General features: G+C 70.3%; 209 protein-coding genes and 2 tRNA genes (2 of these 211 cut by a window edge). 99 read left to right on the top strand and 112 right to left on the bottom strand.

Translation table 11 applies throughout. The features are described from left to right. On the top strand, positions 1 to 565 hold the final stretch of the coding sequence (locus ISP_RS48215; RefSeq protein ID WP_080582909.1) for a sigma-70 family RNA polymerase sigma factor. It extends 872 nt beyond the left edge of the window; the window shows 565 of its 1,437 coding nt (coding positions 873-1,437); its start codon lies beyond the left edge, outside the window; it ends in the stop codon at positions 563 to 565. A 204-nt stretch (positions 566 to 769) separates the two neighbouring features. On the opposite strand, the gene ISP_RS48020 is transcribed toward ISP_RS48215, so the two are convergent. From ISP_RS48020 to dnaA, 9 genes are all read right to left on the bottom strand, one after another. After that, positions 770 to 843 (bottom strand) — tRNA-Ile (locus ISP_RS48020). Between the two features lie 49 nt (positions 844 to 892). Further along, the gene (locus ISP_RS48015; RefSeq protein ID WP_013221962.1) at positions 893 to 1,558 is read right to left on the bottom strand and encodes a DUF3566 domain-containing protein; all 666 of its coding nucleotides are present in this window, start codon (positions 1,556 to 1,558) and stop codon (positions 893 to 895) included. Between the two features lie 52 nt (positions 1,559 to 1,610). Further along, positions 1,611 to 4,148, bottom strand: a complete 2,538-nt coding sequence (gyrA, locus tag ISP_RS48010) for a DNA gyrase subunit A (RefSeq protein WP_013221961.1) — start codon at positions 4,146 to 4,148, stop codon at positions 1,611 to 1,613. A gap of 52 nt (positions 4,149 to 4,200) precedes the next feature. Then, positions 4,201 to 6,168 carry a DNA topoisomerase (ATP-hydrolyzing) subunit B gene (gyrB, locus tag ISP_RS48005; RefSeq protein WP_013221960.1) on the bottom strand — a complete coding sequence of 656 codons (1,968 nt, stop codon included), beginning with the start codon at positions 6,166 to 6,168 and terminating at the stop codon, positions 4,201 to 4,203. A 197-nt stretch (positions 6,169 to 6,365) separates the two neighbouring features. Further along, the gene (locus ISP_RS48000; RefSeq protein WP_013221959.1) at positions 6,366 to 6,869 is read right to left on the bottom strand and encodes a DciA family protein; all 504 of its coding nucleotides are present in this window, start codon (positions 6,867 to 6,869) and stop codon (positions 6,366 to 6,368) included. A 220-nt stretch (positions 6,870 to 7,089) separates the two neighbouring features. Further along, positions 7,090 to 8,244: a DNA replication/repair protein RecF gene (gene recF, locus ISP_RS47995; RefSeq protein ID WP_013221958.1), complete on the bottom strand. Its 1,155-nt coding sequence runs from the start codon at positions 8,242 to 8,244 to the stop codon at positions 7,090 to 7,092. Positions 8,245 to 8,254: 10 nt separating this feature from the next. Continuing rightward, positions 8,255 to 9,145 carry a phosphogluconate dehydrogenase (NAD(+)-dependent, decarboxylating) gene (gene gnd, locus ISP_RS47990; RefSeq protein WP_013221957.1) on the bottom strand — a complete coding sequence of 297 codons (891 nt, stop codon included), beginning with the start codon at positions 9,143 to 9,145 and terminating at the stop codon, positions 8,255 to 8,257. 33 nt (positions 9,146 to 9,178) lie between these two features. Beyond that, a complete protein-coding gene (dnaN, locus tag ISP_RS47985) occupies positions 9,179 to 10,312 on the bottom strand; it encodes a DNA polymerase III subunit beta (RefSeq protein ID WP_013221956.1) in 1,134 nt (377 codons plus the stop codon). 879 nt (positions 10,313 to 11,191) lie between these two features. Further along, positions 11,192 to 12,835 carry a chromosomal replication initiator protein DnaA gene (gene dnaA / locus ISP_RS47980; protein WP_013221955.1) on the bottom strand — a complete coding sequence of 548 codons (1,644 nt, stop codon included), beginning with the start codon at positions 12,833 to 12,835 and terminating at the stop codon, positions 11,192 to 11,194. 603 nt (positions 12,836 to 13,438) lie between these two features. On the opposite strand from dnaA, the gene rpmH reads away from it, so the two are divergent. The 9 genes from rpmH to ISP_RS47935 all read left to right on the top strand — a co-directional run bounded on the left by rpmH (position 13,439) and on the right by ISP_RS47935 (position 19,570). Further along, positions 13,439 to 13,582 (top strand): 50S ribosomal protein L34, encoded by a 144-nt coding sequence (gene rpmH / locus ISP_RS47975; protein WP_013231070.1) that lies wholly within the window; start codon positions 13,439 to 13,441, stop codon positions 13,580 to 13,582. Positions 13,583 to 13,601: 19 nt separating this feature from the next. Beyond that, the gene (gene rnpA, locus ISP_RS47970; RefSeq protein WP_034284379.1) at positions 13,602 to 14,036 is read left to right on the top strand and encodes a ribonuclease P protein component; all 435 of its coding nucleotides are present in this window, start codon (positions 13,602 to 13,604) and stop codon (positions 14,034 to 14,036) included. Between the two features lie 5 nt (positions 14,037 to 14,041). After that, complete coding sequence (gene yidD, locus ISP_RS47965; protein WP_034284387.1) at positions 14,042 to 14,377, top strand: membrane protein insertion efficiency factor YidD; 336 nt, start codon at positions 14,042 to 14,044, stop codon at positions 14,375 to 14,377. Between the two features lie 5 nt (positions 14,378 to 14,382). Continuing rightward, positions 14,383 to 15,537, top strand: coding sequence for a membrane protein insertase YidC (gene yidC / locus ISP_RS47960; RefSeq protein WP_013231068.1), 1,155 nt, complete (start codon positions 14,383 to 14,385; stop codon positions 15,535 to 15,537). Between the two features lie 30 nt (positions 15,538 to 15,567). Then, a complete protein-coding gene (locus tag ISP_RS47955) occupies positions 15,568 to 16,122 on the top strand; it encodes a Jag family protein (RefSeq protein WP_014467902.1) in 555 nt (184 codons plus the stop codon). Between the two features lie 74 nt (positions 16,123 to 16,196). Beyond that, on the top strand, positions 16,197 to 16,739 hold the full coding sequence (locus tag ISP_RS47950) for a DUF6886 family protein (RefSeq protein WP_013231066.1): 543 nt from the start codon (positions 16,197 to 16,199) through the stop codon (positions 16,737 to 16,739). 145 nt (positions 16,740 to 16,884) lie between these two features. Continuing rightward, complete coding sequence (rsmG, locus tag ISP_RS47945; protein WP_013231065.1) at positions 16,885 to 17,568, top strand: 16S rRNA (guanine(527)-N(7))-methyltransferase RsmG; 684 nt, start codon at positions 16,885 to 16,887, stop codon at positions 17,566 to 17,568. 77 nt (positions 17,569 to 17,645) lie between these two features. Next, positions 17,646 to 18,572 carry a ParA family protein gene (locus tag ISP_RS47940; RefSeq protein ID WP_013231064.1) on the top strand — a complete coding sequence of 309 codons (927 nt, stop codon included), beginning with the start codon at positions 17,646 to 17,648 and terminating at the stop codon, positions 18,570 to 18,572. Next, a complete protein-coding gene (locus ISP_RS47935; protein ID WP_013231063.1) occupies positions 18,569 to 19,570 on the top strand; it encodes a ParB/RepB/Spo0J family partition protein in 1,002 nt (333 codons plus the stop codon). The genes ISP_RS47940 and ISP_RS47935 overlap by 4 nt, the downstream gene beginning before the upstream one ends. 133 nt (positions 19,571 to 19,703) lie before the next feature. Here ISP_RS47935 and ISP_RS47930 read toward each other — a convergent pair whose 3' ends face one another. Next, on the bottom strand, positions 19,704 to 20,648 hold the full coding sequence (locus ISP_RS47930) for a D-alanine--D-alanine ligase family protein (RefSeq protein WP_013231062.1): 945 nt from the start codon (positions 20,646 to 20,648) through the stop codon (positions 19,704 to 19,706). Positions 20,649 to 20,735: 87 nt separating this feature from the next. Further along, on the bottom strand, positions 20,736 to 22,073 hold the full coding sequence (locus tag ISP_RS47925) for an aminotransferase-like domain-containing protein (RefSeq protein WP_037373616.1): 1,338 nt from the start codon (positions 22,071 to 22,073) through the stop codon (positions 20,736 to 20,738). 212 nt (positions 22,074 to 22,285) lie between these two features. Here ISP_RS47925 and ISP_RS47920 point away from each other — a divergent pair, with 212 nt between their 5' ends. Further along, positions 22,286 to 22,930, top strand: coding sequence for a GNAT family N-acetyltransferase (locus tag ISP_RS47920; protein ID WP_013231060.1), 645 nt, complete (start codon positions 22,286 to 22,288; stop codon positions 22,928 to 22,930). Positions 22,931 to 23,141: 211 nt separating this feature from the next. On the opposite strand, the gene ISP_RS47915 is transcribed toward ISP_RS47920, so the two are convergent. From ISP_RS47915 to murJ, 7 genes are all read right to left on the bottom strand, one after another. Continuing rightward, complete coding sequence (locus ISP_RS47915) at positions 23,142 to 24,290, bottom strand: N-acetylmuramoyl-L-alanine amidase (RefSeq protein WP_013231059.1); 1,149 nt, start codon at positions 24,288 to 24,290, stop codon at positions 23,142 to 23,144. A gap of 282 nt (positions 24,291 to 24,572) precedes the next feature. Beyond that, entirely contained in the window at positions 24,573 to 24,896 is a 324-nt protein-coding gene (gene trxA / locus ISP_RS47910; protein WP_003082899.1) for a thioredoxin, read from the bottom strand. A gap of 35 nt (positions 24,897 to 24,931) precedes the next feature. Further along, positions 24,932 to 25,924: a thioredoxin-disulfide reductase gene (trxB, locus tag ISP_RS47905; RefSeq protein ID WP_013231058.1), complete on the bottom strand. Its 993-nt coding sequence runs from the start codon at positions 25,922 to 25,924 to the stop codon at positions 24,932 to 24,934. 79 nt (positions 25,925 to 26,003) lie between these two features. Continuing rightward, a complete protein-coding gene (locus tag ISP_RS47900; RefSeq protein WP_013231057.1) occupies positions 26,004 to 26,813 on the bottom strand; it encodes a hypothetical protein in 810 nt (269 codons plus the stop codon). Next, positions 26,810 to 27,433 (bottom strand): RNA polymerase sigma factor SigM, encoded by a 624-nt coding sequence (gene sigM / locus ISP_RS47895; protein WP_034284380.1) that lies wholly within the window; start codon positions 27,431 to 27,433, stop codon positions 26,810 to 26,812. The genes ISP_RS47900 and sigM overlap by 4 nt, the downstream gene beginning before the upstream one ends. 31 nt (positions 27,434 to 27,464) lie before the next feature. After that, positions 27,465 to 29,060, bottom strand: coding sequence for a protein kinase family protein (locus ISP_RS47890; protein WP_013231055.1), 1,596 nt, complete (start codon positions 29,058 to 29,060; stop codon positions 27,465 to 27,467). A gap of 79 nt (positions 29,061 to 29,139) precedes the next feature. Next, positions 29,140 to 31,026: a murein biosynthesis integral membrane protein MurJ gene (gene murJ / locus ISP_RS47885; RefSeq protein ID WP_013231054.1), complete on the bottom strand. Its 1,887-nt coding sequence runs from the start codon at positions 31,024 to 31,026 to the stop codon at positions 29,140 to 29,142. Between the two features lie 7 nt (positions 31,027 to 31,033). Between murJ and ISP_RS47880 the strand changes: the two genes are divergently transcribed. Continuing rightward, positions 31,034 to 31,249: a hypothetical protein gene (locus ISP_RS47880; RefSeq protein WP_141748512.1), complete on the top strand. Its 216-nt coding sequence runs from the start codon at positions 31,034 to 31,036 to the stop codon at positions 31,247 to 31,249. Between the two features lie 149 nt (positions 31,250 to 31,398). Then, the gene (locus ISP_RS47875) at positions 31,399 to 31,686 is read left to right on the top strand and encodes a hypothetical protein (protein ID WP_152607262.1); all 288 of its coding nucleotides are present in this window, start codon (positions 31,399 to 31,401) and stop codon (positions 31,684 to 31,686) included. Between the two features lie 202 nt (positions 31,687 to 31,888). Here the strand turns inward: ISP_RS47875 and ISP_RS47870 are convergent, their stop codons facing one another. Further along, positions 31,889 to 34,045: a DUF6049 family protein gene (locus ISP_RS47870; protein WP_013231053.1), complete on the bottom strand. Its 2,157-nt coding sequence runs from the start codon at positions 34,043 to 34,045 to the stop codon at positions 31,889 to 31,891. After that, complete coding sequence (locus tag ISP_RS47865) at positions 34,042 to 34,596, bottom strand: NUDIX hydrolase (RefSeq protein WP_034284381.1); 555 nt, start codon at positions 34,594 to 34,596, stop codon at positions 34,042 to 34,044. Before ISP_RS47865 ends, ISP_RS47870 begins: the two co-directional genes overlap by 4 nt. Positions 34,597 to 34,697: 101 nt before the next feature. On the opposite strand from ISP_RS47865, the gene ISP_RS47860 reads away from it, so the two are divergent. From ISP_RS47860 to ISP_RS47850, 3 genes are read left to right on the top strand one after another with little or no spacing between them, the layout of a single operon-like run. Then, positions 34,698 to 36,134, top strand: a complete 1,437-nt coding sequence (locus tag ISP_RS47860) for a CCA tRNA nucleotidyltransferase (RefSeq protein WP_013231051.1) — start codon at positions 34,698 to 34,700, stop codon at positions 36,132 to 36,134. A 3-nt stretch (positions 36,135 to 36,137) separates the two neighbouring features. Next, positions 36,138 to 37,445, top strand: coding sequence for a sensor histidine kinase (locus ISP_RS47855; protein WP_013231050.1), 1,308 nt, complete (start codon positions 36,138 to 36,140; stop codon positions 37,443 to 37,445). A gap of 12 nt (positions 37,446 to 37,457) precedes the next feature. Beyond that, positions 37,458 to 38,309 carry a class I SAM-dependent methyltransferase gene (locus tag ISP_RS47850; RefSeq protein WP_013231049.1) on the top strand — a complete coding sequence of 284 codons (852 nt, stop codon included), beginning with the start codon at positions 37,458 to 37,460 and terminating at the stop codon, positions 38,307 to 38,309. Here ISP_RS47850 and ISP_RS47845 read toward each other — a convergent pair. From ISP_RS47845 to ISP_RS47805, 9 genes are all read right to left on the bottom strand, one after another. Then, entirely contained in the window at positions 38,296 to 40,203 is a 1,908-nt protein-coding gene (locus ISP_RS47845) for a TNT domain-containing protein (protein ID WP_013231048.1), read from the bottom strand. The genes ISP_RS47850 and ISP_RS47845 overlap by 14 nt on opposite strands. Before the next feature lie 32 nt (positions 40,204 to 40,235). Beyond that, positions 40,236 to 43,292, bottom strand: coding sequence for an ADP-ribosylglycohydrolase family protein (locus ISP_RS47840; RefSeq protein WP_013231047.1), 3,057 nt, complete (start codon positions 43,290 to 43,292; stop codon positions 40,236 to 40,238). A 16-nt stretch (positions 43,293 to 43,308) separates the two neighbouring features. After that, positions 43,309 to 45,552, bottom strand: a complete 2,244-nt coding sequence (locus ISP_RS47835) for an ADP-ribosylglycohydrolase family protein (protein WP_013231046.1) — start codon at positions 45,550 to 45,552, stop codon at positions 43,309 to 43,311. Further along, positions 45,553 to 46,899 (bottom strand): glycohydrolase toxin TNT-related protein, encoded by a 1,347-nt coding sequence (locus ISP_RS47830; protein ID WP_013231045.1) that lies wholly within the window; start codon positions 46,897 to 46,899, stop codon positions 45,553 to 45,555. 65 nt (positions 46,900 to 46,964) lie between these two features. After that, positions 46,965 to 47,414, bottom strand: a complete 450-nt coding sequence (locus tag ISP_RS47825) for a hypothetical protein (protein WP_013231044.1) — start codon at positions 47,412 to 47,414, stop codon at positions 46,965 to 46,967. After that, positions 47,414 to 54,502, bottom strand: coding sequence for a WXG100-like domain-containing protein (locus ISP_RS47820; RefSeq protein WP_412152458.1), 7,089 nt, complete (start codon positions 54,500 to 54,502; stop codon positions 47,414 to 47,416). The genes ISP_RS47825 and ISP_RS47820 overlap by 1 nt, the downstream gene beginning before the upstream one ends. Before the next feature lie 9 nt (positions 54,503 to 54,511). Next, positions 54,512 to 54,835: a WXG100 family type VII secretion target gene (locus tag ISP_RS47815; RefSeq protein ID WP_013231041.1), complete on the bottom strand. Its 324-nt coding sequence runs from the start codon at positions 54,833 to 54,835 to the stop codon at positions 54,512 to 54,514. Continuing rightward, positions 54,835 to 55,368: a YbaB/EbfC family nucleoid-associated protein gene (locus ISP_RS47810; RefSeq protein ID WP_013231040.1), complete on the bottom strand. Its 534-nt coding sequence runs from the start codon at positions 55,366 to 55,368 to the stop codon at positions 54,835 to 54,837. The genes ISP_RS47815 and ISP_RS47810 overlap by 1 nt, the downstream gene beginning before the upstream one ends. 142 nt (positions 55,369 to 55,510) lie before the next feature. Beyond that, on the bottom strand, positions 55,511 to 56,776 hold the full coding sequence (locus ISP_RS47805; protein ID WP_013231039.1) for an MFS transporter: 1,266 nt from the start codon (positions 56,774 to 56,776) through the stop codon (positions 55,511 to 55,513). Between the two features lie 187 nt (positions 56,777 to 56,963). On the opposite strand from ISP_RS47805, the gene ISP_RS47800 reads away from it, so the two are divergent. Next, on the top strand, positions 56,964 to 57,587 hold the full coding sequence (locus tag ISP_RS47800; protein WP_265049933.1) for a YqgE/AlgH family protein: 624 nt from the start codon (positions 56,964 to 56,966) through the stop codon (positions 57,585 to 57,587). Here the strand turns inward: ISP_RS47800 and ISP_RS47795 are convergent. Then, entirely contained in the window at positions 57,584 to 58,003 is a 420-nt protein-coding gene (locus tag ISP_RS47795) for an SdpI family protein (protein WP_013231037.1), read from the bottom strand. The genes ISP_RS47800 and ISP_RS47795 overlap by 4 nt on opposite strands. 66 nt (positions 58,004 to 58,069) lie before the next feature. On the opposite strand from ISP_RS47795, the gene ISP_RS47790 reads away from it, so the two are divergent. The 3 genes from ISP_RS47790 to ISP_RS47780 all read left to right on the top strand — a co-directional run bounded on the left by ISP_RS47790 (position 58,070) and on the right by ISP_RS47780 (position 63,092). Continuing rightward, positions 58,070 to 59,230, top strand: a complete 1,161-nt coding sequence (locus ISP_RS47790; RefSeq protein WP_013231036.1) for an esterase-like activity of phytase family protein — start codon at positions 58,070 to 58,072, stop codon at positions 59,228 to 59,230. Between the two features lie 193 nt (positions 59,231 to 59,423). After that, entirely contained in the window at positions 59,424 to 62,264 is a 2,841-nt protein-coding gene (leuS, locus tag ISP_RS47785) for a leucine--tRNA ligase (RefSeq protein ID WP_013231035.1), read from the top strand. 90 nt (positions 62,265 to 62,354) lie between these two features. Next, positions 62,355 to 63,092 (top strand): SDR family oxidoreductase, encoded by a 738-nt coding sequence (locus tag ISP_RS47780; protein WP_013231034.1) that lies wholly within the window; start codon positions 62,355 to 62,357, stop codon positions 63,090 to 63,092. On the opposite strand, the gene ISP_RS47775 is transcribed toward ISP_RS47780, so the two are convergent. The 6 genes from ISP_RS47775 to ISP_RS47750 form a co-directional block, all read right to left on the bottom strand. Then, positions 63,089 to 63,826, bottom strand: a complete 738-nt coding sequence (locus tag ISP_RS47775; RefSeq protein WP_013231033.1) for a TetR/AcrR family transcriptional regulator — start codon at positions 63,824 to 63,826, stop codon at positions 63,089 to 63,091. The two genes, ISP_RS47780 and ISP_RS47775, sit on opposite strands and share 4 nt — an antisense overlap. Positions 63,827 to 63,898: 72 nt before the next feature. Beyond that, positions 63,899 to 64,468: a DUF3558 domain-containing protein gene (locus ISP_RS47770; RefSeq protein ID WP_013231032.1), complete on the bottom strand. Its 570-nt coding sequence runs from the start codon at positions 64,466 to 64,468 to the stop codon at positions 63,899 to 63,901. A 50-nt stretch (positions 64,469 to 64,518) separates the two neighbouring features. Continuing rightward, on the bottom strand, positions 64,519 to 64,920 hold the full coding sequence (locus tag ISP_RS47765; RefSeq protein WP_013231031.1) for a hypothetical protein: 402 nt from the start codon (positions 64,918 to 64,920) through the stop codon (positions 64,519 to 64,521). Beyond that, a complete protein-coding gene (locus ISP_RS47760; RefSeq protein ID WP_013231030.1) occupies positions 64,917 to 65,660 on the bottom strand; it encodes an ESX secretion-associated protein EspG in 744 nt (247 codons plus the stop codon). The genes ISP_RS47765 and ISP_RS47760 overlap by 4 nt, the downstream gene beginning before the upstream one ends. Beyond that, the gene (locus tag ISP_RS47755; RefSeq protein WP_013231029.1) at positions 65,657 to 67,057 is read right to left on the bottom strand and encodes a hypothetical protein; all 1,401 of its coding nucleotides are present in this window, start codon (positions 67,055 to 67,057) and stop codon (positions 65,657 to 65,659) included. Before ISP_RS47755 ends, ISP_RS47760 begins: the two co-directional genes overlap by 4 nt. 60 nt (positions 67,058 to 67,117) lie before the next feature. Further along, positions 67,118 to 67,498 (bottom strand): hypothetical protein, encoded by a 381-nt coding sequence (locus ISP_RS47750; protein ID WP_230468664.1) that lies wholly within the window; start codon positions 67,496 to 67,498, stop codon positions 67,118 to 67,120. A 148-nt stretch (positions 67,499 to 67,646) separates the two neighbouring features. Here ISP_RS47750 and ISP_RS47745 point away from each other — a divergent pair, with 148 nt between their 5' ends. The 8 genes from ISP_RS47745 to ISP_RS47710 all read left to right on the top strand — a co-directional run bounded on the left by ISP_RS47745 (position 67,647) and on the right by ISP_RS47710 (position 76,368). Next, entirely contained in the window at positions 67,647 to 68,171 is a 525-nt protein-coding gene (locus ISP_RS47745; protein WP_013231027.1) for a YbaB/EbfC family nucleoid-associated protein, read from the top strand. Positions 68,172 to 68,194: 23 nt separating this feature from the next. Then, on the top strand, positions 68,195 to 68,509 hold the full coding sequence (locus ISP_RS47740) for a hypothetical protein (protein ID WP_013231026.1): 315 nt from the start codon (positions 68,195 to 68,197) through the stop codon (positions 68,507 to 68,509). 3 nt (positions 68,510 to 68,512) lie between these two features. Then, a complete protein-coding gene (locus tag ISP_RS47735) occupies positions 68,513 to 69,670 on the top strand; it encodes a WXG100 family type VII secretion target (RefSeq protein WP_013231025.1) in 1,158 nt (385 codons plus the stop codon). Positions 69,671 to 69,801: 131 nt separating this feature from the next. Then, on the top strand, positions 69,802 to 70,758 hold the full coding sequence (locus ISP_RS47730) for a hypothetical protein (RefSeq protein WP_230468663.1): 957 nt from the start codon (positions 69,802 to 69,804) through the stop codon (positions 70,756 to 70,758). 300 nt (positions 70,759 to 71,058) lie between these two features. Further along, positions 71,059 to 71,928, top strand: coding sequence for a ribokinase (locus ISP_RS47725; RefSeq protein ID WP_014467890.1), 870 nt, complete (start codon positions 71,059 to 71,061; stop codon positions 71,926 to 71,928). A 28-nt stretch (positions 71,929 to 71,956) separates the two neighbouring features. Continuing rightward, positions 71,957 to 72,694, top strand: coding sequence for a hypothetical protein (locus ISP_RS47720; RefSeq protein ID WP_013231022.1), 738 nt, complete (start codon positions 71,957 to 71,959; stop codon positions 72,692 to 72,694). Beyond that, positions 72,687 to 74,393, top strand: a complete 1,707-nt coding sequence (ptsP, locus tag ISP_RS47715) for a phosphoenolpyruvate--protein phosphotransferase (protein ID WP_378251343.1) — start codon at positions 72,687 to 72,689, stop codon at positions 74,391 to 74,393. The genes ISP_RS47720 and ptsP overlap by 8 nt, the downstream gene beginning before the upstream one ends. 541 nt (positions 74,394 to 74,934) lie before the next feature. Beyond that, positions 74,935 to 76,368 (top strand): MFS transporter, encoded by a 1,434-nt coding sequence (locus tag ISP_RS47710; RefSeq protein WP_013231020.1) that lies wholly within the window; start codon positions 74,935 to 74,937, stop codon positions 76,366 to 76,368. A gap of 71 nt (positions 76,369 to 76,439) precedes the next feature. Here the strand turns inward: ISP_RS47710 and ISP_RS47705 are convergent, their stop codons facing one another. Further along, positions 76,440 to 77,102, bottom strand: coding sequence for a DUF1707 SHOCT-like domain-containing protein (locus tag ISP_RS47705; protein WP_014467889.1), 663 nt, complete (start codon positions 77,100 to 77,102; stop codon positions 76,440 to 76,442). 126 nt (positions 77,103 to 77,228) lie between these two features. On the opposite strand from ISP_RS47705, the gene ISP_RS47700 reads away from it, so the two are divergent. Continuing rightward, the gene (locus tag ISP_RS47700) at positions 77,229 to 78,194 is read left to right on the top strand and encodes a hypothetical protein (protein ID WP_230468662.1); all 966 of its coding nucleotides are present in this window, start codon (positions 77,229 to 77,231) and stop codon (positions 78,192 to 78,194) included. A 4-nt stretch (positions 78,195 to 78,198) separates the two neighbouring features. On the opposite strand, the gene ISP_RS47695 is transcribed toward ISP_RS47700, so the two are convergent. From ISP_RS47695 to ISP_RS47685, 3 genes are read right to left on the bottom strand one after another with little or no spacing between them, the layout of a single operon-like run. Further along, entirely contained in the window at positions 78,199 to 78,867 is a 669-nt protein-coding gene (locus ISP_RS47695) for a response regulator (RefSeq protein WP_013231017.1), read from the bottom strand. Continuing rightward, a complete protein-coding gene (macS, locus tag ISP_RS47690; RefSeq protein WP_013231016.1) occupies positions 78,864 to 80,000 on the bottom strand; it encodes a MacS family sensor histidine kinase in 1,137 nt (378 codons plus the stop codon). Before macS ends, ISP_RS47695 begins: the two co-directional genes overlap by 4 nt. Further along, the gene (locus ISP_RS47685; protein ID WP_013231015.1) at positions 79,997 to 81,199 is read right to left on the bottom strand and encodes an AI-2E family transporter; all 1,203 of its coding nucleotides are present in this window, start codon (positions 81,197 to 81,199) and stop codon (positions 79,997 to 79,999) included. The genes macS and ISP_RS47685 overlap by 4 nt, the downstream gene beginning before the upstream one ends. Before the next feature lie 225 nt (positions 81,200 to 81,424). Here ISP_RS47685 and ISP_RS47680 point away from each other — a divergent pair, with 225 nt between their 5' ends. Together ISP_RS47680 and ISP_RS47675 are read left to right on the top strand one after the other, a co-directional pair. Next, positions 81,425 to 82,423, top strand: coding sequence for a hypothetical protein (locus ISP_RS47680; protein WP_013231014.1), 999 nt, complete (start codon positions 81,425 to 81,427; stop codon positions 82,421 to 82,423). 263 nt (positions 82,424 to 82,686) lie between these two features. After that, positions 82,687 to 86,100, top strand: coding sequence for a beta strand repeat-containing protein (locus tag ISP_RS47675; protein WP_020971684.1), 3,414 nt, complete (start codon positions 82,687 to 82,689; stop codon positions 86,098 to 86,100). A gap of 234 nt (positions 86,101 to 86,334) precedes the next feature. Here the strand turns inward: ISP_RS47675 and ISP_RS47670 are convergent, their stop codons facing one another. Next, positions 86,335 to 87,105: a dioxygenase family protein gene (locus tag ISP_RS47670; protein WP_013231012.1), complete on the bottom strand. Its 771-nt coding sequence runs from the start codon at positions 87,103 to 87,105 to the stop codon at positions 86,335 to 86,337. A gap of 67 nt (positions 87,106 to 87,172) precedes the next feature. After that, positions 87,173 to 87,565 carry a MarR family winged helix-turn-helix transcriptional regulator gene (locus ISP_RS47665; protein WP_013231011.1) on the bottom strand — a complete coding sequence of 131 codons (393 nt, stop codon included), beginning with the start codon at positions 87,563 to 87,565 and terminating at the stop codon, positions 87,173 to 87,175. 66 nt (positions 87,566 to 87,631) lie between these two features. Here ISP_RS47665 and ISP_RS47660 point away from each other — a divergent pair, with 66 nt between their 5' ends. Beyond that, positions 87,632 to 88,084, top strand: coding sequence for a MarR family winged helix-turn-helix transcriptional regulator (locus ISP_RS47660; protein ID WP_013231010.1), 453 nt, complete (start codon positions 87,632 to 87,634; stop codon positions 88,082 to 88,084). Here ISP_RS47660 and dnaB read toward each other — a convergent pair. The 12 genes from dnaB to ISP_RS47600 form a co-directional block, all read right to left on the bottom strand. Then, a complete protein-coding gene (dnaB, locus tag ISP_RS47655; protein ID WP_013231009.1) occupies positions 88,081 to 89,490 on the bottom strand; it encodes a replicative DNA helicase in 1,410 nt (469 codons plus the stop codon). The genes ISP_RS47660 and dnaB overlap by 4 nt on opposite strands. 519 nt (positions 89,491 to 90,009) lie before the next feature. Next, positions 90,010 to 90,801, bottom strand: a complete 792-nt coding sequence (locus tag ISP_RS47650) for an ESX secretion-associated protein EspG (RefSeq protein ID WP_013231008.1) — start codon at positions 90,799 to 90,801, stop codon at positions 90,010 to 90,012. 132 nt (positions 90,802 to 90,933) lie between these two features. Continuing rightward, positions 90,934 to 92,268 (bottom strand): hypothetical protein, encoded by a 1,335-nt coding sequence (locus ISP_RS47645; protein WP_013231007.1) that lies wholly within the window; start codon positions 92,266 to 92,268, stop codon positions 90,934 to 90,936. A gap of 1 nt (position 92,269) precedes the next feature. Continuing rightward, entirely contained in the window at positions 92,270 to 92,869 is a 600-nt protein-coding gene (locus tag ISP_RS47640; RefSeq protein WP_013231006.1) for a DUF3558 domain-containing protein, read from the bottom strand. Further along, complete coding sequence (locus ISP_RS47635) at positions 92,866 to 93,222, bottom strand: hypothetical protein (protein WP_013231005.1); 357 nt, start codon at positions 93,220 to 93,222, stop codon at positions 92,866 to 92,868. Before ISP_RS47635 ends, ISP_RS47640 begins: the two co-directional genes overlap by 4 nt. A gap of 126 nt (positions 93,223 to 93,348) precedes the next feature. After that, positions 93,349 to 93,813 carry a 50S ribosomal protein L9 gene (rplI, locus tag ISP_RS47630; RefSeq protein ID WP_013231004.1) on the bottom strand — a complete coding sequence of 155 codons (465 nt, stop codon included), beginning with the start codon at positions 93,811 to 93,813 and terminating at the stop codon, positions 93,349 to 93,351. A 14-nt stretch (positions 93,814 to 93,827) separates the two neighbouring features. After that, positions 93,828 to 94,076, bottom strand: a complete 249-nt coding sequence (gene rpsR, locus ISP_RS47625; RefSeq protein ID WP_003098744.1) for a 30S ribosomal protein S18 — start codon at positions 94,074 to 94,076, stop codon at positions 93,828 to 93,830. A 43-nt stretch (positions 94,077 to 94,119) separates the two neighbouring features. Continuing rightward, positions 94,120 to 94,635: a single-stranded DNA-binding protein gene (locus ISP_RS47620; protein WP_013231003.1), complete on the bottom strand. Its 516-nt coding sequence runs from the start codon at positions 94,633 to 94,635 to the stop codon at positions 94,120 to 94,122. 17 nt (positions 94,636 to 94,652) lie between these two features. Next, a complete protein-coding gene (gene rpsF, locus ISP_RS47615; protein ID WP_176742059.1) occupies positions 94,653 to 94,979 on the bottom strand; it encodes a 30S ribosomal protein S6 in 327 nt (108 codons plus the stop codon). A gap of 116 nt (positions 94,980 to 95,095) precedes the next feature. Next, on the bottom strand, positions 95,096 to 95,998 hold the full coding sequence (locus tag ISP_RS47610) for a hypothetical protein (RefSeq protein WP_013231001.1): 903 nt from the start codon (positions 95,996 to 95,998) through the stop codon (positions 95,096 to 95,098). Between the two features lie 85 nt (positions 95,999 to 96,083). Further along, a complete protein-coding gene (locus tag ISP_RS47605) occupies positions 96,084 to 96,923 on the bottom strand; it encodes a hypothetical protein (RefSeq protein ID WP_013231000.1) in 840 nt (279 codons plus the stop codon). A gap of 183 nt (positions 96,924 to 97,106) precedes the next feature. Continuing rightward, positions 97,107 to 97,919 carry a hypothetical protein gene (locus tag ISP_RS47600; RefSeq protein ID WP_013230999.1) on the bottom strand — a complete coding sequence of 271 codons (813 nt, stop codon included), beginning with the start codon at positions 97,917 to 97,919 and terminating at the stop codon, positions 97,107 to 97,109. A gap of 111 nt (positions 97,920 to 98,030) precedes the next feature. On the opposite strand from ISP_RS47600, the gene ISP_RS47595 reads away from it, so the two are divergent. Next, positions 98,031 to 98,804: a deoxyribonuclease IV gene (locus ISP_RS47595; protein WP_014467888.1), complete on the top strand. Its 774-nt coding sequence runs from the start codon at positions 98,031 to 98,033 to the stop codon at positions 98,802 to 98,804. 10 nt (positions 98,805 to 98,814) lie between these two features. Here ISP_RS47595 and ISP_RS47590 read toward each other — a convergent pair whose 3' ends face one another. After that, positions 98,815 to 100,365, bottom strand: a complete 1,551-nt coding sequence (locus ISP_RS47590) for a glycosyltransferase family 87 protein (RefSeq protein ID WP_013230997.1) — start codon at positions 100,363 to 100,365, stop codon at positions 98,815 to 98,817. A gap of 48 nt (positions 100,366 to 100,413) precedes the next feature. Further along, positions 100,414 to 101,472, bottom strand: a complete 1,059-nt coding sequence (locus tag ISP_RS47585) for an ROK family transcriptional regulator (RefSeq protein ID WP_013230996.1) — start codon at positions 101,470 to 101,472, stop codon at positions 100,414 to 100,416. A gap of 55 nt (positions 101,473 to 101,527) precedes the next feature. On the opposite strand from ISP_RS47585, the gene ISP_RS47580 reads away from it, so the two are divergent. Beyond that, entirely contained in the window at positions 101,528 to 102,574 is a 1,047-nt protein-coding gene (locus ISP_RS47580) for a Gfo/Idh/MocA family oxidoreductase (protein WP_013230995.1), read from the top strand. A 75-nt stretch (positions 102,575 to 102,649) separates the two neighbouring features. Here the strand turns inward: ISP_RS47580 and ISP_RS47575 are convergent, their stop codons facing one another. The 3 genes from ISP_RS47575 to ISP_RS47565 all read right to left on the bottom strand — a co-directional run bounded on the left by ISP_RS47575 (position 102,650) and on the right by ISP_RS47565 (position 108,267). After that, the gene (locus tag ISP_RS47575; RefSeq protein ID WP_378250914.1) at positions 102,650 to 104,821 is read right to left on the bottom strand and encodes a transglycosylase domain-containing protein; all 2,172 of its coding nucleotides are present in this window, start codon (positions 104,819 to 104,821) and stop codon (positions 102,650 to 102,652) included. A gap of 307 nt (positions 104,822 to 105,128) precedes the next feature. Continuing rightward, a complete protein-coding gene (locus ISP_RS47570; protein WP_014467886.1) occupies positions 105,129 to 107,804 on the bottom strand; it encodes a transglycosylase domain-containing protein in 2,676 nt (891 codons plus the stop codon). 67 nt (positions 107,805 to 107,871) lie between these two features. Further along, positions 107,872 to 108,267, bottom strand: coding sequence for a DUF5318 domain-containing protein (locus ISP_RS47565; protein ID WP_013230992.1), 396 nt, complete (start codon positions 108,265 to 108,267; stop codon positions 107,872 to 107,874). 244 nt (positions 108,268 to 108,511) lie between these two features. Here ISP_RS47565 and ISP_RS47560 point away from each other — a divergent pair, with 244 nt between their 5' ends. From ISP_RS47560 to ISP_RS47545, 4 genes are all read left to right on the top strand, one after another. After that, on the top strand, positions 108,512 to 109,057 hold the full coding sequence (locus ISP_RS47560) for a PadR family transcriptional regulator (protein WP_013230991.1): 546 nt from the start codon (positions 108,512 to 108,514) through the stop codon (positions 109,055 to 109,057). A gap of 72 nt (positions 109,058 to 109,129) precedes the next feature. Beyond that, entirely contained in the window at positions 109,130 to 110,218 is a 1,089-nt protein-coding gene (locus ISP_RS47555; RefSeq protein ID WP_013230990.1) for an inositol-3-phosphate synthase, read from the top strand. A gap of 91 nt (positions 110,219 to 110,309) precedes the next feature. Then, positions 110,310 to 110,840 carry an RNA polymerase sigma factor gene (locus tag ISP_RS47550; protein ID WP_230468660.1) on the top strand — a complete coding sequence of 177 codons (531 nt, stop codon included), beginning with the start codon at positions 110,310 to 110,312 and terminating at the stop codon, positions 110,838 to 110,840. Then, positions 110,837 to 111,535: a hypothetical protein gene (locus ISP_RS47545; RefSeq protein WP_013230988.1), complete on the top strand. Its 699-nt coding sequence runs from the start codon at positions 110,837 to 110,839 to the stop codon at positions 111,533 to 111,535. Before ISP_RS47550 ends, ISP_RS47545 begins: the two co-directional genes overlap by 4 nt. Here the strand turns inward: ISP_RS47545 and ISP_RS47540 are convergent. After that, the gene (locus ISP_RS47540) at positions 111,528 to 112,166 is read right to left on the bottom strand and encodes an HAD family hydrolase (protein ID WP_013230987.1); all 639 of its coding nucleotides are present in this window, start codon (positions 112,164 to 112,166) and stop codon (positions 111,528 to 111,530) included. The two genes, ISP_RS47545 and ISP_RS47540, sit on opposite strands and share 8 nt — an antisense overlap. A gap of 66 nt (positions 112,167 to 112,232) precedes the next feature. On the opposite strand from ISP_RS47540, the gene ISP_RS47535 reads away from it, so the two are divergent. The 5 genes from ISP_RS47535 (at position 112,233) to ISP_RS47515 (ending at position 118,506) form a co-directional block, all read left to right on the top strand. Further along, positions 112,233 to 112,691 carry a MarR family winged helix-turn-helix transcriptional regulator gene (locus ISP_RS47535; RefSeq protein ID WP_013230986.1) on the top strand — a complete coding sequence of 153 codons (459 nt, stop codon included), beginning with the start codon at positions 112,233 to 112,235 and terminating at the stop codon, positions 112,689 to 112,691. Next, positions 112,681 to 113,898: an MFS transporter gene (locus ISP_RS47530; RefSeq protein ID WP_013230985.1), complete on the top strand. Its 1,218-nt coding sequence runs from the start codon at positions 112,681 to 112,683 to the stop codon at positions 113,896 to 113,898. The genes ISP_RS47535 and ISP_RS47530 overlap by 11 nt, the downstream gene beginning before the upstream one ends. 108 nt (positions 113,899 to 114,006) lie before the next feature. Continuing rightward, positions 114,007 to 116,073 (top strand): PhoX family protein, encoded by a 2,067-nt coding sequence (locus ISP_RS47525; RefSeq protein WP_013230984.1) that lies wholly within the window; start codon positions 114,007 to 114,009, stop codon positions 116,071 to 116,073. A gap of 71 nt (positions 116,074 to 116,144) precedes the next feature. Continuing rightward, positions 116,145 to 117,815, top strand: coding sequence for a DUF7850 domain-containing protein (locus tag ISP_RS47520; RefSeq protein ID WP_235190543.1), 1,671 nt, complete (start codon positions 116,145 to 116,147; stop codon positions 117,813 to 117,815). A 13-nt stretch (positions 117,816 to 117,828) separates the two neighbouring features. Beyond that, the gene (locus tag ISP_RS47515) at positions 117,829 to 118,506 is read left to right on the top strand and encodes an SDR family oxidoreductase (RefSeq protein WP_013230982.1); all 678 of its coding nucleotides are present in this window, start codon (positions 117,829 to 117,831) and stop codon (positions 118,504 to 118,506) included. Here ISP_RS47515 and ISP_RS47510 read toward each other — a convergent pair. Beyond that, a complete protein-coding gene (locus ISP_RS47510) occupies positions 118,503 to 119,810 on the bottom strand; it encodes an amidohydrolase family protein (RefSeq protein WP_013230981.1) in 1,308 nt (435 codons plus the stop codon). The genes ISP_RS47515 and ISP_RS47510 overlap by 4 nt on opposite strands. Positions 119,811 to 119,868: 58 nt before the next feature. Next, entirely contained in the window at positions 119,869 to 120,060 is a 192-nt protein-coding gene (locus ISP_RS47505) for a hypothetical protein (RefSeq protein WP_013230980.1), read from the bottom strand. 743 nt (positions 120,061 to 120,803) lie between these two features. On the opposite strand from ISP_RS47505, the gene ISP_RS47500 reads away from it, so the two are divergent. Continuing rightward, positions 120,804 to 121,148, top strand: coding sequence for a phage holin family protein (locus tag ISP_RS47500; protein WP_013230979.1), 345 nt, complete (start codon positions 120,804 to 120,806; stop codon positions 121,146 to 121,148). Here the strand turns inward: ISP_RS47500 and ISP_RS47495 are convergent. Next, the gene (locus ISP_RS47495) at positions 121,145 to 121,798 is read right to left on the bottom strand and encodes a response regulator (RefSeq protein ID WP_013230978.1); all 654 of its coding nucleotides are present in this window, start codon (positions 121,796 to 121,798) and stop codon (positions 121,145 to 121,147) included. The genes ISP_RS47500 and ISP_RS47495 overlap by 4 nt on opposite strands. Then, a complete protein-coding gene (locus tag ISP_RS47490) occupies positions 121,795 to 123,594 on the bottom strand; it encodes a sensor histidine kinase (protein ID WP_013230977.1) in 1,800 nt (599 codons plus the stop codon). The genes ISP_RS47495 and ISP_RS47490 overlap by 4 nt, the downstream gene beginning before the upstream one ends. 173 nt (positions 123,595 to 123,767) lie before the next feature. On the opposite strand from ISP_RS47490, the gene ISP_RS47485 reads away from it, so the two are divergent. Further along, on the top strand, positions 123,768 to 124,469 hold the full coding sequence (locus ISP_RS47485; RefSeq protein WP_013230976.1) for an ABC transporter ATP-binding protein: 702 nt from the start codon (positions 123,768 to 123,770) through the stop codon (positions 124,467 to 124,469). Beyond that, entirely contained in the window at positions 124,466 to 126,715 is a 2,250-nt protein-coding gene (locus ISP_RS47480; RefSeq protein WP_013230975.1) for an ABC transporter permease, read from the top strand. Before ISP_RS47485 ends, ISP_RS47480 begins: the two co-directional genes overlap by 4 nt. A gap of 108 nt (positions 126,716 to 126,823) precedes the next feature. On the opposite strand, the gene trmB is transcribed toward ISP_RS47480, so the two are convergent. The 6 genes from trmB to ISP_RS47450 form a co-directional block, all read right to left on the bottom strand. Further along, positions 126,824 to 127,519 (bottom strand): tRNA (guanosine(46)-N7)-methyltransferase TrmB, encoded by a 696-nt coding sequence (trmB, locus tag ISP_RS47475; RefSeq protein WP_013230974.1) that lies wholly within the window; start codon positions 127,517 to 127,519, stop codon positions 126,824 to 126,826. Between the two features lie 62 nt (positions 127,520 to 127,581). Continuing rightward, positions 127,582 to 128,151 (bottom strand): hypothetical protein, encoded by a 570-nt coding sequence (locus ISP_RS47470; RefSeq protein ID WP_013230973.1) that lies wholly within the window; start codon positions 128,149 to 128,151, stop codon positions 127,582 to 127,584. Positions 128,152 to 128,310: 159 nt separating this feature from the next. Further along, entirely contained in the window at positions 128,311 to 129,066 is a 756-nt protein-coding gene (locus ISP_RS47465) for an ABC transporter permease (RefSeq protein ID WP_013230972.1), read from the bottom strand. Beyond that, the gene (locus tag ISP_RS47460; RefSeq protein ID WP_013230971.1) at positions 129,063 to 129,977 is read right to left on the bottom strand and encodes an ABC transporter ATP-binding protein; all 915 of its coding nucleotides are present in this window, start codon (positions 129,975 to 129,977) and stop codon (positions 129,063 to 129,065) included. The genes ISP_RS47465 and ISP_RS47460 overlap by 4 nt, the downstream gene beginning before the upstream one ends. Before the next feature lie 108 nt (positions 129,978 to 130,085). Next, on the bottom strand, positions 130,086 to 130,835 hold the full coding sequence (locus ISP_RS47455) for an ABC transporter permease (RefSeq protein ID WP_013230970.1): 750 nt from the start codon (positions 130,833 to 130,835) through the stop codon (positions 130,086 to 130,088). Positions 130,836 to 130,852: 17 nt separating this feature from the next. After that, entirely contained in the window at positions 130,853 to 131,791 is a 939-nt protein-coding gene (locus ISP_RS47450) for an ABC transporter ATP-binding protein (protein ID WP_013230969.1), read from the bottom strand. Positions 131,792 to 131,988: 197 nt separating this feature from the next. Between ISP_RS47450 and ISP_RS47445 the strand changes: the two genes are divergently transcribed. Next, positions 131,989 to 132,576, top strand: coding sequence for a TetR/AcrR family transcriptional regulator (locus ISP_RS47445; protein WP_013230968.1), 588 nt, complete (start codon positions 131,989 to 131,991; stop codon positions 132,574 to 132,576). Further along, the gene (locus ISP_RS47440) at positions 132,573 to 133,484 is read left to right on the top strand and encodes an SDR family NAD(P)-dependent oxidoreductase (protein ID WP_013230967.1); all 912 of its coding nucleotides are present in this window, start codon (positions 132,573 to 132,575) and stop codon (positions 133,482 to 133,484) included. Before ISP_RS47445 ends, ISP_RS47440 begins: the two co-directional genes overlap by 4 nt. Before the next feature lies 1 nt (position 133,485). On the opposite strand, the gene ISP_RS47435 is transcribed toward ISP_RS47440, so the two are convergent. Both ISP_RS47435 and ISP_RS47430 read right to left on the bottom strand, forming a co-directional pair. Further along, a complete protein-coding gene (locus tag ISP_RS47435; RefSeq protein ID WP_013230966.1) occupies positions 133,486 to 134,142 on the bottom strand; it encodes a response regulator in 657 nt (218 codons plus the stop codon). After that, positions 134,139 to 135,311, bottom strand: a complete 1,173-nt coding sequence (locus ISP_RS47430) for a sensor histidine kinase (RefSeq protein ID WP_420796090.1) — start codon at positions 135,309 to 135,311, stop codon at positions 134,139 to 134,141. Before ISP_RS47430 ends, ISP_RS47435 begins: the two co-directional genes overlap by 4 nt. Before the next feature lie 148 nt (positions 135,312 to 135,459). Here ISP_RS47430 and ISP_RS47425 point away from each other — a divergent pair, with 148 nt between their 5' ends. The 11 genes from ISP_RS47425 to ISP_RS47375 all read left to right on the top strand — a co-directional run bounded on the left by ISP_RS47425 (position 135,460) and on the right by ISP_RS47375 (position 147,377). Continuing rightward, complete coding sequence (locus ISP_RS47425) at positions 135,460 to 137,016, top strand: dynamin family protein (RefSeq protein WP_013230964.1); 1,557 nt, start codon at positions 135,460 to 135,462, stop codon at positions 137,014 to 137,016. A gap of 59 nt (positions 137,017 to 137,075) precedes the next feature. Next, complete coding sequence (locus ISP_RS47420; protein WP_013230963.1) at positions 137,076 to 137,723, top strand: hypothetical protein; 648 nt, start codon at positions 137,076 to 137,078, stop codon at positions 137,721 to 137,723. 86 nt (positions 137,724 to 137,809) lie between these two features. Further along, the gene (locus ISP_RS47415) at positions 137,810 to 138,268 is read left to right on the top strand and encodes a nucleotide exchange factor GrpE (RefSeq protein WP_071831423.1); all 459 of its coding nucleotides are present in this window, start codon (positions 137,810 to 137,812) and stop codon (positions 138,266 to 138,268) included. Then, the gene (locus ISP_RS47410) at positions 138,265 to 140,103 is read left to right on the top strand and encodes a dynamin family protein (RefSeq protein ID WP_014467884.1); all 1,839 of its coding nucleotides are present in this window, start codon (positions 138,265 to 138,267) and stop codon (positions 140,101 to 140,103) included. Before ISP_RS47415 ends, ISP_RS47410 begins: the two co-directional genes overlap by 4 nt. Positions 140,104 to 140,204: 101 nt before the next feature. Further along, entirely contained in the window at positions 140,205 to 140,909 is a 705-nt protein-coding gene (locus ISP_RS47405; RefSeq protein WP_013230960.1) for a hypothetical protein, read from the top strand. A 350-nt stretch (positions 140,910 to 141,259) separates the two neighbouring features. Next, on the top strand, positions 141,260 to 143,083 hold the full coding sequence (locus ISP_RS47400) for a phosphoenolpyruvate carboxykinase (GTP) (protein ID WP_013230959.1): 1,824 nt from the start codon (positions 141,260 to 141,262) through the stop codon (positions 143,081 to 143,083). 75 nt (positions 143,084 to 143,158) lie between these two features. After that, a complete protein-coding gene (locus ISP_RS47395; RefSeq protein WP_071831425.1) occupies positions 143,159 to 144,001 on the top strand; it encodes a TIGR03621 family F420-dependent LLM class oxidoreductase in 843 nt (280 codons plus the stop codon). A gap of 14 nt (positions 144,002 to 144,015) precedes the next feature. After that, positions 144,016 to 144,891, top strand: coding sequence for a TIGR03621 family F420-dependent LLM class oxidoreductase (locus ISP_RS47390; RefSeq protein WP_071831427.1), 876 nt, complete (start codon positions 144,016 to 144,018; stop codon positions 144,889 to 144,891). Beyond that, complete coding sequence (locus ISP_RS47385; protein WP_013230956.1) at positions 144,888 to 145,493, top strand: ABC transporter ATP-binding protein; 606 nt, start codon at positions 144,888 to 144,890, stop codon at positions 145,491 to 145,493. The genes ISP_RS47390 and ISP_RS47385 overlap by 4 nt, the downstream gene beginning before the upstream one ends. Then, entirely contained in the window at positions 145,487 to 146,767 is a 1,281-nt protein-coding gene (locus ISP_RS47380) for a hypothetical protein (RefSeq protein ID WP_013230955.1), read from the top strand. Before ISP_RS47385 ends, ISP_RS47380 begins: the two co-directional genes overlap by 7 nt. A gap of 31 nt (positions 146,768 to 146,798) precedes the next feature. Further along, positions 146,799 to 147,377: an EndoU domain-containing protein gene (locus ISP_RS47375; protein WP_013230954.1), complete on the top strand. Its 579-nt coding sequence runs from the start codon at positions 146,799 to 146,801 to the stop codon at positions 147,375 to 147,377. On the opposite strand, the gene ISP_RS47370 is transcribed toward ISP_RS47375, so the two are convergent. From ISP_RS47370 to ISP_RS47360, 3 genes are all read right to left on the bottom strand, one after another. Further along, on the bottom strand, positions 147,374 to 148,189 hold the full coding sequence (locus ISP_RS47370; RefSeq protein WP_013230953.1) for a GNAT family N-acetyltransferase: 816 nt from the start codon (positions 148,187 to 148,189) through the stop codon (positions 147,374 to 147,376). The genes ISP_RS47375 and ISP_RS47370 overlap by 4 nt on opposite strands. A gap of 9 nt (positions 148,190 to 148,198) precedes the next feature. Beyond that, positions 148,199 to 148,471, bottom strand: coding sequence for a helix-turn-helix domain-containing protein (locus ISP_RS47365; protein ID WP_013230952.1), 273 nt, complete (start codon positions 148,469 to 148,471; stop codon positions 148,199 to 148,201). A gap of 116 nt (positions 148,472 to 148,587) precedes the next feature. Next, complete coding sequence (locus ISP_RS47360; protein ID WP_013230951.1) at positions 148,588 to 150,207, bottom strand: alpha/beta hydrolase; 1,620 nt, start codon at positions 150,205 to 150,207, stop codon at positions 148,588 to 148,590. A 188-nt stretch (positions 150,208 to 150,395) separates the two neighbouring features. Here ISP_RS47360 and ISP_RS47355 point away from each other — a divergent pair, with 188 nt between their 5' ends. Both ISP_RS47355 and mctP read left to right on the top strand, forming a co-directional pair. Then, positions 150,396 to 150,674, top strand: a complete 279-nt coding sequence (locus ISP_RS47355) for a DUF3311 domain-containing protein (RefSeq protein WP_013230950.1) — start codon at positions 150,396 to 150,398, stop codon at positions 150,672 to 150,674. Further along, positions 150,671 to 152,326, top strand: a complete 1,656-nt coding sequence (gene mctP, locus ISP_RS47350; RefSeq protein ID WP_013230949.1) for a monocarboxylate uptake permease MctP — start codon at positions 150,671 to 150,673, stop codon at positions 152,324 to 152,326. Before ISP_RS47355 ends, mctP begins: the two co-directional genes overlap by 4 nt. Here mctP and ISP_RS47345 read toward each other — a convergent pair. Beyond that, positions 152,323 to 152,925 carry a hypothetical protein gene (locus ISP_RS47345; protein ID WP_013230948.1) on the bottom strand — a complete coding sequence of 201 codons (603 nt, stop codon included), beginning with the start codon at positions 152,923 to 152,925 and terminating at the stop codon, positions 152,323 to 152,325. The genes mctP and ISP_RS47345 overlap by 4 nt on opposite strands. Positions 152,926 to 152,957: 32 nt before the next feature. Here ISP_RS47345 and ISP_RS47340 point away from each other — a divergent pair, with 32 nt between their 5' ends. Further along, positions 152,958 to 153,530, top strand: a complete 573-nt coding sequence (locus ISP_RS47340) for a peroxidase-related enzyme (protein ID WP_013230947.1) — start codon at positions 152,958 to 152,960, stop codon at positions 153,528 to 153,530. On the opposite strand, the gene ISP_RS47335 is transcribed toward ISP_RS47340, so the two are convergent. The 3 genes from ISP_RS47335 to ISP_RS47325 form a co-directional block, all read right to left on the bottom strand. After that, positions 153,527 to 154,456: a bifunctional helix-turn-helix transcriptional regulator/GNAT family N-acetyltransferase gene (locus ISP_RS47335; protein ID WP_013230946.1), complete on the bottom strand. Its 930-nt coding sequence runs from the start codon at positions 154,454 to 154,456 to the stop codon at positions 153,527 to 153,529. The two genes, ISP_RS47340 and ISP_RS47335, sit on opposite strands and share 4 nt — an antisense overlap. Positions 154,457 to 154,679: 223 nt before the next feature. Continuing rightward, complete coding sequence (locus ISP_RS47330) at positions 154,680 to 154,841, bottom strand: hypothetical protein (protein WP_014467883.1); 162 nt, start codon at positions 154,839 to 154,841, stop codon at positions 154,680 to 154,682. 247 nt (positions 154,842 to 155,088) lie between these two features. Beyond that, positions 155,089 to 156,279, bottom strand: coding sequence for an ATP-binding protein (locus ISP_RS47325; protein ID WP_013230945.1), 1,191 nt, complete (start codon positions 156,277 to 156,279; stop codon positions 155,089 to 155,091). A gap of 109 nt (positions 156,280 to 156,388) precedes the next feature. On the opposite strand from ISP_RS47325, the gene ISP_RS47320 reads away from it, so the two are divergent. Beyond that, positions 156,389 to 156,877 (top strand): hypothetical protein, encoded by a 489-nt coding sequence (locus ISP_RS47320; protein ID WP_013230944.1) that lies wholly within the window; start codon positions 156,389 to 156,391, stop codon positions 156,875 to 156,877. A 61-nt stretch (positions 156,878 to 156,938) separates the two neighbouring features. On the opposite strand, the gene ISP_RS47315 is transcribed toward ISP_RS47320, so the two are convergent. Beyond that, complete coding sequence (locus tag ISP_RS47315; RefSeq protein WP_013230943.1) at positions 156,939 to 157,673, bottom strand: MerR family transcriptional regulator; 735 nt, start codon at positions 157,671 to 157,673, stop codon at positions 156,939 to 156,941. A gap of 171 nt (positions 157,674 to 157,844) precedes the next feature. Here ISP_RS47315 and ISP_RS47310 point away from each other — a divergent pair, with 171 nt between their 5' ends. Beyond that, entirely contained in the window at positions 157,845 to 158,390 is a 546-nt protein-coding gene (locus ISP_RS47310) for a DoxX family membrane protein (protein WP_013230942.1), read from the top strand. A 55-nt stretch (positions 158,391 to 158,445) separates the two neighbouring features. Here the strand turns inward: ISP_RS47310 and ISP_RS47305 are convergent, their stop codons facing one another. Continuing rightward, positions 158,446 to 159,735: an acetyl-CoA C-acetyltransferase gene (locus tag ISP_RS47305; protein WP_013230941.1), complete on the bottom strand. Its 1,290-nt coding sequence runs from the start codon at positions 159,733 to 159,735 to the stop codon at positions 158,446 to 158,448. Between the two features lie 93 nt (positions 159,736 to 159,828). Here ISP_RS47305 and ISP_RS47300 point away from each other — a divergent pair, with 93 nt between their 5' ends. Both ISP_RS47300 and ISP_RS47295 read left to right on the top strand, forming a co-directional pair. After that, on the top strand, positions 159,829 to 161,163 hold the full coding sequence (locus ISP_RS47300; protein ID WP_013230940.1) for a 3-oxoacyl-ACP reductase: 1,335 nt from the start codon (positions 159,829 to 159,831) through the stop codon (positions 161,161 to 161,163). 1 nt (position 161,164) lies between these two features. After that, positions 161,165 to 162,007 carry a MaoC/PaaZ C-terminal domain-containing protein gene (locus ISP_RS47295; RefSeq protein WP_013230939.1) on the top strand — a complete coding sequence of 281 codons (843 nt, stop codon included), beginning with the start codon at positions 161,165 to 161,167 and terminating at the stop codon, positions 162,005 to 162,007. Here the strand turns inward: ISP_RS47295 and ISP_RS47290 are convergent. Beyond that, entirely contained in the window at positions 161,999 to 162,655 is a 657-nt protein-coding gene (locus ISP_RS47290) for a TetR/AcrR family transcriptional regulator (protein WP_013230938.1), read from the bottom strand. The genes ISP_RS47295 and ISP_RS47290 overlap by 9 nt on opposite strands. Positions 162,656 to 162,781: 126 nt before the next feature. Here ISP_RS47290 and ISP_RS47285 point away from each other — a divergent pair, with 126 nt between their 5' ends. Further along, positions 162,782 to 163,438, top strand: a complete 657-nt coding sequence (locus ISP_RS47285) for an SCP2 sterol-binding domain-containing protein (protein WP_014467881.1) — start codon at positions 162,782 to 162,784, stop codon at positions 163,436 to 163,438. Between the two features lie 61 nt (positions 163,439 to 163,499). Continuing rightward, on the top strand, positions 163,500 to 164,054 hold the full coding sequence (locus ISP_RS47280; RefSeq protein WP_013230936.1) for an SCP2 sterol-binding domain-containing protein: 555 nt from the start codon (positions 163,500 to 163,502) through the stop codon (positions 164,052 to 164,054). A 746-nt stretch (positions 164,055 to 164,800) separates the two neighbouring features. Here the strand turns inward: ISP_RS47280 and ISP_RS47275 are convergent. Continuing rightward, the gene (locus ISP_RS47275; RefSeq protein WP_141748444.1) at positions 164,801 to 165,148 is read right to left on the bottom strand and encodes a hypothetical protein; all 348 of its coding nucleotides are present in this window, start codon (positions 165,146 to 165,148) and stop codon (positions 164,801 to 164,803) included. Positions 165,149 to 166,107: 959 nt separating this feature from the next. On the opposite strand from ISP_RS47275, the gene ISP_RS47270 reads away from it, so the two are divergent. From ISP_RS47270 to ISP_RS47260, 3 genes are all read left to right on the top strand, one after another. Next, positions 166,108 to 166,752 carry a hypothetical protein gene (locus ISP_RS47270; RefSeq protein ID WP_013230935.1) on the top strand — a complete coding sequence of 215 codons (645 nt, stop codon included), beginning with the start codon at positions 166,108 to 166,110 and terminating at the stop codon, positions 166,750 to 166,752. Between the two features lie 62 nt (positions 166,753 to 166,814). Then, entirely contained in the window at positions 166,815 to 168,224 is a 1,410-nt protein-coding gene (locus tag ISP_RS47265; RefSeq protein WP_013230934.1) for a hypothetical protein, read from the top strand. Beyond that, positions 168,225 to 170,051 carry a DEAD/DEAH box helicase gene (locus tag ISP_RS47260; RefSeq protein WP_013230933.1) on the top strand — a complete coding sequence of 609 codons (1,827 nt, stop codon included), beginning with the start codon at positions 168,225 to 168,227 and terminating at the stop codon, positions 170,049 to 170,051. Here the strand turns inward: ISP_RS47260 and ISP_RS47255 are convergent. Continuing rightward, the gene (locus tag ISP_RS47255; protein WP_013230932.1) at positions 170,044 to 171,351 is read right to left on the bottom strand and encodes a DNA cytosine methyltransferase; all 1,308 of its coding nucleotides are present in this window, start codon (positions 171,349 to 171,351) and stop codon (positions 170,044 to 170,046) included. The genes ISP_RS47260 and ISP_RS47255 overlap by 8 nt on opposite strands. 53 nt (positions 171,352 to 171,404) lie before the next feature. Between ISP_RS47255 and ISP_RS47250 the strand changes: the two genes are divergently transcribed. Beyond that, complete coding sequence (locus tag ISP_RS47250) at positions 171,405 to 171,863, top strand: very short patch repair endonuclease (protein WP_071831429.1); 459 nt, start codon at positions 171,405 to 171,407, stop codon at positions 171,861 to 171,863. A gap of 76 nt (positions 171,864 to 171,939) precedes the next feature. Here ISP_RS47250 and ISP_RS47245 read toward each other — a convergent pair whose 3' ends face one another. After that, the gene (locus ISP_RS47245) at positions 171,940 to 172,407 is read right to left on the bottom strand and encodes an FxsA family protein (protein ID WP_013230930.1); all 468 of its coding nucleotides are present in this window, start codon (positions 172,405 to 172,407) and stop codon (positions 171,940 to 171,942) included. 47 nt (positions 172,408 to 172,454) lie between these two features. Continuing rightward, positions 172,455 to 173,006: a TetR/AcrR family transcriptional regulator gene (locus ISP_RS47240; protein WP_013230929.1), complete on the bottom strand. Its 552-nt coding sequence runs from the start codon at positions 173,004 to 173,006 to the stop codon at positions 172,455 to 172,457. 80 nt (positions 173,007 to 173,086) lie between these two features. Between ISP_RS47240 and ISP_RS47235 the strand changes: the two genes are divergently transcribed. Further along, the gene (locus ISP_RS47235; RefSeq protein ID WP_080582955.1) at positions 173,087 to 173,395 is read left to right on the top strand and encodes an alcohol dehydrogenase catalytic domain-containing protein; all 309 of its coding nucleotides are present in this window, start codon (positions 173,087 to 173,089) and stop codon (positions 173,393 to 173,395) included. After that, on the top strand, positions 173,326 to 173,994 hold the full coding sequence (locus ISP_RS47230) for a quinone oxidoreductase family protein (RefSeq protein ID WP_013230928.1): 669 nt from the start codon (positions 173,326 to 173,328) through the stop codon (positions 173,992 to 173,994). Before ISP_RS47235 ends, ISP_RS47230 begins: the two co-directional genes overlap by 70 nt. Here the strand turns inward: ISP_RS47230 and ISP_RS47225 are convergent. The 5 genes from ISP_RS47225 to pdhA all read right to left on the bottom strand — a co-directional run bounded on the left by ISP_RS47225 (position 173,991) and on the right by pdhA (position 180,199). Continuing rightward, on the bottom strand, positions 173,991 to 175,937 hold the full coding sequence (locus ISP_RS47225; RefSeq protein WP_013230927.1) for an ABC transporter ATP-binding protein: 1,947 nt from the start codon (positions 175,935 to 175,937) through the stop codon (positions 173,991 to 173,993). The genes ISP_RS47230 and ISP_RS47225 overlap by 4 nt on opposite strands. 20 nt (positions 175,938 to 175,957) lie before the next feature. Then, the gene (locus ISP_RS47220; RefSeq protein ID WP_013230926.1) at positions 175,958 to 176,548 is read right to left on the bottom strand and encodes a TetR/AcrR family transcriptional regulator; all 591 of its coding nucleotides are present in this window, start codon (positions 176,546 to 176,548) and stop codon (positions 175,958 to 175,960) included. Between the two features lie 147 nt (positions 176,549 to 176,695). After that, positions 176,696 to 177,985 (bottom strand): dihydrolipoamide acetyltransferase family protein, encoded by a 1,290-nt coding sequence (locus tag ISP_RS47215; protein ID WP_013230925.1) that lies wholly within the window; start codon positions 177,983 to 177,985, stop codon positions 176,696 to 176,698. Positions 177,986 to 178,001: 16 nt separating this feature from the next. Next, positions 178,002 to 178,994 (bottom strand): alpha-ketoacid dehydrogenase subunit beta, encoded by a 993-nt coding sequence (locus ISP_RS47210; protein ID WP_013230924.1) that lies wholly within the window; start codon positions 178,992 to 178,994, stop codon positions 178,002 to 178,004. Then, a complete protein-coding gene (pdhA, locus tag ISP_RS47205; protein ID WP_013230923.1) occupies positions 178,994 to 180,199 on the bottom strand; it encodes a pyruvate dehydrogenase (acetyl-transferring) E1 component subunit alpha in 1,206 nt (401 codons plus the stop codon). The genes ISP_RS47210 and pdhA overlap by 1 nt, the downstream gene beginning before the upstream one ends. A 360-nt stretch (positions 180,200 to 180,559) precedes the next feature. Here pdhA and ISP_RS47200 point away from each other — a divergent pair, with 360 nt between their 5' ends. Beyond that, on the top strand, positions 180,560 to 181,978 hold the full coding sequence (locus ISP_RS47200; RefSeq protein ID WP_014467877.1) for a M20/M25/M40 family metallo-hydrolase: 1,419 nt from the start codon (positions 180,560 to 180,562) through the stop codon (positions 181,976 to 181,978). Here ISP_RS47200 and ISP_RS47195 read toward each other — a convergent pair. Continuing rightward, positions 181,975 to 182,535, bottom strand: a complete 561-nt coding sequence (locus ISP_RS47195) for a TetR/AcrR family transcriptional regulator (protein WP_013230921.1) — start codon at positions 182,533 to 182,535, stop codon at positions 181,975 to 181,977. The genes ISP_RS47200 and ISP_RS47195 overlap by 4 nt on opposite strands. An 82-nt stretch (positions 182,536 to 182,617) precedes the next feature. Here ISP_RS47195 and ISP_RS47190 point away from each other — a divergent pair, with 82 nt between their 5' ends. Next, entirely contained in the window at positions 182,618 to 183,622 is a 1,005-nt protein-coding gene (locus tag ISP_RS47190; protein WP_013230920.1) for a saccharopine dehydrogenase family protein, read from the top strand. On the opposite strand, the gene ISP_RS47185 is transcribed toward ISP_RS47190, so the two are convergent. From ISP_RS47185 to ISP_RS47175, 3 genes are read right to left on the bottom strand one after another with little or no spacing between them, the layout of a single operon-like run. Continuing rightward, complete coding sequence (locus ISP_RS47185; protein WP_013230919.1) at positions 183,619 to 184,461, bottom strand: transglutaminase family protein; 843 nt, start codon at positions 184,459 to 184,461, stop codon at positions 183,619 to 183,621. The genes ISP_RS47190 and ISP_RS47185 overlap by 4 nt on opposite strands. Continuing rightward, positions 184,458 to 185,405, bottom strand: a complete 948-nt coding sequence (locus ISP_RS47180) for an alpha-E domain-containing protein (RefSeq protein ID WP_013230918.1) — start codon at positions 185,403 to 185,405, stop codon at positions 184,458 to 184,460. Before ISP_RS47180 ends, ISP_RS47185 begins: the two co-directional genes overlap by 4 nt. 50 nt (positions 185,406 to 185,455) lie before the next feature. Beyond that, positions 185,456 to 187,114 carry a circularly permuted type 2 ATP-grasp protein gene (locus ISP_RS47175; RefSeq protein ID WP_013230917.1) on the bottom strand — a complete coding sequence of 553 codons (1,659 nt, stop codon included), beginning with the start codon at positions 187,112 to 187,114 and terminating at the stop codon, positions 185,456 to 185,458. Positions 187,115 to 187,295: 181 nt separating this feature from the next. Here ISP_RS47175 and ISP_RS47170 point away from each other — a divergent pair, with 181 nt between their 5' ends. The 5 genes from ISP_RS47170 (at position 187,296) to ISP_RS47150 (ending at position 192,994) form a co-directional block, all read left to right on the top strand. Continuing rightward, positions 187,296 to 188,195, top strand: a complete 900-nt coding sequence (locus ISP_RS47170) for an ABC transporter substrate-binding protein (protein WP_013230916.1) — start codon at positions 187,296 to 187,298, stop codon at positions 188,193 to 188,195. Between the two features lie 17 nt (positions 188,196 to 188,212). Then, positions 188,213 to 189,160 (top strand): amino acid ABC transporter permease, encoded by a 948-nt coding sequence (locus ISP_RS47165; RefSeq protein ID WP_013230915.1) that lies wholly within the window; start codon positions 188,213 to 188,215, stop codon positions 189,158 to 189,160. Beyond that, positions 189,157 to 189,930 carry an amino acid ABC transporter ATP-binding protein gene (locus ISP_RS47160; RefSeq protein WP_013230914.1) on the top strand — a complete coding sequence of 258 codons (774 nt, stop codon included), beginning with the start codon at positions 189,157 to 189,159 and terminating at the stop codon, positions 189,928 to 189,930. Before ISP_RS47165 ends, ISP_RS47160 begins: the two co-directional genes overlap by 4 nt. A gap of 83 nt (positions 189,931 to 190,013) precedes the next feature. Next, the gene (locus ISP_RS47155) at positions 190,014 to 192,317 is read left to right on the top strand and encodes an oxidoreductase (protein ID WP_013230913.1); all 2,304 of its coding nucleotides are present in this window, start codon (positions 190,014 to 190,016) and stop codon (positions 192,315 to 192,317) included. 206 nt (positions 192,318 to 192,523) lie between these two features. Next, positions 192,524 to 192,994 carry an SRPBCC family protein gene (locus ISP_RS47150; RefSeq protein ID WP_176742062.1) on the top strand — a complete coding sequence of 157 codons (471 nt, stop codon included), beginning with the start codon at positions 192,524 to 192,526 and terminating at the stop codon, positions 192,992 to 192,994. Here the strand turns inward: ISP_RS47150 and ISP_RS47145 are convergent. Then, complete coding sequence (locus ISP_RS47145; RefSeq protein ID WP_013230911.1) at positions 192,984 to 193,559, bottom strand: hypothetical protein; 576 nt, start codon at positions 193,557 to 193,559, stop codon at positions 192,984 to 192,986. The genes ISP_RS47150 and ISP_RS47145 overlap by 11 nt on opposite strands. Before the next feature lie 165 nt (positions 193,560 to 193,724). Here ISP_RS47145 and ISP_RS47140 point away from each other — a divergent pair, with 165 nt between their 5' ends. The 3 genes from ISP_RS47140 to ISP_RS47130 all read left to right on the top strand — a co-directional run bounded on the left by ISP_RS47140 (position 193,725) and on the right by ISP_RS47130 (position 198,145). Continuing rightward, the gene (locus ISP_RS47140; protein ID WP_013230910.1) at positions 193,725 to 195,542 is read left to right on the top strand and encodes an NHL domain-containing thioredoxin family protein; all 1,818 of its coding nucleotides are present in this window, start codon (positions 193,725 to 193,727) and stop codon (positions 195,540 to 195,542) included. Position 195,543: 1 nt separating this feature from the next. Then, positions 195,544 to 195,876, top strand: coding sequence for a GroES family chaperonin (locus tag ISP_RS47135; protein ID WP_013230909.1), 333 nt, complete (start codon positions 195,544 to 195,546; stop codon positions 195,874 to 195,876). 193 nt (positions 195,877 to 196,069) lie between these two features. Beyond that, complete coding sequence (locus ISP_RS47130) at positions 196,070 to 198,145, top strand: VanW family protein (protein ID WP_013230908.1); 2,076 nt, start codon at positions 196,070 to 196,072, stop codon at positions 198,143 to 198,145. A 4-nt stretch (positions 198,146 to 198,149) separates the two neighbouring features. Here the strand turns inward: ISP_RS47130 and ISP_RS47125 are convergent, their stop codons facing one another. Then, entirely contained in the window at positions 198,150 to 198,857 is a 708-nt protein-coding gene (locus ISP_RS47125; protein WP_013230907.1) for a leucine-rich repeat domain-containing protein, read from the bottom strand. Further along, positions 198,854 to 199,693 (bottom strand): helix-turn-helix transcriptional regulator, encoded by an 840-nt coding sequence (locus tag ISP_RS47120; protein WP_013230906.1) that lies wholly within the window; start codon positions 199,691 to 199,693, stop codon positions 198,854 to 198,856. The genes ISP_RS47125 and ISP_RS47120 overlap by 4 nt, the downstream gene beginning before the upstream one ends. Positions 199,694 to 199,864: 171 nt before the next feature. Here ISP_RS47120 and ISP_RS47115 point away from each other — a divergent pair, with 171 nt between their 5' ends. Continuing rightward, a complete protein-coding gene (locus ISP_RS47115; RefSeq protein ID WP_013230905.1) occupies positions 199,865 to 201,280 on the top strand; it encodes an MFS transporter in 1,416 nt (471 codons plus the stop codon). A 58-nt stretch (positions 201,281 to 201,338) separates the two neighbouring features. Here the strand turns inward: ISP_RS47115 and ISP_RS47110 are convergent, their stop codons facing one another. The 4 genes from ISP_RS47110 to mug all read right to left on the bottom strand — a co-directional run bounded on the left by ISP_RS47110 (position 201,339) and on the right by mug (position 205,357). After that, complete coding sequence (locus tag ISP_RS47110; RefSeq protein WP_013230904.1) at positions 201,339 to 201,614, bottom strand: GlsB/YeaQ/YmgE family stress response membrane protein; 276 nt, start codon at positions 201,612 to 201,614, stop codon at positions 201,339 to 201,341. A 137-nt stretch (positions 201,615 to 201,751) separates the two neighbouring features. Next, on the bottom strand, positions 201,752 to 203,587 hold the full coding sequence (locus ISP_RS47105; protein ID WP_013230903.1) for an acyl-CoA dehydrogenase: 1,836 nt from the start codon (positions 203,585 to 203,587) through the stop codon (positions 201,752 to 201,754). Positions 203,588 to 203,746: 159 nt separating this feature from the next. Further along, a complete protein-coding gene (locus ISP_RS47100) occupies positions 203,747 to 204,532 on the bottom strand; it encodes a response regulator transcription factor (RefSeq protein WP_013230902.1) in 786 nt (261 codons plus the stop codon). A gap of 264 nt (positions 204,533 to 204,796) precedes the next feature. Next, on the bottom strand, positions 204,797 to 205,357 hold the full coding sequence (mug, locus tag ISP_RS47095) for a G/U mismatch-specific DNA glycosylase (RefSeq protein WP_013230901.1): 561 nt from the start codon (positions 205,355 to 205,357) through the stop codon (positions 204,797 to 204,799). 117 nt (positions 205,358 to 205,474) lie between these two features. Here mug and ISP_RS47090 point away from each other — a divergent pair, with 117 nt between their 5' ends. Beyond that, entirely contained in the window at positions 205,475 to 205,651 is a 177-nt protein-coding gene (locus ISP_RS47090; protein ID WP_014467876.1) for a hypothetical protein, read from the top strand. Here the strand turns inward: ISP_RS47090 and ISP_RS47085 are convergent. After that, positions 205,592 to 206,218, bottom strand: a complete 627-nt coding sequence (locus ISP_RS47085; protein WP_013230900.1) for a VanZ family protein — start codon at positions 206,216 to 206,218, stop codon at positions 205,592 to 205,594. The genes ISP_RS47090 and ISP_RS47085 overlap by 60 nt on opposite strands. Positions 206,219 to 206,437: 219 nt before the next feature. Between ISP_RS47085 and ISP_RS47080 the strand changes: the two genes are divergently transcribed. The 4 genes from ISP_RS47080 to ISP_RS47065 all read left to right on the top strand — a co-directional run bounded on the left by ISP_RS47080 (position 206,438) and on the right by ISP_RS47065 (position 210,508). Continuing rightward, positions 206,438 to 207,517, top strand: coding sequence for a Gfo/Idh/MocA family protein (locus tag ISP_RS47080; RefSeq protein ID WP_013230899.1), 1,080 nt, complete (start codon positions 206,438 to 206,440; stop codon positions 207,515 to 207,517). Positions 207,518 to 207,555: 38 nt separating this feature from the next. Further along, on the top strand, positions 207,556 to 208,335 hold the full coding sequence (locus ISP_RS47075; protein WP_013230898.1) for an alpha/beta fold hydrolase: 780 nt from the start codon (positions 207,556 to 207,558) through the stop codon (positions 208,333 to 208,335). A gap of 116 nt (positions 208,336 to 208,451) precedes the next feature. Beyond that, the gene (locus tag ISP_RS47070) at positions 208,452 to 210,143 is read left to right on the top strand and encodes a bifunctional metallophosphatase/5'-nucleotidase (RefSeq protein WP_013230897.1); all 1,692 of its coding nucleotides are present in this window, start codon (positions 208,452 to 208,454) and stop codon (positions 210,141 to 210,143) included. Between the two features lie 38 nt (positions 210,144 to 210,181). Further along, positions 210,182 to 210,508: an MmcQ/YjbR family DNA-binding protein gene (locus ISP_RS47065; RefSeq protein ID WP_013230896.1), complete on the top strand. Its 327-nt coding sequence runs from the start codon at positions 210,182 to 210,184 to the stop codon at positions 210,506 to 210,508. Here ISP_RS47065 and ISP_RS47060 read toward each other — a convergent pair. Both ISP_RS47060 and ISP_RS47055 read right to left on the bottom strand, forming a co-directional pair. After that, positions 210,498 to 211,034, bottom strand: a complete 537-nt coding sequence (locus ISP_RS47060) for a GNAT family N-acetyltransferase (protein WP_013230895.1) — start codon at positions 211,032 to 211,034, stop codon at positions 210,498 to 210,500. The genes ISP_RS47065 and ISP_RS47060 overlap by 11 nt on opposite strands. Positions 211,035 to 211,042: 8 nt before the next feature. Further along, positions 211,043 to 211,420, bottom strand: a complete 378-nt coding sequence (locus ISP_RS47055) for a nitroreductase family deazaflavin-dependent oxidoreductase (protein WP_014467875.1) — start codon at positions 211,418 to 211,420, stop codon at positions 211,043 to 211,045. An 88-nt stretch (positions 211,421 to 211,508) separates the two neighbouring features. On the opposite strand from ISP_RS47055, the gene ISP_RS47050 reads away from it, so the two are divergent. Next, positions 211,509 to 212,159 carry a hypothetical protein gene (locus ISP_RS47050; RefSeq protein WP_013230893.1) on the top strand — a complete coding sequence of 217 codons (651 nt, stop codon included), beginning with the start codon at positions 211,509 to 211,511 and terminating at the stop codon, positions 212,157 to 212,159. Here the strand turns inward: ISP_RS47050 and ISP_RS47045 are convergent. Continuing rightward, positions 212,156 to 213,100 (bottom strand): cytochrome P450, encoded by a 945-nt coding sequence (locus tag ISP_RS47045; protein WP_230468659.1) that lies wholly within the window; start codon positions 213,098 to 213,100, stop codon positions 212,156 to 212,158. The two genes, ISP_RS47050 and ISP_RS47045, sit on opposite strands and share 4 nt — an antisense overlap. After that, positions 213,012 to 213,374: a cytochrome P450 gene (locus ISP_RS47040; RefSeq protein ID WP_230468658.1), complete on the bottom strand. Its 363-nt coding sequence runs from the start codon at positions 213,372 to 213,374 to the stop codon at positions 213,012 to 213,014. The genes ISP_RS47045 and ISP_RS47040 overlap by 89 nt, the downstream gene beginning before the upstream one ends. Positions 213,375 to 213,492: 118 nt before the next feature. On the opposite strand from ISP_RS47040, the gene ISP_RS47035 reads away from it, so the two are divergent. From ISP_RS47035 to ISP_RS47025, 3 genes are all read left to right on the top strand, one after another. Continuing rightward, positions 213,493 to 213,843: a YciI family protein gene (locus tag ISP_RS47035; protein ID WP_013230891.1), complete on the top strand. Its 351-nt coding sequence runs from the start codon at positions 213,493 to 213,495 to the stop codon at positions 213,841 to 213,843. Beyond that, positions 213,840 to 215,027 carry an RNA polymerase sigma factor gene (locus ISP_RS47030; RefSeq protein ID WP_013230890.1) on the top strand — a complete coding sequence of 396 codons (1,188 nt, stop codon included), beginning with the start codon at positions 213,840 to 213,842 and terminating at the stop codon, positions 215,025 to 215,027. Before ISP_RS47035 ends, ISP_RS47030 begins: the two co-directional genes overlap by 4 nt. A gap of 90 nt (positions 215,028 to 215,117) precedes the next feature. Beyond that, positions 215,118 to 215,510, top strand: coding sequence for a nuclear transport factor 2 family protein (locus tag ISP_RS47025; protein ID WP_013230889.1), 393 nt, complete (start codon positions 215,118 to 215,120; stop codon positions 215,508 to 215,510). A 51-nt stretch (positions 215,511 to 215,561) separates the two neighbouring features. Here the strand turns inward: ISP_RS47025 and ISP_RS47020 are convergent. Then, positions 215,562 to 215,632 (bottom strand) — tRNA-Gly (locus tag ISP_RS47020). A gap of 107 nt (positions 215,633 to 215,739) precedes the next feature. Here ISP_RS47020 and ISP_RS47015 point away from each other — a divergent pair. Next, complete coding sequence (locus ISP_RS47015) at positions 215,740 to 216,936, top strand: oxygenase MpaB family protein (protein ID WP_013230888.1); 1,197 nt, start codon at positions 215,740 to 215,742, stop codon at positions 216,934 to 216,936. 85 nt (positions 216,937 to 217,021) lie between these two features. Then, the gene (gene dcd / locus ISP_RS47010) at positions 217,022 to 217,603 is read left to right on the top strand and encodes a dCTP deaminase (RefSeq protein ID WP_003058109.1); all 582 of its coding nucleotides are present in this window, start codon (positions 217,022 to 217,024) and stop codon (positions 217,601 to 217,603) included. A 36-nt stretch (positions 217,604 to 217,639) separates the two neighbouring features. Here the strand turns inward: dcd and ISP_RS47005 are convergent, their stop codons facing one another. Continuing rightward, a complete protein-coding gene (locus tag ISP_RS47005; protein WP_013230887.1) occupies positions 217,640 to 218,833 on the bottom strand; it encodes an FAD-dependent oxidoreductase in 1,194 nt (397 codons plus the stop codon). 73 nt (positions 218,834 to 218,906) lie between these two features. Here ISP_RS47005 and ISP_RS47000 point away from each other — a divergent pair, with 73 nt between their 5' ends. The 3 genes from ISP_RS47000 to ISP_RS46990 all read left to right on the top strand — a co-directional run bounded on the left by ISP_RS47000 (position 218,907) and on the right by ISP_RS46990 (position 224,822). Further along, positions 218,907 to 219,389, top strand: coding sequence for a MarR family winged helix-turn-helix transcriptional regulator (locus tag ISP_RS47000; protein WP_013230886.1), 483 nt, complete (start codon positions 218,907 to 218,909; stop codon positions 219,387 to 219,389). A 104-nt stretch (positions 219,390 to 219,493) separates the two neighbouring features. Beyond that, the gene (locus ISP_RS46995) at positions 219,494 to 223,960 is read left to right on the top strand and encodes a DUF7507 domain-containing protein (protein WP_014467873.1); all 4,467 of its coding nucleotides are present in this window, start codon (positions 219,494 to 219,496) and stop codon (positions 223,958 to 223,960) included. Positions 223,961 to 224,105: 145 nt separating this feature from the next. Next, complete coding sequence (locus ISP_RS46990) at positions 224,106 to 224,822, top strand: CAP domain-containing protein (protein WP_013230884.1); 717 nt, start codon at positions 224,106 to 224,108, stop codon at positions 224,820 to 224,822. Positions 224,823 to 224,845: 23 nt separating this feature from the next. On the opposite strand, the gene ISP_RS46985 is transcribed toward ISP_RS46990, so the two are convergent. From ISP_RS46985 to ISP_RS46975, 3 genes are all read right to left on the bottom strand, one after another. Further along, a complete protein-coding gene (locus ISP_RS46985; RefSeq protein WP_013230883.1) occupies positions 224,846 to 225,850 on the bottom strand; it encodes a cation diffusion facilitator family transporter in 1,005 nt (334 codons plus the stop codon). A 17-nt stretch (positions 225,851 to 225,867) separates the two neighbouring features. Then, positions 225,868 to 226,299, bottom strand: coding sequence for a DUF742 domain-containing protein (locus ISP_RS46980; RefSeq protein WP_013230882.1), 432 nt, complete (start codon positions 226,297 to 226,299; stop codon positions 225,868 to 225,870). 318 nt (positions 226,300 to 226,617) lie between these two features. Further along, positions 226,618 to 228,692: the 3' portion of a (Fe-S)-binding protein gene (locus ISP_RS46975; RefSeq protein ID WP_013230881.1), read on the bottom strand. The gene runs 139 nt beyond the window's last position; the window shows 2,075 of its 2,214 coding nt (coding positions 140-2,214); the start codon falls outside the window, past its right edge; it ends in the stop codon at positions 226,618 to 226,620.

Raw genomic sequence — 228,692 nt, 5'->3', positions numbered from 1 at the left:
CTGGCTACCCTCGGCTTCAATCAGAGCCGTCTATCGCTACGTCTCCGCCCGCCTCGGACCGGTTGCACAATGGATCTCCGCCGAAGACGTCACCCAGGAAGTCCTGCTGACGTACGTGAGTTACCGAGCCACGCAGGGTGAGATCGACGGGGGAACCGAACGGAAACTACTATTCGCGATCGCTAAGAAGAAGATAGCCGACACGCACCGCAGACAGCTTCGCGAATCACAGGACGAAGTCCGGGTGAGCATCATCCCAGAGGAACTGGTCGCGAGAACTCCGCGCACCCAGGACCCTGAGTTAGCCGAGGACCTCAGCGAGGACATGGCGAGAATGCTCGACCGGCTCAGTTCAGCGCACCGAGATGTCCTTCTTCTGCGCATCGCCAGTGGGCTTTCGGCCGCGGAAACTGCCGAAGTGATGGGCATCTCCCCTGGCTCTGTTCGCGTGCTGCACCATCGGGCTCTCCATCGATTGCGCGCTCTCGTCGACGCCGCTAACGGCCCCGCCACCGGGCAGATTCCTCGCCTCAAACCAGGAAGCGAGCCTTCAGCGGAGCGATGACAGCTTGACGATCGCTGAACGCGCCGGCGGGACAGGATTCGACACGCCAGGTGAGAGTGCCTGTTGCTGCCGCTCTCGCCCGCTTCCTGCATCGTCATGAAGTGAGGAGTTGCCCGCAGGCTTCCGCTCTGACAGTCACCCACCTAGTCACTCAGGTCATGCAAAAGCCCGGCTCGCATGACGCGAACCGGGCTTTGACCTGCGTGGGCCTACCAGGACTTGAACCTGGGACCTCTTCGTTATCAGCGAAGCGCTCTAACCGCCTGAGCTATAGGCCCTCGAACGAGGAGAACTTTACAGGACCCCCGAAGGGGCCCTGCAACCGGGTCACTCGCGTTCGGACAGGGTTACCTCGAGGCCGCCCGCGAGGTCGGCTGAGACGTTGTAGATGAACGCGCTCACCGTGGCCAGGGCTGAGACCAGGACGATGTTGATCGCGCCCAGGATGGCCGCGATGCCGAACACGCGGCCCGCGCTGATCAGGGGTTCGGCCGAGGCGTTCGCGCCCTCGCCGCCGACCAGTGATGAATACGTGCCGTTCAGCTTGTCCCAGACGCCCATGCCGTCGAGGACCGTGTACAGGACTCCGACCGCCACCAGCCAGACGAAGAACATCGCTACGCCCAGCACCAGGGACAGCTTCAGCACCGACCACGGGTCGAACCGCTTGACCTGCAGCGATGCCCGGCGCGGGCCGCGGCCCGGACGGCGCAACGCGCTTGGGCGGGCTCGCTGCGTCGATGCCGGGGGGACCTCGCCGCCGACCGGCGGGGTGTCACCTGAGCCGCCGCCGAAGAGGCGGGGGGCTGCGCTGCCCGTCACCACCGAACGCTCGGGGGTGACGGGCTGCGTTGCCGCGGCCGGGGGCTGTGCCTCGTCGGTGGCCAGCTTGACCGTCGCTTCGGCGTCGCCTTCCTTGTCGACCCGCTGCCAGGGTGGGCTCGCCGGCGTTCCGTTCGAACCCGCTGCCTCGGGATTCTCGGTCGGTGTCACGAAGAGTCAGTCCTTACCCGTGCCGTGGGGCGCTGTCCGTAGTTGTGAAAACTTACTGCTCCGACGGCGCCGTCGTCTCTTCACCCGCTTCGGGCGCTTCGGGAGCTTCACCATTTGCGACGTCCGAGGGCTCGTCCGCGTTGCGTGCGACCGCGAGAAGAGTGGTTCCTTCGCCGAGATTCATCAGCCGGACCCCCTTCGTCTGTCGTCCCGCTTTGCGTACGTCGCCCGCCGGTGTGCGGATCACGCCGCCGCTCGAGGTGATCGCGTACAGCTCGTCCTCGGCGTCGACGATGAGCGCTCCCACCAGCCTGCCACGTTTGCGGTCGTGCTGAATGGTGAGCACGCCCTTGCCGCCGCGGCCCTGGACCGGGTAGTCCTCGATCGCCGTGCGCTTCGAGTACCCGCCGTCGGTCGCGACCAAAAGGAACTTGCCCTCCTTGACCACGCTGATGCCGAGCAGCTCGTCGCCGTCGTTGAACCGCATGCCCATCACGCCGGACGTCGGGCGGCCCATCGGCCGCAGCGCCTCGTCCGTCGCGTGGAAGCGGATGGACTGGCCCTCGGCCGACACCAGCAGCAGGTCGTCCTCGGCCGCCGCGAGCACCGCGCCGACCAGCTCGTCGCCTTCGCGCAGGTTGATGGCGATGAGGCCGCCGGAGCGGTTGGAGTCGAAGTCGGTGAGCTTGGTCTTCTTCACCAGGCCGCGCTTGGTGGCGAGCACCAGGTACGGCGCGACCTCGTAGTTCTTGATCTGGATGACCTGGGCGATCTGCTCGTCCGGCTGGAACGCCATGAGGTTCGCCACGTGCTGGCCGCGCGCGTTGCGGTTCGCCTCGGGCAGCTCGTACGCCTTGGTCCGGTAGACGCGGCCCTTGTTGGTGAAGAACAGGATCCAGTCGTGCGTCGAGCAGACGAAGAAGTGCTGGACGATGTCGTCCTGCTTCAGCGTCGCGCCCTGCACGCCCTTGCCGCCGCGCTTCTGCGAGCGGTACAGATCCGTTTTCGTCCGCTTGGCGTACCCCGTGCGGGTGATGGTGACGACGACGTCCTCGACGGCGATGAGTTCCTCGTCGGTGACGTCGCCGCTGAAGCCGATGATCTTCGTCCGCCGGTCGTCGCCGTACTTGTCGACGATCGCCATCAGCTCGTCGCGGATGATCGCGCGCTGCCGCTCGGGCTTCTCGAGGATGTCCTTGAGGTCGGCGATCTCGATCTCGATCTCGGCCAGCTCGTCGATGATCCGCTGACGCTCCAGCGCGGCGAGCCGGCGCAGCTGCATGTCGAGGATCGCGACGGCCTGGATCTCGTCGATGTCGAGCAGCGTCATCAGGGCCGGCCGGGCTTCGTCCGCGGACGGCGACCGCCGGATCAGCGCGATGACCTCGTCGAGCGCGTCGAGCGCCTTGACCAGGCCACGCAGGATGTGGGCGCGCTCTTCCTTCTTCCGCAGCCGGTAGCGGGTCCGCCGGACGATGACGTCCATCTGGTGCTTCACGTAGTGGCGGATGATCTGGTCGAGCCGCAGCGTGCGCGGCACGCCGTCGACCAGCGCCAGCATGTTGACGCCGAAGTTCTGCTGCAGCTGGGTGTGCTTGAACAGGTTGTTCAGCACGACCTTCGCGACCGCGTCCCGCTTGATCGTGACGACGATCCGCATGCCGGAGCGGCTGTTGGACTCGTCGGCGATGTCGGAGATGCCGGTGAGCTTGCCGTCGCGGACCAGGTTCGCGATGTTCTCGACCAGGTTGTCCGGGTTGACCTGGTACGGCAGCTCGGACACGACCAGGATCGTGCGGCCCTTCGCGTCCTCCTCGACCTCGACGACCGCGCGCATCCGGACCGAGCCGCGGCCGGTGCGGTAGGCGTCCTCGATGCCGGACGTGCCGAGGATCATCGCCTTGGTCGGGAAGTCCGGGCCCTTGATCCGGACCAGCAGCGCCGCGAGCAGCTCGTCGTCGGTCGCTTCCGGGTTCTCCAACGCCCAGACGACGCCCTCGGAGACCTCGCGCAGGTTGTGCGGCGGGATGTTCGTCGCCATCCCGACCGCGATCCCGGAACCGCCGTTGACCAGCAGGTTCGGGAACCGCGACGGCAGGACGTCGGGCTCCTGCGTGCGGCCGTCGTAGTTGTCGGAGAAGTCGACGGTGTCTTCTTCGATGTCGGCCAGCATCTGCATGGCCAGCGGCGCGAGCCGGGACTCGGTGTACCGCATGGCGGCCGCGGGGTCGTTGCCCGGCGAGCCGAAGTTGCCCTGGCCGTCGATCAGCGGGTAGCGCATCGACCACGGCTGGGCGAGCCGCACCAGCGCGTCGTAGATCGCCGAGTCGCCGTGCGGGTGGTAGTTGCCCATGACGTCGCCGACGACGCGCGAGCACTTGTTGTACCCGCGGTCCGGCCGGAAGCCGGAGTCGAACATCGAGTACAGGACCCGCCGGTGCACCGGCTTGAGCCCGTCCCGGACGTCCGGCAGCGCGCGCGACACGATGACGCTCATCGCGTAGTCGATGTAGGAGCGCTGCATCTCCTGCTGGATGTCGACCGGTTCGATCCGGTCGTGGTCCGGAGCCGGCGGCAGAGTTTCCGTCATGAGGTCCTTCTCGGGTGCGGGGGCCTAGCGGGGCGAAGAACGAGGGAGACGCCTACACGTCCAAGAAGCGCACGTCCTTGGCGTTGCGCGTGATGAACGAGCGGCGGGCCTCGACGTCCTCGCCCATCAGGACCGAGAACAGCTCGTCGGCCTGGGCGGCGTCGTCGAGGGTGACCTGGCCCAGCAGCCGGTTGGCCGGGTCCATCGTGGTCTCCCACAGCTCTTCGGCGTTCATCTCGCCGAGACCCTTGTAGCGCTGGATCGCGTCGTCCTTCGGCAGCCGCTTGCCGGCCTCGACGCCCGCCTGGATGACGGCGTCGCGCTCGCGGTCGGAGTACGCGTACTCCGGCTCGGCCCGCGGCCACTTGATCTTGTACAGCGGCGGCCGCGAGAGGAAGACGTGGCCGTGCTCGATCAGCGGCGTCATGAACCGGAACAGCAGGGTGAGCAGCAGCGTGGTGATGTGCTGGCCGTCGACGTCGGCGTCGGCCATCAGCACGATCTTGTGGTAGCGCAGCTTCTCGAGGTCGAATTCGTCGTGGATGCCGGTGCCGAGCGCGGTGATCAGCGACTGGACCTCGGTGTTCTTGAGGACGCGGTCGATGCGGGCCTTCTCGACGTTGATGATCTTGCCGCGGATCGGCAGGATCGCCTGGTACATCGAGTCGCGGCCCTCCTTGGCGGAGCCGCCGGCCGAGTCACCCTCGACGATGTAGAGCTCGCACTCCTCCGGCTTGGTGGAGCGGCAGTCCTTCAGCTTGCCGGGCAGGCCGCCGATGTCGAGCGCGCCCTTGCGGCGGACCAGGTCACGCGCCTTGCGCGCGGCCATCCGGGCCTGCGCCGAGGAGATCGACTTGTTGATGATCGTCTTCGCCTCGGTGGGGTTGCGCTCGAACCAGTCGGCCAGCCACTCGTTCGACGTCTGCTGCACGAACGTCTTGGCCTCGCTGTTGCCCAGCTTGGTCTTGGTCTGGCCCTCGAACTGCGGCTCGGACAGCTTGATCGAGACGATCGCGGCGAGGCCCTCGCGCACGTCGTCACCGGTCAGGTTGGTGTCCTTCTCCTTGAGCAGCTTCTTGTCGCGCGCGTAGGTGTTGACGACGCGGGTCAGCGCGGCGCGGAAGCCCTCTTCGTGGGTGCCGCCCTCGTGGGTGTTGATCGTGTTGGCGAACGTGTAGACCGACGGCGTGAAGCCGTTGTTCCACTGCATCGCGACCTCGACCTCGAGGCCGGTGCCCTTCGCTTCGAAGGAGATCACGCTGGAGTGGATCGGGTCCTTGCTGCCGTTGATGTGCTTGACGAAGTCCTCGAGGCCACCCGGGTAGCAGTAGGTCTTCTCCTTGACCCGCGCGACCTTGCCCTCGGCGTCCGCCTCCGCCTCCTCGTCGGCGACGCGCTCGTCGCGCAGGGACAGCGTCAGTCCCTTGTTGAGGAACGCCATCTCCTGGAGCCGGCGCGAGATGGTCTCGAAGTTGTACGTCGTGGTCTCGAAGATGTCGCCGTCGGCCCAGAAGGTGATCGTGGTGCCGGTCTCGCTCGCCGGGCCGAGGTCCTCGAGCGGGCCGGGGATCTGGTCGGTGTACTCCTGGCGCCAGCTGCGGCCGCCGTACTTGACCTCGGCGAGCAGCTTCTTCGACAGCGCGTTCACCACCGAGACACCGACGCCGTGCAGGCCGCCGGACACCGCGTAGGAGTCGCTGTCGAACTTGCCGCCCGCGTGGAGGACGGTGAGCACGACCTCGAGGGTCGGCTTCTGCTCCTTGGGGTGCATGTCGACCGGGATACCGCGGCCGTCGTCGACGACGCGGACGCCGCCGTCGGCGAGGAGGGTAACCTCGACCTTGGTGGCGTGCCCGGCCATCGCCTCGTCGACGGAGTTGTCGACGACCTCCTGGACGAGGTGGTGCAGGCCGCGTTCACCGGTGGAACCGATGTACATGCCGGGGCGCTTGCGGACCGCTTCGAGGCCTTCGAGCACCGTGATCGACGACGCGTTGTACTCGTGCTTGTTCTCGGTCACCGGCGTTGTTTCTCCTCGTCTCGCCCGAGCGGACGCTCGCTCTCCTCCAGTGTACTTGGCCGCGTCCGCTGACATGCGGCAAGGACACCCCTGAACGCGTCACAGACGAACGAAATCGGTTCGAGCCGAGTCTTGACGTATCTCGGGAGGTCTGAATGCGTTCTCGGGGCATTCAACCGAGCATCACGCAACCCGGGTCAGCCGTACGTGTCACGGGGGCCGCGGCCCGGCACGTGCCGGGGCCCTTTCCGCCAGCTCGGGGCGGTCGGGCCCTGGATCCGCATCCGCTTGACGACGCCGTTGCCGACCCCCGCCGCGATCTTGTGCAGCAGCTTTCCCTGCAGCAACCGCAGCTGGGTGGCCCACGCCGTCGAGCTGGCGCGGACGGTGAGCTCGCCGTCCTTCAGGGCGATCGGCTGCGCGTGCTCGGCGACGTCTTCGCCGACCAGCCGCGCCCACTGCGCGAAGACGCGGGCGCTGGTGACGCTCTCGTTCCAGCCGCGGTCGCTCATCAGCCGGGAGACGAGCCGGCCGAGCGGTTGCGGGTCGCGCGCGTCCGCACCGGGCCCCGACCAGCGGCGACGCCGGGGGCTCTGCCCACCGCCGGTCGCGGGGCGGCGCCGGCCGGGTGAGGTGCCGCGCTCCTTGGCCTTGGCCTTCGCGGCCTCCAGCGCGGCGTGCGCGAGGTCGCGTCCCGTCATCGGGGGCTCGTTCGGCCCAACCTCGCCGTCACGCTCGGTGCCCGAAGCGGGCTTGGTGTTCGCCGCAGAGCCGCCACCCGGCGTTTTGCGCCACCCATCTGGCCGCATGGTCACACCGGGCGATAACTCATTCACCGTGTTATCCACACTGTCCACAGGTTTGTCCCCAGATCGGGTGCGGTTTGTGCCGCCCGTCACACGGGGTGCTCGATCGCTCTGCTCAGCCACGCGTGATCTCACCATCCGCCACCACGAACCGGGTGCCGGCCAGCTCCCCGGGCACGTCTTCGTCGACCGCGGCGGTCACCAGCACCTGTTCGGCGCTCGCGGCCACCTCGGCCAGCCGGGCCCGGCGCTTGCGGTCCAGCTCTGCGAACACGTCGTCGAGCAGCAGCACCGGCTCGCCCGCCTCCGCGCGCAGCAGCTCGTAGCTGCCGAGCCGCAGCGCCAACGCGAACGACCACGACTCGCCGTGGCTCGCGTAGCCCTTCGCCGGCGCCTCGCCCAGGATCAGTTCCAGCTCGTCCCGGTGCGGGCCGACCAGGCTGATGCCGCGCTCGAGCTCCGCCTTGCGGGCTTCACCCAACGCCTTGAGTAAGACGTCCTTCAGGACCTCGGGTTGCGCCCGTTCGCCGTCCGGTACGCCGTACGTTTCCGGCATGGCGGCACCCAGCGACGACCGGTAGGTGATCTTCGCCGGACGCGAGTCGGGCGCGACGCCCATGTAAGCCGAAGCCGCGTGCGGCGCGAGATCGGCGACGAGGTTCAGGCGCGCGGCCAGCAGCTCCGCGCCCGCCTCCGCCAGGTGGTCGTCCCAGACCTCGAGCGTCGACAGCGCGTACGGGTCTTCGCGGCCCGTACGTCGTTTCCCGGCCGTCTTGAGCAGGGCGTTCCGCTGCTTCAGCACCTTCTCGTAGTCCGCCCGGACGCCGGCGTACCGCGGCGCGCGCAGCACGAGGAGCTCGTCGAGGAACCGGCGTCGCTCACCCGGGTCACCCCGCACGAGTGCGAGGTCCTCCGGGGAGAACAGCACCGTGCGCAGGATCCCGAGCACGTCCCGCGGCCGGCCGACCGCACCGCGGTTGACCCGCGCGCGGTTCGCCCGGCCGGCGGTGATCTCGAGCTCGACGGTCAGCTCGCGGTCGTCGTTGACCACCGCGACCCGCACCAACGCGCGCTCGCAGCCGTGCCGGATCAGCGGCGCGTCCGTCGCGACGCGGTGCGAGCCCAGCGTCGCGACGTACCCGATCGCCTCCAGCAAGTTGGTCTTGCCGCGGCCGTTCTGGCCGACCAGCACGGTCGGCCCCGGTTCGAGCGCGAGATCGGCCTGCGGCCAGGAGCGGAAGTCGGTGACCTGCAGGTGACGCAGATACACCCGTAACTCCTTATCCGCCGACCTTCTTCACGGCGTGCCCGCCGAACTGGTTGCGCAATGCGGCGACCGCGCGCATCGCGGCCGAGTGCTCCTGCCGCGAGGCGAACCGCGCGAACAGCGCGGCCGAGATGACCGGCGCCGGCACCGCGTTGTTGATCGCCTCTTCCAGCGTCCAGCGGCCTTCGCCCGAGTCCTCGACGTAGCCCTCGAGGTCGTCCAGCTCCGGGTCCTCGTCGAGCGCGCGCACGAGCAGGTCGAGCAGCCAGGACCGGACGACCGTGCCGCGCTGCCAGCCCTTGATCACCGCGGGCACGTCCTTGACGACCTTCGCGGCCTCGAGGAGTTCGAAGCCCTCGGCGAAGGCCTGCATCATGCCGTACTCGATGCCGTTGTGGATCATCTTCGCGTAGTGCCCCGCGCCGACGTCGCCGGCGTGCGAGAAGCCTTCTTCACGCGGGCCTTCCGGGCGCAGCGCGTCGAAGATCGGCATGGCCTTCTCGACGTCGGCCGCGGTGCCGCCGACCATCAGGCCGTAGCCGTTGTCCTTGCCCCACACGCCACCGGAGACACCGCAGTCGACGTAGCCGATGTTCTTCGCCGCCAGCAGATCGGCGTTCAGCTTGTCGTCGGTGTACTTCGAGTTGCCGCCGTCGATCACCATGTCGCCCTCGGCGAGCAGGTTGCTCAGCTCGGTGACGGTCTGGCGCGTCGGGTCGCCGGCCGGGACCATGATCCAGACGATCCGCGGACCCTCCAGTTTGGACACCAGGTCTTCGAGCGACGTCGTGTCGGTGACGTCCGGGTTGCGGTCGTAGCCGACGACCTCGTGACCGGCCGCGCGCAGCCGCTCACGCATGTTGAAGCCCATCTTGCCCAGGCCGATCAGACCGAGCTGCACCATCGAGATCCCCTTACGTGCTCAGGAAGTAGCGGGTCAGCCCGGGAGGCGGACCGGCATCAGGAGGTAGAGGTAACCGGGGACGACGTTGCCCTCGGCGTCGGCGGGCTTGATGAGCGCGGGCCGGTTCGGCGTGGTGAACGTCAGCTCCGCCCGGTCGCTGTGCAGCGCGCCCAGACCGTCGACGAGGTAACCCGGGTTGAACGCGATCGTCACCGGCTCACCTTCGTACTCGACCTGGAGTTCTTCCTCGGCGCTGCCCTCGTCGTCGCCGCCCGCGGACAACCGCAGCGTGTTGTCCCCGAATTCCAGTCGTACCTGAGTCCCCCGCTCGGCCACCAGCGAAACGCGCTTGATGCTCTCCGTGAGCGCCGACACGTCGATCACCGCGCGCGACGAGTGCGACGCGGGCAGCAGCTGGCGGTACGGCGGGAATTCCGCGTCGAGCAGGCGGGTCGTCGTGTAGCGCCCGGAACCGGACAGGCCGAGCAGGCCTTCACCGCTGGCGAGGGCGAGGCGGATCGTGGCGCCGCTGGCGCCGAGCGTCTTGGCCGCCTCGGCGAGGGTGCGCGCCGGGACGAGCACCGCGGCGTCGGCCAGGCCCTCGGCGGGCTGCCAGGTGAACTCGCGCATGGCGAGCCGGAACCGGTCGGTGGCGACCAGGGTCAGCGAGCTGCCGGAGATCTCGAGCCGCATGCCGGTGAGCATCGGCAGCGTGTCGTCCTTGCCCGCGGCGACGACGACCTGGGTGACGGCCTGGCCGAACGCGTCGCCGGCGAGCTCGCCCGCGAAGGCGGGCTGGGACGGCAGCTGCGGGTAGTCCTCGACCGGCATGGTCGGCAGGGAGAACCGCGCGGTGCCGCAGGTGATGGTGGCGCGCGCGCCGTCGACGGAGATCTCGACCGGCTGCGCGGGCAGCGCCTTGGTGATGTCGGCGAGGAGGCGCCCGGACACGAGCAGGCGGCCGCCGTCGGCGATCGTCGCGGGGACCCCGACCGTGGCGGAGACCTCGTAGTCGAAGCCGGAGACCGTCAGCGCGTCGGTTTCGCCGTCCGAACCGGCGTCGAGGAGGACACCGCCCAGCACCGGCACCGGAGGCCGGGAGGGGAGGCTTCTGGCCACCCACGCGACGGCGTCGGCGAGCCCGTCACGCTCGACGCGGATCTTCATGCGCGCATCCTTTCGACGATCGAGCCCCGTGCGGGCTCGGGCCAGGCCTCGTTCTCGCGGGGCAGTGACCGGCTGCCCTCTCCGGCCGGTCCGCCCTCCGCGTTGAGCGGCCGGAGCGCGGACCAGGTGCAGGCGTCCACGTTAGGCCGTCGCGGGCGCCGCCGTCACCTCGGCCTCCCCTTGAGTTTGTCGACATGACGACTCGATCTCGCGGCTGTCCCCAACTTCGGTCTTCGCCTGTTTTTGTTTTGTTCTCTCTCTTAGAAGATCTAAGAGCAGTAGCAGTAATAGGCGTTGTGGATTGTGTGGATTGAGCTCGTTTGCCCAGGTCGGACGGCTCGCGGGCGTGTGGAGAACCATGGTGGCAGACCTGTGGGCAGATCGGCGCGTCCGTGGATGGTTTCGGGCGGCGGACGATTCGTCCACAGCCGGGCCGAGTTGTCCCCACGGTTGTCCCCAGGTGTGGGGCGCTTTGTACCCAGGGTCTGGGGGTGCCGGACGGGGTCCGAAACCCCCTTCCGAGTGATCGGCTCCTCCTGTGCACATCATGTGGGCAACCTGTGGAATCAGCGTGGACAAGGGTGTGGATGCGCTGTGGATCGGCTGTGGGCGGGGTGTGGACGAAATCCGGGTCGTCGCTGGTGGGAGATCCGTTGGCACTGTGGGCAATCTGCCCACACCATGGGGAAACTTCCTTGTGTACAAACAATTTTCGCGAGTTTGGCGAAGCGCGCGTACACGCCTTCGCTGCTTCGCGGGCGTACGCGTCCTTCGGACACTCCAAAGCTGACGGTGTCCAATCACGACGGTGTCCAAAGACGACAAAGGGGCGTCCACTTTGCGTGGACGCCCCGAAGTCGTTGGGAGGTAAGGGATGTGCTACTGGCGGGCGCGCTGCTTGATGCGTGACGTCAGCTCCTGCACCTGGTCGTAGATCCGCCGGCGCTCGGCCATCTCCTTGCGGATCTTCTTGTCCGCGTGCATGACGGTCGTGTGGTCGCGGCCGCCGAACGTCTGCCCGATCTTCGGCAGCGACATGTCGGTGAGCTCGCGGCAGAGGTACATGGCGATCTGGCGGGCCGTGGCGAGCGCCTTCGTCTTGCCGGGGCCGCACAAGTCGTCGAGCGTGACGTCGAAGAACTCGGACGTGACGCCCATGATGGTCGGCGCGGTGATCTCCGGTGCGTGCGAGTCGGGGATCAGGTCGCGCAGCACGATCTCGGCGAGTGCGCTGTCGACCGGCTGCTGGTTCAGCGACGCGAACGCGGTGACGCGGATTAGTGCGCCTTCGAGTTCCCGGATGTTCGCTTCGACGCGCGAAGCGATGAACTCCAGGACTTCGCCCGGCACCGCCAGCCTGTCCTGCGCCGCCTTCTTGCGGAGGATCGCGATGCGCGTCTCGAGCTCGGGCGGCTGGATGTCGGTGATGAGGCCCCACTCGAACCGCGTCCGCAGCCGGTCCTCCAGCGTTTCGAGGCGCTTCGGCGGGCGGTCGGAGCTGACGACGATCTGCTTGTTCGCGTTGTGGAGGGTGTTGAAGGTGTGGAAGAACTCTTCCTGCGTCCCTTCCTTGCCCTCCAGGAACTGGATGTCGTCGACGAGCAGGATGTCGATGTCGCGGTAGCGCCGCTGGAAGGCGACCTTGCGGTCGTCGCGCAGCGAGTTGATGAAGTCGTTGGTGAACTCTTCGGTCGAGACGTACCGGACGCGCATGCCCGGGAAGAGCCGTTGCGCGTAGTGGCCGACCGCGTGCAGCAGGTGCGTCTTGCCGAGCCCGGACTCGCCCCAGATGAAGAGGGGGTTGTACGCGCGGGCGGGCGCTTCGGCGACGGCGACCGCGGCCGCGTGCGCGAAGCGGTTGGACGCGCCGATGACGAACGTGTCGAAGGTGTACTTCTCGTTCAGCTTGGTCTTGGACGTCTGCGGCTGCGCCGGCGCGGTGTACGGCTGGCCGGCGATCGGCTGGCCGGAGAACGTCGGCCAGATCTCGTGGACCGCGGCGAGCGCTTCGCCCTCTTCGTCGACTTCTTCGTCGGTGTCGTCGCCGTCGTCCGGCTTCGGTGCGACGGACTGGTGCGCCGGCATCGACATCGGCGGCCGCGGCATCGGTGGCCGCTGCTGCGCGGGTTCGGCGGGCCGAGGCGGCGGCATCATCGGCGCGCCGTTGGCCGGCATCGGGGGGGCCGGTTCGGGACTCGTGCCGTTTTCCACTCGGCCGGGTGACGGCGCGTAGTGGGGCGCGGGCGCCGGAGCGACGGCCTCGGCGCTGTCGACCTTCACCGCGAGCGAGATGGCGCGGCCGAGCCGCCGGGAAAGGGCGTCGGTGATCGCGCCGCGCAGCCCGCGTTCGATCGCTTCCTTCGCGAAGTCGCTGGGCGCCGCCAGGAGCGCCGTGCCGTCGAGCAGGCCGATCGGGCGGGTCACGCGCATCCAGGCGCGCTGCTGGGGGGACAGGGTCCCGTCGGACAGTTCGCGTACCACCTGTTCCCAGATGACACCCAGATTGTGCTGGTGATCCGACACCTGTCTGGCTCCCCTCCCCTCGTCGGCGTGGACGGCCGAGCCGGCCCCGGAACTCCCCGGTCACTCCACCCGGCGATCACAGGAGACCTGTCCGCGCACCGGCACAGCGAATATCCACATAGTTGTCCACAGCTGTGCACTAATGTACGGCGACCCGCGGCGCCACCACCTGCGGGCTCGTCGTACGCCGGTGGGCACTCCACCACCCGGATACTCGTACACCTCGACCGGTGACCCGAGAGAGGCACGCTAACAAGCCCCGCTCGCGGCCACAAGGCATCCTGGGCGGCCAGCATTTCACGGTGTACGGCCGGTGGCCACTCGGTGCCACGGCGTCGAACTCCGCGAGGGCACCGGCCGGTCGCGTACCGTGGCCGAGGGGGTGCTTACCGGGCGCCCGACGGGGGTGCGTACCCTCGTAAGGTCTCCCGTATGCGACGGGTGCGTTTCGCGTGCCCACGTTGTCGTCGCTCGTCGTGACGAGGCCACACGTTGGTAGGAGACACCAGAGACTGCCGTGCGCCCGCACGACACGCCAGGCGGAAGAAGTAATTCTGCCTCGGGCGGGTGGGAACACGGACAACGCGAGACACAGGAGAAGCAGTGAGCAAGGGTAAGCGCACCTTCCAGCCGAACAACCGCCGCCGCGCGAAGACCCACGGGTTCCGCCTGCGCATGCGGACCCGCGCCGGCCGGGCCATCCTGGCGGCCCGCCGTCGCAAGGGCCGCGGCGCGCTGTCCGCCTGATCGCCGGCCGAGGCGCGCCGTGCTGCCGGCTGCCGCACGCCTGCGGCGGAGTGAGGATTTCCGCGTGGTTCTCCGTCGCGGGTCCCGGGCAGGCAGGCGCCGCCTCGTCGTCCACGCGCTGACCACGGACCCGTCCGCGGCCACCGACGCACTGTCGGCGGCCAGGGCGGGTTTTGTGGTGAGCAAGGCCGTCGGCAATTCGGTGGTCCGCCACCGCGTCAGCCGCCGGTTGCGTCATCTCGTTTCGGCCAGGCTCGGAACACTGCCCGCCGGCACTGCGTTGGTCGTACGGGCATTGCCGCCGTCGTCGACCGCTTCCAGCGCCGAGCTCGGGTCCGATCTCGACGCCGCGTTGCGCCGGCTGGGGCTTCTGTCGTCGCGCCGTCCGGCCGGGGATGTCCCCCGCCCGACGCGTCCCGCGGACGCGACCCCCGACCACGGATCAGCGGTGTGACCGGCATGCGAGCCACCCCCGAGCACGACCCAGCGCACGACCACCTCGATGAGGGCACCGCCGAGCCTCCGCGGCCCGGCCCGGTCGCCTGGGTCCTGTTGCTCCCCATCAAGCTCTACCGCAAGGCGATTTCGCCTTTCCTCCCACCGGCTTGCCGGTTCTACCCGAGCTGCAGCGCGTACGCAGTCGAAGCCCTCACCCGGCACGGTGCCGGACGCGGCTCCTACCTCGCGGTGCGCCGGCTGCTGCGCTGCGGCCCGTGGACACCCCCCGGCCGTGACCCCGTGCCCGAGACGTTCTCGTGGCGACACCGCAGACCTGAAACACCGATCGAGGAGTAGCAGCAGTGCTCGATTTCATCTACTACCCCGTGTCCTTCATCCTCTGGTGTTGGCACAAGGTCTTCGGGTTCGTCTTCGGGGAAGCGACGGCTGTCTCCTGGATCCTCGGCATCATCTTCCTGACGTTCACCGTGCGCGGCATCATGTTCAAGCCGTTCGTGAACCAGGTCCGGTCGATGAAGAAGATGCAGGACTTCGCGCCGGAGATGAAGAAGATCCAGAAGAAGTACGCGAACGACCGGCAGCGCCAAGCCGCGGAGATGCAGAAGCTCCAGAAGGAGCACGGCGTCAACCCGCTGGGCAGCTGCCTGCCGATGCTGCTTCAGATCCCGGTCTTCATCGGCCTGAACCACGTCCTGCGCGCGTTCACGATGCCGCCGCCGGGCGGTGGCCCCAAGACCGAGAACTACTTCTTCACCCAGGCTGACGTCCACTCGTATGTCAGCGCGAAGCTCTTCGGCGTCAACCTCGGCGAGGCCGTCTACAACGGCGTCGGTGTCGTCAGCGGCGGGGCCGCGAACGTCGGCTTCCAGTGGAGCGTCCTCCCGGTCGCGCTGCCGCTGATGATCGTCGCGTCGATCGCCACGCACCTCACCGCGCGGCACTCGGTGGCCCGGCAGAACGCCGCGTCGGCCACCCCGCAGACCGCGATCATGAACAAGCTGACGATGTACATCTTCCCGCTCGGTGTCCTCGTCTTCGGTGCGCTGTTCCCGCTCGGCCTCCTCTTCTACTGGCTGGCGAACAACGGCTGGACCCTGATGCAGCAGCGCCTCGTCTACACGAAGATCGACAAGGAAGAGGCGGCCCGCAAGGCGGAGGCCGCGGAGAAGCGCGCGACGCTCGGGCCGAAGCCGGGTCAGAAGCCGACCGCGCCGAAGGTCGGTCAGAAGCCGGTCCAGCAGAAGAAGAACCAGCCGGCCCAGGCGGGCTCGGCGAAGAAGGTCACCAAGGCCGGCTCGGCCCACGGCTTCGCCCAGACCACGCCGGCGGAGGCCGCTGCCGCCGCCGCTGCCGCCAAGGCGGACGGCGCGACCGTGGCGGACCCGGCCCCGGCTCCGGCCGACGCGGGCGGCCAGAACGGCTCGAAGGAAAACGGCACCGGCGTGCCGGGCCTTCTCAAAGACTCGACCAGGAAGTCGGGCCGGAAGCGCCGCTGAGGCGCGACCGGTTCGGAGAGGAGACGAATGATGTCGGAGACGATCGACACGATCGACGCCGATCAGGACGACGTGACCCCGGCCGACGGAGAAGCGGGCGAGCAGAAGGCTGGAGGTGGCGACGACATCCTGGTGCAGGAGGGCGACATCGCCGGCGACTACCTCGAGCGCCTGCTGGACCTGCTCGACTACGACGGTGACATCGACCTCGACGTGGAGGCCGGCCGCGCGATCGTGAGCATCGACGGCGGCGAGGACCTCGAGAAGCTCGTCGGCCCGCGCGGCACGGTGCTCGAGGCGCTCCAGGAGCTGACCCGCCTGGCGGTCCAGCAGGAGACGGGCTCCCGCAGCCGCCTGATGCTGGACATCGCGGGCTGGCGCGCGGACCGCCGCGAGGAGCTGCGCGAGCTCGGCCGCTCGACGGCGGAGTCGGTCCTCAAGAGCGGCGAGCGGGTGCGGCTGCAGCCGATGAGCCCGTTCGAGCGCAAGGTGGTCCACGACGCGGTGGCGACGGTCTCGGGCGTCACGAGCGAGAGCGAGGGCGAGGACCCGAAGCGCCGCGTAGTGATCTTCCCGGAGTCCTGAGACTTCTGTTCTGCGAAGCGGCCCCATCCGACTGGTTCGGGTGGGGCCGCTTTCTTGTGTGCTAGCTGTGGCTGATGCGTCCCGCAGCCGGAGAGGTCCTGCACTTCTCGGAGGACCCGACGATCACCTGCTTCGCCCCCCACGTGGCGGCGACAGCTCGACAGCCGGAGGCGTACGTCTGGGCGGTCGACGCGGCACGGGCGCCGGACTACTGGTTCCCGCGGCAGTGCCCGCGCGCGATGGCTTGGGTGGCGCCGGAGACATCGGAGCGGGATCGCGCGCTCCTCAGTCCGGGTGGCTCCCGCGTCCACGTGATCGAGTACGGCTGGCTCGAGGCGATGCGGACGGTCCGGTTGTTCGCGTACCGCTTCGCGGCTGCGCCGTTCCGGCCGTTCGGCGAGCACCGGCATGCGATGGTGGCGGTGACTCCGGTGGAGCCACTCGGCCCACCGGAAGCTGTCGGCGATCTGCTCGCGCTCCACGCGTCGGCGGCGATCGAGTTGCGTCTGCTCCCCAACCTGTGGGCGTTCGTGGACGCGGCCGCGTCGAGCTCGCTGGGCTTCAGTGGCATCCGGTTGGGCAGCGCGCTGCCTCGGCCGACCGAATTACCCGCGTGATGTTTCACGTGGAACGGTCCACGGCGGCGGCCGGCTGAGTGGAGTTGTCCACATCTGCGGACTGTCGGCTCGTTTTCTCCGGTTCATCGGGGACAATCGAACGAGCGCGGTTTCACGTGAAACCGGCGGACGAGGAGTAGACGGAGTGAGCTTGGAGGAGGCCGCGGAGACGGTGCGGGCCGCGGCGGGACGAGTGTTCGGTGAACGCGTCGACCAAGCGGCCGGGTACGTCGAACTCCTGGAGCGGCACGGGATCGAGCGCGGGCTGATCGGTCCGCGGGAAGTCGAGCGGCTGTGGGAGCGGCACGTGCTCAACTCGGCGGTGATCGGCGAGCAGATGCCGCCAGGCGCTCGTGTCGTCGACGTCGGGTCGGGAGCGGGCCTTCCGGGTGTACCGCTGGCCATCGCGCGACCGGACCTCGATATCGTCTTGCTCGAACCGATGGCCCGCCGGGTGGACTGGCTGGCCGAGGTAGCCGAGAAGCTGGAACTCCCGATTGCCATCATCCGTGGACGCGCGGAGGAGCCGCCTGTGCGTGAGCAGCTCGGTGGCGCCGACATCGTCACCGCTCGCGCGGTCGCCCCGCTCGCTCGTCTTGCGGACTGGTGCCTGCCGCTGGTCCGTCCCGATGGCTTCCTGGTTGCCCTCAAGGGCGCCAGCGCGGCGGACGAGATCGAGCGGGACGGTGCCGCCATCCGCAAGGCCGGCGGGGCCGATCCACTCATCGTCGAGTGCGGTGCCGCGGTCCTCGAGATCCCCAGCACGGTTGTGAAGATCCGTCGCCTCCCGACAGCAAGCAAGCCGAAGGCGCGGAGCAGGAAGCGTTAACGGGCCGCGATGTTCCACGTGAAACGAAGCGACTCGACCACCGACCAGACGTCTAGATGGAGGAGGTGTCGAGACCGGTGAATCCCCCGCCGTCCGACTCCACGGAGACCAGCCACGACGTGGGCTGGACGCCGATCGCCGAAGAAGCCGCCCGCGCCGCGCGTCTGCTGCACCCCAAGGAGGGGTCGCTCCCCCGCCCCGGTCGCCGTCGTGTGATGACCGTGGCCAATCAGAAGGGTGGTGTCGGCAAGACCACCAGCACGGTCAACCTCGCCGCCGCGCTCGCGGTCCACGGGCTCAAGACACTCGTCGTCGACCTCGACCCGCAGGGCAACGCGAGCACCGCGCTCGACGTCGACCACCGGTCCGGGACACCTTCCATCTACGAGGTGCTCATCGGCGAGGTGACGCTCGCGGAGGCGGCCCAGCCGACCGAGCAGTCCCCCAACCTCTTCTGCGTCCCCGCGACGATCGACCTCGCCGGCGCCGAGATCGAACTCGTCTCGATGGCGTCCCGCGAGTCCCGGCTCAAGGAGGCCATCTCCTCGGAGATCCTCGACGAGATCGGCGTCGACTACGTCCTCATCGACTGCCCGCCGTCGCTGGGCCTGCTGACGGTCAACGCGATGGTCGCCGCGCAGGAGGTGCTCATCCCGATCCAGTGCGAGTACTACGCGCTGGAAGGTCTCGGGCAGCTGCTGAGCAACATCGAGCTCGTGCAGCAGCACCTCAACCGCGAGCTCCGCGTCTCGACGATCCTCCTCACCATGTACGACGGCCGGACCAAGCTGGCCGACCAGGTGACGAACGAGGTGCGGAACCACTTCGGCGACACTGTGCTGAAGACCGTCATCCCCCGCAGCGTGAAGGTGTCCGAGGCACCCGGGTACGGCCAGACCGTGCTCGCTTACGATCCCGGTTCGCGCGGAGCGATGAGCTACGTCGACGCGGCGAAGGAGATCGCCGAGCGCGGCGCACTGATGGAGAAGGGTAGTTCGACATGACCGAGCGTCGAGGAGGGCTGGGGCGCGGCCTCGCCGCCCTGATCCCGACCGGACCCACCGGCGGTGGTCCCCTGCCCGCACCCGGCGACACGACGGCGGCGGACAAGAAGGCGGCCGAGGACAAGGGCTGGTTCGCGGCGAACGGTCAAGCGCAGCAGCACGCCGGCGAGGTCGCCGGCGCGGTCTACCGCGAGATCCCCGTCAGCTCGATCAAGCCGAACCCGAAGCAGCCGCGCCAGGTCTTCGACGAAGAGGCGCTCGCCGAACTCGAGCACTCGATCCGCGCGTTCGGGCTCATGCAGCCCATCGTCGTCCGCGAGCTCGGGAACGACGAGTACGAGCTCGTCATGGGCGAGCGGCGGCTGCGTGCTTCGCAGCAGGCCGAGCTCGAGGCGATCCCGGCGATCGTCCGGCAGACCGCCGACGAGTCGATGCTGCGCGACGCGCTCCTGGAGAACATCCACCGCGTCCAGCTGAACCCGCTCGAAGAGGCGGCCGCGTACCAGCAGCTGCTCGACGAGTTCGCGGTCACCCACGAGGAACTCGCGAGCCGGATCGGCCGCAGCCGGCCGGTCATCACCAACACGATCCGGCTCCTCAAGCTCCCCCTGCCGGTGCAGCGCCGGGTGGCCGCGGGCGTTCTGTCCGCGGGCCACGCGCGGGCGCTGCTGTCGCTGGAGGACGCCGAAAGCCAGGAGGAGCTCGCCGCGCGGATCGTCGCGGAGGGCATGTCGGTGCGGGCGACCGAGGAAGCCGTCACGCTCAAGAAGAGCGAGAAGCCGGCCAAGCCGAAGCCCGCGCCGCGCAAGCCGATCCAGGCGCCGGGGTTGCAGGAACTCGCGAACCGGCTTTCGGACCGCTTCGACACCCGCGTGAAGGTCGACCTCGGCCGTCGCAAGGGCCGGATCACGCTCGAGTTCGGGTCGGTGGACGACCTCGAGCGCATCGTCGCGATCATCGACGCGAATGGGGCGAATCAGACACCGAAAACCGATTAGGGATCACCCCGGGGTGTTTCGTCACGGTGATGATTGCTCGACGCAGTCGCGGTAACCACACCCGGTGATGATCAACCGCGACACGAAAAAGGCCACCGCGGAGACTCCGCAGTGGCCTTTCGCGTGTCTGGAGTCAGCGGGAAATCGCGCGCCCGATGAGTTCGCCGAACACTGCGCCGAGCGACTTGCCCGCCGCCTCGATCGCCATCGGCACCGTCGACGTCTCGGTGAGACCCGGCGACGGGTTCACTTCGAGGAAGTGGACCGTGCCGTCGGCCATCACGACCGCGTCGGTGCGGGAGATGTCCCGAAGCCCGAGTACGCGGTGCGCCGCGACGGCCAGCTCGGCCACCGCCTTGGCCGCGGCGTCGTCGAGCCGGGCCGGGGTGAAGAAGTCGGTCAGGCCGGCCGTGTAGCGGGCCGTGTAGTCGTACACGCCGCTCTCCGGAACGATCTCGACCGCGGGGAGGGCCTCGGGCCCGTCCTCGCCCTCGATGACCGTCACGGCCACCTCGACGCCGTCCACGAACCGCTCGGCGAGCACGGTGTCTCCGTAGGCGAAGCAGCCGACCATCGCCGCCGGCAGTTCCGCCGCTTCGCGCACCACCTGGGTGCCGAGCGCCGAGCCACCCTGGTCCGGCTTGAGGATCAGCGGCAGGCCGAGCGTCTCGACCATCGCGTCGAGCACCGCCTGGGCGCCGAGCTCGCGGAACGTGCTGTGCGGCAGCACCACCCAGCCCGGCGTCACGAACCCGGCGTTCTGCACCAACGCCTTCGCGGTCGGCTTGTCCCACGCGCGGCGGCAGCCCTGGGAGCCGGTGCCGACGAACGGCACGCCCAGCATCTCCAGCACCGTCTGCACCGAGCCGTTCTCGCCCTCGCCGCCGTGCAGCGCGACGACGACCGCGTCCGGGCGCTGCGTGCGCAGCCGCTCCAGCAGTCCCGCGTCGGTGTCCCACTCCTCGATGCCGAAGCTCTCGGACTTCAACGCCGCTGACAGCCGTCGCCCGGACCTCAGCGAGACGTCGCGCTCGTGCGAAAGCCCGCCGGCGAGCACGGCAACGGTACGGTCGACCACCGTGGAAACTCCTTAGCTGGAAAGCTGTGTCATCCGGGCCTTCGGCCCGGGCCGGGGGCTCCGCCACCCGGAACCCCCGAAAGCCATCTAGACCGTGTCCGGGGACGGGTTCTGCGGCCCCTGGATCCGGCGCGCGCTCACGTTACCGAAGGTGCGGGCGAGGTCCATTTCGGACTCCAGGACGGCCGCCAGCCGCCGCACGCCCTCGCGGATGCGCTCCGGCGTCGGGTAGCAGTACGACAGCCGCATCTGGCGGCTGCCGAACCCGTCGGCGTAGAACCCGGTTCCGGACGCGTACGCCACCCGGGCGGTCACCGCGCGCGGCAGCATCGCCTTCGTGTCGACACCTTCCGGCACCGTCACCCAGACGTAGAAGCCGCCGTCCGGCTTGGTCCACGAGCAGCCCGGGGGCAGGTACTGGTCGAGCGCGGACAGGATCGCGTCGCGCCGGTCGCGATAGTTCTCGCGGAACTTCTTGATCTGGCCCTTCCAGTCGTGCGTGGCCAGGTAGCGCGAGACGATCATCTGGTTGAACGTCGGCGGGCACAGCGTCGCCGACTCCGCGGCGAGCACGAGCTTCTCGCGCACCGCGTGCGGCGCCAGCACCCAGCCGACGCGCAGACCGGAGGCGAACGTCTTCGAGAACGAGCCGAGGTACACGACGTTGTCGGGATCGGTGGACCGCAGCGCCGGGTACGTCTGCCCGTCGAAGCCGAGCAACCCGTACGGGTTGTCTTCGACGACCAGGACGCCGTGCGTGCGGCAGATCTCCAGGATCTCCGCGCGGCGCTCGACGGCCAGCGTGACGCCGGCGGGGTTGTGGAAGTTCGGAATGGTGTAGAGGAACTTGACCCGGCGGCCGGCCTTCTCCGTCCGGTCGAGCGCCTCGCGCAGCAGCTCCGGCACCAGGCCGTGCTCGTCCATCGCCACGTGCACGACCTGCGCCTGGTAGGCGGCGAACGAGCCCAGCGCGCCGACGTACGAGGGGCCTTCGGCGATCACGACGTCACCCGGGTCGCAGAACAGCCGCGTGACCATGTCCAGGCCCATCTGCGAGCCGACGGTCACCACGACGTCGTCCGGGTGCGCCTTGATGCCCTCCAGGGCCATGATTTCGCAGATCTGCTCGCGCAGCGCCGGGACGCCGTGCGCCGAGCCGTACTGCAGCGCCACCAGGCCGTCTTCGGCGATGATCTCGGCCACCTGCGCCGACAGCGTGTCGAGCGGGAGCGCCGCCAGGTTCGGCATGCCGCCGGCCAGCGAAACCACCTCGGGCCGGCTGGCCACCGCGAACAGTGCCCGGATCTCCGAGGCGGTCATCCCCGCGGTGCGCGCGGCGTACCGCTCGAGGTGCGGGTCGAGGTTCTGGCGGCCACTGGGGTTTTGCCGGCCACTGTGCGGCTTGCTGGGGCGGTTCTCGGTCATCGACGTTCACCCGGGGCTAGGCGGACACGGTCACTCCCGCGGGAGCTGGTAGATCCCATCGAGTGTAACCGGGCACCCATCAGGACCCCCTGGCCTTCCGGTGCTCGTCACATCGGCCTATCCTCGACCATGGCTCTCGTGTTCGTGCCGTGGATCTTGCGCGGCTTGACGAACGGGCAGCCGGTCGGGAGCGCAGGTCAGGGAGGTCGCGGGTGTCGCGTCGCGTCGTGGGCGTCACACTGGACAACCTGGAGCACCTGCCGAAGAGCTGTCGCCGGTGCGTGTACTGGGAGCTCGCCCCCCACCTCAAGCACCAGGCCGAGGAGTTCGGCGCGACCGAGGTCGAGAAGGAAGCCTGGGTCTCGAGCGTGCTGCTCGAGTGGGGTTCCTGCGGCCGCATCGTCTACAGCGACACGCTGCCGGTCGGGTTCGTGCTGTACGCCCCGCCGAACGCCGTCCCGCGGGCGCTGGCCTTCCCGACGTCCCCGCCGAGTGCCGACGCCGTTTTGCTGACCGCGTTCCAGGTGCTCCCGGAGTTCCGCGGCGGTGGTCTCGGCCGGATGCTCGTCCAGGCGGTCGCCAAGGACCTGACCAAGCGCGGCGTTCGCGCCATCGAGGCGTTCGGTGACGCTCGTCCCGACGAAGCAGACCCCGACGGCGGCCACAGCTGCGTGCTGCCGGCGGCCTTCCTGCAGAGCGTGGGCTTCAAGACGGTCCGCCCGCACCAGAAGTGGCCGCGCCTGCGCCTCGAGCTGCGTTCGGCGATCACCTGGAAGGAAGACGTCGAGGCGGCCCTGGAGCGGCTGCTCGGCCAGGTGACGATCACCACCGCCGAGCCGAGCCTCGGCCGCGCCTGATCGCTCATCCGCAAACGTTTGCGCCTGCGCTTCGGCACGCCTGGAACACGGCTGTCCACGGCTGTGGAAGAAGTGCCGAGTTATCCACAGAGCGCTGATAGGAGCGGTGGACAACCTGTGGAGAACTGCCCCGAAACCTGGGGACGCGCGGGTCGCGTTCCCAGGGGTGGTGGAGCAAGTGAAGGAAAGCCGCTAGGGGTTGTGGTCGGCCCTACTCGGCTTTCGCGAGCTCGTGCGCCAGGACGTCGGCGAACGTGAAGGTGCCCGTCGGCTGGTCGCCCTCGCCGAGCAGGTACAGGCGCTTGACGGCGATCAGGATGCCCTCCGCGACGATGTCGCGGAACGCCGGGTCGCCGAGCTTGCGGGCGTCGTCCGGGTTCGTCAGGTAGCCGATCTCGACCCGGACCGCCGGGCAGCGGGTGCGGGTGAAGATGTCCCACGACTTGTAGTGCGTGCGGCAGTCGAGCATGCCCGTGCGGGCCGCGACCTCGCGCTGGATGAAGCCGGCCAGCAGCTCGCCCACCGTCGAGGTCGTGCCGTTGCCGTTGCCGAAGTGGAAGCTCGCGACGCCCTGCGCGCGCGGCGAGGGGTTCTTGTCGCTGTGCAGCGAGAGGAACAGGTCGGCGCCCGCGTCGTTGGCGAACTTGGCGCGCTCCAGCTCGGTGGGGCTCTGGTTCGGGCCGCGGGAGATCAGCGCCTCCATGCCGGCGGCCTTCATCCGGCCTTCGAGCCGGCGGGCGAGGTCCCACGCGATGTCGGCCTCGCGCAGGCCGCCGGCGACCACGCCGAGGTCGTCGCCGCCGTGGCCCGGGTCGATCACGATGCGCTTGCCGCGCAGCCGCGGCCCGGCCTGGCGCACCTGCTCCTGCTCGCGCAGGAACACGGGGCGCCCGCCCCGGGCCCGCGGCGAGGACAGGCGGTGCAGCTCGCGGATGGTCGCCGGGCCGCACATGCCGTCCGGCGTCAGGCGCATGTCGCGCTGGAACGTCTTGAGCGCGCGCTCGGTCTGGGGACCGAAGTAGCCGTCGGGGCGGCCGGCGTCGAAGCCGAGTTCGGTGAGCCGCTCTTGCAGGGTGAAGACGTCGTCGCCGTGGACGGGCGAGGCGATCATGTACGACAGCGGGCGGCTGCCCAGGTGGTAGCTGGCGCCCTTGAGCGCCTGGAAGGTCGCCGGACCCACGATGCCGTCGGTCATCAGCCCACGACGCTGCTGGAAGGCACGGACGGCGTGCTCCACGGCGACGTCGAACGTGTCGTAGTCGTCGGTACCGGTGACCGGCGGGAGCAGGTCCATCCCGGCCAGGATGGACCTGATCTCGGCGACGTCCGGACCGGCGTCACCGCGGCGGAGTACCCGCATGCACTCCTCGCTCTTCCTCAGGCACCGGATTCGGGGGCTCGGTGCGTGGCAGGATTTCGGAAAACCTTCGCTGGGACGAGCCCAGGTCCTCTATTGTGCCTTGCCAACTCTGGGTGACAGCGTAGGCCCGGTAGGTGAGTCAAGAACCCGTTCGTGGAGTACCCACGGGGGCCGATGTCACGCTCGATTAAGCAACATCGTTGAGATTAGCCCGAATGACCAACGAACCCGGGGCCCGCAGGAGGATTCCCGCAGGCCCCGGGTTCGCCGGGCTGGTTCGGTTCAGAGGACGTCGGCGAGGTCCGACAGCAGCGCGGCCTTCGGCTTGGCGCCCACGATCTGCTTCACCGGCTTGCCGCCCTGGAACAGGATCAGCGTCGGGATGGACATCACCTGGTAGTCACGCGGCGTGTTCGGGTTCTCGTCGATGTCGATCTTGGCGATGGTCAGCTTCTCGCCGTTCTCGGCCGCGATTTCCTCGAGCACCGGGGCGACCATCTTGCACGGGCCGCACCAGGTGGCCCAGAAGTCGACGAGGACCGGCTTCTCGCTGGTCAGGACCTCGTCGACGAACGTCGCGTCGGTCACCTTGACGGTGTTGGCCATGGTTTCTCCTTCAGGGGTGGTTGAGCGCCGGAAAGTCAGTTGGTGCCGGGGCCGTAGCCGCCGCCGACGAGCTCGGCCGCCTCGTGCGCGTCCGAGTCGCCGTGCTCCGCGAGCCATCGTTCCGCGTCGATCGCGGCGCTGCACCCGGAGCCCGCGGCGGTGATCGCCTGCCGGTAGGTGCGGTCCACCAGGTCACCGGCCGCGAAGACGCCGTCCAGGTTCGTGAACGAGGTACGCCCCTGGGTGAGCACGTAACCGTCCTCGTCCAGCTCGACCTGCCCCTTCACGAGCTGGCTGCGGGGGTCGTGCCCGATCGCGACGAAGAAGCCCGACACGTCGAGCGTCGACTCGGAGCCGTCCTTGGTGTCCTTCAGCTGCAGGCCCTCGACCTTGCCGTCGCCGAGGACACCGGTGATCTGTGAGTTCAGCTGCCACTTGATCTTCTCGTTCGCGCGGGCGCGCTCGAGCATGATCTTGGACGCGCGGAACTCGTCCCGGCGGTGGACGATCGTGACGGACTTCGCGAACTTCGTCAGGAAGGTCGCCTCTTCCATCGCCGAGTCGCCGCCGCCGGCGACCACGATGTCGTGGTCGCGGAAGAAGAAGCCGTCACAGGTGGCACAGGCCGACACACCGCGGCCGAGCAGCTCCTGCTCGCCCGGCACGTTCAGGTACCGCGCCGCGGCACCCATGGCGAGGATGACGGCGCGGGCGGCGTACCGCTTGCCGTTCGCGTGGACGTACTTGACGTCCCCGGTCAGCTCCAGCGACTCGACGTCCTCCGCGCGCAGCTCGGCGCCGAAGCGCTCGGCCTGCTTGCGCATCTCCTCCATCAGGTCCGGACCCATGATGCCGTCGCGGAACCCGGGGAAGTTCTCGACCTCGGTCGTCGTCATCAGCGCGCCGCCGAACTGCGTGCCCTCGAACACCAGCGGTTCCAGCTGGGCTCGTGCCGCGTAAACGGCAGCGGTGTATCCGGCAGGACCCGACCCGACAATGATCAGGTTCCTGATTTCCTCGGCAGCCACCCGTGACCTCCGCTCGTAGTGACCCGTGTATCAGGCTCAACACGATCGTAAGTGGCCATGTTCCCAGCCGTGACAGCCGCTACTTCTCCCCAACGACCTTGTCGAACAGCACGGCCGGATTTCCCGGCCCGCAGTCCGCGCCGAAGGCCACCAGGCGGAACTGGGCGAGCTTGCCGGTGGTCAGGATGATCATCACCCCGGCCTTGCCGCCGACGTTCACCGGGCGGATGCCCTCCGGCCGCACCTTCGGGTCGAGCCCGGCGGCCGCGATGCAGGCGTCGAGGCGGTCCTCGTTCTGCAGCGGGCCGAAGTCGCGGACGCCGATCGCCTTGCCGACCAGGGCCTGCGCGCCGGCGCCGTCGCTGCCGACCGACGGGCCGGTCGGGGCCGGCGCCGCGACGTTGGGCGTGCCCGTCTGCTGCGAAGAGTCCGGGATCGCGATGGTCACGGCGACGACCGCCGCCGCGGCCGCGGTCAGGACGCCGGCGGCCCAGCCGAGCCGCTTGTTCCGGCGGCGCCGGGCCGCCGCGAGGTCCACCACCGGGGCGTTCCCGGGGCCGGCCGGCCCCGGTGCCTGCGTGACGCCTCGGGGCCCGGGCGATGTCCGGCCGGGAAAGGCGGCGGCTGCTTCGGCGGCCAGCGCCGCGTCCAGCCGGGCGGCGAACTCGGCGGGCATGCGCGGGGCCGGCGCCTCCGCCAGCGAGGCGAGGTCGGCCTGCGTGGCGTCGAGGGCGTCCAGGATCGCCCGGGCCTCCGGGTCGGCGTTGACCAGCGGCCACAGCTCGGCCGCCCGCGTGTCGTCCAGGACACCGGCGTGGAGATCGGCGAGCACGTCGACAGACCAGGGCGGACCGATGGTCCCCCCGATCCCCCGGCTTTCGTCCGTCATCGTCCCTCCCCGCTACCCGGCTGACGCCCGGCCCGTTTGCTTTCGTGAGTTGGGACGTTCGCAATCGCATCGGGGTTCCGCAGGTGCCCGAGAACCTTCGCGAGTTTCCCGCGGCCCCGCGCGCACCGGCTCTTCACCGTGCCCTCGGCGATGCCGAGCATCTTGGCCGTCTCGGCGACGGAGTATCCCTCGACGTCGACCAGCACGATCGGGGCACGCTGGTCTTCGGGCAGCTGGTCGAGCGCCTCGCGCACGAGCAGGCTGGTCTCCCGCTCGGCCATCGAGTCGCGCGGCGTGGCGGGCTCGTTGAAGCCGGTCTCCGGCAGCGGCACGGTCGGGCGCGCCTGGCGGCGGCGGATCCGGTCGAGGCAGGCGTTGACCACGATCCGGTGCAGCCACGTCGTGACCTGCGACTCCGCCCGGAAGTTCCCGGCCGCGCGGAACGCCGAGATGAACGCGTCCTGCAACGCGTCGGCGGCCTCTTCCGGGTCGCGGACCGTGCGCAGCGCGACCGCCCACATGCGGTCGCGATGTCGCTGGACGAGTTCGCTGAACGCATGAGGGTCCCCCGCGGCGTGAGCCGCTATCAGATCCGCATCCGTGGGAGCTGCAGCTGTCACCCGCGAGAGCCTACTGACCCTGTCGGGTGCGTCACCCCGCAGGCAGGAAGGACAAGTCGCCTATTGTGGTCATGAACTGCCCGTCCGCGTCGCCCAGCTGGGTGATCCAGACGATGAAGTACTCGCCCTGCGTCGGCTGGGCCAGCGCGATCGTCGTCTCGCCGTCCTTCAGGTCGCCGTTGCCGACCACCTTCGTGTCGGCCAGGTCGGGGTCCTTCCCGGTCGCCGACCGGATCTCGACCTTGGTGCCCGGGGTGCCCCCGATGACCTTCACCTGGCTGAGGTTGATCGGGTTTTCGAACGCGACGAGCAGCCCGACACCCGGCTTGATGGTGGGGAACTGCTGCTTGTACTTCTCGGTCCGCCACTCCGTCTCGGCCTTGCCGTCGATCGCGAACTTCGCCCGGCCGGTGTTGTCGCCCTTGCCCTCGGGGTTGTAGACGGCCACCGACAGCGGGGGCACCGCGGCGCCCACGGACGGCGAAGGCGGCGGAGCCGGGGCCGACGACGACGGCGGGGGCTGCGTCCCGTTCTGCTGGCTCGACGCCGGCGGCGCGGCGACGTTGATCGACGGCCCGCTCGCCTTCGAATCGCCCTGGAAGACGTTGATCAGCATCAGGCCGCCCCAGGCGAGGATGATCACGGTCGCGACCACCAGCACCGTGACGCCGAGGGCGAGCTTGCGCCGCCGGGCGACGTCCTTGACCGGCTTCTTCGTCGTCCAGATCGTGCCGTCCGGCTCGGCGGCCTCCCCGCCGACGGCCTTGATCAGCTGGGTGCGCTCCTCTTCCTCGGCCACCTGGTCGAGGACGCGCAGGATGGCCGCGCTGGTGCGGATGCCGCCGTTGCCGCCGTCCTCGATCGTGCGGACGGCCAGCGACGACAGTTCGGCCGGGACCGTCGGCACCAGCTGGCGCGGCGGGACGATCCGGTTCTGCGGCGTCATCGGGGCCGCCGGGATCGCGGGCGGGCCGCCGGGCAGCGCCCAGCGGCCGGTCAGCAGCAGGTACAGGACCGCGCCGAGCGCCTTGACGTCGTCGCGCAGGGTCGCTTCCGGCAGCGGGCCGGGGAACGCGAGCTTGAGCGCGCCGCTCGGCGTCAGCCGCAGGCGCTGGGGGTGATCGAGGCCGAGGACGAGCCCGTTCTGGTGCGCCTGCTCGACGGCTTCGGCCAGCGCCTGCACCATCCGCGCGGCCGCGGCGGGCGCCACCGGCCGCTGCGCGACGAGGTCGACCAGGTCGCTGCCCTTGGTCCACTCCGCGACGACGACCCCGAGCAGGCCTTCGCTCGAGGTGATGCCGCTGCCGAGGGCGAGCACGTCCAGCACGCGGGCGACGCCGCCGTGGCCGAACTTCGATGCATGGGTCGCGCGCTCCAGCGTCCGCCGGGCCAGCCGGGCGGCTTCGGGATCCGCCGGGTCGCCGACCAGCAAGGTCAGCGCGACGTCCCGCTTCAGCTGCCCGTCCCGCGCACGCCAAAGGTGCGCGTCGCCCCGCTCGTCCACGCCGAACTGCGCGAGGAGGCGGTAGCGGCCGTCGCCGACCACACGCCCGGGGGCCAGCGATCCGACCTGGGCCTTGCCCACGTGGTTCGCACCCCCCGCCTGTTCGCTCCGCCTCGTGTCCACCCGCACTCTCCCGCTAGCTCCCCGCTCCAAGGTTACCCAGAATACGACGCGGGAGTCGTCGCCTTCCGTACCGCAATCGTTACCCGCGCTTGATCAACCGGGTGAACCTCGAAGTGGCCGGCCTCAGCTCCTCGACCTTGAGGGCCATGAGCACGCCGAACGACACCACGATGCCCACCACGCTTTGGAGCAGCAGCTTCGCCCAGGCACCGAGGCGAGGCCCGAAGAAGTCCGGCACGAGCTTGCCGGCGACCCACGCCGCGGCCACCCCCAGAACGCTCGCCACGACCGTGAACAGAATCACGCCGATCACCCGCTTGCTGCGCAAGTTGCCCAGCGTCACCCAGAGCCAAACCTGGCCGAGGATCGCGCCCACCACGAACGTCAGCGCGTTGACCATCATCACGCCGAGCACGACGTTGTCCGGCGCCAGCAGCACCGGGCACAGGTACAGCAGCGGCACCTTGACCAGGGTCATCACGATCATGATCAGCGTCGGCGTGCGGGCGTCCTTCATCGCGTAGAACACCCGCATCTGCAGCATGACCAGCGCGTACGGCAGCAGGGCGAACGCCGAGATCGCCAGCGCGTCGCCGAGCCGCTCGGCGGTTTCGATCGTGCCCTTGCCGAAGGTGAACAGCGCGATGCCGATCGAGCCGCCGACCACGGTCATCACCGCGGAGATCGGCACGAGCATCACCGTCGAGATCCGGGACGCGTACGACAGGTCGCCGATCAGCTTCTTGTGGTCGCCGTCGGCCGCCGCGCGGCTCATCCGCGGCATGATCGCCGTCAGCAGGGAGACGCCGATGACGCCGTACGGCAGCTGGAAGAGCAGCCAGGCGTTGCTGTAGGCCGTCACACCACCGGGTGAACCGCTGGTCAGCACGCGCGTGTTGATCGTGTAGCCGACCTGGCTCACCGCGACGTACCCGAGGATCCACAGCGCGAGGCCGCCGAACTCCTTCATCTGCTTGTCGATGCCCCAGCGCCACTTGAACCGGAAGCCGGACCGCAGCAGCGGCGGGACCAGCAGCAGCGCCTGGGCGACGATGCCGCCGGTGACGCCGATGCCCAGCGTCAGCACCTTGGGGTCGGTGATCGACACCTGTTCGGTGTTGATGTCGCCCGGCATGATCCAGACGACCAGGATCGTGAAGATGACGACGAGGTTGTTGATCACCGGTGCCCACGCCGTCGGCCCGAAGATCTGCTTGGCGTTGAGCACGGCCGAGAGCAGCGCGAACACGCCGTAGAAGAAGATCTCCGGCAGCAGCAGGTAGGCGAACGCCGTGGTCAGCGCCGAACTGGCGTGGCCGGACCCGTCGACGTAGAGGCTCGTGAAGGCGGGCGCCGCGATCACCGCCACCACCGTGCCGACCAGCAGGAGCGAGAACGCCACCGTGATCAGGCGCTGGGTGTAGGCCGTGCCGCCGTCGGGTTCGTCCTGCGAGCGCACCAGCAGCGGCACCACCACGCTGGCGAGCACGCCACCCATCAGCAGCTCGAAGATGATGTTCGGCATCGTGTTGGCGACGTTGAACGAGTCGTTCGCGATGCCCTGGCCGATCGCGCCGACCAGCAGCAGCTTCCACAGGAAGCCGGTGATCCGGCTGATCAGCGAGGCGATGGCCATCCGGCCGGACGCCTTCGCCAGCGACGGCGCCTTGGCCGGGGCCTCCGGCGCGTCCTCGCCCGGCCGGGGCTTGACCAGCGGCCCCTTGAGCGCCGGCATGACCTGGGTGGCCAGCGCGTCGTACGGCCGCATGACGTCGGGGTCGGCGACCGGCCAGCGCGAGTTCATCGGGACGCCGGCGGTGCGCGGGATGAAGCGCGTCGCCTCCGGGTCGGGTGGGCGCTGGACCTGCGTGGCTTCCTCCTGCCACGGCCGGACCGGCGCCGGACGGCGCGAGCCGCGGCCGCGTGGCGGGACGGGCGTGCCCGGCGGCGGGGTGCCGGGGCCCACTGCCGGATTGCCAGGAGGCGGGGTCGAGGGCGGCGGCAGTGGCGGCGGCGGACCGGACGGCTGCGGCAGCCGCCCCTGGAGCGACGCGCTCTGCGGCGGCGCGATCGGCGGTGGCGGACCGGGCGGCCCGGCCGGGTTCGGCAGGTTCGGCGGCGGTACCGGCTGGACGCGGGTGGGCGCCGGAGCCGCGCCGCGCGGGGGCTGGCCGCCGCGCGGCGGCTGAGGCGGGCCCTGCGGCGGCGGGACGCGCCGGACGGGGCGCCCGTCCCGGCCGGGGCCGTCGTCGCCTACTGGACGTTGCTCGCGGACCGGACGGCCGTCTCGGGGAGGGCCGTCCTCGCCTGGCGGGCGTTCCCGGACCGGAGCCTCGTCGTGGACGGGCCAGCCGTCACGCGGGGGTCCGTCGTCGCGGACGGGGCGGGGCGGGGCATCGTCGCGAGCGGGGCGCTGGCCACGAGGGGGAGCGTCTTCGCGGCCGCGCCGCTGGTCGCGAACCGGGCGGCGGGCCGGTGCGTCGTCGCGGGCCGGGCGCTGGTCGCGGACCGTCCCGTCGTCGGGGGCCGGTATCGGGCGCGGGTGGCCGTTGCGGGGCGGCTGGCGGCGGCCGCGCTCCGGGGGCGGAGGCGGCGGCTGGCGGCGGACCGGCTGCGACGGTTGTGATGCCTTCGGGGGCCCGTCGCCCCGTTGCGGGGGCGGGGGGCCTTCGCGCCGAGGACGACCCGCACGCTCGGGTGGTAAGCCCGGCTCTCTCTCCAACGCGTGCCCAATCCTCGGTGCTTTGTCCCGGTGCCGCGGCCCGGTGCCGCGCACGTGCGGACCAAGGGTAATCGCGAACCGTCCGGAACACTCAAAGGCCGAGCGATCAGGCCACGACGTCGCGACCCGCGCGGGCGTCCTTCACCCGCCGGTAGATCCGCCGCGAAGCGAGCAGAAGCAGGGCCACACCTGCGGCGACGGTCGCGATGATGGTGATCGCGCCGTATTCGGTGGAGGTCAGTTCGAACCGCGCGGATGACCCGAGCGGGGTACCGGTCGGCGTGCGCAACGACACATCGACGCTGAACCGGCCGGCCCGCAGCGCCTCCACCGGGAGGAAGTAGTTCTTGCCGCCGCTGGCCGGGAAGAACCAGTCCTTGGCCTCCTCGGGACGCAGGCCGGTGTTGTTGTCGAGGGCGAACCGGGCGTTGATCCCGACCGGCAGGTCGTTGCTGACGTACACCGGCAGCGGCGAGTTGCCGGACGCCAGCGCGATGGTCTGCTTCGGCTGCGAGACGGTCACCCGCCCGCTGATCGCCGTCAGCTCGGCCTGGGCGTTCGTGGTCGCGGCGTCCGCGGGCAGTCCCCGCCACGCCGTGGAGGCACCACGCAGCTCGGCCAGCCGGATCGGCTCGACGACGTCGTCCGGCTTCACCCGTTTGGTCGGGTCGAGCTGCATCGCGGACGCCAGCCCGGTGGCCTTGACGTCGAGCCCGGCCAGCGTGGCGACGACGTCGGCGCCGACGCCGGTGGCCGGGGCCGGCCCGCCGTCGCCGACCGAGCCGGAGGTCGCCGGGACGGCGGCGAGCAACGTCGGCAGCGGAGTCGCGGTGACCAGGCCGGCGGTCAGGAAGTCGCCGACCTGCTGCAGGTAGGTGGTGAACTCCTCGGGCGCGGCGTCCCAGCGCCGCGGCGGCGCGACCAGCAGGTGGTCCGGCCGCTGCTGCCCCGCGGCCAGGCCCAGCCCGGCGCGGAAGGCGAGGGCACCGAGGCCGTTCTGGCCGCCGATGGCCCGCTCGGTGGTGGCGGGGACGGTGACCGAGCCGGGCACGGTCGGGACGCCCGTCATCGCGGCGGAGATCAGCGAGTCGGTCGGCTGCACGCGGACGGTGCTGCCCTGCACGGTGACCCCGCCACCGGCCGCGGCGGGCGCGAGCTTGCCCACGTCGGTGAGCAGAGTGCGCACGCCGGCCTCGGTCAGCGCGGTGAGCACCGAGGCGCTGGGCGTGCCGTCCGGCCAGAGCACCCCGGTCTGCGGGGTGACGTCGGTCAGCTCCTGGATGGTCGCGGCGCCGGTGGCCGCGCGGGCGACCAGGCCGGTGTCGCCGGGCCGGATCCGGGTGAGCGCGTCGAGGTCGGCGTCGGCGAACGGCAGCGCCACCACGCAGCGGCCGCCGACCAGGGTGCGGAGCTCGGACAGCCACGTCTTCGCCGCCTCGGCGCCCTTGCCGTCGACGTTGCCCGCGTCGGTGTGGACGAGGTAGCCGCGGGTCATCGCATCGACGGTGGCGAGCAGGTCCGGGTCGAGCGCGAAGCACATCGACTTCCCGAGGTTGGAGTTGTTCCGCACGGCCGCCGAGGCCGAAGTGACCAGCGCGTTCAGCCGGCCGTCGCCGCTGAGCTCGGCGGCCAGCCGGTCGTCGGCCAGCACCACCGGGCCGCCGTACGGCGCCGCGTAGACGTGCGGGACGTTGCCGGTCAGCGGCCACAGCAGGGTCATGCTCGGCGGCGTCCCGGTCCGCCCGCCCGCCTGCCGCCCCGGTCCGGCCAGCACCGGCATCAGCATGCTGACCGCGCCGAGCCGCGCGGGCCCGCCGAACTCGGGGGTGCCGTTGACGTTGACCAGCAGCGGGTAGACGCCGGGGCGGGCGAACCGGTCCGCCCGCGGCCCGGTCAGGGGCACGGTGAGGTTCAGCGGGGCGCTCTGGCCCGGCTCCAGCACGTCGGCGACCGGCGTGAATTCGGTCAGCGGGTTGTCTTTGACCACCGCGCCGGACAGCACGTCGCCGACCCCGCGTTCGGTCGTCGCCCGGTCCCCGACCTGCAGCCGCACCTGCGGCTTGGCGATGCGGCGGTCGCCGGTGTTGGTCACCGTGCCGGTGACGGTCAGCGACGTCGTCGAGCTCGTGATCACCCGTGGGCTGAGCCCGGCCAGGTCGACGCGCAGGCGCGCGCCCTCCTGCGCCTGGGCCACCGAGGCGCCGGCGAGGGCGGGGACGGCCAGGAAGAGGACGGACAGGAAGGTTGCGGCGAACCGCTTCACTCGGGGGCTCCCTCAGGGGCGTGCTCGTCTCGTCGGAGGACGTCCGGGCGCGCGAAAAGTTCCTTGAGCATCTGACTGGCCTTCCGGACGAGCTTGCGCTCGTCGGAGTAGGCGAGTTTGGTCTCCAGCTCGGCCAGCGGGACCCAGGCCACCTCGGTGACCTCGACGTCTTCGTCGGAAAGCTCACCGCCGAGCGCTTCGAGCAGGAAGTGGTGCACGGTCTTGTGGATGCGCCGCTTCTCGGCCACGAACCAGTAGTCGATGGTGCCCAGTGGCCGCATGACGCGCGCGGAGATGCCGGTTTCCTCCTTCACCTCGCGCACGGCCGTCTGTTCCACCGTCTCACCGTCCTCGATGTGGCCCTTGGGCAGCGACCACAGCAGTCTGCCGTGCCGGTCGAGCCGGCCGATCAGCACCGCCTGTTCGCGCTCCGCGTCCACCACGAGGCCACCGGCCGACGTCTCGTCGACCGTGGTCAGGCGCCTGCCGCGCTGACGCCTGCGCCGCCTGCGCGGCTTCGAGGCGCCGGGGCGGCCGGCTGATCCAGACATGCTGCGATGCTAGAGCAAACGGTTGCCCCGGTAGGCTGGCTCTCCGTGTCCGTGTCCGGCGGTGCCTGGAGCAATCGCACCTGGAACGTAGTGGGATTTTCGTGAACGACGTGGTCGAGAAGCAGGTGGTGGAGCTGATGCAGGTCTCCCCACTGGCGGAGGAACTGGCGGAGAGGTTCGCCAGGGCGGGACACCGCCTCTACCTCGTGGGCGGCAGCGTGCGCGACGCACTGCTCGGCCGCCGCTCCGGCGACCTCGACTTCACCACGGACGCGCGGCCCGACCGGGTGCTGAAGATCGTCAGCGGCTGGGGCGACGCGGTCTGGGACGTCGGGATCGCCTTCGGCACGGTCGGCGTGACGAAGAAGGGCATGCAGCTCGAGATCACCACGTTCCGCGCCGACAGCTACGACCGCGTCGGCCGCAACCCCGAGGTCACCTTCGGCGACAGCATCGAGGGCGACCTGCTGCGCCGCGACTTCACGGTCAACGCGATGGCCGTCGACCTGGCGTCCAAGACGTTCATCGACCCGCACGACGGGCTGAGCGCCCTGCGCGAGCGGGTCCTGGACACCCCGGCGACGCCGCAGGAGTCGTTCGCCGACGACCCGCTGCGGATGCTGCGAGCGGCCCGCTTCGCCGCGCAGCTGGACTTCGCCGCCGCGCCGCGGGTGGTCGACGCGATGACGTCGATGGCCGAGGAGATCGACCGGATCACCGCCGAGCGGGTGCAGGCCGAGCTGTCGAAGCTGCTGCTGGCGGCCGACCCGCGGCCGGGGCTGGAGCTGCTGGTCGACACCGGGCTGGCCGACCGGGTGCTGCCCGAGGTGGCCGGGATGCGGCTGGCGATCGACGAGCACCACCAGCACAAGGACGTCTACCAGCACTCGCTGACCGTGCTCGCCCAGGCGATCGACCTGGAGTCTTCGCACGAGCCGACCTCCGAGCCTGATCTGATCCTGCGGCTGGCCGCCCTGCTGCACGACGTCGGCAAGCCGGCGACCCGGGAGTTCCAGGAGGGCGGCGGCGTCAGCTTCCACCACCACGAGGTGGTCGGTGCGCGGATGGCCCGCAAACGTTTGCGGGCGCTGAAGTTCTCGAAGGAGATCGTCGACGACGTCTCCCAGCTCGTGTTCCTCCACCTGCGGTTCCACGGCTACGGCAAAGGTGAGTGGACGGACTCGGCGGTCCGCCGGTACGTCACCGACGCCGGGCCCCTGCTGACCCGGCTGCACAAGCTGGTCCGCGCCGACTGCACCACCCGCAACCGCCGGAAGGCGGCCGTGCTGCAGGCGACCTACGACGACCTCGAGGCCCGGATCGCCGCGCTCAAGGCCAAGGAGGACCTCGACCGCGTGCGGCCGGACCTCAACGGCGAGCAGATCATGGCGCTGCTCGGCCTCAAGCCGGGCCCGGACGTCGGGAAGGCGTGGAAGTTCCTCAAGGAGCTGCGCCTGGACCGCGGGCCGCTGGACCACGACGAGGCGGTCGCCGAGCTGAAGAAGTGGGCCGCGGAAAACGGCGTCGGGGACGCGTGAGGCGTGGCGGGCGGGGGCAGCTTCCTGGTGGCGCTGCTGAGGCGCGGTGCCCCCGCGATCGCCACCGCCACGAGTGAGCTGCCCGACGAGATCGCCGATCCGGCGCCGATGCACGCGCTGCGGCGCATCTCCCGGATGTCCGGGCCGATCGACCCCACCGAGCGCGACAGCCTGCTGCTGCGCGCCACCCGGTACGTCGTGCTCATCCCGCTGGCCTACCGGCTGCTCGCGGTGCCCGGCCAGCTCGGTGTCTACGTCCTCCAGCACGGCACGACCGGGCTGCTGCCGGTCGGGGTGTTCGCGCTCCTGTCGGTGGCGCTGAACTTCATCGGCCTCCGCTGGATGTTCCGCTCGGCGCCGTTCCGCGGCCGCGACGCCGGCAAGCTGCTGGCCGTCGACCTGGCCTTCACGGTGCTTTCGCCGCTGGTCATCGCACTGACCGTGCCCACGCAGGCGTACTTCGACGCGCTCGCGGTCACCAGCGTCCACGTGTACGGCGAGATCGGCCTGCTGACGCTCGCGCTGGGCCTGCCGAGCGGGCTGGTGTTCGGGCTGCTCGGCTTCCCGCTGCGGATGCTGGCGAACTGGCTGAACACCGGCCGGTTCCAGGTCGGCGCCGCGTTCTCGACGTACTCCGTGCTGCTCGCGGAGCTCTTCCTGGCCACCGCCGCACTGGTGCTGACCGGCCTCGGCACCCGCCTGGCGCTGGCCTACGGCACCCGCAACGGGCGGCTCGCCGAGCGCGCCCAGCAGCACCGGAGGCTGCACGACACCGTGCTGCAGACCCTGGAAGCGATGGCGCTGTCCGGCCCCGGTGACGCCGAGGAGCGGCTGGTGGAGATCCAGCGGCTGGCGCGGGCGCAGGCGATGGAGATCCGGCACACGATCGAGTCGGCGGCCTCCGAGCGGGCGGAGGCCGGCGCCCGGCCGCTGGGCGAGAAGCTCGCCGCGCTCGCCGCCGAGATGGCCCGCGACGGCCTGCGCGCCCAGCTCGTAGTGGCCGAGCTCGACGACGACACGCTGTCGGAGGTTCGGCAGATCGCCATCCGCGACGCCGTCCGCGAGGCGATGCGGAACACGATGAAGCACTCCGGCACGGACCGCGTCGTGGTCCGCGTCGAGGAGCGCGACGGCGGCATCGCGGTGATCACCCGCGACCACGGGAGCGGGTTCAGCGCGGCCGACCACCCCGCCGGGTTCGGCATCAGCGAGTCGATCACCGCCCGGCTGGCCGAGGTCGGCGGGACGTCGCTGGTCGAGTCGGGGCTCGCCGGGGGTGGCACGCGAGTGACGTTGTGGGTCCCGTTCTGATATGTCCTGACCATGACCTCGATCGAGCTGCTCACCGACGCCCTCGCCGCCTACCGGTCCGGTGACCGCGACCAGGCCGCCGAACTTACCGCCCAGGCCGGGCTGGCCGGCTCCACGCTGGCGGACGAACTGCGGACGTACCTGGCCGCGGACGACTCGGCGCCGGTGTACGACCAGCCGAGCGCGTTCACGGCGTTCATCCGCGGCGGCGGCAACGTCGAGCTGTACCGGGCGCTGAGCGCCGAGCTGGCCGCGAGGTACGACGCCGGGAAGCCGGATTCCCTGCTGGACCTGGGCTGCGGTGACGGCCTCGCCGTGGTGCCCGCGCTGGAGCAGGCATCGCACCTCCCGCCGCGGATCGACCTGGTCGAACCGTCGGCCGCGCTGCTCGAGGGCGTCCACGAGCGGGTGCCGTCCGCTCAGTGCTGGCAGTCGACCGCGCAGGACTTCCTGGCCCGCGACGACCTCGGCTGGGACTTCGTCCAATCGACGTTCGCGCTGCAGTCCATCGAGCCGGAGCAGCGCGCGGAGGTGCTGCGCGCGCTGCAGCCGCGGACCGGGACGCTGGTGCTCGCCGAGTTCGACGTCCCCGAGTTCGAGGAAGGCTCGCCGGAGCACCTCCGCTCGCTCGTCGAGCGCTACGAGCGCGGGGTGGCCGAGTACGGCGAAGACGCCACGCTGGTCGCCCAGGGCTTCCTGCTGCCGGTGCTGCTCGGGATCGTCTCCGGGCAGCAGCGGACGAACTGGGAGCACCCCGCTTCGGTCTGGGCCGAGCAGCTCACGACGGCGGGCTTCACCGACGTCGACGTCACCCCGCTCGCCGACTACTGGTGGTCGCCCGCCGTCCTGATCACTGCCTGCTGAGCGAGCCGGTCTCGACGTGCTGGGCGAGCGGCCGGGGCAGCAGGTGGGCGACCGCGCCACCCGGCATCCCGCCCCACGGCGCCGCCACGCCGGTCAGCACGCGGATCGCGCGCTGCGCCCGGTACAGCCGCTTCTCACGTTCGCGCTCGAACGCCAGCGCCGTCTCGACGAACCGCGAGCCGTCGGCGTGCACCAGGTTGCCGGTCTCGTTGCCGAACCGGACGACCATGGTGCCCGGCGGCAGCGTGATCAGGCGCTTGCCGCGGTAGAAGTTCAACGGCGGTTCGCCGCGCATCGGCAGGATCGGCCAGTCGGCAGGCTGGTCGGACTCCTCCGCCGGCCTCGGCGGCAGCATCAGCAGCACGCCCAGCAGGAACCGGGCCGCGTCGCCGAGCGAGCCGAACGCCACCGGCTCGTCGGACGGCGGCCGCGAAACCTCCCAGCCGTTCTCGGCGCGGCGCAGCGTCCAGACGCCTTCGACCGGCACCTCGTTGGCGCCGATCCGGTAGGCCGCCGCCGGCACGCCGTGCTCGGCGAGCCGCTGCTGGAGCAGCTCGAGGGTCTCGGCGCCACGCAGGTTCCGGACCTGCTCGCCGCGGGCGACGCGGGCGAGGGCGCGCTCGTCCGGCAGATCCGCGGCCGTCTGCGGCGGCCGCGGCTGGCCGAGGACCTCCGCCTCGGCCGTCGCGCGGACGAGTTCGCGGACGAACGGCGGCCGGAAGCCCGCCGCGCGTGCCTGTTCGACCAGCTCAGGCTCCGGCGGTACCCCGTACTTGCGCAGGTAGTGCGGCACGGCGGCGGGCCAGATCCAGGTGCCGTCGGTGTGGAACGCGTTCGGCACGTCCGGCTTGGCCCCCGGCGCGCCGAAGATGTCCGGCAGCGGCGCGGGCCGGTGCAGCGCCACCGGCGCCCGGAACAGGTAGTCGAGCAGGCCGCGGACCTGGTCCGGCGGCACCGGCGGCCGGGTGACCACCGGGCGCTCACCTTCGACGTGGGAGTCGGCGACCCGCGCGTGCCGGAACACGACGTCCAGCGGCAGCCCGGCCTTCGCCGTCAGCCACGCCGGCAGGTGCTTCGGCGCCCGCGGGTAGGTGGCCAGCTCCAGCTCGTAGGCGGCGGTCGACGGGCGGCCGCCCTCGTTGGGCGGCACCCGCCAGTCCGGCTCGCGGTCGGCGTCGAAGTCGAAGTCGAACTGCGACTGGTCGTCGAGGGTGAACGTGCCCTGGAACCACGTGCCGGCCTCGGCCTGGAACATCGCCGCCCGCAGCCGCGCGAAGAGCCCGCCGAGCTTGGGCGCGGCAGGCAGCGACACCGACACCGGGCCGTCCTCGTCGCCGACCGCGCGGACCTCGATCTCGGCGTAGTCCCCGACCTGCCGGAACTGCGCGCCGACCCGCGCCCAGCCACCGGGCACGGTGTGCAGCAGTGTCCGGCCGATGGCGCGCAGCAGCGCGTTCTGGTCGCCGGTGCCCGGCTGCGGCCGCGCCTCCAGCGTCTCGGTGAACTCCAGCCGCGTCTGCCACAGCGCCGTGACCTGCTTGGCCGGCACGGTGACCGAGAAGTCGGTCAGGCCCAGCTGGGCCGCGCGGGCGGCGTCGTCGCGGACCCAGCGCAAGGTCAGCTCCGGCCGGTCGCCCGGCGCGACCTCGAAGACCTCGCCGTCGTACTCGGCGAAGGTCCGCAGGGTGAACGTCGACGGCACCTCGCTCGCCGGCACCACCCGCGCCGGACGCCCGTCGAACTCCTTGTCGAAGCCCTCCGGCGCTTCTTCCTCCGGCAGCACGGACAGCAGCACGGTGCCGTCCGTGGTCGACCGTTGCGCGCGGTAGGTCCCCTCACCCCACGCCGCGTACAGGCCGTCCGGGCGTTCGGCCACTTCAACCCGGTTGCGCACGTTTGTCCTCCCCGTCCCCAGTAGCCCAAAACCTAGTCGACCGGGTACCGAGCGAACCACCGGTCTTCGCCCGGCGCACCCGGGCCGAATTCGGTGAGCGCGTCGTCCGCAAGGCCGACGATGACATCGCGGAGTTCCAGCTGGTCCAGCCAGCTTTGCCGCAGAGCTTCCTCGCCGTACATCGCACCGACGAGGTTGCCGCAGACCGAACCGGTCGAGTCGCTGTCGCCGCTGTGGTTGACCGCCGCGAGCAGCGCCGAGTCGGCGTCCGTGGTGGTCAGGGCGACGTACACCGACATCGACAACGCGGTCTCGCCGACGTTGCCCTGTCCGAGCCGCTCCAGCTTCTCCGGCGTCGGCGGCCCTTGCTCTGCCAGAGCCGCGTCGAGCGCCGCGCTCTGCTCTTCGTGCCCGGGATGCTTGACGAGCTCGGCCCGTGCGGTCGCCACCGCGTCGAGCAGCGGCTTTCCGTGCAGCAGCTCGTGCACGATCACCGCGAAGCAGCCCGACGACAAATACCCGCTCGGGTGACCGTGGGTCAGCGCCGCGCTCTCGGCCCCGAGCCGGAACACCTCGGCGAGGTCGTCGGACCACAGCGCGATCGGCGCCGCGCGCATCACGCCGCCGCAGCCCTTCGAGTTGTTCACCGGCCGCTCGATGGTGCCCCGGACGCCGGAGCGGCCGTACGCCTCCAGCTCGCCGAAGCAGGTCAGGCCCGGCGCGCGCCGGCTGAACAGCTCCTGGTGGGTGATCAGCCAGCCGTCGGCCACCTCGACCGCCGACTGCGGGCCCCGGGCCCGGTCCCACGGGACGCCCTGGGTGTGCAGCCAGCGCTGGTAGGCCAGCTGCAGCGAGTGGACGACGTCCGCGGACCCGGTCCGGCGCTCCTGAGCGTGGGCCCGGATCAGCGCTTCGAGCGTGAAGAGCGTCATCTGCGTGTCGTCGGTGACCCGGCCGACGCCGCCGTACGCGGGGATGAAGTCGGTGATGCCGTCCGGCCCGGCGATCTCCCGGATCCGGTCGATCGAGTCGAACTCGGTCTTCGCGCCCAGCGCGTCGCCGATCGCCCCGGCCAGCAGGCTACCCCGCAGTCGCGATCGCAAGTTCGGTCCCGTCGGTTCCGGGGTGAACCGGCCGCTCGGGTACCGGCGCTCCCAGCGTGCGTGTTCCGCGGTCTCCGTCTGGAGCCCGTTGCGGTTGAAGTACCAGAAGACGTCGCTCGCGACGTCGTCGAGCAGGCCGAGGTCGGGCAGCTCGGTGGCCCAGGGCAGGCCGGGCACGCCGACCCGGGCGCCGACCAGCGCACCGGCGATCGCCCCGGCCACCGGCCCGGACCGCGCGGCGAGCCGGATCGCGGCTTCCGGGTCGTAGCCGCGCTTGGCCGCGGCGAACAGCGCGCGGCCGAGCACCGACCGGACGCTCCGGCCGTCGCCGATGGACTCCAGCTGCGTGACGTCGTCGGCGTCGCGGTCGGCGCGCAGCGCCAGCGTCGACACCGCCAGGTCGCCACCCACCTCGTGCAGGCGGACGTGCACCGGCAGCGCGAACGCCTCCCGCGTCAGCAGCGCCTGGAACAGGGAAACCAGCAGCTCGACGCCCTCGGTGACCTCGGCGCCGGCCGCGCTGCCGGTCAGCTCGCGGGCAACGTCCTTCGCGTACCGCTCGCCGTCGACGTCCGCCAGTGCCACGGCCCCCGCCGGGGTCGCGGCCAGCGCCGTGGCCAGCAGCGCGGAGAACTCGGCGGGTGGCGGGCCGGCGTGCCGGGTGGCGACGGCGAGCCAGCCGGCCGGGTCCGGTCCGGGCAGGGTCGCCGGGACTTCGCCGGTCGGCATCGGCGGCAGGCCGCGCAGCACGCTGTCGGTGTGGAACAGCAGGTGCCGCGTCAGGCCGCCCAGGGGCAGGGGGTTCGCCGGGTCCGCGCCGCCGCCCAGGGCGTCGCCGATCGCGAAGCCGACGTACGCGCCGACGATCCGGTGCCACGCGAAGCGGTCGGCCGGCGTCCCGAAGGCGGAGAACTTCCCGAACGTCCACGGCACCGGCCGCGGGCGCGCGTTTTCGTCCACGTGCGCGATCAAGCCGTTCGCGCCCAGGTCCGCAGGCCATTCCGGCTCCTGGCCGGCTCGGCGGCGGACGCCGTTGCGGTACTGCCAGGCGAACCCGCGCAGGTACCGGACGCACTCGCCGGGCGTCAGTTCGAAGTGCTGGTCGCGGGCGTGGTCCAGCGCGTACCGCAGGTGCCGTTCCAACAGGTCGGAAGGCTCGACGCCGAACTCCGCGACCAGCGCGGGCAGCGCCGCGGCGACCTCGGGCCCGGCTTCCGGCGCGGGCTCCTCGACCGGGGGCCGGGGCGCGGTCTCGGCACCGCGGACCGCGGCCAGCTCGGCGGCGGTCAGGCTGCGGACCAGGCCGGTGCCGGGGTCAAGCGTCAGCCCCGACGACGGCGGCAGCTCCCGGACGGGCACCCGCCATCGGCGCGGGTACCGCCCGGGCACCTTCGCCGACGAGCTGTAAGCGATGACTTCGAGCCCGCCCGTGCCGGGAACCGGCCGCAGCAGCGGCTCGCCGGTGCCGAGCAGGGGTACCAGCACTTCGCAGTCCAGCAGAGCACGGACGAACTCGGCGCGGCTGATCCAGTTCGCGGCCAGGTAGTTCAGCAGCTTCTCGGCGTCGGTCGTCGGCACCGGAAAGCCGCGCCAGACCGGGCCGGGGGTGTACTGCTCGTTGACCCGGTGCTCGCCGTCCGTCCGGATCCAGCTGCGGACGGCCCGCACCGGGAGGTCCAGCTCGGGGAACGCCTTCTCGTCGAATTCGGGGTCGACGTCCGGCCGCCACTCGGCCTCGGCGGGCGTGCTCGCCATCGCCGGCCGGTCGACCCCGATCTCGCCGCCGTCGTCCGGCACGAGGACCACCGGGCCGGGGAACAGACCCGCGCCGATGTCGGTGCCGTCCAGGTAAGCGGCCGCGTTGACCGTGAAGCTCCAGCCGTCCGGGCGGCGCGCGGTGAATTCCGGCCGGATCCGCAGCCGGTCACCGCCGGGCTGCGCGCACAACCACTCCCGCGCGCGAGCGGCGGCTTCCTCTTCGTCCATTCTCCCCATCCTCGCGCTAATGCCGCGGGTACCGCTCGATCCAGGCGTCGCCGAGCGCGCTCAGCGCCGAGTGCCGGTCGAAGTGCCAGTAGGCGTCCGAAGCGACGTTCTCGACCAGATAGCGCAGTTCCAGCTGGTCGACCCACTTCTGCGGCAGTCCGGGGATGCCGGTGCGCGCGCCGAGCAGCGCCCCGGCGATCGCCCCGGTGAGCGCGCTGCGACCGGAGTGGTTGACGGCGCGCAGCAGCGCCTGCTCCGGGTAGTTCTCGAAGCCCGACAACGCGGCGAAGGCGCGTCCGAGCACCGACAGCGTCGTCTTGCCGTCGCCGATCAGCTCGGGAATCCGCAGGTCGGGCAGCCCGTGCTCGCCGAAGAACGGCACCGACTCGGCGACCATGTCCTTGATCGCCGTCCACTCCGGGCCCTGCTGGAACTGGTTGTCCGGGTTGAGCACCTCGCGGCTGGTGTTCCAGACCGGGAAGCTGAACGCGTCCTTGGTCAGCGCGGGCTCGAACAGCCAGGTCAGGTAGGTCGCGGCGGCCAGGTCGGGCTCGTCGGGGTGGGTGACGCCGGCCAGTTCGCGCACCGCTTGCCGCGCCCCGCCGCTGAACCCGCTGCCGGGTCCGGCCATGGTCAGCGCGGCGGGCAGGGCGGGGATCAGCGCGGCCGGGCCGGTCAACGGCACCGCGCCGGCGGCCCCGGTCGCGAGCTGGTGGTAGGCGTTGAGCTCGGCGTCGTCGATGTCACGCCGGGCGTGCAGGTCCGGGACCTGCACGAGCCAGCCGTCCAGGGCGTCCATCGGCGCGCCCTGGGTCCGCAGCCAGCGCTGCAGCGCCCCGCGGACGACGTCGGGGAACAGCTTCTCGGCCTCGCGGGATTCCGGCTGTTCGCGGTGCGGGCTGCGGATCACGGCCTCGGTGTAGAAGAGCAGCCGCTGCGTCAGCGAACCGATCCGGCCGGGCTGGTCGAACGCCGGGATCAGCTCGGTGACGCCTTCGATGCCGAACTTCGCGTGGATGTCGTGCAGCATCATCCGGTCGACGGCCGTGCCGAGGGCCTCACCGAGCGCGAAGCCGACGTACGCGCCCGTGACGCGCTGCCAGCCGTAGCGGAAGCCGTCGAGGTCCCGCTCGAAGTACTTGCCGAACGTGTCGAGTCGCGGCACCGTGCGGCCGGCGTTGTCGTACGCCGGGGCCAGGCCGTTCGCGCGCAGGTCGTTGGGCTTGCTGCGCGGCGGCTCCGGCATGTTCAGCCGCTTCAGCCAGGACTCGCCGAGCACGGTCTTCGCGCACTCCTCGGCCGTCAGCTCGAAGCCGCGTCGCCGGGCCTTCTCGGCCGCCAGGAGCGGCGGCTTCACCGGATCCGGCAGGCCCATCCGGGCCGCGGTCTCGGTGGCGACCCGGATCAGGTCCTCTTCCGCCTCCGGGCAGCGGCCGTGGACGTCGATGCGGGGCTCGTGCCGCGGGAACCGCTTGACGATCTCCGCGAGCTCGCCGCTGGAGACGTCCTCGATGGTCGTCGGACCGCCGTTGATCACCAGGTTCGGCGGGTGCTCGAACTCGGCGAGCGTCGCGACGTCGACCTTCCACCAGCCGTGCTCGCGCGAGGGCAGCTGCCGGGTCGAGCTGAACACCTTGAGCTCGTTGCGCTCCTCGGCGAAGTAGAACCGGTCGGTCTTGCCGGTCTCCAGGTCGAGCGGGACGAACACCTCGCACCGGATCAGCCCGATGAGCAGCAGCTCCCGGGTCAGCCAGCCGACGCTGCCGAACGACAGCAGCGTCTCCAGGGTGTTGTCCGGCTTCGGGTAGCCGCGGCGGATCGGGCCGGCCTTGTACTCGGGGTTTTCCCGCTCTTCGCCGGTCTGGTTGCCCTCGGCGTCGACCTTCACCCAGCCGGCGACGGCCTGCAGCGGCACGCCCAGCTCGCCGAGCCCGGCCTTGACGTACTCGGGGTCGACGACCTCGCGCCAGTTCTCCTGGCCCGGGAACGCCACCGGGACCGACAGCCCGCCGGGGTGCGGGTGCGCCTGGCGCAGCTCGCCGTCCGGCTCGCGGACGACGACCGACGGCGGCGGGAAGATCTCCTTCTCCGGCCGGCCCTCGTCGAGGAACGCGATGGTGTTGTAGGGCACCGACCAGCCCTCGGGGATGCGCAGCACCTTCTCGGTGTCCACCCGGAGCCCGGCGGGACCGGAGACGTCCGGACCGTGCACCGCGCGCAGCCACTGGCCGACCTTGGCAATCGCTTCCGCCGCTTCCACCTACTCGATCCTCTCCAGGCTTCCGTCGGACTCGTGCTCGGCGATCGTCTTCGGCAGCACGAAGGCCACCGCACCACCCGGCAGGTTCGCCCACGGAACCGTGATGCCGGTGATCACGTGCAGCGGGCGTCTCAGCCGGTAGCTCCGCCGTTCCCGCTCCCGTTCGAGCGGCAGCGACGTCGTGGCGAACCGTACCTCCCCGTGGTGGACGAGGTTGCCGGGTTCCTCGCCGAAGCGCAGGACGACCGTACCCGCCACCAGCCTGGTGATGCGCTTGTTGCGGAGCAGGGTGAGGGGAGGCTCACCCGGCGCCGGGTGCACCGGCCAGTCGTCGAGCTCTTTCGCGGTCTCCCGCGGGGTTTCGTGCCCGGCGGTCATCCGCGCGGGGTGCAGCAGCAACGCGCCCAGCAGCTGCTGCGCGGCGTCCTCGAGCCGGGTGAAGTACTTCGGTTCGCGAGGCTTCCCGCCGGCGTGGGCCGCGACTTCCCAGCCGTCGGCGGTGTAGTTGAGGCACCAGGCCCCGTCCACGCGCTCGCCGACCCGGTACGCCTCGGGCCACACGCCGTGTTCGCCGAGCCGCTGCACCAGCACGATCAGCAGCTCTTCGTCGCCGAGCTGCGGATCGGGTGTGGTCTCCAGCTCGGCGAAGACGTCGCCGGCGGTCTTCTTCACGTCGGCGCGGCCCGGCTTCGGCCGCGGCTTGCCCAGCAGGTCCGCCTCGGCGGTCCGCCGGACCAGCGGCTCGACGTACGGCGGCTGGAAGTGGTGCCGGCGGATGTGCGCGACCAGGTCCGGCTCCGGCGGCACGCCGTGCTTCGCGAGCAGGAGCGGCACCGCGTCGGACCAAATCCACGTGCCGTCGGTGTGGAAGCGCTCGTCGCCGTCCTCGTGCACGACGGCTTCCCGCTCGAGGTACTGCAGCACGAGCGGCGCCTCGGTGTCGGTCAGCGGCGGCCGCTCGACGTCCGGGCCGCCGACGTCGGCGTGCCGGAACACGACGCCCAGCGGGAGCTGCGCGCGCAGCCGCCACCAGTCCGGGATGTGCTCGTCGGCCCGCGGGAACGCGGCGAGCTCCTCGGGGTAGGCGGCCGGCTCGGGCGGGTCGGTCCACACCGGATCGTCGTCGAGCGCGAAGTCGAAGTCGAAGCTGCCGTCGGGGTTCAGCGTGAACCGCGCCTGCAGCCAGGTGCCGCGGCCCTCGGCGTACATGCCGGCCCGCAGCTCGGTGAAGAGGTCGGTCAGCTCGTCCGGCGTCGCGGTGTTGTGGCCCGCGCTCTCGATGTGCTTCCCGACCTGCCGGAAGTCGGCGACGGCCGGCGCGGCGGTGTCGGCCCGGTGCTCACGCACGAGCTTTCCCAGGCATACCAGGAGGGTCCGCTGCTCGTCGGGCGAAAGTCGATGTTCCACGTGAATCATTGCCCCGCGTTGAACCGGCTGGTCACCGTGAACGACGGCGGCTCACCGGCGGCTCGCCGGGCGGCCTCGTCTTCCCACATCTTGAAGGTGCGCTTCTGGAGCGCGCGAACCAACGCGGTTTCCTGCGCGGTCCGGCGGCGTCCCTCCCGGACGGCGACCTCGTCGATGCCCTTGATGGTGTCGTAGAGCGCGAAGATCGGGCCGTCGCCGGAGAGGTAGTGGCTCCGCTCGATTTCCGTCTCGTGAACGAACTTCTCTTCGCTGAAGGGACCGTCGATGTTCGAGTCGGTGGTGGCTCGCATGACCTCGCGGATGTGGCTGCTGTCCGGCACGAAGAACCCGGTCGTCAAGTCGAGGAGGGTGCCCGCCAAGCCACCGTTCGACGCCGTATCGATCCGGTAGGTCTGGGCGTAGTACTTGTAGAACCTGGGTGTCCGAACGGCCATCAGCTGCTCTCCTCGGCTGTCAGTCCCCGCCGGAACGCTTCTTCGAAACGGCCTCGGACCTGCTCGGTCAACGCCGCGTCGAGAGCGGCCTCCTCCGGGGAAAGGAAGCCCTCACGGCCTTCCTTCTTGCTGAACGTCTCGAAGTCCCGGCGTACCTCGTAAAGCGCGTGCTCGTAGGACGCGACGTCATCGATGTGCGTCAGGTGAAGCCGCAGTTCGGCGACGTGCCCGTTCGGCAGCCGGACGTTGAGCTGCAGGTCCCGGTAACCGCTGTCCTGGGGTTCGGCGAGCCGATCCGAGAACTTGACGATCGTGAGTTCGGGATCGCCACGCACCGCGTCGAGTGCCCGGTACATGTCCGCCACCCGCTCGAACTGGATCTTCGCGCCGACCAGGTCGGTCAGCCGCGAACCGTCCCAGCCGTACTTCGCAATCTTCGCCAGCGCCCGGACGTCGTCCTTCGGTTCCGGCCGGAATCCCGGGTGGCCGTCGGTCTCGCCGGCGATCCGCTCGGTGATGCGGTTCAGCGTGCCCTGGGTCTCGGGCCAGCGTTCGCGCTCTTCCGCCACCCATTGCCGGCAGTACTCCGGATCACCGGCCTGGCTCAGGTCGAAACTCGCGTGCAGCCGCAGGGCGCCCTCGGTCTCGTCGACGATCGCCGCCACTGCGTCGGAGATCTCCGCCTGCTCCGGCGTCGGGTCGAACGGCTCGACCCCCTGGTGTTCCACGTCGTCGATCACGCTGTACCCGCGCTCGTTCACCTCGTGGACCGCGTCCTCGAGGATCGGGATCGCCTCGGGGTGCTTGAGCAGGCTGGCCAGCGTCTTCGGGTTGTCCAGCAGCGAGCGCGTCAGGTAGTCGTTGGCCGGGTCGGACAGCACCCGCACCAGGCCGGGGTGTTCCGCCAGGTGCGCGCGGATGTAGCCGGCGTCCGCGTGCCCGTCGAGCGCCGCCGCGACGTCGTCGCGGGCCAGGAAGGCGTCGTGCGGCGCCGCTGTCCCGTAGCCGCCGTGCTCCCCCGTGCCGTGCTCGGTGCCGATGTGCACCTCGTCCGGCGTGCCGACGTGCATCAGCTTGATGCTCTTCGGCGGCTGCGGCAGGTGCATCAGGTCGCCGGACTGCGGGTCGATGAACGCCACGCCTTCGCGAGTGTGCACGACCATCGCGACGTGCCCGTACTCGACGCCGTTCGGGCCCGGGTACTTCACCGCGACCACGGCGTGGTGGTCCAGCGGCTTCTCCCGCATCTCCCGGATGACGTCGTCGTAGCTGTCGCGCGCGGAGAACGTCTCCCCGAAGCGGCCCTCGAGGTGCTCGAGCGTGCCGCGGCTGCCCATTTCGTGCGGCAGGATCGGCTCTGCCGTCATGTCGCCGCCGCGCACCCGGTCCAGGTACGCCTCGGGCCCGCGCGTGCAGTTCGTCACGTACCCGTTTTCGAAGGCGCCCGGCTCGCGGAAACCGGGGTTGACGTCGCGCAGGTGCGGGTGCCGGTCGTGCACGTACGCCGCGCGCTCGGACGGCGTCGTCCCGCCGGCGTGGATGGCGGGTTCGGCGGGCGGGTTCGTCGCCCGGGCCAGCCGTGAGTAGTCGTGCACTGACACCGGGGCCGCCGGTGCTTCCGCCGGCGTCTCGGGCAGGTCGTGGACCGACGGCTGGTGCGTGGTGACGTACTCGGGTTCGCCGAGGCCGCCGAGCCGTTCCATGAGCGCGGCCTGCTTGCGCCGCTCGAACTCGGCCGCGTTGTGCTCGTTCTCGGCCCGGCGCTCGGCCATCTTCTGCTGCGCGGCCTCGGGCTCGAGGTGGCGCGGGTGGCCCGGCCCGATCTCCTCGGCCACGATGACCCACTTGCGGCGGCCCTCGGGCGTGAGCTCCAGCCGCTTCTCGTGCACCAGCAGCTGGGTGCCGGGCGGCGACAGCGATTCGCGCTCACCCGGGTTCTCGGCGAGCTTCGAGATGTCGCGGAGGTTGTCCGACCGGACGTGCAGCTCGACGTCGTCGCCGAACTTCGACGTCGAGAACTCGCCGGTCTTGATCGACGCGCTGGAGAACGCGGGCTCGACGACCACCGAGCCCGGCTCGTACGGCCCGGCGACCAGCTCGGCCAGCCGCGGATCGCCACCGACGTCGTAGGCGCGGATGGTCTCGCCGGACTCGCGCGCCACCTGGTTGAGGCCGTCCACGATCGCGCGGGTGTTCTGCTGCGCGAGGTCGAAGCCGGGGTGGCCGGGGCCGCGGCGCAGGGCTTCGTTGACGTCGTAGGCGTATTCGCCGCGGGTGTAGCCGTGCAGCGCGACGGCGCCCTCGTCGCTGACCGGCAGCCCGGCGGCGTCCCGGCGGGCGAGCGCGCGGTCGTGGATCTGCTGGTAGATGTCCTCGTCGCCGACCGCGCGGCGGATGCTCTCGTGGTCGGCCGGGGTGCCGCGGTGCTCGCCGTCGAAGAGGTAGCCCTCGTCGTGCGGGAGGCGTTCGGTCGTCGGATTGAGCCGGTCGTTGATCGTTTCGGTTTCGACGACGTGGTGCGGGGGCGCGTCCCCGCCGCCGAGCGGCATGGTGTGGATCGCGGTGGCGTCGTGCGGCAGTTCGGCAAGCCGCCCGGTGACGGGATCGGCGAACAGGATCCCGTGCTCGGTGTGCACGGCGGCCACCAGCCGCGACTCCCCGCCGGGCGTCTCGAAGGCAACGGCGGTCCGCGCGCCGACCGGACGTTCGCCGAGCTCACGGGCGACGTCGTCGAAGCTGTCCCGGCTGCTCCACGGCCCGCCGAGCTGTTCGCCGAGGCTCTGCTGCCGCGCCGGTCCGGCGACGACGTCCTCGCCGTTCATCCGCCGCTCGAAGGCGGCCATCGACTCGGCGGCGTTGGTCCGGTAGCCGTTTTCGAGGCCGTCCGGGCTGTAGTGGTTGCGGGTGTTGACCGCACCGAGCTCGGGAACGGCGTCCCGCACGAGCCGCGCGTGCTGCTGCGGCGTCTCGACGGACCCGGCGTGCAGCACGGGCGGCCCACCGGGAGCGAGCGGCTCGGCGAGCCGCGACCAGCCCCCCTCCGGCTCCCCGGTGGCCGGCGGCCGTCGTTCGGGGGCGGGCGGCGCATCCGGGTCGTCGAAGGCGTTCAGCAAGCCGGCCAGACCACCGGACGGCTTGTATTCGGGGTGCTCGGCGTAGAACTGCTCGAGCTCTTCGTCGGCTTCGCGCTGGAACCGGTCCGCGTCGGCGCGCTCATCGGCACGGCGTTGCTCGATGGCGTCCCGGGCATCGGCCTCACCGAGGTGCCCCGGCTCACCGGGCGCGATCTCTTCGGCGTGCACGACGTAGTGCGGTTCGCCAGGCCGGCGGGGGTTGGCGTTCGGATGCCCGGGACCTTCTTCGATGCCGGTGATCTTGAACTGCGTCCCGGCCTTGAAGAGGACTTCGCGCTCGTGCCCGATGCTGGCCAGCGCCTCGACGTCCCGCCCGGTCTTGGACTGGATCCGCATCTCGACTTCGCCGGGGAAGTTGCTCCGCGGGTGCTGGGCGTCGACCTTCGACGAACTCAGGAACGACGGTTCGGTGATGTGCGCACCATCGTGGAACCGCGCGAGGAAGGCCTGCAGCCGCGAGGGATCACCCTTGAAGTCGACCCGCCGCGAAACAACGCCCTCATGGGGCGGCAGTTCGTTCAGCCCGGAGACGAGCGCCGCGGCCTGCGGAGCGAGATGGGGCAGCTCGGGGCCACCCATTCGGAGAGCGTGGTTGAGCGGCCCGACCATCTCGTACCGCGTGTAAGCGTGCACGGCGACCGCGCCGCCGTCGGACATGCCGGGGTGCCACTGGTCGCGCCTGGCGAGCGCCTCACGCCGGACCTGCTCGTGCCGCCATTCGCCGTCGACCGGGCTGTGGTGCCCGGAGTCCATGAAGGTGTCCTCGATCCGCCTGATCCCGGCGGGATCATCGGTGTGGAACCGAGGATCGGTGAGGTAGGGCTCATCATGGCCGGGCCGCCCGTAGTCGTGTTCGGGCGGCGACTGCTCACCGGCGAGCGGTTCGTGCTCGGTGGGGTGTGGGTCGGCGGGTGCCTCGGGCGAGGGGCTTCGGTCCGTCGGGTGTTCGTCGCCGGGCGTGCCTTCCGTGGGGCGCTCTTGGGCCGGCGTGTGTTCGGCTGGGCGTTCGTGCCCGGCGAGCTGTTCGCTTGCGTGGTCTTGGCCGGGCGTGCGCTGGTCCGGTCGCTCGGTGCTGGGCTGCTCGACCGGCCTCTCGTGCACCGGCTGCTGCGTGGGCTCGGCCGCCGGGATCGGGCGGTCCTGAGCCGGCTGCTCGAACGGTCGCTGCGTCCGCGGCTGTTCCAGCGCGCGGTCCACCGGCCGCGGCGGCTCGAACGGTCCTCGCGGCGGCAAGTGCTCCTGCGGCGCCCCGAACCGCGGCGGCGGAACCTGTGTCGGCGGCCCCAGCCGAGGATCGTGCGGCGGCACAGGCGGCCGTCCACCCGGCGGAGGCGGCATCGGCGGCCGCCCACCGGGATGCTGCCCGGGGCCTTGAGGACCCCGAGGCTGGTTCGGATACCCGGCAGGCCGCTGCCCACACATCGGCGGACGTTGCCCACCCTGCGGCGGCATCCGCCGCGGATCCTGCGAAGGCACCCCACCCTGCGGCGGCTGCCCATTTGCCCCGCCCCCACCATGAGACGCCCACACCCCCGGCGGCTGCCCACCATGAGGCGGCTGCGCACCAGGCAACCCCGGCTGCGAACCGTGCGGCGGCCTCGTGCCGGGCGGAACCCCCTGCCCCCCAAGCGGCGGCTGACCACCGCCCTGAAGCGGTTGCCCCCGATGCGGCGGCTGGCCGCCTGGTTGCCCCGGTTGCGTTCCGTGCGGTGGCTGGCCGCCGGGCTGGGTGGGCTGTCCGTTGTGCGCCGGCCGGCCGGCCGGCTGGCCCGGTTGCGTCCCGTGCGGCAGTTGGCCGCCTGGGTGATCCGCTTGCCCATTGTGCGTTGGCTGGCCGGCCAATGGCGCGCCGTGCATCGGCTGTGGACCGAAGTGCGCTGCCTGGCTCCCATGCGGCGGTTGGCCGCCCGGCTGACCACCGTGGAGCGGCTGCCCGCCAGGCTGCGGGCTGTGCGGGCGCTGGCCTCCAGGCCGATACCCGCCCTGCGGCATGGGCGGCTGACCGCCCTGCAGCATCCGGCGTGGGTCCTGCGGGGGGACGCGTCGGGGCTGGTCGCCTCCGACCTGCGGCGTCGCCGGGCGTTGACCCGGGCCGCCCGCACGCCCCGGACCGCCGGTGTTCGGCAAGCCGCCGCCCGGTGGCGGTGTGAATCCGCCCGGCGGTGGCGCCTGCTGGGGTGACGGTCCGTTCTGGAACGGTGCCGTCCCGCCCTCCGCCGCGAACGGCTGGCTCGGGCCGCCCGTGAATCCGGCCGCTCCAACGTTGTCCTGGGGGCGGCCGCCGCTCTGGCGTCCCGGTTCCGGGCCGATTCCCGGCGGGGCCATGCCGTAGCCGCCCTGCGATGAGGCGCCGGCCGTCGACGGCTGGCTCGAAGCCGCCGTCGGCTGCTGGACCGGGTCGGCGCTGGGCCGCGACGCCTCGGGTGCGCGGTGCTCCGAAACCGGCTGCGGCCCGTTGTCCGCACGCTGCTGCGGTTCGGCTTCTCGCCGGACGTCCGGCTCTTCCGCCGGCGGCGATGCCTCGTGCCGCGGCTCAGCTCCCGAAGCCGCCTCGCCCCGCGATTCCGGCACCGAAGCTGCCTCACGGCGAGGCTCCTCACTTCGCGATTCCGGCTCGGCCAGGGCTTCGCGGCGGGGTTGCTCGACGTGCGTTTCGGGCGCCGAGGAGGCCTCGTGGCGAGGCTCTTCGCTTCGCGATTCCGGGGCGGAGAAGGCTTCGCGACGCGGTTCTTCGCCTCGTGACTCAGGAGCCGAGGCTGCCTCGCGACGTGGTTCCTCGCCTCGCGATTCCGGCTCGGCGGAGGCCTCACGGCGTGGTTCCTCACCTCGAGACTCCGGCTCCGAAGAGGACCCACTCCGGGACTCAGGCTCAGAAGAGGGCTCACCCCGCGACCCCGGCTCCGAAGCCGAACTCGACTCCTCCGCCCCCGGCCGCGACGCCCCACCAGAGTCACCAGAGTCGCCGGAGCCATCCGAGTCGGCCCGCGGAATGTTCGCCTCGTGGACCGAGTGCATCTGCTCCTTCGCGCCCCCGACCGCACCGCCGACGCCCCCGCTCGAAGCGCCCAACAGCAGCTGCTCCGGCGTCAACGACCCCAGATCCCCGGTCACCGCCGCCTGGCCGACCGTCTGGGCCACTCCCTCGACCGCGCCCCGCGCCCCCGCCCGCATGGCCGCGTCCGCGATCTGCCCACCCGCGCTGTGGGAAAGCCCCTCGGTCGCCCCTCGCCCGATGGACCCCGAAGCCGCCCCCACGACTCCGCCGACCGCGCCCGAGATCGCCGCGTCCGAGGTCTTCGACCAGTCCCAGTCCTTGCGGTCGCCCTTCGCCATCTGCAGGCCCTGGATGCCCGCGTCCATGCCGAGGTTGATCGCCTCGTTCTTGAGGACCTCCATGCCGATCTTCTTGAGACCCTGCTTGAGCAGCTTCTCCAGCAGCTCCTTCGCGACCTGCTTGAACCCCTGCTGCGCCAGCTTCTCGAGCAGTTGCCGGAACAGCATCTGCACGGTCATCCGGGTCGCGATCTGGGCCGGCGCGATACCCGCCGTCGAGCCGCCGAACGTCACCGCGGCCGCCGCGATCATCGCCGCGATCTGGGCCGCCAGGACGATCAGCGAGATGATGATCATGTACTTCGTGTATTCGACGTCCAGTGCCGTCTGGTCGCACGAATCCCCGAGGGCCTTCGCCGCGTCGGCCAGCTGCTTGAAGTACGCCTCGTCGCCCTCGACGAACTTCTTCCACTGCTCCGCGAACGCGTCGGCGCCGTCACCGGTCCAGTTGTCGCGGACGCCGGACGCCGCCTGGTTGCCCGTCTCCGCCACCGGCCCGATCGCCGACGACGCCGTGTGCCACGCGTCCCTCAATGCGCGCAGCTTCGTCTCGTCGCCCTCGGGCCAGCTCTCCCCGACGACGATCGGCAGCAGCCACTTGACCGCGTCGGGCATTTCCATCCCCACGCGTCATTGCCCCTTGCCGAGCTGGGACGTCACGTCTTCGTCGGCGCCCGAAAGGGCCTTCATCGACTTGGCGACGTTCTGCTGCATCCCCCGCAACCCCTGCACGAGGTTGGTGAAGCCTTCGACGGCGCCCTGCGCGCCCGGCACGTAGTCCTTGGCGAACTCCTTGCCGGAGTCGTCGCCGCCCCAGCACTCACCCTGCGCCGCGAGGGCGGACTGCAGTGCCTTCGCCGCGTTGTCGAGCGCGTCGGCCGCCGTCACCAGGCCGTTCGACGCGCGCAGGACCGCGTCCGGCTCCGCGGTGAACCCGGAACCCCCATCCGGCATCAGTCGCCCCTCGTCATCCAGGACGACGGTGGCTCTTCGTCCTCGTCACGCGGCGGCCGGACGCGCTTGGGGGCCGGCTTGGGCGCGGGGATCGGCGGCTGTTCGTTGCGCAGGATCGACCCGCCCTCTTCGAACGACTCCGGTCGCGGGGCCGGCGCTTCTTCCGGGACGAACTCCGGGATCGGCGGCACCAGCCCGGCCAGCGACGGCGCGCCCTCGACCAGGTCGGCGAGGTCGGGCAGGCCCTCGGTGATCGGCGCCATCAGGTCCGCGATCTTCTGCTTGACCTGCATCGATCCCTGACGCACCAGCGACTGGACGGTGTTCGCGAGCTGCGCGGGCGTCGTGCGCTCGAAGGTGTTCGGGGCGAATTCGAGTTTCGCGAGACTGCCGCCGGCGTCGATGGTGGCGCGGACCAGCCCATCGGGGGAAGCGACCTGGGCGGTGGTTTCGGCGGCCGCGGTCTGGGCGTCACGCAGCTGCGCCGTCTGCCGCTCGAAGTTCTCCAGGAGGGTGTCCATCTGGTCCTTCATCGCGGCATTCCGTGCTTCGAGCCGTGCACGGTCGTCGCCCGCGGTGGTCACAGGTGCCCCCGGTGTCCCTCGAACCTACTAATGACTGCCCGTCACCCTAATGCCAATGGAGCAGTCATCGTGACCGGTTCGAGTGTTTGCGTCAGCGAATCGCACGTCGCCGGGCGAGCACGTACCCCGCTCCGCCGACGAGGTAGCAGACCGTCGCGGCGATGAGCAGGCCCGGCGAACGGCCGTCGTCCGGGACGACCAGCGCGCCCAGCGAAACCGCCGCCACCTGGGTGATGTTGAACAGCGTGTCGTACAGCGCGAAGACGCGGCCACGGGCTTCGTCGGCGACGTCGAGCTGGATGGACGAATCGACGCAGAGCTTCAGCACCTGCCCCGCCCCGGTGATCACGAACGACGCGAGCAGCGCCAGCGGCAGCACCATCGGCAAGCCCAGCGCCGACTGCGCGATCGCCGCCAGCAGCAACGCACCGAGGACCGCGCGCAACCGGCCGAAGACGCGCAGGATCCGCGCGGTCAGCAGCCCGGCCAGCAGCAGCCCGGCCCCGGCTAGCACCGCCATCTGCCCCAGTCCGGGCAAGCCGGCGCGGAAGAGCCCGTGGTCGGTGAAGTAGTTGCGCATCAGCAGGACCGTGACCAGCAGCGACACCCCGAACGACGCCCGGTGCGCGAAAAGCGCGACGAACCCGGCGGTGACACTGGGCGCGCGCCACGCGTGCCGGGCACCGTCCGCCAGCCCCCGCGCGACGGCCAGCACCGGGTTCGGCGGCTCGTCGACCACCGTCGGCCCGAGTACGCCCCGGGCGAAGCCGCGCGCGATGAACGCCGAGACGAGCGTACCGAGGACGGCGAAGACGGTCGTCTCGGCCGATCCGATGTCGTTGCTGCCGAACAGCGCCCGCAGGCCGATCGCGCAGCCACCGCCGATGACGGCGACCACCGAGCCGAGCGTCGTGGCGAAGGCGTTCGCCGTCACGACGCTCTCTTCCTCGACGACGTGCGGCAGTGCCGCCGAGAGGCCGGAGCCGATGAAGCGCGAGATCCCTTCCGCGGCCAGGGCCAGCGAAAACAGGCCGACTCCGCCGAATCCGAACCCGACAGCGGCGGACGCGCAAACGATTGCGAGGCCGCGCAGGAGGTTCGCGAAGATGAGGACGCGACGGCGGTCCCAGCGGTCCAGCAGCGCACCGGCGAACGGTCCGACGATCGAATACGGCAGCAGTAGCGCGGCGAAGCCCCCGGCGATGGCCAGCGGATCGGCGGCGCGCTCAGGGTTGAACAGGACGGCTCCGGCAAGCCCGGCGCGGAAGACGCCATCACCCCAGCTGGCGGCGAAGCGGGTGAAAAGCAGACGCCGGAAGTCCGGGTCCTTGAGCAGCTCCCGAGGGCCTCTTCGCACTGTCGCCGTCCGGGCGCTGATCGTCACGAAGCCAGAGTAGAGGGTGGCCGACGCACTGAGGTCGCCTCTCGGCGGCTATGCGCAGTGTGGCTCCAGCCGGACGGTATTCCACAAAGGCGGTTCTTCAGTGAGCCCGGGGGACACGGAGTGCGCCGGCCACGTGTTTCAAACGAGGCTGTTGGGGCGATTGTTCCCGAGCCGAAGTCATTCGCCCGGCCAAGGGTGGGATCATGGGTCTGTGCCAGCGGACGCCGAGGTTGAACCGGGAACGCTCCTGGTCGCCGCCCCCACGATGGTCGACCCCAACTTCCGGCGGACCGTGGTGTTCGTCATCGATCATCGCGAAGAAGGCACGCTCGGCGTGGTCTTGAACCGGCCGAGTGACGTCGCGGTGCACGACGTGCTGCCCAACTGGGGCGGGCACGTCGCCGAGCCGCAGGCCGTGTTCGTCGGCGGGCCGGTCGAGAAGAAGACCGCGTTGTGCCTGGCCGCACTGCGGACCGGCGAGACGGCGGCCAGCGTGCCGGGGGTGATCGCGGTCCGCGGCCCGGTCGCGCTGGTCGACCTGGACACCGATCCCGAGGCGCTGGTGCCGAAGGTCCGTGGCGTGCGCGTGTTCGCCGGGTACGCGGGCTGGAACTCCGGTCAGCTGGCCGGCGAGATCGAGCGCGAAGACTGGGTCATCGTGCCCGCTCTGCCGAGCGACATCCTGGCCTCACCGGACGGCGACCTCTGGAGCCAGGTCCTGCGCCGCCAGGGCATCCCGCTGGCGTTGCTGGCCACCCACCCGGGCGACCTCCAGCGGAATTAGGCCTCGTCCTTCTTGAAGACGCCGCAGCCGCCGGCACCGCACGCGCAGCCGCTGCAGCCGGCGGGCGCCGCCGGAGCCGGGGCGGGCACGGTCAGCGCGGCCCGGTTGCCGAGCACGCCACCGCCCATGACCAGCAGCACCATGGCGAGCACGCCCGCGAGCGCGGCGGAGATCAGGCCGCCGGTCGTCGGCATGGCCAGGCCGGCCAGCCCGGTGAGCACGGCGATCGCGCCTCCGGCCATGGTCGGCAGGCCCGCGACGCGGTTGGCCAGCTTGAAAGCTTCTTCGCTGCGCAACGCCGCTTCCGTGCGCACCCCGGTGCCGCCCTCGCGCGTCAAGCGCTCGCGGAACCCGAGGAACCCACCAAAGCCGACGAACAGACCCAGCACGACCGGAACCAGCGCGATAGCGAACACGGGGTCAAGGATAAGCGTGACGTCCCGGCAACCTGCCGGATACCCTGATCGACTGTGCTACAGGCCATGTCACCGCGTGTACTGCCCACCGTCCTGACCGCTGCCCTGATCGGGGGAATCCTCGCCGCGGCGCCGGCGAGTGCCACCGAGAGTCACCAGCGGCCGATCCGGCTGCTCGGCGAGAAGATCGTCCCGAACGCCCTCCAGTTCCAAGGCACGACGGTCGGCGGCCTGTCCAGCATCGACTACGACCCGCGGACCGGCGGCTACGCGCTGATCTGCGACGACCGGTCGGCGATCAACCCCGCCCGGTTCTACACGGCGACGTTCCCGGTGTCGGCGAACGGCGTCGGCCCGGTCACCCTGACCGGCACGAAGCCGCTGCTGCGCCCGGACGGCACGCCGTACCCGCCGCTCACGCAGAACGATCCGGCGAAGCCGCAGAACGAGCAGACGATCGACCCCGAAGAGCTGCGCGTCGACCCGTGGACCGGCGGCTACTACTGGTCGCAGGAGGGCGAGCGGACGGCGACGACGCTGATCGACCCGTCGATCCGCGAGGCGCGCCGCGACGGCGAATACGTCCGCGACCTGCCGATCCCGGCGAACGAAAAGATGACGCCGGCGGCGGGGCCGCGCCAGAACCTGGCCCTCGAAGGCCTCACCTTCGCCGGGTTCGGGTCGCTGATCGCCAGCGAGCTCGAAGGCCCGCTGCTTCAGGACGGCTCGATGCCGACGACGACGGCCGGCGCGCTGTCGCGGATCACCCTGCAGTCCCGGTTCGGTCCGGTCTTCGCGCAGTATGCCTACCCGCAGGAGCCGATTTTCGCGTCACCGGTGCCCGCTGGCGCGTTCGCCACCACGGGCGTGTCCTCGATGCTGGCCGTCGACCAGGCCGACCCGACGAAGTTCCTGATGATGGAACGCTCGTTCGTCACCGGCGTCGGCAACAAGGTCCGCGTCTACGAGATCGACACCAAGGGCGCAACGAACGTCCTGAACGTCAAGTCCCTGAGCGACGCGAAGCACGTCAAGCCGGTGAAGAAGCGGCTCCTCTTCGACGCGGCCGACCTCGGATTGTCCACTGTGGACAACCTGGAGGGCATGACCTGGGGTCCGAAGCTGCCGAACGGCGAGCGCAGCTTGATCATCGTCAGCGACGACAACTTCTCGGCGACGCAGGTCACCCAGTTCGCCGCACTGGCGGTCCCCTCCGAACGGCTTTGACCAGCAAGTTACGATGTGCACATGAACACGGCTCGGCGGCTCCTTAGCCTGCCGCGCTGACCAGGCCCGGCCTGGCCGGCGCGGCGACCCCTCATGCCCTGGTGGCTGAGGGGTCGAGTTGTTTCTGGAGCGGCTGTATCGATGAGCTCTCGGCGGGGAAAAGTGCCTCGAGCTTGAAACGAAGGAAGACGTCATGACTGAGGCGACAGGGACTGACGTCCCGGCGCACCGCTACACGGCCGCGCTGGCGGGTCAGATCGAGCAGCGCTGGCAGGACCACTGGGCCGACCAGGGCACCTTCCACGCGCCCAACCCCGTCGGGCCGCTCGCCGTCGAGGGGCAGCCGGTACCCAGCGACAAGCTGTTCGTCCAGGACATGTTCCCGTACCCGTCGGGCTCCGGCCTGCACGTCGGGCACCCGCTGGGCTTCATCAGCACCGACGTCTTCGCCCGGTACCACCGGATGATCGGGCGCAACGTGCTGCACACGATGGGCTTCGACGCGTTCGGCCTGCCGGCCGAGCAGTACGCGGTCCAGACCGGGCAGCACCCGCGCAAGACGACCGAGGAGAACATCCGGACCTACCTGCGCCAGATCCGGCGCCTGGGCCTGGGCCACGACGAACGCCGTCGCATCTCCACGATCGACCCAGAGTACTACCGCTGGACGCAGTGGATCTTCCTGCAGATCTTCAACTCCTGGTACGACACGGAGGCGGGCAAGGCGCGGCCGATCGCCGAGCTGGAGGCCGCGTTCGCCGACGGCTCGCGTCCCACGCCGGACGGCCGTGACTGGGCGGCGCTGTCCGCCGTCGAACGGAAGCAGGTGATCGACGACCACCGGCTGGTGTACATCTCCGAAGCGCCGGTCAACTGGTGTCCGGGCCTGGGCACCGTGCTGTCGAACGAAGAGGTCACCGCCGACGGCCGCAGCGAGCGCGGCAACTTCCCCGTCTTCCGCCGCAACCTGCGGCAGTGGATGATGCGGATCACCGCGTACGCCGATCGCCTGGTCGACGACCTGGACCTGCTGGACTGGCCGGAAAAGGTCAAGTCCATGCAGCGGAACTGGATCGGCCGCTCGCACGGCGCCCGCGTCACGTTCAAGACCGGTGACGACGCGATCGAGGTCTTCACGACCCGGCCGGACACGCTGTTCGGCGCCACGTACATGGTGCTGGCGCCGGAGCACCCGCTGGTCGACAAGCTGACGACGGCCGCTTGGCCCGACGGCGTCGACGAGCGCTGGACCGGTGGGGCCGCGACGCCCGCCGAGGCGATCAAGGAGTACCGCGTCGCCGCGTCGCGGAAGTCCGAGCTGGACCGGCAGGAGAACAAGGAGAAGACCGGCGTCTTCACCGGCGCGTACGCGACGAACCCGGTCAACGACAAGCAGATCCCGATCTTCGTCGCCGACTACGTGCTGATGGGCTACGGCACCGGCGCGATCATGGCCGTCCCGGGCCAGGACGTCCGCGACTGGGAGTTCGCCGAGAAGTTCGGGCTGGAGATCATCCGGACCGTGCAGCCGTCCGAAGGGTTCGACGGCAAGGCGTACACGGGTGACGGCCCGGCGATCAACTCGAGCTTCCTGGACGGCATGGACGTCGCCGAAGCCAAGAAGACGATCATCGACTGGCTGGCCGAAAAGGGTGCCGGCACCGGGACCGTCCAGTACAAGCTGCGCGACTGGCTGTTCTCGCGCCAGCGCTACTGGGGCGAGCCGTTCCCGGTGGTCTACGACGAAGACGGCGAAGTCCACGCCGTCCCCGAGTCGATGCTGCCGATCGAGCTGCCCGAGGTCGCCGACTACTCGCCGGTGACGTTCGACCCCGAGGACCGCGACTCGATGCCGTCGTCCCCGCTGGCCCGCGCGACGGACTGGGTCGAGGTCGAGCTGGACCTGGGCGATGGCCCGAAGACCTACCGCCGCGACATCAACACGATGCCGAACTGGGCGGGTTCGTGCTGGTACCAGCTGCGCTACGTGGACCCGACGAACTCGGAAACGTTCTGCGCGCCGGAAAACGAGCAGTACTGGATGGGCCCGCGCCCCGGCGAGTACGGCGCGGACGACACCGGCGGCGTGGACCTGTACGTCGGCGGCGTCGAGCACGCGGTGCTGCACCTGCTGTATTCGCGGTTCTGGCACAAGGTGCTGTTCGACCTGGGCCACGTGACGTCCAAGGAGCCGTACCGGAAGCTGTTCAACCAGGGCTACATCGAGGCGTACGCGTACACCGACGCGCGCGGCGTCTACGTCCCGGCCGAGCAGGTCGAGGAGCGCGACGGGAAGCACTTCTTCAACGGCGAAGAGGTCACCCAGGAGTACGGCAAGATGGGCAAGAGCCTGAAGAACGTCGTCACGCCGGACGAGATGGCCGAGAACTACGGCGCCGACACGTTCCGCTTCTACGAGATGGCGATGGGCCCGCTGGCGATGTCGCGCCCCTGGGCGACCAAGGACGTCGTCGGGGCGCACCGGTTCCTGCAGCGGCTGTGGCGCCTGGTCGTCGACGAGTCGACCGGCGAGCTGCGGGTGTCCACTGAGGACGCTTCCGAGGCGGATCGCAAGGTGCTGCACAAGACCATCGCGGGCGTTCGCGAGGACTACGCGGAGATGCGGTTCAACACGGCCGGCGCGAAGCTGATCGAGTTGAACAACCACGTCACCAAGGTGTACGGCGGGGCCACGTCGACGCCGCGCGAGCTGGCCGAGCCGCTGGTGCTGATGCTGGCGCCGCTGGCCCCGCACCTGGCCGAAGAGCTGTGGCACCGGCTGGGCCACGTGGACTCGCTGGTGCAGGGCCCGTTCCCGGTGGTGGACGAGAAGTACCTGGTCGAGGACTCGGTCGAGTACCCGATCCAGGTCAACGGCAAGGTCCGCTCCCGGGTGACGGTCGCGGCTTCCGCGTCGACGGACGAGGTCCAGGCCGCCGCCCTGGCGGACGAGAAGGTCGCGGCAATGGTCGGCGACGGCTCGCCCCGCAAGGTGATCGTGGTGCCGGGGCGGCTGGTCAACATCGTCCTGTAGCGCTCTGTCGGAAAGCCGCCGGTGCTTCTTCGGTGTTCTCGATTTGATTGAGCCGTCAACGAAAACGGCTCGATCGAAGGAGAACCGGGAATGACCCTCGACGGCAAGGTGGCCCTGGTGACGGGCGGCAGCCGTGGCATCGGCGCGGCCACCGCACTGCGGCTCGCCGAGGACGGCGCCGACGTTGCGCTGACGTATGTGAACAACGCCGCGCGGGCGGCCGAGGTGGTCGAACAGATCAAGCACCTCGGCCGCCGCGCGCTGGCGATCCAGGCGGATTCGGCGGACGCGGCCGCGGTGTCGGCGGCGGTTTCGGCGACCGTCGCGGAGTTCGGCCGGCTCGACGTCCTGGTCAACAATGCGGGCGTCGGGTTCGTCGGCGCATTCACCGAGACCGCGATCGAGGACGTCGACCGCGTGCTGGCGGTGAACGTCCGCGGCGTGTTCGCCGCGACGCAGGCGGCGGCCGGTGTCCTGGCCGACGGCGGTCGCGTGATCACGATCGGCAGCTGCGTCACCGACCGCGTGCCCGGCCCGGGCATGGCGCTGTACGCGACGAGCAAGGCGGCGATGGTCGGCCTGACCAAGGCTTTGGCCCGCGAACTCGGCCCGCGCGGCATCACGGTGAACCTGGTCCACCCGGGTCCGACGGACACGGAGATGAACCCGGCCGACGGTCCGTATGCGGCCGACCAGCGCGCCCTGACGGCGTTCGACCGCTACGGGTCGCCGTCCGAGGTGGCCGCGGCGGTGTCGTACCTGGCGGCCCCGGCCAGCGCGTACGTGACGGCGGCGGTGCTCTCGGTGGATGGCGGCCACGCGGCCTAACCGGAGTAGAGCCCGATCTCCCGGGCGAGGTCGGTGAGCATCGCCTCGAACAGGACGTCCGGTTTGGACATCGGGATCGGGTAGTTGCCGAAGACCTCGAGCGTGACGTGCCCGTAGAGCCGGGCCCAGAACTGGATCATCAGGTACGTCACGCCGAGGTCGATCTTCTCCACCGGCACACCCTGATCGGACTCGACGAGCACGGCGACCAGCGACTCCTGGAAGGTCTTCAGGTCGTCCCGCAGCTCGTCGGGCACGCCGCTGGCCGAGGGCAAGACGATGTCGTGGCGGGCGAGCACCCGCCCGGCGGCGGCGAGGAAGATCCGCCCGAACGGCTCGTCGACCCGGCTCAGCGCACTCCCCGACGTCGACCCGACGCCGCCGGTCGGCGACGCGAAGACCAGCGTGAATTCCTTCGTGTGGGTGAGCGCCCACCGCCGGAAGCCCTTGCAGATGGCGAACAGCTGCAGCACCCCGTCGTCCGGCAGCTCGGCGATCTCCTCGGCGAGGTCGTCGGCCAGGTCGGCGCAGACGTCCAGCCGCAGGTTCTCGACGAGGTCGTCCCGGGACTCGTAGTACCGGTAGAGCGCGGGCGCGGTGATCCCCAGCTCCCGTGCGATGGCGCGCAGGGTGACCGCCTCCGGCCCCTGCTCGACGAGCAGTTTCCGGGCGGTCCGCCGGATGTCCTGTTCGGTAGCCGCACGCGCGCGACCCCTTCGAGTGGGGTGGCTCATCCGAACAGTCTAGGTGGTTGGTACGACAGATTTTGCATCAACGCGAGGTCTGCCGTAACGAAAAGGTGCAGCTCAGGCCCGCGCCTTGAGGTTGGTCAGCACCGTGTCGGCCACCCCGCGCCCGAGCTGGCAGGCGTCCTTGCCGGCCTGGACCGCCGAGTCGCCGATGCTGAGCGAGACCGAGTAGGCGAGGTTGTCCGCGACGCCGACGACGATCACGCAGGCACGGTTGTCTGTCGTTCCGGCGTCAACGTAGCCCACCGCCGGATAACCCTGGATCGGTTCCAGGTCGTCCACCCAGCGCTTGGCCTTCGGCTTCACGTTCTTGTAGGCGAGGCTCAATCCTTGCCCGGACTTGGTGTCGTACCCGACCAGGATTCCGGCTGCCGTTCCCGAGGCGCTGGCCCAGTCGCACGTGGGGCCCAGTTCGGTGTCGCTCGTCTTCGGGGCGGTCGGTTTCCCGAGGTACCCCGTGAGCTGTTCGGACGTCAGAGCCGAATCGCAGGGGCTGCCCTCCAGTGCGGCCGCCGGCAGCGGGTTGCCCACCTTCGGTGCCCCGCTGTTCGGCAGTTCCGCGCTGCTGCTGGTCGATGCGGGGCCGGCCGTGCCGTTCGTCGGGGTCTTGCCGGTGCACGAGGTCAACAACGCAGTCCCCAAAGTGACTGCTGTGGCGGCCAGGAGAACATGACGCCTCATTCGAGCGACCCCTTGATCGTCTTGGTCGAGTCTGCTGCTTGCTGATCCGCGGCCTCGGTGATGCCGAGTGCCTGCTGCAACTTCTGGATCAACTCCGTGAGGTAGTTGAACTGGTAGTGCAGGTGGCCTTCGTAGTACGCGCCTGCCTCGTTGATCCCGTTCGGCCCGTTGACCGCCGCTTGGCTGACCGGTTCTTCCGCCGGCGGTGTCGCCTGCATCAAGTACCGCGCCTTTCGCAACTGCTCGGCGAGTCCTTCACGTTGAGTTTTGGCCTTCTCGAGCATCGCGCGCATTTCGGCCGAGCTCATCGCGAAGCCTTGCCCACCAGCGGGAGACGATCCTCCGCTCGGCATGTCCGTCGCCATGAAGTTGATCCCGCTGAACATCGAACCGGTCATCGTCCTCCCCCTAACCCGTTCAGGGTCGCGTACAGGACATCGGTCAGCGCACCCCGGGTCCCCGGCTGGAAGCTGACCATCCGCTCGCGCCCCGGATACACATACGTCAGCACCCGCCCGGTCCCGGCGACGTCCACCGCTGTGATCGGCGCGCTGCGAATCCCCCGGTTCACGGCGTAGCACTGGTGCAGCCCCGTCCGCCGCGCCGCCATCAGCCGCCGCGCCCACGGCAACGGGTCGCGGCCCCGGTCGACGGTCGGGTCGTCGAGGTCGTACGAATCTTCGACGGCGCGGCCCGAGAACCGCGCTTCCGGAATCGAGACCGGCGAAATCCGTGCGGGCGGCACCGGCGGCAGCACGTCCACCAGCGACTCCGCGAGCCGCGACGGTTCCACGGCGTCGATCCGGACCGTGTCGTCCTTCCGGATGAGCCGGAGCGCGTCGGGGCCGGCTGCCGACACGAGGACCGCGCCTGACTCGTCCGCTTCGAGGTCGCCCAGCCACGCCGTGAACTGGTGGGCGCCCTTCGCCAGGATGCGCAGGACGTCGCGGAATTCGCGCGTCAACGTGCCGCCCGTGGCGAGCCGGAGCGACGCCAGGACGTCGAGGACCTTCTCGTCGAGCCGCTTGCGGGTTTCGTCGCCGAGCCAGAGGTTGTCGGCGCCCAGGACCGCGGGCGGTGTGCCGTGTCGCTCCCACTCCCACGCGGTGAGCAGAGCGGCCTTGGGCAGGAAGATCACAGCCCGATCACTGGGGGCACCGTCCGCTCGTCGGAGCCACCGAAGATGCTCTCCGGATCCGCCTCCACCAGGTACGACGCACGCTGGTGCTCCGTGTCCTCCTCGCCTTTGCCGCCCTTCGCGCCCTGGCCCATGCCGCCCATCCCCGGCGAGCCCGGTTTGCCCGCCGCGCCGCCACGGATCCCGCCGGCCGAGCCGGGACGCCCTTCGCCGGGGACGCCGGCTCCGCTCGCCGCACCCGGGCCTCGGGCACCTGAGCCGGTGCCGCTGCCCGCGCCGGTGCCGCTGCCCGCGCCGGACGACGAGCCCGGCCCGAAGCCGCTGCCACCAGGGCCGAAGCCCGGCCCGAAACCGCCTCCGGGACCCGACCCGGGGCCGAAGCCCCCCGGTCCCGTCCCCGGTGGCTGGTAGCCCGGCGGGTACTGCGTCGATGGCGGCACGTAACCCTGCGCGCGAACACTGTCGTCCACGCCGGAGGTGTGCGAACCCGGCGGTGTGACGTGCCCCGGCGGCGGCGCGACCTGGCCTGGCGGCGTGACGTGCCCCGGCGGTGGTGGCTGGACGACCGGCGGGTGAACGGCAGGCGGCTGCACCTGGGTGCCGATCGACCGGTCGTCGTCGCCACCCGTCCGGGTGCCCTTGCGAGAGGGCGGCTCGACCGGCTTCTTCGGTTCCTGCACCGTGAAGTCGCCGCCGGTGTACGCGCCGAGCTGGCCGTAGTCGATCGTCCGGGCCGCGGTGTTCGAGCTGGTCTGCTGCGAATACGCGGTGTACCGCTCGACGTTCTCCTGGGCCTTCCGGTTGTACTGGTTGATCTTGTCTTCGGTGTCGGTGTCCCACGGCGTCACGACGTCCCAGGCGCTGCGCGTCGGCGGCTGGTCGGTGACGTCCGGGTGCAGCGAGTTCTTCAGCTGGTGGAACTGCTCGATCTGCGCCTGGGCCAGCGTCGAGTTGCGATCCAGCGTCGCGGATGCCGAGGTGGCCGACGCCGTCAACGGCTGGAGCCGCTCCCGGGCCATGTCCGACGCGCCGCCGGTCCACGCGGACTCGAGATCGGCGGTCAGTTCACGGGTGCCCTGCTCGAGCTGGCGCTGGTAGGTCGACTGGTCGACACCGGCCTGGTGCACGTCCTGCAGCGACTTGGTGCCGGGACCGTTGTGCACGGCCTGGACCAGCTGACCGGGTGACAGCCCGGAAGCCTGCGGGTTCGCCGCCCCGGTGCCGGTCTGCGAGCCGACGTAGGCGCCCGCGACCGCGCCGGGCAGCCCACCCGCGAGCAGGCCGACGCCCGCGCCGGTCAGGACGTTGCCGAGCCGCTCGCCACCCGACTGGACGGCGTGCGCGATCTCCGACCCGGCGTGCTTGGCAGCGTCGAGCATGTCGCCGAACAACCCCACCGAACAGCGCTCCCCTCGCGTTCGATCTCCCCTCTTGCGTCACGGACAATACCCCACCGGTTACCGGCTGTGCGGCGAATCGGCCAGGTCAGGCGTTTGCACCTGCCACCGGATCAGCGGGCGCAGCAGCCACATGCAGATGACGACCATGCCGAGCGCCCCGAAGAAGTGCACGGCCCAGGCCCCGATCAGCGACGGGCCGCCCCATGACCCGGCGGCTCCGGCCTCGGTCCAGAAGAACCCGAAGGTTCCGATCCGCCCGACGAGGTACCAGACCAGCAAGGCGATCGGAAAAGCCGCGACGGCGGCGCCGAAGCCACCTCGCTTCGGCTCGGCGCCGAGCCACCGCCGCGCGAGCCACCGCCGCGCTTTCGGACCGGCCAGGTACGCGGGCAGCGCGAGGGCTGCGTAGATCGTCCGTTTCCAGTCAGAGATGGTCATGTAGAGCACAGTAGGAGCCGCTGACCAGCGCGAACACCAGGATTGCCACCCGGATGAGGTGAGGAAAACCGGAACTCCCGCGAAACTGTCGGGGCGGTATGCCACACTCGGTCGCCGAATGGCTACTGACGTGAACGGGGAGGTTCGCGTGTCGAACCCTGAGCAGCTGATCGCGGACTTCGAAGCCCGGATGGCGAAGTCCCGGCGCAAAGCTGATCGGATGGTCAGCGAGATCGAAGCGGTCTCGGTTTCCGAGCGCAGCAAAGACGGCCAGATCGGGGTGAAGGTCGACCACGCCGGCAACCTCGTCGGCCTGGAGATCGGCCTGGGCGTACGGGACAAGCCCGACCTCGCCGAGGAGATCCTCCGCACCGTCAAGTCCGCCCAGAGCAAGCTCGCCTGGGCGGTACAGGCCGGAGTCACCGATCCGGTCGGCCCCGAAGTGATGAACCAGCTGGTCAGCCGGCTCGAGCAGGCCTTCCCGGCACCCGAACCGGAAGGGTTCGCCCCGCCGCCGGCCGCGCCGCGCGACGAGGGCGACCGGTTCGTGCCGGAAGAGGAGCGGCAGCTGCCCACGCCGCCGAAATCGCCGGAGCCGCCGCGCGCGCCGCGCCCGTCGTCCGACGAAGGCCGCGACGACGACTACTTCAGCGACGGCGACTACCTGCGCTGAAGCGCGGGCGAGGGAGGGGAACCATGGCCGGACCAGGCGGCCCGGGCTTCGCGGTCGACCCGCAGGAGCTGCGGAAACACCGCGAGAACATCGAGGCGATCACCGACCGGATCGACAAGTGCACGGAAGCCGCCCGCGCGACCGAGCACCCCGAAGCGTTCGGCCTGCTCGGCATCCCGCTCGCGGCGATCTGCGCGCTCGCCCAGCAGGCGGCGGAGATCGCGATCGAATCGGCGTCGACGTCGTCCTACGACCATTCGGCCCGCATTCAGCTGTGGCAGCAGCTGAAGGAAGCCGACGAGGCGGAGTTCAAGGACGTCTTCAAGGTGGAGGACTGAGCCTTGGCCGAAAACTCGCTGATCAAGACGGACGCAGCGGACGACCGCAAGGTTTGGGAGGGTGCCGGCCTCGTCCAGGACTTCCTGGACGCGGGCGCCGCCGTTGCCGACGGCAACTGGACCGAAGGCCTGGTTGACGCCGCGTTCGGTGCCGGCGACATCGCGGAACTCGTGGCGGATCCGATCGGGACACTCGCTTCGGCCGCCGTCGGCTGGGCGATGGAGTTCTTCCCGTGGCTGCGTGAGCCGCTCGACTGGCTCACGGGTGACCAGACCGCCCTGGAGAACATGGTCGGGACCTGGGAGAACGTCGGCAAGGAACTGGAGAAGATCAGCACCGACCTCCAGGACACCGTCAAGAAGGACAGCGCCGCCTGGGAAGGCGCCTCGGCCGACGCCTACCGTGCCTTCGCCGAAGATCGCGCGGCGACGTACGCGGGGGTCGCGACCGGCGCCAACGCGATCGCGAAGCTGGTCGACATCTGCAAGACGATCCTGAGCGTCGTGCGCTCGATCGTGCGCGACCTGATTTCCGATTGCGTCGGCAAGCTCATCAGCATCGCCTGCCGGTTCCCGGGCCCGGCCCTGCCGGTGGGCATGGCCACCGAGGGCACCGCGGAAGCCGTCAAGACCGGCAGCAAGTGCATGGAGTGGATCAAGAAGCTGCTGAAGGCCTTCAAGAAGGCGCAGGAGCTGTTCCACCGCATCAGCGACATCTTCCGGCGGGTCAAGGGTGCCCTGAAGCGCGGCGCGGAGAGCTTGCCCGGCCCGCTCAAGAAGGTCGGCAAGCTGATCAAGGACGAACCGCGCGACACCCGGACGTTCCTCGAAAAGGTCAAAGATGAACGGCCTGACCGGAAGCGGTGGAAGGAGATCGTCTCCTCGGACAAGCCGCTCGGGGAGAACCTCGAGAACGTCGGCAAGGAGTTCCGCAGCGACGTCCGGAAGGAGTTCGGCGAGAAGTTCGGGGAGAACTTCGGCAAGGAGGTCTGGGACGACGCCAAGAAGGAATGGCGCAAGGAGTCCCGGAAGAAGAAGGCCGAAGGGCTCGACGACTGGGCGGGCGGGGACGACGACGATGCCCCGGAGAAGGAGACCACCGGCCGGTCCCCAGTCTTCGAACAGCCGGGCACGCAGCGGATTTCGGGGTCGATCGAGTGACCGGGCCGCAGGGTGATCGACTCGTCGTTTCGCGGACGGATGGGCCGCACTGGATCCTGGCCGGCGTGCTCCTGTGCGTGGCCGGCGGATTCTTCTGGATGGCCTTGGCGGCCACGCCACAGGGTCCTCGCGTGCCCGGGTGGGTCTTCGGCGGAAGCTTCGGACTGCTGGGGCTGAACCTGGTCTTCCGGTCGCTGAAGAAGCCGGTCCGGAACGAGCTCGTCATCGAGCCCGCCGGGATCTCCCGGGTGATCGGCGGAGTCGCGTGGGCACTGCGATGGGATGAACTCCGGGCGGCTTCGGTCGTCAAGGGCACCCAGAAGGGCGCCCGTCACCAGGTCGTGCTCAGCCCGGCGGACGACCGGTTCGAAAGCCGCAGCCGGAGCCTCGTCCGCATCGGCGACGGCGGCTTCCTGGTGGCCGGGCTCGAGCTGTACGAGACTGAAGTCCCGCGCGTGCGGGAGCTGCTGGCCAAGCACGTCGGCGTCACGCCCGAACGGGTCCCCGACACCCAGGCTCCCGCGCCACCGCCGCCGGTTCGGCCGACGGTGCCGGAGTGGGTGCCGCCGCCGGTCGAGCCGTCCGGTTCCGTCACGATCCACGTCAACGGCTGGAACCGGGTGCTGCTGCGCTGGCTGCGGTTCTTCGCCCTCATGATCGAGGTGGGGCTCGGCGCGGTGATCGAGTTCGGCCCGCGGAACGGGATCCGCACCGCGTGCCTCGTCGTGTTCATCGCCGTCTTCGCCGGCATGTCCTGGGTGGCGGTCCTCGAACAACAGAGCCGCGCCCGGAAGGCGCGGGTCCTGCTGGAGCTTTCGGCCGCCGGCCTCCGGTGGACGACGTACTACCGGAAGTTCACGATCTCCTGGGCGGAGCTCGCGGAGCTGAGGCTGCCGTCCGGTCACCTCGAGTTCCGGCCCGCCGCCGACGGCTTCCCGCTCGACCGTCCGGACCTCGAGCCCCTGCGGCTGGGCGACGGCTGGTACCGGATGCCGCGCACACTGAGCGCGACGGCGGTGAGGCAGTTCGAAACGCACATCCGGAGCGTCTTGCCTGCCGGAGTGCCCCTGGCGCTCGGCCGGGGGTGACGGGGGCGCCGCCGACGCCGATCACTCGGGGGGCTACGTGATCGGCGCCGGCGACCCGATGCCCTGCCCGGCTCGCGCCGGTTGGGGCAACGTCACCACGTCTCCGCGATGACGCACCAGGAGAGCGGGACCGGGGCCACGAAGTGACGGCCGGGGGACAGGCATCCCCCGATCGAGTGACAGGCTTCCGCTGCTCGCATGATTGTCGCACTCAGCCCCGGATAAGTTACAAAAACCTTCACTTTCCCCTTGCTTGCCGGGGCTGACCTGGTCCGGACCGGTTTCTGGCACAGTGCGGGTATGAACTCCGACGTCCTCGTTGTGGGATCCGCCAATGCCGACCTCGTCGTCGCGGTGGATCGGCGGCCGGGCGGTGGGGAGACGGTGCTGGCCGGCGACACCGTGCTCTCGCCGGGCGGCAAGGGCGCCAACACGGCGGTCGCGGCGGGCCGGCTCGGCGCGGACGTCGCGCTGCTCGGGGCCGTCGGCGACGATCCCTACGGCAGGCTGCTGCTCGATTCGCTCCGCGCCGCCGGCGTCGACACCGGGCTCGTGCGCACCAGCGAACGGCCGACCGGCATCGCCTACATCACCGTCACCCCGGACGGCGAGAACTCGATCCTCGTCTCCCCCGGCGCCAACTCCAGCCTGGAGCCCGCCGATGTCGACGCCGTTTTCGACGGGGTGGAGATCATGGTCGTCTCCCTGGAGGTGCCGCTGCCGACCGTCGAGCACGCCGTCGCGCGGGCCGCCGAAAAGGGCGTGCGGGTGCTGCTGAACCTGTCGCCGGCGGCGAAGCTCTCCCCGGAGACGCTGGCCAGGCTCGACGTCCTGCTGGTCAACGAGCACGAGGCCGCCTGGCTCACCGGACCCGGCGCGGATTTCCGGAAGCTGCTCGACCTCGGGCCGCGCGCGGCCGTCGTCACGCTCGGCGCGGCCGGCGCCGTCGTCGTCGAAGCCGGGTCGGTGAGCCGCGTGGAGTCGCCGAAGGTCGAGGCCGTGGACACCACCGGAGCCGGGGACGCCTTCGCCGGCGCGCTCGCCGCGTCGCTCGCCGACGGTGCCGACCTGGTCTCCGCGGCGAAGCGAGCCGTGCGCGTCGCGGCGTTCAGCGTGACCCGGCATGGCGCGCAGCCGTCCTACCCCACCGCCGCCGACCTGGGGGAATGATCACCCGCGTCGCCGTGTTGCAAGTCACATGGGCGACTCGTTCGACTCGGCCTGGTGGCGTGGCTACGCGGCTCAGCTGCGGGCGATCGCGGACGCACGCCGTCCCGACCGGCTCGCGATCATGCCGCTCGACGAAACCCTCAAGGCGCTCGGCAAGCAGACCGAGCTCGACGAAGGCGTCTACGACGTGCCGCTGGAGGGGGTCGTCGGCACGGTCGCGCGCGCCGGGGACTTCGACCGCGAGTTCCGGCCACGCAACCGTGCCCTGCGCGACCGCTGGGAGCACCTGACGCGGACGTCGGCGGACTTGCCGCCGGTGCGGCTCGTGCGCCTGTCCGACATGTTCTTCGTCGAGGACGGCCACCACCGCGTCGGCATCGCCCGGGCGCGCGGCGTCCGGACCATCCGCGCGCGGGTCCGGTGGATCGGCACGGTCGCCTGTGCGCTGCGTTGCCTGACGCTCGCCGACCTGCCGTCGAAGACCGCCGAGCGCATGTTCCTCGAGCGCGTACCGCTGCCGGACGACGTCCGCCTCGGGCTGTGGCTCGACGACCCGGCCGACTGGTTCCGGCTCGCCGACTCGGCCGAGGCCTGGGGTTTCCGCCGTATGCTGGCCGGACGGCCCGTGCGCAGCCGCGACGAATTGGCCGACTCCTGGTGGCGCGAGGAGGTCCAGCCGGTGCTCGACCAGGTACGGCAGCGCGGTTTGTGCCCGCCACCACGAGATATCCAGGCCTACCTGAGCTATGGTCTAGACCATGCCTGAGTTTGATGCCGCCTCCGCCGGGTCCGATGCCGCCTCCGCGGGAAAGAGTGTGTCGGCTGTCGATGCCGCCTCCGCGGGGTCCCTGACCGGGGTCGCCGTCAGCCCCGGCCGGGCGAGTGGTCCCGTCGTCCGGGTCGCGGAGCCGCTCGGCGAGCCCGCCGCGACCCCCACCCCGGCCGACCCGGCCGCCGAGGCCGCCCGGATCGCTCCCGCGGCCGCGATCGTCGCCGGCCGGCTGGAGAAGCAGGCCGAGACCGCCACCGGCGAGGCCGCGACCATTCTCATCACCACCGCGGCGATGGCGGCCGACCCGGCGCTCACCGCCCAGGCCGAAACGCTGGTCAAGACGCAGGGCTTGCCCGCCGGGCGCGCTGTCTACCAAGCCGCCGAAGGCTTCGCCGAAGCGCTGGCCGCGGCCGGCGGGTACATGGCCGAGCGCGTCCGCGACGTCCGCGACGTGCGCGACCGGCTGATCGCCGAGCTGCTCGGCATCGCGCCGCCGGGGGTGCCCGAGCTGGCGGCGCCGAGCGTCCTGGTCGCCCGCGACCTGGCCCCGGCCGACACCGCCGGCCTCGACCCGGCGAAGGTCCTCGCCCTGGTCACCGAAGAGGGCGGCCCCACCAGCCACACCGCGATCCTGGCGCGGGCGCTGGGCATCCCGGCCGTTGTCGCGGTGCGCGGGCTGCTCGCGCTGGACGCGCAAGCGCTTGCGGTCGACGGCGACACGGGCACGGTCGAGATCGCGGACCCGTCGGCCCCGGTCGTCACGGCGACGGTGGCCCAGCTCGCCGAGTGGAACGGCACGGGCGCAACGGCCGACGGCCACCGCGTGAAGGTCTACGGCAACGTCGGCTCCCCGGCCGACGCCCAGGCCGCCGCCGACGCGGGCGCCGAAGGGGTCGGCCTGTTCCGCACGGAGTTCTGCTACCTCGACGCCTCGGACGAGCCATCGGTCGCCGACCAGCGCGCGGCGTACACGGCGGTGCTTTCGCCGTTCCGCGGCAAGCCGGTGATCGTGCGGACCCTCGACGCGGGCGCCGACAAGCCTCTGGCGTTCCTGTCCCCGGAAGCCGAGCCGAACCCGGCGCTGGGCGTCCGCGGCCTGCGCGTGGCGTTCGACCGCCCCGAGGTGCTGGACCGCCAGCTCGAGGCCATCGCGGGCGCGGCCGAAGATTCCGGCGCCGAGGTGTCGGTGATGGCCCCGATGGTGGCCACGGTCGAGGAAGCGGCCTGGTTCGCGTCCCGGGTGCGGGCGGCGGGCATCGCCCGGGCGGGCGTGATGATCGAGATCCCGGCGGCGGCGCTGAGCGCCCGCGAGATCCTGGAAGCGGTGGACTTCGTCTCGGTGGGCACGAACGACCTGGCCCAGTACACGTTCGCGGCGGACCGCCAGCTGGGCGCGGTGGCCAAGCTCAACGACCCGTGGCAGCCGGCCCTCTTGCGCCTGCTGAAGCTGATCGGCGACGCGGCCAAGGCCACCGGCAAGCCGGCCGGCGTCTGCGGCGAAGCGGCAGCCGACCCGCGGTTGGCCCTGGTCCTGGCGGGCCTGGGCCTGACCAGCTTGTCGATGAACGCCCCGGCAGTCCGCGCGGTGGGAGCAAGCCTGGCGGCGGCAACCCTCGCGGAGTGCGAAGCCTTGGCGGAAGCAACCTTGGCCACAACGGACCCGGCATCAGCCCGCGCCGCGGCGCGCCCCTGAAGAATCGCCACCGTAGGCCGGGTGCGGGCCCGGCCGGACCGACGCGCGGGCCGCTGAGCTCCGCTTGACGGTGCCCGTTTTGGCCGTGCTTGCCCCTGGGCCCGGGTCGCTCCGAGTCGATGCGCCTGGGTTCGGGTCGGCCTGTTCCGCCGACTTCACTTTCGCCCGGCTCGCCATGGCCCGACCGCCTTGGCGAGCCGACCTCGCTTGACCGCCGAACCCGGCGCCGACCTGCCATATCGCCCGGCCCGTTCGTTTCGCCCCAGCGCGAATCATGCCGCCGCCCGCGGGGGATCCCCCCACTTTCAGTCTATCGGTTATCACCGACAGTGCTGACTTGTGCGACTCTGGAACAGCGTGGTTGTCCACATTTATCGAGGGGTGTGGGCAACCCGCCTCGAGCTCGTGAATGCCGTCCCGACATCTCCGGGACGGCCTTCGCCGCGTTCGATCAGAAAAGATTCCGGGCGTTGTCGATCCCGCCCGTGGCCGCTCGACGAAGAGGTGAGAAGCGAAGCACCCGAGTCGAGAGGACCTCACCATGACCGCCACCATCTCCGGCCCGGCCGAAGCCGGCGCCGCGGCCGGTGCCCAGGCACGAGCCGTCCGGGCCGGGCGTCGGGAGTGGATCGGGCTGGCCGTGCTGGCCTTGCCCACCCTGCTCGTCTCGCTCGACGTCTTCGTCCTCGTGCTCGCCCTGCCGAAACTCGCCCTCAGCCTGCACGCCGATGGCACCGAACAGCTCTGGATCATGGACACCTACGGCTTCATGGTCGCCGGGTTCATGGTCACCATGGGGACCCTCGGCGACCGGATCGGCCGCCGGAAACTCCTCCTCATCGGCGCCGCCGCCTTCGGGGGTGCCTCCGTTCTCGCCGCCTTCTCCACCAGTGCCGGCATGCTCATCGCCGCTCGGGCCGCGCTCGGGATCGCCGGAGCCACGCTCGGTCCCTCGACCCTCTCGCTCATCGGCACCCTGTTCGAAAACCCGCGGCAGCGGGCCGAAGCCATCGGGATCTGGGCCGGCTGCTTCACCGTCGGCGCGATCGTCGGGCCGATGGTCGGCGGCTTCATGCTCGAACACTTCTGGTGGGGCTCGGTCTTCCTGCTCGGCGTCCCCGCCATGGTCCTTCTCCTCGTCATCGGCCCGAAGCTGCTGCCGGAGTACCGGGACGAGACCGCCGGACGCCTCGACCTGCCGAGCGTCGCCCTCTCCCTCGGCGCGATCCTGCCCGCCGTCTACGGCGTCAAGGAACTCGCCCGCGATGGCGTCCACCTCACCGCGCTGCTCGCCCTCGGGGCCGGCCTGGTCATCGGGTACGTCTTCGTCAGGCGGCAGCGCGCTCTCGCCGACCCGCTCATCGACTTCAGCCTGTTCGCCGCGAAGGCGTTCCGCACCACCCTCGGCGGGATGCTGCTGTTCAGCATGCTCGGCGGCACCACCATGCTGTTCGTCGCGCAGTTCTTCCAGCTCGCGCAGCACCTGTCGCCGGTCGGGGCCGCGCTGGGGCTGCTGCCCGGGATGGCCGGTTCGACCGTCAGCTTCCTCGCCGCTCCCGTGCTCGCCCGCCGGGTCCGGCCCGGCGCGCTGATCGCCGGCGGGGTGGCGCTCGCCGCGGCCGGCATGGCGATCCTCGCCCTCGTCGAGCCCGCGGCCGGACCGGTGTGGCCGGCTCTCGGGTTCGCCGTGACGTCGCTGGGTGTCGGGCCGATGGTCGCGCTGGGCACTGACCTCGTCGTCGGCTCGGTTCCGGTGCGCAAGGCGGGCGCCGCCGCTTCCCTGGCCCAGACCGTCAACGAATTCGGCTACTCCTTCGGCCTCGCCACCGTCGGCACGCTCGGCAACGCCGTCGCCCGCTCCTACGGCCTGCCCGCCGGGTTGCACGTCGCCGCCGGGCTCGCCACCGTCGCCTTCGCCGTCCTCGTCTGGTTCGTCGCCCGGCACCTGCGGTCGATCCGGCCGCTGGCCGCCTGACGAGCGAAGGCCTCCCCACCCGATGCCTGGGTGGGGAGGCCTTCTTGACGCCGGGGGCAGAGGGGCCCCGGCTAGCCGAAGATGCCGCGCCGCGGGTGCCGGATGACCAGCGATCCGCCGTGCACGCGGCCGCTCAGCACGTACCGGGGGTTGCCCATCCGGCCGTTGCTGCGCGTCTTGTCCTCCATCGCGCCGAACTTGACGTCGCTGATCGAGTTCAGGTCCACCGCGGCGTGCTCCGGGATGATGATCTCGACCGAGCCCCACTTGGCGTCCAGCTCGATGTGCACCACCGGCGACTGCACCTGGGCCTCGGTGAAGTCGAGCTTCGTCGAGCCGTACTTGTTGCGCACGACCAGCTCGGACGGCACCACCCACGGGCCGCCGCGGTGCAGCGACGAATACTTCGCGTTGAGCTCGATGCGCCGCCCCGGCGAATAGCCGCCGTAGCTCGCCGGAGCCGCGTACGCCGGCGCGGCGGCGAGGGCCGCGGCCGGGTGGTAGAGGCCGGCCAGGTCGGCCAGCACGGCGTTCAGCTCGCCGCGCGTCCTCGACGCCAGTGCGCGGTCGGTGCGCTCGGTGAACTCGTCGAGGTCGAGCATGCCGCGGCCGATCGCCTTCTGCAGCACGCCGACGACGTGCTCGCGCTCGTCGTCGGACACCCGAAGATCGCGCTCGCTCAACGGCTTGGTTTCGGTCACCGGTTGCGCCGTCGTGGTCTCTTCCTCACCCATGTCCACGATGGTAGAACTGGATTCCACCAGGGAGATCGGGGGAAAACCCTGAACAGACCCGTAGTCCGCGCCGCTGCCGCCACCGCGGCCGCCGTGCTGCTGGCCGGGTGCACCAGCGAACCCCCGATGCCACCGCCGGCTCCGCTGGCGGAACTCTCCGGCATCCACGCCACCGGCGGCATCGGCGTCTCCGCGCTGCTGCCGACTGTCGGACCCACCCTGTTCGACGCCGACCGCGGCCCCGCGGCCACCCCGCCTGGCTACCCCGGTGGTGACGTCCGGCTGGACGTCGTGCGGGTCGGGAAGCACGTCGTCCTGACGGTCCACCCGCCGTACTCCCGGGACGCCGAGCCCTTCGAAATCCTCGAGTACACCGGGACGTCGAGCCCGCCGCGGTCCCTCGGCCGCGCCTGGTCGGCGGGTCCGGACGCCGGCGGCGAAGGCGTGTGGCTGATCCGGCAGGACGCGCCGGACGACTGCCGGCTCGAGCACGACTCGCTCGCCGCGGGCGAGCTCAGCCACGGCCAGCCCGCCAGCTGCCGCACCCGGGTGCGGACCGAGACCGCGCACGGCCTGCTGATCACCATCAACGCCGGCGCCGCCGAGTCGACCGACGCCCTGATCGAACCGGCGACCGGCCGCACGATCCGGCAGTCGCCGCGCATCCTGGGCGCCGCCGGCGACTGGATGCTGCTCGACGGCCTGACCGACTTGACCTTGGTCAACCTGCGGGACAACAGCAGCGAGAAGCTCAGCCGGCCCTCGATCGGCGCGGCGCCCACCGTGGTGCCCTCGCGTGAAGGAACCATCTGGGCCGTCGACTTCGCGGACTCCGCCTACCGCCACACCAACACGCAGACGCGGGACATCTGGCTGCTCCGCCCGGACGGGCCGACCTGGGACCACGCCCCCGGGATGCCGTACATCACCGAACACCTCAACCACGGTGGCGGCTTCGACTGGTCGGACGCCGGTGACCTCGTGCTCGCCGACGGCGTCCTCGCCGCCTGGCACCCCGGCGAACCGCAGTGGCGGCTGAGCGCGGCCGCGTTGCCGCAGGGCAGCTGGAGCGGCTTCGCGGTCCTCCCCTGAGGGATCAATCCTCGTCGAGGCCGTGCTCGATCGCGTACCGGGCCAGCTCGACGCGGTTGTGCAGCTGCAGCTTCCGCAGCGTCGACTGCACGTGGTTCTCCACCGTGCGGTGCGACAGCACGAGCCGCTCGGCGATCTGCCGCGCCGTCAGCCCCTTCGCGACCAGGCGCAGGACGTCGGTTTCGCGCTCGGTCAGCCGCGGTGGCTCGGCGCCCGCGGCGTCCTCGCTCGACGCGTCGGCCATCCGCCGGTACTCGCCGAGCACCAGCCCGGCCAAGCCCGCGGTGAACACCGGGTCGCCGGCGGCGGTGCGGTGGACGGCGTCGACCAGCTCCACCGCGGACGCCGACTTGACCAGGTAGCCGGACGCGCCGGCCTTCACCGCCTCCAGGACGTCCTTGTGCTCGCCGCTCGCCGAGAGCACCAGCACCTTCGTCGACGGCAGCGCGGCGGTGATCTCGCGTGTCGCGTCCACGCCCGAAGTGCTGCCGAGGTTGAGGTCCATGAGGACGACGTCCGGCTGCACGGTCCGGGCGATCCGCAGCGCCGCGTCGGCGTCCGGCGCGGTCGCCCGCACGTCGAAGCCGTGTTCGGTCAGGTCGCGGGCCACCCCGTCCCGCCAGATCGGGTGGTCGTCGACCACCATCACGGAAATCCGTGGTTCGTCACTCATTTCCTACCCCTCGTGCTCGGCACCCTGACCTCCCACTCCGTGCCCCGGCCGGGCCCGGTGTCGAGGGTCGCGCTCCCGCCGAGGTCGCGGACCCGCCCCCGGATGGATTCCACCACGCCGAGGTGCCCGTCCGCGGCGGCTTGCTCGAGAACGCCGTCCGGTATGCCCGGTCCGTCGTCGCGGATGCTCACCACGACCTCGTCGCCGAGGTCCTCCAGCAGCACCCACGCGTGCGCGTCCGGGCCCGCGTGCTTCTCGACGTTCGCCAGCGCTTCGCGGGTCACGGCGACCAGTTCGCCGGTGACGTGCGCCGGCAGTTCGACGTCGTCCGCCGGGGCCGAGACCTGCACCGACGGTGTCGCGAGCACCTGCAACGCGGCGCGCAGGCTCATCTTGCCGCTGTCGTTCGGCGCCGCCGGCTCGGTGGTCACCAGCGACCGCAGGGCGATCTCCTGCTCGCCGGCCAGCCGGGCCAGCTCCGCCGCCTCACCGCCGACCTCGTTGCCGCGCTTGCGGACCCGCGCGAGCACCTGCAGCACGCTGTCGTGGATCGACCGGGCCAGCCGCTCCCGCTCGGCCGTCGCCGCTTCCTTCCGCAGCGCCTGCTCCAGCCGCGCCGCCGACCGGCGGGCCATCGTCGAGGCCATGCCGACGAGCAGGCCGGCGGCGGCGAGCAGGACGCCGTCGCGGGCGACGTCGAGGTCGAACTTCTCCCGGGCCAGCGCGGTCGCCACGCCGACGACCAGCCCGGCGAGCACCCCGCCGGCCGCGCCGAACCGCGCGCCCGCGGCGACCGGCGGCACGGCCGCCCACACCGTGGTGATGAGCGGGACGTCCAGCGTGAACTGCGCGTCGCTGAGCACCCACGGCGAGGTCAGCAGCAGCCCGGTGGACAGCACGAGGTCGAAGACGACCAGTGCCGGCGGCCGGGTCCGCTCGCGCAGGTAGAAGAAGCTGCTGACGGCCGACCAGACGGCCATCACGCCGAGGACCGTCCACGCCAGCCACTCGCGCCGGTATTCACCGCTCTGGACGATCACCGTGGCGCAGGCGAACGCCCAGGTGAGGAAGCGGAAGGCGAGCACGCCCCGCCACATGGGCGTGACCGGGTCGGGCGTGCGCCGGACGGTCACTGCCCGTCGTCTTCGCCGCGGGTCGCCACCGTGGCCCGCGGGGAGCCGGGCTCGGCGTCGTTCGGCTGTGCGGCCTGGTCCTTGAGGACGTTCACCTCGGCCGGGTCCGGGTTCTCCTCGTGCAGCAGGGACCGGACGCCCGCGTTGAGCACGGCCAGGATCGGCACCGCCATCAGCGCGCCCGCGATCCCGCCCACGACGAGGCCGACGGTGATGGCCAGGACCACGGAGAGGGGGTGCAGCTTCACCGCGCGCCCGAGCAGCAGCGGCTGCAGCACGTGGCTTTCCAGCTGCATCACGCCGATCACGATGGCCAGCACGATCACCGCGCCGATGAAGCCGTTGGTGACCAGGGCGATCAGCACCGCGACACCGCCGGTGAGGACCGCGCCGATGATCGGGATGAACGCGCCGAGGAACACCAGCGTGGCCAGCGGGATCACCAGCGGCACGCCCACGATCCACAGCCCGATGCCGATGCCGACGGCGTCGACGACCGCCACCGCCGCCGTCGCCCGCACGTAGCTGACCAGCGACGCGAACCCGCGCCGCCCGGCGACGTCCACCCGGTTGCGGACCCGGCCGGGCGCGACGCGGACGAGGAACGTCCAGATGCCCTCGCCGCCGCTGAGGAAGAAGATCGTGATGAAGAGGGTGAGCAGGAAGCCGGTGAGGATCTCGCCGACCGTGCTCGCCGTGGTCAGCGCCGTGTCGGTGAGCCAGCTCTGGTTGTTCTGCAGGAATCCGAAGACCTGGTTGATGAACTGCTGGATCTGCTCCTGGCGCAGGTGCGCCGGGCCGTTGATCAGCCATTCCTTGATCTGGTTGAGGCTTTCGTTGAGCTGGCGCTGCAGCTGGGGCAGGCCGCTGGAGAACTGCGTGACGACGAACGTCAGCAGCCCGCCCAGCACCGCGAGCCCGGCGATCAGCACGATCGCCGTCGCCAGCCCGCGCGGGAACCGGACCGCCACCAGCTTCTGCACGGCCGGCGCGAGCAGCGCCGAGAGGAGCAGGGCGATGCCCAGCGGGATCACGACGACGGACAGGCGGCCGATCACCCACCCCACGACGTACAACGCCGCGGCCACCACGATCAACCGCCACGCCAGGGCCGCGCTGATGCGCAGGCCCCGGGGGATCAGGCCGGTGACGTCCTCGTGCTCCGGCAGGAACGGGTCTTCGCGTCGCGCGTGGGTCACCGGCTCACCGTAGCGGCTGGACCGCCCGATTCGGCCGCTTTCCGACCGCCGCGTCCGACACACGGGGCGGCCAGGCATGATCACCGACCGTCAAACCGGGCTACACCGTGTGTCTTTCACACGATGGGGGCATCAAGTCGCTTCGAGGGTGCGCGGCGCGCCGCCGATTTGATTAGGTCGCTTCCGCAACGACCTGATCACGAAGCAAGCACGAGGAGACGACGAGTGGCGAACACCGCGGCGAACGAGAGGCAGGGCGCGAAGCGCGCCGGCCGTCTCGTGTCGCGTGCGCTGCTCGTGCTCGGCGGCGCCGTGGCGGGCACCGCCGCCGTGTGGCTCGTCTCCGGTGCCACCGCTTCCGCGGACGTCGTGGCCGGCCCGAGCGTCGAGGTCGGCACCGCCTCCGTCACCCCGGTCACCGACGCCACGGCAGCCGGGATCGGCGACGCGAACCGCGGTGCCGGGCACTTCGCGGGCGAGGTCGCCGGTGGGGTCGCCGACGTGGCCTGCCACCAGGACGCGACGACGTGGAGCGAGCCGCAGGCCCCGCGTTCGTGCGGTCGCACCGATGCCGGCACCGTCGGGCACGACGTCTCCGAGCACGTCAGCGACTCCGTGACGGACCTCGCCGACGACGCGGTGCTGAGCCCGGCCCAGCGCACCCTCGGCGCGTTCGAGCACATCGCGCGCAAGCCGCAGGACACCCGCCAGGTCATCGAGCAGACCATCGCCCCCGCGCCGGCCACCGACTTCGGCCGCCAGGTGTGGCAGCTGCTCGACCCGGCCCGGCCCGGCGGCCTGGTCCCGCTCCCCGTCCTCCCGGGCGTCGCCCCGGTCGAGGACGGGCCGATGACCTCCGGCGCCGGCCAGGCGGCGGGCACCTCCGCCGTCTCCACCGTCGAACTTCCCGCCGCGCTGCAAGCCGCGCTCGCGATGCCGGCGGGCTGGCAGCACGACGACGTCACCGATGCCGCGGGCCACGCCCGCAACGGGCACCGTGACCTGCCGTCGCCCCTGACCCCGGCGCAGCTTCCGATCGCGCCGGCCGTCCCCACCGCCCCGGGCGGCACCACTGCCCCCGGTGGACACCTCGACGGCTTCAACTTCGGCGTTCCCTTCTGGACGACCGATGCCGTCGACACCGCCGTCGCGGCGATGAGCCGCGCCGGCCTGCGCCACTCGCTGCGCACCCCGGGCGAACAGCCCGGCGTCACTCCTGACTGAACACCTCCCTTCACGGGCCGCTGACGCGTCCACGTCCGTCCTTCGCTGACGGCTTCGCGTCCGCTCCACCCCCGTGACCCGGCGGTGCGCTTTCGTGCGCCCGCACCAAGTGCCATCCCCTCGGTGCGCTCGGACGCCATTCCCCTTTTCGACGAGCGCACACCCATGAACCCGCAAGGGAACCCGAAATAAAGGAGAAAAACCCCATGCAGACGTGGGCAAAGCGCGGACTCCAGACCGCATTTGTCACGGGTGGGTTGCTGATGCTGGGCACCGGCATCGCCTCGGCTGACGAGAACGTCAACCCTGACACCCCTGCCTCACCGCTCGACCTGAACGCCACGGCTCCGATCCAGGAAGCCAACAACGCGGTCGGCACCCCCTTCGGCCAGCTGGACCTGCCCGCCGGGCAGACGGAGCTGAGCACCAAGCCGGTCACCAAGGCCGCGAACGAGGGCGCGAAGCAGTTCGACCAAGCCAGCCCGATCAGCGACAGCACGCTGGGCGGCAAGTTCACCCCGAGCCACCGGAACCTCAAGGGCAACAAGGTCACGGGCGACGTCGTCGTCCCGATCCAGATCGTCGACAACGCGATCGGCGTGATCGGCGACGCGAACGTCGCGGGCACCGACCACTCGCAGACCTGGTCGCACGACCAGGACGTCAAGACGACAGGCCAGGACTCCAGCCTCGCGGGCAACGCCGTTGTCCTCGACTGGGCGCTCCCCGTCCAGATCGCCGGGAACGGCGGTGGCGTCGCCGGCGGCACCGGCCGCGTGATCGGCGGGTCGGCCAGCCAGAGCACCACCGAGACCGGTGACGTCGACACCGACGGCGACGGCTCCTCGCTCTCCGGCAACGTGGTGGCGGGCCAGTTCGCCACCCCGGTGCAGGTGACCGGCAACGCCGCGTCCTACCTGCTCGGCAACGGGCAGAGCCACGGCTACTCCGCCGACACCGTCGCCGCCTCCGGTGGCTCGCTGCTGAGCTCCGGCGACCGGGCCTCCGGGTCGGGCAACGTGGTCGGTGCGCCGATCGCCCTGCCGGTCAAGTTCAACTGCAACTCCGGTGCGGTGTGGGGCTCGCTGTCGAACTCCGACGGCTGCAACACCTCCGCCGACGCCACGTCCGGCGCCGACCGCAAGGTCCGCGGCGGCAGCCCGACCTACCTCGCGACCAGCGGCAACGACTCGTTCCTGTCCGGCAACGCCGGATCGGCCGCGCTGTCCCCGATCGCGAACGTCGCGGGTGTCGCGGGCTCGTGGATCGGCAACGCCTCGGCGGGTCTCCCCGAAACCGGCAGCTCCTCCAGCGCTGCCGACTCGGGTGGCCTGGTCACGACCGCCGGTGACAACTCGAGCGGGTCGGGCAACGTCCTGAACCCGGCGATCGCGCTGCCGGTCGAGGCCTTCGGCATCGGTGGCACCTACATCGGCCAGGCGAACGCCGCGCACGACAACACGACCGACGCCAACGCCGGCGACGGCACCTACACCAGGGGCAACGGCGCCTTCCTGGGCGGCAACCTCCTCAACACCCAGGCCGCGGGCGCGCCCGAGGTCTTCGGTGTCGGCGGCAGCCACATCGGCAACGCGACCGGCGCGGCGACCGAGGACAAGAAGGTCACCGCCGGCGGGTACGACGGCACGCTGGGCCACAACTCGTCCGGCTCGGGCAACCTCGTCCAGGTGCCGGTCGGCCTCCCCGCCGAGGTCTTCGGCATCGGCGGCTCGTTCATCGGCCAGGGCTCCGGCGCGGCCGACGAGACCAAGGTCGTCTCCGGCGGCCGCGGTGGCAACACCAACGACGACAACGGCTTCCTGAGCTCCAACCTCGGCGCGGTGCCGGCGTCGCTGCCGGTGCAGGTCGCCAACATCGGTGGCGCCTTCATCGGCCAGGGCCACGGCAAGGGCTCGACCGACACGACGTCCAACGCGGGCGGCGACCTCAAGGCCAGCGGCCCGGCGGGCGCCGGCGCGGGCAACATCATCGAGGCCCCGGTCGCGCTGCCCGTGCAGGCGATGGGCGTCGGTGGCGCCCTCGCCGGCATCGGCACCGGCGAGAACGACAACATCACCGACGCGACGGCGGGCGGCAACGCCCTGACCGACGGCCGCGACGGTGCGCTGACCGGCAACATCGTGAAGGCCCCGATCGCGGGGGCCGGCAACGTCTTCAGCGACGGGATCGCGGCGGCCGCGCTGGGCACCGGGGCGGGCACCAACGACGTCGAGTCGCAGGCGGGCGGCAACGCCACCACCAACGGCGACCGCGGCAGCGTGGCCGGCAACATCGTCGGCGTGGACCCGCTGGCGGTGGCGCAGGTCTTCGGTGACGCCGTCAGCGCGGCGGGTGTCGCCAAGGGCGCCGGCATCAACATGACCGAGGTTGGGAACTCGGGCGACGACACCACCTCCGGTGTCGAAGGCGCGATCTCCGGCAACATCCTCGACCTGCCGGTGACCGCGATCGCGCAGCTGTTCGGCGACGCGGTGACCGTGGGCGGCGTGGCGAACGCCGTCGGCGAGGACACGCTGACCACGGAGAACGGCGGCAAGGCCCTCACCGCGGGCGACCAGTCCAGCCTGTCGGGCCTCGACCTGTACCACGCGTTCGCGCTCCCGGTGCAGATCTTCGGTGTGCCCCTCGAGCTGCTCGGGGTCGCCACCGCCTACGCGACGGACGCGACGAGCATCGACGACGAGACCGCGGACCCCATCGCGTTCCCGGCCGAGGGCTCGGAGCTGGCGGCTGACGAGCTGCCGTCGCTGGCTGCGCTTCGCAGCGGCCTGCCCACCAAGGGCGGCCTGCCCACCCAGGGTGGGCTGCCGTCGCTGGACGGGCTGATGGCCAAGCTGCCGGTCGCCGGACTGGTCGGCGGCCTGCCGTCGCTGAACGGGCTGACCAGCGCGGTGAAGACCAGCAACCTGTCCACTCAGGGCCTGCCCACCCAGGGGCTGCCCATGCGGGCCGTGCCCGCGGTGGCCGGGGTCGCCGGCAACCTGCCGAACGCCGAGCTGCCCACCCAGGGCCTGCCGGCGGTGGCCGGTCTCGCGAGCAAGCTGCCGACCGCGGGGCTGCCCACCCAGGGCCTGCCCACGCTGCCGGTCGCGGCTCCGCTGGCCACCGAGCGCGCCGACGTGCCGCCGGTGACCAGCCCGCTGTCGGGTGCTTCCGGCCTGGCGCACCTGCCGGCTCCGGCGCTGCCCTCCGCTTCGGCGCTGCCGGTGAACGGCCTGTCGTCGCTGGGCACCCTCGGGGGTCACGGCACTGAGCGTGCGGACGTGCCGGCTGCCGGCCTGCCCGTGGCGCTGCCGGCCCTCGGTGGCGCTCCGGCTCTGCCGAAGGCGGCCCTGCCGAAGCCGGCTCTGCCGGCGCTGCCCGCCGCCTCGGCGCTGCCGGTGAACGGCCTGTCGTCGCTGGGCACCCTCGGGGGCCACGGCACCGAGCGTGCGGACGTGCCGGCCACCGGTCTGCCCGTCGCGGCCCCGGCCCTGCCGGTCGCGCTGCCGACCGCCCTGCCGACGGCTCTGCCGACCGCGCTGCCCGCCGCCCCGGCCCTGCCGGTGAACGCGAAGCTGCCGGTGCTGGACAGCACCCCGCAGGTTCCGGCGATGTCGGGGCTGGACTCGACTGGCTTCCTCGCGAAGCTGCTGGGTCTGGTCAAGCGCAAGTAGTGCGGTGACGCCGGCGGGTTCTCCGGAACCGGGGAACCCGCCGGCCCACGAACCCCGCTGTCACGGCGGCGGGCGCTCCACCGCGCCGCGAGGGCGACCTCGCACGGAGCGCTCCGGCGACGTGACCGCGGCTGCGGGACCACCCGCGAACACCGAATAGCTCTCCTTCCCTGGAGACGACGAGCCCCAGGAGCCGGCATGGCTCCTGGGGCTCGTTTGAGTTTCGCGGGCCGGTCAGGAGAACTGCAGGGAACGCTTGGCCAGGCCGTGCCAGAAGCCGTCGATCACCGTGCGGCCGGAACCCTCGTCCGAGGTGGCGCCGAGGGAGACGAACAGCGGTGCGAAATGCTCGATCCGCGGGTGCGCGAGCGTCGCCGCCGGCGCCTTGTGCCGGAAGTCCAGCAGCGTGTCGACGTCGCCGCTGCGCAGGACCTCGGCACCCCAGTGGTCGAACTCGGCCGACCACGCCGGCGGCGTCCCGTCGGTGGCGCGGGCCATGCCGCTCAGGTTGTGGGTGAAGAAGCCGCTGCCGATGATCAGCACGCCTTCGTCGCGCAACGGCGCGAGTTTGCGGCCGACGTCGAACAGCTCCCGCGGGTCGAGCGAGGGCATCGATACCTGCAGCACCGGGATGTCGGCGTCCGGGTACATCTCCACCAACGGCACGTAAGCGCCGTGGTCGAGGCCGCGCTCCGGGGCGTCGTGCACGGGCGTCTCGGTCGAGCGAAGCAGCTTCCGGACCTTCGCCGCCAGCTCGGGCGCGCCGGGAGCCGCGTACTTCACCTGGTAGTAGCGCTCGGGGAAGCCCCAGAAGTCGTACACGAGCGGCACGGTCGTCGTCGCCCCGATGGTCAGCGGCGCTTCCTCCCAGTGCGCCGACACGACCAGGATCGCGCGGGGCTTCGGGAGGTCGGCGGACCAGCCGGCGAGCTGGCGGGTCCACGTCGTGTCGTCGGCGAGCGGCGGGGCGCCGTGGCTGAGGTAGAGAACCGGGGTGCGGGTCATCGAGCGCTCCAGTGCTTGAAAGTTCAACTACTAGAGTGTTCGACACCGGGGCACCCCGGGATATTCCTCAGGCGGCTTCGAGGTTGGCGGCGCACCGTTCGAGCGTTCGCAGCGTGGTGCGGTAGTCGTCGTCGCTGATGCTCTCGACGGCTTTCGCGCGGAACTCCTTGATGCGCTCTTCGACGCGGGTGTGAGCTTCGCGGCCGTCGGCGGTCAAGGTGCCGTCGTCGTCGACCCAGCCGCGGGCACGCAGGTCGGCCACCTTCGGTGCCATCGAGCCCTCGCCGGTGACGAACGGCGCCATTGCCGTGTCGACCTGCTCCGGCGTGCGGGCGCCGAGGGCGATCGTGTTGAGTACCTGCCAGTGCCGGCGCGTCAGAGACTCCGCGTCGAGGGTCTGGGCCATGGAGGATTCGAGAAGCTCGTGGAGGTGGCGAAGCCACCAGCCGAGGGGTTTCATGAGGACTCCGATATGTCAGTGAACAACTGCATGTAAAAGTACATGCAGTTCGGAGGTGGAGCAACCATGACGGACGCGGTGGCCGACGTCGAGCGCGCCATGATCGCGATCCGCCGCAGCCAGCAGCGGCGAGCCCTCAGCCGGATCGGCAAGGCGCGGGGCCGCGGCGCGCACGACCCGGTGTTCGAGCTGCTCGACGTCGTCGAAGAGCTCGCCGAGCGCGGGGAGCCCAGCACGGTGACGGCCTTGAGCGCGGCGATGGGCGTCGACCAGCCGCGCGCCAGCAGGCTCGTGGCGCGCGCGGTCGAGCAGGGCCTGCTTCGCCGCGAAGCCGATCAGCGCGACGGACGGCGTGCGGTGCTCGTGCCGACCGAAACCGGCCAGGCGCACCTCGACGAGCTGCACGCCTTCCGCCGCGGGGTGTTCGCGGAGGTCATGGCGGACTGGCCGGACGAGGACCGCGAGACGTTCGGCCGGCTCCTCACGGCGTTCGTCCGCGGGTACAGCGCTCTCGGCTAGTCGTGTGAGAGGTCGACGAAACGGCTGTAGTGCAGCTGGTGCGCGACGGTGATCGTCGCCGTCGGGCCGGCGCGGTGCTTCGCGATGATCAGGTCCGCTTCGCCCGCACGCGGGTCGTCGCGCTCCCAGGCGTCCGGGCGGTTGACCAGGATGACGAGGTCGGCGTCCTGCTCCAGTGAGCCGGACTCACGCAGGTCGGACAGCATCGGGCGCTTGTCGGTGCGCTGTTCCGGACCACGGTTCAGCTGGCTGATCGCGATCACCGGGACCTCGATCTCCTTGGCCAGCAGCTTCATCTGCCGGGAGAACTCCGAGACTTCCTGCTGCCGCGACTCGACGCGCTTGCCGGACGTCATCAGCTGGAGGTAGTCGAGGACGACGAGCTTCAGGTCGTTGCGCTGCTTCAACCGGCGCGCCTTCGCGCGGATCTCCATCATCGTCATGTTCGGCGAGTCGTCGACGAACAGCGGCGCCTCGGACACCTCGCTCATCCGGCGGGCCAGCCGCGTCCAGTCGTCGTCGGACATCTTGCCGCCGCGCATGTCGGCGAGGCGGATCTTGGCCTCGGCCGAAAGCATGCGCATGACGATCTCGGTCCGGCTCATTTCCAGCGAGAAGATGACGCTGGTCAGGCCGTGCCGGATCGACGCCGAGCGGGCGAAGTCCAGGCCCAGTGTCGACTTGCCGACACCGGGACGGGCGGCGACGATGATCATCTGACCCGGGTGCAGCCCGTTGGTCAGCTCGTCGAAGTCGGTGAACCCGGTCGGGATGCCCTGCGACTGGCCGCCGCGCGAGGCGATGGCATCGATCTCGTCCATCGTCGGCTGCAGCAGCTCTTCCAGCGCGACGTAGTCCTCGCTGGTCCGCCGCTCGGTGACGTCGTAGATCGCGGCCTGCGCGCGGTCGACCACCTCGTCGATGTTCGCGCCGTCGGCCGCGGCCGCGCCGTAGCCGTACTGCACGATCCGGGTGCCCGCCTCGACCAGGCGGCGCAGCACCGCCTTCTCCGAGACGATCTCCGCGTAGTAGCCGGCGTTCGCGGCCGTCGGCACCGTCGCGATCAGCGTGTGCAGGTAAGGCGCGCCGCCGACGCGGCCCAGCTCCCCGCGCCGCTCCAGCTCGGCCGACACGGTGATCGGGTCGGCGGGCTCGCCGCGGCCGTAGAGGTCGAGGATGCAGTCGTAGATCGCCTGGTGCGCCGGCCGGTAGAAGTCGTCGGGGCCGAGCGCCTCGATGACGTCGGCGACCGCGTCCTTGGACAGCAGCATGCCGCCGAGCACGGACTGCTCGGCCGCGATGTCCTGCGGCGGCTGGCGGTCGAACCCGCCACCGCCGGAGCCGGGATCGCTCGGGCCCGGGTCGGACTCCGCGTACATCGGACTGCGGTCGTCGGTCAGCGCCACCGCCCCGGACACCTCCTCATCGTGTCGAACACCCGTTCGATTATGCCGGATCTTCGCTCTCGAAGCACGTGGCTGTCGCCCGCCGCTTTTCGTCAACTCCGTCGTTCACCGGTCCTCGTCCCCCGATGATCGGCGACAACGTCGGCCGGCTGCCGCAGACACGCGGAGCGCCACCGTGAGTACAGGCCCGAGCCGGCACGCTAGATCCCCCGGAAGGCCGATGGCAATTCAGGGTGGGGAGCCTTCTGTGGACAACCTGGGGATGAATGGGGGTAACCAATCACAGGTGCCGCGAGAGCTGTGGACAAGTTGGGGACAAGCGTGATCGGCTTTGGTGAATCCGCAGGTCAAACGCTGTGTACAAGGTGTGGAGAACTCGCGAAAAACTCGTTCGGCGTGTCGCGGGAAGTCTGTCCTTCGGCGTGTCGTGGACCAGTTGGAACCCATTGACCCACACGGCCTGTGGATGAATATCACGGAGGGTAGACGCGTCACCCGGTGGCCTGAACGCACGTTCGGTCAGGCCGCGGTGAGCCGGCCCTGTGCGCTGCGTAACCGGTCAGCGAGAACGCGCTGGTCGGCCGGGGTGAAGGCGATCCGGTTCTCGCCCCGTCCCGGAATCTCCTCGGTCAGCCACCGGCCTTCCGAAGTATCGATGTAGTTCACCGGGCGTTCGATCCGGTGCCGCGCGCCGGTGCGGCTGCGGGCCGCGACGTAGAGGCTGCCACTCCCCATCCGGCGCAACGCGAGGATCCGGCGGAGTTCTTCGACCTCCTGCGAACCCTCGGCCGGGCGGTCGCTGCGCAGCACCCCGGCGCCGACGGTGTCATCGTGGCGGGAGGTGCCCTCGAGCTGGCTCTTCGGCACGGCGATCGGCGTTCCGCGGCCCGGTGCCAGCTTCGGGATCTGGCCGAGGAAGTCGTCGAGCAACTCGCCCGGGCGGGAGGACTCCAGCACGACGACGTCCAGCTCCTCGTGCTTGGCCAGCACGAACGCCTCGCCGCCGGCGCTGCCCGCGAGCAGCCGGTAGCTCACCGGCTTGCCCTGGAACCCGCCGTCGACCCAGCCGTAGTACTCCAGCTGCGGCCGGGCGATCGTTTCGATCGTCGCGACGAACCCCGGGTGCATGCCGCGCGGGCCGAACAGCCCGGCCTTGGCGAGCTCGGCGTTGGTCCGCTCGTCCTCGGCGCGCTGGGCCTCGTCGCTGTACCAGGTCGGCGTCTCGGACAGCACCGTGTGCGGCTCGCCGCCCCGGCGCCGGACCAGATTGATCAGGGTGCCGGTCGTGATGGTGACCTGCCTGTCCAGCACCGCTCTTTCCCCCAGTAAGAATCGGACACAGTTGAGAATCGAACACGGTGAAGATCGAACTCGATGAACCCGGTGCGCGCGGAAAGCGCCGGGCGCGCCCATCTTGGCACGCGCCCGGTGGTCCCGCGTGCGCTACTCGCCGATGACCGGCGGCGCGGTCAGCTCGTCGGTCCCGAAGATGTCGTTCGGGTCGTCGCCCAGCAGGTACTTCGACGTGCGTTCCTCGTCGCCGCCGCCCTGGCCCTTGGCGCCGCCGGGGTGCATGCCGCCCATGCCGCCCATCCCGGAGGCGCCGCCGCGACCCGCCGCCGCGCCGCCCGTCGCCCCGCCGGCACCCGCGCCGCCCCGGCCGGCGCCGGCCGCGTCCGCGCCACCGGGCATGGCCCCGGTCGAGCCGCCGGGGCCGAAACCGCCGCCGGCCGGTCCGAAGCCACCGCCGCCGGGCCCGAAGCCCGCCGCCGGGTCGCCGATGCCGCCCGAGCCGCCGGGCCCGAAGCCACCGCCGGGGATGGCGAAGCCGCCGGCCCCGGGGATCTTCGGCGGGGTGAACCCCGACGAGTGGGTGCCGTCGCCGAAGTTCGGCGGGGTGTAGGTGCCGGCACCGGGGATCTTGGCCGGGTCGAAGTTCCCGCCCGGGACCTTCGAGGGGTCGAAGTTCGGCGGCTTCCCGGGGTCGAAGCCCGGCACCTTGCCCGGGTCGAAGCTGCCGCCCGGGGTGTTCGGCTGGCCGGGGAAGGAGGGGACACCGCCCGGCCCGGGCATGTGCACCCCGGGCACCGAGCCGGTCCCGTTGCCGGTCCCGTTGCCGTCGCCCGAGCCGTTGCCGTCCTGGCCGCCCGGCTTCTTCTTGCCGTCCTTGCCGCCGTCGACGTTGACGTTCTCCTGCTGACCCTTGAGCGCGGCGTACGTCGGCATCTTCTGGCCGTTGTCGTTGCTCGCCTTGTAGTAGGTGTTGAAGGCGTCGACGTTGGCCTGGCCCTTGGCGTTGTAGTCGCGGATCGCCCGATCGGTGTCGGTCGTCCACGGCGTCACCGCGTTGAGCAGGTTGTTCTTCGGCGGGTCCTTCGGCACCTGCTGCACCTGCGCGTGCACCGTGGTGAAGGCGTTGTGCTGTTCACCGAGGTACTTGTCGGAGTCGGTGAGCTTGGTGCCGGAGTCCGCCATCCACACCCGCAGCGGGTGCGCGCCGACGTTCTGCGCCGCTTCGGCGCCGCCGCCCGTCCAGGCCGCGTCCATCTCCTTGGCCAGCGCGTCGATGGTGCCGAGGCGTTCGGAGTAGGCGCCCTTCAGCCGGCTCGCCGCCGACTGCCCGTTTTCGATCGAACCGGCGCCGGGACCGGTGGTGATCTTCTCCCAGATGTCGTAGCAGTCGATCTTGCGGTCGCCCTGCACCGACGTGTGGTCGTCCGGATGCGTGGTGGCCATGTTGTACGCGGCGAAGCCGCCCAGGAGCACCAGTTCCAGCATCTCAGCCTCCCAAGGCGTGGATCATCGCTTCGCCGAACTTCTGCGCCACCGAGCACGGGTCCGAGGACCCGGCGCCGTGGTCGTACTGCACCAGGATGTTGACCGCCAGCTGGTCGGTCACCCCGACGAACAGGCCGCACTTGCCGCTCTTGCGCCCGTCCACCGCCGCGGCGTAGACGGACGGGTACCCGTAGGCCTGGGACTCGCCGAAGTAGGCGTCGTTGGCCTTGGTGTCGTAGACGTCCTGCAGCCCGTTCTTGTTCGCCGTCACCGTCGTGACGTCGATCTGGTTGCCCGGGTCGGCGGCTTCCTGGAACGTGCAGCTCGGGCCGTTGCCCGTGGTGCGCGGAGCGCCCTCGCCGAGGGAAAGCGTGGAGCGCCCGGACGCGTCGATCGTCGCGCAGGCGTCCGCGGTGATCGACGCGGTGTCCAGCGGCCTGGGCACCCTCGGCGCGGTGTCGGCGGTGGACCGGGTGGTCTCGCTGCTCGATTCGGCGGCGGACGGCGCCGGGTTGGCGGTGCCCCGGGTCTGGCCGGCGCAGCCGGTGAGCGCGAGCACGGCGAAGGCCAGCGCCGGGACGGCGATGAGTCGTCGGTTCACGTGGGCTGGTTCCCCGTCTTCGAAAGGTCGGCGGAGGCGTCTGACTCCTTGGTGGTGATCTTCTGCTTCGCGGCGGTGAGCGCGTCGATGTAGTTCTTGACGTAGTCCTGCATCTTCTGGTTCTGCTCGAGGAACGCCTTGCCGGACGGGTTCGCGAGCTTCTCCCAGTCGCCGCTCGCGAACTCCTTGCCGGGCGCCTTCACGTTCGCCATCAGGTTGGCGTCGTCGTAGTCGCGCTTCAGGTCGGCCTGCAGGTCCTGCCACTTCTTGATGACGCCGTCGATCTTGTCGGCGTCGAACGTGAAGCCGCCGCCACCACCGGCCGGCGCGGACATGTTGACCTCGTTACCCATCCCGATCCACCCCTTCGCATCCGGCGCCCATTCTCCTCCGACGCCGCCGAGGTGTCCGAGGTTCCCCGAAAAGCGTGAAGGCGGGCCGCCCACCAGGGGCGACCCGCCTTTTCACGAACTACTGCCTCAGGACTGCGCGACGGCCTTGACCTCGAGCCGCACCTCGACCTTGACGTCCGGGTGCAGCCGGGCGCCGACCGAGTGCTTGCCCACGGTCTTGATGTGGTCGCGCAGCTCGATGACGCGCTTGTCGAGCAGCGGGCCACCGGCCGCCTTGATCGCGTCGACGATCTCGGCCGAGGTGATCGAGCCGAAGAGCTTCTTCGAGCCCTCGGCCGCCTTGCCGGTGAGCTGGATGGCGCCGAGGCCCTCCAGCGTCGCCTTGATCTCCTTGGCGTGGTCGAGGTCGCGGATGCGACGGCTCTCCTGCGCGCGCTGGATGGTGCGCACGTTCTTCTCCGCGCCCTTGGAGGCCGCGATCGCGTAGCCCCGCGGGAGCAGGTAGTTGCGCGCGTAGCCGTCCTTGACCTCGACGATGTCGCCGGGGCCGCCCAGGTTGGCCACGTCCGTGGTGAGGATGATCTTCGCCATGTCTGTGCCCTCCCTTAGCGCGCGGTCGAGGTGTAGGGCAGCAGCGCCATCTCGCGGGAGTTCTTGACCGCGATGGCGATGTCACGCTGGTGCTGGCTGCAGTTGCCGGTGACGCGACGGGCACGGATCTTGCCGCGGTCGGAGATGTACTTCCGCAGCAGGTTGGTGTCCTTGTAGTCGATCAGTTCCGGGCGGCCCTTCTTCTCGGCCTTGCAGAACACGCAGACCTTCTTCTTGGGCTTGCGGATGGGTGGCTTGGCCACTGTCTACTCCTGGTAATTCAAATCTTTGTGGATGTGTACGAGATCAGAACGGAGGCTCGTCGGAGAAGCCGCCGCCACCACCGCTGCTCGCGGCGGGCGCGGAGCCCCACGGGTCGTCGGCCGGCATTCCGCCGCCACCGCCGCCGCGGTTTCCACCGCCGCCACCGCCGCCGCCGAAGTCACCGCCGCCACCGCGGCTGACCTTGTTGACCTTGGCCGTGGCGTAGCGCAGCGAGGGGCCGATCTCGTCGACCTCGAGCTCGACGACGGTCCGCTTCTCGCCTTCCTTCGTCTCGAACGACCGCTGCTTGAGGCGGCCCTGCACGACGACGCGGGCGCCGCGGGTCAGGGACTCGGCGACGTTCTCCGCCGCCTGGCGCCAGATGTTGCAGCGCAGGAACAGCGCCTCGCCGTCCTTCCACTCGCCCGACTGCTTGTCGAGCGTGCGCGGGGTGGACGCGACGGTGAAGTTCGCGACCGCCGCACCGGACGGGGTGAAGCGCAGTTCCGGGTCGGACGTCAGGTTGCCGACCACCGTGATGACGGTGTCTCCAGCCATCGGGGTTCCCCTCGGGCTCAGGCCTTGGCGGCAGCGGGCTTGGCCGCGGCGCGCTTGACCTCGCGACGCATGACCTTGGTGCGGAGCACGGTTTCCTGCAGCGACAGCTGGCGGTCCAGCTCCTTCACCGCGTCCGAGGACGAGTTCAGGTCGAGCAGGGCGTAGATGCCCTCGGCGTGCTTCTTGATCTCGTACGAGAGGCGACGACGGCCCCAGACGTCGACCTTCTCGACGCTTCCGCCCGAAGTGCGGATCACGTTGAGGAAGGTGTCCAGCGTCGGAGCGACAGTGCGCTCGTCGAGCGTGGGGTCCAGGATGACCATTACCTCGTAATGGCGTGACACAACCACTCACCTCCTATGGGCTCGCGGTCACGGACTGTCCGTGACAGGAGGGTTTGTCCAGGTAAGGCTACCTGGGGGCATCGAGGAGACCGGACAGCGGGGTCTGCTCCGGGGGGTCAGGCGGCCCGGCGCAGCACCCAGGTGCGGACGAGCCCGGCGGTGACGCCGGCGAGCACGATCACCGCGATCAGCATGGGCAGCTGCACGTCGTTCGACGCGCTGTTCGAGGCCAGCGACTGCGCGTTGCCGGCGTCGCGGATGTCCGCGCCCTGGCCGTTCTGGTCGCCCCCGCCCGCCTGCGGGGCCGAGGCGTCACCGGGCAGGGTGCCGTTCGCCGGGTAGCGCACGCCGGGGGCGACGGCCGTGCCGGCGGTCGCCGTCGGGATGCCGCTGTAGTCGCGCATCGGGGCGCTGCCGCCCGTGCCGCCGGCGGTGCCCGGGTTGAGGTTCGAGAGGTTGCCCGACGCGCCGCCGGGGGCGGTCCCGGTGCCGCCCTGCTGGACGGCGCTGCCGCTGCCCTGCTGGGCCGGGGTGCTGGGCGCCACGTAGTTGCTCGCGAGCAACGTGAGCCCGCAGCCCGCGGCGACCGTGCTCTCCACGCTGTTCAGCGTCTTGTTCCAGTCGAGCCCGAGGCCCCACGTGCCGGAGGCGGCCAGCGCGGTGCGCACCGCCTTGCCGATCGCGGCACCGTTCGCCTCCCCGCCCGCGGAGTTCGGCACCTGGCCGACCGGGATCGAGTGGTTCTTGGCGATCGAATCGCCCGCCCAGCTGCCGACGGCGAGGGTCCCGGCGTTGTTCGCGCCGTTGGTGACCAGGGTCTTGACCGAAGCCCCGTCGATCGCCACCTGGTCGCCCATCTGCCCGGTGACCGAACCCGTGCAGCTGTTGCTGACGAGGGTCGTCGCGGCGGAGGCGGTGCCCGTGGAAAGGAACGCGCCGCCGGTCACGAAGGCGGCGACGGCGGTGAGGGTCAGTGCGCGGCGGGTCGTCTGCCAAGTGGGGATCTTCCGCACGAGCACTGTCCTCCAGGGAATTACGGGGGCGTCGTTCCGGGCAACATCAGAATGAACGAACGGGATACGTGAAAGATACTCGGCAGTTGGATCAATTCCCAGCGGCCATTCGGCGGAGCACCCAGGTGCGGACTAGGCCCGCGCTGACTCCGGAAAGGGCCAGGACCGCGATCAGCATCGGCAAATTCGACCCGGTGGTGAAGCCGTCCGACGCCGAGGGTAGCGCTTCGGCCTGACCCGCGGTCTGGATGCCGGAATTGCCGTCCGACGCGCCATCCGGACCGGTGAGGCCGTACTGCGGGGCGTAACCCGGGATCTGGCTGCCGTACCGGATCGCCGGCGACGGGGTGAACAGGCCGGCCGTCGCGAACGGGATGCCGCCGTAGTCGCGCATCGGGGCGTAGCCCGTGCCGAGGGTGAACGGGAAGCCGCCGAACACCGGGGTGCTCGCGAAGCCGGGCAGGAGCGGGCTGTTCGCGTCCGGGATCGGCATGGTGCCCGCCGGGGTGCCGCCCTGCTGCGGCGCGCCACCGGACCCGCCCTGGGCCGGCGGCTGCTGTGGGTTTCCACCCGTGCCGCCGGGTTGCTGCGGCGCGGGCTGACCGCCGCCGCTGAGCGAGCGGAGGCCCTGCTGGGTGCCGCTGGTCACGCCCTGGACGCCCTGGTTGATCGCGCTCGCCGCGGGCGCGCCGACCACCGGCACCGGTGAGACGACGGTGTTCACCACGTTCACGGTGACCTTGCAGACGGTGTTGAGCAGCCCGCTCACGGTGGTGGTCAGCACGGTGGTCGCCTGGGTGACGATGCCCAGGTCGATCAGCGGCAGGCCGAGCAGCGAGCCCTGGATGTGGTCACCCGGCTTGGCGTCCACGGTGCTGCCGCAGGGCACGGTCTTCGTGTCCGCCGAGGCGGTGCCGGGCAGCCCGAGCACAGCCGAACCCGCGAGGACGACCGCCGCTGCTCCGACCGCTGTTGCCCTCCGTGTCCGATCCTGCATGCCCGCCGCCCCTGGTCTCGTCGCCTACTTACCAGTACAACGACGTTAAGGCCGCCGGGTGACGCCCGCTCGTTCAGAAATGTCCGGCATTCGGGTGGCAGCCGAGGTCACCGTGCGTCAGGCGGGGCTGCGGCGGATCCAGGCCCGGACGAGCGCGGCCGCGACGATCGCCAGCGCCAGCACCGCGAGCAGCATCGGCAGCTTCGCCGGCGGGGTGACCGCCGGGAGGGCCTCCGCCGTGCCGGACCGCTCGGCGTCGACGGTCGGCGGCGGGACCTGCTGGCCGGGGATGATCTGCGCGATCACCGGCGCCTGCACCAGGCTGCCCGGCAGGAGCGCGGCGTTGGTGAAGATGCCCGAGATCGCGTCGCCCGGCAGGCCCGCGTTGCCCTGGCCGGTGACCACCGGGCCGGTGCTCGAGCCGGGCGGGTTCGGTCCCGGGCCCGGGCTCGGCGGGTTCGGGCCGGGCGGAGTGGGCGGAGCGGGCTGCGGCGGCTTCGGGCCCGGCGCCGGTGGCAGGGGCAGCGGCGGCAGTTCGGCGGCCACGCCCTGCGTGAGGTTGCCGACCGCGTTGACCGTGCCCTGCGCGACCGGGCAGACGCCCTTCGCGGCGGCGTCGCCGACCAGTGGCACCCGGCCGATGCCGAGCGCCTTGACCGTGTCGCCGAGGGGCAGGGTGAGCAGCGGGGCCGAGCCGTTCGTGTTCCGCGAACTCGAGTCGAGGCCGATGGTGAGCTGGTTCGGGGCGTTCAGCGGGGCCCCGGCGTCGAGCACCAGGCCGTTCGCGCTCCCCTGCTGCAGCGTGGCCTGGCAGTCGCCGCCCAAGGTGGGGCTGGGATCGGCGCTCGCCACGCCCGGCGCGGCCAGCGCGGCCGAAGCGGCGATCGTGAAACCGAGTGCGGTGATCCGGGTGACGTGCTTCCCCATCATGCCCTCCGGCAGTCGGACCAATCTGGATCACGGAACGCGCTCACGGTACTCCACGAGCGTCACCAACCGGGTCCACCGGCCGGAAACCGGGCCCGGAGTAGCGTGCTCGGCATGCTGATTGGCGCCCATGTCCGTGACGACGACCCGTTGCCCGCGGTCGTCGAGCGCAAAGCCGAAGTCGTCCAGTTCTTCCTCTCCGACCCGCAGGGCTGGAAGGCCCCGAAGCCGCATCCGCACGGCGAAGCCATCAAGGCCGACCCGGTCGAGGTGTTCATCCACTCGCCGTACCTCATCAACGTGGCTTCGCTGAACAACCGGATCCGGATCCCGTCCCGCAAGAACGTCACCCAGCACGCGGACGGTGCGGCCGCGATCGGCGCGAAGGGCCTGATCGTGCACGGCGGGCACGTCGGGGCGAACGACGACGCCGAGGCCGGCCTGGACAACTGGCGCAAGCTGTTCGAGCGGGAGCAGGAGAAGGGCGGCTTCAAGGTCCCGATCCTGATCGAGAACACCGCCGGCGGCGAGAACGCGATGACCCGCGACCTCGACGTCATCGCCCGGCTGTGGGACAAGGTCGGCGAGTTCGGCGCCGGGTTCTGCCTCGACACCTGCCACGCGTTCGCCGCGGGCTGGGACCTGGCGACCGCCGTCGGACGAGTCAAGGCCATCACCGGCCGGATCGACCTGGTGCACCTCAACAACTCCCGCGACGAGTTCGGCTCGACCCGCGACCGGCACGCCAACGTCGTGCAGGGCGACGGGACGATCGACCCCGAGGTGCTGGTCGCCGTCGCCCGCGAGGCGGGCGCCCCGGTCGTCGTCGAGACGCCGGCCGATGGGCAGGCCGCCGACATCGCCTACCTGCGGGAACAGCTCGGTTAGACGGCTGGGTTCAAACGCCGACGGCCTTCCGGCGGCGCCGGGTGGCGTTCGGGATGATCACGTCCCGGGCGCCGTCGAGGAAGCCGCCGGCCGGGTCGTCGTCGCCGTCCATCCGCACCAGGTCGGTGGCCGGGCGGTAGATCTCCCGGACGACCAGCACGCACAGCCCGATGACGGCGAGGTCGCGGACCACGACCGTGCCGAGGAACCAGCCCTCGGGCAGGCCCTTGTGGTCGACGCCGAGGTAGTAGAACATCCGCGGCACCCAGACGACGGCGTCGATCAGCATCCAGCCGAGCAGCAGCCGCCAGCGCGGGATCGCGAGCACCGCCAGCGGGACGAGCCACAGCGAGTACTGCGGGCTCCACACCTTGTTCGTCAGCAGGAACGCGGCCACGACGAGGAACGCGAGCTGGCCGACGCGCGGCCGGCGTGGCGCGGCCAGCGCGAGGTAGGCGATCCCGGCGCAGCAGGTCAGGAACAGCACGGCCACCGTGATGTTGAGGTAGGTCGGCGTCTGGTTCTTCTGCAGCACGCCGTCGAACCCGGCCCAGCCGCTGGTGTAGGAGAAGACGTTGTACAGCGAGTCCGGGTCCATCGGCCGCAGGGCGCTCATCCGGAAGAACTCCCACCAGCCGCGGGTCGCGGTGAGGATGAACGGCGCGTTCACCGCCAGCCACGTCACCACGGCGGCGCCCGCGGTCTTCCAGAACGGCGTCAGCTTGCCCGCGCGCAGGCAGAGCGCGAACAGCACGCCGAGCAGGAAGAGCGGGTAGAGCTTCGCCGTCGCGCCCAGCCCGAGCAGGACGCCGGCGAGCAGCGGGCGCTTGCGCGCCCAGGCGAGCAGGCCGGTTGCGGTGAACGCGGTCGCGATCGCGTCGAAGTTGGTGAACGCGTGCACCAGCACCAGCGGCGAGATCGCCACCAGAACCATGTCCCACGGGCGGCGTCTCATCGTCCGGCCGGTCGCCCACACGGTGACCAGCCAGGCGACCGCCAGGAAGAACGCCGTGATGTCGAAGTAGATCGCCACCGGCAGCGCGCCGGGCAGCCAGCCGGTCTCGGCGACGTTCAGCCAGCCCGCCGCGAGCTTCGCGTTCGCCCACTGGAAGAGGCCGGTGAGCACCGGGTACTCCATGTACCGGGTGTTGTTCTCGGCGGTCTGCGAGCTTTCCTTCCACGACGTGTAGTACGGGAAGGTGGCCGGCCGGTCGAGCCGCTCGGAGCCGTAGAGCGGCACGATGTCGGAGTAGCACATGGCCACGAACGGGCGGCCCGCGCGCCAGTCGAGCTGGGTGGCGCCGCTGGAGTCCTGGTACTGCTGGATGCAGGAGCCCTTGCCGAACCAGCACAGCATCAGCGCCAGCGTGGCCAGCAGCAGCCCGACGCGCTGGGGCGACCAGAACCAGTGCCTGCCGACCGCCGCGTGCTCACCGAGCGGGCCGCCGAGGGGTCTGGTGACCGCCGCCGCGAGCGGCTCGTTCCAGCTCGGGACGATCCGTTCCGCCCGGGTCAGCGTCACCGGGCCGGGTTCCGGCTCCCGCGTGGTCTCCTCTGGCACGAGGCGGATCGTATCGGTGATCGGCGTGCGCGGTGGTGAAGGCGGTGATCATGCCGGATTCGCGTAGTACGAGGCCAGGACCTCCGCGGCCGCGCCGCGGGTGACGATCTCCTCGCCCGAGGCGTCTTCGACGACCTCGATCCGCTGCCAGTGCGGCAGCGGCAGCAGTTCCTCGAGCCGGGCCGAGACGGCTTCCCGGTGGACGTCCGGCTCGTCCCGGACCGCCCGCCCGGCCAGCACGATCCGCTCGAGGTCGAGCACCTGCACCAGGTCGGCCAGCCCGATGCCGAGGAAGCCGGCGGCGGTCCGGGTGTCCGGTGCCTGCTTGGCCATGATCTCGACGCAGCCGCGCCGCCCGCAGGCGCAGCGCGGCCCGTCGTAGGCGATCGTGGTGTGCCCGAACTCACCCGCGTTGGTCCGCGGGCCGCGGTAGAGCCGCCCGTCGATCAGCAGGCCGACGCCGATGCCGGTGCCGACGAGCACCACCGCGGTCGCCGTCGGCTCGCCGTGCGGCCAGAGCCGGGCGAACGCGGCGGCGTTGGTGTTCTTGTCGAGCGTCACCGGCAGCCCGGTGCGCTGCTCCAGCAGCTCGCGCAGGGGCACGTCGTGCCAGCCGGGCATGTTCGTCGCGTCGCGGACCAGGCCGGCGAGGTGGTCCAGCGGGCCGACCGCGCCGAGGCCGAGGCCGAGCACGTCGAAGCCGTCGGCGAGCTCCCGGGCCGTGGCCCCGATGGCGTCGACGGCCTGCGCGGGCGTGAAGCCGGGCGGCAGCGGGCCGCCCGCCGTCTCCTCGACTTCGCCGACGAGGTTGGCGCGCAGCACGCGGTACTCGTCGCGGTCGAGGCGCGCGCCGAGTGCGTGCTTGGCGCCCGCCCGGATGCGCAGCGCCGTGCGGGGTTTGCCCACGCCGGCGGACGGCTGCCGCTGCTCGTCCAGCAGGCCGGTGTCGAACAGCTCGGGGACGATCTTGGAGACGGCCTGCTGGGTGAGCCCGGTGCGTTCGGCGAGCTCGACCCGGCTGAGGCCGCCGGCGCGCAGGATGTGCGTGAGCAGCAGGGCACGGTTGTGCTCGCGCACGTCGCGCAGGTTCACCCCGGTGTCCGCCATGGAGAGGATCTTCGCACGTCTGGCCAATTAGGCAACGCTGTTGTTTAATGGCGGCATGGCGGACGACTTGCGCGTGGGGATCCTCGGGTACGGCATCGGGGGACGCGTCTTCCACGCACCCCTGGTGGCGGCGACGCCCGGGCTCACGCCGGCGGTGATCACGACGTCGAGCAACGCCGCCCAAGCCCGCATCGACCACCCGGGCGCGGAGATCGTGCCGGACGCCGACGCGTTGTTCGAGCGGGCGGGCGATCTCGACCTCGTCGTGGTCAGCACGCCGAACCGCACCCACGTGCCGCTCGCGCTGCGCGCGATCGAAGCCGGCCTGCCGGTGGTCGTCGACAAGCCGTTCGCGCCGACCGCGGCCGAAGCCGAGCAGGTCGTCGGCGCGGCGAAGGCGGCGGGCGTCGGCCTGACGGTCTTCCAGAACCGGCGGCTCGACTCCGACTTCCTCACCGTGCGGAAGGTCCTCGATTCGGGACGGCTCGGCGAGGTGTTCCGCTTCGAGTCCCGCTACGACCGCTGGGTGCCGAAGCCCAAGGACAACTGGCGCGAGTTCGGCGACCCGGCCGAGGCCGGCGGCCTGCTCTACGACCTCGGCGCGCACATCGTCGACCAGGCGCTGCAGCTGTTCGGCCCGGTCACCCGCGTCTACGCCGAGACCGACCGCCGCCGGGCCGGCGTCCAGGTCGACGACGACGTCTTCGTCGCGCTGCACCACGCGAACGGCGTCCGGTCGCACCTGTGGGCGACCGCGCTGGCAGGCACGCAGAACCCGCGGTTCCGGGTGCTCGGCGACCGGGCGACCTTCACCAAGTACGGCCTCGACGTGCAGGAACCGCAGATCAAGGCGGGTCTGCGCCCCGGCGACGCGGGCTGGGGCACCGAGCCCGCGTCGGACGCCGGGAGGCTCGGCGTCGGCCCGGACGTCGAGACCGTGCCCACCGAGGTCGGCCGCTACGAGCAGTTCTACGCCCAGGTGCGCGACGCCTTGCGCGGCGAAGGCGAGTTCCCGGTCGACCCGGCGTCGTCGGTCGAGGCCCTGCGCGTGATCGAGGCGGCCCACCGCGCGGGCGTCGAAGGCACCGTGGTCGAGCTCTGACCCCCTGACCGGCCGTGACCTCGGTGACCCCCAGCTCCGAGGTCACGGCTTCCTTCTTTTGCCGGTCCGGCGTGCTCACGGGCCGAAGTTCGACTGGCCGGTGTTCGACTGGCCGGTGTCGTTCCCGTTGCCGCGGCCGGGCCCCCGGCCGTCGCGCCGCACGCGGTTCTGTTGCTGCTGCTGTTGCTGCTGCTGGTCCTGGTTGCCGCCGCGGCCGATGGTGAAGCGCTGCTCTTGCTGGTCCTGGTCCTGCTGTTGCTGCTGTTGCTGCTGTTGCTGGAACTGTTGCTGTTGTTGCTGCTGCTGGAGCTGGAACTGCAGCTGGTCGTCCTGCGGCGAGGTGATCGCCTGCACGCGGTCGAAGCGCTCAGCTGGTTTCCCGGTCAGGTAGAGCTGCATGAACCGCTGCCACACCGGACCGGCTACGACGGACGGGGTCAGCGGCTGGCCGGTTGGGCCGTGCAGCGCCTTGTCGCCGTCGCCGCCGACCCAGACCGCCGCGGAGACCGACGGCGTGTAGCCCACCATCCACGTCTGCGAGTTCGTGTTCGCCGCGGACGCGGGTTCGTCGGTTCCGGGTGTGTGCTGCTGGGTGCCGGTCTTGCCCGCGCACTCGTGACCGGGCGGGCAGGTCAGCCGCGAGAACGGGATCACCGGCGCCAGTGCGGCGGTCACGTTCCCGGCGATCTGCCTGCTCTTGCCGCGGTCGTTGTCCGCGAACGCGTCCGTCGCGCGCACGTTGGCCTCGTAGGCGGTTTCGCCCTGGGAGTTCGTCACCTTCTGCACGAAGTGGCGGCCGTGCTGGACACCGCCGGCGGCGAAGGTCGCGTACCCCGCGGCCATGTCCGCCGGTGTGACCGCCGTCTGGCCACCACCGATGGAGATGTTGTTGTCCCCGGTGAACAGCACGCTGCGGCCGCCGGTGTTCTTCGTGCGGATGCCCGCCTCCTGCGCGGCTTCGGCCACCCCACCCGGCTTGGTCACGTTGAGCACCATGTCGTAGAAGACGGTGTTGGTGGACCGCTGCATCGCCTCGGCCACCGTGCACTGCTCGGAGCAGCTGCTGGTGGTGCCGGCGTTGCGCACCGGCAGCGGCACGTCGGGGAACGTCCGCGGCGAGCGGCCGTCGAACACCGCGTTCAGCCCGCGGCCGCCCTTGAGGAACGCCGTGAGGTCGAACGGCTTCATCGACGATCCGGGGTTGTGCGCTTCGTCCGCCCAGTCGCGGCCGGCCTGGTCCTCGCCGTTCGGGCCCTTCACGATCGGCTCGCCGCCGTAGTAGGCGAGCACACCGCCGGATTTGGGGTCGACGGCGACCAGCGCGTCGAGGATGCGGTCGTCGGTCTGCCCGGCCATCCCCTCGGCCACGGCCTTCTCGGCGGCTTCCTGCGCCTTCGAGTCGATCGTCGTGAACACCTGGAACCCGCCCGAGTAGTACTTCTCCTCGGGGATCCCCGCCGCGGCCAGCTCGGCCTTGACCTGCTTCTTGACGAACGGGTTGAGCTTGTTCCCCGGCCGCGATTCGACGAGCGGAACCGGCGTCGGGAACTTCGCCGCCGTCCGGTCGGCGGCCGTGAGGTACCCGTTGCGCAGCATGCGATCCAGGGCCGTGCCCCACCGGTCGCGGGCGACCGTCGCGTTCTCCGAACGGCCCGGCTGCTGGATCAGCCCCGCCAGCAACGCGGCCTCGGAATAGTTCAGCTGGGCGGCGTCCTTGCCGAAGTACGCCTGCGCGGCCGCCTGGATCCCGTACGCGCCGCGGCCGAAGTAGATGATGTTGAGGTAGGCGGTGATGATGTCCGCCTTTTCGTAGGTCTGGTTCATCTTGAACGACTTCGCGAGCTCGACCCACTTGCGCGTCAACGTCGGCGCGTCGTCGCCGGTGGCCTTCTTGATGTACTGCTGCGAGATCGTCGAGCCGCCGCCGGAGCCGCCGATGGCCTGGTTGTAGGCGGCCCGCGCGATACCGGAGAGGTCGAAGCCGGAGTTGGTCTCGAAGGACGCGTCCTCGGTGGCGATCACGGCCTTCTTGACGACGTCCGGGATCTGGGCCGGGTCGAGGATCTGCCGGTTCCCGCCGGCGGGCACGTCCTTGCCCATCTCGGTGCCGTCGGCGTAGAGGTAGGTGACCGCCTGGCCCTGCGACTGCGCGACTTTGTCCGGTGAAGGCACGTCGACGGCGAAGTAGGTGATCACGAAGGCGACCGCGGGCACCAGGAAGAACAGGCCGGAGAGCACGTACAGCACCCGGCGGACCGTCTTCCAGCGGCGGCGGTTGCGCGGTTCCGGCGGTGGGACCGGGGTGACGTCGGTGGCGAGGTCATCCGGTTCGTCCGGTTCGTCCAGTCGCGGGAGGGGCCGGCGTGGCTGGTAGCGACCACGCGGAACCGGCCTGCGGCCGGACCTCGAGCGATTTCGGTCGGTGTACACGGGCCGTCCTCCGGTACGCCGGTGGGCTGCGGGCGCAGACCCCTCGACACTCCACACGGACCACGGACGGCGGTGGTTCACCAAAGCCGAAGGCCCCGCACTGAGCAGTGCGAGGCCTTCGGGGTCATCCTTCCGAACCCGGTGGTCTGCCGAGCCCGTCACCGCCGCCGGGCAGCGACGGGGTGGTCCCGCCCGGGCCCGGCCGGGACGTCCTCGTCCGGGAAGACGAGGTCTCGGTTTCGGTGGACGTCTCCGGGGGCGGCTGGGACGACGTCGTGCTCGGGGGCTCCTGCGGCGTCGGCGTGTCCGAGGGCTTCGGCGGCGTCGTGGTCACCTCGTTGACGTTCTTGCCGAGCGGGTCGACCTTGTCGAACTTCTCCGCCGGCTTGCCCTTGAGGTAGAGGTTCAGGAAGTTCGCCCAGGTCGGGCCGGCGATCGTGGAACCGAAGATCGGCTTGTTCTTCGCGTCGTGCAGCGGCACGTTGCCGTCACCGCCGACCCACACCGCCGCGGACACCGACGGGGTGTAACCCACCATCCAGGTCTGGGCGTTGAGGTTGCCGTACGACGCCGGGTCGCTGTCCTTGGGCGCGTACTGCTGCGTACCGGTCTTGCCGGCGCACTCGTGGCCGGACGGGCACTTCAGGCCCGAGTGCGAGATGACCGGCTTCAGCGCCTCGGTGACGTTGCCCGCGATCTGCTGGCTCTTCGCCGCGTCGTTGTCGAACGCCGGGTTGGACTTGATGTTGTTCTCGTCGAACTCCACCTCGTCCTGGGCGTTCGTCAGCTTCGAGACGAAGTGCTGCTCGTGGTAGGTGCCGCCGCTGGCGAACGACGCGTACGCCGCGGCCATGTCCCTCGGGGCCACCGCGGTCTTACCACCGCCGAGCGAGATGTTGTTGTCTCCGGCGAACAGCGTGGCAGTGCCGCCTTCGTCGGTCGTCCGGACGCCGGCCTGCTTCGCCGCCGTCGCGACCCCGGACGGTTTCACGTGGTTCAGCACCATGTCGTAGAACACGGTGTTCGCCGAAATCTCCATCGCTTTCGCGACCGTGCACTGCGTACCGCAGCTTTCGTTCTCGCCCGCGTTGCGGACCGGCTTGGCGACCCCGGGGAACGTGCGCTTGTCCGAGCCGTCGAAGATGTCGCCGAGGCCCCCGCCCATCTTGAGGAACCCGGTCAGGTCGAACGGCTTGATCGACGACCCGGGGTTGCGGGCCTGGTTCGCCCGGTCCTGGCCGATCTGGTCCTTCCCGTCCTTGTCCTTGACGGTTTCCGGACCGTAGTTGTAGGCGAGCACACCGCCGGTCTTCGGGTCCACGGCCACGAGCGCGGCGAGCAGGTTCTCGTCCGTCTGGCCCTTCATGCCTTCCTGGACGGCCTGATCGGCCGCGTCCTGCGCCGCCGGGTCGATCGTGGTGTAGATCTTGGCGCCGGTGGAGAACAGCTTGGTCTCGTCGTAGCCCTTCGCGCCCAGCTCTTCCTTGATCCGCTGCTGGAGCTGGTAGGACATCTTGCCCGACTGCTGCTCCTTGTTGGCGTTCTTCGGGATCGGCGTCGGGAACTGCGCGGTGGCGCGTTCGTCGGCGCGCAGCCACTTGTTGGCCACCATCTGGTCCATCACGTACGTCCACCGGCGCTGGGCGTAGTCCTGGTTCTCCGATTTGCTCGGTCCCTGGATCAGGCCGGCCAGCAGCGCGGCTTCCGACGCGCTGAGGTCCTTGGCGTCCTTGTTGAAGTAGGACTTCGCGGCGGCCTGGATGCCGTTCGCCCCGCGGCCGAAGTAGACGATGTTCAGGTACCCGGTGATGATCTCTTCTTTGGACTGCTGGTTGTTCATCTTGAACGACTTGGCCAGCTCGGTCCACTTGCGGGTCAGCGTCGGGGCGTCGTTCTCCGTCGCCTTCTTGATGAACTGCTGGGAGATGGTCGACCCACCGCCCTGCCCGCCGGTGGCCTGGTTGAACACCGCGCGGAGGATGCCGGTGACGTCGAAGCCGGAGTTGGTCTCGAACGTCGCGTCCTCGGCCGAGTACACGGCGTGCTTGACGACGTCGGGGATCTCGCCCGGCTTGAGCAGCTGGCGGTTACCGCTCTTGGGCACTTCCTTCCCCATCACCGTCTTGCCGTCGGCGTAGTAGTAGGTGATCGGCTGGCTCTGCAGGGCCGCGACGCCCTCCGCCGTCGGCACGTCGACCAGGAAGTAGGTGATCACGAACGCGATCGCGGGAACGACGAAGAAGACGCCGACGCAGGCGTAGGCGACCCGCCGGATGATCTTCCAGCGGCGCTTCTTCCGCTGCGCCGGCGTGAGGACCTTGCGGCCCTTCTCGTCGAGCTCCGGCTGGGGCTCGACGTCATCGGCGAACTCGTCGAACCGGTCGTCGTCGTACGGCTCGTAGCCGTCTTCGGTCCCGTTGTGCGCGTGGTGGGTGATGAGATCCGGCTCACGTTCGGGTTCCGGTTCCGGACGGCGGCCGCCGGGCGGGGGCTGCCGGAAGCCCTGCGGCGGTGAGCCGGGCGACTGACCGGGACGGCGGCCGCCGGGCGGGGGCGGCTGGCGCCGGCCGGCCGCGCCGCTCTGGCCGCGCGGCGCCTGCGGACGTCGTGGCTGCTCACCGGGCCACTGCTGGCCACCTTCGTCGCCGGCGGGCCAGGACGGCCCGGGGTTACCGCGAGGCGGGGTGGCGCGCCGGGGCGACTCACCGGGCCACGCCGGTCCCGCTTCTTCACCCGGCCACTGGCCGCGGCGGGGTCCGTCTGGCTCCTGGTTCGGCCAGGAGCGGTTGTCGTCGGTCACGGATGGGCCTCCCGGATCAGTACCCGCAGGGGTACTGACCTGCGTGTTGCGATGGTCGTACGGTGGCTCACCGGCCCGCGTTCCTTCGCGGACTCGCCGGTTCCCCTGTGCCCAGGACGTATGACCGGACCAAGTGGTTCCAGTGGCACGCCCGGCACACTTCGACGTCGTACACGGTGAACTCGGCGAACGAGCCGGCCATCCTGGCCAGCTCTTCGGGGGTCTTGGCCGAGCCCGCGACGTGCTTGAGTTCGTCGCCGTAGACCCAGGACACCAGGGTCAGCGGCTCCTGGCGGCAGATCGGGCACGGGAGATCACCGTCCCGGCCGTGGAACTTCGCCGCCCGCAGCAGGTACGGGCTCGCGTCGCAGGCTTCATAGCTGCCGACGCGCCCGGAGCGGACCTCGGCCAGCAGCGCACGGCGCTGCAGCGCGTAGTCCACGACCTGCCGCTGGTTAATCACGAGGACAGAGTACGGGCTCTTCCTGTGGCGTCCACGCCCCCTAGCGCCGCCAAGCCCGCGACCGGGGCGGACACGCCGGACGTTCGATAACTCTCCGGTGAATTTCGCCCCCACCGGGTAGTAGGGCGGGGTTAGCTTCGCCACTTCGATGTATCGGCGCGATATAGTGGCTGAGTAGGTTGGATCGAGGCGCTCGTTCGGAGCAACGCGAGTGATCTCGGTTTGTTCCCGGAAGGGGGTGCGTGTGCTGGAGTTCGCGATCCTCGGTCTTCTGCACGAAGCGCCCATGCACGGGTACGTGCTGCGCAAGCGGCTGCACGAGACGCTCGGCACGTTCCGGACGTTCTCGTACGGCTCGCTGTACCCGACCCTGCGGAAGCTGCTGCGGGCCGGGTATCTGGTCGAGGAGCTGGACGAGGCCGACGACCGGGCGTGGTCGCGGCGCGGGCGGCGGGTCTACAAGCTCACCGCGGAGGGCAAGGAGCGCTTCGGTGAGCTGCTCGGCGACGCCGGGCCGCAGACCTGGGACGACGAAGGTTTCGGCGTCCACCTGGCCTTCTTCTCGCGGACCCCGGCCGACGTGCGGCTGCGGATCCTCGAGGGCCGCCGCCGTCGCGTCGAAGAACGCCGCGAGGGCATGCGGGCGGCGCTGGCCAGGGCCGAGGAGAAGATCGATCGCTACACCCGCGAGCTGCACCGGCTGGGGCTGGAGACCAGCGAGCGGGAGGTGCGCTGGCTCAACGAGCTGATCGCGCACGAACAAGCCGAACGGCAGGGTCCGGAGACCTGAGCCGCCCGGCCCGGGCCGCAGCGTGGCGGCACCTGACCTACTGAACAGACACGGATTGAAGGAGAAACCCCCATGGGCGAGAACCGCCGCGTACGGGTGGCCATCGTGGGCGTCGGCAACTGTGCGGCGTCGCTGGTCCAGGGAGTCCAGTACTACCGCGACGCGGACCCGGCCAACCGCGTCCCCGGTCTGATGCACGTCGACTTCGGCGGCTACCACGTCCGCGACATCGAGTTCGTCGCCGCGTTCGACGTGGACGCCAAGAAGGTCAGCCGCGACCTGTCCGAGGCGATCTTCGCCTCCGAGAACAACACCATCAAGATCGCCGACGTGCCGCCGCTCGGCGTCACCGTCCAGCGTGGCCACACCCACGACGGTCTCGGCCGCTTCTACCGCGAGACGATCGAGGAGTCCGACGAGACCCCGGTGGACATCGTCGCCGCGCTGCGCGAAGCGAAGGCCGACGTGCTCGTGTCCTACCTGCCGGTGGGCTCCGAGGTGGCGGACAAGTTCTACGCCCAGGCCGCGATCGACGCCGGCGTGGCGTTCGTCAACGCGCTGCCGGTGTTCATCGCCTCCGACCCCGAGTGGGCCCAGAAGTTCACCGACGCGGGTGTCCCGATCGTCGGTGACGACATCAAGTCCCAGGTCGGCGCCACCATCACGCACCGCGTGCTGGCGAAGCTGTTCGAAGACCGCGGCGTCCAGCTCGACCGGACGATGCAGCTCAACGTGGGCGGGAACATGGACTTCCTGAACATGAAGGAGCTCGAGCGGCTCGAGTCGAAGAAGATCTCGAAGACCCAGTCCGTCACCTCGCAGGTCGACCGCGACCTCGGCAAGGGCAACGTCCACATCGGACCGTCGGACTACGTGCAGTGGCTCGACGACCGCAAGTGGGCCTACGTCCGGCTCGAGGGCCGCGCGTTCGGCGACGTGCCGCTGAACCTGGAGTACAAGCTCGAGGTCTGGGACTCGCCGAACTCGGCGGGCATCATCATCGACGCCGTCCGCGCCGCGAAGATCGCGCTCGACCGCGGCATCGGCGGCCCGATCCTGTCGGCGTCCTCCTACTTCATGAAGTCGCCGCCGGAGCAGTACGACGACGCGACCGCCCGCGACGCCGTCGAGAAGTTCATCCGCGGCGAAGTCGAGCGGTAACCCGCAGTACCGTCGGAGGCCGTCACCCCTGGTGGCGGCCTTCTTCGCGTGTTGCACTAAACCGGTGGGGCGGGGTGGGCGTTGGCGGGGCGTGAGTGCGAGTGTGGGCGAAAGCGCGCCGGGGGACCTGGGCGTGCCGACCTTCCACGACCTCTTCCGCGAGTACTTCGGCCAGATGACCCGGCTGGCCCACCTGCTCGGCGCGGACGACGCGGAGAACGTGGCGCAGGAGGCCTTCGTCAAGCTCCACCAGCGCTGGGACTCCCTGACCGACCACTCGCGGGTGGCCGGTTACCTCCGCACGATCGTGGTGAACATGTCGCGCTCGCGGACCCGGCACCTGCGCGTCGTCCGGCGGACCCCGCAGGATCGGCCGCCGGACGAGCTGTCGGCCGAGGTCAGGGCGGTGGCGAACTGGGAGCACCAGCGGCTGCGCGCGGTGCTGGTGCGGCTGTCCCGGCGACAGCGCGAGGTGCTGGTGCTCCGCTATTGGCTGGACCTCAGCACGGCGGCCATCGCGGAGACCCTGGGAATTTCCCAGGGCACGGTCAAGGCGACGACGCACCACGCGATGGAGAATCTGCGCAAGCACCTGGGGGACGACCTGGGAGGTGAGCGATGACCGACCTCGAACGCAAGCTGGCCGAGACGCTGCGGGAGCAGGCCGGGGAGGTCACGCCCAACCTCGACGCGGCCTGGGCGGAGCAGCAGCGGAGGCAGCAGCGGCGGCCACGCCGCCGCCGGGCCGCGGTGTGGGGCGCCCCGCTGGCCGCGGTGCTTGTGGTGCTGACGAGTGTGCTGCTGGCCACGCAGGTGAACACGGGCCAGGCCCCACCGCCAGCGGCGCACCCCGGCGAGCCGCTCGTCCTGCCGAAGCCGGAGTACCTGACATTGTCCGCGCTGCAGGTGACGGATACTCCGGCCGTCATCACCACGTTCGCCGGCCAAAGCAACACCTGGTCGACCTACGTCTTCACGGCCACGGTCGCCGGTGCGCCTCGCTTCTGCTTGGCCGCGGTGCCGAGGGGTGATCAGCTCATTCCCGATGCGCCGCAGTACGGGACGAAGTCGCCGCTGTGCATGCCGATCGCCGACCGCGGGGACCTCCTCGCCGGATACGTCGGCGAGGACGGTGGTCCGCTGCCGGCAGGCAAGGCGGTGTATGTCGTCGATCCCCGACGGCGGGCAGACCTGCGGCTGTTCGATGCGGCGGGCAACTTGAGCCAGCCCCAGTCCGACGCCAACGTGGGGGATTACCTTGCCTATCTCACCGACGTGAATCCGGGTTCGCCGCCGGTGCGCTTCGAGGTCAGCTGAGCCCCAGCGCCCCCGGCAGGTCGGTGATCTTCTCCACCACCGCCGTGGCCTGCTTCAGCACCTCGGGGTCCGGCGGGAAGTGCGGGTTCGGCACCGCGTACACCGCCATCCCCGCGGCCAACGCCGACCGAAGCCCGTTCGTCGTGTCCTCCACCGCCGCGCACTCCGACGGCGCCACCCCCAGCAACTCCGCCGCCCGCAGGTACACATCCGGCGCCGGCTTCCCCGCCCCGACCTGCTCGGACGACACCGCCGCCCCCACCGGCAGGCCCGTCACGTCCAGGAACCCCTTGATCAGGATCACCGGTGACGAGCTCGCGATCGCCACCGGCCACCGCGCCGACACCTGCCGCACGACGTCCACCGCGCCCGGGATCAACGGTGGCTCTTCCGCATACCGAGCAGCCATCCGCTTGACCACGAGCGTCGCGATCTCCGGCGGCGTGAGCTGCGCGCCCAGCTCTTCCACCAGGTAGCGGGCCCATTCCGGGGTGCTCATCCCCTGTAGCGCCCGCGTGGCCTCGTCGCGCCAGGTGCCGCCGTGCTCGGCGACGACCGCGCGCCGCACTTCGTCCCAGATCCGCTCGGAGTCCACCAGTACGCCGTCGAGGTCGAAGATCACCGCGTCCATGGCCCGAGCCTAGCCTGTGAGCCGACTTACTTAGCCACCCTTACTAATTTTTGTTAGCCTGGCTAAGTGACTTCCGCGATCACCGATCTCGCCCACCGGCTGCGGCCGCTGGTCTTCCGCCTGTACCACCAGGTGCGCCGCCAGACCCCGCAGCTGACGCTGACCCTCACCCAGGGTTCGGTGCTGAGTGAGCTGGTCAACGGCGGTCCGCGCCGGATGAGCGCGCTGGCCGAGTTCGAACGGGTCAAGCTGCCGTCGATGACCGACGTCGTCGGCAGGCTCGAACGGCTCGGGCTCGCGACCCGCCGTCCGGACCCCGCCGACGGCCGTGCGGTGCTCGTCGAAGTCACCGACGAGGGCCTGCGGTTTTACGCCGAACTGGTGACGGCTCGCGAGGAGTTCCTCCGCGAGCGGCTGATCGCCATGGACGACACCGACCGCGCCGCGATCGAAGCCGCCCTGCCGGCTCTCGCCAAGTTGCTCGTTGATGCCAAGAAGGAGGCACTGATCAGCGATGAGCGCTGAACACCACTCGAGCCTGCTGGACGCCGTCAAGGGCCAGCCCAAGCAGGTGTGGATCACCGCGTTCGCCGCGGTCATCGCCTTCATGGGGATCGGCCTGGTGGACCCGATCCTGCTGTCCATCGCCAAGGGCCTGGACGCGACGCCGTCGCAGGTCACCTTGCTCTTCTCGTCCTACCTCGGCGTCCAGGTCGTCGCGATGCTGGTCACCGGCGCGGCGAGCGCCCGCTTCGGCGCGAAGCGCACGGTGCTCGCCGGGCTGACGCTGATCGTCGCCGCCACCGCCCTCTGCGCGGCCGCCGGATCGATCGAGCAGCTCGTCGGGCTGCGCGCGGTCTGGGGTCTCGGCAACGCGTTCTTCATCGCGACCGCGCTTTCGGTGATCGTCGGCGCCGCGACCGGCGGTCAGTCCGGCGCGATCCTGCTCTACGAGGCCGCCCTCGGCGTCGGCCTGTCGGTCGGCCCGCTGCTGGGCGCGCTGCTCGGCTCGATCTCCTGGCGCGGCCCGTTCCTCGGCACCGCGATCCTGATGGCCGGCGCGCTCGTGCTGTGCGCGGTCTTCCTGAAGAGCGACAAGCACGAGAAGCGTGAGCCGATCAAGCTGCTCGACCCGCTGCGCGCGCTGAAGCACACCGGCCTGCTGCGCACCTCCGTCGCCTCGGCGCTCTACACCGCCGCGTTCTTCGCGGTGCTCGCCTGGTCGCCGTTCGTCCTCGGCTGGAGCGCGATCGCCGTCGGCCTGGTGTTCTGCGGCTGGGGCCTGTGCGTCGCCGTCGCCGGGGTCGCCCTCGCGCCGCGGCTGGCCGCCCGGCTCGGCGAGCGGCACGCCGCCGCGGCCGCCGTCTTCGGGTACGCCGTGCTGATGCTGGTCCTCGCCGTGCCGAGCAAGCCGGTGCTGGTCGCCGGGATCATCGTCTCCGGGCTGGTGTCCGGCCTGCTGAACACGCTGTTCACCGGCACCGCGATGTCGATCAGCGAGGCGCCGCGCCCGGTCGCCAGCGCGGGCTACAACTTCTGCCGCTGGCTGGGCGGCGCGGTCGCCGCGACGCTCGTCGGACACGTCGCCGAGTGGTTCGGCTCGCCGCAGGCGCCGTTCGTCGCCTCGGCCGTGCTGTGCGTCGTCGCGGGCGCGCTGCTCTCGCTGCGGGAGAAGAAGGCGGACCCGCACACCCTGCCGAAGGAAGCGGTGCTCGTCGGCGAAGAGTTCTGACACTCCGTTCGGAGCAGCAGTACACCTGCCGTTCACGTGAATGTCTGGAATGGCTGGTTTTGGGAGCTTAGGTTCAGTTAGTCCCCGAACTCCCACCATGGAGGCGAAGTGCTCGACCGCCTGCTCCCGCTGTTCCCCGCCCACCCGGGCGGGCGCTCCCCGGTCACCTGCGAGTACCGCTGCGGCAACGCGTGCGCCCACCCGGAGGCGAACGAGACCGACAACGAGTACTTCGGCGACGTCGTCAAGGACATCTCGCGGCGCCGGGTGTTCAAGGCCGGCGCCGTGATGGCCGCTGCGGCCGGGGGGTTCGCCGCCCTGTCCGGCACGGCGGCGGCCGCGCCCGCCGCGCCCGCTCCGAGGCCGCCGCGGCCGGTGCCCGGCACCGACTTCACGCCGGTCCCGCCGAACAAGCTCGACGCGGTCAGCATCCCCGACGGCTACGCCCAGCGCGTCGTCGTCCGCTGGGGCGATCCGGTGGTCGCGGGTGCGCCGAAGTTCGACTTCACCAACCAGACCGCGGCCGCGCAGGCGAAGCAGTTCGGCTACAACAACGACTTCGTCGGCCTGATCCCGCAGGACCCGCTGGGCCTGTCGAACCTGCTCGTGGTCAACCACGAGTACACGACCGAGGTCCACATGTTCCCGGCCGGCCAGTACGACCCGGCCAACCCGACCGAGGAGCAGGCGAAGATCGCCTGGGCCGCGCACGGCCTCTCGGTGCTGCAGGCCCGTCGCGACCCGATCCACGGCGGGCTCGAGGTCGTCCCCAGCCGGTACGGCCGCCGGATCACCCTCGACACGATCTTCGAGGTCCGCGGCCCGGCCGCCGGCTCGAAGTTCCTCCAGACCTCGGCGGACCCGAGCGGGCGCAAGGTCCGCGGCACGCAGAACAACTGCTCCGGCGGCGTGACGCCGTGGGGCACGGTGCTTTCCGGCGAGGAGAACTTCGACCAGTACTTCGCCAACTCCGACAAGGTCACCGACCCGGTCGCGGCGGCGCGGCTCAAGCGCTACTCCGTCGGTGCCGGCCCGAGCACCCGCAAGTGGGAGCGGTTCGACAAGCGCTGGGACGTCTCCCAGGAGCCCAACGAGCCGAACCGGTTCGGCTGGGTCGTCGAGATCGACCCGAACGACCCCGACTCGACGCCGGTCAAGCACACCGCGCTCGGCCGGTTCAAGCACGAGGCCGCGAACATCAAGATCACCGCCGACGGCCGGGTCGCCGTCTACTCCGGGGACGACAGCCGCTTCGAGTACATCTACAAGTTCGTCTCGAAGGGCAAGTACAAGCCGGGCACCAGCGCGCACGCGCGGCGGCACAACTCGGCGTTGCTCGACGAGGGCACGCTCTACGTCGGCCGCTTCACCGGCGACAGCCCGGCCGCGGAGATCGACGGCAAGGGCACGCTGCCCGCCGACGGCGAGTTCGACGGCACCGGCGAGTGGATCCCGCTCGTCAGCGGGGACAAGTCCTTTGTGGACGGCTTCACCGCCGAGGAGGTCTACGTCTTCACGCGCCAGGCCGCGGACAAGGTGGCCGCCACGAAGATGGACCGGCCGGAGGACATCGAGCCGAACCCGGTCAACGGCCGGATCTACGCGGCGCTGACCAACAACAGCGACCGCGGCGCGACGGGCAAGGCCGGCGTCGACGAGCCGAACCCGCGGGTGGGCAACAAGAACGGCCACATCCTGGAGTGGGAGGAGGACTGCGGCGACGCGGCCTCGACCCGGTTCTCCTGGCGGCTGCTCCTGGTCTGCGGCGACCCCCAGGCGGCGGACACCTACTTCGGCGGGTTCCCGAAGGACCAGGTCAGCCCGATCTCGTGCCCGGACAACGTGGCCTTCGACCGGCACGGCAACCTGTGGATCGCCACCGACGGCAACGCCCTCGGCGCGAACGACGGCCTGTTCTCGGTGCCGGTCACCGGCCCGGAGCGCGGGCACGTCAAGCAGTTCCTGTCGGTGCCGGTCGGCGCCGAGACGTGCGGCCCGGTGGTGACCGACAACCTGGTGCTCGTCGCGGTCCAGCACCCGGGTGAGAACGCGACGAGCTCGGCGAACCCGACGTCGCACTGGCCGGACGGCGGCACCGCGCAGCCGCGCCCGGCCATCGTCTCGGTGTGGAAGAAGGGCCGCTTCGGGCTGCCCGGCCGGATCGGCGAGCGCTGACGCACCGGGTCCGCACCGGCCGAGGTTCAATGAACCTTGTTCAGCCTGACCGGAACAAGGTTCACTCTTAAGTGGACGGTTCTCGGCCGGTGCGGGCCCGCGCCGCGCGCCATAGTCGAGAGGTGATCTTCTCGCGGCGCACGGCAGCGGTGGCGGTGGTGGCGATCGCGGCGGCGGTCGTGCCCGCGTCCGCGTCCATCGCCGAGGACGCGCCGCCGGTCTGCGGCGGTCTCGCGGCGAACCCGAGTGTCGAGCTCGCGGCCCGCAACGGCGCCCCGGACGGGTACGTGTTCGCTCCGGCCGCCCCCGTCCCGCCCGGCACACCGGCCGCGAAGGTGCCGAAGCTGCTGACCGAGCGGGAGTACGCCGTCGACGGGCAGCGGGCGGCGGTCGTCCAGACGCCGGACGGCAAGACCAGCACCGCCTACCAGACCGAGCGGTTCGTCCCCGGCGGCGTCTACGGCCTCAGCGTCTGGACCGCTTCGCGCGCGCCGAGGTACGAACCGGCCACCGGCCTGCGGTTCTACGACGCCACCGGCACGCAGATCCAGGAGACCAAGCTCGTCGCCGGCCACTACGCCGGCGACGGTGCCCTCGTGCGGCAGGACTTCCCGGCGGCGACGGCGCCGTCGAAAGCGGCCGCGGTGAAGTTCTTCGCCACGACCACCCTCGACCGGCTGCACTGGGACTGCGTCGACCTCCAGCTCGCGGCGTACTCGGTGAAGAAGGAAGTGCAGAACCCGGCGACCGGCGCGTGGGCCTCGTTCGCGACGGTCACCGCGGGCGAAACCGCGCACTACCGCGTCACGGTGACCAACGAGGGCACCGAAGACCTCACCGGGATCACCGTGCAGGACCCGTGGTGCCCCGGGACGTTCGAGCCGTTCGCGCTGGCCGCCGGCGCGAACCGGCAACTGACCTGCGACCACCCGGACCTCACGGTGGCCGACAGCGGGCACGTCAACACGGCGAAGGTGACCGGCGTGCGCTACCCGGGCGGCACGCTCGGCGACAAGACGGCGTCGGCGACGATCACCGTCCTCCCGCCGCCGGCCATCGCGAAGATCGGCGACTTCGTCTGGGCGGACCGCAACCGCGACGGCCTGCAGGACCCGGACGAGCCCGGCGTCGCGGGCGTCAAGGTGACGCTGAAGGACGGCGCGGGCGGCACGATCGGCACCGCGACGACCGACGACAAGGGCAAGTACGGCTTCGAGAAGCTGAAGGACGGCACGTACCAGGTGTGCTTCGCCGTCCCGGCGGACTTCACGGTGACCCGCCGCGACGCCGGCAGCGACGATCGCGATTCGGACGCCGACCCCGGCGGCTGCACCGCGCCGCGCACCGTGGGCGCGCCGTCCCACGAAGACTTCGCGGTTGACCTCGGGCTGCTCTCCCCGACCAACCGGATCGGCGACTTCGCCTGGGCCGACACGAACGGCAACGGCGTGCAGGACGCGGGCGAACCGGGCCTCGCCGGCGTCAAGGTGGTGCTGAAGGACGCGAGCGGCAAGCAGGTGGCCAGCGTCGTCACCGGCTCCGGCGGGACGTACGGCTTCGACGGCCTGGCGGACGGCACGTACCAGGTGTGCTTCACCGCGGAAGGCCGGCACCCGACGGCCAGGGGCGTCGGCGACGCCGCCCGTGATTCCGACGCGGACCTCGTGTCCGGCTGCGCGGAGCCGCGCACCCTCGGCCCGGCCAAGCGCGAAGACCGCACGGTGGACGTGGGCTTCGCGTAGCTACGGTGGGGGCATGACGGATCTTCCCCTCGCCCTGGTGACCGGCGCGTCCCGCGGAATCGGTGCGGCGGTCGCCCACCAGCTGGCCCCGACGCACCGCCTGCTCCTCGGCGGCCGCGACGCCGACGCACTGGCCGCGCTGGCGAAGGAGCTCCCGGGCGCGACGCCGTGGCCGGTGGAGCTGACGGACCCCGCTTCGCTCGCTTCGGCGGTCGCGGACATCTCGTCCCTGGACGTCCTGGTCCACTCGGCGGGCGTCGCCCGGCTGGGCCGTATTGAGGAGGCTTCCGCCGACGCGTGGCGCGACAACTTCGAGGTCAACACCCTGGCGGTGGTCGAGCTGACCCGCCTGCTGCTCCCCGCACTGCGCGCGGCCGGCGGCCACGTGGTGGTGATCAACTCGGGCGCGGGCCTGAACGCCCGCCCGGGCTGGTCCCCGTACGCGGCGAGCAAGTTCGCGGTCCGCGCCTTCGCCGACGCCCTCCGCGAGGAGGAGCGCGACATCCGCGTGACCTCGATCTACCCGGGCCGCACGGACACGGAGATGCAGCAGGCGATCTTCGCGGGCGAAGGCCGCGAGTACGACACGGCGCACCTGCTCAAGGCGGACTCGGTGGCCACCGCGGTGGCGACGGCGGTGGCCGCCACCCCGGACGTCCACCCGACGGAGGTCATCCTCCGCCCGCGCTAGACCCGCAGCCGGGCCGCCGTCTCGGCCACGCCGGCCTGCACCTTCGCCCGGTCCACCTTCACCGATTCGCCGTCGGCCACCACCTGCTCGCCCGCGACCCACACGTCCCGCACCCGCCGCGAGCCGGCCGCCCACACCAGGTTCGACAGCAGCTGCACGTCCGGGACATCGAGGCCGCACGCGAACGCCGGGTCGTCCAGGTCGACGTGCACCAGGTCGGCCCACCGGCCCGGCTCCAGCGCCCCGATGTCGTCGCGGCCCAGTGCCGAAGCGCCGCCGCGAGTTGCCAGCAGGAACACGTCCGCCGCCGTCAACACCGTCGAGTCGCCGGTGGCCAAGCGGGCGAACATGGCCGCGAGCTGCAGTTCTTCCCACAGGTCGAGGTCGTCGTTGGACGCCGGGCCGTCGGTGCCCAAGCCGACCGCGACCCCCGCCGCGCGCAGGTCCGCGATCCGCGCGATGCCCGAAGCCAGCTTCGCGTTCGAGCCCGGGCAGTGCGCCATGCCGACCCCGTGCGCGGCGAACAACGCGATGTCCTCATCCGAGAGGTGGATCGAGTGCGCCGCCAGCACCCGGCCGTCCAGCATGCCCAGCTCGCGAAGCAGGGCCGGGACCGAACCGTGCGAGGCACGGACCGCCGTGTCCTCCGCCGCCGCCTCCGCCACGTGGATCTGGACCAGCGCGCCCCGCGAAAGCGCCGACTCCGCCGTCGCCCGCAGGCCTTCCGGGGACAGCATGTACGCCGAGTGCGGGCCGTAGCCCAGCTCGATGCGGTCGCCGTGGCCGAAGCGGAGGCCGTCCGTGTCGATCCAGCGCTCGATGCCGGCCAGCTGGGCACGCCAGTCGAGCCCGGGCAGCTCCATCACCGGCGGCGCGACCAGCACGCGGCCGCCCGTCGTGAGGACCGCGTCGACCAGTTGCTCGCCTTCGAAGTACATCTCGGCGCTGGTCGTGACGCCGTGGCGGAGCATCTCGACCGAGCCGAGCAGCATGCCGGTGCGAACGTCCTCCGGGCGCAGCTTCGCCTCGGCCGGCCAGATGATCTCGTTGAGCCAGGGCAGCAGCGGCAGGTCGCCGCCCATGCCGCGCAGCAGCGTCATCGGGCTGTGTGCGTGCGTGTTGACCAGGCCGGGCAGCAGGATGCCGGTCAGGGTGGTGACCGGTGCGGCGGATCCGGGGGCGGTGGCCGCCGGTCCGCAGTAGGAAATGCGCCCATCGGCGTCGACATCGACGACCGCGTCACGGAGAAGCGAACAGGACGGATCGGCCGGGAGAACGACAGGGGCGTGGAAACGGCGTGGCATCTCTGGATACTACGCACCCGCGACGGGCCTCCCGAGACCGTCGCCGCCCTCGGTGGTGTCAGACGAAGCGGATCACTTCCTGGTCCCCCGAGCTGTGCCGGATCACCACCTCGCCGCCCTTGCTCACCGCTTCTTCGAGGACGGCGTACACCTGCAACGCCCGGTTGATCGTGTCGGTCTTCGAATCGCCGGTGAGTTCGACGGCCCGGTCCAGGGCTCGCGACGCACGGGGGACCAGGTTCACGGTCACCCGCTCCAGGCCACCGCCGCCACCGCCGCTGCGAGGCGGCGGCTTTCCGGGAGCGGTTTTCGCTTCACCGAGTTCGTTCGTTACCGACCCACTTTTCGGTGTCACGACAACCGTCCTTTCGTATGCGAGGCGCGGTCCCCCAATGGCCGGCCCCGGAGCACTTCGCCGAGCTCGGCTGCGTCACTGCAGCCGGTACTCGTCGGAAGCGACGTTCGGCGGACAAGTGCGTCACCCGGAGGTCTCGTACCTCCAGGTTCATGCTCATCATCCGCGTGTCGCGTGTCCTCTGTCAAGCTGAAGCGCGTATGAGAGATGCGCTTGAGATGCATGTTACCTAAGCATCTTACCCGTGGGTAGCGGTACGTAGTCATGGCCCCTCGCGATCGACTGAACCAATTAGCCCGGTGGTCTGTTCGGTCTTCATTAATCAATTGAACGTTCGCCGTCGCGAAATCGCTACAACATCCTTTGTGGATCGGCGGTGGCCGAGAGGCTCGGCCGCGCTGACCACGTTGTCGGCGGCGGTGTCGCTCCGCCGGTGTCCCGGCGCGCGGCGGCTCGAGCAGAGTTGACAAAAACCTGACGACCCGCGCGGCGCAGGAGCCAAATGTATTGATCTTCTATTACTCTCTGTACTCGCTTCGGGCATCACTTCACCGCATTGGTGGTACGGTGTCGACCAACTACGAGGGACCGTCCGTCCGGTGCACCCCCGCACCGGTCAGGGAAGGTGAGGGAGATCGGTGGACGAGGCGATCGAGACGGACCTGTCCAAGGCTGAGCCGAACCCCTCGGGACGCGCCGAGGTGCGCGTCGAGCGCGTCAAGGTGAGAGGGCGCCTCAAGATCGCGTTCGGCCCGCTGTCCGGCGAGGCCGAAGGCGAGGTCGACGCGGGTGACGCCGGAGGCCGGATCGCCTACGCGTGCGCGGCCGCGATCATCGTCGGCATTTCGGTCCTCGCCGCGTTCGGCGTCGCCTTGACCGGGATGTCGTTGCACTGGCCCGCTTGGCTGTCGGCCTTGCTCGTCGGGCTGGTCTTCGCGCTCATGGCCACGTTGCTGCTGGTGTGGCGGAGGGACAACGGCTAGGAAACGACTCCGCTCCGCCACGCCCAGGCCGCGGTCTCCACCCGGTTCCGCGCGCCGATCTTGCTCTGCACCGACGCCAGGTGCGTCTTCACCGTCGACAGCGACATGAACAGCTCCGCGCCGATTTCGGTGTTCGTCAACCCGCGGGCGGCCGCCTTGACGACGTCCAGCTCCCGGGCGGTCAGCGGCTCGGAAGGGGGCTTGACCTGGCGCTTCGCCGAGCCGGACCCGTCGAAGTGCTTGAGCAGCCGCACGGTGATCTGCGGCGAAACCAGCGCGTCGCCGCGGTCGGCCGCGCGAACCGCTTCGATCAGCAGGGCCGGGCCCGCGTCCTTCAGCAGGAAGCCGGACGCGCCGTTGCGCAGGGCCGTGTGCACGTACTCGTCGAGGTCGAACGTCGTGACGACGACCACCTTCAGCGGGTCGGTCACGTCCGGGCCGGCCAGCTGCCGGGCCACCTCCAGGCCGTCGAGGCCGGGCATGCGGATGTCGAGCAGGCAGACGTCCGGGCGCAGTTCGCGGGCCTTCGAGACCGCCGAGACGCCGTCCGCGACGTCGGCGACGACCTCGATGTCGTCCTGCGCGTCCAGGATCATGCGGAACCCCATCCGCACCATCTCCTGGTCGTCGGCGATCAGTACCCGGATCACTCGTCCCCTTCCGTGTCTTCTCCGGCCGCCAGCGGCAGCCAAGCTTCGACGCGCCAGCCGCCGTCCGGGCCCCGCCCGGCCGACAACCGGCCCTTGAGCAGCGCGACGCGTTCGCGCATGCCGACCAGACCGTAGCCGCCCGATCCACCGGCCGGCCGGTGCACTGTCGCACGCCCGTTGTCGGTCACCCGCAGGTGCAGTTCCACGCCCCGCACTTCGGCGGCGACGAACGCCTCGGTCGCGTCGGCGGCGTGCTTGCCGACGTTCGTCAGCGACTCCTGCACCAGCCGCAACGCCGAGCGGCCGACCTCGTGCGGCAGGTCCGGCGGCAGGTCGAGGTGCATCGACGTCGGGACGCCGTGGTTGGCGCTGTCGACGAGTTTCCGCAGGTCGGCACCGAGATCGGTGGTCGCCTGCTCGCTGAACTCGCTCGACCCGGCCGGCGCGTCGCCGCGCATCGAGCGGACCAGCCGCCGCATTGCCGCGAGCGCCTCGACACCGGCGTTCTCGATCCGGCCCATCGCGTCCACCGCGATCTGCGGGTTCTTCTCGGCCATCAGCCGCGCGGCCTGCGCCTGCACGACGATCCCGGTGACGTGGTGGGCGACGATGTCGTGGAGCTCGCGGGCCAGCGCCATCCGCTCGGCGGTCTGCGCGTCGCTCACCGCGGACTGCACGGCCTGGGTGCGTTCGGAGTCCCGCGACCGCAGCATCAGGCCGACGGCGATCGAGATGCCCAGCATCAGCGTCGCGGCGAAGGCCAGCACCGACAGGACTTGCGGATCGGTCTGCAGCCCCCGTCGCGCGTCCGAGTTGAGGATCGCCCCGAGCGCGACGACGCTCGAGAGCACCGCGACCCGCCGCCAGGACTGGCCCAGCCCGCGCGCCCGGGTCAGGTTCACCACCACGCCCATGCCGGCGACGATCTGCGTGGCCGGAATGCCGCCGGGTACCGGGTAGTCGTAGGAGTGCAGCTGCAGGAACGGCGTGACGATCGCGGACAGCAGCATGATCCCGGCGAGGCCGAGGAGCGCGTCCGCGGGCCGCCGCGGGGACAGCACCGCGATCACGGCCGCGAGGATCGAGCAGAACAGGATCGGGAAGCCGCGGGCGGTGTTCGAGTACGTGTAGCCGAACTCGAAGAGCAGTGCGAAGCCGAGCAGCCCCATCAGCGGCCACTGCCCCATCGCCAGCTCGTTCACCCGGCGCAGCCGCCGCGTCCGCGGATCGGCACGCGGGCCGCGGTCGCGGGCGGCGATGGCGGGCACCAGCGGGCCGACGAGCAGCAGCAGGCCGAACAGCAGCGCCTGGGTGCCCGTGCCGCCGTCGATGTCGCCGACACCCCCGTACCGGCCGAAGACGGCGACGAGCCCCGCGACGACCAGGAAGCCGACCACGCAGAACGCCACACCCGCCCGCGCCCGGCGGGCCACGTAGTAGACCATCAGCACCCCGGCCACGACCTCGGTGATGGTCACCTTCGGCAGCACGCTGGAGTACGGCGGAATGTGCAACGTGTGGATGAAGAGGGTGGAAAAGATCAGCACCCCGCCACCCACCACCCCGGCGACGGCGGCGCGCTTCTGGGCCCAGAGCCCGCAGGCCGCCATCGCGAAGATGCACGGCAGCAGGCCGAAGTCGACGAAGCGCGGGCCGAGGTCGTCGAGCGCCGCCTGCGTCGTGTAGACGATGTCGAACAGCAGCGCGGCGAACAGGACGGCGGAGGGCACGCCGATGCGCCGCACCAGGGCGGTGGCGCGGGTGGAGAGCGTGTTCGAGGGGGGCGCGGCGGGCACAACGTGACGTTACGTGATTCCCCCGTCCCCGCACCTTGGCCGAGTGGCCCGCGCCCCCTCGGCCGATCGGCCGAGGCGGGCCGGGGCGGGACTGGCCGTCTGCCCGAAGTGGACACCCCCGGCTCTCGGCGAGGCTCGTCGGCATCAAGATCCGAGACCGCAGGGAGAACCTCGTGGACCCGAACACGCCACACGCGACGAACGGCCCGGTGCTGTCCGGCCGCGGGCTGGTGAAGCGCTACGGCACCCAGCACGCCCTGGCCGGCATCGACATCGACATCCAGCCGCGGGACGCCGTCGCCATCGTCGGGCCGTCCGGCTCGGGGAAGACGTCGCTGCTGCACGTCCTGGCCGGCATCCTCCGGGCCGACGACGGGCAGATCTTCCTGAGCGGGCAGCGGATCGACCACCTCGGCGAGAAGAAGCGCAGCGAACTGCGCCGGACCGAGTTCGGGTTCGTCTTCCAGTCGGGGATGCTGGTCGCGGAGCTGTCGGCCGAAGAGAACGTCGCGCTGCCGTCGCTGCTGGCCGGGCTCGGCCGCAAGGAGGCCATCGACGCCGGCCGCCAGTGGCTTTCGCGGCTCGGCCTGGCCGGCAAGGAGCGCCGCCGTCCCGGCGAGCTCTCCGGCGGCGAGGCCCAGCGCGTCGCGATCGCGCGGGCGCTGACCCATCGGCCGAAGGTGATCTTCGCCGACGAGCCGACCGGCGCGCTCGACACGCGCACCGGCCGCGAGACGATGGACGCCCTCCTCGGCGCCGCCCACGAGACCGGCGCCGCGGTGCTCGTGGTGACGCACGACCGCGAGCTGGCCGAGTCGATGCCGAAGACCGTCGCCATCCGCGACGGCCTGATCGCGACGAGGCTGGCGGCGTGAACTCCCTCCAGATCGCCCTGCGGGTGCTGCGGGTGGACCGGCGGACCCGGACGTCGGCGATCCTCACCGCGATCGGGGTGGCCGTCGCGACCGGGCTGGTGCTGCTGCTGGCGACGCTGCCGTTCGCCACCCAGAACCGCGAACAGCGGGCCCTCTGGCAGGGCGAGCAGTTCTACAGCCGCGGCTCCGACGGCCCGGTCAAGCTGCTCTTCAGCTCGTCGAAGGACTACTTCGACGGTCAGCAGATCATCCGGGTCGACGTCGCGCTGACGTCCGGGGCCACCGCGGCCGAGATCCAGCTGCCGCCGGGCGTGCCGCAGCTGCCCGGGCCGGGCGAGACCGTCGTGTCGCCCGCGCTGGGCCGGCTCCTGCAGGCCAACCCGGCCGGGCAGCTCGGCGACCGGTTCGGCAAGCCCGTCGGCGCGCTCGGCGAAGACGGCCTCCGGTTCCCCGAGCAGCTCGTCGCGCTGACCGGGCACACGGCGGACGCGATGCCGGAGCACGTTTCGCAGGTGCCGGCCTTCCCGAGCGGGAAGGCGCGCCCGGACGCCCTGCTCATGCTGCTGTCCTGGGTCGGGATCATCGTGCTGCTGGTGCCGAGCCTGGTGCTGGTCGCGTCGTCGGCCCGGCTGACCGCGGCCCGGCGGGAACGGCGGCTCGCCGCGATCCGGCTGGCCGGCGCGACGCCGGGGCAGGTCACGAACATGGTGGCCGCCGAGACCACGTTGTCGGCAGGCATCGGCGCGCTGCTCGGCCTGCTGATCAGCCCGGCGCTGCACGGCCTCGCGTCGTTCGTCCCGTGGGCCGGCGGCACCTGGCTCGCGTCCGACTTCGCGCTGCCGGTCGGCCTGACGGTGTTCATCGTCCTGGCCATCCCGGTGCTCGTGGTACTGGCCGGCGTCCTCGGTCTGCGCCGCGTCCTCAAGAACCCGCTGTTCGCGACCGGTGGCCACACGAAGAAGCCGTTGCACTGGTGGCGGCTGCTGGCCCTGCCCGCGGCCGGGGCGTTCTTCCTCATCGCCGTGACGACGGTGAAGCAGACCGGTGGCATCGGGCTGGTCATGGCGGGCCTGTTCTTCCTGGTCGGCTCGGCCGCCATCGTGGGGCCGTGGGTGACGTCGGCGGTCGGTGGCACGTTCGTCCGGATCTGGCGGCGCCCGTCCGCGCTGCTCGCCGGCCGCCGCCTGCGTGACGACCCGAAGGGCGCCTACCGGGCGTCCGCCGGGATCGTGCTGGCGGTGTTCGCCGGGTCGATGGCGCTGACGCTGCTGCCGACGTTCGAATCCATGGCCGGCGGCGGCCGCTCCTTCGCCGACCCCGTGCTCTACGTCGACACCGACAGCGGGCACGCGGGCAAGATCGCCGACCAGGCCAACGCCGCCCTGCAGAAGTACGGCCAGTCCGAGAAGGCGGTCGCGGTCGGCGAGGTCTACCTCGTCAAGGGCACGGGCGACAACCGCTACGGCCACCGCGCGCTGGTGCTGACCTGCGCCGACGCCGTCAAGCTGACCCGCTTCGGGCTCACGCCGGAGAACTGCGCGGGCGGCCCGGCCGTCTTCGGCGACTCGGCGATCGACCTGGCGCAGTACAAGCTCGCCGCGAGCTGGGACGGCCCGGCGGTGACCGCGAAGTCGGGGACGCGGGTGGAAGCCGTCCACTACCCCGACGCCGACCTGTCCGGCTCATTCGTCGTCGATCCGGCCGCGCTGCCGGACGGCTTCACGCCGAAGGACTACACCGTCGTCGCGCCGACCACCGACGCGAACCGCGAGACCGTCCGGACGGCGTTGGCCGGCCCGGCGGCGGGCGCGGAGGTCGGCAGCCGCGACCAGTACCTGTTCAACCAGCAGACCCAGCTCGGCGACCTGCGCCGGGTCACGGTGATCGGGCTGCTCGCGGCGGGGATCCTGGCCGGCTGCAGTGCCGCGGTCGCGACGGCCGGTTCGGTGATGGACCGCCGCCGCACGTTCGGCGCGCTGATGGCCGCGGGCACGCCGGTGCGGGTGCTGGCGAGGGCGTTGCGGATGGAAGCCGCGCTGCCGGCGCTGGTCGCCACCATCGGCGCGGGAATCGTCGGGGTACTGGTCGGTGTTGGGCTCTACAGCATGGTCGACGAGCGCGGCATCGTGCTCAGCCCGTGGCTGCTGGCGCCGGTCGTGCTCGGGGTCGGGGTGGCCCTGCTCGGCGCATCGGTCTGCACGCCCGCACTGAAGCGGGTCCAGGCCGAACCGCTCGCCGAGGAATGAGGCGTCCGCTCCTGGAGTCGGGGCCGGAGCGGATACCGGGGGTAGTGAGCTGAAGGGGACTTTCTCCGCAGGGGATCCGGAGAGAGTCCCCTTCAGCCTTTCCCGGAATCAGCGTCGTTCGAAGATCAAGTCGTGCGAGACGCGGCCTTCGACGTCCGCGCGCTGCTCGAACTTCGTCACCGGCCGCCACTCCGGCCGCGGCGCCCAGCCGTCGTACCGGTTGCGCAGCGCCGGTTCCGCGGAGCAGACCTCGAGCATCTGCTCGGCGTAGTTCTCCCAGTCGGTCGCCATGTGGAAGGTGCCGCCCGGCGCGAGCCGGGAGGCGACGAGGGCGGCGAACGACGGCGACACGATCCGTCGCTTGTGGTGCTTCTTCTTCGGCCACGGGTCCGGGAAGAACAGCCGCACGCCGTGCAGCGAGTCCGGCTCGACGTGCTCGGTCAGCAGCACGACGGCGTCCCCGTGCAGCAGCCGCAGGTTTTCGACGCCGAGCTTTTCGGCGCGCAGCATCAGCTGGCCGAGGCCCGGGTCGTAGACCTCGGCCGCGACGTAGTTGAGCTCCGGCGCCGCGGCGGCCAGCTGCGACGTCGTTTCGCCCATGCCGGAGCCGATCTCCAGCATCACCGGCGCCTCGCGGCCGAACCACGCGGTGAAGTCCAGCGGCCCCGCGGGCAGCTCGCTCACCGTGCGGCCCAGCTCGGGCCACAGTTCATCCCAAGCGCGCTGCTGCCCGACGGTCATCCGGCCGCCGCGCTTGACGTAGCTGACCACGCTGCGCAGCCGGGGTTGGTGCTCGTTTTCCACCCGCCGAATGTAGCCGGGCGCGCAGCGCCTCCGTTGAGGGTGGTGGCGGGGGCATGGATGGACTAGCGAACGGCTTCGAACACCCCGAGACGAGACCGCAGCCCGGCCAGACCCGCCACCGGGATCGGATCCGGCGTCCGCCCGGTGTGCGCGGGGAGGACGTCGATCCAGCCCGGGTGCCGGTCGGTGTTCATCACCGTCGTGGGAATCGCGTGCCCCGATTTCCCGCGTTCGGACGGCATGAACTCCCAGTAGCCGGATTCGCCGTCCGCGGCCCAGGGGACGAATTCCCACCCCGGGCGCGGGCCGAGCAGTTGCGCGATCCGGTCCTCGACGCGGAAACCCTGATCCCGCGAATCGAGCTTGCCGTCCGCCATCGCGCGCAGCCACCACGGCGCGGGGATCGGACCCGACATCCCGGCCGAAGCGCGGAACAGGGCCAGTACGGTGTCTTCGGGCGCGCGGTGCACCCACGCCCGGCGCAGTTCGGCGGGGCTCGCCGCCGTCATGGCGGCCTGCGGGAGTTCGATGGCCCGTGACCATTCGAGGTCCAGCATCGGTTCGAGCCGGGGAGCGTCGTCTTCGGCGCGGGCTCGCGGAATCGTGTTGCCCAATTCTTGACCGGTGTCCACCGTCAAGGATCACCTCCAGGGGGAGTTCAGACGGGTCCGGTGCGTTCCCTTATGAATCTTGCCTGGTCATAGCAGTATGTCCGGCGCCTGTGAGAGAAGCCACAGCTGTTTCACCTTTTGTTAACAAGGTTTTTTGCGGTATTGAGACCGCCGTCACGCTCAGGCGTCGCGCCGTGCCGTGACGAGTACGCCGGCCACGAACAGGGCAACGGTGATGGCCGCGAAGTAACCGGCGTAGCCCCACGGACCGAGCGGCGCGGACGGCAGCTGCAGCGGCCCGGTGGAGAAGCCCGCCGCCCCGACGAACTCGTCGGCGGCGTGGAACGGCATCCACTGGTAGACGTGCTTGCCCACGCCCGGGATGAAGACGAGCACGCCTTCGAGCACCTGCGTCCAGACGAGCACCACCGTCAGCGCGAAGGCGACGCTGCGCAGCAGGAGTGCGACGCCGACCCCGGCGACCGCGGTGAACAGGAAGACCAGGCTCTGGCCGAGCACCGAGCGCCACGCTGCGGCCGAGTGCAGCGCGAGGTCGGCGTCCGGCTGCACGAGCGACGCCAGCCCCCAGGAACCGAAGCCCACGACCAACCCCAGCACCGCGCCGAGCGCGGCGATGACCACCACCTTGGCCAGCAGGGCGGGCACCCGGCTCGGCACCGCCTGGAACGTCAGCCGCATGGTGCCCCAGTTGAACTCCGACGCCGTGGCGAGGACGGCGAGGACGAGCAGCACGGTCCGGCCGTTGCCGCTCGCGAGCTGGGTGTTGCCGACGGTCGGCGGGATCTCCGGGCCGGCCAGCGCGAAGAACAGCGCGGTGAAGCCGAGCGGCGCGATGATCGCGATGGCCAGGCACCACCAGGGCGCGCGGGTGCTGAAGAGCTTGATGCGCTCGGCGCGGAGCAGGTTGGCGATCATCGGGAGGCCTCCGAAGACGGCACCGCGAACTCGACGGCGTCACGGGTGAGGTCGAGATAGGCCTGCTCGAGCGAGCCGGTGAGGGGACTCAGCTCGTGCAGCGTCGCGCCGGCGTCGAAGGCGAGCTGCCCGATCCGGTCACTGTCCACCCCGGACACCACGAAGGCGCCGTCGGCTTCGGTGAACTCGGCCTGCCCGGTCAGCGCCGCCCGCAGCCGGTCGGCGTGCGGCGTGCGCACCCGCACGCCGTGTTCACTCGTCTGTGCGATGAACTCGTCCATGGTGCCCTGGTAGATCAGCCGGCCGCGGCCGATCACGACGAGGTCCTGCGCGGTCTGCGCCATCTCGGGCAGCAGGTGGCTGGACACGAACACGGTCCGGCCCTCGGCGGCCAGCGCGTGCAGCAGCTGCCGGATCCACGCCATGCCCTCGGGGTCGAGGCCGTTCACCGGCTCGTCGAACAGCAGCACGCGCGGGTCGCCGAGCAGGGCGGCGGCGATCCCGAGCCGCTGCTGCATGCCGAGCGAGTACTGCAGGACGCGCGTGTTGCCGACGCTCGTCAGCCCGACCAGCGTCAGCACCTCTTCGACGCGCTTGTCCGGGATGCCGTTGGTCGCGGCCAGCCAGCGCAGGTGGTCGCGCCCGCTGCGGCCGGGGTGGCGCCAGGTGGCGTCCAGCATCGCACCGACCGTCCTCAGTGGATCTTTCAGCTGCCGGTACGGGACGCCGTCGACGAGCACCCGGCCCGCGTCGGGGCGGTCGAGGCCGAGGATCAGCCGCATCGTCGTGGACTTGCCGGCGCCGTTCGGGCCGAGGAAGCCGGTGACGCGCCCCGACTGCGCGGTGAACGTCAGTTCGTTGACCGCGGTGGTGACGCCGTACCGCTTGGTCAGTGCGGTCGCTTCGATCATGGGCTCCCCCGTTCGTCCAGGGGAGCCTACTGCGAAACACCGGATCCGGGTCGCCCCCCGACAGCGCGACCCGGATCCGGTGTTTTCCCCTGTTTCCCCTTTTCTCCCCTATGCGTCCCGCTTTTTCGCGACCCCGAGCGCGACGAGCAGGAACACGAGCGCGATGCCGGCGAAGTACGCCAGCGCCCAGCCGGGGCTCAGCGGCGAGTCCGACGGCGCGGGGCCGTCGACGACCGCGGAGCCGCGGAGGAATTTGTTCGCCACGTTGAACGGCAGCCACTCGTGGATGTGGTGCCCGACCTTCGGGATGATCTGCACCAGCTCTTCCACGGCCAAGTAGTAGATGAGCAGCAGGGCGATCGCTCCGGCGCTGTGCCGGATGAGGACCCCGAGCGCCATCGCGAGCACGGCGCTGATCGCGAAGACCGGCCCCAGCCCGGCGACGTTCAGCCAGTCTTGGGTGCTGTGCAGGCCCAGGCCGTCGTTCGGCCGCATGAGCATGGCGAGGCCCAGCGCGCCGAAGGCGCCGATCTCGCCGATCACCAGCGCCACCACCGCGACGACGACGGCCTTGGCGATCAGCGCCGGCGAGCGGTGCGGCACCGCCTGGAACGTCGTGCGGATGGTGTTGAAGCGGTATTCGGTGGTCACCGCGAGCGCGGCGAGCACCATGACGACGGCGATGCCGAACTGGGAGCCGCCGAATTGGGTGGCCGACAGCGCGATGGGCGTGTCGGCGGACGACGCGCCGGCCAGGATGGCCGCGAAGCCGATGGTCAGGGCCAGGGTGATGATGGCGCACCACCACGGCGAGCGGGTGCTGAACAGTTTGATGCGTTCGACCGCGAGCAGGTTCATGATCTTGGTTTCCCCGGTTACTTGGCGGACTCGAGCACGTGCTGGGCCTCGGCGTCGAGACCGGTGTGGTACTCGACGGAGTCGCCGGTGATCTGCATGAAGGCCTGCTCGAGCGAGCCGGTCTGCGGGCTCAGCTCGTGCAGCACGATCCGGTTGGCGGCGGCGAGCTCGCCGATCTTGGCGCTGTCCATCCCGGACACCACGAGCGCGTTCGCCTCCTCGGCGATCCCGGCGCTGGCCCGCTGCAGGGCGTCCCGGAGCTCGGCCAGCTGCGGCGACCGCACCTTCACCGTGTTCTCCGCCGCGCGGGCGACGAAGTCTTCGGTGGACGACTGCGAAATCAGCTGCCCCCGGCCGATCACCACGAGGTTGCTCGCGGTCAGCGCCATCTCCGAAAGCAGATGGCTCGACACGAAGACCGTGCGGCCTTCCTCGGCCAGCCGGTGCATGAACTTCCGGATCCAGAGGATGCCCTCCGGGTCGAGGCCGTTCACCGGCTCGTCGAACAGCAGGACCTCCGGGTCACCGAGCAGCGCGGCCGCGATGCCGAGCCGCTGCGACATGCCGAGCGAGAACCCGCCGGCGCGCTTGCCGGCCACGCTGGTGAGGCCGACGGTGTCGAGCACCTCTTCGACGCGGGCCGCCGGGATGCGGTTGGACTTCGCCATCCACTGCAGGTGGGCGCGCGCCGAACGGTTGGGGTGCACCCACTTCGCGTCGAGCAGCGCGCCGACGGTGCGCAGCGGTTCCTTGAGGTCGTGGTACTTCTTGCCCCCGATGGTGACCTGGCCGCCCGTCGGGTTGTCCAGGCCAAGGATCATCCGCATGGTGGTGGACTTGCCCGCCCCGTTCGGACCGAGGAAGCCGGTGACCTGGCCCGCGGCCACGGAGAACGACAGGTTGTTCACCGCCAGCGTTTTTCCGTACCGTTTGGTGAGGCCCGTTGCCTCGATCATGACTGCTCCTCTTCCGCCCCTCGCTTACGACGCGTTCATCGTCGCGGGTCCGGGGCGGTTCGCGCGTCACCCTGAAGGCCGAACCCCTCCCCCTACCTGAGTAGTACCTTGCTGGCTCTTCGGCCGATGCGCGATGGGTGATGACCCTGAGTCGACCCTGATTCGACGTTATTAATGAACTGTGGTTCAATAATAACGTGGCCCGGCCGAGGAGCATCACCGACGAGCGGCTGCTGAGCGCGGCGGAGACCGTGATCGGCCGCTGTGGTCCCGGTTTCACGCTGGCGCAGGTCGCTGCGGAAGCCGGCGTCTCGGTCGGCACGGTCGCGCAGCGGTTCGGCTCGAAGAGCGGTCTGCTGCAGGCGATGAGCCGGCGGGCCACCCGGCGGGCGGTCGAGCAGATGCGGGAGAGCGCCGAGCGGGCGGACGACCCGGTCGACGGCCTGCGCGCCGCCGCGGTGTCGGTCTACGCGGGGCTCGGGGACGCCGAAGAGGCGGCGAACCACCTGGGCCAGCTCGGCGTGGACATCGGTGACCCGGTGCTGCGGTCGCTGCTGGGCGAGCACTTCACGGCGGTCGAAGACGAACTGCGGCGGCTGGTGCGCGCGGCGGCTTCTTCGCTGCCGCACGCGCCGAGTGTGCCGCGGGCGGCCCGTGCGGTGCTCGGGGTCATCAACGGGGTGTCGATCGACTGGTCGATCCGGCCGCACGGGCGGCTGGCCGACCGGCTGGCGGAGGACGTCGACGCGGTGCTGACCGCGTGGCGGGGACGGGAGGATTCATGAGCTTGGAAGGCAAAGTCGCGGTGGTCACCGGGGCCACCCGGGGCTGCGGGCGGGCGATCGCGGTGGAGCTGGGCCGCGCGGGCGCGACGGTGTACGTCACCGGCCGCACAACGCGCGAGACGGCGTCGCCGCTGAAGCGCCCGGAGACGATCGAAGAGACGGGCGAACTGGTGGAGGCCGCGGGCGGCAAGGCCGCGGTCGTCCGCTGCGACTTCACCTCCGTGTCCGATGTGGACGCACTGAGGGCGCGCATCGAGTCCGAAGTGGACGGAATCGACCTCCTGGTCGACGACGTCTGGGGCGGCGACATGTACTTCCACTTCGACGCGCCGTTCTGGGAGACGCCGCTGGAGGACGCGCTCAGCCTGACGCACAACGCCCTCGACACCCACCTCATCGCGCTGCACAAGCTGCTGCCCCTGGTGGTCGCCCGCCGTGGCCTGGTGCTGGAGGTGACCGACGGGGACAACGACGACTACGTCGGCGCGGGCCTCCCCTACTACCTGGCCAAGTGCGGCATCCGCGCGCTCGGCCGGGCGCTGGGCGTGGAACTGAAGAAGAACGACTGCGTCGGCCTCGCGGTGACCCCGGGGTTCCTGCGCTCGGAGTCGATGCTCGACCACTTCGAGGTCACCGAGGACAACTGGCGCGATGCGATCGGCAAGCTCGCGCCGGTCGACTTCAAGATCTCCGAGACGCCGTACCTGCTGGCCCGCGGTGTCGCGGCCCTGGCGCAGGACCCGGAGGTCGCGCGCTTCGCCGGGCAGACGCTGGCGTCGTGGACGCTGATGAAGGAGTACGGCTACACCGACGTCGACGGCGACCGCCCGGACTTCGGCCGCTGGCTGACCGAAGTCCGCAACGCGGGCAAGGACCCGGCGGCCACCCCGCCGGACGGCTACCGCTGATTCAGGCGATGCCGGGGCGCGCGAGACCGGTTTCGTAGGCCAGCACCACGGCCTGCACCCGATCTCGCAGCTCCAGCTTCGCCAGGATCCGCCCGACGTGCGTCTTCACCGTCGCCTCGGACAGGAACAGCGCGTCGGCGATCTCCAGGTTGGACATGCCCTTGGCGATCAGCACGAGCACCTCGCGCTCGCGGTCGGTCAGCACGTCCAGCTCGGCGGTGTCCCGCATCGGGGAGCCGCCGGTGCCGACGAAGCGGTCCAGGAGCCGCCGGGTCACCGACGGCGACACCACCGCGTCACCCGAAGCGACCGCGCGCAGCGCCGACACCAGGTGGTCGGGCTGGGTGTCCTTGAGCAGGAACCCGCTCGCGCCGCCCTGCAACGCCGCGTAGACGTACTCGTCGAGGTCGAACGTCGTCATCACGAGCACGCGCGCGGTGCCGTCGGCGACGATCCGCTTCGTCGCCTCGACGCCGTCGAGCACCGGCATCCGGACGTCCATCAGCACGACGTCGGGACGCAGCCGTTCGGCCAGCTCGATGGCCTGCGCGCCGTCGCCCGCCTCGCCGACGACGTCGATGTCGGCCTGCGCACCCAGCACCATCCGGAACCCGACGCGCATCAGTTCCTGGTCGTCGACGACCACCACCCGGATCACTTGTCCAACCTAACCGGCAGGGCCGCGCGGACCTGCCACCCTCCGCCCGGAGCCGGGCCCACGTCCAACGTCCCGCCGTACACGTGCGCGCGCTCGCGCATGCCGATCAAACCGTTCCCGCCCGGCAGCCTCGGGTCGCGCCGCCCGGCCGGCACCAGCTGCGGGACGTGGCCGGCGCCGTCGTCGGACACCAGCACCTCGACCAGGTCGCCGGTGCGGTGCACCCGCACCGAAGCGGTCGCGCCCCGCCCGGCGTGCTTGAGCGTGTTGGTCAGCGACTCCTGCACGATCCGGTAGATGCCCAGCGAGACGCCGGCCGGCAGGGCGCCGAGGTCGCCGAGCTCCAGGTCCACCGGCACCCCGGAGGTGCGCATCCGGTCGGCCAGCTCGGCGAGGGCGTGCGCGTCCGGCTGCGGGACACGGGGCTCGCCGTCCGCGTCGTCGCTGCGGAGCACGTCCAGCAGGCGGCGCAGTTCGCCGAGCGCGCCGCGGCCGGTCTCGGAAATCGTTTGCAGAGCCCGCTGAGCGAGGTCGGGGTTGCTCTGGATCGCGTACGACGCGCCATCGGCCTGCACGACCATGACGCTCACCGCGTGCGCGACGACGTCGTGCAGCTCGCGCGCGATCCGCCCGCGCTCCTCGGCCACCGCAATCCGGGTGGCCTGGTCCCGTTCGGTCTCGAGCAGGTGCAACCTGGCCTCCACTTCCACGTCGTAGGCGCGCCGGGCCCCGACGAACTCGCCGAGGGTCCAGCACAGGGCGATCCCGAACGCCAGGAACAGCGCCGAGATGACGAGCTCGTCCGCCGGCCCCAGCGCCAGCTGCAAGGCCGACCCGGCGACGACGGCACCGACGTACACCAGCCCCTGCCGCCGCCCCGCGTAGACGACGACCGAGTAGATGCTCATCGCCAGTGCGGCGACGCTGGAGATGCCGAGCTGGAGCGTCCCGTGCACGACGCCGATCACCAGCACGACGTACGCCGACCACAGCGGCGACTTCCGCCGGAACACCAGCGGCGCCACCATGGCGACGTTCACCGGCACGGCGATGTACCAGGGCGGCATCTCGGCGATCTCGTCCAGGCCGTCGGCGGCGAACAGGAGCATGTCGATCAGGCCGAGCACGACGGCGAGCACCGTGTCGCCCGCCATGGGGTGGGCACGCATCCAGAGGCTCAGCCGTCGCACCACACAACCCTAGGTCGCGCGGCGCGGATCGCGCGTCGGTCGGCGGTACCACCTTCGGTGCGACCAGGGGATGAGGCACATGGCACGATTCACGGGTGGTCGGCTACGACGGGGAGGGCTGGGGGCCGTGACGTCACCGGAGCAGGGCCGGCTCGCCGGTCCGCTGTCGATGTCGGTGGCCAACCTGTGCCACCGCCTGCAGCCGCAGGTCTCCGCGCGCACCGCCGCCGGGTTCGCCGAGGTGCTGCGCCGGCTCGGGGCACCCCTGCAGGTGGCTGTGGCCGGCCGGATCAAGTCGGGCAAGTCGACGCTGGTCAACGCGCTGATCGGGCGCCGGGTCGCGCCGACCGACATCGGGGAGTGCACGCGGCTGGTGACCCGGTTCCAGTACGGCACGGTGGACCGCGTCGAGATCGTCTTCACCGACGGCCGCAAGCAGGTGCTCCCGTTCGCGTCCGACGGGATGATCCCCGCCGAGCTGGGCGTCGACATCGAGCAGGTGTCGCACATCGAGGCGTACCTGACCAACGCCGTCCTCCAGGGCATGACGGTGATCGACACCCCGGGCCTCGGCTCGCTCGACGCCGCTTCGGTGTCGCGCACCGAGCAGCTGCTGGGCGCGGCGAAGCACCGCAAGGAAGCCGACGACGAGGGCTCGGACGAGCTCGACGACACCTCGCGCAACGCCGTCGCGGGCGCGGAAGCCGTCCTGTACGTCGTCACCCAGGGCGTCCGCGCGGACGACCAGCAGGCCCTGGCCGCCTTCACCGCGGCCACGGCGAGCCGCGAGGCGGGCCCGGTCAACGCGATCGCCGTCCTCAACAAGGCCGACACCATCGCGCCCGAGTCCGTCGAGGGTTCCGGCGGCGACGTCTGGAAGGCCGCGACGCTGCTCGCCGAGAAGCAGGCGTCGACGTTGAAGCCGCGCGTCGCCGACGTGCTGCCGGTGATCGGGCTGATCGCCGAGTCGGCCGAGTCCGGTGGCTTCACCTCCGCCGACGCCGACGCTCTGCGGCAGCTCGCCGAGCTCGACGACGACGTCCTGCAGACCATGCTGATGTCGGCCGACATCTTCACGAGCTGGGAGTGCGACGTCCCGGCGGGCACCCGGCTGCGGCTGCTGGAGAAGCTCGACCTGTTCGGCATCTCGCACGGCGTCGAGGCCATCCGCAAGGAGCCGGAGATCACGGCGGGCGCGCTGCGGCGGGCGCTGCTCGATGCGTCCGGCCTCGAGGCGGTCCGGCAGCGGCTGGCGGTGGTGTTCGCCGCCCGCGCCGACGGCATCAAGGCGGCCGCGGCGCTGGCCTCGGTCACCGCGCTCGCGCACGCCTCCGCCGATCCGGCCGAGCGGCAGCGCGTCCACGACGCCATCGAGGTGCTGCTCGCCAAGCCCGAGGCCCACCAGCTGCGGCTGCTCGAAGCGCTGACGCTGGTCGCCTCCGGCGCGGTCGACATGCCGGAGGACCTGTCCGAAGAGGTGCTGCGGGTGGGCAGCAACGCCGACATCGGCGCCCAGCTCGGCAAGCCCGGCGCCCCGCGGCCGGAGCTGGCCGCGCACGCGCTCGAGCGTGCGGGCTGGTGGCGGTCCTTCGCGTCCTTCGGTGCGACACCGGCGCAGAGCCGCGTCGCGCACGTCGTCCACCGGGCGTACTTCTTGATCTGGCAACAGGTCCGGGCCGGGTGAGTTTGTTTCTGCTTGCCGACTTCCGCTGGTAGGCCCGCCTTTCCGCGTACTGTTGAGGCGTGCGCCTAGAAAACACGACATCCTGGCGAGCCGGCTGGAGCAGCGAGACCGAGGTCGACGTCGCGCTGTACATCCGCGACGCCCTGGCGCTGTCCGTTTCCGAAGGACAGGTGCTGCCGCCGGTGGAGCCGCGGGTCCCGGTGCACATCCCGGCCGGGCTCGACCGCGCGGCCGTCCAGGCGCAGTGGGCCGACTGGTGGGTCGACCTGCTGGCCTTCCTGCGCAACCGCGAGGACCCGGACCCGCGCAGCCCGCGCACCCGCTACGGCAGGCCCGCCCTCGCCCAGGGGTCGGCGATGCGGCAGGCGCTCGACTTCTTCGGCCCGGCCGCGGCCCGCCACTTCGCCAACGCCCGCGGCCCCGCCCTGCGCGGGTCGAACGAGCCGTCGGGCAGCACCCCCTGGGCACCCGGCTTCTACCGCCGCCAGATCGTGGCCGGCGAGCGGCTCGGCCAGCTGGTGCGCGAGGCCGAGGTGAAACAGGGCCGCCGCGCGTACCCCTTCCGCCTGAACGTCATCGAGATTTCGGTCGCCGGCTCGATCTGGCTGCGCACCGCCGAAGACCAGCTGCTGGTCTCCTCCCGCCTGGCCGAAAACGGCCCGGGCCTGGAAGCGGTCCTCCGCCAGGTCATCGACGACCTCGTCTGACCTCCGGCTTCCCGACCACGCATGCGGCGCTCACGAAGGTGCCGCCTTCGCCACCGGGCGGCGGCTGAATCCGCCAAACTGTGGTCATGGCGTGGTTTCGCAAGGACGGAACCGAGCGCGGTTCCGCCGCGTCGGACACCGATGTGCACCCCTTGCAGCAGCAGGTAGCTGTGTCTTCGTCGGGGCTTCGCCCCGAGCCGGGGGCTCCGCCACCCGGAACCGCCGAAAAAACCGAGGCGGACCTCGAGCGAGCACTCGCAGATCGCCAGGCGCTGATCCAGATGTGCCTGTACGCCCTGGACCGCGCCCGCAGCGGCGGTGTCGTCGAACGGCTGGAAGAGGGGCTTGCCGCGATCGGCGTCCAGGCTCTCCGGCCCGACGGCGAGCGGTTCGACCCCGCCCGCCACGAAGCGGGCGGCGCGGTCCCGACCGAAGACCCCGCGCTCGACGGCGTCGTCGCGGAAACCGAGGTCACCGGCTTCGCCGACCACGACCGCCTGCTGCGCGCCCCGATCGTCACCGTCTACGCGAAGAAGAATCCGTGAGCGCACCGACCGCGCCGAGCCTGCCCACGCAGGTCGCCGCGACCCGAGACCAGCTGCTGACCGTCGTCCGCGATGCCGATCCGGATGCCGCCAGGTGGGTCGAGAGCGTCCGGAAGGCCCGGCCGAAGAAGCCGGCCGTCGTGGTCGTCGGCGAAACGAACCGTGGGAAGAGTTCGCTGGTCAACGCGCTGCTGGCGCGGCCGGGCCTGTCTCCTGTGGACGCCGACGTCGCCACCGCGACCTACCTGGTGTTCGACCACGCCGACACCTGGGGCGCGCACGCCTGCTACCCCGGCCAGCTCGCCCCGGTGCCGATCGGCATCGGCCAGCTGATCAACTGGGTGTCCGCCGCCCACGAGCTGCCGCCGGGGCAGATCCCGCCGCGGTACGTCGAGGTCACCGGGCCGGTGCCGCTGCTGGAACGGCTTTCGCTGGTCGACACGCCGGGGGTCGGCGGGCTCGACTCGATGCACGGCGAGCTCGCCAAGGAGGCCGCCGCGGGCGCCACCGCGCTGCTCTTCGTCGTCGACGCGTCGGCCCCGTTCACCTCGACCGAGCTGCAGTTCCTGCGCGACGTCGGCGAGCGCGTGGAGACCGTCGTGTTCGCGCTGACCAAGGTCGATATGTTCCGCGGCTGGCGCGAGGTCATGGAGGCCGACCGGCAGCTGCTGCGCGAACACGCGCCCCGCTTCGCCGACGCGGTGTTCCACCCGGTGTCGGCGCGGCTGTTCGAGACCGCGGCGAAGGCGCCCAACGAGCAGCTGGCCGCGATGCTGCGGGAGAAGTCCGGGGTCGCGGCCATCCAGATGGCGTTGCAGGAGCTGCTCGTCGGCCGCTCGGCGATGCTCGGCGAGGCGAACACGCTGCGTGCGCTGTCGAGTGCGCTCGGCGAGCTCAAGGCGAAGCTGCAGGCCGAGAGCCGGGCGCTGTCGGCGGGCGAGGCCGAGGCCGAGCAGCTGCGCGAGCGCCGCGACCAGCTGCAGGCCGAGCGGCGGACGTCGACCCGCGGCTGGCAGCTGAAGCTGCGCGGCGAGGTGCAGCGCACCCGCGTCGAGGTCGGGCACGAGAGCGCCCGGCAGATGCGGGACGCGCAGACCCACTTCCGCCAGCTGATCGACGCGGCCAAGCGCGACGAGCTGGCCGCGCTGCCCCAGCAGGTCGACATCGCGCTGCAGACGACGTCCCAGCGGATTTCGATGCTGCTCTCGCAGCGCCTGAACCAGGTCACCAACGTCTCGCTGTCGGAGCTGTTCTCGCCCGAAGAGCTCGACGTCATCCGCGCGCAGTTCGCCCGCGCGGGCGGCCCGCCGGTGGTCCTGCGGCCGCCGGACAAGAAGCCGCCGACGGCCGAGGACAAACTGCTCGTCTTCATGGGCATCTCCGGCGGCGTCGGGGCCGGCAAGGTCGCCGCGCTCCCGCTGGCCGGCGTCGCGATCCTCAACCCGGTCGTGCTGCCTGCGACGATCATCATCGGCCTCGGGGCCGGCTGGTGGATGGCCCGCACGCGCAAGCACGCGGCCGACAAGCAGCACATGAAGCAGTGGCTGGTCGAGGCCATCGCGGACGCCCGCTCGACGCTCGACCAGCTCGTCGCCGAGCAGCTCATCGAGGCCGAGCAGCAGCTGTCGATGGCGCTCGACGAGGCGCTGGGCCGGCGCATCGACGCGATCGAGGCCGAGCTGAAGGAAGTCGACAAGACGATCAAGATGGGTGCGCAGGAGCGGGCCAAGAAGATCGCCGTCGTGTCGAAGCGGCTCAAGGAGGTCAGCGACGGCCGCGAGCGCGCCGAAGCCTTCCTCACGCGCATCCGGGCACTGCGGGACAAAACCGCCTGAGCACCGGTCCGGTTGTGGAGCGGAACCGAACGGGCCTACGGTGAGTCATACCCTCAGACAGCAGGTCGGAGCGTGTTACCCGGTTCGAAGGGGGAAGTCCCATGTGGGTCGACGAGAGCGGCGGCAGCGACACCGACGCGAGCAGCCCGGACGCGATGACCGTCCACGTCGACGGCCAGGAGTACCAGGCCGAGGTCAACTACGACGTGAACGAAGACGGGGTGAACGACACCGCGATCATCGAGCACGAAGACGGCTCGGCCCAGGCCTTCATCGACACGAACCACGACGGCGAGGCCGACCACTACGCCGTGCTGGACGACAACGGGAAGGTCGTCGAGCAGGCGGTCTACGACGAGGCCAGCGGCCAGTGGGTCCACGACGGCTCCGGTAGCGGCCACGACGACTCCGGCACCGGTGGCCGGGACGACAGCTCCGGCGGTCACATCCACGCCGACCTGCCGGACGGCGAGGTGGACGCCGGGGTCGCGACCATCGACACCGACCACGACGGGCACAACGACACCGCCATCGTCGAGACGAAGAGCGGCGGCACCATCGCCTTCACCGACAAGGACGGCGACGGCGAAGCGGACATCGCGGTGCAGACCGAGTCCGACGGCACCACCACGACGTTCGAGCACGCCGGCCCCGGCCAGTGGACCGAAGTCTCCAGTGGACTGATGAACGCCGGGACCGACGGCGACCCGGCCGCCGACGCCGCCTGGGGCGAGGCCGGCACGCAGGTGCTGGAGGGCGTCGCGCGCATCGACTCCGGCACCGGGCAGTGGATTTCGCCGAACTGAACAGTGACCCAGGTCATAGTTTGAAAGCCCGAGGCCGCGGCCTCGGGCTTTCTTCATGTCTTCAATGAAAACGAGCAGGTCACGGCTGTGTCGCAGCGCACGGGAAGATTTTCAGCGAATACACCGATCAAGTGACATCTGAATCGATTCCCTTATCGTTCTTGTGAGAGAACCTACACGTCAGCTCTCGGTTACTTGCCGGTCATGCGGCTACTCTCGAGGAATCCCAAATCGCAGACACCGGTTCGCCAGCCGGTGTGCGAAGCCATTCGGTCGCCGGCAATGACGCCCGCACCGGGACAACGTCGTTCCGGTGCGGGCGCATTTGTCGTCGGAAGTCAGGAGTAGAGATGACCGCAGTCGCCATCCCCGGACTGGACACCGCGCCGACGACGCACACCGGCGTGCTGTCCTTCGTCCGGGAGGTCGCCGAACTGACCAACCCGGACCGCGTGGTGTGGGTCGACGGGTCTGACGAAGAAGCCGCCCGGATCAACCAGGAGCTGGTCGAGGCGGGCACGTTCGTGCAGCTCAAGTCGAAGCCGAACTCCTTCTGGGCCACTTCCGACCCGAACGACGTCGCCCGCGTGGAAGACCGGACCTTCATCTGCTCGGAGCGTCCCGAGGACGCCGGTCCGACCAACAACTGGATGGACCCGGCCGAGATGAAGGCCACCATGACCGAGCTGTTCCGCGGCTCGATGCGCGGCCGCACGATGTACGTCATCCCGTTCTGCATGGGTCCGCTCGGCGACGACAATCCCAAGCTGGGTATCGAAATCACGGATTTCGCCTACGTCGTCGCTTCGATGCGCGTGATGACCCGCGCCGGCAAGGCGGCGCTCGAGAAGTTCGTCGCGCCGGACGGCAGCGAGCGCGAATTCGTGCCCGCGCTGCACTCCGTCGGCCACCCGCTCGAACCGGGCGAGAAGGACGTTTCCTGGCCCTGCAACGAAACGAAGTACATTTCGCACTTCCCCGAGGAGCGCGCGATCTGGAGCTACGGCTCGGGTTACGGCGGCAACTCCCTGCTGGGCAAGAAGTGCTACTCGCTGCGCATCGCGTCGGTGATGGCCCGTGACGAGGGCTGGCTCGCTGAGCACATGCTGATCCTCAAGCTGATCTCGCCCGAGGAGAAGGTGCACTACGTCGCGGCCGCGTTCCCGAGCGCCTGCGGCAAGACCAACCTCGCCATGCTGCAGCCGACCATCCCGGGCTGGCGCGCCGAGACGCTGGGCGACGACATCGCCTGGATGCGCTTCGGCGAGGACGGCCGCCTGTACGCGGTCAACCCCGAGTTCGGCTTCTTCGGCGTCGCGCCGGGCACCGACTGGCACACCAACCCGAACGCCATGCGCACGATCGAGAAGGGCAACACGGTCTTCACGAACGTCGCCCTGACCGACGACGGCGACATCTGGTGGGAGGGCATGGAGAACAAGCCCGAGCACGCGACCTCGTGGAAGCACCAGGACTGGACGCCGGACTCGGACGAGAAGGCCGCCCACCCGAACTCGCGCTACTGCACGCCGATGTCGCAGTGCCCGATCCTCGCGCCGGAGTGGGACGACCCGAAGGGCGTGCCGATCTCGGCGATCCTGTTCGGCGGCCGCCGCAAGACCACCGTGCCGCTGGTGAACGAGGCCCGCGACTGGCAGCACGGCGTGTTCATGGGCGCCACGATGTCGTCGGAGACCACCGCCGCGGCGGCCGGCGCGGTCGGCAACGTGCGCCGCGACCCGATGGCGATGCTGCCGTTCCTCGGCTACCACGCCGGTGACTACTTCAAGCACTGGCTGACCCTGGGCAAGAACGCCGACGCGAACAAGCTGCCGAAGATCTTCTACGTCAACTGGTTCCGCCGCGGCGACGACGGCCGGTTCCTGTGGCCGGGCTTCGGCGAGAACTCGCGGATCCTCAAGTGGGTCGTCGAGCGCGTCGAGGGCAAGGGCAACGCCGTCGAGACGCCGGTCGGCTTCGTGCCGCGCGCCGAGGACCTCGACACCGAGGGCCTGACCGAGCCGATCGAAGACATCCAGGCCGCCCTGGACGTCAAGCCCGAGGAGTGGCGCGAGGAGCTGCCGCTGATCGAGGAGTGGTTCGCCAAGATCGGCGACCGCGTCCCGACGTCGCTGCGTGACGAGCTCGACGCCCTGGCCCAGCGCCTGCGCTGATCGCCCTGAGCAGGGGACGCCTTCCGGCCGCATCCGGGAGGCGTCCCTTGCTGCATTTCTGGGTAGTTTCGCGCCATGAGACCCTTCCGCTTCGGAGTGGCGTTGTACGTGCCCGGCTCCCGGAAAGAGTGGGTGGCGAAATGCCGCCAGGCCGAAGACCTGGGCTACGACGTCGTCGGCGTGGTCGACCACCTCGGCCGGGTCGCGCCGGTGCCCGCGCTGCTCCTCGCCGCCGAGGCCACCGAGCGGCTCCGGCTGAACACCTACGTCCTCAACGCGAGCTTCCACAACCCGGTGCTCCTGGCCCGCGACCTCGCCGCGCTCGACGAGTTCACCGGCGGCCGGGTGGAGATCGGGATCGGTGCCGGGTACGTCCGCGAGGAGTTCGAAGCCGCCGGGATCGACTGGGGCACGCCCGGTCGCCGGTTCCGTCGGCTCGTCGACGTGGTCACCGAGCTCGAGCGCGCGTTCACCGGCCGCCCGCGGCCGCCGCTGCTGCTCGGCGGCCGCGGCGACCGGATGCTGACCTTCGCCGCCGCGCACGCCGACACCATCTCCCTCACCGGCACGGCGCCCGGCGCGGCCGAGGGGCGGCTGGCCCTGGCCGGTTCCGCCGCGCTGGCCGAGCGCGCCGACTTCGTGAAGCGAGTGCTCGACGGCCGGGACGCCGAGGTGAACCTGATGGTCCACTTCGTCCGGATCACCGATGACCGGCGGGCGGCCCTGGAGGAGGCGCACCAGCTCGTGCCGCACCTCGACGTCGAGGAGCTGGGCGAGCTGGCCACGGTCCTCGCCGGCTCGGCGGACGGGGTGGCCGAGCAACTGCTGCGCACCCGTGAGACCCTCGGCGCCGGCTACTTCACCGTGCTCGAAGACGACCTGACCAGGCTGGCCCCGGTGATCGAAAAGCTCCACTGAGTACCTTGGACGGCATGACTGGGGATTTCCGCTTCGGTGTCAACATGGTCGTGCCGGACAGCCGCGCCGCCTGGGTCGAGAAGTGCCGCAAGGCCGAGGACCTCGGCTACGACGTCCTGTCCGCGGCCGACCACCTGGGCATGGCGCCGCCGTTCCCGGCGCTCGTGCTGGCCGGCGAGGTCACCTCGCGCGTCAAGCTGAACACCTTCGTGCTCAACACGCCGTTCTACAACCCGGTGCTGCTCGCGCGGGACGTCACGGGCACCGACCAGTTCACCGACGGGCGGCTGGAGCTGGGTCTCGGCGCCGGGTACGTCAAGGAGGAGTTCGAGGCCGCCGGGATGCCGTTCCCGTCCGCCCGCGAGCGCGTCGACCACCTCGAGCGGACGATCACCGAGCTCAAGCGGCTGTACGCGGATCCGGAGCACAAGCCCGCGCCGGTGCGCGCGGGCGGACCGCCGCTGCTGCTGGCCGGCCGCGGCGACCGGAGCCTGACTCTCGCCGCCGCGCACGCCGACATCATCGGCTTCACCGGCACGGCCAAGACGCCGGACGGCGCCGCGCCGGCCCCGGCGAGCGCCGAGGAGATCGAGGAGCGCGTCGAGTTCGTCCGGGCGAAGCTGGGTGGCCGCGAGGCCGAGTTCAACCTCCTCTGCCACTTCGTGAACATCACCGACGACCGCGCGGGGGCCCTGGCGGAGCTCGCCAAGCTGACCCGCGGCGTGCTGAGCGCCGACCAGCTCGCCGAGGTCCCGACCGCGCTGATCGGCTCGCCCGCCGCGGTCGCCGAGCAGCTCCACGCGCACCGCGAGCGGTTCGGCCTGACTTACTACACCGTCCTGGAGCACAACATGGACCAGTTCGCCCCGGTCCTCGAACACCTCCGATGATCGACGCGAAGGCGCTCGGCGTCCGGGCCGGCGAGCTGTGGCTGTTCGACGACCTCGACTTCTCCGTCGAACCCGGGGAGTGCGCCGCGATCGTCGGGCCCAACGGTGTCGGCAAGTCGACCCTGATGCGCTGCTTCTACGGCATGCAGAAGCCGCAGCGGGGCCGCGTGCTGGTCGACGGCAAGCTGCCGGACGAGCGGGACGTCGAGTTCCGGCGCAAGGTGTCGGTGCTGTTCGACGATTCCGACTTCTTCGCCGAGCTGACGCCGTTGCAGCACCTGGAGCTGCTGTCCGGCTCGTACGGCGCCGACCTCGGCGACCACGAGGAGCTGCTGCGCGACGCGGGCTTGGGCGAACGCATGCGCGTGACGTCCGGGCACTTCTCCGCGGGCCAGCGCCGCCGCCTGCTGCTGCTCGGCGTCACCGCCCGGCCGCACCGGGTGCTCCTGCTGGACGAGCCGGAACGCGCGCTGGACACGGCGGGCAAGGAGTGGCTGGTCGAACTGATCGCCCGGTCGACGGCGGCCGGCGCGGCGGTCGTGGTGGCCACCCACCACCCGCCGCTGCTGGAAGCCGCGGACAGCGTGCTCGAACTGTGGTGACGACCGCCCCGCGCAGGATGCGGATCCCGGGCCGCAAGCGGTTCGGCGGGATCTTCACCGGTGACACCGCGACTTTTGTCTTCCTGTTCGGCTTCGGCTTCCTGTTCACCGCGTTCTTCCACGTCGACGGCTGGCGCCCCGCGCTCTACGGATCGTCCATTGTGGACTTCCCGGCCGTGCTCGGCCTGCTGACGCTCTGTTGCGCGGTGGGCTGGCGCGGCCTGCTGCGGCGCGGCTTCGCGTGGGTCGAACCAGCCGAGCTGACCTGGCTCGACTTCGCCCCGGTGGACCGCGGCCGCGTCGTCACGCTGCGGCTGCTCGGCGCGTGGACCGGTGTGGTCGCGGTGACCGGGTACCTGGCGGCGCTGCTGCTCGCCGTCGGCGGCGCGGGGCTGGAACAGTGGCGGGCGGCGGTCGCGATCGTCGTCGCGACCGGGGTGGCGGCCTTCGCTTCGGCTCGGCGGACGTCGCTGCGTCTCGACGCGCTGGGTCCGCTGGCGCTCGCGGTCCTCGGCCTGGTGATCGCCGCGCTGGGCCTCGGCCCGGCGACCGTCCAGTTCGTGGCGGCCGGGGTGCTGGCCGCCGCGCTGCCGCTGGCCTTCGGCGGCGAACCGGTGTCGCGCGCGGGCCGGGCGGTGCTGCTCGCCGGGTGGGACGGCCGGGTGCTGCGCTCGGTCGCCGTCACCTTCCTCGACCCGATGATGCTGCTCCCGCCGTCCGCGCCCACCGGCCGGCTTTCGCTGCGCCGCCCGACCCCGCTGCGGCTGGCCTGGGCGGGCACGCTCGGCCGCGCGCGGTACGCGGGCGCGGCGCTGCTGGTCGGCCTGGCGGTCGTCGTCGCGCACATCGCGGTGCCGACGGTGCCGGGCGCGGTCCTGATCGGCATCGGCGCGTACGTCGCGCTGACGCCGTTCGGCGGCGGGCTCGGCGAGCTCTGGCGCAATCCGGGCCGCCGGCGGTGGCTGGGCTCGGCGGACCGCGACCTCGTGCTGGCCCACGGCCTGGTGCTCGCCGGGGTGGGTCTGCTCTGGGCGGCGGTGCTCGTCGTGGTCACCCTCGCGGGTGGGACGTCGTTCGCCGCGACGGCGTGGCTCGCCGTCCCGCTGTCGGTGCTTTCGATCCTGCGCACGGTCACCCGGACCGCCGTTGACTACGCGAATCCCGCGTTCGTCGACACCCCGATGGGCCCGATGCCCGCCAACCTCGCCCGCCAGCTCTTCCGCGGTCTCGATCTCCAGCTGGTCGGCATCGTCGTGCTCGCTGCCGCCGTTTGACCTACTCTCGGTGCGACGAAGGGAGCAGCGAGTGGGCGGCGGGCACGCACCGGGCGTCGGGCGCAGGGCGACCAGCGAGTTCCCGGCCGGCTGGACCGACGAGCAGATCATCTCCGTGGTCAAGGACGTCGCGAACGACCCCAGCGAGGCCCGGCGGCAGCAGCGCAACGGCCGCTGGCGCTGTGCCGGCGAGCGGTTCAACGTCCACTTGATCGTGCTGGTCGAGGACAACGGGCACGTGCACACCGCCTACCCGGTGGCCGGGCCGGGCGTGGTCCGCAACCCCGACACCGCGCGGGACCCGGCGAACCCGACGGTCGCCGACCTCAAGGGCAACCGGATCAGCTTCTTCGCCGACAGCTTCCTGACCATGATCGGCAACCGGCTCTCCCCGGAGGACTACACGCACTACCGCACGCTGCTGTGGGCCGGCGAGTGGGAAGAACTGGCCGACGTGCTGGCCGCGCACGCGGTCCGGGTCGGCTTCGGCTTCTCCGCCGACGAGTTTTCGGACTTCGAGAAGCTGCTCAACAGCTACGACCTGCCGGTGCCGGGCTGCGCGTTCCTCAACGACCGCGAGCACATCCTCAGGCAGCTGCGGCCGGTCTAACGGAAGTCGTACCCGAGGAAAGCCGCGATCGGGGCGTAGCCGAGGCGCCGGTACAGGGCGTTGCTGGTGACGTTGGCGGGATCGGTGTAGAGGACGACGTCCGTGGCGCCGGCGGCCAGCGCGGCCTGGCTCACGGCGGCCGTCACGGCGCCGGCGTAACCCCGGCCGCGGAACCGGGCCGGGGTGTGGACGGGGTCGACCCGGACCATGCCCGCCAGCACCGGGGTCGATCCCGCCATGGCGACGGGCGAGTCCGTCTCCCAGAACGTGAACTGCTTGCCGGCGAAGTTCGAGGCGGCCCAGGACCGCTCGTCGGCGATGGGCGCCTGCCCGACCGCGGTGGCGAACTCGCTGCACCAGCGGATGATCTCCGCACGATCCCGCCCGGCCAGCGCGCGGCCTTCGGGCATCGGCTCCGGCGGGGTGAGGGTGCCGAGCCGGTGGAGCCGGACCCGCACCCCGGGCACCGGCACCGCGCCGGTGTGCCGCTGCCACGCCTCGGCGAACGCGGTGGCGGTGTCGTCCTCCGCGGTCACCCCGGACAACGGCCGGCCGGCCAGTTCCGCGGCGAGGGCGTCGGCCTGGCCGGGGGCGACCGCGGTGAGGATCAAGCGTTGCGCCGGGCGGAGGTAGCAGATCGCGCGGACCTCGCCCTCCTGCTCCAGCCACCCGAAGAGCGTGCCCTTTTCCTCGTGCGTCCGCAGCTTCTCGAGCCGGGTCAGCTGCGAGGTGTGCAGCGCGGGCCGGGAGCGCAGGAAGCCGCCGGTCCGGGCGAGGAAGCCGTCGATGTCCTCGGTGAGGTGCCAGTGCATTTCCGCTGGTCAGCTGGCCTGGGAAAGGGAGGGTGACGCGGCGGGCGTGACGGCCGCGCGCAGTTCCTCCAGCGGCAGGCCGACCGCATCGGCGATCGCCGCGACCGTGAAGAACGCCGGCGTCGGGATGCGGCCGGTCTCGATCTTCCGGAGCGTCTCGACCGAGATCCCCGCCTCGGCGGCGACGTCGACCATGCTCCGGCCGGCCCGCGCCGCGCGCAGCGCCTGGCCGAGACGTTCGCCCCGTTCGCGCTCTTCATCCGTAAGCGGTGCGCGCACCATGTCCGTGATTCTAATACCACTCGAGTTGTCCACCGCCTGTGGATAACTCTGTGCACAGGTGTGGAAAGGCCCCGCCGAACGTCCGTTCGGCGGGGCCGCCACTAGCCCTGGTGGTGTCAGGCGCCCGCGGGCACCGGAAGTGGCATGCCGGGCAGGCTCTGGTCGTTCGGCACCGCGCCGTCGACGAGGTAGGCCTCCACGACCTTGTCCACACCCGCGTTGCCGCCGGCGTAGATGCCGTGGTCACCCTCTCCGGTGATCGTCAGCATCCGTGAACCCTCGAACGCCTTGTGCGCGCGGCGCGCGCCTTCGATCGGGGTCGCCGGGTCGTGCTCCGACTCGACGATCAGCACCGGCGGGACACCCTTGCCGTCCAGCACCGGGAGCGGGGACGGCGGCTTCTTCCAGAACAGGCACGGCTGGATGAACCAGCCGGCACCCAGGAGCGGCAGCTGCTGGTCGATCAGCTTCTGCGACTGATTGATGGCGCTGTTGGGCGAGCCGGTCCACGGACCCTCGTTGCACGGGATGGTCCAGAAGCTGGCGTCGTAGGAGTCGCCGTCGGCCGGCACCATCAGCGGCTGCGGGCCGTAGGTGACCGTGCTCTTGTCGCCGGCCTTGACCTTCTGCGCGGCCGAGCTCTTGGCCTGCGCCGAAGCGGTGCCCTGGGTCAGCGTGCGGACGCTGACCAGGTAGTCGGCCAGGCCGGGGAAGGCGCGCTTGGAGTAGATCTGCGACGCGATGAACGAGTCGAGGCCGTTGGCCGAGACGGTCGAACCGTCGGGCAGGGTGACCGCGCCCTGGGTCAGGGCGTAGCGGACCTGCTCGTAGGTCTGGCGGGCCGCTTCGCCGGTGGTGCCGAAGTGGTAGAGCTTGTCGTACTTCGCCACCCACGGGAGGAAGTCGGCCCGGAAGCGGCGCTCGAAGCCGAGCGGCTGCCAGTCGAAGGACTTCTGCCAGGTCGTGGTGAACTCCGTCGAGGAGTCGAGGACGAACCGGCCGGTGCGCGTGGGGTAGGCCTGCGCGTAGTGCGCGCCCATCCAGGTGCCCGCCGAGTAGCCGACCCAGTTGATCTTGTCGCGGCCGAGCAGCACGCGCAGCAGGTCGATGTCCTTGACCGTCTGGTCGGTGTTGATCAGCGGGCCCAGCTCGCCGGACTTCTGCTGGCAGGACAGCGCCGCGTACTTCGTCGCCTGCAGGATCAGGTCCAGGTTGCCGCGGTCGCGGTCACGCGGGTCCAGGTCCGCACCGGTGCCGATGGCGCCGCCGCAGGTGATGTTGGTGCTCTTGCCGGTGCCGCGCGGGTCGAACCCGACGATCTCCTGGTGCTCGCGCAGCTTCGGCTGGTTGCGCAGGCGGGCCGGGAAGTTGCGGCCCGGCGCGCCGGGGCCACCGGGGTTGGTGACGACGCTGGCGGTCGCGTCCTTGGTCGCCTTGAGCCGGCTGACCGCGATGGTCAGGTCGATCTGGGCGTTGGCCTGGTACCAGTTGCGCGGGGTCTTGAAGGTCGCGCACTCCATGTCCTCGGCGCCCGCGGGCGGGGCCGTCGGCAGCTCGGAGGGGACCGCGCACTTGTGCCAGTCCAGCTTCTGGTTCGCGTACTGCGCCGGGATGTTCGTGGAGTTCAGCGTCTGCTTACCGGCCGCGACCTCCTGACCTGCGAACGCAGGCGTGAACCCGGCCAGCAGGGTGCCGGCGATCGCCGGGATCACCACCGCGTAGCGGAGTCGTGTCATACGGTTGCCCCTTTTGGGTTTGCGCGTGCGGAGTCGGGCTATTGATATAGGGCCCGCCGGGGTGGGGCAACCGACGTTGGTCGGCACTGGTGGCCGGGGCGATCAAATCGATATCGGACAAGCGTGACTCGCTGTCACTGAGGTCTTAAGGTCAGGCAGTCGGTTACGGGAGTGTTAGGTGAGGTCCGATGTCGACTGTGAAGCACGACGGAAAGGTGCGCGGGTTCCAGTTCAGCCCGTGGAACCTGCTCCTGATCGTCCCGCTGCTGGTCCTGGTCACGCCATTGTTCAACATGGACGGTCCACGATTGTTCGGGATGCCGTTCTTCTACTGGTTCCAGTTCCTCATGGTCGGCGTCGGGGTGCTGAGCACCTGGATCGTCTACCTGATGACGCGGGAAAAGCCGACCGTTGACGCGCCGGACAAGCTGAGCGTCGAGGATCTGGACGAGGGGGACGCTCGATGAGCAACCTGCAGTGGCCCGAGCTGATCATCTTCACGATCCTGTTCGCCCTGGTCACCGTGCTCGGCTTCATGGCGTCGCGCTGGCAGCGCGGCAGCACGCTGGACCACCTGGACGAATGGGGTCTCGGCGGTCGCAAGTTCGGCTCGTGGATCACGTGGTTCCTGCTCGGCGGTGACCTCTACACGGCGTACACGTTCGTCGCGGTGCCCGCGCTGGTCTTCAGCGCCGGCGCGCTCGGTCTCTACGCGCTGCCGTACACGATCGTCGTCTACCCGATCGTGCTGCTCCCGGCGCTGCGGATGTGGTCGGTTTCGCGGGTGCGCGGCTACGTCACCCCGGCCGACTTCGTGCGCGGCCGCTTCGGCTCGCCGATCCTCGCGCTGCTGGTCGCGATCACCGGCATCGTCGCGACCATGCCGTACATCGCGCTGCAGCTGGTCGGCCTCGAAGCCGTGCTGCGGACGATGGGCATCAACGGCTCCGGCATCGTCGGGCACCTGCCGCTGCTGGTCGCCTTCGTCATCCTGGCCTTCTACACCTACCAGTCCGGCCTGCGGGCGCCCGCGCTGATCGCGTTCGTCAAGGACATCCTGATCTACATCGTGATCCTCGTGGCGATCATCTACCTGCCCTCGAAGCTGGGCGGCTGGTCGCACATCTTCGACGCGGCGGCGACGAAGCTGAGTGCGAAGAGCCCGGCCACCGGCAAGCCGGCCGGGTCGATCCTGCTCACCGCCAACAACCAGCTGCAGTACGCGACCCTGGCACTGGGTTCGGCGCTCGCGCTGTTCCTGTACCCGCACTCGCTGACCAGCGTGCTGGCCTCGCGCGGCCGCAACGTCATCAAGCGGAACATGGTCGCGCTGCCGGCGTACTCGCTGGTGCTCGGCCTGCTGGCGCTGCTCGGGTACGTGGCGATCACGGCGGGTGTCAAGCCGCTGACGAACGCGGCCACCGGCAAGGCGGACGGCAACACGATCGTCCCGGTCCTGTTCGACAGCCAGTTCTCGTCCTGGTTCGCCGGCATCGCGTTCGCCGCGATCGGCATCGGCGCCCTGGTGCCGGCCGCGATCATGTCGATCGCCGCGGCCAACCTGTGGACGCGCAACATCTACAAGGAGTACATCCGCAAGAACGCGACCCCAGCCGAGGAAGCGAAGCAGGCGAAGCTCGCTTCGCTGGTCGTGAAGCTTGGCGCGGTCGCCGTGATCATCCTGATCGACCCGCAGTTCTCGATCGACCTCCAACTCATCGGCGGCGTGCTGATCCTGCAGACGCTGCCGGCCGTGGCGCTCGCGCTGTACACGCGCTGGTTCCACCGCTGGGGCCTGATCGCGGGCTGGATCGTCGGCATCGGCTGGGGCCTGATCATGCTGTACGGCATCCCCAACCCGGCCAACGGCAAGCAGCACTTCGGCGGTTCGGCGCTGTCGCTGGGCAACCTGTCGCTGCTCGGCTGGCACCCGTTCGCGGGTTCGGCGGTCCAGATCTACGTCGGTTTCGTGGCGTTGATCGGCAACCTGGTGATCGCGGCGATCGTCACGGTGATCGCCCGGCAGATGAAGGTGTTCAACGGCACTGACGACACGGAGCCCGAGGACTACCACACCGACGAGCACGACAAGAACCTGCGCCCGATCGGTGTCCACTAAGGACTCTTGGGGTGGGCGAGCGGTCGTGAGACGAGGTAGAGCACCACGCCGTTGAGCAGGTGCCAGAGGAAGTGCGTGCCGACCGGGACGTAGCTGCATACGTCCCGGTCGAGCGTGCGCAGGGAGAGGGAGAGCGCGAAGACCGCGCCCGCTATGGCGAAGTGCGTCCAGTAGGCGTCGCGCGTGAAGGCGAGTACTGCTGCGAAGACGCCTAGGCCGATGAGAGCGCCCAGGTAGAGCCCGCCGCCCAGCAACGCCGAGCCCACAGTGAGGGCGAGGAGCGCCGGCGCGGCCACCCACGCCCACCGCCGGCTCCAGTTTTCGCGGGTGAACACCACGGCGTACACCAGCATGAACGCGAGGATCGCCGCGGAATCCGCGACGGCGGCCCAGCGCGTCGCAAGCAGGTGGAAGACGGTGCTCGCGACGAAGACGAGCCCGATCAGCCCGGCGAGCACCCGCCCCGTCCGGTCCCCGTTGGCCAGCCGCCACACGAGCACGGCGGCGACGAGGAAGGCGAGGTTGCTGAGGCTGTTGAGCGGCTCACCCAAGAGCCCGGGCGCGACGCGTTCGCAGTACCCGTCGACGTAGTCCGTCACGGCATCAGCCAACCACGGCTAGCGTGAAGCCCATGAGCGACGTGAGCCGGTTTCCGGTGGTGGAACTCGAAGACCTGCCCGACGACCTGCGCGAGCGCGTCGGGGCCATCGCGGAGAAGTCGGGCTTCGTGCCGAACATCTTCCGTGCGCTCGGCCACCGCCCGGCCGAGCTGCGTGCGTTCCTCGACTACCACGACGCGCTGATGGAACGCACCGACGGCCTCACGAAGGCCGAGCGCGAGCTGGTCGTCGTCGCGACCTCCGGAGCCAACCACTGCACCTACTGCGTCGTCGCGCACGGCGCCATCCTGCGCATCCGCGCCAACGACCCGGAGCTCGCCGATCGCGTCTCGAGCAACCCGTGGCAGGTGGAGCTCGACGAGCGCGGCCGGGCGATCGTCGACCTCGCCCTGGCGCTCGCTCAGGACTCGGCCCTGTTCGGCGAAGGTGACCTCGAAGCCGCGCGCGACGCCGGCCTGACCGAAGACGAGATCTGGGACGTCGGCGCGATCACGGCGTTGTTCGCGATGTCGAACCGCCTCGCCCACTTGACCGCGCTGCGCCCGAACGCCGAGTTCTTCCTGCTCGGCCGGGTGCCCCGCTAGAACTGCAGGCGCCAGATCTCGTCGGTCAGCTTCGGGCCCCAATCGTCGAAGTCCGTCTCCTGCACCAGCTCGAACCCGGCCGCCCGGTAGAGCGAACGCGCGGCGTCGAGGACGGAGACCGTCGACAGCTCCATCGCGCGGTAGCCGTGCGTTTTGGCGAACTCGACGCACTCGGTGACCAGCCGCTTGCCCACGCCGTGCCCGCGAGCCGACGGCTCGAGCAGCAGCAACCGGAGTTTCGCGGTGTCCGCGTCCGGCCCGCGGGTGCACGCGATGCTGCCGGCCCGCTCGCCGTCCAGCTCCGCGATCCAGAAGGCCTGGCGCTGATCGTCGTGGGTTTCGGCGAAGTCCGCGACGATCCGGGCGACGAGCGCCTCGAACCGGGCGTCGAAACCGTACTCGCGGGCGTAGAGCGCGCCGTGCCGTTCCACCACCCAACCGAGGTCACCCGGTCGTGGCGGGCGGAGGACGAGGAGCGGGTCGCGGCGGTGGTCGCCGACCAGGTCGCCGATCGTGCGCATCGCGGTCAGCAGCCGCTGCTGGTCCTCGTCGGCGAAGCGGCGTAGCAGCCCGCCGATCTGGTCGGTGGAGCGGCGGTTCAGCACCGCGAAGGCGTCCCGGCCCGCCGCGGTCGGCCGCACGAGCTGGCGGCGGGCGTCCTCCTCGGACCGTTCGCGCGCGATCAGCCCGCGGGACTCGAGCCGGGCGAGCAGCCTGCTGGCGTAGCCGGCGTCGAGGTCGAGACGTTTGCGCAGGTCCGTGACCGGCAGCGGGTCCTGGTGGGCGAGCTCGAAGAGCACGCGAGCTTCCGGCAGGGAGTACTCGGCGTCCGCCGGCCCTTCGTCGAGCACGCCGATGACACCGGTGTAGAGCCGGTTGAAGGCGCGGACCGCGGCCACCCGGTCGGCCAGCTGAGCGTCGTTCATTGACCACCTCAACAAGTTCGTTGACGAAGTCAAAGATTACTGCAGAACGCTCCGCCGGCGAGGGGTTTTCGGGGAAATGGGAAACCCCGCGATGCTGCCAGGTCGGGGGTCCGCCAGCATCACGGGGTCGTACTGGGTATCGACGCCCCTTCGGGCGGCGTTACACCGTGAGCACGATGTGGCCTAGGTCACTCGAATGGGCGACCAGCCATGGGGTGAGAGATCAGCGCATGTAGCCGGAGCGAGCCTGCGCGATCGCGATGAGTTCCTGACGGACCGTCGCGGTGGCGGCGGTGTCGATCGCCCGGTTCAGCGCCCGGCGAGTGCGAACCTCAGCGCGACGGGCACGGAGCTTGGCGGCGATGTTGTTCATCGGTTTCTGCATCCCCTTCGAGGGTGTTGGTGGTTGTGCCTCTAGTATGCACCTTTTTTCGCAAGGAAGCCAACGAATATCCGGTGATGTGGCGCACTAGCCGATGAATCATCGGCAAACTTGGGCATGCGCCGGAGAGATGTGGGGTGTTGGCGGTCACGTTGAAGCAACCCGCTAGCGGTCTCTACCGCTCTATAGCGAAAATGCAATACTCTCGTAGTAAGGCTCATAGACCGCGAGACAGCGGGAAAAGCGCAGGTCAGTCGCGCCCGAGCAGGTAGTGGCCGAAGTGCGGGACGGTGAAGGCGATCTGCCCCCGCTCGGCGGAGTACACGAGGCCCTTCTTCATCAGGCTGTCGCGCGCCGGCGACAGTGACGACGGCTTCCGCCCCAGGAACACGGCGACGTCGGCGGTGCCGGCGGGCTCGTCGCGGCCCTGGGTCAGCGAGGCCATTGCCTGCAGGTACTCCCGCTCGGCCGGCGTCGCCCGCTCGTAGCGCGACCCGAAGAAGCCGACCGCCAGCTCCGACTCCGCCTCGGGCGCGGCGACCTGCACGTCCTTGACCGTGATCGGGTCGGACGGCGCCGCGTCCCAGGCCGCCTTGCCGTAGGCCTGGATGAAGTAGGGGTAGCCGCCGGACGCGTCGAAGAGCGAGTCGAGGGCTTCCGGCTCGATGCCGGCGTCCTCGCGCTCGATCGGCGCCATCACGGCGAAGTCGGCGTCCTCACGGTTGAGCCGGTCGATGCGCGCGTACCGGAAGAGCCGTTCGGAGTAGGACTTCGACGCCGAGAGCACCGCGGGCACGTGCGGCAGCCCGGCCCCGACGACGACGAGCGGCGCACCGGACTGGGAGAGCTCGTGGCAGGCGGCGCACAACGCCGAGACGTCGTCCGGCTGCAGGTCCTGGATCTCGTCGATGAGCAGCGCCACGCCGGTCCCGACGTCCGCGGCCAGTTCGGCGACGTCGGTGAACAGCTCGACGAGGTCGATCTCGATGTCCCCGGAGTCGGCCCGCCCCTGCGCGGCGGGCACGTCGATGCCCGGCTGCCACCGCTCGCGCAGCTTGGCGTCGGGCTTGTTGGCCCGCAGCGCGAACGCCTTCAGGACACCGAGCACCTCCTCGACCCGATCCGGCGCCCGGTGGCGCACGGCGAGGTCCCGGATGGCCCGGTGCAACGCGGCCGACAACGGCCGCCGCAGCTCGGCGTCCGGCCGGGCCTCGATCTTGCCCGCTCCCCACTTGTGCCGCACGGCCATCGCCCGCAGCTCCCCGAGGAGCACGGTCTTGCCCACGCCCCGCAGCCCGGTGAGCACGAGACTGCGTTCGGGTCTCCCCCGCGCCACCCGCTCCAGCACCACTTCGAAGGCTTTGAGCTCACGCTCGCGCCCGGCCAGCTCGGGCGGCCGCTGCCCGGCGCCCGGCGCGAAGGGGTTGCGGATGGGGTCCACTCTGCCAAGTTATCGGCGTTTCTAGCGTGAGCCCGATATTCCGCCATAGACAGCTAGGGCGTGTCGCCGAGGTTCGACCGGTCGGCCCAAACCGTGCCAGGGTGGCGGGGTGAGCGGGTTCGAGGTGGGTGCCGTGGTGACCGGCACGGTGTCCGCGATCCCCCGGCCCGGCGCCATCGGGCTGTTCGTGGACCTCGAAGGTGACCGGCAAGGCTTCGTCGACGTGCTGATCCTGCCGCGGCAGGTCGAGTCGTGGCCCGCGGTCGGCACGACGACGACCTTCGAGGTGCTCGCCCGCCGGCCCGAGCAGGTTCGGCTGTGGCCGCTCGATCCGGAGTTCCGGTCGGGGCCCCTCGACAACGGGGTGTCGGAAGCCGAGTGGCGAGCGCGCAAGGAGCGCTACCCGGTGGGCACGGCCCTCACGGCGGAGGTGACCCGTGCCTTCGTCTCGGACGGTTCGTACCTCGTGCGGTACGAGGGCGGCTGGTCGCTGCTCGAAGGTGACGGCGAGCCACCTGAAGTGGGCACTCGCGCCGCCTACGAGGTGGTCCGCCACCTCGACACGACCCGGCGCACCCTGCTGCGGCCGGGTACATAGAGACGAACAGGTCTGCAGCCCTGCTCGTCCCTACCCCCAGTGCGCCCTTTACGACGCGCCACTAGTCACTGAGGTTCCGTTCCGCGTAGATCTTCATCGCGTCCCGGACGAATTCCGCCGTCGCGCCCTCCAACCCGTAGCGCGAGTCGTCCACATACAGCTGCCCGAGGCCCGCGAAGTACCCCGCGGACACCGACGAGACCGCCGGCCGCAGCCACTCGTGCAGCCGTCGCGTGATCGCCTGGACCTCGTCGGAATCCGGCGTCGAACCCGAAGCTCGCGCCGCGCCGAACGCCGCCGCGATGTCGAGCTGCGCCTGCTGGTGGCCCTGCTTCTCGTCGGCGGACAGCGAGTTCCACCAGTCGTTGCCGCGCCGGTACGCCTCGGCGCCCCAGCGCTGGGTGACCTCCTTCTCGTACTTCGTGTGGTCGAAGCCGTCGAAGACTTCTTCTGCCATCAGTCGTTCACCTCCCTTCAGTTTCCGGAGGGTCGTGCGGACGGAATCGATCTGCCGTCCGATCCGCCGCTGCTCCTCTTCGAGCAGCTCCAGGTGGGTTTCGAGCGCCGCGGCGCTGTCGCGCTGCCCGTCGAGCACCTCGGCGATCGCCGGCAGCCCGAGGCCGAGCTCGCGCAGCAGCAGGATCCGCTGCAGCCGGACGAGCGCCTGCTCGTCGTAGTAGCGGTAGCCGTTGCCGCCGATCCGGCTGGGCTCGAGCAGGCCGACCGCGCCGTAGTGGCGCAGCGTCCGGCTCGTGGTCCCGGCCGAGCGGGCGATGTCCTGGATCGACCACTCCATGACTTCGACGATAGAAGTTGACGCAGCGTCAAAGTCAACCGCTAGGGCTTTATAGCGTTTTCTAGCGTTCAGGCGATATTTCCGCAGAAAGCCCGATGAGGATTCGAGCCCGGGCCGAGCGGGCATCCACGGAGTAGGTTCGACCAGGCCGCGGCCCGTACGAGGAAGGCTATGACCGTGATACTCCGTCGAGTGGCTCGTCCCCTGCTCGCCACCATCTTCGTGACGGGCGGGATCAATGCGCTGAGGCAGGCCGAGGGCCACGCCAAGGCGGCGGAACCGTTCCTCAACAGCGCGTTCGAGAAGTACGGCGACGTCGTCCCGGCGCAGGTCCCGCGCGACCCGGTGACGCTCGTCCGGATCGACGCCGCGGTGAAGATCGGCGCCGGTCTCGCGCTCGCGGCCGGCAAGGCGCCGCGGCTCGCGGCGGGGCTGCTGCTCGGCAGCCTGGTGCCGACGACGCTTTCGACGCACAGCTTCTGGGCCATCAAGGACCCGGGCGAGCGCCAGCAGCAGCAGATCCAGTTCTTCAAGAACGCGAGCCTGGCCGGCGGCCTGCTGCTCGCGGTCAGCGACACGCACGGCAAGCCGTCGGCGGCTTGGCGGGCCCGGCACGCCGCGAAGGACGTCGGCGTCGCGGCCGGGAAGCTGAGCCGCAAGGCCGAGAAGCGCGCGAACAAGCTCGCGAAGCGGGCGCAGAAGGCGCTCCCCAACTGACGGCTGACGCTTGTACGCGTAAGTGCCACCCGAGGGTGACACTTACGCGTACAAGCTACTTCTCCAGGATCGCGGTGACGCCCTGGCCGCCGGCCGCGCAGATGGAGATCAGGCCGCGGCCGGACCCCTTCTCGTGCAGCAGCTTCGCCAGCGTCGCGACGATCCGGCCGCCGGTCGCGGCGAACGGGTGGCCGGCCGCCAGCGACGAGCCGTTGACATTCAGCTTCGCCCGGTCGATCGCGCCGAGCGGCTCGTCCAGGTCCAGCTTCTCCTTGGCGAACGCCGGGTCCTCCCACGCCTTGAGCGTGGCCAGCACCTGCGACGCGAACGCCTCGTGGATCTCGTAGAAGTCGAAGTCCTGCAGCGAAAGCCCGGCGCGCGCGAGCATCCGCGGCACGGCGTAGGCGGGCGCCATGAGCAGGCCCTCGTCGCCGTGGACGTAGTCGACGGCCGCCGTCTGCGAGAACGTCAGGTACGCCAGCACCGGCAGCTTGTGCGCCTTCGCCCACTCGTCGGTGGCGAGCAGGACGGTCGACGCGCCGTCGGTCAGCGGGGTCGAGTTGCCCGCCGTCATCGTGCCGTCCGGGCCGCCGAAGGCCGGCTTGAGCTTGGCGAGCTTCTCCGCCGTCGAGTCCGGGCGCAGGTTCTGGTCGCGCGCGAGCTTGAGGAACGGCGTCACGAGGTCGTCGAAGAACCCGCGGTCGTAGGCGGCGGCGAGCTTCTGGTGGCTGCTCGCGGCCAGCTCGTCCTGCGCCTCGCGGGTGATCTCCCAGACCTTCGCGGTCAGCGCCGCGTGCTCGCCCATCGAGAGGCCGGTGCGCGGCTCCTCGTTGCGCGGGATCGCCGGGACGATGTGCCCGGGGCGGATCTTCGCGACGAGCTTGAGGCGGTCGCCGAGCGTCTTGGCCGCGTTGAGCTGGATGAGGATCTGGCGCAGGTCCTCGTTGACGGCGAGCGGGGCGTCGCTGGTGGTGTCGACGCCGCCGGCGATGGCCGAGTCGAGCTGACCGAGCGCGATCTTGTTCGCGACGTTGACGATCGCCTGCAGACCGGTGCCGCAGGCCATCTGGACGTCGGACGCGGGCGTCGCGGGCGAAAGCTTGCTGCCCAGCACGCTCTCGCGGGCCAGGTTGAAGTCCTTCGAGTGCTTGAGCACGGCGCCGGCGGCGACCTCGCCGATCACCTCACCCTGCAGCGAGAAGCGGCTCACCAGACCGTCGAGGGCGGCGGTGAACATGTCCTGGTTCGACGCCTTCGCGTACGGGCCGTTGGACCGCGCGAAGGGGATCCGGTTGCCCCCGATGATCGCGACCTTGCGAACGGCAGGCGTTTTCTTCGGCGGCATGACTTCCACCTCTCTGGTCGTGTCCCTCACACTGTAACCTACTAGCGAGTAGGTTAGACTGCGACGTGACGCAGACTGCACGGGAGGCATCCGATGGCTGACAGGTACCAGCAGTTCACGAAAACCCCGGTGGGGAAGTTCGTGGTGCCGAAGCTCGGCCTGCCCAATCCCGCGACGCTGCGCCGGTACCGGCCCGGGCAACCCGCCCTCGAGGGTCCCGCACTTCTCGGCGCCGCGCCCGGCGGACGGCTGGCGAAAACCCTTCGCGACCAGCTGGCCGACGCGGGCATCGAGGTGATCGCCACCGCCGCCGACCGGCACGCGGCGCTGGTCTTCGACGCCACCGGCATCACCGACCCCGCCCGCCTGCGCGAGGTCTACGACTTCTTCCACCCGGTGATCCGCAGCGTCGGCCCGTCCGGCCGGGTCGTCGTCCTCGGCACCCCGCCGGAGCAGGTCGAGGGCCGCGAGCGGATCGCCCAGCGCGCGCTCGAAGGCTTCATCCGTTCGGTGGGCAAGGAGCTGAAGCGCGGCGCGACCGCCCAGCTCGTGTACGTGGCCGACGGCGCCGAAGAGGCGACGGACTCGACACTGCGCTTCCTGCTTTCGGCGAAGTCGGCGTTCGTCGACGCGCAGGTGATCCGGATCGGCACCGAGGGCAAGACGGCTTCTCCGCCCGCGAACTGGGAAAAGCCCCTGGACGGCAAGGTCGCGCTGGTCACCGGCGCCTCCCGCGGAATCGGCGCGGCGATCGCCGAGGTGCTGGCCCGCGACGGCGCGCACGTCGTCGCGCTCGACATCCCCGCCCAAGGCGCCGACCTGTCGAAGGTCGCCAACAAGGTCGGCGGGTCGTCCCTGCAGCTCGACATCACTTCGCCGAGCGCGCCCGCGAAGCTCGCGGAGTACCTGAAGGAGCGTCACGACGGCGTCGACATCGTCGTGCACAACGCGGGCATCACGCGCGACAAGACGCTGGGGAACATGAGCGAGAGCGCATGGGACTCGGTGATCGCGGTGAACTTGGCGGCGCAGCTCGCGGTGAACGACAAGCTGCTCGCCGATCGCGTGTTGAACGAAAACGGCCGCATCATCGGCGTCTCGTCGATCGCGGGCATCGCCGGCAACGTCGGCCAGACGAACTACGCGACGTCGAAGGCGGGCGTGATCGGCATGGTCAACGTGGGCGCGCCGCAGCTGGCGGCGTACGGCGGCACGATCAACGCCGTCGCGCCCGGGTTCATCGAGACCAAGATGACGGCCGCGGTCCCGCTGTTCATCCGCGAAGCCGGGCGGCGGCTGTCGAGCCTCGGCCAGGGCGGCCTGCCGGTCGACGTCGCCGAGACGATCGCCTGGTACGCGAACCCGGCGTCGGCCGCGGTGAACGGCAACGTGGTCCGCGTCTGCGGCCAGGCCCTGCTGGGGGCGTGACGTGGCGATCCGCGAACTCGACAGCACGCCGAGCCTGGCCACGCTGTACCCGAAGGCGCTGCTCGGCGGCGTCCTGCGGAAGCCGTCGGGCGGTCAGCTGCCGGACACCGAACTGGTCCGCACGGGCGTCGTCGTCGATCCGGCGCACCTCGCCGCGTACAACACGGTGTGCGGGTTCCGGCTGAGCGACGAGCTGCCGGCGACGTACCCGCACATGCTGGCGTTCCCGCTGCAGATGGCGCTGATGACCGAGCCGGGCTTCCCGTTCCCGCTGCTCGGCATGGTGCACGTGGCGAACCGGATCACCCAGCACCGCGCGCTGCGGGTGAGCGAGCCGCTGACCGTGCGCGTGCGGGCCGAAAACTTGCGTCCGCACGAGAAGGGCCGTCAGTTCGACGTCGTCAGCGAAGCCTGGACCGGGGACGACCTGGTCTGGCACGACGTCAGCACGTACCTGCGGCGCGGCTCGGGTTCCGGGTCTTCTTCGCGGCGTGACCAGCTCGCACCGCCGACGCCGGACGCGATCTGGCGCGTCCCGGGCGACATCGGGCGGCGCTACGCGGAGGTCTCGGGCGACCGCAACCCGATCCACCTGCACCCGCTGACGGCTCGCCTGTTCGGCTTCCCGCGCGCGATCGCGCACGGGATGTGGACGAAGGCCCACGCGCTGGCCGCGTTCGAAGGCCGGCTGCCGGAGGCGTTCACGATCGACGTCCGCTTCAAGCAGCCGGTGCTCCTGCCGGCCAAGGCGGGCTTCACGTCGTGGGCGACTCCGGAGGGGTGGGCGTTCGAGCTGTGGAGCGGGTCGAAGCCGCACCTGGAAGGCACGATCAGCTCACTCTGACGGCTTCCAGACCGCGCCCTCGATGAGGTCGTTGAAGCCGAGCCAGACGAGGTTCATCAGCCAGGAGGCCAGCACGCCGTCGGAGATGTCGGGGTGGTCGAGGGCCCAGTCGGCCAGCGACTCGGCCGCACCGACCAGCGCCGCGGACAGGCCTTCGCCGGAGAACTCGGCCTGCTCGCCGACGCCCTTGCGGGTGCCGGCGGACACCACGAGGGCGGCCACGAGCTGGATCGCGCGCGCCCGCATGTCGGTGATCTCCGCGGCGAAGGCCCCGCCGACGGTGAGGGCCTGGCGGTGCAGAACCGTCCACGACTCGCGGTACTCGGCGACGAAGCGGTAGAAGGACCGCAGGCCGTGCCAGAGCTGCATGTCCGGCGGCAGGTCGGGCTGCACGCCGGCCTGGATGGCCTCGAGCAGGCGCGTCGCCTCGCGGCGGATGCACGCGCCGAAGAGGTCCTCCTTCGAGCCGAGGTAGGTGTAGATCATCGGCTTCGAGACGCCGGCGACGTCGGAGATCTCGTCCATCGACGCGGCGTGGTAGCCGTGGCGCGAGAAGACCTGGACGGCCGCGTCCAGGATCTGCCGTTCGCGCACCGCACGCGGCAGCCGCCTGGCCCGTTCGGGCGGACGCTGGTCTTCCTCTGACACGCTGGACCTCCTCGTTGCTGCCCGGAGACGGTACCGGCAGTAGACCCGGGAGGGTGATTTCGGCACGCTTGCCCGCCTACCTACTGGTGGGTAGTATTACTCTTGGGTAACTGGAGAGGGGTGACCATGGCCGAAAACGCCGGGATGACCAGCGCCGATCGGCTCGCGGACCTCCGCGGGCCGGCGCTGCTCGACGCACTCGAGCGGCTGGACCCGCTGGGCCCGGAGGCCCACGCCCTCGACGTCAACGAGCTCGCCCTCGACCCCGGCGACCTCCGCAAGGACGACTTCCGTCGCCTCCTGAACGCCCTGCTGAGGCTGGCTGAGCGCGCCCCGGCGTTCGACCTGAGCAAGGTCGAGCCGGCCCGCTTCGCATCGCTGGTGGCATCGGCGTCGCGCGCGCAGCTGGAGAGTGTCGTCGCCGACCGGCCGCTGCGAGAGCGCGTGCTGGACGAGATCTTCGCCCGCATGGGCGCGCATATTCGCACGGATCGAGCCCGCGACCTGCAGGCGGTGGTCCACTGGCGCCTGTCGGGCGGAACCGGCGAAGGCGGCTACGACCGCTACGAGACGGCGATCTCCCACGGTGCCTGCACGGTGAGCCGCGAGATGAAAGGCCGCCCCCGGGTCACGATCACCATCGCGCCGGCGGACTTCTTCCGGCTCATCACCCACCAGGCGACACCGGCGGTGTTGTTCGTCACGGGGAGAATAAAGGTCAAGGGTGACTTGGCCTTCGCGGCCGGGTTGATCGGTTTCTTCGACTTACCGCACCCCGTATAGTCCGCCCGTGCCCCGAAACGCGAAATGGCGCCGCCCCCGCACCCTTCGTGGTGGCCACGCGGTGAACGCGTTCGCGGAGAAGCTGGTTCTCGGCCGCTTGACGCCCGAGCAGTTCACCCAGGTCCTGGAAACCCTGCACATGCTGGGCGAAGCGGGCGCGGGCATCGAGCTGAGCTCGTTGTCGACGGACGTCCTGGTGGACGTCGTCCGCCGAGCGTCTCGTGACCAGCTGAAGGCGATCGCGGACCACCCGGAGCTGCGTTCGGTGTTTCTGGACGAGATATTCCGCCGGATGTCGGAGCATTTCTCGCCGACCCGAGCACGTCACGTGGATTTCGTGGTTTCCTGGCGCTTTTCCGAAGGTTCAGGCGACGACGGCTACGACCGTTTCCAGACGGTGATCGAGGACGGGGTGTGCGTTTCCTCGACGGACTTGTCGCGAACACCGGACACCACGATCACGCTGTCGGTCGACGACTTCATCAGGATGGCCACGGGCAACGCGGCGGTGGCGGCGATGTTCGTGACGGGCCGGGTCAAAGTGAAGGGCGAGTACGCGCCGGCGGTCCGCTTCTCCAGCTACTTCGACATCCCCAAGCCATCTGGGGACAGGTAGGGTTTGCAAGCCGCGGCAAACCCTACCTGTCCTGGTCAGCTCCAGAGGGACGGCAGTACGTCAATCAGCCGTTCGACCGCGGCCTTCCCCAGCCCGAAGAGCGCACCGCGTAGGAGCGTCCCTGGCCAGCTTGGCTCCTGAGGCACTGTTCCAGTGAAGTGTGTCCGCTTACCGGAACGCGTGATGCTCGCCGTACGGAGACGCAGGCTCCGCTCCCGGGCCGTAGACTTACGCAACGGGGCTCCTTACTTGTTTGCGCAGGTGGAGGGGTTCTGGAAGGGGAAGGCCCGCCGGTGACTGCTTGCCGGCATGCCGGCTGGCTTTCCCTGAATGTGCCCCAGGCAGGACGGCTTCTGCGAACTAGCCCGATGAGGACCGGCTTGCATGGCTTGCCGTGGCTTGCATGGCGGCTTGTGCTCGGTGCTCGCATGGCTGCGGGCCGGGACGCGAGCCTTGACGGCACCTGCACGACCAGGCATCTTCTGATGGTCACCTCGTTACTGTGAGTGACAACCTGAGATGACTGCCGAGGCCTCGCAGTGTCAAGTGCAACGGTGGATGTGGATTGCCCGCACCTGCACCTCTGCGAATGGATGAATATTGTTGGGCTGGTCCTTACGGGGCACTCCTTGGTGTTATGGATAGTTGTGAAAGGTCAATCCTGAGTGCGCTAGCCACGATCGCCTTGCTTGTGGCCTTGCTTGCGACTGTGCCGCCTGCCGCGATCGATCGGCACCGCTTCCTCGTCAGTTCGAGTCGGCGGAGACGGCAAGGTGCTCTTTACGTTGCGCCGGTCCGACCCCAGTGGCGACATCGCGTTGCGCCGGTCCACCCCATGCATGGCGAAGTGGCATAGAAGAAGCGGTGGAGGGAACCTGGCTAGTGCTGTCTTCTGAGCAGTCCTCTTCTGATGCAGCCTGTTCTGATGCAGCGTGGATCACAGAGGTCATGAGCTGGCGTTCTCCCGGCGCATGCTGGCGTTCCTGCCTCTCGACGGCGTGGCTCTGGTTGACGCGAATCTGCTTCCCGCGAATCGGCTGCTCGCCCTGCTTGCCTGCGTTTCGCGAACTTGACTTGGCGAGCGCGCGCAGCACGATGAGCTCCTCCAGTGTGCAAGGGAGCTGCCCCCGGCCGCCTTCCTTTGCCCGCGTGTACATCGACTGCAAGATTGAAATGGATGGGATCCGGTGTGCGTTGACGTAAAGCGAGAGCGCTGGCTTGGAAACCCAGATCCTCGCTGCTCTCTCAGCCTGTGTCCGGGCCGCCATGCACCGGCACAGAGACAGAAGAACGTTTGCGAGCTGGCGCTGCGCGGCCGTTGCGTCCGGGGGGAATCGCCCGCCAGCGTGGCCCAGTCTCATCGTGTGTCGCCTGCTTCCCCTTGTTTGATCGAGCGTGGTTTGATCGAGCGTAGTTCGGGTTGCCGGATTTGTTTTGGGGTGCCTTTAACAGCGGCGAGGAGTACGTCCTGCTCGCCTGGATGTTCGCCCAGGTACGGGGAAGGCGCGTGTCCTTGCGAATGATCCTTTCGTGTCAGCACGGCACTTCGTGGACAGTTGAGCCTCGGGATCGTACCGCAGGGAGCCATCGCTTCGCGTCTTCGTGTCCTTCGCGGCGCGTCGCGTCTTCAGCTGCGGAGGCGTGTTCTTGTGGCGCAGCTAGCCCGATTGCAGATCGTCGACAATCTACAATTGTCGGGCCGGAATCTCAGTTCGACTCAGAAGCCGAATATGCGCAGATGGCGACGTATGCCGACCGAAGGCTCGCATAATTGATTGATGGTTCAATTAGTTCCGAGAGGGGCGATGCTCGTACCGAGAATAGTTGCATGTGCAAATAAGTTGCGTACGCAACCTACTGTCAGGCGGCTCCGGGTGCTGGTTCTGTAAACACCGACGGCGTGGCGCGAGCCCGCTTTCGTGCTACAAAGGATTAACAGTGTCCCGCAGCGTGTACACCGTCGGAGGAGAAGCGTGCTCTCGGCGATCGTGCGCGCACTGAAAGTGAGGTCAAGTAATTGTTGCCGTCGTGGGAAGACCCGAACCTTGGAACCATGAAGCGTGTTGCCTTGTGGCTGCTCGCTGAGGTCGGTGAAGGGAACGAGTTCACCAAGGAGCAGATGCGCGCCGCCTTCCCGGGGGTCTCGCAGATCGATCGCCGGATGCGCGATCTCCGGAGTTTTGATTGGCGCATTGACACCAACCGGGAGGATCCGCTTCTGACCTCGGCTCAGCAGCGGTTCGTGACGCGCGGGCAGCCCGTCTGGGAGAAGGGAATGCCTTCGAGGTCGAAGTCAGCGCCAGCTATTGGCGCGGTGCGTCGGCGTGAAGTGATTTCCGGTGACAGCAATATGTGCCGGTCGTGTGGAATTACGCCCGGTCAGTTCTACGTCGGCACCTTTGAGGGCGCGCAGCTTGATATTGCCCGCCGTGAAGTCGTGCTTCCGGGGGGCGTCAGCGAGGTGCAGCTGGTTACCGAATGTAACCGCTGCCGGGTGGGTGCGAAGGAACTCGCCGCGGACCTGTCTGCCGTCATCGAGCGAGCCGGCGCGCTGAGCCCGGACGAGCGCGAGCTCCTTGCCGGCTGGGTCGATGCGGACGAGCGGACGTTCAGCACGGCCGAGCGGGTGTGGGCTGAATACCGGGCTCTGCCTGCGGACGCCCGTGCCACCCTGCGCGAGTTTCTGGGCTTGGCCTGAGTGGTGTGCCGGCTCCGGCTATCGTTCTTGGTCGGTGGCGCGTTGGTGGTACAGGAGAGTAGATGATCAAGGACTACGGTCGACCGCCTCGGGCCGATGAGAACCGTGCTGTTGTCGAGCGCCGCCTCGAGGAGATTAGCGCTCGGGGCGGCGCTCGCGAAACACAGAGCATCGAATGGCGTGGGAACCAGGTGTACCTGGATGTAATCCAGATGCCCGTCGGTGACCTCTACTACAACCCAGCCACTCATCGGGTTCGTGCTCAGCGCAGTCATGACCCGCAACGTGACGTGCTCGTCGACGATGATCCCTGGAGCACGGACAGCCAGGAGTACCTCGGCTACCTGCTGCAGGCGCTGCCGTCGGACCCCAGCAGGATCGACCCGGCGTTTACGGAGCTCCTCGATAGCCTCCGCGACTATGAGCAGACCGAACCAGGCCTGATTACCCGCGAAGGCATCCTGGTGAACGGCAACACGCGCCGGGCTGCCCTGCTGAAGCTGGGAGGGCCGCGGCAGCCGATCCGTGTCGCGGTGCTGCCCGACTCGTGCGACTGGTCCGATATCCGGGATGTCGAGTTGTCCCTGCAGCTCAGAAAGGAACATCGCCGCGACTACTCGTACATCAACCGCCTGCTAGCGATTGACGAACTAGTGAGCCAGGGACTGCCGTTGGCGAAGATTGCTGCGATCTTCCGGACCAACGTCGCGGCGTGCAAGCAGGACCAGTGGGTTTTCTCGTGCATCAAGTCGATGATCGACCGCAGCGAGGTGGAGGGCCGCCGCATCCCGCTGATCGCATTCGAGGATCATCAGGAGAAGCTCAAGGAGCTGCATCGCCGTTATCAAAAGGATCGAGCGACGAGCGGTGATCGTGCCGAGCTGACTAAGGAGTCGCGCCTGGCTGCGATCATGCTTGGCTTCTCCAAAACTGATGTCAGGTTCATCGAGGCAGACTTCCAGTCTCGCTACTTGAATGACATGCTGCCTGACAAGCTCAAGCCGGAGCTACCGTCGTCGCAGAAGGTCGCGATTCCGGGACTTGGTGTTTCTGTAAAAGGCTCATCGAACGCTGTTGCGAAGGCCAAGGAACTGACGAACACGGTGCTCAAAGCGCGCGCCGTGGAGATCAACTCGGTCGGAGTGGAGGTAAGTGGGCCGACTGAGCCGATCAACGAGCTGAAGGATGCAGTGAGCGACGCGATCCGGCTGGCCGGTCGCCAGGCGCAGCTACAGAAGCGGAAGCAAGCGGCACCGGATCGGCTGAACACCGCAAAGGCCGAGATAGATCAGTGTGTCACCGAGCTGGTCATGTCACGGGCGTCTCGCGCACTGGACGAAGAGGCTTTCAACGACGCAGTACTGAGCTTCCGCCGTAGCTTGCGTAGCTTGGCTGTTGAAGCGGCCCGTACTGTTGAAGAGCAGAGCGAAGGTGTCGACTGGCTGCGACGAGTTCTCGGACTGGAGACGTGAGTGGATCGAAGTGGGCCGAGCCTGGTTATCGGCTTTGACCTGACGAGGACTCAGGCGCGGCTGCAGACGGTAAGCCGGCACCGGGAAAACCTTGCCAGTCTTCTGGCGGGTTTTCCCGGTGGTCAGATGACGGAGCGGCTGGCGGCCGCCGTTCCCATTGACGAGTTCATCGGGAATATTGAGGCACTGACCGCGTGGCCTGAGCCGGATTCGGTTGCCTGGGAAGAGTCTTTCCAGACGCTTGCCATGGAGATGATCAGAGACGCCGAACGTTCCGAGCGTCTCCTCTCCGGTGAGGACGATGAGCTGGTCGTACGCGACAGCGAGCTCATGGACGTTCTTGAGCCAGCGTGGTCCGGAGATCTCACGGCGTTCCAGTGTCGAGACGTGGCTAAGCTCGTCTCGCTGGGTCACGGCGCGAACTTCTCGGTTCCTGGCGCCGGCAAGACCCGGGTCGCCCTTGCGGGATTTTCGGTCCTGCGCGGACGTGGCCGTGTGACGCGCATGCTGGTCGTCTGCCCTAAGTCGGCCTATGAAGCGTGGCAAGAAGAGAGTCAAAAGTGTTTTACCGGCGGCTTGGATGTCCAGGTCTTCGACGGCCGGAGCACGCTCGCAGCGGACGTGCTGCTAGTGAACTACGAACGGCTTGATCGATCGCTCGGCGTGATAACCGAATGGATCGAGTCCGCGCCGACGATGATGATCCTCGATGAAGCGCATCGTATGAAGCTCGGGACCGCAGGAGTTTACGGAGCTGCCTGCATGGCTCTCGGGCCGCTGAGCACCATCCGGATGATCCTGACCGGGACTCCTGCTCCGAACGGTCCTAAAGACCTGGAGAGCCTATTCGCGTTCGTCTGGCCGGGACGCGGGAAGCGTGTGGTCAACGAGGCGATCGACGGTGGCAACCTGGTTCATGCCAGCCGGGTTCTCAAGCCCCTTTACACGAGGACTACCAAGCAGGAGCTCGGCCTGCCGCCAGTCTCGCTGAAGATGCGCATGGTTGATCTTCCGCCTCTGCATCGGGAAATCTATGACGCCATCGTCGGACGGTACACACAGCGTGCCGAGCGAAGCAGGTCAGACTTCGACTCGCTCGGCAAGACCGTTCTCCGGTTGATCATGGCGGCGACCAGCCCCGCACTTCTCGCTCAAGGTGCCACGAAGTACGAACCCTTGTCTCTTCAGGTACCACCACTCGAGATTCCGCCCAGCGATCCGCTCTACAGCCTGCTCGGCTCACTTGCAGAATACGAGATGCCGCCGAAGTACCAAGAGGTGCTCGCGATCGTGAAGGAAAACTCCGCGCAGGGGCGGAAAACTTTGGTTTGGGCGAGCTTCGTCCGCAGTATCAGCACTCTGGAAACGCTACTGGGTGACTTTCGCCCCGCTGTTGTGCACGGAGGAACAGCCGATCGCGAAGAGCAGATCGATTTCTTCCGCAGCGATCCGGACTGTCTGGTGCTCATCTCCAACCCGGCCACCTTGGGCGAGGGAATCAGCTTGCATCAAGTCTGTCATGACGCGGTATATGTCGATCGTGACTTCCAGGCTGGCCGGTTCCTGCAGAGCCTCGACCGGATCCATCGGCTTGGCCTCGCGCCTGATACGGAGACCCGCGTGACTGTCCTGGCGACTCGCCATACAGTCGATGAGGTCGTGGCAATGCGGCTCAACGAGAAGCTCGAGTTCATGGGCAAGCTCCTTGACGACGCGTCGGTTCAGCAGCTAGGCGACCCGTTCGAAGAACCATCCGTCATCGCCGGCATGGACGCTGCGGACGTGAAGGCTTTGCTACGCCACGTCCAGAAGCCGGAGCTCAGCTGATCTTGGCCCGGTTCTGGACGAACTTCTCATGGCGCTCGTGGTTTGCCTGACCGATGAATGCTTTGAACTCGCCAAGCTTGTAGGCGAGACTTCCATCAGACATGGGTTGGGGATCGATGTCGAAGTCGCGCCGGAGCTGGGTGATGCGCTCTTCGAGCTCCGCGATCCCGTTGCCAAGCGTGGCACGGTTCAAGATCACACTGGTAGGTACGTATCCGCCGAGTTCTCGAAGCACCTTGTACACGGGATCGTGGCTCGACGTCTCACGCGAGACGGTCTCGCCTTCGTGCTTGAGTGCCTTCAAGATCGCCGACCCCACTGCTTCAGCGACCGGCGGCGGAAATGCGTTGCCGATCTGCCGGTAGCGGGTTGTCTTCCGGCCGGTGAACGTCCATTCGTAGCCCGGAAGCCAGCCTTGGATGCGGGCGACCATTTCGGTGGTCAGCTTCGGGCCGGGAGCTGGATTGGCCATGGTGCGGAACTGGGCGTCCCGTGCTGGCGGGGCATCCGCCACCCCCATGGCATCGACGCTCAGTTCGGCCCATGCGCGTTTGGCCCTGGTCGGTCCCAGATCCGCACCTCCGTGCTTCTTGGAACCGCCGACGATCGTGGGCCCGATCTTGTCAGCGTCCTTCATCCATTGCTCGAGCCCTTCCCAGCCGTTGGCGCCCATGAGGTCGTGAATGGCGGCACTGACGGTGAGCTGTTTCGCGACAGGCTCGGGCCACTTGAAGTACTTGGCGTCATCCTCCTGCATGGCGACCAGGACGAACCGAGGCCGGAGCTGCGGCACTCCGAAGTCGCATGCGTTGAGCAACCGCCATTCGGCTACGTACTTGAACTCGGCGAGCCGGTCCAGGACGTACTGCCGGTAACCCGAGAACCGGGGCAAGCTGAGCCCGCGGACGTTCTCCAGCATCAGGGCGCGCGGCCGGACCTTGTCCACCTGCTCCACAGCCCAGGCGAAGAGGTCACGTTCATCGTTTGCGCCAAGCTGCTTCCCCGCGATCGTGAAGGGAGGACAAGGGACCCCGCCGGCGAGCAACGCGACCTCGCGGTGATCTTCGGGATTGAAGACGGCCGGGTCGGCGACATCGCCTTGCTGGACGATCTCGCGTTCTTCTTCGTTGATCTCGATCTTGCCTGGAATGTTGGTCTGCAGGGTCGTGAAGGCATTGGAGTCCAGCTCGACCGCAAGGCGGTGCTTGAACCCGGCTCGCTCGAGGCCGAGGGCCTGGCCACCCGCGCCAGCGCAGAGTTCAACGACCTCGTAGGAGCTGTCGTCGGAGGCGCCGGTCATTGAAGTCCTTCCCAGGGTGGCGTGGCGAGGTAGCGCCTGAGACTATCTGGCGCATGGCGCGCCGCGTGACACCCCCGCCAACTGATGGACAAGCGAAGCCGAGGCCCTATCCTGCCGCTGCCAGCGAGGGCCGCTCTCGCAACATGCGGGCCAACAGGCGTACGGACACCAAGCCCGAGGTGACTCTTCGTAAGGAGTTGCATCGACTTGGTTATCGGTACCGCAAGGACCTGCCGATAGTGCTCGAAGGTGTGCGTGTCCGTCCCGACATCGTCTTCACCAAGCGAAAGGTCGCGATCTTCGTCGACGGCTGTTTCTGGCACGTCTGCCCGCACCACGGACGCCAGCCGACCAGCAACGAGTGGTACTGGGCGCCGAAGCTGCGGCGCAACATGAGCCGCGATCAGCTGGTGACCGAAGCGCTCGAAGATGCGGGCTGGCGAGTGGTCCGCATCTGGGAACACGTGCCGCTGCGCGATGCCGTCTCGGTTGTCGAGGCCGCGATCTCGTAGCACGAACACGCGTTCGATCTTAAAGACTGCACGCGCAAACGCCTAGCAGCGTCAGCTTGCGTGTCGTTGCAGCTGATCAGCCCTCGATGACCCGGCCCTCGATCACCGTGGGCTGCTCCCGCCTCGGCTCCTCGGAAGACACGACATCGCTGTCCACCACCATCACCGGCCCCCGTCGGCGGTTGGCGAACCGCACCGCCCTCTTCTCCATCCGCTTCAACCACAGCCGACGCGCCACCGCGCGCGATGGCGGCAGGATCAGCAGCAGTCCGAGAACGTCGCTCACGAAGCCGGGCACCAGGATCAGCACTCCGCCTAGCCCGACCAGCATCCCGTCGGTGAGTTCCTTCTCCGCCGGTCGCCCTGAGCGGGCCGCCGAGGTGAAGGCCCTCATCGCCTTGCCGCCCTCGCGGCGGGCCAGCCAAGACCCCATGAACGCGCCGGCCAGCAGGAGGCCCAGCGTGCCCAGCACGCCGACGGCCGAACCCACCGCCCAGATCGCGGCGATCTCGGCGAAGACGTAAAGCAGGAACGCGACAGCCATACCTGCTCAACGCACAACCTGTCCGATTTGCTCCCGGCACCGCCTGATTAGCGCAGCAACGTCGCCACCATCGACCGCAGGCCCTCCCGCAAGCGGACCGTTTCGCCCGTCCTCAAAAACCGCAGCATCAGATCGCTGTGCAGCGACCCCAGCAGCAGGTGGGCCACCAGGTCGGCGTCGAGCGAAGGTGCCGCCGAAGCGATCAGCCCCGATACGTGCGCGTGCCACGACACGTAGATCGGGCTGCTCAAGCGGTCCGGCGAGGCCTGCTCGAACGCCGCCATCACCTTGACGTTGCGGGTGGCCAGCTCGACCAGCGCGTCGAAGAACGCTGCCAGCCGCTCGGACGGGGGTGCGCCCGGGCCGAGTGGGGGTGGGCCCGCCGCCACCGCTTCCGACAACTCCTCGACCCGGGACTCCACCAGCGCGCGCATCAGGCCTTCGCGGTTGCCGAAGCGGTGGAACACCGTGCCTTTGCCGACGCCGGCCGCCGCGGCGACGCGGTCCATCGAAACCTCGGCCAGGTCGTGGGACGCCAGCAACTCCTCCGCCGCGCGCAGGATCGCGCGGCGGTTGCGGGCCGCGTCGGCGCGCTCCATGACCCCTCCTCGACAAGTTGACCGTCGGTCCATATAGTAGGCGACCGTAAGTTGACCGACGGTCCAGTTAGGGGTGAGGGATGCGCGCAGTAGTGCAGCACGGCACGGGTGGTCCGGAGGTGCTCAACCTCGAGGACCGGCCCGAACCGACGCGGAAAGCCGGCGAAGTGCTGATCCGCGTCGAAGCGATCGCGGTGCCGTTCTACGAGACTCAGCTGCGAGCGGGGCTGATCCCGACCGGCAGCGAGCCGGCGATCTTCGGGCACGAAGCCGCCGGGACCGTCGTCGAGGCCGACGATCCGGCCGCAAGGCGGTCGTCATGTCCTTCACCGGTGGCGCCTATGCCGAACTCGTCGCCGCGAGCCGGTACACGCTCGTGCCGGAGGTGATCTCCGCCGAGCACGCCGTCGCCGCCGCGGTGCCCGCCTCGATGGCTGTCGTGCTGGTTCGCACGGCGAACGTCGTCGAGGGTGAATCCGTGCTGGTCGAGGCGGCGTCCGGGGCTATCGGTGGTTACCTGGCCCGGCTGGCCAAGGAGCGCGGCGCCCGGGTGGTCGCCACCGCCGGCGCGGGGAAACCCGTGCCCGACGCCGATGAAGTGCTCGACCACAACGACCCGGACTGGCGGCAGGAAGTGCCCGAAGGCATCGATGTCCTGTTCGAGTCGGTCGGCGGGCCCCGCGCCGCCGAACTGACGACGAAGCTGGTCCCGCGCGGCCGGATTCTCGCCTACGGCCTGCTCAGCGGCGAGTTCCCCACCTACTCCGTCGCCGCCCTCGCGGGGCGCGGGCTCACCCTCATCGGCTTCGGCGGCCTGGACGCCTACGCCGAGGACGTCGCGGCCGCCCGCGCCGAGGCACTCGGCCTCGTCGCGGGCGGCACGCTGACCCCCGTGCTCGACCGGACCTACCCCCTCGCCGACGTCGCCGCCGCGCACGCGCGCGTCGAGAGCCGTGAAGGCGTCGGCAAGGTCGTGCTCATTCCTTAGCTCGGCACCTCGTCCAGGTACGCCTGGGCCTGCAGGGTGAACAAGTCCGCGTACCCCGCCTTCGCCGCCATCAGCTCCTCGTGCGTGCCGTACTCCGCGACCTTTCCGTGGTCCAGCAACAGAATCCGCTCGGCCTGGCGCACCGTCGAGAACCGGTGCGAGATGTACAGCGTCGTCCGGCCCTCGGACAGCGAACGCAGGCGCGCGAACAGGTCGTGCTCGGCCTGGGCGTCCAGCGCCGACGTCGGCTCGTCCAGGATCAGCAGCGGCGCCTCCCGCTGGAACGCCCTGGCCAGCGCGATCTTCTGCCACTCGCCACCGGAAAGCGAGACGCCCTGGTCGAACCACCGCCCCAACGGGCTGTCGTAGCCGGAAGGCAGCCGCTCGATGCGCTCGTCCGCGCCCGCGCGGCGGGCCGAGTCCTCGATGTGTGGCCGGTCCTCGAGCCGGGTCAGGTCGCCGAGGCCGATGTTCTCCGCGGCCGTTCCTTGGTACGTCACGTAGTCCTGGAACATCGCGCTGATCCTCTTGCGCAGCTCGTCGGGGTCGTACTCGCGGATGTCGACGCCGTCGAGCAGGATGCGGCCTTCCGTCGGGTCGTACAGCCGGCAGAGGAGCTTGAACAGCGTCGACTTGCCCGCGCCGTTGCGGCCCACCACCGCCACCGTCTCGCCCGGGCGGATCTCGAAGCTCACGTCCTCCAGCGCCGTCTCATCCGCACCGGGGTAGGCGAAGGTGACCGAATCGAACTCGATGTGCCCGTCCACTTTGGACGGGAAGGCGCGTGGCGAAACAGGTGCCGTGATCTCCGGCTTCGTGTCCAGGAACCGGTACAGCGTGTCCAGGTACAGGTTGTTCTCGTACATCCCCGAGAACGCCGTGAACAGCCCCGACACCGACGTCTGCACGGACGTCGCCGCGGCCGTGTACAACGCCAGGTCGCCCAGCGTGAGCCGGCCGCCGACCGCCTCCAAGGCGATGTACAGCGCGATCGCCGACCCCGCGAACGTGCTCAGCAGTCCCCAGGACGTCGAACTGATGTTGCGGTTGATCGTCAGCTTCCGCTGCCGCTCGTAGGAAACCACCCCCAGCCGGCGGAACCGGTCGACGAAGTACGGGCCCAGCCCGAACAGCTTCGTCTCCTTGGCGTAGGTGTCCGTGGTGACCAGCGACGACAGGTAGTCCATCCGCCGCTTGATCGGTGACATCAGGAACGTCAGCCAGAACGCGCGCGAGCCGTACTTGGACTGCGAGATGAACGCCGGGATCGGCGCCACCAGTGCGACCAGGGCCAGCAGCGGGCTGATCGAAACGAGCAGCGCGATCATGCTGCCGAACGTGATCAGCGTCCGCACGAGCCCCAGCGCGGAGTTCATCATCGACAGCGGCCGCGTCGGGGCCTCCTGCGCGGCCTGGCGCAGCATGTCGTAGGACGTGGACCCCTCGAAGTACGCGAGGTGCAGTTCGCTCGCGTGCGCCATCACCTGGTGGCGGATGGTCAGCGTCATGCGTTCCTGCAGCAGCGACTGCGCGATCGACGTCAGCGCGCTGCTGATCGCGGTCGCGGCGAGCACGCCGAACTGGAACAGCGCGACGTTCACGATGTCGGCCGTGGTGCCGCGGTGCTGGATCGCCGCGACGACGGAGTCGAGCAGCAGCTTCGCGATGTACGCGGTCACCGTCGGCAGCAGCCCGGACAGCAACGTGATCAGCGCCAGGAGGATCGTCAGGACGGGACTCGCCTGCCACGTCAGCTTCACGACCTTCGGCAGGCCGCGGACCGTGCCCGCGATGGAGGTCTTCGCGCGCGACAGCCGGGAGCGCAGGTCCTTCGGCTGGTCGTCCTGCTTCGGTTCGGGAATGTCGACGGGCCCGGTGAGCCCGCTCTCCGGCACCGTCACGGCGTGCCGCCGTCGACCGCGCCGGGCCAGCATGAATTCCATGCCGCCCCCACCGCCCGGGATCACTGAGCCTCCACCGCGCCGTGCAGGAAGACGTCGACCACCTGGCGCGTGGTGGGCGCGTCGTTGTCCGCCGCCATCGGGCGGCCGCCGAACAACAGAGCCAGGAACAGGGACGCGAGCTGCTCGGGCGGCAGCCGCAGCCGGTCCTTCTCGGGCGTGAACAGATCGACCATCGCCCCGCTCATGGCCGCCATCGACTCGCGGCGGCCGCCCTTCCAGGAGTTGCGCCGGTCCTTGGGGCGCTGCTCGGGGTCGCGCAGCTTGTGCCGGCCGGACGCGTGCAGCGCGCCCATCAACGTGCCCATCCGCTCGAGGTGGGCGCTGAGCGCTTCGGCGGCCTCGACGAGCCGGTCGGCCAGGGGCTGGTCCAGCGGGATGTCGGCGATCGCGTCGAGCACGTGGTCGGGCCGCAGCGCCTCCGCCGTGCAGGCGTCGACGAGCTCGTCCTTGTCCTTGAACGCGCGGAAGATGGTGCCCTCGCCGATGCCGGCGGCGCGGGCGATCTGGCTGGTGGTCACGTTGGTGCCGTGCTCCATCAGGAGCGGCAGCACCGCGTGCACGATCATGGCGCGCCGGGCCTCGACGCTCATGCCCGGCGCTCGTCGCCGGGTTTCGGGTGCTGGTGTCATGGCATCCAGTGTGCGGAGTGAGTGCTCACTCCGTCAAGCGAGTATGCTGAGGGCGAAAGCAGTGAGGGTCGCCCCGGTGCACCGGGACGGCCCTCTACCTGCGGAAACTCAGTACGTCATCGCCATCGCCGGGTCGGCCAGCAGTGCGCCGACGTCGGCGAGGAACTCCGAGCCCTGCTGGCCGTCGACCACGCGGTGGTCGAAGCTCAGCGACAGCTGGAGGACCTTGCGGACCTTGATCTCGCCGTCCACCACCCACGGCTGGTCCTTGATCGCGCCGAGGCACAGGATCGCGGACTCGCCCGGGTTGATGATCGGCGTTCCGGTGTCGACGCCGAACACGCCCACGTTCGTGATCGTGATCGTGCCGTTCGCCATGTCCGCCGGGGACGTCTTGCCCTCCCGGGCGACGTCGGTCAGCGTCGTCAGCGCCTGAGCCAGTTCCTTCAGCGACATCGAGTCGGCGTCACGGACCTTCGGCACGATCAGGCCGCGGGGTGTCGCCGCCGCGATCCCGAGGTGCACGTAGTCCTTGTAGACGATCTCCTGCGCCTGCTCGTCCCAGACCGCGTTGACGTCCGGAGTGCGCTTCGCCGCCAGGCACACGGCCTTCGCGGCGAACGTCAGCGGCGTGACCTTGACCCCGGCGAACTCCCGCGACTTCTTCAGCTTCTCGCGGAACTCCATCATCGGCGTGACGTCGATGGTCAGGAACTCCGTGACGTGCGGAGCGGTGTACGCGCTCTGCACCATCGCGGCCGCGGTCATCTTCCGGACACCCTTGATCGGCACGCGCCGCTCGCGCGCTCCGCTGTCGACAACCGAAGGTGCGACTGGAGTCTCGTTCGCGGCGCGCTCGACATCCTCACGCGTGATCACGCCGCCGTCCGCAGTGCCGGTGAGCGCGTGCAGATCGACGCCGAGATCCTTCGCGAGCTTCCGTACCGGCGGCTTCGCGAGCGGGACGTACCCGCCGCGGGGAGCCACAGGCGCCGGAGGAGCAGCGACGGCAACGGCCGGAGCAGGCTCGGGAGCTGCGCCTTTTCGGGCGCGCCGCTGCGTGACGACCGTCTTGGAGCCGTAGCCGACCAGCGGTTTCATCTCCTCCTCGGCCGGCTCCTCGACGGGTGCGGGTGCAGCGGAAGCACCGCCAGGGTCGATGTCGATGGTGAGGATCGGCGTGCCGACCTCCACCGTCTGCCCCGGCTCGACGTGCAGCTCCGTGACGACCCCGGCCCACGGGATCGGCAGCTCGACGGCGGCCTTCGCGGTCTCGATCTCGACCACGATCTGGTTCACCGTCACGGTGTCGCCCGGCTTCACGTGCCAGGACAGGATGTCGGCTTCGGTCAGTCCCTCCGCCGTGTCGGCCAAGGGGAATTGTTTGTACGTGGGCATTGCGCGGAAATCCCCCTTACCAGGCGAGCGAGCGGTCGACGGCGTGCAGCACCCGGTCCAGGTCGGGGAGGTAGTGCTCCTCGAGCTTGGCCGGCGGGTACGGCGTGTCGAACCCGGTCACCCGGAGGACGGGCGCTTCCAGCGAGTAGAAGCACTCCTGCTGGACGCGCGCGGCGATCTCCGACGTCAACGACGACTCCGACGGCGCCTCCGACAGCGCGATCAGCCGTCCGGTCTTGCGCACCGACTCGAACACCGGGCCGAGGTCCAGCGGCGAGAGCGTGCGCAGGTCGATGACCTCGAGGGACTGGCCGCCGTCCTCGGCCGCGGCGGCGGCGTCGAGGGCGACCTTCACCGACGGCCCGTACGCGACGACCGTCGCCGTCGTGCCTTCCCGCACGACCTGCGACGAGAAGCACGAGACCGGCGTACCGGTGACGTCGATTTCGGCTCGCAGCGCACCCGAGTGGTACAGCCGCTTCGGCTCGAAGAACAGCACCGGGTCGTCGGACTTGATCGCCTGCTGGATGCCCCAGTAGGCGTCGACGGCGTTCGAAATGGACACGACCTTGAGCCCCGGGATGTGCGCGAACAGCGACTCCGGCGACTCCGAGTGGTGCTCGACCGCGCCGATCCCGCCGCCGAACGGCACCCGGATCACGACCGGCATCTTGATCTTGCCCTGCGTCCGGTAGTGCAGCTTCGCCAACTGCGAGGAGATCTGGTCGAAGCCGGGGAAGATGAAGCCCTCGAACTGGATCTCGCACACCGGCCGGAAGCCGCGCACGGCCAGCCCGACCGCGGTGCCGATGATGCCCGACTCCGCGAGCGGCGTGTCCAGCACGCGCTGCTCGCCGAAGTCCTTCTGCAGGCCGTCGGTGATCCGGAAGACGCCGCCGAGCTTGCCGACGTCCTCCCCCATGATCAGGACCTTCGGGTCTTCTTCCATCGCGCGGCGCAGGCCGAGGTTGAGGGCCTTGCCGATGGTGAGTTTCTGGAGGTCGGACATCAGTGCTCACCCGCCGATACGAAGCCGTCGAGGTAGGACAGGAACTCTTCGCGCTGCGCGTCCAGCACCGGGTTGCCCTCGGCGTAGACGTTGCTGAAGATCCGCTCCGGCGGGGGCTCCGGCATGTTGAAGGTGTATTCGCGCAGGTCGGCGGCGAACGCGTCGGCGTCGGCCTGGACGCTGTCGAAGTAGTCGTGGTCGGCGTAGCCGTTGCGGGCCAGGTACGCCCGGACGCGCTCGATCGGGTCCTTGAGCTTCCACTCCTCCAGCTCGTCGGAGAGCCGGTAGCGGGTGGGGTCGTCGGTCGTCGTGTGCGCGTCCATCCGGTAGGTGAACGCCTCGATCAGCACCGGGCCGTTGCCGTGCCGGCACTCGTCCAGCGCCCAGCGGGACACCGCGAGGCAGGCCAGGACGTCGTTGCCGTCGACGCGGATGCCGGGGAAGCCGTAGCCGCGGGCGCGCTGGTAGAGCGGCAGGCGCGACTGGCGCTCGGTCGGCTCGGAGATCGCCCACTGGTTGTTCTGGCAGAAGAACACGAGCGGCGCGTCGTAGACCGCGGCCCAGACAAATCCTTCGTGGACGTCGCCCTGCGAAGTGGCGCCGTCACCGAAGTAGCAGATCGTGGCTTCGCCGTCGTCGTCGCCGACCTTGCCCTCGAACTTCTGGCCCATCGCGTAGCCGGCGGCGTTGAGCACCTGGTTGCCGATCACGATGGTGTACGGGTGGAAGCCCGTGCCCTGGTAGTCCCAGCCGCTGTGGTCGGTGCACCGGAAGATGCCCAGCAGGTCCTTCATGTCGACCCCGCGCGCGTACGCGACGCCGTGCTCGCGGTAGCTGGGGAACGCCATGTCGTTCGCCTTGAGGGCGCGGCCGGAGCCGATCTGCGCGGCCTCCTGGCCGAGCAGCGGGACCCAGATGCCGAGCTGGCCCTGGCGCTGCATGGCGTTCGCCTCGCGGTCGGCCCGCCGGACCAGCACCATGTCGCGGTACAGGCCGCGGAGTGCTTCGGCGTCGACGTCCTCGACGTACTTGTCGAACTGGGGCGAGGGAACCCGTTCGCCTTCGGGGGTGAGCAGCTGAGTCAGCTCAGCGCCACCTTCGCTGGTCGCTCGCAATCCGGCGATCACCTGTTCGGGGGAGGGCTGGGCCGCGACCGCGGCGGGGCCGTCTCCAGGCTCCGGGTGCGTCCACTGTTCGGACGGCATGCGCTGTACTCCTTGGTGTCGGTGCCTCTGGCGGCCGCTTGTGGCGACCACAGCGACTGCACCGGCGGGGACCAGCGCATCGGGTCCGAAGCGCTCGGTCACCGTCGGCGTTGACGGTTCTCGCCGACATCCTGGCACGAAGGTCCGCGCTTTGGTGAGTGACGGATACTGATTTGTTGCTGAGAAAGGGGCCCTGAACAGGGAAAACGCTAGGAAGCCCGAGCGTCGGACCTACGAGAGTCGGGTGCCGGTCGCCGTGTTCACCAGGCGTGGCGTGATCGTGCGATTGCGTGATCACCCGCATCGGTGACGTCGTTGTGATGTGCCGCACGTCGTCACGCCCGTGGCACGATGGGCCACGTGGAGCAGAAATCCGTGCGTGAATCCGTCGTCTCGTCGTGGACCAACGACGTCATCCCCAGTCTGTCCGGGCTGGTGGCGATCCCCGCCTTGTCCCCGGCCTTCGACGCCGAATGGGCGAAGAGCGGGCACCTCGCCGCCGCCGTCGAGCACGTCCGCGAGTGGATCGCCGGGCGCGATCTGCCCGGCGCGAGCCTCGAGGTCGTCCAGCTCGAAGACCGGACCCCGCTGTTGCTCGTCGACGTCCCGGCCACCCCGGGCGCGGCGGACAAGGGCACCGTCCTGATGTACGGCCACCTGGACAAGCAACCCCCGGTGGGCGGCTGGTCCGAGGGCCTCGACCCGTGGACCCCGGTGATCCGCGACGGCCGGCTGTACGGCCGCGGGTCCGTCGACGACGGCTACTCCGGCTACGCGGCGACCACGGCGATCGAAGCCGTGCACGCGGCCGGCGGCGAGCACGCCCGCATCGTGCTGCTGCTGGAGACCGGCGAGGAGTCCGGCAGCCCCGACCTGCCCGCCTACGTCGAGCACCTGGCCGACCGCATCGGCGAGGTGTCGCTGGTGGTCTGCCTCGACGCCGGCGGCAGCGACTACGAGCGGTTGTGGCTGGTCACGAGCCTGCGCGGGATGCTGCACCTCGACGTCACCGTGCAGCTGCTGGGCTCGGCGCAGCACTCCGGCGTCGCCAGCGGTGTCGTCGCGAGCTCGTTCCGGATCCTGCGGCACCTGATCGAGCGGCTCGAGGACAGCGCGACCGGCGAACTGCTGCTCGACGAGCTCAAGGTGGACGTCCCGGCGGATCGGCTGGCGGAGCTCAAGGCCGTCTCGCAGGACTTCCCCGATGCGAATGCGAAGGCGTTCCCGCTGGTCGAAGGCGGGCGCGTGATCACCGAGGACGCGCTGGAGCTGGTGCTCAACAACGCCTGGCGCCCGACGCTGTCGGTGATCGGCGCCGACGGCTTCCCGAAGCCCGCCGACGCCGGGAACGTCCTGCGCGAGAGCACCACGCTGACGCTGAGCTTCCGTCTGCCGCCGACGGCCGACGCCGAGAAGGCGCTCGAAGCCGTGAAGCGCGTCCTGACCACCGACGTCCCGTACGGCGCGAAGGTCACGCTCGGCTCGCTGCAGGCGGAGAACGGCTGGAACGCGCCGGCCGAATCGCCGTGGCTGACGACGGCCCTGCGCACGGTCAGCGACGAGGTCTTCGGCCGTCCCCACCGGGCGGCCGGCATGGGCGGCTCGATCCCGTTCATGGGCTTGCTCTCGCGGAAGTATCCGGACGCGCAGTTCCTGGTCACCGGCGCGTGCGGGGCCAACTCGAACATCCACGTGCCGGACGAGTGGCTGCACCTGGACTTCGCACAGCAGGTCACCGAGGCCGTCGCGCACATCCTGGACGCCCACGCCCGCGGCTAACCGCAGGCCTCGCGCAATGTCGCGGCGGCCGTCCGGAGGTAGGCCGGGAACTCCTGCCTCCCGCCTTCGTCGATCCAGCGGTCGAAGGCGTCACCGAAGACGATCGCCGCGACCTGTGCCGCCGGTTTCGCCAGCTCGGGACGAACGCCCCGCCGTTCCAGAGCATCCTGGATCGCGGTGGTGATCGCCGCTGCCTTGCTTCGCTCGCGTTCACGGAGTTCAGCGCTCGACGCGATCACGGCCCGGCGTTCCGGCGACGGGTCGACGAACTGCGTGACCCGTGTACCGACCTCGGCCAGCGCGCCGAGGGCCGTGCGAAGCGGCGACTCCGCCTCTTCGGCGGCGAGGACGGCTTCGGCGACCGCGGGCGGTAGCTGCTCCGCGCCGGCGAAGAGGACTTCGCGCTTGTCGGGGAAGTAGCGGAAGTACGAGCGGCGCGTGATCCCGGCGCGCTCGGCGATCTGCGTGATCGTCACGGCGTCGTACCCGTGCTCGGCGAACAGCTCCAGCGCGGCTTTCCGCAGCCGGTCCGCGGTCCCGGGATCCCATCTGGCCACGCCCCAGCCTAACTGACGTCTCAGTGTGTCATCACGTGCTAGGGTCAGTGACGACACACTGAGACATCACGGGGAGATCGACATGGAGATTTGGGTACTCGGTGCCTCGGGCCGCACCGGCCGGGCCATCACCGCCGAACTCGAGCGCCGGGACGTGCCGGTCGTGCTGGTGGGACGCAACCAGGAACGCCTGGCGGCGACCGGGGCGAAGTACGTCGTCGCCGACGGCGTCGACGCCATGGCCGCCGAAATCCGGCGGCAGCGACCGGCGGTCGTGATCAACACGATCGGCGAGTACGCCGCCACGGCGGCGACGATCGCCCGGGCCTGCCTGCCCGGCGGCCACTACGTCGACATGGCTGCGGACCCGATCGCGGTCCGGCGGCTGCTCGACCTGCACGAAGAGGCCTTGGCCGACGGCAGCACGTTCGTGACCGGCGCCGGGTTCGGTGTCCTGGCGACCGAGGCCGTCGTCGCGAAGCTGTGCGAGGGGCGTGACACGCCGAGCAGCGTGGAGGTCGACGCGCTGGCCTCCGTCGCGTCGGAGGGCGGGACCGTGGGGGTCGCGCTGGCCGCCAGCATCGTCGACGCCCTGACCGCGGTCACGGCCAGAGGCGCGAAGCCGCGCACCCTCGTCCTGCCGGACGGCGAGTCGGCGAAGGTGGCGGGCGTCGACTCGGGCGAGCTGATCGCCGCCCAGCGCGCGAGCGGCACGCCGGACGTCACGGTCTTCTCCGGGCTCGCCCCGACCGCCCCGGTGGTCCGGGCCCTGGTCCCGCTGCTCGGACGGGTGGTGTCGATCCCGGCCGTGCGCCGCTTCGCGGTCCGGCGCCTCGCGGCCATCCGCACGAAGCCGGCACCCCGCCCCCGCACGCACACGTGGGGGCACGCGGTCGTCACCTGGCCCGACGGAACCACCCGCGAGGGCTGGCTCCGCGCGGACGAAGCCATGGACTTCACGGCGGCGGTCGTGGCCGAAACGGCAGCCCGCCTGGCCCACGGCGAGGGCAAACCCGGCGCGCACACCCCGGCCTCGGCCCTCGGCGTGGAAGTCGCCGAAGCGGCAGGCGGGACCTTCGTGCTCTAAGCGAGCCGGGTCAGCTGGACCGAAACGTCCAAAGTGGATTGGCCGCCGCCGGTGAAGATGCCCTTCAACGGCGCCACATCGGCGTAGTCCCGGCCCATGGCGACCCACACGTGCCGCGGGCCGACCGAGATCGCGTTCGTCGGGTCGTGCGCCCACCACCCGCCGGTCCAGACGTCGACCCACGCGTGGGACTCGCCCTCGACCACCTCGCCGAGCTTCGCGTCCGGTTTCGTGTGCAGGTAGCCGGACACGTACCGGGCCGGCACGCCGATCGCGCGCAGCATCACCAGTGTCACGTGCGCGAAGTCCTGGCACACGCCCTCGCGGGCCTGCCAGGCGTCCGTCGCAGTCGAGTGGACGCCCGTCGTGCCCGGCTGGTACTTGAGCTGCTTGTTCACCCACTCGCAGATCGCCAGCACCGCGTCCGCCGGGTCGAGCCCGCGACGCAGCGAACGTGCCTCGCGTGCCAGCGTGACGTCCCGCGGGGTGTAGTCGGTCGGGGTCAGGTATTCGGTGCGGTGGTCGATCACCGTCTCGCTGCGCAGGTCCTTCCACGACGCCGTGCGGATCGGTTCGGCCTCGTCCGCCGTCTCGACCACCGACGTCGCCAGCACGGTGAACTCCGTGTGCGGCGCGTGGAGGTCGAACGACGTCACCACCGTGCCCCAGTAGTCGGTGTACCGGTACGCGCGGGTCGCCGGGGCCGTTTCGATGCGCGTCGCCACCGTCGTCTGGCGGCGGTCGGAGCGCGGGGTCAGCCGGGCTTCGTTGTACGACTGCGTCGCCGGTGTCGCGTACCGGTACCCGGTCCGGTGCGCTACCCGCAGCTGCCACGTCACAGCGAAACCTCCGCGCCGCTCCACGCCACCCACGGCGACGTGCTGAAGTACTGCATCGACACCGCTTCGCCGATCTCCTTGATGGACGTCTGCAACGCACCGAGCCGCCGGGGCAGGTCGGTGAGCAGCTCCGACGGGCGGAGGAACTCCAGCTCGCTGCGCGCCCGGCCGAGTTCGCGCAGGGCCTCGGACTTCTCGTTGGTGCGCGCGCCGCCGCCCGGGTCCAGCCGCTGCAGGCACTCCTCGGCCTGGAGCAGTGCGTGGAACACCGAACGCGGGAACAGCGTGTCCCGCAAGAGGAACTGCACGACCCGGCCGGCGTCCAGCGCGCCCCGGTACGTGCGCAGGTAGGTGTCCTGCGCGCCGGCCGAGCGCAGCACGGTGATCCACCCCGGCGAGGACGCGCGGTCCGCGACCCGGGACAGCAGCAGCCGGACCACCATGTCGGCGCGTTCGATCGACCGGCCCAGCACCATGAACAGCCAGCCGTCGTCCCGGCTCATCGTCGAGTCGGCGAGCCCGGCGAACATCGCCGCGCGCTCCTCCACGAACGACAGGAACGCGTGCGGTCCCGCGCGGCGGGCGTACCGCTGCCGGTCCGGCACCGCGTTCCACGTCGCGTTCAGGCATTCCCACAGCTCGGTCGAGACGACTTCGCGGGCGCCGCGGGTGTTCTCGCGCGCCGAGTTGATCGAACCGACGATGGACGCCGGGTTGTCCTTCCCGTACGCCACCAGCTCGGTCAGCTTCCACACGTCGAGGGACTCCGTGCCCTCGGGGTCGATGCCCAGTACGGCCAGGAGCTGGCGGCTCGCGTGGTCCGGGTCGACGGTCGCGTCCTCCAGCAGCTGGTGGACCGAGACGTTGAGGATCCGGGAGGTGTCGTCGGCGCGTTCGACGTACCGGCCGATCCAGTACAGCGACTCCGCGTTGCGTGCGAGCATCCGAACCTCCACATCCCGAAGTAATCTTTACCGCTGAGGGATCATTCAACTCAGCTCTGCTGCTGCTGTTGCTGCTGCTGGGACGTCGTGAGCTCCGGTCCCTGCTCGGTGACCAGTCCATCCACAGTGGACATCGCGCCGAGCGCGGGTTGCTCCAGCTCGCGTTCGGCCGTCGACGCCCGGGACGCCAGCACCCACGTGTCCTTCGAGCCACCGCCCTGAGAAGAGTTGACGACCAGGCTGCCCTCCGGCAGCGCCACCCGGGTCAGGCCGCCGGGCAGCACGAAGATGTCCTTGCCGTCGTTGACGGCGAACGGCCGCAGGTCGACGTGCCGCGGCGCGAGCCGGTCGTCCACCTTGGCCGGCACGGTCGAGAGCTGGACCACCGGCTGGGCGATCCAGCCGCGCCGGTGCGCGCGCACCTTGCGCCGCAGCGTGTCCAGGTCCTTCTTCGTCGCTTCGGGCCCGAACACGATCCCGTAGCCGCCGGAGCCGTCGACCGGCTTCACGACCAGCTCGTCGAGGTGCGCCATCACGTGGTCGAACTCGTCCGGCAGCCAGCACCGGAACGTGTCCACATTGGGCAGCAGCGGCTTTTCGTTCAGGTAGTACTTCACCATCTCCGGCACGTAGGTGTAGACGAGCTTGTCATCGCCGACGCCGTTGCCGATCGCGTTCGCGATCACGACGTTGCCCGCACGGGCCGCGTTCTGGACGCCGGCGACGCCGAGCACGGAATCCGGCCGGTAGTGCACGGGATCGAGGAACTCGTCGTCGATCCGCCGGTAGATCACGTCGACTTGGCGCTCGCCCTCGGTGGTCCGCAGGTAGACGACGTTGTCGCGGCAGAACATGTCGCGGCCCTCGACCAGCTCGACGCCCATCAGCCGGGCCAGCAGCGAGTGCTCGAAGTACGCCGAGTTGTGGATGCCGGGGGTGAGCACGACGACCGTCGGGTCGGCGACGTTCGCCGCGGCCGCCGCGCGCAGCGCCCGGAGCAGGTGCGACGCGTAGTCGCCGACCGGTCGCACGCGGTGCTGGGCGAACAGATCTGGGAAGACCCGCGCCATCGTGCGCCGGTTCTCCATCACGTACGACACCCCGGACGGGTTGCGGAGGTTGTCCTCCAGCACCCGGAACGTGCCCTCTTCGTCCCGCACCAGGTCCACACCGGACACGTGGATGCGCACGCCGTTGGGCGGGTTGATGCCGAACGCCTCCCGCTGGAAGTGCACGCACGAGGTGATCAGCCGCCGGGGCAGCACGCCCTCGCGCAGGATCAGGCGGTCGCCGTAGATGTCGGCGAGGAACGCCTCGAGCGCGCGGACGCGCTGGGCCACCCCACGCTCGATCTTCGTCCACTCGGCGGCTTGGATCACCCGCGGCACCAGGTCCAGCGGGAACGGCCGCTCCTGCCCGGACAGCGAGAACGTGATGCCCTGGTCGACCATCGCCCGGTCCAGCGCGAGCGTCCGCGAGTTCAGGTCGTGCGCGTCGAGCGCCGCGATCGACTCGTACAGCGCCCGGTACGGGCCGCGGACCGAGCCGTCGGCGGCGAACATCTCGTCGTAGGCCCCGGCGTGCGGCCGGTCCGGCGAGAGGTACCCCTCGAACCGGTCGCCCGGACGAGTGATCCGGCTGGTCGCCGCCTTCCGCGCGCGTCGACCGGACGGGGGCAGCCGCGGCGGGGTGGCGTTCATGAACGACATCCTGACCTACGTGCCCCTTCGTGCGCGACACTCCGGGAGCGATGGGCGCGGTGCGAAACGTCGCTGTAACTCGACGGTGCTGTGCTTTGGTATGGATGAGTGGCAATATGCGTGCTCTCACGAACTGAGAACTACGAGGAGTGACGACGTGGCCCGAGGAACCCAACTCAAGGCGCTCGCAATGCTGCCTGCGTTCGCCCTGGTCGGCCTGACCGTGGCCTGCGGAGCGGGCGGGAGCGGTGCCGGCGACGTCAAACCGAGCAGCTCCGCCGCCGCACCCGGCTCGGGTGACGTGGGCGCGGTGGCCAAGGACGACGCGCTCGCCGGCATGGTCCCCGCCGACGTCAAGGCCGACGGCAAGATCCTGGTCGGGCAGGACCAGAGCTACCCGCCGAACGAGTTCCAGGACAACGGCAAGGCGGCCGGCTTCGACGTCGACCTGGGCACCGCCATCGGCCAGGTGCTCGGCGTGCAGATGGAGTTCCAGAACGCTTCGTTCGACGGCATCATCCCCGGCATCGGCTCGAAGAAGTACGAGATGGCGATGTCGTCGTTCAGCATCACGAGCGAGCGGCTGCAGACGGTCGACATGATCTCGTACTACAAGGCGGGCACCTCGCTGGGCGTGGTGAAGGGCAACCCGGACGGCATCAAGGTCGACGACCTCTGCGGCAAGAAGGTCGCCGTGCAGAAGGGCACCACGCAGGTCGAGGACCTCGACAAGAAGAACGCCGCCTGCACCGGGGCCGGCAAGCCGGCCATCGACGTCACGCAGCTGCAGGCCCAGACCGACGTCAACCTGGCCCTCACCGCCAAGCGCGTGCAGGCCGAGCTGGCCGACTCGCCCGTCGTCGACTACGCGGTGAAGCAGACGAACGGCGCGCTCGAGGTCGTCGGCGAGCCCTACGACACCGCCCCCTACGGCATCGTGCTCGGGAAGAACAGCGGTGACTTCGGCAAGGCCGTCCAGGGCGCGGTCCAGAAGCTGATCGACAGCGGCGCATACAAGAAGATCCTCGACAAGTGGGGTCTGTCCGCGGCCGGTTCGGTCACCAAGTCGGAGATCAACCCGGCTTCCTGAGCGAAGGACTGGAGTTCGTGAGTTCCTCCGAAGCGCCTCCCCCCGAGGCGCAGATCGACGCTGCGTCGGTCGACGCCACACCCATCAAGGCCGTCCCCGTGCGCCACTACGGGCGCTGGGTGGCCGGGGTGATCATCCTGTTCCTGGCGTTCATCGTCGTCCGCAGCGTGGTCACGAACAGCGCCCTGCAGTGGCCGGTCGTCGGGGACTTCCTCTTCGACGACCGGATCCTGCGCGGCCTGCAGAACACCCTGATCCTGACGGTGATCTCGATGCTGATCGGGATCGTCGGCGGCATCCTGCTCGCCGTCATGCGGCTGTCGCCGAACCCGCTGACGTCGGGCGCGGCGGCGATCTACATCTGGTTGTTCCGCGGCACGCCGCTGATCACGCAGCTGATCATCTGGAACTTCCTCGGCCTGGCCTACTCGCGGATCGGGCTCGGCATCCCGTTCGGGCCGACGTTCGTCAGCTGGGACACCAACCTGCTGATCACGCAGTTCACGGCGTCCCTGCTCGGGCTCGGCCTCAACGAAGCCGCGTACATGGCGGAAATCGTGCGCGGCGGCATCCAGTCGGTCGACTCCGGCCAGCTGGAGGCGGCGAGCGCGCTGGGCATGAGCCGCACCCGGACCCTGCGGCGGATCATCCTGCCGCAGGCGATGCGGGTGATCATCCCGCCGACCGGCAACGAGACGATCTCCATGCTCAAGACGACGTCGCTGGTCGTGGCGATCGGGTACTTCGAGCTGATGGTCGCGGCGCAGACCATTTATTCGCAGAACCTGAAGACGGTGCCGCTGCTCATCGTCGCCGCGCTCTGGTACCTCTTCATGACGTCGGTGCTGACGGTGATCCAGATCCAGATCGAGAAGCGGTTCTCGCGCGGCACCTCGCGGGACGTGGTGCAGCGGACCGGCTGGCGGTCGAAGGTGTTCGGCCGGGGTGGAGGGAACGTCACATGACCCCCGTGGTGTCCGCGCAGAAGATCTGCAAGAGCTTCGGCAGCGTCGACGTCCTCAAGGGCATCGACCTCGAGGTGCAGGAGCGGGAGGTGCTCTGCCTGATCGGGCCGTCCGGCTCGGGCAAGTCGACGCTGCTGCGCTGCATCAACCACCTCGAGAAGATCGACGCCGGCCGGCTCTACGTCGACGGCGTGCTGGTCGGCTACCGGCAGCGCGGCGACAAGCTGCACGAGCTGCGGGAGAAGGAGGTCGCGTTCCAGCGCAAGGACATCGGCATGGTGTTCCAGCGCTTCAACCTCTTCCCGCACATGACGGCGCTGGAGAACGTCATGGAGGCGCCGATCCAGGTCCGGCGCGAGCCGAAGGCGAAGGTGCGTCAGCGCGCGCTGGAACTGCTGGACCGCGTCGGCCTCGGCGACAAGGCGAAGAACTACCCGGCGCAGCTGTCCGGCGGCCAGCAGCAGCGCGTCGCCATCGCGCGGGCGCTGGCGATGGAACCGAAGCTGATGCTGTTCGACGAGCCGACGTCCGCACTGGACCCGGAGCTCGTCGGCGACGTCCTTGGCGTGATGAAGCAGCTCGCCAAGGACGGCATGACCATGGTCGTCGTCACGCACGAGATGCAGTTCGCGCGCGAGGTGGCGGACAAGGTCCTGTTCATGGACGGCGGGGTCGTCGTCGAGGAAGGACCGCCCGAGCAGGTCATCGGGAGCCCGCGTGAGGAGCGGACCAAGTCGTTCCTCGCCCGGGTGCTGAACCCCAACGCCTGAGGATCTTGCGGCGGAAACGGTGTTCCGGCACCGTTTCCGCCGTTTCTTCGCTACCTTGATGGTGGGGTGAGGGGGAGGTCCGCATGTCGACCGAAAGTGCGCTGCCGCCGCTGGACCCCTTCGCGGGCATCCCCGACCGCCGCTACGAGGTCAAGGCCTCCGAACTGCTGAAACCCGGTAACGCGGGCCTCATGCGCTGGCGGCGTCAGGCCACGAACGCCCCGATCGTCTACGTCGAGGACGCCTACATCACCGGGACGCTGGACCTCCGCGCCGCGGACCTGAAGTACCTGTTCCGGTTCGAGCGCTGCCGGTTCGAGCAGCCGCCGGACGTGCGCGAGGCGAACCTGCTCGGGCTCGTGTTCCGCAAGTGCTGGCTGCCCGGGCTCAAGGCCCGGAACATGCGCAGCCGCAACGACGTCCGGTTGATCCGCAGCGTCGTGCAGGTCGACGGGGACCGGCGGGAGATCGAAGAGACGACCGTCCAGCGCGGCGACGACCGTGAACGCGGCATGCCGAACGCCGCGGTCAACCTGACCGACGCGGTGATCGAGGGCTCGATGGTGCTTACCCGCACCGTCATCTCCCACCCGCACGGCAAGGCGATCCAGGCCGACCGGCTCGTGCTGACCGGCGCGCTGCTGGCCTACCGGATGGTCGCGAACGGCGAAGTCCGGCTGCCCGGTGTGCGGACCGGCGGTAACGTGAATTTTTCGGGCGCCACGCTCAACAATCCGGACGGCTTCGCCCTCAACGGCAACGGCCTGCACATCGGCGGCAGCCTGCTGTGCGAGGTCGACAACTACGGGCCGGCCAGCCAGCGCAAGCGGTTCTCCGCCACCGGGATCATGTACCTGCCGAGCGCCACCGTGGACAGCGACATCTCGCTGCGCGAGGCCAAGCTGACGGTGTCCCAGCACGGGCCGATCGCCGTCGACGCGTGGAAGTCCAACGACCCGTACATCGACCCCCGGCCGGCGCTGGTCGCCGACCGGATGCGCGTCGACGGCAACGTCGAGCTGTCGGACGGCCTGCAGGCGCTGGGCACGCTGCGCATGGTGAACGCCCGGATCGGCGGCTCGCTGCGGCTGGCCGGCGCCGAGATCCGGGTCGAGCGCGGCAAGACGGTGCCGTACTACGACCGCGCGCTGCACCTCGACGGCACCGAGATCGGCGGCGACATCGAGGCGACGAGCCTGCGCGTGCCGACGGGCCAGCTGCGCCTGGCCGACGTGACAGTGGGCGGCAACTTCCTGGCCTGGAACTCGATGTTCCGCCACCCCGGCCGGGACGTGTTTTCGGCCCGCCGGTCGAAGATCGCGGGCAACTTCCAGCTCACCGACGCCACGATCCACGGCACGCTGCGCCTGCAGGGTGTGGACGTCGGCGGCAGCATCAACCTGGCGGGCACCCGGCTCACGGACCCGGGCCGCCGCGCGACCAGCAGTTATTCCCTCGACGTCCGCACCGGCCGGGTCGGCCGCGACCTGACGCTGCGTGACAACAACGGCCGCCCGTTCGTGGCCGAAGGAGGCGTCAACCTCGACGGCGCCCAGGTCGCCCGGCGCGTGGACCTGCGCGGTTCCCAGCTCGGTTCACTGCCACCGTTCGGCGTGGCCCTCGACGCGGGCGACGTCGCCTCGGACGAGTTCATCCTGACCCCGAGCAGCCCGCCGGCGGGCCGGATCGTGCTGCGCAGGGCCCACTGCGGAACGCTGAGCGACAACAACCAGTTCTGGGCGGCCTCCGACGGCATCGAGCTGGAGGACTTCCGGTACGACGCGCTCAAGAAGGGCATCCCCCTCGACGACGACAAGGCCCTGGACGAGCGCATCGAGTTGCTGCGCAGCGCGATGCGCGGGTACCGGCCAGGGCCGTACGACCAGCTGGCGCACATGCTCCGCGCGGCGGGAAACGAAGAGCACGCCTCGACGGTGGCGTTGCGCAAGCAGCAGTTCAGGTACGAGGCGCTGGCGCGCGGCTTCAAGTTCTTCGGCCCGGGAGTCCGGCTGTGGAGCTGGCTCCAGCGCTCGATGGTCGGCTACGGCTATCGCCCGGTCCGCGCACTCGGCTGGCTGTTCACCCTGCTGGTCCTGGGCAGCCTGTGGTTCGGCCTGGGTTCGGACGACTGCGTGCACGACCGCACGGGCCGCTACGTGGCCGACGGCCCCCGCTGCGTGGTGAACCAGCAGGACACCGGGCTGCAGTGGAACCCGGTGATATATACGGCGGACCTGCTGGTCCCGATCGTGGACTTCGGCAACAAGTCGAGGTGGTACATGCACGACACGGACAAGTGGGTGGCGGCAGGCTTCACGGCCTCGGGCTGGATCTTGGCCACGACCGTGGCGGCCGGCGTGAGCCGCATGCTGCGCCGGGAGAACTGAGCCGGGCCGACCAGGGACCCCACACCAGCCCCCACCCTCTCCGGGGGGCGTCCCCAGGTCCAGTCTATCGCCGCGGGCCGGTCACCCCGGTCGTAACGGCGTTTCCGGGCCTGGCCGTCCACATCACTCTTCCGGCATCCACAGGCCGTTCCCTAACGCCGGTCTCTGACATACCCTCGGTATGTCCACTCAGTGTGGAGGTCCTGTTGAACGCTCCGAACGCCACCGGCCGGATCGAGATCGATGCGGCTCCGGAGGCCGTGTACTCCCTGGTCAGCGATCCCGGGCAGCTAGCGGGGCTCGCCGAGGAGTACGCCGGGCACCGGTGGGTCGGCGGTGCCTGCGAGCCGGCCGTCGGCGCCAAGTTCCGCGGGCGCAACCGGCGCGGGTTCCGGCGGTGGAGCACCCTGTCCACCATCACCGACGCCGAGCCCGGGCGCCGGTTCGGGTTCGAGGTCACCTCGGTTGCCGGATTGCCCGTCGCGCGCTGGCAGTACGACTTCGAACCCGCCCGTGATGGCTGTGTCGTCGTCGAAAGCATGTGGGAGCGGCGGCCGGCGTGGTTCGAGGTCGCGACCTCGACCGTCACCGGGGTCTGGGACCGGGAACAGGCCAACACCGCCAACATCGCCGCCACCCTGGCCCGGCTGAAGCGGGCCGCCGAAGCTAGTCGATGAAGCGGGACCAGAACGGTATGTAGCGGGGGCCGTCCGGTGGGGCCGTGCTGATCCCGCCCGTCGCGAACTCGCGGTGCAGGTAATCGCGCAGGTCACTGCCGTAGACGATGATGTCCGTCTGGTACACCGACAGCACCGGGTAACCGACCGTGTCCGCCAGGCCGGGCAGGTACCGGTGCCCGCACACCGGCACCAGCTGCGGCACGTCGGCCAGGCGCCGCCGGGCTTCGCGGACCGCGTCCTCGGGGCCGACCGGGCGCGTGCCCCAGTCCGGCAGCCAGAAGCCGTTGTGCTCGACGTCGTACAGCACGCCGTCGACCGGCCAGGCCAGCCGTTTGCGCAGCTGCTCGGGGTTGCCGCAGCGCCAATCGGGCCAGCGGTCGCCGATCGGGACGCCGGCCGCCAGGAACGTGCGGTGGTCCGCGGCGAAGCGGAAGCCGAACCGGCGCTCGACGTCGTCGAGCTCGGTTTCGCTCAGCCCGGGACGCACGGGTTCCCGGAGGTTCTCCTGCAGGTGCCGCGCCTCCTCCGGAGTGAGGGCGCCGGCCGGTTGGACGGGGGTCATGACGCGAGCCTAAGCGGCGGCTCACCCGCCCGCGCGTCCTTTTTCCCGCCGACCTGGGGACCCACGACCGGGTGAGTTTGTTCTCTCATCAGAGCGCACTGCGGAACAGAGCGTGAGCGCGTGTAGTTCACTCATGCCGTGACTTCTCCACGACCGCAGAGCCGCGTGCGCGCCCCCGAGCTGCGCGGCGACGTCTGGCTGAACACCGGCGGCCGCACGATCACCCTCGCCGAGCTGCGCGGCCGCGTCGTGCTGCTGGACTTCTGGACCAGCGGCTGCATCAACTGCCTCCACGTGCTCGACGAACTGCGTCCGCTGGAAGCCGAGTTCGCGGACGTGCTGGTCACCATCGGTGTCCACTCGCCGAAGTTCCTGCACGAGGGCGAGCGCGCCTCGATCGAAGCCGCGGTTCGCCGCTACGAGGTGCACCACCCGGTGGTCAACGACCCCGGGATGGAGCTGTGGTCGCAGTACGCGGTCCGCGCGTGGCCGACGCTGGTCGTCGTCGACCCCGAGGGGTACGTCGTGCACGTCGCCGCTGGCGAAGGGCACGAAGAGGCGCTTCGCCGCGTCATCAAGGACCTCGTGACGAAGCACGAAGCCAAGGGGACGCTGCGCCGCGGCGGCAGCCCGTACGTGCCGGTCGAGGAGCAGCCCGGCGAGCTGCGGTTCCCGAGCAAGGCCGTCGCCACCGCCGAGGGCCGCGTCCTGGTCGCCGACACCGGGCACCACGCCATCGTCGAGTTCGCTTCGGACGGTGAGACCGTCATCCGCCGCTTCGGCAGCGGGGCCCGCGGGAGCCAGGACGGTCCGTTCGACATCGCGACCTTCACCGAGCCGTCGGGCATCGCGCTCCTGCCGTACGACATCGCCGAGCGCGTCGGCTACCACGCCGTCGTCGCCGACACGGCCGGCCACCGGCTGCGCGGCCTCGACTTGATCACCGGCGAGGTGACGACGGTCGCCGGCACCGGCGCGCAGTGGCGCAGCGGGCCGGACTCGGGCAAGGCCGCCGAGGTCGATCTCACGAGCCCGTGGGACGTCGCCTGGTGGGGGCCGGCCGGCGGGGTCGTCGTCGCCATGGCGGGCAACCACACGCTGAGCGTGTTCGACCCGGTCGGCGGCACCATCCGCCGCTTCGCGGGGACGACCGTCGAAGGCCTTCGTGACGGCGACGTCGGCGAAGCGTTCTTCGCGCAGACCTCCGGCCTGGCCGTGGACGGCGACAAGCTGTGGCTCGTCGACGCGGAGACGTCGGCGCTGCGCTGGATCGAGCCCGCCGGGGAGTCGTTCACCGTGCAGACCGCGATCGGCGTCGACCTGTTTTCCTTCGGCCACACCGACGGCCCGGCCGACCAGGCGCTGCTCCAGCACCCGCTGGGCCTCGCCGTGCTGCCCGGCGACAAGATCGCGATCGCCGACACCTACAACGGCGCGGTTCGCCGCTTCGACGTCTTCACCCGCCAGGTGACCACGATCGCCACCGGGCTCGCCGAGCCGCAGGGCCTGCTGCTGCACGACGGCGAACTGCTCGTCGTCGAATCCGCGGGCAACCGGCTCGGCCCGCTCCCGGCAGCCGAGCCGACGGTCGTGGCCGGCGACGCGCACGCGGTGCGCCGCCCGCCGACGGTGCTCGCCCCGGGCGAGATCGACTTTTCGGTGGTGTTCACGGCACCGCCGGGCGAGAAGCTCGACGACCGCTTCGGCCCGTCGACGCGGCTCGAGATCAGCGCGTCACCGCCGTCGTTGCTGGCTGACGGCGGCGGGACCGGCACGGACCTGAACCGCAAGATCCGCTTGGCCCCGGGTGTGACGGAGGGAGTGCTGCAGGTCGTCGCGCAGGCCGCGAGCTGCGACGACGGTGGCGAGCACCCGGCGTGCCGGATCACCCGCCAGGATTGGGGCGTCCCGATCCGGATCGAAGACGACGGCGTGCGCGAATTGAGCTTGGTCATGGCCGGAGAACCCCGGACCGGCGGGTAACATGCAGGCCGTGTCTGACGGGCCGAAACTCGAAATCCAGATGCTGCACGACCGGGTCCTCGTGCGGCTGTCGCCGGAAGAGGGCGAGCGCCGCAGCAGCGGCGGCATCGTGATCCCCGCAACGGCGCAGGTCGCGCGCCGGCTCGCCTGGGGTGATGTACTGGGCGTGGGCAACAGTGTGCGGAACGTCAAGACCGGCGACCGCGTGCTCTTCAACCCGGAGGACCAGCTCGAGGTCGAGATCCAGGGCGAGGGGCATCTGGTGATGCGCGAACGCGACATCCACGCGGTGGCGACCGAGCGCACCGAGCACGGGACGGGGCTCTACCTGTAGGTCGGGTCCCGCGAAAGGCAGGCGCGTGGCAGACGAAGAGGTACGCGAGGGCGCGGAAACACTCGAAGCCGACCGCGCTCATGCGGCGGCCGAGTCCGTAACGGTCGAAGCAACGGCTGCCGAGGTGTGGCCCGACGCCCAGCAGGAGCTACCAGCGGTCGAGCAGGCCCCTGCGACGGCTGCACCGGAGCCGGTGATCGACCCGCCGACCGCGGCGACGCCCGCGCCGGCCGACTCGCCGACCGCGGCCGCCGCGCCGCCCGTGCCGGAGGCGCCCGAGCCGCCTGCTGTGCCGGTCGGCGATGCGGTGCTTAAGTGGCCCTCGGCGGACGAGTCGCCGACTGTGGCCGAGCCGCCTGCGGTGGCCGTGGGCGTTGCCGGGGCGGCCGCCGAACCTGCGACCGAGCCCGCGATCGAAGTCGTGCCTGCTTGGCCGCCCGTTGTTGCCGCGCCCGCTTCGGACACTGCCGCCGCCGCTCCTGATCTCTTCTCCGATGATCTGCTCGGCGAGCTGCTCGAGACCCCCGCGCCGCCTCCGGCTCCGGAGACGCCCGCGCGGCGGCTGCGCAAGAGCGTGGCCTGGACCATGATGTCCATCGGGCTCGCCCTTGGCCTCTTCGTCATCCTCTACGCCATCGATCTCGCCGTCAGCGCCGGGGATGTGCCGCGCGGGGTGACCGTCGCCGGCATCGAGGTCGGGGGGCTCAGCCATGCCGAAGCCGAAGCGAAGCTGCGGAGAGAGCTGGAGCCGCGGCTGATCCGGCCCGTTGTCGTGCACGGTGGGGATGTGCAGGCCGAACTCGTGCCTTCGCAGTCCGGGCTCGGGCTCGACTGGCCGAACACGCTCGGGCTCGCCGGGCACCAGCCGCTCAGTCCGATCACGCGGATCATGTCCTTCTTCAGCAGTCGCGAGGTCGGGGTGGCCACGCACACCGACCAGAATCGGATCGGGCAGGCCGTGCAGGAGCTCGCCGAGGGCAAGCTGAACCACCCCGCCACCGAAGGCACGGTCGGGTTCACGCCGATCCCGGGCAGCGACGGCGGGGTCACCGCCCACCCCGTCCTGCCGCGGCAGGGCCAGCAGCTGACCGACCTGGCCGGGGCCGTGCACACCGTCACCGACCACTGGCTCGACCCCGGCGGGGTCAAGCTGGCCATGGCGATCACGCCCGTGCGGGCGACCGCCGCCGGGGTGCAGGCCGCTTGTCAGCAGATCGTCGTGCCCGCCGTCGCGAAGCCGGTCGTCGTGCACGGCGAGGGCAAGGACGTTCCGCTGAAGCCCGCGACGATCGCGTCGTCGTTCCAGTTCGCCGTGGTCGAGGGCGGGGCCGTCGAGGTCCGCATCGACCAGGGCAAGCTGCAGGGCGCCCTCAAGGACCCGCTCGCCAGCACCGAGACCGACGGCAAGGACGCGCAGATCGTCTTCACCGGCGACCAGCCGACGGTCGAGCCCTCCGAAGAGGCCCGCAAGATCAACTGGGAGAAGACCTTCCTCCCCCTGATCGACGTGCTCAAGAAGACCGAGGGACGGGATCTCCCGGTCGTCTACAGCACGGCGGCACCCGGCGTGACCACCGACGCCGCCAGCGCGCTCGGCATCAAAGAGGTCATCGGCGAGTTCACCACCGGCGGCCTGACCGGCCCGGCCGCGACGAACAACCGGACGCTCGCCGCCCGCGTGTCCGGCGCGATCGTCAAGCCCGGCGAGACGTTCAGCCTCGGCGTCCGCTCCGGCCCGCGCACCGCGGACGCCGGCTACGTGCCCGCCCCCGTCGACGAGGACGGCACCGGGCCGTCCGTGGTCGGCGGCGGCGTCTCCCAGCTGGCGTCCACTTTGTACAACGCCGCCTACCTCGCCGGCCTGGCCGACGCCGGTCACCTGGAGCACGACCACTACCTCGACCGCTACCCCGCCGGCCGCGACGCCAAGGCCGTCAACGCCGACGGCAGCCCCGTCGAGCTCAAGCTGACCAACGACACCACGACCGGCATCGCCGTCCAGGCCACCGTTTCCGGCGACTCGGTGACCGTCCGGATCTGGGGCACCCGGCACTTCCGCGTCGAGGGCCAGACCGGAGCACAGACGCCCGGCGACCCGCCGCCGATCCAGTTCGGCTCCGGCGCGGCCGGCTCGTGCCAGCCCTCGATCGGTTCGTCCGGCTTCAGCGTCACCGACACGCGCGTGCTCTACGACCTCGCGAGCGGCACCGAGCTCCGCCGGACGTCGCACACGGCGACCTACGGTCCGCGTCCGACCGTTCTCTGTTGAGTTGTCAGCGAAGGACCATGCACCCCGCCTCCTCGAAGTCGCGCAGCCACGCCGGCTCCCGGAGCTGCTTGTTCCACCGCAGATCCAGCTTGTCCAATTTGGACAATCGGGTGAGCGACGCCGGCAACGTCGTCAACGAGTTCTCCCGCAGGTCGAGCTGACGCAGCTCACTCAGCAAGCCGATCGACGACGGCAGCGAAGTGAGCCGGTTGCCCCGCAGGTGCAGCTCCCGCAACGCCCCCAGGGCACCGATCGACTCGGGCAGGGCGACCAGCTCGTTGCGGTACAGCCGGAGTTCGCGCAGCGCCGCGAAGCCCGAGAGGTCCGACGGCAGCGAGGTGAGCCGGTTGTCCGTGCACCCCAGGTACCGCAGCTTTCCCAGCCGGCACCAGGCATCCGGGAACTTCGTCAGCCGGTTGTCGCTGAGGTAGAGGTACTCGGTGAGCCCGGCCAGCTCGCCCAGCTCGTCCGGCAGCGAATCGAACCGGTTGTGCGCCAGGTCGAGCGTGTGCAGCGACGTCAGCGCCGAGATGCCCGGGGGCAGCGAAGAAATCCGGTTCGCCGCGAGGTTCAGCACGCGCAGCCCGGTCAACGACCACAGCGACCCCGGCACCTCCGAGATCGAGTTCTTGTACAGATCGAGCCGGGTGACGTCGGGTGGCAGCGAAGGCACCGACGTCAGCCCCTGATCGCTCAGGTCCACCGATGTCATGACGACCGCCGGGTCAACGGCAGAAACGCCCACGTTGCCGCGTTGTCCGGAGTGGACACCTGGATCCGCAGGCCCGGTGCCTCCGAGACCGCCAGCTCGGTCAGCCGCAGGTGCATCCGGCCCGCCCGCGGGTGCTCGAACTCCCGCAACCGCGGCCGCGGTTCCGCCACCTCGTGCCGCGCCCACAGCGCGGCGAACTCGGGGCTCAGCGCGGCCAGCCGCCGGATGTCCTCTTCCCACGACGGGTCACCGATGTGCCTGCCGTACTCGGCGCGCATCCGCGCCACCATGTGCGGGACCTCCTCGTCGTAGTTCAGCAGCATCCGCCGCGCGTTCGGCTCGGTCACGCAGCACCACAGCAGGTTCTTGTGCAGGCACGGCAGGCTGTGCCACTCCCAGAACAGCTCCTCCTGCGCCGCGTTCGACGCGAGGATGTCGAACCGGCCGTTGATCACCGTGGCCGGCAGCGGATCGAGCGCGCGCAGCACCTCGCGCACCGCGTCCGGCACCACCTCGACCGACGACGGCAGCCGGGACGGTGTCAGCTCCGCCAGCCGGTACAGGTGTTCCCGCTCGGGGTGCTCCATCCGCAGCGTGCGCGCCACCGCGTCGAGCACCTGCGCGCTCGCGTTGATCGGCCGCCCCTGCTCCAGCCACGTGTACCAGGTGACGCCGACGCCGGCGAGCAGCGCGACCTCCTCGCGCCGCAACCCGCTCGTGCGGCGGCGAACGCCGGGCGGCAGCCCGACCTCCTCCGGGCCGATCCGCGCCCGGCACGCCTTGAGGAACTGGCCGAGTTCCTCCCGGCGGCTCGTGTGGACCTGCGTTGACGTCATGCCGACATGGTGCCGGAGGGGTACGACAATTTTCGGCGAAGCAGTGCTGTCCGGGGCGTCGCCCCGAGCCGGGGGCTCCGCCACCCGGACCCCCGGAAGATGGTGGTGCTCCCAGTACCAGCATCGCCAGGCTCTCTCCGCGCACGGCCGAAGGACCCCAAGGTCAGGGGCATGACACTGACCACCCCTGCCCCGGCCACCCCGGACCGGGCCGCCCGGCCGGACCGGCGGCCGTGGTTCATGCTGACCGTCCTGCTGCTCGGCCAGTTCATGGCGCTGCTCGACGTCACCGTCGTGAACGTCGCCATGACCGACATCCGCACCGATCTGCACGCGTCCGGCGCCGCGCTGCAGCTCGTCGTTTCCGGCTACACCGTGGGCTACGCGATGCTGCTGATCACCGGTGCCCGCCTCGGCGAGCTGTTCGGGCGGCGACGGCTGTTCGTCACCGGCGTCGTCGCCTTCACCGCCTGTTCGCTGCTCTGCGGGTTCGCGCCGGACGCCGTGACCCTGATCATCGCGCGGATCGCCCAGGGCGCCGGCGCCGCGCTGATGATGCCGCAGGTCATCAGCGTCATCCAGGCGCAGTTCAGCGGCCCCGCCCGGGCCAAGGCGCTCAGCGCGTACACCGCGGTCATCTCGGTCGCGTTCGTGGCGGGCCAGGTGCTCGGCGGCGTGCTCGTCGGCGCGGACCTCTTCGGCACGGGCTGGCGGCCGATCTTCCTGGTGAACGTGCCGATCGGGGTGCTCGTGGCCGCGCTCGCCCTCCGTCTGGTGCCCGGCGGCGCGGCGCAAGCGGGCCGCCGGCTCGACCTCGCCGGCCTCGCGCTCGCCGTGCCCGCCGTGGTGCTCGTCGTGCTGCCGCTCGTCCTCGGGCACGAAACCGGCTGGCCGGTGTGGACGTTCGTTTCGCTCGCGGCGGGCATGCTGCTGGCGGTGCTGTTCGTGGTCGTGGAACGCCGGGTGCGCGACCCGCTGGTCAACCTCGGCGTGCTGCGGGTCCGCGGTGTCGCACCGGGACTGGCCGCGCTGGCCACCGGCGTGGCGTCCTACGGCGGTTTCCTGTTCTGCGTGGCCTTGCACTTGCAGGCGGGCCTCGGGGAGACGGCGTTGGCCGCCGGGCTCACCATGGCACCCGGTGGCGTGGTTTTCGGCGTGTGCGGGTTCTTCTGGCACAAGCTGCCCGTCCGCGTCCACGCGGCACTGACGCCGTGCGGCTACGTGGGGTCGGCGGTCGCGTACGCGCTGCTGGGGCTCAGCCTGAAGGACGGCGGAAACGGCGGCGCGCTGTTCTTCGCCGCGCTCCTGCTGTTCGGCCTTTCCATGGGCCTGGCCTTCGGGTCCCTGATGGCGCACGCGCTGACCCACGTCCCGCTCGAAAGCGCGGCGGACGCCAGCGGCCTGCTCACGACGACGTTGCAGCTGGGCCAGGTCGTCGGGGTGGCGACGTTCGGGAGCCTCTTCCTGACGCTCGCCGGCGGTTCGTCGGCGCACGCCATCACCACGACGATGACCTGGGCCGCGGCCCTGCTGCTGGTGGGCGCCGGGTTCGCCGTCGCGCTCGCCCGCGCGTCGGCCCGGCGGTAGCCACGGAAAAGCCCGGCCGGTCCACCACGAAGGTGGACCGGCCGGGCTGGTTCCTGGGTTATCGGGTTACACCACGTCGGCCGTACGCGCCCGCGGCAATGCTGACACCGATCGCGGCCAGCACGACCTGGGTGAGGATCTCCAGCCAGTCGATGCCGTTCGTGTCGGCGTAGCCGAGGCCACGCGCGATGGCCGTACCGATGAAGGCGGCGATGATACCGATCACGATGGTCAGCCAGATCGGGATGTTCTGCTTGCCGGGAGCGAGCAGCCGGCCCAGAACGCCGATGATCAGCCCGACGACGATGGCGCTGATGATGCCGGCGACAGTCATCACTATCTCCTCTCGGTGGTCGCAGGTCCGGCCACTCGGTCCCGCGAACTCGAAGACGGAATTCCCCGGCGGTATGACCTCGAAACGCCGGAAGGGCCCCTTCCGGGTGGAAGGGGCCCTTCGGCGGAACACGTTGATCAGAACGCGGCTTCGTCCAGCTCCATGAGCGCGTTGTCGGCGGCCTCCACGATGGCGCGGCGGGCGGTCAGCTCCGGCAGCACCTGCTTCGCGAAGAACGAGGCCACGGCGATCTTGCCCTCGTAGAACGGGACGTCCTTGGCGGACGCACCCGCGTCGAGCTTGCCGATCGCGACCTCGGCGTGCTTGAGCAGCTGCCAGCCGATGAGCAGGTCGCCGACGGACATCAGCAGGCGGACCGTGTGCTGGCCGACCTTGTTGATGCTCTGCGGGTCCTCCTGGGACGCCGTCAGGTAGCCGATCAGCGAGCCCAGCATGCCCTGGGTGTCCTCGAGGGCCTGCTTGAGCAGCCCGCGCTCGTTCTTGAGCCGGCCGTTGCCCGCCTCGGACTCGATGAACTTGGTGATCTCGCCGGCGACGAAGGCCAGCGACTGGCCCTTGTCGCGGACGATCTTGCGGAAGAAGAAGTCCAGCGACTGGATCGCCGTGGTGCCCTCGTACAGCGAGTCGATCTTGGCGTCGCGGATGTACTGCTCGATCGGGTAGTCCTGCAGGAAGCCGGACCCGCCCAGCGTCTGCAGCGACTGCACGAGCTGCTCGGTGGCGCGCTCGGAGCCGACGCCCTTGACGATCGGCAGCAGCAGGTCGTTGACGCCGTGCGCGAGCTTCTGGTCGCCCTCGCCGGTCCACAGCTGGTCCTGGAACGACGCCGTGTAGAGGTACACCGCGCGGAGGCCCTCGGCGTACGCCTTCTGGAGCATCAGCGAGCGGCGGACGTCCGGGTGGTGCGTGATGGTGACGCGCGGGGCGGCCTTGTTCAGCATGTTCGGCAGGTCGGCGCCCTGGACGCGCTCCTTGGCGTACTCGAGGGCGTTGAGGTAACCCGTCGAGAGCGTCGCGATGGCCTTCGTGCCGACCATCATCCGGGCGTACTCGATGACCTGGAACATCTGCGCGATGCCGTCGTGCACCTCGCCGAGCAGCCAGCCCTTGGCCGGGGTGCCGTGCTGGCCGAAGGTCAGCTCGCAGGTGGTCGAGGCCTTGATGCCCATCTTGTGCTCGACGTTCGTGACGTAGGCGCCGTTGCGCTCGCCCAGCTCACCGGTCTTGGAGTCGAAGTGGAACTTCGGCACGAGGAACAGCGACAGGCCCTTGGTGCCCGGCTTGGTCTCGATGCCGGGGCCCTCGGGGCGGGCGAGCACCAGGTGCATGATGTTTTCGCTCATGTCGTGCTCGGCCGAGGTGATGAACCGCTTCACGCCGTCGATGTGCCAGGAGCCGTCCTCCTGCTTGGTGGCCTTCGTGCGGCCCGCGCCGACGTCGGAGCCGGCGTCCGGCTCGGTCAGCACCATCGTGGCGCCCCAGGCCCGGTCGATCATGAGCTGGGCCCAGTGCTTCTGCTCTTCGGTGCCGTTCTTGTTCACGATCATGGCGAAGTTGGGGCCCGCCAGGTACATGAACAGCGGGGCGTTCGCGCCGAGGATGAGCTCGGACGCGGCCCACTGGACCGTCGGGGGGAGACCGAAGCCACCGAGGTCGTTGGTCAGGCCGAGGCGCCACCACTCGCCGTCCAGGAGCTGCTTGTAGCTCTTCTTGAAGGACTCGGGGATCTTGACGCTGAACGTCTTCGGGTCGTACACGGGCGGGTTGCGGTCGGCGTCGGCGAAGGACTCGGCGAGCGGGCCGGTCGCGAGCTTGTTCAGCTCGGACAGCACCCCGCGGGCGGTCTCTTCGTCGGATTCGGCGAGCACACCCTTGCCCAGGCGCTCCTGCACGCCGAGTACCTCGAAGAGGTTGAACTCGAGGTCTCGGACGTTGCTCTTGTAGTGGCCCATGTCGTCACTCCAATGTGTTCGGCTCCCCGGCCGGGCACATATTCGCCTTACTCGCCGGTAACTTCAGGATATTACCTGCGGGTAACCAGAGCAAGCAGATCCGCACTTCCGAGTATCGGAAATCCCCCCGAATGTTGCCTTCGGCCTGCGAAAGAGCCGTCAGCGGTGGTCGGGGATCGCCGTTGTGTCCGCCGTCACCGGCACGTGCCCGTCTTCGGCACGGGCGATCAGGATCCCGCTGCGGAAGGCGATCGTCACCGCGTGTGTCCGGTCCCGGGCGGAAAGCTTGCGCAGGATGCTCTTCACGTGGGTCCGGACGGTCTCGACGGACAGGAACAGCAGCTTCGCGATCGCCGAGTTTTCGAGCCCTTCGGCGACCAGCTGGAGCACCTGGTACTCGCGCCTGGACAGCGGCATCGCGCCGCGCGGCGCCGGCGGGCTGTCGTGCGCGAGGTCGCCCTTCGGAGCGGCCGTGCGCTTCGGCCGGGCGGTCAAGGCGGCCAGCGCCGGGTCGATGTAACGGCGTTCGCTGTGCGCCCGCCGGATCGCTTCGGCCAGCCGCCGTGAATCGATCGACCGCGGCACGATCGCGTGCGCGCCGGCGGCGATCGCGGTCGCGAGGTACTGCTGCGTGCGATTCGCGTCACGGATCAGGATGACCAGGATCAGCGCCGGGTCGCCGGCGTTGAGCAGTTTGGTCAGGTGGCAGTTCGGGTCGAGCGCCGAGTCCAGGAGGACGACGTCCGGCTTGACCTGCTCGCACAGCTGCAGGGCCGCGTGGTGGCTGGCGGCTTGCCCGGCCCAGTGCAATCCCTGGTTGCGGTGCACGAGCGCGGCGAGGCCGTCGCGGAAGATCGGCACCGGATCGACGACCGCCACGCCGAGGCTTCGCCCGCCGGGTCCGGCCGGCCCCGCGGGCCTGCGGGTGGGCTCGATGCCGTGCATCGTGGGCCTCCGTCTCTGCGCGTCGCTCCCGGGTGCCGGACGTCTCCGGCACCGTCCGGTTCCCTGCTTGGACCGGGCGGAAGTGACTCCTCCTGCTGGGTACGAGTCGCGATTGCGCAGCTCATGACGCCAAATCCCCCTCATGGCCCAATCCGCCGGTCACAGCAAACTTTCGGTAGAAGTCGATCATGGAGAGTTGGCGCGGGTGGGCGGGAAAGGACCTGATGGGGCCATCGGCGCTACTGAGGGTGGCCCGTGAGCCGTTCAACGATTTCGACAGTCTTCGGATGCGGTCCGCAGCTCGGCGAACTCCGCCGCCAGCCCGGCCGGCGTCCAGTGTGCGTTGAGCCCGCTCGGGTTCGGCAGCACCCACACGTGGGTGTCGCCGATCCGGTGGTCCTGCCGCCCGACGCGCGCCTTCGGGAAGCCGAAGGCGGTCCGGTAGGCGGTGATCCCGACGACGGCCAGCCACCGCGGCCGGTACTCGAGCACCTTCGCGACGAGCAGCTTCCCGCCCTCGCGCAACTCGTCATCGGTCAGTTCGTCGGCGCGGGCGGTGGTCCGGGCGACGACGTTCGTGATGCCGAGGCGGAGCTCGAGCAGCCGGTCCTGCTCGCCGGGCGAGTAGCGCCGCGGCGTGAAGCCGCCGTTGTGGAGGGCGGGCCAGAAGCGGTTGCCGGGGCGGGCGAAGTGCCGGCCGAGCGCACCGGAGTACAGGCCGGGGTTGATGCCGCAGAAGAGGACGTCGAGGCCGGGGGCGATGACGTCGGGGATGGTGGCGTTGTGCGCCGCGGCCAGCTGGTCCTTCGTGGGTCGGGTGCTCACCCGTCCAGTTTCCGGCACGCCCGGGTTCGCCGCCTTCGTCGCGGGGGGTAGCCAATTCGGTACTGACCTGCGTAACCTGTGTGATCTCCCGCACAGCGCCGTACCGAGGAGGATTTCGTGCAGCTTCCGATCGTCCTCGGGCTGGTCGCGCTGGTCTTGGCCGTGGCCGCGCTCGTCGTCGTCCTGGAAGACCGGCGGACCGCCAAGCGGGCCGCGCTGCAGCGGAAAGCCCGGCTAGCGCGTCTCGGCGAAGTGGACCCGCTCGCTCCGGGCCGGCTGCACGTCGACCGGTGAACGCCGGAGCGTCAGCAGCAGCGCCCCGAACACCCAGCCGGCGACGGCGCCGAATGTGTTGTTCATGAGGTCGTCGACGTCGAAGATGCGGTAGACGAACGGCGCCGTGCCGAAGTTGGCCGTGAGCTGCATGAACTCGATGAGCAGTGACGCCGTGAAGCCGATCAGCGCGGTGCCGGTCAGGCCGCGGCGCCAGAGGATCCGGGCGAACACCCCGAGCGGGACGAACAGCAGGACGTTCAGGCACGCCTGCTGGAACGTCTGCGTCATGAACCACTGCCCCCCGTGCTTGAGCAGCTCCGTGTGGATGTCGGCGATCCACTGGAACGGGTGCAGCTGCACGGTCTGGCCGAGCCGGCGGCTGCCGGGACCCGGCAGCGGCAGGAGGACGACCGCGAGCGTCATGCAGCCGTAGAGCAGCACCGCCGCGGTGGTGGCGAGGCCGCGCAGCCGCAGGCCGCCGTGCCGGGCGAGCTGGGTGATCAGCTGCGGCACCAGCACCACGGCCCACAGTGCGAGGAAGGCGATGAAGCCGTACTGCAGGGCTGTGAGCTGCGCGTTCGTCATGCCATCGACGTTATGGATCTTGCCCCCGGTGCCGCTTCGGTCGAAGAGCCCGACGGTCCGGGGCCGCCATCGGCCACTCGGCCGACCCGTCCGCCGCCGATCGGTGGACCGTGGGTGAGCGAAGTCATGCCGGCGTAACCGGATGCGGCTTGCGCCGATACGGGAATGCGCACGACGCTCGGCACGTCGGGCTCTATGCAGGCAACGAAAGGAACGCTCATGGCACCGCTCCGGGTCGGCATCGTCGGGCTCAGCGCGAACGGCGGCTGGGCCGCGACCGCGCACGTGCCCGCGCTGGCCGCGGTGGACGGCTACGAACTCCGCGCGCTCGCCGGCAGCAGCGCCGAGTCGGCGCGAGTGGCCGGCGAAAAGTACGGCGTGCCGCTGACCTTCGGCGACGCCGGGCAACTCGCCCAGCACCCGGAGGTCGACCTCGTGGTGGTCGCCGTGAAGGTGCCGCAGCACCGGGCGCTCATCGAGCCCGCGCTCGCCGCGGGCAAGCAGGTGCTGAGCGAGTGGCCGCTGGGCGTGAGCCTCGCCGAAACCGAGGCGCTGGCCGACGCCGCCCGGGACAAGACGACCGCGGTCGGCCTGCAGGGACGGTCCGCGCCGGCGTTGCGCTACCTGCGCGACCTCATCAAGGACGGCTACGTCGGCCGCGTGCTCTCGACGTCGCTGATCGCTTCAGGCGCGAATTGGGGCCCGAGCGTGCGGGCCGGCCGCGACTACCAGCTGCACCCCGCGGGTGGGGCGACGATGCTGACCATTCCGTTCGCGCACACGGTCGACGCGCTGGCCATGGTGCTCGGCGGCTTCGCCGAGCTCTCGGCAACGATGGCGACGGTCCGGCCGCGGGTGCGCGACGAGGTCACCGGTGAGTCCGTCGAGATGACGGCGCCGGACCAGATCGCCGTCACCGGCGTGCTGACCGGAGGTGCCGTCGCGTCGCTGCACCTGCGTGGCGGGACGTCGCCGGCCACGGACTTCCACTGGGAGATCAACGGCACCGAAGGCACGCTGCTCGTCGAGGCCGCGGACCCGCTGTTCTGGATCGCGAAGCTGACGCTGCGCGGCAGCCGGACCGGCACGCTGGAGAAGCTCACCGTGCCCGCGCGGTACGAGCTGCCGCAGCTGGCCGGGCGCAGCGCCGAACCCTCGTACAACGTGGCGCACGCGTACGCCCGGCACCTCAAGGGCGACCTGCCGGACTTCGAGCACGCCCTGCGCGTGCACCGCGTGCTCGACGCCGTCCAGCAGTCGGCGGACAGCGGCACCCGGATCGAACCGGACGCAAAGTAACTGTTACCGGTGGTTGCAGATTCCGCTACCCTCGGGTCATGGACGACGTTGTCTACGACCGCGCGGGCCGGGGCGAGCCGCTGGTGCTGATCCACGGCATCGGCCACCGCCGCCAGGCGTGGGCGCCGGTGTTCCCGCTGCTCACGGCCCATCGTGACGTCATCGCCGTCGACCTGCCCGGCTTCGGCGAGTCGCCCGAGCCGTCCGGCGGGTACGGCATCGAGCCCGCGCTGGTGATGTTCAAGCAGCTCTTCACCGACCTGGGGCTCGACCGGCCGCACGTCGCCGGCAACTCGCTCGGCGGCCTGCTCTCGCTGGCCCTCGGGCAGGCCGGCTTGGTCCGCAGCGTCACGGCGTTGTCGCCGGCCGGGTTGTGGAACCGGACCCAGAAGATGTACGCGATCGCCACGCTCAAGGCCCACCGGGCCCTCGCGCAGCGCACGCCACCGCACGTCGTGCGCCGCATCGCCGCGAGCGCGTCCGGGCGGCGCGCCCTGACCGGGATGATCGTCGGACGGCCCGAGCTGCAGACGCCCGAGACCGTCGTCGAGGACGCGCACGCGCTCGCCACCGCGCCGGGGTTCGAGCCCACGGCCGCGCAGTCCCGGGGCGACTTCCGCTTCACCGGCCCGGTCACCGGTGTCCCGGTGACCATCGCCTGGGCCGAGCGTGACCGGATCCTCGCCCGGCCGCGCCTCGCCGACCTGCGGAAAGTCGCACCGCACGGGGTCTTCCGGCTGCTGCCGGGCTGCGGGCACGTGCCGATGAACGACGACCCGGAACTCGTGGCCGGAGTGCTGCTCGACGGAAGCCGTTAGGTGACGTTCGCTTTACGTCCGTCTTTTGACCCTGGTAGGTAACTGCTTCGCGAGGCAGAATCCTCCGCCGTGCGCCCGTTCGGGGACCAAGGGCGCGAATCGGAGGAAGAACACTCATGAGGCTTTCGACCCGGCTCGCGGTGTTCGCCGCGGCCGCGCTGGCGACCACGGCGGTGACCACCGCACCCGCGTCCGCGGGCCAGCGCCCGGATTCCACCACCGACGTCCGGATCATCGGGTTCAACGACCTGCACGGCAACCTGGAGCCGCCGTCGGGCTCCGGCGGCCGCGTGGTGCAGTCGGACGGGACCACTGTGGACGCCGGCGGGGCCGCCTACCTGGCCACGCACGTGAAGCAGCTGCGGGCGCAGGTGGCCAGCTCGTTCGTCGTGTCCGCCGGGGACAACATCGGCGCGTCACCGCTGACGTCGGCGCTGTTCCACGACGAGCCGACCATCGACTTCATGAACATGCTGGGCGTCTCCGCGTCCGTCGTCGGGAACCACGAGTTCGACGAGGGGTACAAGGAACTGCAGCGCATGCAGTTCGGCGGCTGCCACCCGACCGATGGTTGCCAGTTCGAGAAGACCTTCAAGGGTGCGAACTTCCCCTTCATCGGGTCCAATGTGTACTTCACCAACGGCCTGCCCGCGCTGCTGCCGTTCACCGTGAAGTTCGAAGGCGGCGTGCCGATCGGCGTCATCGGCGCCACGCTGAAGGACCTGCCCTCCGTCGTCACGCCGGAGGCCATCAAGGGCCTGAAGTTCGGCGACGAGGTCGAGGCGATCAACCGGACCGCGAACCTGCTCGACTTCTTCGGCGTCAAGGCCCAGATCGTGCTGATGCACCAGGGTGACGGCACCGAGGTCGAAGGCCCGAACGACTGCAAGCTGCGCCCCGGCCCGGCCGCGGCGATCGCGGCCGCGGTGACGCCGAAGGTCGACGCGTTCTTCACCGGGCACAGCCACCAGCAGTACAACTGCGTGATCAACGACCCGGCCGGCCAGCCGCGGCCGGTCATCCAGGGCTCGTCGTTCGGCAGGCTGCTGTCGGTGGTGGACCTGAAGATCAGCCGCCAGACGCGGGACGTCGTGCGGTCGCAGACCAAGGCGTTCAACGAGATCGTCACCCGCACGGTCACGCCGGACCCGGCCGTGGCGGCGCTGGTTGCCGACGCCAAGACCAAGTCCGCACCGATCGCGAACCAGCAGGTCGGCACCATCACCGCAGACCTGCCGGCGGCGGGCAACACGGCCGGTGAGTCGCCGCTCGGCGACGTCATCGCCGACGCGCAGCTCGCGGGCACGCAGTCGAACAACGCGGTCGTCGCGATGACCAACCCGGGCGGTATCCGCGCCGACCTGACGTACAAGTCGTCCGCGAACGGCGAGGGTGACGGCGTGGTGACCTACGGCGAGGCGTTCACCGTCCAGCCGTTCTCCAACATCATGCAGACGATCACGCTGACCGGCGCGAACCTGAAGAACGTGCTGGAACAGCAGTGGACCGCGAGCGGCACGAAGATCCTGCAGATCTCGAGCTCGCTGCACTACTCGTACTCGGCGGCCGCGCCGATCGGCTCGCGCGTTTCGAACATCACGGTGAACGGCACGCCGGTCGACCCGGCGGCGGCGTACCGCGTGTCGGTGAACAACTTCCTCGCCGCCGGCGGGGACGGCTTCACCGAGTTCACCAAGGGCACGAACCTCTCGGGTGGTCCGGTGGACCTCGACGCGCTGATCGCCTACCTGGGTGCGCACCCGAACCTGGCCCCGCCCGCGGCGGACCGGATCACCCGCCTGCCGTAGTTCCGGTTTTTCCAAGACACCGGGTCGACAATGGACCCATGACGACCTGGGAAGACGTCGTGCGCCTCGCCTCCGGGCTCCCGGAGGTGGAGGCGTCGACGTGGTACCGCACACCCGCGCTGAAGGTGGCGGGCAAGGGGTTCGCGCGACTGCGCACCGAGGCCGAAGGCGGCCTGGTCGTGCTGTGCGGGCACGACGAGAAGGCCGCGTTGCTGGAATCCGGCGACGCGGCCTTCTTCACGACGCCGCACTACGACGGGTACGGCTCGATCATCGTCGACCTGGACCGCGTGGACGTCGATCAGCTGCGCGAGCTGCTCGAAGAGGCGTGGCGGCTGAAGGCGCCCAAGCGGCTCACCAAGTGAGCTCGCCCTTCAGCATGCTCATCAGGATCATGTCGTGGCGCTTGCCGTCGAGGCCGACGAACGCCTCGCGGTGCCTGCCCTCCTCGACGAACCCGATCTTGCGGTAGACGTGCCGGGCGACCTCGTTTTCGGCGACGACCCACAGCGTGATCTGGTGCAGCCGCATGTTGTCGAAGCCGTACCGGCACATGAGCCGCAGCGCCTCGGTGCCGTAGCCGCCACCGGCGCGGTATTCGGCGTCGCCGATGTAGACGTCCAGGTAGGCTTCGCCGATTTCGGGCTCGGCGTCACGCAGGTCGATGACGCCGATGAGCTTCCGCTCGGCTTTGGCCTCGATGCCGAGGACGACCTTCTCGTAGGTGTTGATCGCGCGCTCTTCGCAGCGTTTGCGCACCTGGGCCAGCGACAGCGGGTGGCCGTTCTCCATCCAGCGGCCGACCTCGGGGTCGGTCACGAACGGGTGGATCCGCTCGGCGTCCTCCGGTTCGAGCGCGCGCAGCCGGACGAGCTCCCCGTCGAGCAGCATTTCTCCCCCTAGTCCCGCTTCAGCAGCAGGAAGTCGTGGACGTTCAGCAGGCCGAGGAACTGGCGCACCGGGGTCGGCATCGCGCGGCGTGACTCATCATGCACGAGCTCGGGCGAGTGCACGCGGTAATTTTTCCGCTGGGTGATGATGGTGCAACTCTCCGCGGCCAGCACGTTCTTGACCCAGTCCGTGTCGGGGCCGTAGGTGAGGGCGACGACGAACCCGTCGCCGGTGCGGAAGACGTTCAACGGCGTCCGGTACTCCCGGCCCGACTTCCGTCCCTTGTGGACGAGCAGGCCGAACCCGGGGGCCCAGCCGACGACGTGCTTGTTGATCCGGTTGGTCACCACGCGGTTGAACCGGGCGAGTCCTTTGGGCAGCACCATGCGCGGCATGATATCAACAATCGATGAATTAACCGATCGGGTGACCCCGGCTCCCCGCCCGTACCGCGCCGATGGTGGGATATGGCGCATGTCGAGCGAATGGCCGCTGCGCCAGGACCCGGAAGCGCCGGTGATCATCGCACTGGCCCTGGTGAACGACCCCGACGAGCTCGGCTTCGTCGTGCTGGACGACGAGGACGACTGGTTCATCAGCGACGGCACCGAGCTGTCCGACGACGTGCTGGTCAACCGCGAGAGCTTCGGCAAGCTGTCGCTGCGCGAAGCCGTCGAACTGCTGCCGCAGCTGGGTGCGCTGGCGGATCTGCCGACCGGGATGGCCGCCGACTGGGACCCGGAGCACCGCACGTGGCTGCTCTCATCGGTGACCGGTTCCGACGACGAAGACGAGGACGTCCGGCTGCTCGCCCAGCGCCGCGCGGCCTGGGAGTACGAGGGCTCGCCGGACGACGAAGCCCAGATCAGCACCGGCCTGACCGAGATCCCGACCGGCCCGCAGCAGCCGGTGCGGGCGGTCCGGCAGGTCGTCCGCGAGCAGGACGGCACGTGGCTGTTCGTCGGCTTCGAGGTTCCCGAGGCGGAGGACTTCGAGGTCGAGGGCCTGGAGCTGGAGCACGTGGCGAACCTGTACCCGGACGTGCGCACGGTGCTGAAGGCCGCGCCGGGCCAGGTGTACGACCGTGCGACGCCGGACTCCGAGTGGGAGCTCGTCGAGGGTTAGACCTCGATAGGCAGGTGGAACAGCCCGCGCGTGATCGGGCTCGGCCACCAGATGAGTTCCTCTTCGGGCACGGTGAGCCGGGCCGTCGGAAGGCGGCGGAGCAGGGTCTCGAAGGCGACGTCGGCCTGCAGCCGGGCCAGGGCCGCGCCGATGCACAGGTGCGGCCCGGCGCCGAAGGCGATGTGCCGTCGTTCGGCGGCCCGCTGTCCCGGCCGGAAAGCGTCGGAGTCTTCGAACACTGCGGGGTCGCGGTTGGCCGCCAGCACGGAGACGAGGATCGGCTCGCCCGGCCGCATGAGCCGGCCGCCGATCTCGACGTCCTCGGTCGGGAACCGCCAGGTCGCGTTCTGCAGCGGCGCGTGCAGCCGGAGCGCCTCCTCGATGACGGCGGCGCGGTGCTGCGGATCCTGCCGCGCCTTCGCTGCTTCTCCGGGGTGGGTCAGCAGCGCGAGCGCGCCGGTGGCGATCAGCCCGACGGTCGTTTCGTGGCCGCCGATCAGGATCAGGAACGCCGTCGACGTCACCTCGTCCGCGGAGAGCGTGCCGGTGGCCTCCTGGGCGACGAGGTCGCTGATCAGGTCGGTGCCCCGCGTCGCCCGCTTGGCCTCGACGACCTCGGTGACCAGCCGTTCCAGCACGTCGGTGGCTTCGCGGACCTTCGAACCGTCGGTGTCGTCGGCGGAGTCGATGACCAGGGACCACTCGTGTACGTCCTCGCGGTAGGACTCGGGCACCCCGAGCAGGTCACAGATGATCGCGATCGGCAGCGGGTAGGCGAGGGCGGTGACCAGATCGCCGTGTCCCCGCGCTTCGACGGCGTCGATCAGCTCGTCGGTCACCTGCTGGGCGCGTTCACGCAGGTGCTGCATCCGGCGCGGGCCGAACGCGCCGGCGCAGGCGCGCCGCAACCGGGTGTGCTCGGGCGGATCGGTGTTGATCATGTTCGACGCGAGCGACGGCCGGTGGTCGAGCGGCAGGCCCATGCCCGAGCGGCAGGCCCATGCCCGAGCGCTGCCACTCCTCGTTGCCGGCGAAGGGGCTCTTGACCAGCGCGGGATGGTTGAGCGCCTTGATGGCGTCGTCGTACCGCGTGATCAACCAGGCCGAGATGCCGGTGGGAAAAGCGAGCCGGTGCGGCGGTCGTTCGCGCAGCCAGGCGTAGGCGGGTGAGGGGTCGCGATCGAAGTCCGGACCGAACAGCGCGGGCTCTCCCATGTGTTCACCCTGCCCGCCGGACTTTCTTCGCGACAAGTGTCCCGGCGCGGCTTCGCCCGTTCGTCCTTACAGTGAGAACCGGCGATCGGCGCCGGTCAGAACCTGCGAGGAGTACCTCATGCCCCAGTACGCCGCGATCATCTACGCCTCCGACGTCGACCCGACCAGGCCCGAGGCCGCAGACTTGATGAAGGACTACAACGAGTTCGGGGAGGGCGCCCGCGCGGTGATCCGCGGCGGCGCGGCCCTGTACCCGACGGCGACCGCGACGACGGTCCGCGTCACCGGCGGCAAGGGCGGCGACCTCGTCACCAGCGACGGCCCGTACGCGGAGACGAAGGAAGCCCTCACCGGCTTCTACCTGCTCGAATGCGCCGACCTCGACGAAGCCGTCAAGGTTGCGGCGCGCATCCCGGGCGCCTGGGACGGCGCGATCGAAGTCCGGCCGGTCGTCGACTTCGGCCAGTGACCGGCGCCGGGGACGCGGTCGCGCGGCTGGTCCGGGACGAGGGCACCCGGGTACTGGCCACGCTGGTCCGCGTCACCGGCAGCGTCGACCTGGCCGAAGACGCGGTCCAGGACGCCGTCGTGCGCGCGTTGGAGACGTGGCCGCGCGACGGCGTCCCGGGAAACCCCCGCGGCTGGCTGCTGGTCGCGGCCCGCCGCCGGGCGGTGGACGTGGTCCGCCGCGAGGCGAAGCGGCAGGGGAAGGAGGCCGTCGCGATGCCCGACGTCGACCCGTGCCCCGACCCGGTGGTGGTCCGCGACGACCTGCTGCGGCTGGTCTTCACGTGCTGCCACCCGGCGCTGTCCCTGGACGCCCAGGTGGCTTTGGCGCTTCGGACCTTGGGCGGTTTGTCGACGGCGGAGGTCGCCCGGGGCCTGCTGGTCCCCGAAGCGACGATGGCGAAGCGGCTGACGCGCGCGAAGCAGAAGATCGCCCAGGCGCGGATCCCGTACCGGGTCCCGGCGGCGGAGGAGCTGCCGGCGCGGCTGGCCGGCGTGGCGTCGACGGTGTACCTGATCTTCAACGAGGGTTACACGGGCCGTGTTTCGCTGCTCGACGAGGGCGTGCGGTTGGCGCGCTTGCTCGTTTCCCTGATGCCGGACGAGCCGACGGCGTTGGGGCTGCTGGCTTTGGTGCTGCTGCAGGACGCCCGCCGTCCCGCGCGGTTCGCTTCGGGCGTGCCGGTGTTGCTTTCCGCGCAGGACCGTTCGTCGTGGGACGCATCGCTGATCAAGGAAGGTGTCGAGCTGGTGGGCCGCGGCTTGCGCCGCACCCCATCGGTACCGAACGCGTACGTGGTCCAGGCGGCTGTCGCTGCTTGCCACGACCTGGCGCCGTCTTATGAAGACACGAACTGGGACGCGGTGATTTCCTGGTACGACGTGTTGCTGTCGGTCCAGGACACCCCGGTGGTGCGCTTGAACCGGGCGGCCGCGGTGGCGGAACGCGACGGGCCTTCTTCGGCATTGGCGCTGGTGGATGCGTTGCCGGGACTGGACGATTACCCGTGGTGGCACGCATCGCGGGCGGAGTTGTTGCACCGCTTGGGTTCCCGGGCTGCTGTGGAAGCATTGGCCCGCGCGGTGGAAACCGGTTTGCCCGCCGCTCATGTGGCACATTTGCAACACCGGTTGGGACAACGGTAGCTGTTTGCCTTCACGGTGAAAATCGGAACCTTGACCCTGGTCCGGACGGGCGCGTTCGATGGATGGACGCCCTATCCGAGGAGGCCACCCATGGCCGAACACCAGAACGCCACTCTCATCCGCCGGGGCTACGAGGCATTTTCCGCGGGCGACGTCGCCACGCTGTCGGAACTCCTCGCACCCGACGCTGTGCAGCACATGCCCGGTCACAACGTGTTCTCCGGCGACCACAAAGGCCGCGACGCGATTCTGGCCATGTACGGGCAGCTGGCCGAGCGCAGCGGCGGAACGCTGAAGATCGAGCTGGAAGAGGTTTACGCGAACGACGAGGAAGTCGTCACCGTCTACCACTCGACCGGCACGCGCAACGGGAAACAACTGGACACCCGTCACGCCCTGGTCTTCCGCATGCGCGACGGCAAGGCCGCGGAACTGACGGACGTTTCGAGCGACGAAACCACCGACGACAATTTCTGGTCCTGATCGGGGAAAGCGAAAGGCCCCGGACTTTTGTGCCCGGGGCCTTTCGATGAGAGCGGATGACGGGAATCGAACCCGCGTATTCAGCTTGGGAAGCTGATGTTCTACCATTGAACTACATCCGCAGTGCGTCGCCAGCATACACGGCACCGTGATCCCCTTGTCCAGCGCCCTCCTCCTTGACTCGCGCGCGTCAAGTGACAACACTTGTTGTCGACTGGCGGAGGTGAGCGTGGTGGACGAGCCCGAGCTGTTCCGGCAAGGCGGCTTCCGGCTGGCGCAGCGGCTGTTCATCGAGGGTGACATCCGGGGTGACGAGCGGCAGGTCGCGCGTCTGCGGGAGTTCGCCCAGGTGCAGGACCGGCTCGCGGACGACGTCGTCGCCTGGATGGCGCAGCAGCCCAAGGGGCAAGGGCGCGCTCTCTTCGAGGAAGCCCTGACGAACCGAGCCGAAGCGACCGGGCCGCTGAAGGACTTCTTCGACCAGGTCGACGCCAAGCCCTATTGGGTCGACGACGAGCGGCTCGAGCGAGGTGCGAAAGCCATCACCCGGGCCGGCCTGCTCGGGCTGTTCCCGCTCGGGGACATGTCGCTGATGGGCGGCTACCTCGCCTCGCGCGCCACGAAATCGCTGGTCGGAACCGGGGAGATCGAATACAAGGCCATCCGGAGGCTCGTCGAAACCGCCGCCTGGTGGATCGACGTCACCACCCCCGGTGCCCTCGAGCACGGCCGAAAGGGGTACGCCTCCGCGCTGCGGATCCGGCTCGTGCACGCCCACGTGCGCGCCGCCATGAACCGGCGGGAGGACTGGGACTACGCGGCCTGGGACCGGCCCGTCAACCAGGTGCAGACCGCCGGCACCCTCCTGCTCTTCTCCCTCGTCTACGTCTTCGGCACGCAGCTGCTCGGCCTCCGCTACTCCGCCCGCGAACGCGGCGACATCCTGCACCTCTGGCGCTACATCGGCTGGCTCATGGGCGTCGACGACGAGCTGCTGCCCGCCGGCGAAGAGGACGCCTGGCGGCTGCTGTGGCTGCTCGCCGCCACCGAGTTCATCCCTGACGACGACTCGAAGCGGCTCGCCAAGGCGCTGATCGAGGCCAACGCCGCCGTCGGCGAGGGGCGCGGGGCCGTCGGGAAGGTGCTCTCGCACGTCTCCGTCGCCGTGCACTCGTCGATCAGCCGGCTCGTGCTCGGGAAGACCAACGCCGACTTCCTCGGCCTGCCGAACGACCCCGTCGCCCAAGCCGCGATCGTCGCCGTCGCGGGCGTCAACTTCGCCGCCGAGACCGTGCGGCGGTTCATCCCCGGGGCCACCGCGCTGCAGGAACGGATCGGGCGGGCCGGGCGCCGCGGGTACGTGAAGCGGCTCGAGAAGATCTTCGCGCCCGACACCACCTACGCGCAGCACATGCGGGCGGCCTGACCAGCTTTTCGGGGGTCCGGGTGGCGGAGCCCCCGGCTCGGGGCGGAGCCCCGGATGTCACAGCCCACCGGATAGGCTTCGGGCCGTGCTGCTCAGTGACCGTGACCTCCGCAAAGAGCTCGACGCCGGCCGGCTCGGCATCGACCCCTTCGATGCCGGCATGGTCCAGCCGTCCAGCATCGACGTCCGGCTCGACCGCTTCTTCCGCGTCTTCGACAACAGCAAGTACACCCACATCGACCCGCAGCTGCAGCAGGACGAGCTGACCTCGCTGGTCGAGAAGGAGGGCGACGAGCCCTTCGTGCTGCACCCCGGCGAGTTCGTGCTCGGCTCGACGTTCGAGCTCGTCACCCTGGCCGACGACCTGGCCGGCCGCCTCGAGGGCAAGTCGTCGCTCGGGCGGCTCGGGCTGCTCACGCACTCGACCGCCGGGTTCATCGACCCCGGCTTCTCCGGGCACATCACCCTGGAACTGTCGAACGTCGCGAACCTGCCGATCACGCTCTGGCCCGGCATGAAGATCGGCCAGCTGTGCATCTTCCGGCTGTCCAGCTCGGCCGAGCACCCGTACGGTTCCAGCGAAGCCGGGTCCCGCTACCAGGGGCAGCGCGGCCCGACCCCGAGCCGGGCGTACAAGAACTTCCACCGCGTCGACACTTGGCGGTAGTGGATTCGCCCTCGGCGGGGAGAAGTACCTCGGGCGCTAAACCGCCACCTTCTCGTTCCAGTCGATGCGGTGGTTCCACATGAAGGCGTTCGGGTCCTCGTCGGACGGCTTCGCGAACGCCCGCTTGATGAAGAAGTCGCGGACCACCCGCCCGACCGGGCCGATCACCTTCTGCTCGCCGTTGCGCTTCCCGGCCGCGACCACCGCTTCGACGCGTTCGCGCCGCAAGCTCTCGTACGTGCTCAGCGCGCGCTCGATGTCCGGCACGTCGCGGAGGCACTTGCCCAGCGTGACGGCGTCTTCGATGGCCATCGAGGCGCCCTGGCCCGCCGCCGGTGACGTCGCGTGCGCCGCGTCGCCGATGATCACCATGCGGCCGCGGTGCCAGACCGGGACCGTCGGGAAGTCGTACGTCGGCCAGGCCGGGTAGATCTCCCGCGTCGCCCGGATGATTTCGGCGGCCGGTGTCCGGTCGCGGGCCACCAGGTGCAGGAGTTCGGCGCGCAGCTTCTCGCCGGCGAGCGTGATCAGCTCGGCCGCCGTCGGTTCGGTCTTGCGGGCCGGGTTCGCGAACCACCAGACGCGACCGTCCGTGCTGACGACGTGGCAGAAGAACACGCGCTTGCCGAAGACCATGTTCAGCACACCCGGCTTGTCGGGCAAGTCCAGGCCTTCGGCGAACCCGCCGGTGTTCAGCAGGGGGACGTACCGCGGTGACGGCGCGTCCGGGTCGATGATCGTGCGGACGCGGGAGCGGAGGCCGTCGGCGCCGATCAGGAGGTCGCCGTCGGCGTGTGAGCCGTCGGAAAAGTCCGCTGTGACGTGCGTGTTCGTCTGGTTCGCGCCGATCAGGCGCTTGCCGTATTCGACGCGGATGCCGCGCCGCGCGGCCTCGTCGCGCAACGCGACGTAGAGGTCGGAGCGCAGGACGGTCTGGCTCACCGTGCCGTCCGGGAGGGCGCCGCCCAGGGGGAATTCGGCGAGCCGCGTGCCGTTGCCGAGCCCGATCGACATCCGCGGCGAGTCGAAGCCCGCGCTCCGGACGACGTCCTTGAGGCCGAGCGGCAGCAGTGCGTCCAGGCCGTTGACCGCCAGCGTCAGGAACGCGCCGACGCCCTCGGAGTCGTGGGTGTAAGCCTCGAAGACCACTGGTTCGTGCCCGGCCTCGTGCAGCGCGATGGCCGTGATCGTGCCCGCCACCCCGCCGCCGATGATCAGTGCCCGTGTCATGTTGTTCGTCCCCTCGAATGTCTTAGAAACTAATTCGTTTTGTCGAACTAAAGAGTGGGTTACGCTGGTCGCCGTGTCAAGCGAGCGAACGAAACTCGTCGAGGAAGTCCTGCTCAAGTCGCGGGAGATGTCGACGGCGACGGTCATGTTCCACACCGCGATCGCCGAGACCCGGGGGCTCTCGGCGGTGGAGAGCAAGGTCCTTGACTACCTCGCGCGGTTCGGCCCCCAGACGCCGAAGGACCTCGCGCAGCTGTCGGGCCTCGCGCCCGCGTCGGTGACGGCGATGATCGACCGGCTCGAGCGCAAGGGCATCGTCAACCGCGAGCGGCACCCGGACGACCGGCGCAAGGTCCTCATCGCGCTGGACCAGGCCGCCATCGCGAGCGGCCTGCACCTGTGGGACCACCTGGTCAAGGGCATGTACGAGCTCTGCGACCGCTACACCGACGACGAGCTCCGGACGATCATCGGGTTCGCCCAGGCCGCCACCGCCCTCACCCACGAGTCGACGGCGAAGCTGACCGCCTCGGGCTCAGAGGCCACGAACGAGTGAGTTTGAAGGCGTAAAACCGGGTCTCGTGCCACGCTCCCAAGGTCGCTCGGCCCCGGAGGTGGCGAGGAGTGCCGTTGCCCGAAAGACCGCTTCGCCCGATTCTCGTGCTGGCACTGGTCTTCCTGGCCTCCGCCTTCGTGCCGTCGGCGAGCGCGGCCGCCGCGCCGCCGTTCGAGGTGGGCTACGACGACGTGGTCTACGGCGACTTCGTCTACGCGGGCAACGGCGTCCTGCGCTGCCCGGTCGCCGCCGACGGCGCGCCGGCCTCGGGGACGGTCGCCACCCCCGCGGCGTGCGCGAACACCGCCGACCGCAAGGACACGCTCGCCAACGACGACTTCTTCATGCAGTGGGCCGACGTCGACGCCGACCCGGGCACGTTCGACTCGGCGAGCGCGTCGGTGGGCGTCCCGCCGGGGGCTCGCGTCGTCTTCGCCCGGCTTAACTGGGCCGGCAGCACCGCCTGCGGTCCCTCGGCGGTCGCGCCGCCCGGCACGCCCGCGAAGCAGAACGTCCGGCTTTCCGTCGGCAGCGCGGAGTCCGTGGACATCGCGCCTTCGGGGTACACCGAAGACGGCGGCTACTACTCGGCGCGCGCCGACGTGACCGGCCTCTTCGCGAAGGTTCCTGCCGCCTTCGACGTGACGGTCGGGAACGTCTGGGCTTTGCGGGGTTTCGGCTGCGCGGGTGGCTGGTCGATCGCGCTCGTCTACGCCTATCCGGAGCGCAACGCGGACTACGCGCCGAACAAGCGCAAAGTGGTCATCGACGACGGCCACGTCCGGCAGACCGCCGGCGCCCCGGCGGCGGAGGCGGCGATCACCGGCTTCCGCGCCGCGGCCGCCGATGCCCACCTCGGCGTCACGGCGTACGACGGCGACTGGGGCGCCTCCGGTGACCAGTTCCTGGTCGACGGCACCCCGGCCGCCGAGCCCGCGACCGGCGGCACGTCCAATTTCTTCATCTCCAACGCCGACACCGCCGCGGCGCCGGGCGCGAAGAACAACTTCAGCGTCGACGCGAAGTCGTTCAACATCGACAGCATCCCCGCCGGCGCGACGAGCACGAAGCTCGGCTTCGTCACCAGCGGCGACGCCATCCTGGCGCAGAACCTCGCGTTTTCGGTGCCGGTGCCCGAACTTCAGGTCGCTGTGCGCGCCACCCAGTCGAAGGCGCACGCCGGCGAGCCGGTGACGTTCGCCGTCGTCGTGACCAACCCAGGCGACGTCGCGGCGTCCGGTGTCGAGGTCGCCGACGCGGCCGTGCCGGGCTGCGCCAAACCGCTCGGCACGCTCGCCGCGCGTCAGACGGTCAGCTACACGTGCACCGGAACCGCGCCACCCGACGACTTCACGAACACCGCGAAGGCGACGGGCACGAGCGCGCTCGGTGACGCGCTCAACGGCGTCGCCGGCGCGCGCGTCGACGTCCTGCACCCGGCGCTGGGCATGACGAAGACGGCCGACCGGCCCGCGTACCGCGCCGGCGACGTCGCGACCTTCACGATCAAGGTCACGAACACCGGCGACACCGGGCTGTCCGGCCTCCAGGTCGCCGACCCGAAGACGCCGTCGTGCACTCTCACCGGAGCGCTCGCGCCGGGCGAAAGCCGCACGACGACGTGCGCCGCGAAGGCGCCGATCGCCGACGGCGTCAACACGGCGAGCGCGGTGGGCACCGACGAGCTCGGCAAGCAGGTCACGGCGACGGCCGACGCGCCCGCGCCGACGATCGCGCCCGCCGTCGAGGTCACCAAGACCGCGGACCAGCCGGTGATCCACGCGGGCGACGCCGTCACCTGGACGGTCGCGGTGCGCAACACCGGCGACAGCCCGCTCGCACCGGTGAAGCTCACCGACGACACGACGTCGGCGTGCGCGCGCACCTTCGCCGGCCTGGCCGCCAGCGCGACGCAGACGTACACGTGCGCGGCGAACCCGTCCCGGACCACGACGTCCCAGGTGACGGCGACCGGAACCGACCTCTCCGGCCGGCCCGTGACGGCCACCGCGTCGGCGATGGTCACGGTGATCACCCCGGCGCTGACGCTCACGAAGGACGCCACGCCCGCCGTCGCGCGCGCCGGCGACCCGATCACGTTCGCGATGACGGTCGCCAACGCCGGCGACGCACCGCTGACCGAGGTGGCCGTGACGGACGACGTCCCGGCGTGCGCCAAGGCGATCGGCGTACTGGCCCCGGGCGCGACGGTCGCCTACACGTGCACCGCACCAGCCCCACCGGACGACTTCGCCACGACGGCCACGGCGACCGGCAAGGACCAGCTCGGCCGCGCGGTGAAGGTCACCGACGACGCGGCGGTGGACGTGATCCACCCGGCGGTCAAGCTGTCCGTGCGCGCGACACCAGCCCAGGTCCGCGAGGGCGACGCGGTGACCTGGACGATCACCGCGGCCAACACGGGCGACGTGCCGCTCACCGAGGTCGCGGTCGCGGACGACCAGGTCCCGGCGTGCGCGAAGCGGTTCGGCGCGCTTCTGCCGCAGGCTCAGCAGGAGTACACGTGCACGACGCTCGCGGGCTCGGCCGGCTTTGCGAACAAGCCGACGCTGACCGGCACGGACCCGACGGCCCGCCCGGTGACGGCGGCCGCGGAGGGAGCGTTCGCGGTCCAGCACCCGGCGGTCGCGATCACGACCGAGGTGACGGGCGGCCCGTTCCGCGAGGGCGACAAGGTGCCGTTCCGGATCACGGTCCGCAACACCGGTGACGTGCCGCTGGCGAGCCTCCGAGTCGCGGACGCGCTGGCCACCAGCGCGCAGGCCCGGGGCGCGCAGGCTGCGGGCACGCGAGCCGGTGGCAGCCCAGCCGCCGCCGCATCGGGCACCGGCGCCCGAGCGGCTCCTTCGGCCACCCAGAGCCCAGCCACCGGCTGCACCCAGACCCTCGACGGCACCCTCGACCCCGGCACCTCCCGCGACTTCGCCTGCACCACCACGGCCCCGGCCGACGACGTCACCCGCAGCGTCCGGGTCGTCGCCACCCCGCCCGTCGGCGCGGAGGTCACCGCTTCCGGTAGTGCCGCGGTCGATGTCATCCACCCCGCCGTTGCGGTCGCCCGGACCGTCGATCCCGCCGTCGTGCGCGCCGGAGATACCGTGACCTCGACCGTCACCGTCACCAACACCGGTGACAGCGCGCTCCGGGACGTTGCCGTCGCCGACGAGCTGGCGCCGGACTGCAGCAAGGCCCTGGGCCGGCTCGAACCGCAGGCCAAGCAGACCTACACCTGCACCCAAGCCGCCGGGGAAGCCGACTTCGCCGCCGTTGCGAATGCCAGCGGTACCGATGCCACGAACCGGCCGGTGACCGCCGCCGCCAGTGCCGGGGTCGATGTCATCCACCCCGCGATCAGCGTCACGGATGACGCCGCACCCGCGCGTGTCCGGCAAGGCGACACCGTCACCTTCACCCTCGTCGTCGCGAACACCGGTGATGTCCCGCTGACCGAGGTGTCCCTCATGGACAGTCGGACTCCGGCGTGCGCTCAGTCCATCGGCACCCTCCTTCCCGGCGCCCGGCAGCGCCGCTCCTGCAAAGTAGACGCCGGCACCGACAATTTTGTGAGCTCCGCCACCGCAACAGGCACCGATCCGGTGAAACGCCAGGTCAGCGCGACCGACGACGCGGCTTACACCGTGCTGCACCCGGCCCTCGCGCTCACCCAGGACATCCACGGCGGCCCCTTCCGCCCCGGCGACGCCGTCACCGCCACCCTCACCGTCACCAACACCGGCGACGTCCCGCTGACCGCCGTCGACGTCCGAAGCGGGTCCTGCACGAAGACCTTCGACGAGCTGAAACCCCAAGACAAGCGGAACTTCGACTGCACTACGACCGCCCCGGCCGACGACGCGGAAACCACCGCGAAAGCGACGGCCGCCGCCCCGGTCGGGCCGCCGGTCGCCGCCGAGGATGCCGACAAGCTCGACGTCATCCACCCCGCCGTCAAGATCACGGCCGCCGCGACGCCCCAGACGGTCCGCGCCGGCGACGAAGTCACCTTCACCATCGCCGTCACCAACGCCGGCGACGTTCCGCTCGCCGCAGTGTCCGTTGTGGACGAACAAACCTCCTGCGCGAACAAGTTCGACACCGTGGCCGCCGGAGCGACGAAGACCTACACGTGCACCCGCAAAGCGCCCGACGACGACTTCCGGCAAGCCGTCGAGATCACTGGAATTGACCCGAGTGGTCGCGCGGTGCAATCAGCCGGTGACGCAAAAGTCGATGTCGTCCACCCCGAGATCGCCGTCATGAAAGACGCGGCTCCCTACGAAGTCCGGGAAGGCGACACCGTCACGTTTTCGATCCTGGTCAAGAACACCGGTGACGTCCCCCTCACCGACATCCGGGTCGTCGACGACCACACCCCGGCGTGCGCGCGAACCGAGAACCACCTGGCCGTGGACGCCGAAATCTCGTACATCTGCACAACGACCGCGGGCAAAGTTGGCTTCCGGAGCAAAGCAGCCGCCACCGGTCAAGACCCGACCCGTCGTCCGGTGACAGCGTCCGGCGAAGCGACCTTCGTCGTTCGAATGAGCTGAATGGAGTAACGCGGAAGCGGCCGATTCCCGGGAAATCGGTGCCTGTCGCCGACGGGAAATGTGACCAGTGCGTTCGTAGGGTTCTCGCCGTAATTGTCCCGTGATACGTTCCTGCGCCGTGTCCCCCATTGGTGAACGTGCTCACGTGGTGATGGTGTCACTCAGTGTGCTGCTCGGCGTTTTTTCCGCCGCGGCCGGCACCTGGATGGCCACCGCCGAAGGAAACACCGCCGAGCTCGGCGCCGCGGCGCTCGTCCTGCCGAACGCGCCCGCCGGCGCCGGCAGCGGCAGTGGAACCGACCTCGCCGGCGGCAAGGTCCAGACCACCACCCCCGGTCAGCCTGCCGCGCCTACCCCCTCGGCCCCGGCCTCGACGACGTCCAGCGCGCAACCCGCGCCGACCGAAACGTCGCCGGAGCAGCAGCCGCCGCCGCAGCCCTCGACGTCCGAAGCTCCGCCGCCGTCGAGCACCAAGCCCGCCGCCCGCGTCGCGCCTTCGACGGCCGCTCAGGTCATCGCGCTGGTCAACGACGAGCGCGCCAAGGCCGGCTGTGACCCGCTGACCGAGGAGTCGCACGTCACGAAGGCCGCGCAGGACTACAGCGACCAGATGTCGGCCGAGAACTTCTTCTCCCACACCAGTCCCGACGGCACGACGTTCGACCAGCGCATCAAGCAGGCCGGTTACCCGAAGCCGGGCGCGGAGAACATCGCGCGCGGGCAGACGTCTGCCGCGCAGGTCATGGACTCCTGGATGAACTCCGAAGGCCACCGCGCGAACATCCTGAACTGCTCGCTCAAGAAGATCGGCGTCGGCGTCACCACCGCGGGCTGGTACTGGGTCCAGGACTTCGGGTACTGAGGATCACCAAGGCCACCAAGGCGCTAAGGCTTGCTCCACCGCTCGGCGATGTCGCCGTAGCGCGCCAGCACCGTCGCCCGCAGGTCCGGATCCGACCGCGGCACCGGCTCGATGAACACCTCGGTGACGTCGTGGAACGCCTCCGTCAGTTCGGACGCGAGCCGGACGCAGGCGCGTTCGAGGTCCGCGGCGCCGAGCGAGTCGTCGAAGTCCACGCGCGTGCAGACCAGCACCTGGTCGGTGCCCATCAGCATGGTCTGCAGGTCGACGACGGCCTCGATCTCCGGCGCGGCGGTCAGGTGGTCGCGGATGCCGCGGACCAGCGTCGGGTCGGCCTGGCGCCCGACCAGCAGACCGCGGTTGGTGCGCCCGAGCAGGTAGGCGACGCAGGCGAGCAGCAGGCCGATGGCGATCGACGCGATGCCGTCCCAGACCTCGGAGCCGGTGAGCTGGTGCAGGCCGATGCCGCCGAAGGCGAGCAGCAGGCCGATCAGCGCGGCCGAGTCCTCGAACAGCACGGTCTTCGGCGTCGGGTCGTCGATGAGCCGCAGGTAGGTCAACAGCGAACGGTCCTCGGCCTTCGACTCCCGGAGGACCTGGCGCACCGCCTGCAGCCACGACGTGCCCTCGAGCAGGAACGCCACGGCCAGGACGATGTAGCTGAGCACCGACGTGCTCTGCGACTCGCCGTGCCCGAGCAGCGTCGAAACGCCCTCGTAGAGCGCGAACATCGCGCCCGAGGCGAAGATCGAGACGGCCGCGAGCAGCGACCAGAAGTACCGCTCCTTGCCGTAGCCGAAGGGGTGCACGCGGTCGGCCGGGCGCTCGGAGCGCTTCAGCGCGGTCAGCAGCAGGACCTCGGTGATCGTGTCGGCCACCGAGTGCGCCGCTTCGGACAGCATGGCGCCCGAGCCGGTGATGATGCCCGCGATCAGCTTCATGATGGCGATCGCCAGGTTCACCCCGCCGGCGAGCAGGACGGTCAGGGTGCTTTCGCCGCCGGAGTTCCCGGATTCTTCCTCGCTCACCCTGGTGAGCGTAGTGCTCAGAGGCGGCGCAGGCCGTGCAGAACGCGTTCCATGAGCGCCATCGCCGGCCGGCCGTCGGCGTTGGTCCGGCTGTCGTGGATGGTCACCAGGCCCTGTTCGGCCATGTCGTCGAGCAGGACGCGCACGACGCCGAGCGGCACGCTCAGCGTGGCCGCGACCTCGGCCACCGAACGCGGGTGCAGGCACAGCGAGCGCACCGAGCGGATCTCGCCGGTCACCCGGGCGCCGTCCCAGTGCGCCTCGGCCCGCGTCGAGACCATCGCTTCGATCGCGAGGTGCCGCCGGGACTGCGTCCGGCCGCGCGTGAGGACGTACGGCCGCACGAGGGTGCGCTGCGTGGGTACGTAGTCCTGGGCGAGCCGGATTTCGTCCGGGATGGGGTGGAGTGCGTGTCGGCCGGTCGTAGTGGTCCGCCGGTCCTCGGCCATCCGTGCCGCCCCCTGATTCCGTGATCGACAATAGTGCCCTCGCTGGCAACGGCGGCGGCGAGGAAAGGCCAGGATACGCCGCTTGTCCAGGGTTCAGGCCGTCGTTTCTCCTCAACCTGATGGGCCATTTCGGTGATTATCATGAACATCTTTCAAGAAAACGATTACTTTCACGAAGTCCCAGCTAGCGAGCCTGAAGGACAGGACAAAGGTGTGACAACGGGTAGTGGAATGGCTACGAGATCACCAATCTTCCCGATCACGAAAACGGCCCCGGTCAGGAGTGCTGACCGGGGCCGTGCGTTCTCGGGAAATGTGTCACTCCTCCGCGAGTGACGGCGCTCCGAGCGCGATCGGCTTCGGTTCCGGCTTGCGCTTGACCGACTCCAGCAGCATCTGCGCGACGTCGACGATCTCGACCTTCTCACTCGCGGTGCCGTCGGCCTGCCGGGCCGTGAGGCCGTCGTTCAGCATCACCTTGCAGAACGGGCAGCCGGTGGCGATCTTCGACGGCGCGGTGCCGAGCGCCTCGTCGACGCGCTCGATGTTGATCCGCTTGCCGATCTTCTCTTCCATCCACATCCGCGCGCCGCCCGCACCGCAGCACATCGACTTGTCGCCGTGCCGCGGCATCTCGCGCAGCTGCGCACCGGTCGCGCCGACCAGCTCGCGCGGCGCCTCGTACACCTTGTTGTGGCGGCCGAGGTAGCACGGGTCGTGGTAGGTGACGTCCTCGGCGACCGGCGCCACCGGCACCAGCTGCTTCTCCCGCACCAGGCGGTTCAGCAGCTGCGTGTGGTGCACGACGTCGAACTGGCCGCCCAGCTCCGGGTACTCGTTGGCGAGGGTGTTGAAGCAGTGCGCGCAGGTCACGACGACCTTGCGGGCCTTGCGCTCGCGGCCCTCGAACACCGAGTTCAGCACCTCGACGTTCTGCTGGGCGAGCATCTGGAACAGGAACTCGTTGCCGGCGCGGCGGGCCGGGTCACCGGTGCACGACTCCTCCGAGCCGAGCACGGTGTACTTGACGCCGGCCATGTGCAGCAGCTCGGCGACCGCGCGCGTCGTCTTCTTCGCGCGGTCCTCGAACGCGCCGGCGCAGCCGACCCAGAACAGGTACTCGGCGTCGCCCAGGTCGCCGTCGAACACCGGCACCTCGAAGTCGAGGTCCTCGGTCCAGGCCAGCCGGTCCTTGGCGTTCTGGCCCCACGGGTTGCCCTTGTTCTCCAGGTTCTTGAACATGCCGTTCAGCTCGCTGGGGAACGACGACTCGATCATCACCTGGTAGCGGCGCATGTCGACGATGTGGTCGACGTGCTCGATGTCGACCGGGCACTGCTCGACGCAGGCGCCGCAGCTGGTGCAGGACCACAGGACGTCCGGGTCGATGACGCCGCCGTCGTCGCCGATCAGGGCCTTCTGCGACTCCGCGATCGCGAGGACGTCGATGCCCGCGTACATGTTGTCCCCGGACAGGCCGACCTCGTCGCCCGCCATGTCGCGCTTGCCGCCGGCCAGCAGGTACGGCGCCTTCGCGTAGGCGTGGTCACGCAGCTGCGTGATGACCAGCTTGGGCGACAGCGGCTTGCCGGTGTTCCACGCGGGGCACTGCTCCTGGCAGCGGCCGCACTCGGTGCACGTCGAGAAGTCCAGCCAGCCCTTCCAGCTGAAGTCTTCGATCTTGCCGACGCCGAAGGTGTCCTCGTCGGGGTCGGCTTCCTCGAGGTCGAGGACCTTGCCGCCGCTCATCATCGGCTTGAGCGCGCCGAGGGCGACGCCGCCGTCGGCCTCGCGCTTGAAGTAGATGTTGAAGAAGGCGCTGAAGCGGTGCCAGGCGATGCCCATGGTCATCGTGCGCGCGACGACGATCAGCCAGACCGTGGCGCTCATCAGCTTGACGAACGCGAAGATCGTCACCAGGTTCGGGCTGGCCGGCAGCAGCTGGCCGATCGGGTTCGAGACGAAGGACGCCCACAGCGGCCCCTCGTGCGTGTTCAGCGCGGACTTCGCGGCCCGGACGCCGATGATGCCGATGCCCTCGATGAGGACGACGGCCTCGATGAAGTACGCCCACTTGAAGTTGGAACCGGCGAAGCGCGACTGGCGGTCGGCGCGGCGCGGGTGGTTGCGTTGCCGGATCGCCATCAGGACGAGGATGCCGACGATCGTCCCGAGCCCGAGCAGCTCCATGAGCAGCTGGAACGGCGGGAAGTCGTCGAGGATCGGCCAGCCCCACGTCGGGACGAAGACCTCGCCGTAGGCCTCGAACAGGGCGAGCGAGCCGAGCAGGAAGCCCCACATCACCAGCCAGTGGGCCGGACCGACGCTGCGCTTGCGGTTCATCCGCGTGTGCGCGGCGAACTCCTTGATCAGCGTCTTCATGCGCGGCATGA

The organism is Amycolatopsis mediterranei, assembly GCF_026017845.1.
GTDB lineage: Bacteria > Actinomycetota > Actinomycetes > Mycobacteriales > Pseudonocardiaceae > Amycolatopsis > Amycolatopsis mediterranei.
This window is presented reverse-complemented; position numbering and strand designations above follow the sequence as displayed.

Excerpts from the sequence above, each read along its gene's own strand:
- gyrA (WP_013221961.1), bottom strand. The coding sequence starts at position 4,148 with ATGACGGAAACTCTGCCGCCGGCTCCGGACCACGACCGGATCGAACCG.
- ISP_RS48000 (WP_013221959.1), bottom strand. The coding sequence starts at position 6,869 with ATGACGGGACGCGACCTCGCGCACGCCGCGCTGGAGGCCGCGAAGGCC.
- gnd (WP_013221957.1), bottom strand. The coding sequence starts at position 9,145 with ATGGTGCAGCTCGGTCTGATCGGCCTGGGCAAGATGGGCTTCAACATG.
- dnaN (WP_013221956.1), bottom strand. The coding sequence starts at position 10,312 with ATGAAGATCCGCGTCGAGCGTGACGGGCTCGCCGACGCCGTCGCGTGG.
- yidD (WP_034284387.1), top strand. The coding sequence starts at position 14,042 with ATGCGAGCCACCCCCGAGCACGACCCAGCGCACGACCACCTCGATGAG.
- ISP_RS47955 (WP_014467902.1), top strand. The coding sequence starts at position 15,568 with ATGTCGGAGACGATCGACACGATCGACGCCGATCAGGACGACGTGACC.
- ISP_RS47950 (WP_013231066.1), top strand. The coding sequence starts at position 16,197 with ATGCGTCCCGCAGCCGGAGAGGTCCTGCACTTCTCGGAGGACCCGACG.
- ISP_RS47935 (WP_013231063.1), top strand. The coding sequence starts at position 18,569 with ATGACCGAGCGTCGAGGAGGGCTGGGGCGCGGCCTCGCCGCCCTGATC.
- ISP_RS47925 (WP_037373616.1), bottom strand. The coding sequence starts at position 22,073 with ATGACCGAGAACCGCCCCAGCAAGCCGCACAGTGGCCGGCAAAACCCC.
- ISP_RS47915 (WP_013231059.1), bottom strand. The coding sequence starts at position 24,290 with ATGCGGGTACTCCGCCGCGGTGACGCCGGTCCGGACGTCGCCGAGATC.
- trxA (WP_003082899.1), bottom strand. The coding sequence starts at position 24,896 with ATGGCCAACACCGTCAAGGTGACCGACGCGACGTTCGTCGACGAGGTC.
- ISP_RS47900 (WP_013231057.1), bottom strand. The coding sequence starts at position 26,813 with ATGACGGACGAAAGCCGGGGGATCGGGGGGACCATCGGTCCGCCCTGG.
- ISP_RS47865 (WP_034284381.1), bottom strand. The coding sequence starts at position 34,596 with ATGTCTGGATCAGCCGGCCGCCCCGGCGCCTCGAAGCCGCGCAGGCGG.
- ISP_RS47850 (WP_013231049.1), top strand. The coding sequence starts at position 37,458 with ATGACCTCGATCGAGCTGCTCACCGACGCCCTCGCCGCCTACCGGTCC.
- ISP_RS47840 (WP_013231047.1), bottom strand. The coding sequence starts at position 43,292 with ATGGACGAAGAGGAAGCCGCCGCTCGCGCGCGGGAGTGGTTGTGCGCG.
- ISP_RS47825 (WP_013231044.1), bottom strand. The coding sequence starts at position 47,414 with ATGGCCGTTCGGACACCCAGGTTCTACAAGTACTACGCCCAGACCTAC.
- ISP_RS47820 (WP_412152458.1), bottom strand. The coding sequence starts at position 54,502 with ATGGAAATGCCCGACGCGGTCAAGTGGCTGCTGCCGATCGTCGTCGGG.
- ISP_RS47815 (WP_013231041.1), bottom strand. The coding sequence starts at position 54,835 with ATGCCGGATGGGGGTTCCGGGTTCACCGCGGAGCCGGACGCGGTCCTG.
- ISP_RS47810 (WP_013231040.1), bottom strand. The coding sequence starts at position 55,368 with ATGAAGGACCAGATGGACACCCTCCTGGAGAACTTCGAGCGGCAGACG.
- ISP_RS47790 (WP_013231036.1), top strand. The coding sequence starts at position 58,070 with ATGTCACCGCGTGTACTGCCCACCGTCCTGACCGCTGCCCTGATCGGG.
- leuS (WP_013231035.1), top strand. The coding sequence starts at position 59,424 with ATGACTGAGGCGACAGGGACTGACGTCCCGGCGCACCGCTACACGGCC.
- ISP_RS47780 (WP_013231034.1), top strand. The coding sequence starts at position 62,355 with ATGACCCTCGACGGCAAGGTGGCCCTGGTGACGGGCGGCAGCCGTGGC.
- ISP_RS47775 (WP_013231033.1), bottom strand. The coding sequence starts at position 63,826 with ATGAGCCACCCCACTCGAAGGGGTCGCGCGCGTGCGGCTACCGAACAG.
- ISP_RS47765 (WP_013231031.1), bottom strand. The coding sequence starts at position 64,920 with ATGACCGGTTCGATGTTCAGCGGGATCAACTTCATGGCGACGGACATG.
- ISP_RS47750 (WP_230468664.1), bottom strand. The coding sequence starts at position 67,498 with ATGACCATCTCTGACTGGAAACGGACGATCTACGCAGCCCTCGCGCTG.
- ISP_RS47740 (WP_013231026.1), top strand. The coding sequence starts at position 68,195 with ATGGCCGGACCAGGCGGCCCGGGCTTCGCGGTCGACCCGCAGGAGCTG.
- ISP_RS47725 (WP_014467890.1), top strand. The coding sequence starts at position 71,059 with ATGAACTCCGACGTCCTCGTTGTGGGATCCGCCAATGCCGACCTCGTC.
- ISP_RS47720 (WP_013231022.1), top strand. The coding sequence starts at position 71,957 with ATGGGCGACTCGTTCGACTCGGCCTGGTGGCGTGGCTACGCGGCTCAG.
- ptsP (WP_378251343.1), top strand. The coding sequence starts at position 72,687 with ATGCCTGAGTTTGATGCCGCCTCCGCCGGGTCCGATGCCGCCTCCGCG.
- ISP_RS47710 (WP_013231020.1), top strand. The coding sequence starts at position 74,935 with ATGACCGCCACCATCTCCGGCCCGGCCGAAGCCGGCGCCGCGGCCGGT.
- ISP_RS47705 (WP_014467889.1), bottom strand. The coding sequence starts at position 77,102 with ATGGGTGAGGAAGAGACCACGACGGCGCAACCGGTGACCGAAACCAAG.
- ISP_RS47700 (WP_230468662.1), top strand. The coding sequence starts at position 77,229 with ATGCCACCGCCGGCTCCGCTGGCGGAACTCTCCGGCATCCACGCCACC.
- ISP_RS47695 (WP_013231017.1), bottom strand. The coding sequence starts at position 78,867 with ATGAGTGACGAACCACGGATTTCCGTGATGGTGGTCGACGACCACCCG.
- ISP_RS47675 (WP_020971684.1), top strand. The coding sequence starts at position 82,687 with ATGCTGGGCACCGGCATCGCCTCGGCTGACGAGAACGTCAACCCTGAC.
- ISP_RS47670 (WP_013231012.1), bottom strand. The coding sequence starts at position 87,105 with ATGACCCGCACCCCGGTTCTCTACCTCAGCCACGGCGCCCCGCCGCTC.
- ISP_RS47665 (WP_013231011.1), bottom strand. The coding sequence starts at position 87,565 with ATGAAACCCCTCGGCTGGTGGCTTCGCCACCTCCACGAGCTTCTCGAA.
- ISP_RS47660 (WP_013231010.1), top strand. The coding sequence starts at position 87,632 with ATGACGGACGCGGTGGCCGACGTCGAGCGCGCCATGATCGCGATCCGC.
- ISP_RS47645 (WP_013231007.1), bottom strand. The coding sequence starts at position 92,268 with ATGCTGGAACTGGTGCTCCTGGGCGGCTTCGCCGCGTACAACATGGCC.
- ISP_RS47635 (WP_013231005.1), bottom strand. The coding sequence starts at position 93,222 with ATGGGTAACGAGGTCAACATGTCCGCGCCGGCCGGTGGTGGCGGCGGC.
- rplI (WP_013231004.1), bottom strand. The coding sequence starts at position 93,813 with ATGGCGAAGATCATCCTCACCACGGACGTGGCCAACCTGGGCGGCCCC.
- ISP_RS47620 (WP_013231003.1), bottom strand. The coding sequence starts at position 94,635 with ATGGCTGGAGACACCGTCATCACGGTGGTCGGCAACCTGACGTCCGAC.
- ISP_RS47600 (WP_013230999.1), bottom strand. The coding sequence starts at position 97,919 with ATGATGGGGAAGCACGTCACCCGGATCACCGCACTCGGTTTCACGATC.
- ISP_RS47595 (WP_014467888.1), top strand. The coding sequence starts at position 98,031 with ATGCTGATTGGCGCCCATGTCCGTGACGACGACCCGTTGCCCGCGGTC.
- ISP_RS47585 (WP_013230996.1), bottom strand. The coding sequence starts at position 101,472 with ATGGCGGACACCGGGGTGAACCTGCGCGACGTGCGCGAGCACAACCGT.
- ISP_RS47580 (WP_013230995.1), top strand. The coding sequence starts at position 101,528 with ATGGCGGACGACTTGCGCGTGGGGATCCTCGGGTACGGCATCGGGGGA.
- ISP_RS47555 (WP_013230990.1), top strand. The coding sequence starts at position 109,130 with ATGGGCGAGAACCGCCGCGTACGGGTGGCCATCGTGGGCGTCGGCAAC.
- ISP_RS47545 (WP_013230988.1), top strand. The coding sequence starts at position 110,837 with ATGACCGACCTCGAACGCAAGCTGGCCGAGACGCTGCGGGAGCAGGCC.
- ISP_RS47540 (WP_013230987.1), bottom strand. The coding sequence starts at position 112,166 with ATGGACGCGGTGATCTTCGACCTCGACGGCGTACTGGTGGACTCCGAG.
- ISP_RS47530 (WP_013230985.1), top strand. The coding sequence starts at position 112,681 with ATGAGCGCTGAACACCACTCGAGCCTGCTGGACGCCGTCAAGGGCCAG.
- ISP_RS47515 (WP_013230982.1), top strand. The coding sequence starts at position 117,829 with ATGACGGATCTTCCCCTCGCCCTGGTGACCGGCGCGTCCCGCGGAATC.
- ISP_RS47510 (WP_013230981.1), bottom strand. The coding sequence starts at position 119,810 with ATGCCACGCCGTTTCCACGCCCCTGTCGTTCTCCCGGCCGATCCGTCC.
- ISP_RS47465 (WP_013230972.1), bottom strand. The coding sequence starts at position 129,066 with ATGATCGCCAACCTGCTCCGCGCCGAGCGCATCAAGCTCTTCAGCACC.
- ISP_RS47460 (WP_013230971.1), bottom strand. The coding sequence starts at position 129,977 with ATGATCGAAGCGACCGCACTGACCAAGCGGTACGGCGTCACCACCGCG.
- ISP_RS47455 (WP_013230970.1), bottom strand. The coding sequence starts at position 130,835 with ATGAACCTGCTCGCGGTCGAACGCATCAAACTGTTCAGCACCCGCTCG.
- ISP_RS47450 (WP_013230969.1), bottom strand. The coding sequence starts at position 131,791 with ATGATCGAGGCAACGGGCCTCACCAAACGGTACGGAAAAACGCTGGCG.
- ISP_RS47440 (WP_013230967.1), top strand. The coding sequence starts at position 132,573 with ATGAGCTTGGAAGGCAAAGTCGCGGTGGTCACCGGGGCCACCCGGGGC.
- ISP_RS47430 (WP_420796090.1), bottom strand. The coding sequence starts at position 135,311 with ATGCGTGCCCACCCCATGGCGGGCGACACGGTGCTCGCCGTCGTGCTC.
- ISP_RS47415 (WP_071831423.1), top strand. The coding sequence starts at position 137,810 with ATGGCGTGGTTTCGCAAGGACGGAACCGAGCGCGGTTCCGCCGCGTCG.
- ISP_RS47405 (WP_013230960.1), top strand. The coding sequence starts at position 140,205 with ATGTGGGTCGACGAGAGCGGCGGCAGCGACACCGACGCGAGCAGCCCG.
- ISP_RS47400 (WP_013230959.1), top strand. The coding sequence starts at position 141,260 with ATGACCGCAGTCGCCATCCCCGGACTGGACACCGCGCCGACGACGCAC.
- ISP_RS47395 (WP_071831425.1), top strand. The coding sequence starts at position 143,159 with ATGAGACCCTTCCGCTTCGGAGTGGCGTTGTACGTGCCCGGCTCCCGG.
- ISP_RS47390 (WP_071831427.1), top strand. The coding sequence starts at position 144,016 with ATGACTGGGGATTTCCGCTTCGGTGTCAACATGGTCGTGCCGGACAGC.
- ISP_RS47385 (WP_013230956.1), top strand. The coding sequence starts at position 144,888 with ATGATCGACGCGAAGGCGCTCGGCGTCCGGGCCGGCGAGCTGTGGCTG.
- ISP_RS47370 (WP_013230953.1), bottom strand. The coding sequence starts at position 148,189 with ATGCACTGGCACCTCACCGAGGACATCGACGGCTTCCTCGCCCGGACC.
- ISP_RS47365 (WP_013230952.1), bottom strand. The coding sequence starts at position 148,471 with ATGGTGCGCGCACCGCTTACGGATGAAGAGCGCGAACGGGGCGAACGT.
- ISP_RS47360 (WP_013230951.1), bottom strand. The coding sequence starts at position 150,207 with ATGACACGACTCCGCTACGCGGTGGTGATCCCGGCGATCGCCGGCACC.
- ISP_RS47355 (WP_013230950.1), top strand. The coding sequence starts at position 150,396 with ATGTCGACTGTGAAGCACGACGGAAAGGTGCGCGGGTTCCAGTTCAGC.
- mctP (WP_013230949.1), top strand. The coding sequence starts at position 150,671 with ATGAGCAACCTGCAGTGGCCCGAGCTGATCATCTTCACGATCCTGTTC.
- ISP_RS47340 (WP_013230947.1), top strand. The coding sequence starts at position 152,958 with ATGAGCGACGTGAGCCGGTTTCCGGTGGTGGAACTCGAAGACCTGCCC.
- ISP_RS47335 (WP_013230946.1), bottom strand. The coding sequence starts at position 154,456 with ATGAACGACGCTCAGCTGGCCGACCGGGTGGCCGCGGTCCGCGCCTTC.
- ISP_RS47330 (WP_014467883.1), bottom strand. The coding sequence starts at position 154,841 with ATGCAGAAACCGATGAACAACATCGCCGCCAAGCTCCGTGCCCGTCGC.
- ISP_RS47315 (WP_013230943.1), bottom strand. The coding sequence starts at position 157,673 with ATGGAGTGGTCGATCCAGGACATCGCCCGCTCGGCCGGGACCACGAGC.
- ISP_RS47310 (WP_013230942.1), top strand. The coding sequence starts at position 157,845 with ATGACCGTGATACTCCGTCGAGTGGCTCGTCCCCTGCTCGCCACCATC.
- ISP_RS47305 (WP_013230941.1), bottom strand. The coding sequence starts at position 159,735 with ATGCCGCCGAAGAAAACGCCTGCCGTTCGCAAGGTCGCGATCATCGGG.
- ISP_RS47300 (WP_013230940.1), top strand. The coding sequence starts at position 159,829 with ATGGCTGACAGGTACCAGCAGTTCACGAAAACCCCGGTGGGGAAGTTC.
- ISP_RS47285 (WP_014467881.1), top strand. The coding sequence starts at position 162,782 with ATGGCCGAAAACGCCGGGATGACCAGCGCCGATCGGCTCGCGGACCTC.
- ISP_RS47270 (WP_013230935.1), top strand. The coding sequence starts at position 166,108 with ATGAAGCGTGTTGCCTTGTGGCTGCTCGCTGAGGTCGGTGAAGGGAAC.
- ISP_RS47265 (WP_013230934.1), top strand. The coding sequence starts at position 166,815 with ATGATCAAGGACTACGGTCGACCGCCTCGGGCCGATGAGAACCGTGCT.
- ISP_RS47255 (WP_013230932.1), bottom strand. The coding sequence starts at position 171,351 with ATGACCGGCGCCTCCGACGACAGCTCCTACGAGGTCGTTGAACTCTGC.
- ISP_RS47250 (WP_071831429.1), top strand. The coding sequence starts at position 171,405 with ATGGCGCGCCGCGTGACACCCCCGCCAACTGATGGACAAGCGAAGCCG.
- ISP_RS47245 (WP_013230930.1), bottom strand. The coding sequence starts at position 172,407 with ATGGCTGTCGCGTTCCTGCTTTACGTCTTCGCCGAGATCGCCGCGATC.
- ISP_RS47240 (WP_013230929.1), bottom strand. The coding sequence starts at position 173,006 with ATGGAGCGCGCCGACGCGGCCCGCAACCGCCGCGCGATCCTGCGCGCG.
- ISP_RS47235 (WP_080582955.1), top strand. The coding sequence starts at position 173,087 with ATGCGCGCAGTAGTGCAGCACGGCACGGGTGGTCCGGAGGTGCTCAAC.
- ISP_RS47230 (WP_013230928.1), top strand. The coding sequence starts at position 173,326 with ATGTCCTTCACCGGTGGCGCCTATGCCGAACTCGTCGCCGCGAGCCGG.
- ISP_RS47225 (WP_013230927.1), bottom strand. The coding sequence starts at position 175,937 with ATGGAATTCATGCTGGCCCGGCGCGGTCGACGGCGGCACGCCGTGACG.
- ISP_RS47220 (WP_013230926.1), bottom strand. The coding sequence starts at position 176,548 with ATGAGCGTCGAGGCCCGGCGCGCCATGATCGTGCACGCGGTGCTGCCG.
- ISP_RS47215 (WP_013230925.1), bottom strand. The coding sequence starts at position 177,985 with ATGCCCACGTACAAACAATTCCCCTTGGCCGACACGGCGGAGGGACTG.
- ISP_RS47210 (WP_013230924.1), bottom strand. The coding sequence starts at position 178,994 with ATGTCCGACCTCCAGAAACTCACCATCGGCAAGGCCCTCAACCTCGGC.
- pdhA (WP_013230923.1), bottom strand. The coding sequence starts at position 180,199 with ATGCCGTCCGAACAGTGGACGCACCCGGAGCCTGGAGACGGCCCCGCC.
- ISP_RS47190 (WP_013230920.1), top strand. The coding sequence starts at position 182,618 with ATGGAGATTTGGGTACTCGGTGCCTCGGGCCGCACCGGCCGGGCCATC.
- ISP_RS47180 (WP_013230918.1), bottom strand. The coding sequence starts at position 185,405 with ATGCTCGCACGCAACGCGGAGTCGCTGTACTGGATCGGCCGGTACGTC.
- ISP_RS47175 (WP_013230917.1), bottom strand. The coding sequence starts at position 187,114 with ATGTCGTTCATGAACGCCACCCCGCCGCGGCTGCCCCCGTCCGGTCGA.
- ISP_RS47170 (WP_013230916.1), top strand. The coding sequence starts at position 187,296 with ATGCTGCCTGCGTTCGCCCTGGTCGGCCTGACCGTGGCCTGCGGAGCG.
- ISP_RS47160 (WP_013230914.1), top strand. The coding sequence starts at position 189,157 with ATGACCCCCGTGGTGTCCGCGCAGAAGATCTGCAAGAGCTTCGGCAGC.
- ISP_RS47155 (WP_013230913.1), top strand. The coding sequence starts at position 190,014 with ATGTCGACCGAAAGTGCGCTGCCGCCGCTGGACCCCTTCGCGGGCATC.
- ISP_RS47145 (WP_013230911.1), bottom strand. The coding sequence starts at position 193,559 with ATGACCCCCGTCCAACCGGCCGGCGCCCTCACTCCGGAGGAGGCGCGG.
- ISP_RS47135 (WP_013230909.1), top strand. The coding sequence starts at position 195,544 with ATGCAGGCCGTGTCTGACGGGCCGAAACTCGAAATCCAGATGCTGCAC.
- ISP_RS47125 (WP_013230907.1), bottom strand. The coding sequence starts at position 198,857 with ATGACATCGGTGGACCTGAGCGATCAGGGGCTGACGTCGGTGCCTTCG.
- ISP_RS47120 (WP_013230906.1), bottom strand. The coding sequence starts at position 199,693 with ATGACGTCAACGCAGGTCCACACGAGCCGCCGGGAGGAACTCGGCCAG.
- ISP_RS47115 (WP_013230905.1), top strand. The coding sequence starts at position 199,865 with ATGACACTGACCACCCCTGCCCCGGCCACCCCGGACCGGGCCGCCCGG.
- ISP_RS47110 (WP_013230904.1), bottom strand. The coding sequence starts at position 201,614 with ATGACTGTCGCCGGCATCATCAGCGCCATCGTCGTCGGGCTGATCATC.
- ISP_RS47105 (WP_013230903.1), bottom strand. The coding sequence starts at position 203,587 with ATGGGCCACTACAAGAGCAACGTCCGAGACCTCGAGTTCAACCTCTTC.
- ISP_RS47100 (WP_013230902.1), bottom strand. The coding sequence starts at position 204,532 with ATGCACGGCATCGAGCCCACCCGCAGGCCCGCGGGGCCGGCCGGACCC.
- ISP_RS47085 (WP_013230900.1), bottom strand. The coding sequence starts at position 206,218 with ATGACGAACGCGCAGCTCACAGCCCTGCAGTACGGCTTCATCGCCTTC.
- ISP_RS47080 (WP_013230899.1), top strand. The coding sequence starts at position 206,438 with ATGGCACCGCTCCGGGTCGGCATCGTCGGGCTCAGCGCGAACGGCGGC.
- ISP_RS47075 (WP_013230898.1), top strand. The coding sequence starts at position 207,556 with ATGGACGACGTTGTCTACGACCGCGCGGGCCGGGGCGAGCCGCTGGTG.
- ISP_RS47070 (WP_013230897.1), top strand. The coding sequence starts at position 208,452 with ATGAGGCTTTCGACCCGGCTCGCGGTGTTCGCCGCGGCCGCGCTGGCG.
- ISP_RS47065 (WP_013230896.1), top strand. The coding sequence starts at position 210,182 with ATGACGACCTGGGAAGACGTCGTGCGCCTCGCCTCCGGGCTCCCGGAG.
- ISP_RS47060 (WP_013230895.1), bottom strand. The coding sequence starts at position 211,034 with ATGCTGCTCGACGGGGAGCTCGTCCGGCTGCGCGCGCTCGAACCGGAG.
- ISP_RS47055 (WP_014467875.1), bottom strand. The coding sequence starts at position 211,420 with ATGGTGCTGCCCAAAGGACTCGCCCGGTTCAACCGCGTGGTGACCAAC.
- ISP_RS47050 (WP_013230893.1), top strand. The coding sequence starts at position 211,509 with ATGTCGAGCGAATGGCCGCTGCGCCAGGACCCGGAAGCGCCGGTGATC.
- ISP_RS47045 (WP_230468659.1), bottom strand. The coding sequence starts at position 213,100 with ATGATCAACACCGATCCGCCCGAGCACACCCGGTTGCGGCGCGCCTGC.
- ISP_RS47040 (WP_230468658.1), bottom strand. The coding sequence starts at position 213,374 with ATGGGAGAGCCCGCGCTGTTCGGTCCGGACTTCGATCGCGACCCCTCA.
- ISP_RS47035 (WP_013230891.1), top strand. The coding sequence starts at position 213,493 with ATGCCCCAGTACGCCGCGATCATCTACGCCTCCGACGTCGACCCGACC.
- ISP_RS47025 (WP_013230889.1), top strand. The coding sequence starts at position 215,118 with ATGGCCGAACACCAGAACGCCACTCTCATCCGCCGGGGCTACGAGGCA.
- ISP_RS47005 (WP_013230887.1), bottom strand. The coding sequence starts at position 218,833 with ATGACACGGGCACTGATCATCGGCGGCGGGGTGGCGGGCACGATCACG.
- ISP_RS46980 (WP_013230882.1), bottom strand. The coding sequence starts at position 226,299 with ATGGCCGAGGACCGGCGGACCACTACGACCGGCCGACACGCACTCCAC.